This is a genomic window from Ruegeria sp. CK3 (assembly GCF_056536565.1).
In genome coordinates this window covers 1-223,330 of sequence record NZ_JBQFPV010000010.1, presented here as the reverse complement: position 1 = coordinate 223,330, position 223,330 = coordinate 1, and the positions used below count along the sequence as shown (strand labels likewise).

The following is a 223,330-nucleotide window of genomic DNA, read 5'->3' as shown; positions in this document are numbered from 1 at the left end:
TTGCGGCAGCGGTGGTGCTGTATGTGATCGTCAGCGGCGCGCCGGGTTTTGAAGGTGTCGGTGGGTTTGCCTCAAACGGGTATGGCGAGGCGTCACCCGAAGGGTATTCCATGATGTCCGCGCTGGTGATCGAGATCGTGCTGACCGCGTTCTTCATCGTGATCATTCTGGGGGCCACCTCCAGCGGAGCGCCTGCGGGCTTTGCTCCGATTGCCATCGGTCTGGCCCTGACCCTGATCCACCTGATCTCAATCCCTGTCACCAACACGTCGGTTAACCCGGCACGGTCCACAGGCGTGGCCCTGTTTGCGGATGGCCCCGCCCTTGCACAGCTCTGGCTGTTCTGGGTCGCCCCGCTGATCGGGGGTGCCATCGGTGCATTGATCTGGAAAGCAATGGGCGACGACTGATCCAGGTCCCTAGCCCACAAGAGAACCCCGGCGCATGGCCTGCGCCGGGGTTTTTCATTACTCGGTCACAGTGACCTTTTTCATCGCGTCGGGCTGGCCGACAACGGCGCCGTTCTGACCAGCACCGCGTTTGATCGCATCAACTACGTCCATCCCGTCCGTGACCTGACCAACAACGGTGTACTGGCCATCCAGAAACGGTCCCGGCTCGAACATGATGAAGAATTGCGAGTTCGCGCTGTTGGGGTTCTGAGACCGCGCCATGCCGACCACACCGCGATCAAAGGTGATGTCCGAGAACTCGGCCGGCAAGTCAGGACGGTCCGAGCCACCACGACCTGCATTGGCAGCGTTGAAGCTGCCCTTGGTCTGGTTGCCGAACTGAACGTCTCCGGTCTGGGCCATGAACCCATCGATCACTCGGTGGAAGACGACGCCGTCATACTCACCTGCGTTGGCGAGCGCGGTGATCTGTTCCACGTGCTTGGGTGCGACATCTTCAAACAGGTCAACGGTGATGGTGCCATTGGCTTCACCCTCAACCTCGATCTGCAGCCCGGTGGCCAGCGCGGGGCTGGCCAACAGGACAAAAGCGGCGGCGAGCTTATGCATCTGCCGCTACCTTGACGCTGATCATGCGGTCCGGGCTCGCAGGCGGCTCGCCCCGTACAATAGCATCTACATGCTCCATCCCGTCGATCACGCGGCCGTAAACCGTGTACTGACCGTTCAGGAAGTGGTTATCTTTGAAGTTGATGAAAAACTGCGAGTTTGCCGAATCCGGGTTCTGCGAGCGCGCAGCGCCCAGAGTTCCACGGTCATGCGGCAGTTTCGAGAATTCCGCCGGAACGTTCGGCAGAGACGACCCGCCTGTGCCCGCCATGCGGATGTTGAACCCGTCTTCCATGTCGCCGTGCTGGACGTCGCCGGTCTGGGCCATGAAGCCGTCAATCACACGGTGGAAGGCCACGTTGTCATACTCACCCCCACGGGCCAGCTCTTTCATCCGGGCGCTGTGCAGAGGTGCCACGTCGGGCAGCAGCTCAATGACGACATTGCCGTCTTTCAGCTCGATGATGATTGTGTTTTCGGGATCCTTGATCTCGGCCATCTGGCCCTCCTGTCGTTTGTCTTGCGCAAATACCTATGCGCCAAGCGCCTGAATGCCAAGTGACGCATTGACCTGAGGGCAAAATGCAGGAAAAGAACCGCCCAAAGGGTATCAAAACACGAGGATTGCGCGATGGGCTGGAAAACACTGGACGATATGGACCTGAACGGCAAACGCGTGCTGGTGCGTGTGGATATCAACGTGCCGGTCGTTGACGGTGTTGTGACCGACGCCACCCGTATTCAGCGTATTGTTCCCACCGTGCAGCACATTCTGGCATCCGGTGGCAAACCCATCCTGCTGGCCCATTTCGGCCGTCCCGGCGGCGAACGTCGCGAAAGCCTGTCGCTGAACCAACTTGTCCCGACCTTGGAGTCTGCTTTTGGCGCGAAGGTCCTGTTCGCCGCCGATTGCGTGGGCACTGAGGCTGAACTGGCCGCAGACGCCCTGCAGCCTGGTCAGGTGCTTCTGCTGGAAAACACCCGTTTCCACGCGGCTGAAACCAAGAACGATCCCAATCTAGCCGCTGGCATGGCGCGTCTTGGCGATGTCTACTGCAATGACGCGTTCTCGGCCGCGCACCGCGCCCACAGCTCGACCGAGGCGCTGGCCCGTTTGCTGCCCGCCTGCGCCGGTCGCTTGATGCAGGCCGAGCTTGAGGCGTTGGAGGGCGCTCTGGGCGCACCCAAACGCCCGGTGACCGCTGTTGTTGGCGGCGCGAAAGTGTCGACCAAGCTGGAGCTGTTGGGCAACCTGATAGACAAGGTCGACTATCTGGTCATCGGCGGCGGTATGGCGAACACGTTCCTTGTCGCCAAGGGCGTTGATGTCGGAAAATCGCTGGCCGAAACCGCGATGAAAGACACCGCCGAAGAAATCCTGGCCAAGGCCGAAACTTCCGGCTGCACCATCGTGCTGCCCGTTGATGTGGTGGTCGCCGAGAAATTCGAAGCAAACGCCCAGCATCAGGTCCTGCCCGCCGATCAGTGCCCTGCAGAAAGCATGATCCTGGACGCTGGCCCCCAAAGTGTTTCCGCTATCACCGAGATCTTCGGCAAAAGCCAGACCCTGATCTGGAACGGTCCGCTCGGCGCGTTCGAGTTGGAGCCGTTTGACGCCGCCACAAACGCCGCCGCGCTCGAAGCCGCTGCGCTGACACGCGCGGGTCAGTTGATCTCGGTTGCAGGTGGCGGGGATACCGTTGCCGCGCTGAATGCTTCGGGCGCCGCCAAGGACTTCTCGTACATCTCGACCGCAGGCGGAGCCTTCCTTGAATGGATGGAAGGCAAGACCCTGCCCGGCGTCGCAGCACTGGACCAGTGATCATCGCGGCACGTTCCAACGCGTGCCGCAAGACAATCTGACTCATCCATGCAATTTTTGCGAATCAGGGGATTCACATCCCGAATCACCTGTGACATAGTGTGTTCAGAGGCCCAGAAAGGGCCCGTTATTGAGGCAGACTTCATACGGCGGTCAACAGAGTGTCCCGTTCCCATCGGCCCGGTTTGGGCGCAGTTTTTTTCTTTTCGGTGGCTTTTATGCTGGGTGTATATTTCACCTTTGCCGCCGTGCAAGGAGACTATGGCCTGTTCCGACGGGTTGAGATTTCGGCGGAACGGGACGCCCTGTCACGCGACCTCGCGGCGCTCAAAGCTGAGATTGCCGAGATGGAAAACCTCACCCGCCGTCTTTCGGACAATTACCTTGACCTCGACCTACTGGATCAACAGGCCCGATCCGTACTGGGCATGATCCGCGCGGATGAAATCGTTATTCGGTAGTCGTAAACCTGTCTATTGCAAGTTCCTTTGTCTCAGTTCCGGCCGTGACTATCTTTCCTCAGCAATAAGGTTCTCTTGGCGTGAACAACAAATTCGATGACCAGTTTTTTTGATCGTGCTGATGCCGTAATCAATTTGGCCAACACATTTCTAGAGCAAGTGACTCGCGGAAAAGTCAGCGCCTCACTCCTATACGCGACCGCAAGATACAATGCTTGGGTAAGTGCCTGCGGTTTTGAAAACGGCTCCGACATGCGAGATATGAAGGAAGAAACTATTGAGTATTTTGTTCAGGAGTACAGAAAGATGCTGTCAGAAAACCTGGATGACTATATCGAAAATTTCGAAGGCTACATGAGGCTTGATCCGGATTGAGAGCAATTCGAACGCTCGTGTTTGGATGGTAAACTACGCTGCGTCATATTTACGCTCGCCAGATCGCAAGAAATGCTCTAAAAGATAGTTTAACGCTAAACTATCTGTCCGAAAGGGGGAGATCGCCACAATGGCTGCGCGAAAAACCACAAAGAAACCAAACGTTTCTGCGGAAGAGCTGAAAACCTACTACCGCGAAATGCTGTTGATCCGTCGATTCGAAGAAAAGGCGGGGCAACTTTACGGTATGGGTCTGATTGGTGGTTTCTGCCACCTCTACATCGGACAGGAAGCGGTTGTTGTCGGCCTTGAGGCTGCTGCGAAAGAAGGCGACAAACGCATCACATCCTATCGTGACCACGGCCACATGCTGGCCTGCGGCATGGATCCGGGCGGCGTGATGGCCGAACTGACCGGGCGCGAGGGCGGCCTGTCCAAAGGCAAAGGCGGCTCGATGCACATGTTCTCGAAAGAGAAGCATTTCTACGGCGGCCACGGCATCGTTGGCGCTCAGGTCCCGCTAGGCGCGGGTCTGGCCTTTGCAGACAAGTATAAAGAAAACGGCGGCGTGACCTTCACCTATTTTGGTGACGGTGCTGCCAACCAGGGTCAGGTCTACGAGACATTCAACATGGCCGCCCTCTGGGATCTGCCGGTCGTCTTCGTGATCGAGAACAACCAATATGCGATGGGCACGGCGCAAGCGCGCTCGACTTCTTCGGCGGATATCTACCACCGCGGTCAGGCTTTCGGGATTCCGGGCGAAATGGTCAACGGTATGGATGTGCTGGCCGTCAAAGCCGCCGGCGAAAAGGCCGTCGCCCACTGCCGCGCAGGCAAAGGCCCCTACATCCTTGAGGTCAAGACCTACCGCTACCGTGGCCACTCGATGTCCGACCCGGCCAAGTACCGCACCCGCGAAGAAGTTCAGAAGGTCCGCGAACAAAGCGACCCGATCGAACATGTGCGCGAGCTGCTGCTGACCGGCAAACACGCGACCGAGGATGACCTGAAGGCGATCGACAAAGAGATCAAAGAGGTCGTCAACCAGGCCGCCGAATTCTCGAAAGAAAGCCCCGAGCCGTCGCTGGACGAGCTCTGGACAGATATTTACGCCTGAGAGGACGAATAAGACATGGCAACCGAAATTCTCATGCCCGCCCTTTCGCCCACAATGGAAGAGGGCACGCTGGCTAAATGGCTGGTCAAGGAAGGCGACACCGTATCTTCCGGCGACATCATGGCCGAGATCGAAACCGACAAGGCCACGATGGAGTTCGAGGCCGTTGACGAAGGCATAGTCGGCAAAATCCTGATCGAAGAAGGCACCGAGGGGGTCAAGGTCAACACCCCCATCGCGATCCTGGTTGAAGAAGGCGAAGATGCCTCCGCCCTGCCCGCGGCTGCCCCCGCAGCCGCAGCGGTGACCGAGGCCGCCCCTGCGGCGGTTGAGGCCCCCGCTCCTGCGGCTGCCGCTCCGGCCGCGCCGGTTGTGGACCTGTCGCCCGATTGGCCAGCCGACGCAGAAATGAAAACCGAGACCGTCCGTGAAGCGCTGCGCGACGCGATGGCCGAAGAGATGCGCGGCGACGAAGACGTCTACCTGATGGGTGAAGAAGTCGCCGAGTATCAGGGCGCTTATAAAATCAGCCAAGGTCTGCTAGACGAATTCGGCCCCAAACGCGTGATCGACACCCCGATCACCGAGCATGGCTTTGCCGGGATTGCGGTTGGTTCAGCCTTCGGTGGCCTGAAACCAATCGTCGAGTTCATGACCTTCAATTTTGCCATGCAGGCGATTGACCAGATCATCAACTCTGCCGCCAAGACGCTCTACATGTCCGGCGGTCAGATGGGCTGTCCCATCGTGTTCCGTGGCCCCAACGGTGCCGCCGCCCGCGTGGCCGCGCAGCACTCGCAGGACTACGCGGCATGGTACATGCAGATCCCCGGTCTGAAAGTCGTTATGCCCTATTCGGCTGCTGATGCCAAAGGACTACTGAAATCGGCGATCCGCGACCCCAACCCGGTGATCTTCCTGGAAAACGAAATCCTCTACGGACGCACATTCGACGTGCCGCAAGTGGATGACCTGTCCATTCCTCTGGGCAAGGCCCGCATCTGGCGCGAAGGCTCGGACGTTACCATCGTCAGCTTCGGCATCGGCATGCAATATGCCCTAGAAGCCGCCGACAAACTTGCCGAAGAGGGCATCAGCGCCGAGGTCATCGACCTGCGCACCATCCGTCCGATGGACACAGGCGCGATCATCAACTCGGTGATGAAGACCAACCGTCTGGTCACCGTCGAAGAAGGCTGGCCGCAAGGATCGGTCGGCAGCTACATCAGCTCGGTCGTGATGCAAGAGGCGTTCGACTATCTCGACGCGCCGGTCATCAACTGCACCGGCAAGGATGTTCCGATGCCCTATGCCGCGAACCTCGAAAAGCTGGCCCTTATCACCACGGATGAGGTGATCGCTGCAGTCAAACAGGTGACCTACCGGTAATGGAGATCAGGGGCCGCGATCCAGCAACCGAATGCTACCGTGTCGAGATTGACATCGACAACCGCATCGTACGGGCGCTTGTGCCCGAGCGACTGGCGGCGGATATGCGGTTGATAGGCGCGCGCCCCTCGCACCAGACTGCCTATGTCTGGATGGCGGAGAACAAAGAAAAAATCGAGGCTGCGATTGCGACGCTCGCACGCGGCACCGGGCGCCCCAAGGCGCCCTTTGACCAAATTACTCTGATTGAGGAGCGCTGAAATGCCCACCGAAATCCTAATGCCCGCCCTGTCTCCGACCATGGAGGAAGGCACCCTTGCCAAATGGCTGGTCAAAGAGGGCGACACCGTCTCCTCCGGCGACCTGCTAGCCGAGATCGAAACCGATAAAGCCACGATGGAGTTCGAGGCTGTTGACGAAGGCACCATCGGTAAGATTCTAATCCCGGAGGGATCCGAAGGGGTCAAGGTCAACACTGCCATCGCAGTCCTGCTGGAAGATGGCGAAAGCGCCGATGATATTGGTACTGCACCTGCGGCGGCCCCAGCGGCTGCACCTGCAGCCGCCGCGGGCAACGAGGTCGCCGCGCCAGCGGCATCCGAGGCGCCCGCCCCCGCTCCGGCTGCACCGGCCAAAGCCGATGGTGGTCGCATCTTCGCCTCACCGCTGGCCCGTCGCATCGCAGCGCAAAAGGGCCTTGATCTGGCACAGATCACCGGCTCCGGCCCACATGGTCGCATCGTCAAAGCCGATGTGGAAAGCGCAACTGCAGCGCCAGCAGCAGCCCCGGCCCCTGCCGCAGCAGCCACGCCCGCAGCGGCGGCACCGGCTGGCCCATCGGCAGATGCCGTCGCCAAGATGTACGAAACTCGCGATTACGAGGAAATCAAGCTCGACGGCATGCGCAAGACCATTGCCGCGCGCCTGTCCGAAGCCAAGCAGACCATCCCGCATTTCTACCTGCGCCGCGATATTAAACTGGACGCGCTCCTTAAGTTCCGCAGCCAGTTGAACAAGCAGCTGGAAGGCCGTGGCGTTAAGCTCAGCGTCAATGACTTCATCATCAAAGCCGTCGCCAACGCGCTGCAGCAGGTGCCCGAATGCAACGCAGTCTGGGCGGGCGACCGCGTGCTGCAGTTGAAACCGTCTGATGTGGCCGTTGCGGTTGCGATCGAAGGCGGTCTGTTCACTCCGGTCCTGCAGGATGCCGACACCAAGTCTCTGTCTGCCCTTTCGACCGAGATGAAGGACCTTGCTGGTCGTGCCCGGGAACGCAAGCTGGCTCCGCATGAATACCAGGGCGGCACATTCGCGGTTTCGAACCTGGGCATGTTCGGCATCGACAATTTCGACGCCATCGTGAACCCGCCACATGCCGGTATTCTTGCGGTCGGCACAGGCCTGAAAAAGCCGGTCGTAGGCGAAGACGGAGAGCTGACGGTTGCAACCCTCATGTCCGTCACGATGTCGGTCGATCACCGGGTCATCGACGGCGCGCTTGGGGCACAGTTGCTGCAAGCCATCGTCGAAAACCTAGAAAATCCGATGGTCATGCTGGCCTGAAAAAACTCTACCCGCCGGGGTCCGACCTCGGCGGGTGCTCTCACGATCACGGCCACGATGTGAGCATGCGTGATAGCCCCAAAGGTTGCTTCCGCAACTGCGCTCTCCCACCTTTGAACCAGACGGTTTTGAAAACCAAAGGTGGCCCATGCGCTTTTTTAATTTTACTAAGATATTGCTTGTAGTTGCCGCGTCCGCAACTGCGGCTAACACGGCATCCGCAAAACCCAACAGCTATCCGGGCGAAAACTCCAGGTTCAAATCCAGTGATCCAGCCGTCATCGCCCAGCAAAAGGCTGAGCGCCAGCAACGCATCGACAAGCGTAAGGAACGCAGGGAACAAAGACGGCAGGAGCGGTTGAACAGAAAGAACAACCGCTCAAACTGATTTTTACTGGTCCTTGCCCAGCATGTGGTCCATCGAGATCGAGGGCTGATCGCACCCCGCCTCGCCCACGATTTTGGCCGGGATGCCGGCAACTGTCTTGCAAGCCGGAACCTCTTGCAGCACCACCGATCCGGCGGCGATCCGGCTGCAGTGGCCGACCTCAATGTTGCCAAGAACCTTGGCCCCGGCACCAATCAGAACTCCATCACCGATCTTTGGGTGGCGCTGCTCTTCTTCCTTGCCGGTTCCGCCCAAAGTCACAGAATGCAGCATCGAGACATTGTCACCAACCACAGCAGTCTCACCAATCACGATGGAATGGGCGTGGTCGATCATGATCCCTTTGCCGATCCTGGCGGCCGGGTGAATGTCGATGCCGAAAATCTCAGACGACCGCATCTGGAAGAAATAGGCCAAATCATGCCGTCCCTTGCGCCACAACCAGTGGGCCACACGATAGGCCTGCATCGCCTGATACCCTTTAAAATAGAGGATCGGCTGCAGTAGTCGGTGGCAGGCCGGGTCGCGTTCGTACACGGCCATCAGGTCCGCGCGCGCAGCCTCAATCAAGCTAGGTTCGTCGGCATAGGCCTCGTCCACGATCTCACGCAGGACCATCATCGACATCTCGTTCGAACACAGCTTGGCCGCCACTCGGTACGACAATGCCCGCTCAAGGCTGCGGTGATGCAGAATACAGGCATGCACCAGCCCGCCCATCAGCGGTTCTTGCTCAACGGCGGTATGGGCCTCGGTCGTGATCCGGTTCCAGACCGGGTCGACGGGGGTCACGTGGCTGCGCTTTTCAAACATGGCTTTGATCCTTTGCTGCGCCTAGCATGCCATTTAGTGGTAAAAACGCCAAACGCAAACCCGTGATCTGTAACTTAACCAAAATGAATGTGTTCTAAGAGGGGGCTTGCGCCTCTCGGTGCTTTAAGAAGTCAGCCCAACGCCCGCCGGGTCTGAAATCGTATCAGCTGGCGCAAAACCATCTCAAAACACTGGCAATAGTTCGGATCATCAAAGCTCGGTTCATCCGCCAGTACCCGCGTGCGGGCGGCTGTCATTAGGGATCCGTTGCCATAGGCCGGGTGCAGCCGCCCGGTGCGCTGGACATGGCGGTCGGCCAGTTCGGCCTCGGCCACCATCTTGATACAAAGCGATCGGCGGCTGCGCTGCGGCACGGCCAACAAGGCGCGTGCCGCAGCACTGACATCTCCGTGGAGGACGGGGCGCAAAGGTCTTACCCGACCTGAATGCGCGCGGCCGGACCAGCACCATATGTGGCCGAGATTTGCGCGATCTCGACCGCATATCCACCTGTCAGGCCATCAGCGGACTTCACGGCTGCGGTATAGGCCCAGCGCGGTTCAGGCACGATCTCTTCGCGGATCAAAGCCCCATTTGCCCGCACACGGATGAGGTAGGATTCGCTTTCCTCACCCAGTGGGACGTCCAGCCCCGCCCAGTCGTCCCCTTCGATCCGCGTTCGCCTGATCCAATCGAACGCATCCTCATCCGACTTGGTCTGCACAGACACATGCACCGGCGCATAGGGGCGCAAGCCGTTCCCGTCGAAAGCCTCGACCAGATACTCGTAGGATGGGTCGTCATACCCGCGCAAGGCCGGACCGATCCGAAAGTGCCGGGCCACACGCCGTTCGCTCGGCAACAGGCTGGTTTGCGCAACGCGTTCATCCAGCAGGACAAAAGTTGACCCCTCGGGCCAGACGTCTGGCATCAGGGCGTCCGTTCCCAGCTGGCCGCGTAGACGTCCGGACAAGGCATAGACGCCCGGCTCTTGCAGGGCGGCGTCAGAGAACTGGAACACCTCCCAATTGCCCGGTGTTCCGTCACCGATGGCCGCCAAATTGGCCCCGTTCAGCAAGGATGTCCGCGGACGGGATTCCAGAATGCCGTCGATCAGCTTGACCCGCAGAGGCGCGCCCTCATCCCAGATCCCGGCTGAGGCGCGATGCAGCGGCGTTTCGGTAAAGCCCATCACCGCCTGGTCCGAAATGACATCACGCAACGCGTAATCCTCATCCCTAGCCGAGGCATGAACGGCGACGCTACCGGGCCAAGGATCGGCCGATACGGCCAGATACGGCGCGTGCGGAGCCTCTGCCCCCGTCAACAGCGGCAGGTCCATGAACACCGGCACCACCGGCACAGAGGCGACGAAGGGCCGGAGCGCAACCGGATCGTCCTGCAATCCGTTGGCCGTGTAGACGCCGCGCTCGATTCGCACCGCCTCGGCCAGTTGCAGGTCGGCTTTCTCCAACCGGTCGATACGGTAGAGCGCACTGCCCTCCTGTTCTGACAGGCGCACCACGTCTCCGGCGCCCAGATGCAACATGGACGGGGGCAAGGCAAACCGGGCGGTATCGCGGGACACACGCGCCTCGCTGAGCCAGCGTTCCGCGGTCTGGCGACCCTCGGCACGGGTCATGGACAAGGGCATCTCGTTGACCGCAACCGCATGGGTCTGCGCGTCGGGCAACACCGCCTCTTCCGCGACCAGATCGTGATCGGCATCCGATTGAACAAAGCGCAGACGAACACGTCCGGTCATCTCGGCCTCGGCCTCACGACGGTATTCTACGGTGCCGTCGAGATCGGAGCTGACAGCCAGATGATCCGGATCCAGCGCCACAGCACCAAACCCATCACGTGTCTGGAACCGCACAACACCGTCCCGTTCAATCGCGTCAAACCCATAGCGCAGCATCAACGGTTGCAACGCCGAACGCGCGTCCGAGACATCCTCGACCGCATAGCCCCGGACCACGCCATAGAGCTGCGAGACGTCAATATCCGTGACCCCTGCCCCATGGCAGATTTCGGTCACCACCGAGGCCAGAGTACGCGCGCCGGATCGACCGTTCAGCCAATGCCCTCGGGCGTAGTTTTCGCCATCGTCCCATTGGCTTCGCAGGTTTGGAAAGGTGGGATAGGGCCGCGCGTCCCACGCCCAGACATAGGCGTTGGAGAGGTCCAGCATCGGCCCGTCATAGATCTCGGATACCGGGTTGTTCTGCGGCTCGGACCAGTAGCCCAGCGTTGCCGTCAGATATTGCACTTGGATGAAGTCGTCCCTGAGGCCGTTGGAATACGGCGGCAGGCTCGATTCTGAGGACTTGGGATCGAGAAACTTGTTTGGCTGGTTGGTACCTTTGTCCACGGCAGCACAGCCCAGCTCCGTGAACCAGATCGGCTTGGACCCCGGCACCCAATCGGTCGGATCATTCTGGCGCACGCCACCAATCCGTTCGTGATGCCAGTTCGACCACCAGTTGCGCAGGTCCTTGTAGCGCCAGACCCATGGCTCATCATGAGTGCTGTCTTCGATCGGAGTGCGGATCTGTGCCTCGGCCTCTTCGGGCGAGGCGTAGTACCAGTCATAGCCTTCGCCACCTTCGACATTGGCGCGCAGGTAATCCAGATTGTAGATCGACCCGGCATCGGCATCCCGATGATCTTCGCCATCGCGCCAATCGGACAGAGGCATATAATTGTCGATACCGACAAAGTCGATATTGTCATCCGCCCAAAGGGGATCGAGGTGAAAGAACCTGTCTCCTGTCGCCGAGGGTTGATAGCCGAAATATTCGCTCCAATCCGCAGCGTAGCCGATCTTGGTATCCGGCCCGAGAATTTGCCGAACGTCCGCTGCCAACTGGCGCAGTTGTTCGACCGCAGGAAAGCCGTTTTCTCCGCGAATTTGCGTCAGACCCCGCATCTCTGAACTGATACAGAAGGAACTTACGCCGCCTGCAATCTGGCAGAGGGTGGCGTAGTGCAGGATAAAACGACGCAGCCCCCATTCCTCCGGGCCGGAATAGGTCATCTGCCCCGCGCTGATACCAAAATCGCTGACCTGAGCCGCCCCGAAGAACGCGGCCACCTGCGCATCGGCAGCGGCTGTCTGGTCCGGCGACCCGTCGCGCCCCGGAGCCACGTCCAGCGTGATCCGTCCGCGCCATGGCAGATGCGGCTGCACTCCATCCGACCAGGGGTCGGGCAAGTCGTTCTGCTGCAACTGATCCATCAGGATGAACGGGTAGAACATTACGTCCTTGCCGGTCTCTTTCAGATGCTGAATCGCCTGCACAACCGCGCCATCCGCCGGGGTGCCACCATAAACAGGCCGGTCATCCTGATGCTGGACCACTTGGGCCGTATTGCGCCGCAGGCCCGACACGACCCAGGGCATATTCACGCCATCTATGTCATCGCGCACCACCTTGGGCGTGATCTGACAATCACCGCAGCGCAGGTCATTCCCGAACCACGACACAATCAGGGATGCCGCTTCGCAGCCCGGCAGCTCTCGCGCCAGCGCTTTGGTCGAGGTGACCAGATCCGGCTCGCCCGAGGCCGAGTTGACATTGGCCGCCCAACTGCGCCCGCGCCCTTGGGAATAGTTCACCTGCGTGCTGGCCAGCGCATATTCGCCGGTGCCCGGCATCAGAGCCACGCCCTTGACGATCTGGCCCAGCGCGGATGGGTGATCCGGCATCTCGGGCTGTTTAGGACGCACCACTTCGAACGAGAACTGAGGCACCCGGTTGCCAAAGGACGCCAGCTGGAAGTCCTCGATCACCACATAGGCCGTACCTCGATAGGCCGGGACATTGCCGGTGCCTTCGACGGCCTCAATCAGGGGATCGGGGAGTTGATCCTGCGTCCCGTGATAGACACGAATGTTCAGGTTCGCGCGCTCCTGCTCCTCGCCATCGGCCCAGACGCGCGTGACATCGGCGATCTCGCCCGCGCCAACCGCAATCGCCAGAGAGATCGAGTAGCTATAGGTGGTTGTCGTCACCTTGGGCGGTTTCGGCGAACCCTTACCGCCCCCGCCTGAGGATTGCGTGCTTGTGGTCCGGGTCTCGAGAAAGTCCGAGGCCCAGATCACCTGACCGCCCACACGCATACGGCCAAAGACCGTGGCCACAGGGGCACCCTCGGCTGTTTCGGTCAGGCGGAAACGGTCCATGCGGCCGGTCTCGACCACTTCGCTGCCGCTGCCCATGACCGATTGGCTCATCATGCGTTGATCGATCACGCGTCCCAGCGTGGCCCCGACCGCACGACCGACAATGGCAGTGGAAAGACCGGCCACCGTACCGCTGATCGAGCCGCCCAGCGCAGCCCCTGCTGCGGAAAGAAGAATAGTAGCCATCAGCGACCCTCCAACGGGAATTCAAAACAGGCGACCACCCGGCGGCGCCAGGGGTCGCTCAGGGCGTTTTCGACAACGCCATGTCCGGAATAGGCATGGATGAAGCGCGGCACCTCGCCGGTGCTGCTGACGATGCCCAGATGTTTGGCAACACCGCTATCGCGCATCTGGAACAACAGCACATCTCCGGCCACCATTTCGGCTGGGAGCTTTTCGCTCAGGTGCCTGCGTGCAGCTGCCCACATGCGTTCTTCACCCTGCGGTTCGGACCAGTCCATGCTGTAGACGGGAACCGCCTCGGGTTCGTGCCCGATCACTTCGCGCCACACACCGCGCAGCAGGCCCAGACAATCCGTCCCCGCCCCGCGAACCGAGGCCTGATGCACATAAGGCGTGCCCAGCCATTCGCGTGCGGCGTCCACGATATCTTGTTTGCGTTTCGTCATCGTCTGCTACCGCCTGTATTCGCGTTGCCTTTCTTTGGCACAGCCATCACCCAGTCTTCGCCCGGCAGATCCGGAAAGCCTTGAAAGTTCAAAAAATTTTTGAATTTCAACCGGCAAGTCTCCATCCGCTTGTCGCAGCCAGCGGTCAGGCGCACCCGGTCTCCAACAGCCAATCCACCCCCAATGCTGGCCCAAAGGGTGATCTCGCGCCCGTCTTCCGTCCGACGGTCCTGCTTGATCGACCCCCATAGCCCATTTGCTGTGCCCGAGGTCACATCCAAACGTCCCCGTTCAAACCAGGCTTCGTCAGAGGAGTTCCCACCACGCAGCCGCAACGACGTGCCTCCGTCAAAACCGGAGACTTCAGCCTCGACCTGATAGCCGCGCTGGCCTACGGCAAATCGGCACGCGGAATCCCCCAAGACGGCTGTGCAGGGTTTTTGATAGGTCCGTCCCAGAGGGCGATTCAGCAGATCGGTCAGCCCGCGCAGCTCTGCGTGAAAGGCTCCGCCCGCACGCCGTAGCTCACCAATCGAGCCGCGAAACTGCAGCACACGCTGCTCGGGCGCGGCCCAATTGACCAGCCAGGCACGTACCTCGGCCCCGTCAAAGCGACCGGCCTCAATATCATCCTCACGGACCGAGGCATCGGACAGCGCCCCCATCGCCTCGGAATTATCAATCGACAGCCCGGTGGCCTGTTCGATAGCGGCTGCGGTCAGGCCGGTGCTGGCCCGAAAGGTCAGCCCGTCGAACCGCAGCTCCATGTCATGATCGGTGAAGCCATAGACCTGGCTGTCTTTGCGGGTGATCGCCCAGCAGCGGCACACGGTGGTCAGACCGCTTTGCAGATGGGCCTGAAGTGCCTGATTATCTCCGCTCATCAAACCCGCACCTCGACCACGGGGACGTTTGGCACATCCCCGGCCTGAAAGTTGGCCACGCTGGTCTGGATCTTGTCAGTGTCAAAACGCACCGGCACGTCAAACTCGAACCCCGCCGTGATCTCGACTTGCTCGGGCGGAGGGGCCACGAATGTGACCACCCCGCGGGCCAGATCAACCTCATAATCGACACCTTCGCGCATGGCGTCCTGATCCAGACCCAGACGCACCGTACCAAGGACGGGTTTGGTGATAGGTCTCACATAGCTGACCCCGCCCGAGCTATAGGTCTTCACCAGCTGAAACTCGGTGCGTTCTCCGTCACCCCGCGCGATGACCTGATCGCCGTGATCGACGTCAGCCGTGGCCGAGCCGGACTTGTAGTCCGACCAGTCCTTCCAGCGGAACCCGTACATCTGGCCCTGACGCGCCTCGAAGAATGAGATCATCGTTTCGATGTCATCCAGCGACCGCATCCCCAGCCCGGCATCATAGCGCCTGCGCGAATGCGCCCAGGGCGTGTTGCGTTCCTCAAACCCGTTGGCCAGCGTCACGATATCCGTGCGCCGTTCCGGACCGCCGACCGAGCCGAAGCTTAGGCTGGCGGGGAATCTCACCTCGTGGAAATTCATCTTCTGCTCCCCTTATCTGTTGCGATTGCCACGGCCCAAAGCGCGGCTCATCTGCGCCGCGATCTGGCCTTGCGACCGGCGGAACCCCTGCACATCGGGCGTGGAGATATTCATCACCACATTCACAGCGCGGCCGCCGCCCTGCGTCCTAACGCCCAGCTTGCCGTCCGCGCCGCGCGCCAGAGGCATGATCGCCTCAGGGCCAGCCTCGCCCATCAGGCCAGTACCACCGCGCATCGGGAACATCGTCGGGCTACTGACCACGCCGCCATTGGCAAAGGGCATCACCCGGCCCTGGCTGAAGCTGCCACCATCCGCAAAAGGCAGAATGCCCTGCACCAGACTGCCAACCCCACTGGCCAGCATGCCGCCGAAATGATCCGTCACCGGCTTGATCGCCGCCGAATACGCCGTGCGGATCATCGAGTTTTTCAGTACATCCAGCGCATCCGACAGGTTCATCCCGTCCAGCACCACGCCGTCAAACGCCTTGCGCAAACCGCCGGACAGGCCCCGTTCCAGAGTGGCAACGTCCTTGCCTGTCTCTTCAAAGGCGGCCCTGACCCGCTGCAAGTGACCATCAAACGCTGCAGCCATGCTCGCCGCGTCACCCAGCGCGTCGCCCAGCGACTCGCCCCGTTCCTGCAGGTCGTCAAAACCTTCACGATCCGTCATCACGCTCTCCTTGTTCCTTGTCCGGATAGGCCGCCAGCAAAGCGTCGAGGCCCTTCCGGTTCATCGCAGGCATCGCCGCGCCCTGCCCCAGCATCAGCCGCAGCTCGGCCGGGGTCAGACGCCAGAACTGATCCGGCGTCAGGCGCAGGCCGAGGATCCCGGCCTGCATCAGCGCGGACCAGTCGAACCCGCTCACTGCTCCGGCACCATGAAGGCGCGGGCCAGCAATTCGGCTGCCGCTTTGGCCCCTGCCATCGGCCCACCTGCGATTTCCGCATACAGCAGATCATCGCGTGTGACCGGCGCGCCGCCGCCACGCAAACCAGCGACCAACAGCGCCAGCACGTCACCGCTGGAATACCCACCGCCTTCGAACCGCTGCACCAATTCGACCAGAGATCCGGCCCCCAGTTCCTGTTCCAATTCCGCCAAGGCACCCAATGTCAGCTTGAGCACCCGCTGCTCCCCATCGATGGTCAAAGCCACCTCGCCCGTCCACGGATTGGCCATCAGAGCGCCGTAAAGCTCAGCGCACCGGCGCTTGCCATGCTCATCTCATAGGTCGCCTCACCGTTATGCGAGCCCGCATATTCGATGCTGCTGACCTGAAACGGCCCTTCGACGATGCCGAAATCGGGGATGATCACCTGAAAACCGGGCGTCTCGCCATCAAAGAACAGCTGACGCGCCCGTTCATCTGTGCCTTCATCCTTGAACACCCCCGAGCCCGAGATCGAGGCCGATTTGACCCCCGCCCCTGACAGCAGCTCGCGCCATCCGCCCTGGCTTTCCAAGCTGGTGACATCGACGCTTTCTGCGTTGAAACTGATCCGCGTGGCGCGCAGGCCCGCGATGGTCTCAAACAGGCCCGTGCCGTTCATATCCACTTTGACCAACAGGTCTTTTCCGTTCTGGGCAGCCATATGCTCTCTCCGTTGATTGCTTAGTCGTCTTCCACGCGGGCGCGGAATCTCAGGTCGATCTGGCGGATCGCGCCGCCAGTTCCCGTGCGTCGGGCGCTGGCCCGTTCGAACCACAGCCCCACCAGATGGCCCCGGTCCAAACTCAGCGCCGCACCTTCCAGTGCGTCACACACCGCGCCGGCCAGCGTCTTGGCCGCGCCAAAGCCCGCTGCCTCGGACACCACCGAGACCGTGAAGCGATGCACAGCCCCTGCGTTTGCGCGGTCCGAGGCCTCTCGCACCTCTTCCGGACCCAAAGTCACGTAGGTTTGCGGCATGGTCCCCGCAGGTACCGCGTCGTAAATCGCACCGCCCGACAGCGTGCTGACCTGCGCATCGCTTGACAGCTGCTGAAACACCGCCGCCTGCAAAGCAGCTGAAACGCCATAGCTCATGCCGCCACCTCTTCATCTGCAAAACAGGTCAGGTACTGGCCGCGCGGGTCCCGCTCGGCCACTGCGCGGATCACGAACCGCCGGGCGCCTTCGCTGAACCGCTGGTCCGGAGCGGGCCGCATGCTCGACCCTTCAGGCGCGCCCCGCACAACGATCCGGTAGCCAACGCGCGAGACCGAAGCCCCACCGACCGCACGCTCCGCCCCGCTGCGCGCCGTCACCTCGGCCCAGAGCGAGCCCAAAGCGGCCCAGGTTTCGGCATAGCCTCCAGCGCCGTCAGCGGTGCGAACCGGCGCTTCCAGCTCCAACTTGCGGTTCAGTCGAGGCGCGTTCATTGCATCACCCCAGCACCGAAGCGCACCGTGCGATAGCGTTGGATCAAGCTGGTCACACCGAAGGGCATACACCCCGCGCCCAAGGCTGTTTCGTCGCGATATTCGTAGTAATGCGCCGCCAACAGCAAAACCGCCTGCCCGAGATCGGCGGGTAAGCCGCCCCAATCGGCGGCCATGCCCGCCATGAAGGCGATTTTTACCGATCCGCCCGTCTGGATTCTCGGCAAACAAGATCCCGCCGCTCGCACCCGAGGGCGCTGCGCATCCCGCTCCAACCTGTACGTCGCGCTGTCCGCCACGGATTCAGCGCCCAGCGCATCCGTCAGCGTCACAGCGCCAACTGAAACCACCGGGGCCACCGGAAGAACTTCGCTTTCCGGATCACGCCAGCCATTCAGCCTCCACGAAAACTCCCGCTCGATCAGCACCTTGCCGGTGCGCGCCTCGATCGCTGCAATCGCTGCACGCAGAAAACCGGTCAGAACCTCATCCTGCGTATCACCCTCGGCGAACCCCGTGCCCAGCCGCAGATGCGCCTTGAACTGAACCACCGGCAGCGCCGCATCCGCGATGGCGGTTTCTTCGATCAACATCATCCATTCACTCCGCAATCTCGGACCCCTCCGGGGCCGTATCCTTGAAAATGACGGGCACGCGCCGCCCCACGTTGCTCGGACGGAGGGGAGCAGCTAGACAACGCGGGGGATCTCACCCCGGCCCGCGCCCGCCGCCCGAACGGCCCAAAGGCCCCTCGGATTCAGCCCGCTTTAGGCGGTGCCGAATTTCACCAGCTTGATCGCAGCAAAGTCGCTTACGTCGCCGCCGACGCGCTTGGTCGCGTAGAACAGAACATGCGGCTTGGCGCTGAACGGATCGCGCAACACGCGCAGATCGGGACGTTCAGCAATGGTGTAACCTGCCTGGAAATCGCCAAAGGCAATCGAGAAGCTGTCGGTCGCCGCATCCGGCATGTCCTCGGCAATCAGCACCGGATAACCCATCAGACGCGCAGGCTCACCCGCGGCCAAACCATCGGACCACAGGAAGCGGCCATCACTGTCCTTCAGCTTGCGGATCAGACCGGCGGTTTTCGAGTTCATCACGAAGGTGCCGTTCACGCGGTACTGCGCGCCCAGCGCATAGACCACATCCATGATCGCATCCGCATCGACACCACCTGCCGTGCCGGTCGCGACGTAGCCCAGATTGCTCCAGGCCCAGACGTCATTGTCGACAGCCGGGTGGTCCAGAATACCCTTGGGCTTGTCCGCCCCGTCACCTCCGATAAAGGCGGCCGCCTCGGCCCGCGCGAACTTGTCGGCGATACGACCAGCCAGCCAGCCCTCAACGTCAAAGGCACTGTCATCCAGCAGACGTTGCGAGGCCTTGGGCAGTGCGCTCAGTTCGTGCAGCGGGATCGAGATGCGGTCGATTGACGGCGTTGCGGTCTCGGTGGCCGCCGAGGCCTCATCAGCCCAACCCGCACCGACATCGATATGGTCGATCAGAACGTCGAACGAGTTCGCCTCAACGTTCACCACCGATGCAATTGACCGGATCGAAGCGGTGGAATTCAGAACCGATTTGATCGTCTCGGCGGTCTGCGGATCAACCAGATAACCACCGTCGCTGTTCACCGCACTCGACAGAGACTTCGACTCCATCTCCAGCCCGCGCAGCCCATCATCCTCGCCCGAACGCACATAGGCGTCGAAGGCCTTCTGATGTGGTGCGCCGTCCTCGATCGAGGCCGCAAGATGCGGGCGCGCCGCGATGGTTGATTTACGATCCAGCATGGTCAGTCGCTCTTCTGTCTGTTGCAGTTGGGTTTTAACTTCAGCTTTGAGGCCCTTGAATTCATTAACGAAGCCAGCCATCGCCTGCTTCACCTCCTGAACCAGGGGCGCACCCTCTCCGGTCAAGGCCGGGGTTTCGGTCTTGCTCATCAGCACATCCTTTTTGGGTGGGATTGAGGCGCGCTAGGTCCGCGCCAGCTCCTGCCGGGCGTCACTGAACACCTCGGCAATACTGCGCCAGGTGTTCTCGGCCTCAGGGTCCACGCCCTTTGCCGCCACCCGCGCACTGGGCAGCATCGGGAACGTCACCAAGGACACTTCCCACAGCTCCAGTTCGGTCAGGACCCGCTGGCCCTTGTCATTCTTCACGGCCCGCTTGGTGCGATAGCCAATCGAGAGGCCATCCATAGCGCCCGCCCGGATCAGTTCAGCCGCCTCACGGCCCTTTTGCGTAGCCTCCAGCAGACGCCCTTTGACCCAAAGGCCTTGGTTATCTTCGCGGACCTCGTCCCACACACCGATGGGTTGCGTCGGATCGTGCTGCCACAGCATCTTGACCCGCTGCCCTGCCTTCGCGAGCCCGTCGAGCGAACCGCAATACGCCCCACGTTGCACCACATCGCTGCCCTGATCGACCTGTCCGAACAGGCTGGCATAGCCTTCGATCATGGCGTCATCGGTGACGGACAACCCGTCTCCGAACCGGGCGAATTTATGCTCTAAATCCATGAACTTCTCCATGTAACTTACTGAACTCATGGCGTTACCACCAAGATGGATTGAAACGCCTGCGCCAGGATCACCGCGACCACACCATAGACCGTCAGCCACAACCGGCGCTCCAGCCGCTCCATCATCTCTTCGATCTGATCCAACCGTCTGCATAGATGCGCATGCTGGATCTCGGCCACCCGTTCATGCGCGGCCAGACGCAAGCCCGGCGCGCATTCGAACGGAGGATACCCGTCAGACATCCGCACGCTCCGGCAGGCCCAGCAAGGCGCGCTTTTCCGCGTCCGTCAGGAAATCGGCCCCGTTGACCCGCGCCCATTGCGCATCGCGTTCCGCGGACAGCGCGGGGACCTGATCCAGATCGGGTTTCAGCATCAGATCCTCGCCGGTAAAGCCCACCAGCCACTCCGACACCGCCGCCGCCACCCGCGTCACCAGAGGCAGCACGGTCAGGCGATAAAACGCCCGGTTGGCCTCCTGATAGTTCGAATAGGTCGCGTCTCCCTGAATCCCCAGCAGCATCGGCGGGACCCCAAAGGCCAGCGCGATCTCGCGGGCGGCGGCTTCCTTGGTCTTTTGAAACTCCATATCGGACGGAGAGAACCCCATCGGCTTCCAATCCAGCCCCCCTTCCAGAACCATCGGACGGCCAGCATTGCGCGCCCCGCGATAGTTCTGCTCAATTTCGTCGCTTAGACGCCGGAATTGATCCTCAGCCATCACCCCATGGCCATCGCCTTTCCACACCAGCGCCCCCGAAGGCCGCGCCGCATTGTCGAGCAGCGATTTCGACCACCGAGACGCGCTATTATGCACGTCAATCGCCATCGCCGCCGCCTGCATCGGCGAGAACCCATAGTGGTCATCCTGCGGGTGAAACGACTTGATATGACAGATATTTTCCGCCGCAAACCGGTGCTTCTTGCCACCCACCGCGTAATCATACGCCTTGGGCCAGCCATCCGCCCCCGGCACCACGCTCATCCGGTCGGATCGCAGCACATGCAGCTCAACCGGTAGCCCCTCGTCGGCCTGAACAGCCTCAACATAGGCATTGCCCGACAGCAGCAACTGCCCGAACAGAGCCTCCATCAACTCCGCCCGTCCCTGCGCCGCATTCGGACGGCGCATGAGGCTGAGGATCGGATGTACATCAAACCGCTGCGCCTGATCCTGCAGCACCAACGGCAACGCCGCCGCCGCCTCAGCAATCAGCTTGACGGATCGAAAACCCACCGGGTTCCCCGAAAACCCCGTACGTGTCAGCGACACCCCGTCCCGAGGGCTCCACGCCACGCGCCCGCCCGTCTGCCACGCCACAACGGGGCCTGCTGCGCTCGCCTTCGCCTCGGGCGCTTCCGCGGCCGCTCCACGACGCAAGAAATCGAATACCATCTGTGCTCCTTTCTGCCGCTGCTCTGCCCGGCTTGTTGAAAGGAGTTATGTCGGAAAGACGTTTAAGCCTTGGGAATGGGGCGTACGGAGGGTGAGCAACATAAGCCCCCAAAATCATCTGTCGTCAGAGTAGTAGACAGAATTGTTGATGAGCTTGATACTCTATTGAGACAACCTTTGATACATTTGGATGACCATTTCAAATTTGCGAAGTTTCATGAATCGGGAAGGAACGCAATATGTTCAACGAGGCAGTGAAAAATGGTGGCATCGCGGTTGTTACCGGGGCAGCAAGTGGGGTCGGGCGCGCTGCGGCACTACGGTTTGCGCACGCGGGTTTGGGCGTCGTTCTGGCAGACCTACCCGGCGCACAACTTGACGCAACGGTTCAAGAAGCACGCCAATTGGCGTCCGCTAACGCGCCTGTTGAAGGCATACCGACTGATGTGACATCAAATGAAGAGGTAAACAGACTTGCCGATCTCGCATTTGAGATCGGTCCAATTGCTGCTTTGATGAACAACGCGGGGATTAGTCTGCCGACAACCGCTTGGTCGGAAATGGAAAACTGGCAGCGGCTTTTGCAGGTGAATTTTTTCGGAGTTCTACGAGGTGTGCAGGCCTTTATGCCTCGCATGATCGAAGCTAACCGCCCTGCTGTAGTTATAAATACCGGCTCGAAACAGGGTATTACAACACCGCCGGGTAACCCCGGCTATAATGTCACCAAGGCCGCGGTCAAAGTGCTCAGCGAACAATTGGCTCATGAGTTGCGAGAAGCCGGAGCGCCAATTTCTGTTCACTTGTTTGTGCCAGGTTTTACTTACACTGGCATGATTGCGTCTTTCCTCCCGGAAAAACCGCCCGCGGCGTGGACCAGTGAACAAACGGTTGATCACTTGTTCAGTCGAATGGCCAATGGTGATTTTTATATCCTTTGCCCGGACAACGATGTCGACGAGACACGCGACCGACGTCGAGCACAATGGGCTATTCAAGACATTACCCAAAACCGCCCTCCACTCTCTCGCTGGCACCCCGACTACGCAGAAGCGTTTGCCAAATTCGAGAAAACTGGTGAGCAATAACTAAAGGCACTGCACCCGAGGCCGCCGATACGCCCTCGCAGACCCCACAACCAACTCATGCAGCGCCCAGACCAGCGCGTCGAGCCGGTCGTGCGAGCCCTACCCTGAATCCAGCATGGCCAATCGTAAAAATTAGCTGCTCGTTGAAGTTTGAACCAAATTCTTTTTCAGTCGCAGCCAAAGTCTTTTGAATTCATGCCAGAGATGTTGTTTGCGTCTCACTTGCCCCCCACGTGCGCTTCGAATGCAAGAGGCCACACGATGAATGAAAAAGACCCTGTCCCGCCCATCTACTACGATGCGCACGATATCTGGACCAATGAACCTACCGCTGCTGACAAACACGTCTACGAGGCGTTTGCGTCAAGTGTAGTCAATCTTGTGCAGGTGCTTGATGACTACAAAACAATGATGTCACCGGATGTCTATGCAAGGCTGTTTTCTTCGCTGTTGGCGTTGTCCCGATTGCTCGGTGAATATGAGGATAGTTGGAGCCAAGGGAAGCCGATGTCCTGAACCTGAGTGCTTCCAGCAAGTGACCAGTCCGCTAGGCAAAATGTGATTTTAGGTAAGCATTCTTCTTGGAGCTCACAAACTCCGCACCCTTGGCCGCCGATACGTTCCCGCAGGCCCTACAATCAACTCATGCAGAGCCCAGACCAGCGCGTCAACGCGGTCGGGTGAGCCCTGCCCCTCGAACCCGCACGCGGTCATCTGGCACATCTGCTCTTCCAGCGCGTCCAGCCCGGCCACATGGCTCACCCGCCCTTGCTCGTACAGAGCCGCCACAGGCTCGGCCCGCGCGACCTTGCCGCGCGAGGCGCGTACGGCGCGGAACGAGACCAGAGGGTCCACTTGCCGCACCACCTCTTCCACCAGCTGCCCGCCCTGGTTGACCTCGGCCACCAACCGCTCAGCCCCGAATTCATCCATCGCGTCAATCGCCGCCTGCGCCCAGCCCGCCGGGCCGACGCCCTGCACAGTGCGGTCGGCCAGCACATAGGCGCGCCACTCCTCGGGCGGCCCTTGTAGCTGCGCGCCCACGACCACGATCCCGCAGGCATCCGCATTCGAGCCTGCTGTCACCGCCGGGTCAAGTGCAACGACCACCCGGTCCAACTCGGGCAGATGCGCGCAACGCGCCGTCTCCAGCATCGAGCCCGTCCAAAGCGCCCCCTCGGCATCCGACAGCAGCACGCCATCCAACTCCTGACGCCCCAGCCGTGTGCCCGTGTAGCGCGCGCGCACCTCCTCGAGGAAGGACGCGGCCAGATTGGCGCGGTTCGCCTCGGTCGGCGCGTGGGTTTGAACGGTGGATGGAGACGCCAGCAACTCTTTCAGAACCTTCATATTGCGCGGCGTGGTCGTCACGCAAACCCGAGGCTGATCCCCCAAACGCAAAGCAAATTGCAGCATATCCCAGGTCTCACCGGCCTTCTTCCATTTGGCCAACTCATCCACCCAGGCCGCATCGAACTGAGGGCCGCGCAACCCCTCGGGATCATGCGCTGAAAACGCCTGCGCCTCGGCCCCGTTGGGCCAGATCAGCTTGCGTTCCGAGGCTTTCCACAAGGGCCGTCGATCGGACGGCGAACATTGCAAAATACCGCTATCGCCAAAAATCATCACATTACGCACCTGATCAAAGGTCTCACCCACCAGAGCCACACGAGACGCCGCGCCTTTGTCCAACGGCTTGGCCCCTTCGACCATCGATCGCACCCATTCAGACCCTGCACGCGTTTTTCCCGCCCCGCGCCCGCCCATGATCACCCAGGACCGCCAGTCGCCATCGGGTGGAATCTGATGCGGCAAAGCCCAGAACTCGAAAAGGAAAGGGAGGGCACAAAGCCCCCCCTCCCCGATCTCACTCAGAAATCTGTCCTGCACCGCAACAGGTGCGGAGGCGAGCCAGCCTGCACCCGACCTCAAACCGAGCCCGGTCAAGGTCGAGCGCGTATCCCCCTTGGGCAATTCCGGCTTGTCTGTGATTTTGTTCGACAAAGCTTGTCTCCACTTTCTGGCAACTGCGGATCAGCCCCTCTAGCTGGCCGAGTTGCTTGCCTGTTCCGGCAAGGTCTGCATCCTCCCCGGCTCCGATCTGCTGGCGCAGTTCTTCCGCTGTATGGCGCAGATCGCGAATGGACCTCTCGAGCGACTGCAACAAGTCAGCCGTCTGGGAAATCCGCTCTTCCGGGGTAATCAAAGTCATGTTTGCCTGTGACCTCATGCGTGAGTTTTCTCCGCACGAGAGAAATGAAAAAACGGCCACCGGGTCGCCCCGGGGCCGTTGCCCACTTCTTCTAGCACGGCACAACTTATACGAGAATGAGTGCGCGGCGTCAAGTTTGTGCGCAACGGGTCGCAACGCCTAAACCGTTCTGTACATTAAACTTTTCACAACCCTCCGCGAGCGTTCTCCTGCGCGAACCATCTTATCGACAGAAAAACCCCACCAATACAGCTCGCACATTCAGATTAAACACAGACTTATTTCCCAATTACGTTTCCTTTTTTGAGAAAAAGAAGGAAATTGGTCCTCATTTGTGCTATTTTGACCATTATGCTCATCATTTTGTGAGCATGATTCAACCTAGAACGAAGTTGTTTATTTTTTGGAGTAGTTTATGTCACGCCAACCCCATGGGCTTAGCCGATATGAAACGCTGGTAAAAGAATGCGCGGATACCCCACGCCCGCCGCTGCCGGATACGTTTGGACGAATCGGGCATCGCAACCCTCTCTCAGGTATCGCCCCAGGCGGTGAGCCTTTTGATACCGCCGATGTCCTCGCCGCGTTTGATGCAGCGGTTGACTCAATGAAAGATGCCAATGACCCACAGGGGCATGACGTCGCCGCCGGTATGACCTTCTTCGGTCAATTCGTCGACCACGATGTAACGCTGGACGCGACCTCGGCCATTGGGACAGTTATTGATCCAGCTACCATTCGTAATATCCGCACCCCGACACTGGACCTCGATTGCGTCTACGGCGATGGCCCCGAAGCATCGCCGCACCTCTATCACCCGGACCATCACGGCTTCCTTCTTTTTGGAAACGCTGACAATCATCTCGATCTTGCCCGAACCAAGCAAGGTACAGCCCTTATTGGCGACCCTCGTAACGACGAGAACCAGATCGTATCCCAATTGCAGGGCGCATTTATCTGCCTACACAACATCGTTATGACAGCCTTGGAGGCAGACAGTGGCATGGCGCGCAAAGCCTTGTCCGGCATTTCAGCGGCAGCCATGCATACATTCAAGAAGAGCGAGGAGCCTTTCCAGGTTGCGCGCCGAATTTGTCGGCTGCACTATCAGTATCTCGTGGCCCATGATTTGCTTCAGGCATTCGTCGACGCCGACATTCTGAAACATGTACGCGATCATCTCGAAGGTGGGACACTTCCGAAACCTTTCAAAGATGACTCCCCGGTTATGCCGATAGAATTCTCCGGCGCTGCTTACCGCTTCGGGCACGCCACAGTGCAATCCAAATACCAGCTCAATCATGGCAATCTGGATTTCGACCTGTTCAAGCTAGGACGGCCCGAGTTCTCCTTCCGGCCGTCAGACCTGAATATTCACTTTGAGAAATTGTTCGACTATCCCGGTCAAACTGCAGACGCGCGTGCGCGCCCCATTGGGCGCAAAATGGCGCAATCCATTTTCGCGCTTCCCTTCATCAGCGGCACGGCAGACATCGGCGGCGCCACAATGACCGAAGATCAAAACCGCAAACTTCCCTTGCGCAACCTGCTGCGCGACCGCCTCACGTTGGAGCTCGCCTCAGGTCAGCAAATGGCGCGCAAGATGCATGTGCCCGAACTTGACGCTCCGCCTGAGCTGTCAGACCACGGCGTCACCAAAACACCGCTGTGGTACTACTGTCTGCAAGAGGCTGAAGGTCATGGCGGACGACTTGGGCCGGTGGGCGGCACGATCGTCGCGACGGTGCTGCTACGACTTCTGTATCTTGACCCGGAAAGCCTGGTCTGCTCGACCCACGACTTTAAGCCGTGGAAAGAACTTGGTGCGGATGATGACGGCACTTACTCAATGGGGCATATGCTGAAATTCGTCGAAGCCAATCGCGATAGCATCGCACATGCCGAGGACCTTCGCACTTAAACCTGCCCTGCCCTGATCCAATAAGCGGGATCAGGGCTTTCGCACGACCGAGGAACCATCACTCACAAGCCTTGACAATTCAGTCGCCACGCATCATGTGCCTCTGACCAGCGCTGACGCGTGAGCCTCGGCGGGCACCATATGCCCCACAGCGCCACAGATTTCTCCAGTTCCCCATCACGCAGGGTTCTTAACGCGACGACCAGATAGAGCAGGATCCGCCTGCCTGTCCCGAGGTCCCGCTTGACCCTACCGGTCGCGAATGCGGCCAATCACAACTTGCCCGTTGGCGAATGCCGCGGGCGGCAAAGGATAAATATTGTTCGACTTCGATATGCTGGGCCTTGCACCAGCGCTCAACGATGCACTCAAAAGTGCGAATTTCTCACAGCCCACTCCGATCCAGAACCAGGCGATCCCGCTGGCTCTGAATGGGCATGATATTCTGGGGCTGGCGCAGACCGGTACCGGCAAAACGCTGGCCTTTGGCCTGCCTTTGATTGATCACTTGCTAAACCAACCCGGCAAACCTGCGCCCAAAACAGCCAAGGCTCTGATCCTCGCGCCCACGCGCGAGCTTGTGAACCAGATTGCCGACAGCCTGCGGGTTCTGACTGGCAAGACCAAACTGCGCGTGGCAACAGTTGTGGGTGGCCAGTCCATCAACAAACAGATCGCCTTTCTGGGCCGCGGCACAGATATTCTGGTGGCCACACCTGGGCGTCTGATCGACCTGATGGAGCGAAAGGCCGTCGACCTAGGGTCGGTTCGCCACCTTGTTTTGGACGAAGCCGACCAGATGCTGGATCTGGGCTTCATCCACGCTTTGCGCAAAATCGCGCCTGCCTTGGGCACACCGCGTCAGACCATGCTGTTCTCGGCCACAATGCCAAAACAGATGGAGGAGATCAGCCGCGCCTATCTGACCAATCCCCAGCGGGTGCAGGTCTCGCCTCCGGGTAAAGCGGCAGACAAGATCACGCAATCAGTTCACTTCGTGACCAAACCCGAGAAGCCCGGCAAACTGCGTGAGATTCTGTCGCAGGACACCGGCGCACTGACCCTTGTCTTCTCGCGCACCAAACACGGGGCCGAGAAGTTGATGAAGGGGTTGGTCGCCGATGGCTACAACGCCGCCTCGATCCACGGCAACAAAAGCCAGGGACAGCGTGACCGCGCCATCAAGGCCTTCCGCGCCGGAGAGATCAACGTACTGGTCGCGACCGACGTAGCCGCGCGTGGGATCGACATTCCCGGTGTGGCCTATGTGATCAACTACGACCTGCCCGAGGTGCCCGACAATTATGTCCACCGCATTGGCCGTACGGCCCGCGCCGGTCGCGAAGGCGAGGCGATTGCGTTCTGCTCGGCGGAAGAGGTCGATCTGCTGCGTCAAATCCAAAGACTGATGAAGATCGACATCCCTGTTGCCAGCGGCACACAGCCCGAACCTGTTGAGGCGGAACGTGGCAGGCGCCGCCAGAACAACCGGCGTTTCAAGCCGAGACCGGCGAACGGAGGTGCGAAGCCTGGGCAAAACAAGCGCCGGCGCCCCCGTCGCAAACCCGCAGCCTGATCAAAAAAACAGCGCCGAAAGCGGCGCTGTTTTTCGTTTTAACTTAGTTGCCCGAGTTTCGTTCGGCCTCAATCTCGCGCCATTTCGCGACATTGCGGTTATGTTCCTGCAACGTCTCGGCAAAGGCATGACCTCCAGTGCCATCCGCAACAAAAAACACATAGTTCGTGTTGTCAGGCGCAACGGCTGCTTCGAGACTCGCCAGACCGGGGTTGGCGATCGGGGTCGGTGGCAGCCCGTCGATCTGATAGGTGTTCCAAGGTGTTGGCCGGTTTAGCTCGCTGCGCCGTAGGCCACGTCCCAACGTTCCCTGCCCCTTGGTGACGCCGTAGATAACCGTCGGGTCGGTCTGCAGGCGCATGCCTTGATTCAGACGGTTCACAAAGACGCTGGCGACCTGGCCCCGCTCTCCGGGAACGCCCGTTTCTTTTTCGATGATCGAGGCAAGGATCAGCATTTCCTCAGGGCTTTCCAGCGGCAAACCCTCTTGGCGGTTTTCCCAGGCAGCATTGATCCGAAGCTGTTGTTTGTCCTGCATCGCTTTCAGGATGTCGTTGCGGTCCTGACCGGCAGCGACATCGTAGCTGTCTGGCGCAAGCGAGCCTTCTGCGGGGATTTCGGAAATCTCGCCGCTCAGCGCTTCAAAACTCTTCAATGCCTCAACCACCTGCCATGAGGTCACGCCTTCTGCGAGTGAAACACGATAGCGTGTGTCTGCCTCTTGGCGCTTCTCCTGATAGGCCGCCGGGGTTTCTTCCTCGGCCATGTCAAACTCGGCGATTTCGTCGAATTCCAGCGTGGCTGGGTTTAATTCGCGCACGCGTGTCTGGGCGCGGGTCACGCCGATGCGATATTCGATCTCCGAGCCGCAGGTGCTCGCGCCACTGCTGGTGATCTCGTAGATGATCTGCTCCATCGACGCGCCTTCACGCACCAAAAAGCTGCCTGCTTTCAACTGCTGCGCCCGGTCGGTGTAGTCGGCGGCCATGCGAAAGATCGTGGCGTTGGTGATCGCGCCCTGACCCTCAAGCTCGCGGCTGACCCGCGTCATGTTCGAACCGCTTTCCACCCGCAGGCAGATCGCGGTTTCCAGCGGGCCTTCCGACTGATACTGGGTCTGGCCCCAAAGGATCAGACCGCCCACCAGAAACAGGCCGACCACCAGGATGGTCAGCGCGTTCGATGCAATGGCCCGCCACATTTAACTGGCCTTTCCGAAGATCACGCTGGCATTGGTGCCACCAAACCCAAACGAGTTCGAAAGGGCCACGTTGATCTCACGCTCGCGCTTTTCGTTCGGAGCCAGATCAATCGGTGTTTCAACCGCCGGATTGTCGAGGTTGATGGTCGGAGGAGCCACCTGATCGCGGATCGCAAGGATCGAGAAGATCGCCTCAATCGCGCCCGCAGCCCCCAGCAAGTGGCCAGTGGCAGACTTGGTCGAAGTCATCGTGGCATTCGCTGCATGGTCACCCAGCAGACGCTCAACAGCACCCAGCTCAATCGTATCCGCCATGGTCGAGGTGCCATGCGCATTGATGTAGTCCAGATCTTTCGGCTCCAGCCCAGCGCTGCGTAGCGCGGCTTTCATCGAACGCTCAGCCCCGTCGCCATCCTCGGACGGTGCGGTGATGTGGTAGGCGTCGCCCGACATGCCATAGCCCAGAACCTCGGCATAGATCTTCGCGCCGCGCGCCTTGGCGTGTTCGTATTCTTCCAGAATGACGATGCCTGCGCCCTCGCCCATGACAAAACCGTCGCGGTCAACGTCGTAGGGGCGGCTGGCTTTCTTCGGATCGTCTGCATATTTGGTCGACAGCGCCTTACAGGCGTTGAAACCTGCGATGCCGATCTCACAGATGCAACCCTCACCGCCACCGGCCACCATGACATCGGCGTCGCCTGCGCGGATGATGCGGCTTGCATCCCCAATTGCATGTGCGCCAGTCGAACACGCAGTCACGACCGAGTGGTTCGGTCCCTTAAATCCAAACCGGATCGACACCTGACCGGACGCCAGGTTGATCAGCGCACCGGGAATGAAGAAAGGCGACACACGGCGCGGGCCTTTGTCACGGATCAAGTTAGCGGTATCCGCAATCGAGCCCAGCCCACCAATGCCCGAGCCGATCAGAACGCCAGTGCGCAGGCGATCTTCCTCGCCCTCAGGTGTCCAGCCTGCATCCTTGCACGCCATCTCCGCTGCGGCGATTGAGTACAGGATGAAGTCTTCGATCTTGCGTTGTTCTTTCGGAGGCATCCAGTCATCGGGGTTGAACGTTCCGTTTGTTCCGTCCCCACGCGGCACCTCGCAGGCATAGGTCGTAGTGACCCCGCTTGCCTCGGCATCGAAATGTGTGATTGGCCCTGCGCCGGACTCTCCGTCCAGCAGACGCGACCAGGTTTCCTCGACTCCACTGGCCAAAGGAGTGACCAACCCCAGACCGGTTACGACGACTCTGCGCATGAAGTGCCTCTTGCCTGCTTACTGTTATGCGAACCGCTCATACCCCGGCCCGGGGTGCGGGGGCAAGGGCCACGCTCCATTCCCCGTCTGCATCTTGCGGTTTCAGCTTGATTTTGGGCGATCCTGCGCCTGCCAATCCCCCTCGCCCTGCTGACATCGCAGGGCGAGAGAGTTTCATTTTCGGTTCCGTTACTGGAACTGCGCTACTGGCTCATGCGCGCCAGCTGCTACGCCCAGAGCGTCGGAAAGATCGACTGTTTTCCGGAACAAAGCTCTGCCGACAATCGCGCCCGCAATGTTCGGGATGTAGGACAGACGAGAGATATCGTCCGCAGTACGCACCACGCCGCTGGCAATGACCGGTGTCCGAGAATGCTGCGCCAAGCCGGAGATCAGGCCCAGTTGCGCCTCGACATCTTCCATGTCGCTGTCAATGTCGGTCACAACGATGGCTGCGAAAGGCGTGCCGTCGAAGGCATCAATAAACGCCTCGGGAGTGAACGCACTTTGGCTGCGCCAACCGTCGGTCATGACAAACCCCTGCCAGACATCGACTGCAAGAACGATCTGATCCGGGTAGAGTTTCGCCAGTTCCTTCACCAGATGGGGGTCCCGCGCCGCAAGCGTCCCGATCACAACGCGGCCCGCGCCCTTGTCGATCCAGTATTCGACCTGCTCACGGGTGCGCATACCCCCAGCCAATTGCACGGGGATCTCGGCCGACCGAATGATCTCTTCCACCAGTTCCAAGTTGGTATCACGGCCTTCTACGGCATCGAAGTCAGTCAGATGCATCCACTCGGCCCCGGCCTCGGCCCAACCCCGCGCGGTTTCGACCGGGTTCACATGCCAGATCATCGCATCCTCCAGACGCCCTTTGTCCAAGGTGACGCAGCGACCGTTCTGAAGTTCCATTGTGGGGTAGATTCTCATGAGCTTTCTCCTCCGCCCAAGCGCCCTAAAGTCTCATTGTAACATACACGCTCACCTCAGAGCCTGCTGCGACCAGGATCGGCATTGTTTGCGCTGTTTGCGGCATTGCGGTGTGTTGGCGGTATTACGCCCGCGCCGGAGGACCGTTGCGACGAAGAAGATGGACAGGGGTGCCGTTGTACTCGGCCTCCCGCATCACGACATAGCCCAGCTTTTTCGCCAGCTTCTGCGACGAGGCGTTGGCTGCGTTTACCATCGCCACCAATCGGCCCGGCATGATCCGATCAAACCAGTCATGGGCGGCCTGAGCGGCCTCATATCCGAGACCCAACCCCTGAGCTTCCGGGGCCAGAACCCAACCGGCTTCGGGATAAGTGTCAAAATCCTCGCCCATCGCACGGTTTCCATAGAAGAAACCGGCCTGACCGATCAGCTTGCGATTCGATTGCTGCAGTACGCCCCATTGCCCGAACCCGGCCATCTGCCAATGCCCTGCATTACGCAAGAACGAGTCCCAGGCTTCACCGCGCGACCGCGGGGTGCCACCAATATGGCGCGTGACACATGGGTCGCGCCAGATCTCGGCGAACCGTTCAAAATCCTCAGGGCGCATCGCACAGAGTGTCAGACGCGCCGTATTTATCATCGGGGTGGATCTTATCATGTCCTGCCCACCTTGAATTGTGCCTCAGTGGAAACAGTGCGAATCGAAATCGCCTCGTGCAACCCTGAATTTAACGCAGGCACAAAAAAGCGGCGCCTCCGTTGCCCGGAAGCGCCGCTTTTCTATCAGTACGATACGCTTAGGACGCTTCGCTGATGAATTTGACGGCGTCGCCAAAGGTCTGGATGGTCTCGGCTGCGTCATCGGGAATCTCGATGCCGAACTCTTCTTCGAAGGCCATGACCAGTTCAACGGTGTCCAGGCTGTCTGCGCCCAGGTCGTCGATGAACGAAGCGTTTTCCGCTACTTTGTCTTCTTCAACACCCAGGTGTTCAACAACGATCTTCTTCACGCGATCTGCGACGTCGCTCATGTCTATTCCTCATTCTTTCTTCAGGGCGATCCGCCCGGTTCTGCCCTTGCCCGCTCGGGATGGACTTGTTTTGCCCGTTCCGGGCGGTTTGGCTCCCGGCTGTCCGGGAAAGTCGAGGGCCGACCAAAACGACCGGTCCCAGCATGGATGCGCCGCCTATAGCATAGTCGACGCGCAAGGCAAACGCTTTCGCACCGCCTTGGTTGCGGTCACAACATGGCCATGCCGCCGTTCACATGCAAGGTTGTTCCGGTCACGTATCCGGCCTCGGGGCTGGACAGGTACAGAACGGCTGCCGCAATTTCCTCAGGGTCACCCATGCGACCAGCCGGAACTTTCAGCAACAAACCTTTTTTCTGCTCGTCCGTCAGCTTTTCCGTCATCGCCGTCGTGATAAAGCCAGGGGCCACTGCGTTCACCGTAATCCCACGCGTTGCGACCTCATGCGCCAACGCTTTCGAGAACCCGATCATCCCCGCCTTTGAGGCCGCGTAGTTCGCCTGCCCCGGATTGCCGATCGCCGCAACCACGGATGAGACATTCACTATCCGGCCCCAGCGCGCCTTCATCATGCCCCGGATAACGCCTTTGCACAGCTTCATGGTCGAGGTCATGTTTACGTCAATCACGCTCTGCCATTCCTCGTCGGACATGCGCATGAACAGGTTGTCACGTGTGATACCCGCGTTGTTGACCAGGATATCGACCGAGCCCATCGCCTCGGCTGCCTGTTTCGGCAGGGCCTCGACGGCTTCGGAATCGCTCAGGTTGCACGGCAGCACGTGAGCGCGCTCGCCCAGTTCGTCGGCCAGTTTCTGCAGCGGTTCAACCCGCGTGCCGGACAGACCGACCGAGGCACCCGCGCCGTGCAGAGCCCGTGCGATATCCCCTCCGATACCACCCGAAGCGCCGGTTATCAGCGCGTTCTTACCTGTCAAATCAAACATTCTATTTCCCTCGTGAGGCGCCCCAAAGGCCGCGTTCTATGCTTACGATTCGGCCTGAACGGCCTTTTGAACATCCTCAGGCGTACCAACGGCCTTGCCCGCAATTGCCCGGTCAATCTTGCGGATCATACCAGACAGAGCCTTGCCCGCGCCAATTTCCCATGTCTCGGTGACACCCTGCGCTGCCATGTATTGCACGCTTTCCCGCCACCGGACCGATCCTGTGACCTGCTCGACCAGCAATTGACGGATCAAATCGGGGTCTGTGACAGCCTCGGCCCGCACATTGGCGATCAGAGGAACAGCTGGCGCCTTGATCTCTACCGCGGCCAGGGCCTTGGCCATAGCATCTGCAGCGGGTTGCATCAGCGCGCAATGGAACGGAGCGCTGACGGGCAACATAACTGCGCGCTTTGCGCCCTTTTCCTTGGCAATCTCAGCCGCACGTTCCACAGCAGCCTTCGCGCCGGACACCACAACCTGGGTCGGGTCGTTGTCGTTGGCCGCCTGGCAAACCTCACCCTGTGCGGCCTCTTCGGCAACTTCGCGCACGGCATCGAGATCCAGCCCCAAGATCGCGGCCATCGCACCTTCGCCCACCGGAACGGCGCTTTGCATGGCTTGCCCACGGGTCCGCAACAGGCGAGCGGTATCAGCCACCGTCAACGCACCAGCCGCAGCCAGCGCGGAATACTCACCCAATGAATGCCCGGCCACAAAGGCAGCATCAGTGACCGAGACGCCTTCGGCCTCAAGCGCGCGCATCGCCGCCATCGAGGTCGCCATCAGCGCCGGTTGTGCGTTCTGTGTCAGGGTCAGATCGGCAACATCACCTTCCCAGATCAGCTGGCTCAGCTTTTCGCCAAGCGCGTCGTCCACCTCGTCAAAGATGGCCTGAGCTGCCGGGTATGCCTCGGCCAGAGCCTTGCCCATGCCGATGGTCTGGGCGCCCTGCCCTGGGAAAACGAACGCGCGTGTCATTGCAACCTCTTGGATGACGTTAGGTTGCGGCGGGGTGTAAACCGTGTGAGGACGCGGCACAAGTAGGGCCTGCGCTCTGCATTCGGGCACCATATCTGTGCGCGGGTCGGGCTTGTGCCGAATCCGTCTGGCTTTAGGTTCAAGTCAGACAATCGAATCCGGAGCGTGCAAGAGATGCCCTCGACCAATACCTTTTCCAGCTATGGCAGCGTGACCAAGACTTTCCACTGGTTGACCGCCCTGCTGATCCTGACCGCCCTGCCCTTGGGCTGGTTTGCCAATGATTTGGCGCATGCCATTTATGACCCGAACATCCCGACCAGCGAATCCGATATCGCACGGGCCGCAACGCTGTTTTCCCTGCATAAAACGATCGGGGTCACCGTGTTCTTCGTGGCTCTGGCGCGTATCCTTTGGGCCCTGACCCAAACCAAGCCCGGCCTGCTGAATGCCGACAATAAGCCCGAGGCTTTCGCAGCCGAAACCGTTCACTGGATGCTCTACGCTTCGCTTGTTCTGGTGCCCTTGACCGGCTGGATACACCACGCCGCGACCGAAGGCTTTGCGCCCATCTGGTGGCCCTTCGGCCAAAACCTGCCCTTCGTGCCCAAATCCCTCTATTTGTCCGAGGTGACGGCAAACCTGCATTGGCTGTTCATCTGGGTTCTTGCCGGGTCGCTGGCGCTGCACATCGCGGGCGCGCTGAAACATCATGTCGTGGACGAGGACAGCACCCTGCGGCGGATGCTACCCGGACGCGCTGCTGCGCCCGAGCCTCCGGCCCAGCACCACTCACCCGTACCTGCATTTGCAGCCCTGGCCATCTGGGGTGCCGTTCTGGTCGGTGGCTGGTCCATCGGAGTGTTTGAGGATCACGCAAAAGGCGCCGTGGACGCGGCCGAGCTTGGCGATGTGCAATCCGACTGGAACGTCGAAGAAGGCACATTGTCGATTACAATCTCGCAGTTGGGCAGCCCCGTCACCGGCAGCTTCGGCGAATGGACGGCCGCAATCGCGTTTGAAGACCCCGCCCAACCGGGCCCTGCGGGATCGGTGGATGTGACCATCGCCATCGCGTCGCTCAGCCTCGGGACGGTCACGGACCAAGCCATGGGCGCTGATTTTTTCGACAGCGCGCAATTCCCAACGGCCCAGTTCAAAGCTGACCTGTTCAGAACAGATTCAGGCTACGAGGCCCGAGGCCCCCTGACCATCCGAGACAAATCGGTGGACGTCGTACTGCCCTTCTCCCTGCAACTCGAGGACAACACGGCAACCATGTCCGGCACATTGGAGCTGAACCGCATGGCGTTCGATGTGGGCACATCCCAACCGACCGAGGAGTCTCTGGGCTTCAACGTTTCGGTCTCCGTTGACCTGATGGCGAAACGTTCAGAGTAAAAAGAAACCGCCGGGGGTTTTGGCCCCCGGCGGTTGTGATCCAAAGGATCAGCGCAGATTTACTCGGCTTTCTGAGCCTCGACAGAGATCTGCACCTGAACTTCATCGCTGACGAAGGGCGCGAACTGACCCAGGTCGAACTCGCTGCGCACCAGCGTCGTTGTGGCGTCGAAGCCGGCCCAAGGCTTGTTTGCCATCGGGTGGTTGTCAGCCTTGTTCAGCTTGGCATCCAGAACGACCGATTTGGTAACGCCGTTCATGGTCAGGTCACCGGTGATGTTTGCGGTGTTTTCGCCGGTCACTTCGATCGAGGTCGAGGTGAACGTAATCAGGTCCCCTTCGGCGGCGCCAAAGAAATCCTCGGTCATGAAGTGATCTTCACGCGGCTTCCAGCCTGTGAACATCTCTAGAACCGGCATGGAGACCGAAACGCTCGACGCGGCAGGATCTTCCTGATCGAACATGATCTCGCCTTCAAAGCCCGAGAACATGCCGTAAGTGGTCGAGAAACCAAGGTGATCGTAGCTGAAAAGCACCTGGCTATGGCTAGAGTCCAGAACGTATTTTTCGGCGCTGGCGAAAGCAGTGGTTGCCGTAAGGGCAAGCGCGGCAGCAAGGAGGGTGGATTTCATGACTGTCTCCGGGTTTGTGGACTATATGCAAACATAGTGCGTTTGCTCGGAAACAAAAATGTGCTGCCCAAGGGCAGCACACAAGTCTTTTTGATTCACAATTTCTGTGCTTGGTTGAACAGAATAAATCTCAGGCGAAAATTGTTACACTTTGGCTGAGTTGCCCTTTCAGCGCTCGGCTGACATCCGCCGATTGCAATGGCAGTTTCATCAGCAGGCTGCCGTCAACATCGAACAACTGCACCTCGTCATCCTCGAACTTTGCACCACCCAAGCTGTCATAGCTGCGACGCAGAACGGTCTGGGGGCGTCCGTTTTCATTCTTCTGCAGCACGCGTACCTCGCGGCGGATTGGGTCAAAATAGGCATCCGGGCGGCTGTCCATCACTTCGATCGTCAACAGGCTTACGCCAACGATCAAAAACACCATCGAGGCCACCATTTTGATCGGCCAAACCTCGGCTCCCAACATCGAACCGGGCATCAGCCACATCGAAAAGGCGGAAACGATCAGGAAGGCTCCGACGGCGCGCGCCAGAACCAGCCGTGCTTGCCAGTTCGCTTTGAACGTGATCATGACCGGAACGGAATGCTCAAAGCTCGTACCCGTCGCTTTATTGTCGAGCGTATTTGTCTGAATCGCGGTCATAACATCCATACCCTTGTTAAGGTTACCGTAGTAAGTCTGTGCTATCCGGTTATTTCCGGGTTGCTTATCAACTTCGGGGCGAAAAGCGTCAGGAATTGGGCGCAGCAGTGGAAATTGGGCGACTTCACAGAGGCATATGTGGCAGGGCTTGCCCAGCCCGCTCAAACGTGTATACGAGGCCATCCTTCGCAGGAGATATGAATCGCGCAGCCTCTCGTGGCAGGGTCGCGAAGGATCATCTGGCCCGGCCTTTGAAATGCGCCTTGATATAAACAGGAGTGCACATGCCACTGTATGAGCATGTAATGATCGCGCGTCAGGATCTGTCCAACGCGCAGGCAGAAAGCCTTGTCGAACATTTCGGCACCGTTCTGGCTGACAACGGCGGCAACGTCGTCGAAAGCGAGTACTGGGGCGTCAAGACGATGGCTTACAAGATCAACAAGAACCGCAAAGGCCACTACGCCTTTCTGAAAACCGATGCCCCTTCGGGTGCGGTTCAGGAAATGGAACGCCTGATGCGCCTGCATGATGACGTTATGCGCGTTCTGACCATCAAGGTCGAAGAGCATGCCGAGGGCCCCTCGGTCCAGATGCAGAAGCGCGATGAGCGCGAAGGCCGCCGCGAGCGCCGCTGATCAACGCCTGACGAAAGGACATAAACCATGGCCGCAAAACCATTTTTCCGCCGCCGCAAGGTCTGCCCGTTCTCGGGTGAGAACGCGCCGAAAATCGACTACAAAGACACCCGTCTGCTGCAGCGCTACATCTCTGAGCGTGGCAAGATCGTACCTTCGCGCATCACCGCCGTTTCGGCGAAGAAGCAGCGTGAACTGGCCCGTGCTATCAAGCGCGCCCGCTTCCTCGCCCTGCTGCCCTACGCTGTGAAGTAAGGAGAGACTGACATGCAAGTTATCCTTCTGGAACGCGTTGCGAAACTGGGTCAAATGGGCGACGTCGTTGACGTTAAGCCCGGCTACGCCCGCAACTTCCTGCTGCCCCAAGGCAAAGCGCTGAGCGCATCGAACGCTAACATCGCGTCGTTCGAAGCCCAGAAAGCGCAGCTGGAAGCACGCAACCTGGAAACCAAGAAAGAAGCTGAAGCCCTGGCTGAAAAGCTGGACGGTCAGCAGTTCATCGTGATTCGCTCGGCATCGGATGCTGGTGCTCTGTACGGTTCGGTCACGCCTCGTGACGCCGCAGACGCTGCGACCGAAGCAGGCTTCACCGTCGACAAGAAACAGGTCGTTCTGGTCGCTCCGATCAAAGAACTGGGCCTGCACGCGGTTGCAGTTCGCCTGCACCCCGAGGTTGAAGTCGAGATCAAGATGAACGTTGCTCGTTCGGAAGAAGAAGCCGAACTGCAGGCATCGGGCAAATCGATTCAGGAACTGGCTGCTGAAGAAGAAGCCGCTGCTGAATTCGAAATCGCCGAACTGTTTGACGACATCGGCTCGGCCGCGTCGGAAGACGAAGATCTGGCGCCCGAGGCCGCTCCGGCGGACGAAGACGAAGCCAAAGCCTGATCTGGCTGACGCAACAAGATTCAAGGGCTGCGCCACTCGCGCGGCCCTTTTTCGTATCGGAACCAGCAAAATTCAGCCAAATTTTAAAGCTAAGGTTGCGACAAGACCCGTGATCCATATGATCGCCGCCGGAAGTTCGGAGTAGTTTGATGGCCCTATTCTCTCGTCGCAGCATCATCGCTTTCCTTGCCCTGTCTGCCCTCGCCGCGTGCAGCGGAGCCGAGGTTTCACGCGGTGACCCCGATCCCTTCGATCCGCCGCTCTACCCTAACGAAACGCCCGAGCTGAGGGCCTCGATCAACAAATGGGCCGATCACTACGAACTCCCCCGAGAGCTGGTCCACAAACTTGCGATACGCGAAAGCACGCACAGGCCATGGGCTGTAAACCGGCCGTATTACGGGCTTTTGCAGATCCTGCCCGCTACCGCACGTTCGATGGGATACAAGGGAAATGCCCAAGGTTTGCTGAATGCAGACACAAATCTTGAATATGCAGGCAAGTACCTGAAAGGTGCCTGGATGCTGGCGGACGGAGATCAACAACGCGCGATTTTCCTTTACGCCAAAGGGTTTTACCCCGAAGCAAAGGCGCGCGGAATGCTCGTAGAAACAGGGCTACGACCCGCGCCCTAGGCCCTAGACGCTGTTAGCAGTTTGGGCAAAATAGTGACAAAAATGCTCTATAGCTTGAAACAACACGCCAAAAGCTTAGACATTTCCTGCATTGACTTGTCATGTTTTGAATTATGTGATGTCCTGATTGCCGTGAGGTAAGTTGGGTTCCACTCTAGGTAAATTGCAAGTCCGGCCACACCACTGGACTTCAAGATAAGCCGCAGGTCGTAGGCGAAAGATGGAGATCGTTGATCTGAGCACTCTGCCGGACTCGGAAACTCGGTACACCGAGTTTCTGAAGCAGGTGTGCGAAAAACACGATATGGATCACGCCGCCTACGCTGGGATGAACCCCGCTGCGGGCAAGGTTGCTGGGTTCGTGACCTATGATGATGCCTGGAACGAGCATTACCAGAAACAGGGTCTGGTCATGATTGACCCGACACTTCACATGGCAAAACGCAGCATCGCCCCCGTTGATTGGAGCCGCCTGGAACGCAGCCCCGACTTCCAACGCGTATTCCGCGATGCACATGATTTTGGCTTGTCCAATCAAGGCGTTACGATACCGGTTCGCGGCCCATACGGGGATATCGGGTTCCTGAGCGCGACGCGGGATTGCTCCAAGGAAGAATGGCGTAAGCTGTATACCCATGTGATCAGCGATCTGCAGTCCATGGCCGTGCATATCCATGACAACGTGGTGACCTCGGATGAGCTGACAGGTGCGCTTTATCACCCGAACCTCTCGACCCGCGAGGCCGAGATCCTGCAATGGGTCGCGGCAGGGAAATCTCAGCAGGATATCGGCGACATTCTGTCGATCTCGCACCGCACGGTTGAGGTTCATCTGCGCTCCAGCCGCGAAAAACTCAGCGCTTTGACGACGCCTCAGGCCGTTGGGCGGGCGATCGCGATCGGGCTTATCACCCCGGGATAAACACAAAAATCACACAATTCGGCCAAAATACGGGAAACCCCCAATAGAAATCTCCCTTCAAACGAGTAACGATCGGTTTACCGAACAACCACTCGAAGGGGGAAACCATGATCATCGTAGTAGATGGGCTGAACAGACACCAATTCAGCGACGTTCTTGACGAAATGTTTGAACTGCGCGCGCGCGTATTCGGCGAGCGCTTGGGCTGGGACGTCAAAATCGAAGACGGCAAAGAAATCGATGAATTCGATCATCTGGATCCTGCATACGTAATCGGACTCGACGACGGGGGGAATGTCGTCGCAGCCGTGCGTGCCCTGCAGACCACCGGACCGCATATGTTGTCGGACGTATTCTCGGCCATCCTTGACGGCGAACCTCCGATCCGTAGCGCGACCATGTGGGAATCTACCCGCTTCTGCGTCGACACCCAAAGGCTGAACCGCGGCAAAGACAAGAACTCGGTCTCTTACGCAACCTGTGAGCTGATGATCGGTTCGCTGGAATATGCGAAGAACGCCGGTATTCAGGACATCATCACCGTAATTGACCCGATCATGGATCGGGTGCTGAAACGGTCGAACTGTGCGCCCTATGACTATGTGGGTAAAACCGTGCCGATGGGCAAAGTCTCGGCCCTTGCCGCCCTTCTGGATTGCACCGATGAACGTATCGACGCCATTCGGGACTTTGCCGGCATCAAAACCGATGTCTTCCTGGAAGAAGACAAGGCGCTCGAGCTGTTCAACAGCAAGAAGCTGGTTGATCAGAACCCTGCAAATCGCGACCACAAACCGCTCACAGAGCTTGAGAAATACTTTGTGGAGCAGATGAACGCAGCGCGGACCGAGGCCGAACGGCAAGATGTTCTGAGGCTCATCGAGACGCTCTCCAACACCTTCACGCCAGAGCAGAAGACCGCTCTGCTACATACCCCCCGTGCTTTTGCTCATGAGGCCTGACCCCCTCACCTCATAGTACAAAGCCACCCTAGCGGAGTCGCCCTGATCAGGCGGCTCCGCTTCTATTTTGGCGCCCGGAAAGGGGGGAAGAGGATTATTCCTCTTCCAGTGCCTCAACGGCTTTTTGCAGGTCGTCTTTGCTAACTTCTTTGTCAGAGACCTGAGCCAGTTCGAACACGTAGTCGACGACCTTGTCTTCGAAGATCGGCGCGCGCAGCTGCTGCTGCATCTGTGCGTTCTGCTGAACGAACTCAAAGAACTGACGCTCTTGCCCCGGGTACTGACGCGCCTGGTTCATGATCGCCTGAGTCATCTCAGCGTCGGTAACTTCTACCTCGGCCTTCTGACCCAGCTCTGCCAGCAGCAGGCCCAGACGCACGCGGCGTTCGGCCAGTTTGTTGTGCTCATCCGAAGGCTCGATCTCGCCGTGGTCGTGACCTTCCACATCCGGGTTTTCCTCGTGGAACAGCTGGTGTGCGATTTGCTTGGCTTCGGCTTCAACCAGCGACGGAGGCAGATCGAACGACACTTTGGTGTCCAGCGCATCCAGCAGACCACGCTTCATGACAGCGCGCGCGGCACCGGCATATTCGGCTTCCAGGCGCTCAGAGATTTGGCCCTTTAGGGCTTCCAGATCCTCGGCACCGAATTTGGTTGCCAGTTCGTCGTTGATCGCGGCTGCAACCGGCTCTTTCACTTCTTTGATCGTGCAGGTGAAGACAGCGTCTTTACCGGCCAGATGCTCGGCACCGTATTCCTCGGGGAAGGTGACTTTGACGTCTTTTTCTTCCTCGGCTTTCACGCCAACCAGTTGCTCTTCGAAACCGGGGATGAAGCTGTTGGAGCCCAGAACCAGCGGGTAGTCCTCGGCCGAGCCACCTTCGAATTCTTCGCCATCAACCTTCCCGACGAAGTCGAACACGATCTGGTCACCGTCCTTGGCTTTCGAACCCTTGCGGCGCGCTTTGAAGTCCTGCGCGGTTTCGGCCAAGTTGTTAAGCGCTTCTTCAACGGCTGCGTCGTCTGCTTTGACGACCAGCTTTTCCAGCTCAACCGATTTCAGGTCAACTTCCGGGATTTCAGGCAGCGCCTCGTAGGACATCGCGACCTCGACATCGTCGCCTTCTTTCCAGTCCTCGTTGGTCATCTTGACCTCGGGCTGCAGCGCAGGGCGGTCGCCGCTGTCTTCAAAGTGCTTGTTCATCGCACCGTCGATGGTTTCCTGCATGGCTTCGCCTAGCAGACGCTGGCCAAACTGCTTTTTCAGCAGCGCCATCGGCACTTTGCCTTTGCGGAAACCCTTCATCTCGACTTCGGGCTGCGCTTCGGTCAGCTTCTCGTTGACCTTGTCGTCCAGCTCGGCTGCGGTCACAACGATGTTGTAGCCGCGTTTCAGACCTTCGTTCAGCGTCTCGGTAACCTGCATTATGGTAGTCCCCATAGGATTCGGGGCGCGCAAAACGGCGCGCCGGGCAAATTTGACGCCTTCTATTTGCCCAGCCGCCCACGTGCAAGGGGGCAATGCCCGGATCACCCCGGTTTTACCGTCTTCAACAGCAAAAAAACGCCCCAGCTGGAACCGGAGCGTTTTGTGAAACATCTATCGCTGATCAGAACTGCCAGCGCGCGCCCAAGACCCAGGCTTCGTTCTTGTCGAACGACGTCCCATCTTCGAAATCGTGGTTGCGGTATTTCAGGTATGCATCCGTGTTGATCGAGTCGATCCGCTGCACGACAGCAATACCCCATGCTTTGGTGTCCGACCCATCGTTGTTGAAGTCTGAGCCATCGTAGTAGTCGATGCCCACACCGGTTTTACCCCAGGCCACCCAGTCGCCCTCGTATGCTATTTTTGCGTACCAGAAGCTTGGATCCGATGCGCCACTTGCGGTGTCGTCCCGCGACCCTGCAGCAGCGGTAAAGCTAAACCCGCTGGGCAGCAGAACCGAGGCAGACCCTATGGTATCCTTGCGCTCACCCGATACATTGTCGAAGTCTCGCACTGCATAGGCCACGCTGGCAGCAAACTCGACGCCACCGGCAAAGGTGTTGTTATACGCGATCGCAAAGTCGTAATACGTGTCATCGTCGCTGCTGGAGAGCGCGTTTTCACCATAGGCGATAGCTGCACTGAACCCGTTGAAGTCAGGCGTATCGTAGCGTACGCGCGTCCGGCGACCACCGTCAAAGTTGCTGCTGGAGTCACCTACCGTAATGTCGCTGAGTACCCCATCGGTTCCGCGATAGAAAAAGCCCGAGTTTTCATCGTTGGTGAAGGAATAGAGGGCCGTTCCAACATAAGACAGGTCCGTCTCAGCCGCCCCGTCCGAAGCCATGCTGCCCTGCCCCGCTGAGAACTTGCCGTAGCCGCCCTTCAGCGCAAAATCCACGTGACGGATGTCTTCCCGCGTCCAGCCGCTGAAATCCGTACCCAGCTGGTTCCATTCGCTCGAGTTTGGCAGTCCTAGTCCGGTTTCGAGCCGAAACGTAAACTCGTTGTCGCCGTAGGGCTGCATAAGGCGCAAGCCGACACGGCTGTTGGACAGGTCGTTGTCCAGCAAACGTGTCTCGGTGTCTTGTCCGTCGTCAACTGAGATCAGCGCCGGGTTGAACTGCCCGTAGAGCTCTACATATCCGCCGCTATTGTTTTCGTATTTCAGCTCAGCCGTAGCTGGAATGGCCGTGGTCGCCGCCAAAAGCGCCGCAACAGACGAGGTTTTCAGGTTAAGGGTCATGTCACTCACCTTGAAAGGGTTTGTTATTAGGTCTTGCTCACATGCTCACCACACCGAGCCGTTCCAATGGGGCGCGCCCTACGCCGAAAGAAGGTGACGAATCCGCAACAGAATATCTTGGTGCAATCAAGATAAGTTGTTTTAATTCAATCATCTAACTGCCTTCCCGCAAAAACAACGGGCTGCCCCCAAGAAAAATCCGACAGCTTCTCATGAGCGCAGCAAATAGCCGCTATGCGCACAGGGAAATTCCTGTAACGAACGCGCGATCAGATGTGATTTTCGCATCCCGATCGCGCAAGACGCACTTACATATTCATACACTTAAAAACATCAGGCAAGACCTCAGGCAGATCTTCAGCGATTAATCCGGGACCGAACTGGCGCGCGCATTCCACATGAAGCCACGCCGCCGTCTCCGCCGCGCCCATCGCGTCGAACCCCCGAGCCAATAATCCGGTGATGAAACCGGCTAACACATCCCCGGACCCAGCTGTCGCCAGCCAAGGGGCCGCGTGCTCATACTGCGCCGAATGAACCGAACACCGCCCGTCCGAGGCGGCGATCACTGTATCTGGCCCTTTGAACAGCACCACGCAGCCCGCACGCTTTGCAGCCTCACGCGTTGCATCCACCTTAGAAAAGGCGGGACCACGGGTCGGTGGGGCGGAGAGCTTCTCGGCAATATCAGGAAACAGCCGCGCAAACTCGCCGCCGTGAGGCGTCAGAACACACGCCACAAGTAGCTGAGCGAACAAGGCCGAAGGGTCTTCGGAAAATGCCGTTAGCGCGTCCGCGTCCAACACCGTCGCGCGCTTCGCCGCGAGGGCAACAGGTACCAGATCCGCCGCCCGCTCAACACCCATTCCAGGACCAAGACACACAGCGTTAAGTCGATGATCCGTCAGAATGTCGCGCAGGTCATCGCCCCCTTCGACCCGCTTCACCATCAGGGCCGTGATCTGAGAGGCCACCTCCATCTGCGCTGAGGGCGGAACACCCAATGTCACCAACCCTGCCCCAATCCGTAACGCCCCCCGCCCCGAAAGTCGCGCGGCTCCGGTTTTTCCAAACCCACCCGTCAGAATCAAAGCATGCCCATGCGCGTATTTGTGGCCTGGCGCTCCCTTCCCTAACTCCTCGCCAGACGGCTGCTGAACCGCCGTCACCACCTCGGACGCACTTGGCTCACCCTTAAGCCCGATATCCTTGACGACCAGCTTCCCGCAATAGGACGCCCCATCCTCCAGCACATGCCCAAGTTTGCGCGAATGAAACGTGACCGTCAGGGCCGAGCGGGCACAGCGCCGGCCATGTGCAGGAAACGCACCCCCCAAAACCTTTCCTGAGTCTGAACAAAGCCCCGAGGGCAGATCAATCGCAACCGTCCGCGGCGGCACGATTTCTGTACCGCGCCCCTGCCACCGCAAAGCCCAGGCATCTGCTGCATCATCATGCGACCAAAGGCGTTCCCAAAGCGCAGCATCGTCGATTGGCCGCGCCAACCCTGTCCCAAACAGCGCATCAATCGACACATCCGGATGGCGCAAGTCCTCATCCCCCAAATCCGCAGCCGCGCGTGTTGGTCCACCCCACCGCTCATAATTCGTCCGCGCGTCCTCAGGCAGTTTTGACGGGTCGCCAAACAAGACCACCTCAACCGCCCACCCCAGCTGTCGAAGCAGCCGCGCGACCACAAACCCATCGCCGCCATTGTTCCCGGGTCCGCACAGAACCAAGGCACGTAAGGGATCCTCTTCATCTGGCTCTAAATATCCCGGGGAGTTCGAGGGGCTGGCCCCTCGATCCCTCAGCTCCGGCCATTCCTCGAAGATCGCGTCCACAACGCCCTGACCGGCGCGCTCCATCAGCTCCAGCCCGGTCACCTCGCCCGAGTCGATAGCCGCCCGTTCCAGCGCACCCATCTGCGCAGCCGTCAGCAAATCAACCATCTCAAATCCTCACGCGATTCAATTTCGATTACTTTTTGTGCAAACTGATCAAAATTCGACCATGCGCCTTTTTTCAATGCACCAGATCACGCCGAAGCGCGCAATCGGATTGCTGCATCCCTTTAGACGTGATCACTGCTCCTCAGACAACCATGCAAGGTGAGCCGGAATGAAAAAGATCGAAGCGATCATCAAGCCGTTCAAACTGGACGAAGTGAAAGAGGCACTGCAGGACGTTGGTGTCCAGGGTCTCAGCGTGATCGAAGTCAAAGGCTTTGGCCGCCAGAAGGGTCACACCGAGCTGTATCGCGGCGCGGAATATGTCGTCGACTTTCTGCCCAAAGTAAAAGTTGAGGTCGTATTAGACGATGATCAGGTAGACGCCGCGATCGAAGCCATCGTCTCGGCCGCGAAAACCGACAAGATCGGTGACGGCAAGATATTTGTCTCGCCTGTCGAGCAAGCCATTCGCATTCGTACCGGCGAGACCGGTTCGGAAGCCCTTTAACACACCCATCTTCAACTCAGAGGAAACAAGAGAATGAGCAAGGACGCAGTTCTTCAGCTGATCAAGGAAGAAGGCGCAGAGTACGTCGACATCCGGTTCACCGACCCGCGCGGCAAGCTTCAGCACGTGACCATCATGGCCGACCAGGTCGATGAAGACTTCCTGGAAGAAGGCTTCATGTTCGACGGTTCGTCCATTGCGGGCTGGAAGTCGATCGAAGCGTCGGACATGAAACTGATGCCCGACACCGAAAGCGCCTATGTCGACCCGTTCTATGCGGAAAAGACCATCTGCTTGCACTGCTCGATTGTTGAGCCCGACACCGGCGAAGCCTATGAGCGTGACCCGCGCGGCACCGCTCAGAAAGCTGAAGCTTACCTGAAATCCTCGGGCATCGGTGATGTAGCGTACATGGGCCCAGAAGCCGAATTCTTCCTGTTCGACGACGTCCGTTTCTCGAACAGTATCAACAAGGTATCATACGAAGTTGATGCAACCGATGCGTCGTGGAACACCGACACCGAGTACGAGATGGGCAACATGGGCCATCGTCCGGGCGTCAAGGGCGGCTACTTCCCCGTGAACCCAGTTGACGAAGCACAAGACCTGCGTTCGGAAATGCTGTCGACCATGAAGCGTCTGGGCATGAAAGTGGACAAGCACCACCACGAGGTTGCGTCCTGTCAGCACGAGCTGGGCCTGATCTTTGACAGCCTGACCAAGCAAGCTGACGAGTTGCAGAAGTACAAATACGTCATCCACAACGTTGCACATGCCTACGGCAAATCGGCCACCTTCATGCCGAAGCCTATCGCAGGTGACAACGGCACCGGCATGCACGTGAACATGTCGATCTGGAAAGACGGCAAGCCTCTGTTCGCTGGCGACAAATACGCCGACCTGTCGGACGAAGCACTGTACTTCATTGGCGGCGTTCTGAAACACGCGAAGACCCTGAACGCGTTCACCAACCCGTCGACCAACAGCTACAAGCGTCTGATCCCGGGCTTCGAAGCACCTGTTCTGCGTGCCTACTCGGCCCGTAACCGTTCGGGCTGTGTCCGTATTCCGTGGACCGAAAGCCCGAAAGCCAAGCGCGTCGAGGCTCGCTTCCCTGACCCAGCTGCGAACCCCTACCTGGCGTTTGCTGCACTGCTGATGGCTGGTCTGGACGGCATCAAGAACAAGATCGATCCGGGCGAAGCCATGGACAAGAACCTGTACGATCTGCCTGCCGAAGAACTGGCCGACATCCCAACCGTTTGCGGTTCGCTGCGTGAGGCTCTGGAAGCTTTGGCGTCCGATCACGACTTCCTGCTGCAGGGCGACGTGTTCACCAAAGACCAGATCGACGGCTACATCGCACTGAAGATGGAAGAGGTCGAAACCTACGAGCACACACCGCACCCGGTAGAATATGGCATGTACTACAGCTGCTAAGCCGGTTGCAGACCTACCATTTCAAGGGCGTCCATTCGGGCGCCCTTGTCTCATATGGTGTGATCTTTCAAACTGGCCGTCAAAACAGGTTGGGAGAGAGCGCATGTCACCCGATGACCCGTTCGCGCAATTCACCGAATATGTGACCTCGGCTGAACAGTTGGAGGGCATCACCGGCGCGCCATTGCCTCAGATCATCGCAAAGGAATTGTCAGCTCTGGATCAGATGTGTCGGGACTTCATCGACAGGTCCACATTCTGCCTGATCGCATCAGCCAACCCGGACGGTTATCTCGATATCTCGCCGCGTGGCGACCCCGAAGGCTTCGTGCATGACATCTCGGACAATATGCTCGCCATCCCAGACCGCCCCGGCAACAAGCGCGTCGATACCTTTCACAATGTTCTGAAGGACCCACGCGTCAGTGTGATCTTCTTCGTCCCCGGCAAGATGGAGACGCTGCGCATTCGCGGTACGGCGCGTATCTGTGCCGATGAAACGCTCTTGAGGACCATGGCCATCAAAGGCAAAGCGCCCAAACTGGCGCTGCTGGTCCATGTCGAAACCGCCTTTGCCCACTGCCCCAAATGCGTCATCCGCTCCAACCTCTGGCAGCCGGAGAAATGGCCTGAATCCTCGGACCTGCCGAATATGAACGCGATGATGGTCAAACACGCCAAGATCGACAAAACGCCCGATGAGTGGTTCGAAGACCTCAAGCAAGCAGGCGAGTTGGATCTGTATTAAACCCTTTGCGAAGCAAGGGCTGGCGTTTAGCCTTGGCGCAGATTGTATGAGGGAATTTAACTGATGTTGCGCATTCTAACCCTGACGCTCGCTCTGTCTGCACCGACGCTTGGTCTCTCGGCTCCCTGTGGGAACACCGGTGCCGGGTTCGAGGCCTGGAAAGCTGATTTCGCAAAGCAGGCCAAGAAGTCCGGGGTGAAGAAGAAGGGCCTTCAAGCCCTCGCGCAGACGCAATATGCGACCGGAACCATTGCTGCAGATCGCAACCAGAAAAGCTTCAAATACTCGCTGGAAAAATTCATGCGTGTGCGCGGGGCCGACACCATTGTTGCGCAGGGACGCAAACGGAAGGCCAGAAACCCGGAATTCTACGCCGCGTTGGAACGCCAATATGGAGTTCCCGCCGGGGTTCTGATCGCCATCCACGGTATGGAAACCGGCTTTGGGGGTTTTATGGGCGACAGTCAGGTTGTGTCAGCAATAACTACCCTGGCCTACGATTGTCGCCGATCCGAGTTCTTTATTCCCCATGCAATTGGGGCACTAAAACTGGTCGATCAGGGTAGTATCACCATGGCGACAAAGGGGGCAAAACATGGCGAACTGGGTCATACGCAGTTTCTGCCCGGCAACGCGCTGACCTATGGTGTCGATGCCACGGGGGACCGACGTGTGGACTTCTACAACATGACGGATGCGCTGGCCTCAACCGCCAATTTTCTGCGCAAGAAGGGCTGGAAACCCGGTCGCGGCTACCAGCCGGGGCAGCCAAATTTCAAGGTTATCCAGCAGTGGAACGCAGCCTCGGTCTACCAGCAATCTATCGCGATAATGGCTGCCCGAATCGATGGATAGCCCGGCCGCGATCCCGCCGCGCACCCCTCACAGTTCAGCCACAATATCGCCATAGTTGCACGGAAAAAGCCTCAATCGCTTGGTTTCCAAAGCGTAGTCAATCCATCTGAATTTCGATTTTTTTGTAATTTCGTCAAATTCTGCCCCACATCGCGCTTTAGAATAATGCCCAAGACGACTTGCGGCAAAGGAATGCGCAGTGACCAAAAAGCACAGCTATCATGGCGGCTTGCAGTTTGCAGGCGACACCGACGGCGCGGTCGAGCGTTTCGGAACTATTGTCGCCGCGACCTTGGAAGATTACGGCCACCTCGTTGAGCGCAAGGCCCTGCTGAGCAACACTGAGGCGAGCATCGTCTGCAGCCAGTATCTCGTGCGATTGACGCTCGAGACCGAGGACCTGCAGCCCAACGACCGGCATGAGCGTCTGGACCGTGCCGCCGGCCTGAAAACCTTGGTCAGGCCGTCTGCGTCGCTTCCTCGCAACCGTTTGGTTATCAACATCTCCCCAGTGTCCCCCTTGCTGGATGATTCCGAAATCTCGGAGTTGATGCTGGTGGTTATCCTGTATCGCATGGTCGACATCTGCTCATCCCAGCGGGTGGAGTGGCTGTCGCCTCATACGGTTCTGACAGTCGAGCAGTTCATGAGCGCCTTTGACACGCTCGCACCGACCAAACCCAGAAATCGCAAACAGATCTTTCAGTCGGTCAGCGGACAGTTTGCAGGGTTGAACTATCCGGAACCCGAAGAGTCCGAGATTGCCAAACCTGCCCCCCGCCCCATCCAACTGACCGATGAGCAATTGCTGAGCATCGCCTTTCGCACCGAAGATGACCCGATGGCGCAGGCCGCGCCTGATCCGCAAGAGGACGCATCCGACCGCCCTAGCGACGCCCTACGGCTGAGTAGCTGGTGCCTGACGGGTGTCGTCGCCAGCATGTCGGCTCCGATTGCTGTGTCGATGGCCGCAGTCAACCTGATCCGGGGCGAGGATTTCCGCCTGAACACTCAGGTTCTGGTCTTTACCTTTGCCATCGTTGCGCTGAACGCCAGCAACGCCTTTGCCGATGTCGCCACCGCGCTCGGCATGTAACCCAAATACCGAAGACCCTCCTTGGAGGCCCCGCCATCAGGCGGGGTTTTCCATTTCTGGAACCTGGTTTGCGGCCAGAACGTATGTATGGATCGAAAACACCACAGCGCGCGTTTCCGGCAGGCGTAGAAGTGTCTGGCGTTCACTACGCAAAAATGGCGCGCGACCAGAATCGCGGATTTCACGCCGATCGCTGGCGCTTCGGGGTTGGTGCAGCTCGGGATCGTCATACCATAGGGCATTGAACCGCCAAAGCGGTCGCCCCGGTTGTATCCCGTCAAACAGACGCTGCACGCGACGGGCAATATCGTCATCATAGCTGTCCACGGGCACATGAATTCCAACCAAGGGCCGCATGAACTTTTCACGCAAGAGCCAACTGGCCGGAAAGCACAAGATCGCACCGGTCAGAACATGCTCATCTCCGTGCTTCTGGAGGATGCAGAAATCCTCTTGCACCAGATTGCACAGCGTATCCAACGGGTTTGCAAAATCAATCGGCACACGCACGCCATCCGGGCGCAATGCGCAGTCAGTCGCCTCTGGGTAGGTTTGACGTAGAACAAGCTGCATCAACTCCTGCGCGGCTGGCTCCGCCTCGGGGCACAGGGCCAGAACATCGTCCCGCTGGTTTTTCAACAGGGCTGCACGGTGCACCATCTGCGCGGCGAAGGCATCGTCCTGATGCAACCATTCCGCCATATCGGTGGGCTGAATGCCTGGCAACGCGCGGGTTTGGCTCGGATCGTATGGGATACTGGACTGTAAAATGGCAACCATGCCATCCACTTATCATCAGCCTGACCGACTGTCGGTAGAAAAGCGACCAAGAATCCGTCGTATTCTTCTGGGACACCCCAGACCGAAGTTTGATACCTCTCGGGTGAACCAGCAGAGGCCAGTCATGAACCAGCACTACCGCGACACGCGTAAAATCGATCCTACCCGAGGCGCAACGCTCGGTGATGGTACGCCGAATGACAATGACCGAATCGAAATCGGGCCCACCCAACTTGCCTTTGAGGAATGGGCCGCAGCCGGACTGACCCTGCCCAACCTCGAGCGTATGCGGGAACATCGCTGGAAACGTTTGACTAAAGCGATCGTGGATCGTGGTTATGGCGGGCTGCTGATTTTTGACCCGCTCAATATCCGCTATGCAACCGACAGCACGAACATGCAGCTGTGGAACACCCACAACCCATTCCGAGCCGTTCTGCTGTGCGCTGACGGGTATATGGTGATCTGGGACTACAAGAACTCGCCCTTCCTGTCCGAATTCAACCCGCTGGTGCGCGAACAGCGCTCCGGCGCGGATCTGTTCTATTTCGACCGAGGCGACAAAGTGGATGTCGCGGCGGATGTGTTCTCGAACGAGGTGCGGATCCTGATCGAGGAACATAGCGGCGGCAACAAGCGTCTGGCCGTCGACAAGATCATGTTGCACGGTCTGCGCGCGCTTGAGGCGCAGGGCTTCGAGGTGATGGAAGGCGAAGAGCTGACCGAGAAAACCCGCGCCATCAAAGGCCCGGATGAGATTCTGGCCATGCGCTGCGCCAGCCACGCCTGCGAAAAAGCCGTGGCCGAGATGGAGAAATTCGCCCGCGCCAATGTGGGGAACGGCAAGACCTCGGAAGATGACATCTGGGCGGTTTTGCACGCCGAGAACATCCGTCGCGGTGGAGAGTGGATTGAGACCCGCCTGCTGGCCTCGGGCCAACGCACCAACCCGTGGTTCCAGGAATGTGGTCCGCGTATCACACAACAGAACGAGATCATCGCCTTTGACACCGATCTGGTCGGCTCTTACGGGATCTGCATCGACATCTCACGCACATGGTGGATTGGTGACCAGAAACCGCGCCCAGACATGATCTATGCCATGCAGCACGCGCATGAGCATATCATGACCAACATGGAGATGCTGAAACCCGGCGTCATGATCCCTGAGCTTACCGCAAATGCGCACAAACTCGACGACAAGTTCCAGGCCCAGAAATACGGCTGCCTGATGCATGGCGTCGGCTTGTGCGATGAATGGCCTCTGGTCGCGTACCCGGACAAAGCGGTCGAGGGCGCTTATGACTACCCGCTCGAACCCGGCATGGTCCTGTGCGTCGAGGCCGCTGTTGGTGAGGTCGGTGGGGACTTTTCGATCAAGCTGGAGGATCAGGTTCTGATCACCGAAGACGGCTATGAGAATCTGACCAAATACCCGTTTGATGCCCGCTTGATGGGGCTGGAATAAGCACTCAGTCCGGCCAGGTCGAGCGCCGGACATTCCCGTGCCAATCCTCGGATGGAAGGGCGGCTTCGACACTGGTCGGGGTCGCCCTTTCCCAATTCTGACCCAGTGAAAAGCCCAATACCCCGCTGAGCGCGATAAGGATCAGCAGATCAGCGCGAAGGTTATGCTGGCGAGGGGCGCATGCCGTATGTGTCATCTCGGTCTCCTTGTCTTGCTTGGTGTGACAACTGCAAAATGGGGGGAGGAGATCAATTATGAAAACGAATATTTGATGTGTGCATCATCACATTTCTTGAATACCGAAATATTCACTGGATTTTGCTCACCTTCCCGTGACGCTTCCTACAATGGGGTTGAGACATCCGGCACAACTGCACACTATTGATCCCATACCGAAATCCAAGGAACTGCCATGCCCACCGAACGCATCACTTTTGCCGGTCACGACGGCGGCCGTCTGGCCGCGCGACTCGACCTGCCGGAAGGTCCCGTCCTGGCGACCGCTCTGTTTGCGCATTGCTTCACCTGCTCTAAGGACATTCCTGCCGTGCGTCGGATCTCGGCCCGTTTGGCGGCAATGGGCATTGCCGTTTTGCGTTTTGATTTCACAGGACTGGGCCATTCTGAGGGTGAGTTTGCGAACACCACCTTTACCTCGAATGTCGAAGACCTGATCGCGGCCGCGCACTACCTTGCCGGCCGAGACATGGCCCCTGCGCTGCTGATCGGGCATTCGCTGGGGGGCGCTGCGGTTCTGCGCGCGCGGGCGGGCATTCCTTCGGTCAAGGCGGTGGTAACGCTTGGGGCACCAGCCGATCCAGGACACGTCTCGCACCATTTCGAACAGGCTCTGCCCGAGATCGAACAAGAAGGCAGCGCCGAGGTTTCTCTGGGCGGTCGCCCCTTCCGCATTGGAAAGGCCTTTGTCGATGATATCTCCGAGGCTGCGCTGACCCCTTCGGTCGCCAACCTCAAGGCCGCGCTTTTGATCCTGCACGCGCCGCGGGATGAAACGGTGAGCATCGACAATGCCAGCACGCTCTTTTTGGCCGCCAAACACCCCAAAAGCTTCGTGACACTCGACGACGCCGATCACCTGATCACTCGGGCAAGCGATGCCGAATATGCTGCTGACGTCATTTCCGCGTGGGTTTCGCGCTATATCGACCTCCGCCCGCCTGCACCGCCTCCGGGCGCACCCGAAGGTGTTGTCCGGGTGACCGAGGCCGATCCCAATGGCTTCCTACAGGATATCCAGGCCGGACCGCGCCATCATGTCGTCGCGGATGAGCCCGCCTCATATGGCGGCACGGATCGGGGTATGTCGCCTTACGGCTTTGTCTCGTCGGGGCTTGGGGCTTGTACGTCGATGACGATCCGCATGTATGCGCGGCGCAAGAAGTGGCCGCTGACCAGTGTTTCGGTTGACGTGTGTCACAACAAGGTCCACGCGCAGGATGCTGGGCTGAACGGGGACGCCAAGGTCGATCTGTTCCGCCGCAAGATTCGGCTTGAGGGGCCTCTGGATCAAGCCCAGCGCGACCGTCTTCTGGAAATCGCCGACAAATGCCCGGTGCATCGCACGCTGGAGGGTTCGGCGCATATCACGACCGAACTCCTCCCCTGATTGTGACGATTCTCAGCCCCTGCGAGGCGCGGGCCGATGTATCGGAGGTCGCGCCGCTGGCGGCCGCGCAACCGGAGGCCGCGGACGCGCCGGAGGCTTCGCGATCGGCGGCGTCGGGCGCGCCGGGGGTCTATTGACCGGCGGTCGGTCCGGCCTGTCCGGACGGTCGATATCGATATCCACATCCACGTCGTGGTAGTAATCGTTCCACAGCATCGAGTCGTAGAAGGGATCGTACCCATATCCGACCCCTACCCCGACGCTGACGCCATCACAGGCCGCCAGCGTCAGGCTTGAGATCCCCAGACCCAAAACAAGAACGGATCGTTTCATCAGTTTACGTGTCATCTGAGTCCCCTATTGCAACGACCGGAACGACGCGAACACGGCGTTCAGATCATCCACATAGGCAGGATCGGCCCCGTTCCGCAGGATCGTCACAGCAATCGCAACGCGCCCACGGGGCAAATCAATAATGGTGGCGGTGAAACTCACCCCTCCATCTCGCGTGCCGGTGCCCCGGATCACCTTGGCAGGCAGTCCTGCAATACGAGTGTCGCTGGTGCTGGTCACCGTTGGATCATTCACCAGAAACTTGTCGATATCCTCCAGATACCGCAGCCCGTCCTGAATGCTGACAACTCCGGCGGGCGAGACGAACCCCATCCAGACCGAGTCATCCGTGACCGGCTTGAACCCCATCACACGCGCCACCGCGCGGGGGTCGCCCAACTCGGTATCTTCAATATCACGCGGCCCGCCTGTCCGCAGCACCCAGAAATCCGGCACCGCAAAGCTGAAGAGCGCACGCCCGGCGTCGGTATAAGTCACCGGGGTATCTGCGGCAGCTGGCACAGCTGCCCCGACCCAAAGGGCCGCGCAGGTCGCCAGAGCCGTCTTTAAACGAATACGCATATCTCAATTGCCTAATTATTTCACTGATCGCAGATTGGCCCGTCGCGGCTGGTCTTGTCCAGCACCGCCTTGCCTGGAAAAGAAAAACCCGCGCCTCGGATCTCGGGGCGCGGGTTTGAATTCCAGCAGGTTCAGGCGCCTAGCTGCGCGCGTCTCCGACCAGTTTCCAAACGGCGGGGATCAGCAGGGCCGCCAGACCCAGCTTGATGGCGTCGCCCAGCAGGAACGGTGTCAGACCCCATTCCAGGATCGGCTTGTCCCAACCGTAGAGCTGACCCAGCCACAGCAGGCCCGGTACGTAGATCAGAACGTTGGCCAGCAGTAGCGCCAGTGCCAGTTTGATAACCGAGCGGTCCCAGCCGCGCGCGGCCAGAGCACCCAGCAGAACGGTCGCCATCAGGTAGCCGACCAAATAGCCGCCGGTGCCGCCCATCATGTAAGTCAGACCGAATTTCTCGGCCGAGGAACCTGCGAACACGTCAAAGCCCAGCGCGCCAACAAGCAGATAGCCTAGCATGGTGATCAGACCCAGACGCGCGCCATAGGCAGTGCCGATGGTCAGGACAGCAAAGGTGCCCATGGTGATCGGAACAGGCCACATCGGCACTTTGATTTTCGCAGCGACCGCCAGGGCCACGATGCCCAGAGCGACCAACACAACCTGCTTTACAAGCAGCGCCGTACCTTCACGCGGGCCAAACGCATTGGCCAGAACGTTTACATTCATCTTAACTTCTCCCAATTCGGACCAAGATTTCTGCACCAGCAATGCCTTGTCAGCACTCAAACTGCAACATGATTACGCTACCGCGGCATAGTCTGTGGTCATTTCGTAGGCTTTTCGCGGCCCATTCACCGTCCATTGCACCGACCAGCGGGGCCAGTCGTGGAAATCATAGACCGCATCGTAACTGTCAGGCGCACAATCATGGTGGTCCGAGGCGTTTTGCTCGCCCAGCGTCAGGGCATGGAAAAACCGCCCGTCGTCGAAATGGATCAACACGCGATGTCCACCGTCGCGCCATAAATACTTGCGGGTTCCTTTCATTGGAGGCTGTCCGGGGATGCTGAGCGTCACCTCTTCGGTGTAGATCAGCCCGTCCTCGGATCGCAGCAGCTGGGCCTCTCCCTCAGCCTGCACGACCTGCCCAGCCCGCGCATCGCGGATCGTGCGCATCAGGCGCCAGCGCCCTTCGAAATCAGACAATGTTGTCGGTAAGGTCGTCATTTCCACTACCCCGGCCAGATCGCCGCAATCGGGCACTCATGCCTTGTTCCCATACGCCTGCGGCGTTAAACCCCGCCGCAACGCTCTCTGCCAAATCACAATAAGGTCCTGCTGCCAATGATTCCCCGTTATTCCCGCCCCGAGATGGTTGCCATCTGGTCGCCCGAAACCAAGTTCCGCATCTGGTACGAGATCGAGGCACATGCCTGCGAAGCCATGGCTGATCTGGGCGTGATCCCGCGTGAAAACGCCGACGCGGTGTGGAAAGCCAAGGACGTGGAATTCGACGTGGCCCGCATTGATGAAATCGAGGCCGTTACCAAGCACGACGTCATCGCATTCCTGACGCACTTGGCCGAGCATGTGGGCAGCGAAGAAGCCCGCTTTGTGCATCAGGGCATGACCAGCTCAGACGTTCTGGATACCTGCTTCAACGTGCAGCTGACCCGCGCCGCCGATATTCTGATCGCAGACCTCGAAGGGTTGCTGGCCGCTCTGAAGCGCCGCGCCATCGAACACAAAGACACGGTTCGCATCGGCCGCAGCCACGGCATCCACGCCGAGCCGACAACGATGGGCCTGACTTTTGCCCGCTTCTACGCCGAGATGGATCGCAACTTGTCTCGTATGCGCGACGCGCGTGCAGAAATCGCCACCGGCGCGATCAGCGGCGCGGTTGGCACCTTTGCAAACATCGACCCCCGCGTTGAAGAGCATGTCTGCGACCAGTTGGGTCTGGTGCCCGAGCCGATCAGCACTCAGGTCATCCCGCGCGACCGCCACGCGGCCTTCTTTGCCACTCTGGGCGTCATCGCCAGCAGCATCGAGAACATCGCCATCGAAATCCGTCACATGCAGCGGACCGAGGTTCTTGAGGCCGAAGAGTTCTTCTCGAAAGGACAAAAGGGTTCGTCGGCGATGCCGCACAAGCGCAACCCGGTTCTGACCGAAAACCTGACCGGTCTCGCCCGTCTGGTCCGCATGGCCGTCGTACCCGCGATGGAGAACGTGGCACTGTGGCATGAGCGTGACATCTCGCACTCGTCGGTCGAGCGGAACATCGGCCCTGATACCACCGTCACTCTGGACTTCGCGCTGTCGCGTCTAACCAGCGTGGTCGACAAGTTGGTCGTGTATCCGGAAAACATGCTGGCCAACATGAACAAGTTCCGCGGTCTGGTCATGAGCCAGCGCGTGCTGCTGGCCTTGACTCAAGCCGGTGTCAGCCGCGAAGATGCCTACCGTCTGGTTCAGCGTAACGCGATGAAGGTTTGGGAAGAAGGTAAGGACTTCAAAACCGAACTTCTGGGCGATGCCGAAGTCACCGCTGCCCTCAGCGTGGAAGAGATCGAAGAAAAATTCGATCTGGGCTACCACACCAAGCATGTCGACACGATTTTCGAGCGTGTCTTCGGGGAATAATCCATCCCACTAAAGCGCCCGGCCCCTCATCAACCGGGCGCTTTTTGCATCATCACGCACTTCGTGAACAAAAATTCTGTCTGCTTTGTGAATAAATCGAAAAGCTCCGGTGTTAGCTTTTTTGAAGATCACACTATGATTTCAATGAGCAGACCTGACCACGGAGTTAAAACTATGCGCATTCTTCTTGCATCCGCGATTGCACTGACCTCTTTCGCCTTTTCCCCCATAGTAGCCCACGCGGCCGGTGGCGGCGGTGCCAATCCCCCCAAGCCCACCAACACGACAAAGAAATGCCTGTTCGGTCGGGTCTGGAGCGAAGACCGCGGGCGCTGCGTCAAACCGAGCGCGACGAATTTCACCGATGAGGACCTCTATGAGGCCGTGCGTGAGCTGGCTTATGATGGTCAGCTGGAAAACGCCCAGAACATCCTGCGCGTCATGAGCGATCAAAGCGATGACCGTGTTCTGACCTACTGGGGCTTCACGCATCGCAAGATGGGCAACATTGAGCTGGCAAACGAATATTACGAGCAGGCCATCGCCACAAACCCCGATAACCTTCTGGCGCGCAGCTATATGGCTCAGGGCTTTGTTTCCGAAGGCAAAACCGATCTGGCCATCGCCCAATGGCGCGAGATCAAGGCTCGTGGAGGCGAAGGCACCTGGGCCGAGGCGTCTCTGCGCGAGGCCATCAAGACCGGGCTGACCTATGACTACTGAGGTTCAGCCTTTCTTTACCTGATTCCCGCTAACCTGCCTGTGGAACGGAACTTTGGCACCGCAGGCAGATGCAGTACATGAATACTTTGGTTCAGGTGGCACCGGAGGCTCAGCCCTCGGGCGCAGGTCAGGCGGACGACGCGCCCCGCGTCGTCCCCCGCACACTCAGCAATCGCCAAAAGGCCGCTATCGTGGTGCGCCTGTTGCTGAACGAAGGGGCGGATATTCCGCTAGAGGAACTGCCCGAGGAATTGCAGGAAACACTTACGCACCAACTGGGTCAGATGGGTCTTGTAGACCGTGTGACACTGGAGGCCGTGGCGCAGGAATTTGGCGACGCGCTGGATAGCGTGGGCCTGTCCTTCCCCCATGGCCTCGCCGGTGCGCTGGATGCGGTAGACGACAAGATTGCCCCCGCCACCGCAGCGAGATTGCGCAAGATCGCCGGCGTGCGTCAGATTGGTGATCCGTGGCAAAGACTGCGAGAAATTTCGGCCGAGGATCTGGCCCAGATGGCGCAGGCAGAAAGCATCGAAGTGGCCGCCGTTATGCTGTCCAAACTCGATACGGTCAAAGCAGCGCAATTGCTTGGGCACCTACCCGGCCCCATTGCGCGACGCATCACCTATGCTATCTCCAAAACGGCCAATGTGACCCCTGAAGCGGTGGAACGGATCGGTTGGTCGCTAGCTGCTCAACTGGATCAACGCCCGTCGAAGGCGTTTTCCGATGGCCCCGGTGCGCGCGTAGGGGCGATCCTGAACCAGTCAGCAGCCTCAACCCGCGATGGGTTGCTGACGGCCCTGAACGAAGAGGACGCTGAATTCGCAGACATTGTACGTCAATCCATCTTCACTTTCGCGCATATCCCGGCCCGTATCGCCACGCGCGATGTGCCCGCCATTCTGCGCGGGGTTGAACAAGCCAGCCTTGTCACCGCTCTGGCCGGGGCCGCCGCTGATGATGACAAGGCCTCGGTCGAGTTCATCCTCTCCAACATCTCTGCCCGTATGGCGGATAATCTGCGCGAGGAAATGGCCGAACGCGGGCGCGTCAAACAGTCCGAGGCCGAAGAGGCCATGACTGAGATCGTAGGGGCCATCCGCAGACTGGCCGACGACGGCACGCTAAAATTGGTCGAGCCGGAAGAAGACGAAGACTGACGTCAACCGGCTGAGTGCTTGAGCTTGCCGGGCCGGGCCTGTATGTCTGACCCAGCAAAACGCAACACGCCGTGAGACACTTCCATGCCTGTCGAAAAGTCAGAGCTCAGCCGGTTTGAGCTTGGGAAATACTATGTCGCCAGTCTGTTACTGAAAGGCGTGATCGGCGGCATGCGGTTGCTGCCATATGGAACCCGCATCGCGGCAATGGGGACCTTGGTGCGCGGATTGGCCCCGCTGGTGGGGTTTCGCAAACGGGTCCGAGACAACCTGAAACTCACCTGCCCTGAGCTTTCAGATCGTGACATTAACCGTATATCGGCTGAGGTCTCGGATAATGCAGGCAGGGCCATGATGGAACACTTCTCGCCCGACGGGTTCACGGCGCGCCAACGCAACGCCAAGACATCCGGCCCCGGTGTGGCCGCTTTTGATGCCGCTGCCGCCGAGGGGCGACCGGTCATGATCATCGCAGCGCATTTCGGGCACTACTTGGCAGCGCGAATCGCGCTGCAGGCCCGCAGCGGGCGCCCAATAGGTTGCCTATTCCGTCGCATGGCCAACCCGTATTTTAACGAGGCCTATGTCAAAGCCTTCTACAAAACCGGCTCACCCATGTTCGAACAAGGCCGGCGTGGGATGGTTGAGATGGTGCGCTCCCTCAAAGGCGGTGAAATGATCGCTATCGTCTCGGACCTGCACGTTCATGGCGGCGAGGAGTTAATGTTTTTTGGCAAACCCGCCGTCACATCCCTGCTGAATGCCGAACTTGCGATGAAGTTCAATGCGGTCATGATCCCCTGCTACGCAGTACGCCAACCAAATGGTCTGGATTTCGAGATCGTGTTACACGACCCGGTGCCACATTCCGACCCCAGAACCATGACGCAGCATATCAACGACGATCTGGAACAAATGGTGCGCCAGCATATGGGCCAATGGTTCTGGATTCACCGCCGCTGGAAGGCATGGAACGGGCTGGGTGTTCAGCCCGAGGATATGCCCTGATCACTTCACATGTGCGGCCGCAATAATTGGCCCGTGACCTGCCCGCTGCACCAGAACAACCGCTGGCAGGTCCGAATCCAACTGTGCTGCAAACGCCTGCTCATTGACGCCGTCCCAGCGCCCGGCTATCTGCCAGCTTTCCACCACATTGGCATAATCGAGGTCATGGCCCGCGAGCTCTCCACGCCGGATAGAGGCATGGCGCAGCGGCGTGTACTGAACGATCCGCACGTCGTAGGTATCCCCAGCTGGCAAGTCGATCGGCGTTACGCGCACCGTCACCTCTTGCCCCGAACGCTCGGCTTCGACTTCGGCTGTCGGAGCAGCGATGAGATGTGCCTTGATCAGCCGATCCAATTCCTGCGCCTTCGCGCCAACCACGTCGTGCTGCCCGTTGATCACCATCTGAGGTGTGTAGATCATCGACCGGCCACCATTGCGGGCATAGGCCCGTTGCCGCGACGTATGATCCGGAATGGCGTATTCGTCCTTCCAGCCGATGTAGTCCCAATAGTCCACATGCAGCGCCAGCCCGATCACGTCATCGCGCTTGATTAGCTCGTGCAAAAGCCGATCCGCCGGCGGGCAGGACGAACACCCTTGCGAGGTGAACAGCTCGATCACAACCGGATCCTCTTGCGCCGATACTGAAAAGGCGGCACAGGCGGATAGAATGGCGGCTGCTAGGGCAGATTTGAACATGTGTCCCCTCGGCTAGAAAATCTTGCAAAACGGATAAACGTTTTGCTCTTCAAGCTCCAATCAAGGTTTCTTGAGACGAGGCGATCCCCTGCACTTAAATTTGCATACCACAGTATACACTTTCATCTTGTCAGTAACTGACGCTTGAACCCCGGACAAACGTGATCAAGATAAACCGCAGCGAATCCCATTTTCCAAGTCATTTGAAAGGGAGGCCACAGGATGCCTATCAAAACCGGACAGGATAACGCCAAAACACGCCGCAGCCTGAGCGTGAATGGCAAAACCATTTCCTACTATTCCATCCCCGCAGCCCAAGAGGCCGGTCTGGGGGATTTCTCCAAGCTGCCCGCCGCGCTGAAAGTGGTGCTGGAAAACATGCTGCGGTTCGAGGATGACGGGTTCTCTGTCTCGGTCGACGACATCAAGGCCTTTGCGGAATGGGGTGAGAACGGAGGTAAGAACCCGCGCGAGATCGCCTATCGCCCTGCCCGCGTGCTGATGCAGGATTTCACCGGCGTGCCTGCCGTGGTGGACCTTGCGGCGATGCGCGACGGCATCAAAGCTCTGGGCGGTGATGCGCAAAAGATCAATCCGCTGAACCCGGTGGATCTGGTCATCGACCACTCGGTCATGATCGACGAATTCGGCAACCCGCGCGCCTTCCAGATGAATGTGGACCGCGAATACGAGCGGAACATGGAACGGTATCAGTTCCTGAAATGGGGTCAGAACGCCTTTAACAATTTCCGCGTTGTGCCACCCGGCACCGGGATTTGCCATCAGGTGAACCTCGAATATCTGGCCCAGACCGTCTGGACCGATACCGATCAGAACGGGGATGAGGTCGCCTATCCCGACACCCTCGTGGGCACCGACAGCCACACCACCATGGTCAACGGCATAGCCGTTCTGGGATGGGGCGTCGGCGGGATTGAGGCAGAGGCAGCGATGCTCGGCCAGCCGATCTCGATGCTGATCCCAGAGGTTGTGGGATTCGAACTGACAGGCGCGATGGTCGAGGGCACGACCGGCACCGACCTTGTGCTGAAAGTCGTCGAGATGCTGCGCGAAAAAGGCGTGGTTGGTAAATTCGTCGAATTCTACGGCGAAGGGTTGGATCGCCTTCCACTGGCCGACCGTGCGACGATCGCCAACATGGCCCCCGAATATGGCGCAACCTGCGGCTTCTTCCCGATCGACGGGGAAACCCTGCGTTACATGCGCAATACCGGGCGCGACGAAGACCGTCTTGCGCTGGTCGAAGCCTATGCCAAGGAAAACGGGCTGTGGCGTGATGAGAACTACGCGCCGATCTATACCGACACCCTGTCACTAGATATGGGCACCATCGTTCCTGCGATCTCGGGGCCGAAACGTCCGCAGGACTATGTGGCGCTGACGGAAGCGAAGGCCGCGTTCCTGAACGAGATGGAGAAGACCTTTAAGCGCCCGATGGGCAAGCAGGTCGAAGTCAAAGGCGAAAACTACGGTATGGAATCGGGCAAGGTCGTGATCGCCTCGATCACCTCCTGCACCAACACCTCGAACCCCTATGTGATGATCGGAGCTGGTCTGGTTGCCCGCAAAGCCGCCGCGCTGGGTCTGGACCGCAAGCCATGGGTGAAGACTTCGCTTGCGCCGGGATCGCAGGTGGTTTCCGCCTATCTTGAGGCGGCGGGTCTGCAAGACGATCTGGACAAGATCGGGTTCAACCTTGTGGGCTATGGCTGCACCACCTGTATCGGCAACTCGGGTCCGATCCAGCGAGAAATCAGCGAGGCGATTTCCGAGGGCGATCTTGTCGCCACCTCGGTTCTGTCGGGCAACCGCAACTTCGAAGGACGGATCTCGCCGGATGTGCGCGCCAACTATCTGGCCTCGCCGCCTCTGGTCGTTGTGTATGCGCTGGCGGGCACTATGGATATCGACCTAACCTCTGAACCCATTGGTCAGGACCGGGACGGCAATGACGTCTTCATGAAGGACATCTGGCCGAGCCAGAGCGAAATCGCGGAATTGGTCGAAGCAACCGTCACCCGCGAGGCGTTCCAGTCCAAATATGCCGACGTCTTCAAAGGGGATGAGAAATGGCGCGAGGTCGAGGTTCCGCAGCAGGAAACCTATGACTGGCCGCCGACCTCGACCTATATCCAGAACCCGCCATATTTTCAGGGCATGGGGGCCGAACCGGGCACGATCTCGAACATTGAAGGGGCCAAGGTGCTGGCGATCCTGGGCGATATGGTCACGACCGACCATATCTCGCCCGCTGGTTCGTTTGCCACGACCTCGCCCGCTGGTCAGTACCTGATGGAACGTCAGGTGCAGTCGCGTGAGTTCAACTCCTACGGCTCGCGCCGGGGCAACCACGAGGTCATGATGCGCGGTACCTTCGCCAATATCCGCATCAAGAACGAGATGCTGGACGGGGTGGAAGGCGGATACACCAAGGGGCCGGATGGCGAACAGACCTCGATCTACGACGCGTCGATGGCGTATCAGGCGAATGGCACCCCTCTGGTCGTTTTCGGAGGCGAGCAATATGGCGCAGGCTCTTCCCGTGACTGGGCCGCGAAGGGGACTGCTCTGCTGGGTATCAAAGCCGTGATTGCAGAGAGTTTTGAGCGCATCCACCGTTCAAACCTCGTGGGCATGGGCGTGATTCCGTTTGAGTTCACCGGTGGTGATACCCGCAAAACGCTTGGGTTGAAGGGGGATGAGACGGTCTCGATCCACGGTCTGGACACGATTGAGCCGCTGCAGGAGGTGCCCTGCACCATCACCTATGGCGACGGGACCGAGAAGACCATCACCTTGAAATGCCGCATAGATACAGCCCCTGAGATCGAATACATTGAGAATGGCGGTGTTCTGCACTATGTGCTGCGCAATCTCGCGAAAGCGGGTTGACGCGGTGTCGATCCACAGACTGAAAAGGACGCCAATCGGCGTCCTTTTTCTTTGCGAGGCTCTGCCTCGCGTTCCGAGGTATTTTTTGAACAAATTTGATGGAGTCTTAAGTGGACCATCAGCCGTTGGCAGGAGGTTGGTATGGAGAAAGTGGCTTTGGTAACGGGTGGCGCGCGAGGTATCGGGCGCTCAATCGTGGAAGACCTACGGCGCGATCATCGAGTTGCTTTCACATGGCTGTCCACCGAGCCCGATCCGAATTTAGAAGGGGAAGGTTTGCAACCGATACGGTCTGATCTGACGCAGGACGGACAGCCTGAAGCGGTTATACGCGACGTTGTGGAACGTTTCGGGCGGCTGGACGTGATCGTGAACAATGCGGGTTTGGTCAGATCCACTCCGAAAGAGGATTTTGACCGGGAAGACCATCGCGCAATTGTCGACTTGAACTTGTTGGTGCCGTCCGCGTTGCTGGCGGCTGCTCTGCCCCATTTGAAACCCGGCGCGGCGATTGTCAGCATTTCCTCGATGAACGCCGTTTTGCCACCGAAAGACGCGGTGATTTATGGGGCAAGCAAGGCAGCCCTGAACCTGTGGACACGCGGGATGGCAAAAGAACTAGGACCTCAGGGAATCCGGGTCAATGCTGTGGCACCGGGGGCGATCAATATCCCAGAAGACCCGCGCCCCGAAGACTTGACCGCCTTGTTCGTCGAGAACACAGCCGCAGGGCGGATTGGGCGGCCCGAAGATATCGCGAAGGCCGTACGGTTCTTGGCGTCAGACGACGCCGCATTCATCACGGGTGAGACCTTGGCTGTGACCGGTGGCTACAGGCTCTAACCGCCAGCCGCTTTTTCAAGCGCCGGGCGGATCGTGCTTTCGATCACACGTTGGGTGATCGGACCGGCGAAACGCAGGATCACGGTGCCCCCCCCGTCGATCACATAGGTTTCGGGAACGCCGTAGAGGCCCCAATCCAACGCCATGCGGCCCTGCTCGTCGCGACCGATGCCGATATAGGGATCGCCGAGTTCAGTCAGGAAGCTTTGCGCATTGTCCAATTTGTCTTTGTAGTTGACACCGTAGACCGGGATGCCTTCGTTCGACAGCGCCTCAAGGTTTGGATGCTCTGCCCGACAGGGGGCACACCAGCTGGCCCAGTAGTTGACCAGCTTGACCTGCCCGTCCCGCAGGGTCGCGTCGTCGAAAGGCGTTTTGCCCGGAAACTCAGTCAGGACGACCGGAGGGGCGGGTTGCCCTTCGCGGGCGGATGGCAGGGCGTTGGGGTCGTCTCGGAACATGCCGATACCGGCCAGAACGGCAAAAGCACCGAAGATCAGCGGCGGCGCGATCATCAAAGGCGAAATCTTAGCCATTGCGCGACATCCTTTGTTCGATTTTCTCCATTTCGGCCCTCACTTTGCGTCCCCGGATCACGCTGAAGACGACCAGCGCAACGAGCAGCAGGATCGAAGCAGCGTAGGACGACAAGACAGCGTCTGCGTATTTTCCAAGATCAGGCATCATGCGCCCACCCTTTCACGAGCCAGTAGCGCTTTGACCCGACGCGCACGGATTTCAGTGCCGGTACGATACAAAACCAATGCGATGAACAGCAAAACGAAGCCAATGATGCAGGTCAGCAATGGATAGAAGAACACGTTGCTGACCTTCTCTTCAGTATCCGTGCCCGTGACCGCTCCGGCCCGCATGACCGAGGCGCCCTGATGCAGCCCCTGGTTCCAGAAATTCACCGCATAGCGGCTGAGGATCGCGAAGACCGATCCCACCAGACACAGGACCGAGGTCAGGTCGGCGGCGGTGTCCGGGTCCTCGATCGCCTCCCACAGGGCGACGTAGCCGAGATAGAACAGGAACAGGATAAGGAACGAAGTCAGGCGCGGATCCCAGGCCCACCAGGTGCCCCACATCGGCTGGCCCCAAATCGCCCCAGTCGCAAGTGCTATCAGGGTCATCACGATGCCCACAGGTGCGGCGGCGCGCGCGGCCAGAGCGCTGACGTGATGGCGCCGCACCAGCCAGACCAGCGAGGTCACCAGCATCATCAGCCAGCAATTGATTGCCATCAGGGCCGATGGGACGTGCAGGTAGATGATCTTGACCGTCGAGCCCTGTCGGAAGTCATCGGGCGTGAAGAAGAAGCCCCAGACCAGCCCGACCACGATGCAAACCGCGGAGGTGATCCAGAAAAAGGGCAAGACACGCTCGCTGGTGGCAAGAAACTTGCGCGGGTTGGCATATTCCCAGAGGGCGTTGGCTTTGGCTGCGATAGACATATCAGCTATTTAGTCTGACTCGAGTTCATTCTCAATTGACCTTGCTCAAAGTTGTGGCGCTTCACCGCAGATTGATGCGCAGGACCGCTGCGCTGGCGAATGGAAGCAGAGCGATCGTGGCCATCGTGATCCCCGCCAGCATCAAAAGCGGGGTTTGGTTCTCCATCCCGACAGCACCCCGGCGGGCGACTTCTGCGCCGAAGATCAGGGTTGGGACGTAGAGCGGTAGAACCAGTAGTGACAACAACAGGCCGCCGCGCTTCAAACCGACAGTCAGGGCTGCGCCGAAGGTCCCTATGACGCTCATGGCGGGCGTTCCCAGCAGGAGCGAGATCACCAGCCAGAAGAACCCCGGCGCGGGAAGGTTCAGCAAGACGCCCAGAAACGGTGCTGCCAGAACCAAAGGCAAACCGGTCGTGATCCAATGCGCCAGCGCTTTGATCGAGACCACAGCCTCAAGCGGCAGAGGAGCGGTGGCCAGAAGGTCCAGCGAGCCATCCTCCCAATCCAAGGCCAGAAGGCGGTCGAGGGACAGCAGGCAGGCGAGCAAAGCACCCAGCCACAGAATTCCCGGCGCGATCGTCGATAGCAGCGACGATTGGGGACCTACGGCAAAAGGCACCAGAACCGTGACGATCAGGAAGAAGGCCAGGCCGAGACCAAAGCCTCCGCCTGCGCGGAAGGCCAGCTTCAGGTCGCGCAGCAACAGGGCGATCACAGGAAGCCTCCGTCAAAGTCATCGATGGGTTGCGGTTTGGCTTTGTAGGGGCCGACGTCCAGAACCTCTCCGTCGAGGCCGAGGTCGATATGGGTTGCAATCAGGGCCGAGCCGCCCTGCCCCAGATGCCCACGTACGGCGCCGGCGAACATCTGAACGGCGTTTTTGTCGAGCGAGACGGTTGGTTCGTCCAGCATCCAGATCGGCCGCCCCGTGACCAGCATCCGTGCAAGGCCCAGCCTGCGCTTTTGCCCTGCCGAAAGGTTGCCCGCATGGCGGTCGGACAGGCCATTCAGCGCAAAGGCGTCCAGAGCCGGCTGGATGTCATGGGTCCCAAAAACCGACGCCCAGAAGGCGAGGTTTTCGACCACCGTCAGGGTTGGCTTCAAACCATCGGAATGTGAGGCGTAGGCGATCTGGTCCTCGGCCCCTTCGATCTTTCCTGCCAAGGCAGGTTGTAGCCCCGCCAAAGTGCGGAGAAGCGTTGTTTTTCCGATTCCGTTCGGCCCGCGCAAAATGAGCGCCTGACCGGGGGTGAGTTTGAAGCTCAACCCCTCGAGCACGGGCACGCCACCACGGGTGATGGTCAGATCGGAAACGGATAATGTCATGAGACTCGCTTATCCGATTGGGGACGCAGGCAAAAGGTTGGATTTGACGCAGGGAGCTAGGGTGTTGCGCTTGGGTGGGTTCGGATGCGAGGGGCGCTGCCCCTCGCGCTCCCCGAGATATTTTTGGCCAGATGAAAGGGATCCCGTCAGACGGGGATAAGAGCGAGCGCGATGCGGCGACCTTCGGATAGCAGAACGTTGTAGGTACGGCAGGCGGCGGGTGAGTTCATGATCTCGACGCCGATCCCCGCAGATTCGAGAGTTTGGCGCAGCTCGGGCGGGATATGGGTCAGCTCTGCTCCGGTTCCGATGAAAAGGACATCGACGACCTCGGACAGCTCGCGCAGTGGCGCGAAGTCTGCGTATCCGCCCCACGTTTGCGTTCCCGTCGGGCCAGTCAGCACTGCGCCTCGACGAACACGCCCTCCGATCCGGAAAAAACCGGGGCCGTACCCGTCGACGGGTTCAGCATTGGTGTAGTTGATCTCATTCAATCGCATGCGCCGTGTTTACCCCCAAAGCGGCAGGCCGGACAAGGCCGCCAGCGCAATCGCCAGATAGGCGGCCGCGCGGTAGAGGCGTTCCCGGTCTGGTCGGAAAAGCCACCCGCCCAGCCAATTGCCCAGCAGGTTGGGTAGCGCCAGAAGAAGCCCCAACCCGGCAGCGGCGAGGGTGACCTGCGCCATGCCGGTCAGGTAACCGAGTAGCAGGAAGTCGAACCCGAACAGAAACAACAGGATTGTCGCGCGAATGACATCCACCGGCAGTGGGCGCGACATGTAGAACAGGATGACGGCCGGACCAGGTAGCCCTGCGACACCGCCAAGGAACCCGGCGGCTCCGCCGATACCCGTGACCATCACGCGGCTGACATGACCGTGATAGCGCAGGCCGAGGATCAGAATGGTCAGCATCGCAAGGGCCAGACCGCTGACCGCATAGCGGAAAACCTCGGGCGCGACCTGCGTCAACACCCATAGCCCCAGCGGAAGGACCAGTGCGCAGCCCAGCAGAAGGCGCGCCAGATCGCCCTTGTTCACTGCACTCCATGCCCGGCGCAGATTCGGCAAGGGGCCAAAGATATCCATGATCGTCAGACCGATCAGCGCTCCGAACGGGCCGAGATATGGGGTGGCGATGGGCAGGAAAACCAAAGCGGTGCCAAACCCCGAGAAGCCGCGAACGACGCCCCCAAGAAAGGCTGCAAATAAAACTACGGCCAGACCCTGTGGGGACTGGCCGAAGACCTCAGGCATCTACGTTGGCAAACTGGTTGCCTGCGTTGTTTGACGGCTTGGACCAGTCACGCTTGACGCCCAGCCACAGCAGGATGGTCGAGGCCACGAAGACCGACGAATAGGTCCCCACGATCACACCCCAGATCATCGCGAAGACAAAGCCGCGGATCACGTCACCGCCCAGCACGTAGAGCGAGATCAGCGCCAGCAGGGTCGTAACCGAGGTCATCACCGTTCGGCTGAGGGTTTCGTTGATCGAGATGTTGAGGACCTCTTTGAGGTCTTTCTTCTTATACTTCCGCAGGTTCTCACGCACCCGGTCGAACACGACCACGGTGTCGTTCAGTGAGTAGCCCACGATGGTCAGAAGCGCCGCGATGATAGCCAGATCGAAGCGGATTTGAAGCTCCGAGAAGATGCCGATGGTCAGGATCACGTCATGTACAAGCGCCGCGACCGCGCCAAGAGCGAACTGCCATTCGAACCGCAGCCAGATGTAGACGAGCACCGCTCCGATGGCCAAAACGATGGCGATCACGGCTGTCTGGATCAACTCGCCCGAGACTTTCGGGCCAACCGATTCCACCGAAACGAATTGGATATCGGGGATCACGGCCTGCAGCGCGCCCTCAACGGCTGTGATGGTCGAGGCTTCGACAGCTTCGGCATCTGCTTGTGCCTGAATGCGGATCATCGCGACGTTATCTTCTGGTCCGAAGGTCGGATCAAAAATTTCGGTGATCGAGACATCGCCCAGTTCGAGAGGTGCAATTGCGTCGCGGTAGATACCCACGTCAATCGGCTGGGTGCTTTCTGTACGGATCGTTGTGCCGCCCCGGAAGTCGATACCGAAGTTGAGGCCCTGCAACATGAATGAGGCGAAGGCCACAACCATCATCAGGGCCGAGATGCCCAGCCAGAGCTTCCAGCGGCTGAAGAAATCGAACGAGGTGCTTTGGGGTACGAGTTTCAGTCTCATGATCAAACCTCGATCGTTTTCGGACGGCGGCGTTCGAACCACATGACGACCATCAGGCGCGTCACGAAGATCGCGGTGAAGACCGAGGTCAGGATACCCAGGCCCAGAGTGATGGCGAATCCGCGCACGGGGCCGCTGCCCATGGCAAACAGGATCACCGCCGTGATGAAGGTGGTCACGTTGGCATCCGCGATGGCCGACAGGGCCTTTTCATAGCCCAGCTCAATCGCACGCGCGGGACCTTTGGCAGATTTCAGTTCCTCTCGGATACGTTCGAAAATCAGCACGTTGGCGTCCACGGCCATACCGACCGTCAGAACAATACCCGCAATGCCCGGCAGGGTCAGCGTGGCGCCAATCAGCGACAGCAGGCCGAACAAGAGGCCCACGTTGATGATCAAGGCAATGTTGGCGAAGAGACCAAACAAACCGTAGCTGAGCGCCATGAACACCAGCACCGCGGCAAAGGCTACCATAGTGGCGACTTTACCTGCGTCGATGCTGTCCTGACCCAATTCAGGGCCGATGGTACGTTCTTCGAGGAACTCCAGCTCGGCAGGCAAGGCCCCTGCCCGTAACAGGATAGCAAGGTTGGTGCTCTCCTCGACCGTGAAGTTGCCTGTAATGATGCCTGAGCCGCCGGGAATGTGGCTTTGGATCACAGGGGCCGAGATCACCTCATCATCCAGCACAATCGCGAAAGGCGCGCCGATATTTTCCAGCGTATAGTCACCGAATTTCCGCGCGCCCGACGTGTTGAACCGGAAGCTGACTGCTGGACGGCCGTTCTGATCGAACGAGGGCTGCGCATCCACCAGCTCTTCCCCAGTCACGACCGGAGAGGATTCAAGCGTGTAGTACACTCCGCTTTCGTCAATCGACGGCACTACTTCTTCACCGATACCGGCAGTGGCATCCGGGTCCGTGCCACGACCAACAACGGGGTTGAAGGTCAGCTGCGCCGTGGTGCCGATGATCTCTTTCAGCTCGCCTGCACTTCCGATTCCGGGGACCTGAATGAGGATACGGTCTGCGCCTTGACGTTGAATGGTAGGTTCACGCGTACCAACCTCGTCAATCCGGCGGCGTACGATCTCAAGCGATTGGCGCACGGTGCGATCATCCGAGGCGAGCTTCTCAGCCTCGGAGAGCTGTACAACGATTGTATCGCCATCGGCAAAAGCTTCGATATCGGTCGCACCGACACCTGTCAGCGTCTGAACCTGACGGGCCAGACCACGAACGGTTTCCAGTGCACGAGACGTCCCCTCGGGCTGGCTGATGCGGACGCGAATCTGATCGGGGTCCGAGTCCTGACGGCGGATCGTGCCAACGGTGGAACGCTCATCCCGCAGCGCGTCGCGGATTTCAGGCCACATCGCCTCCATCCGGGATTCGTAGACATCCTCGACCTTGACCTCGGCCAGCAGATGCGCACCGCCCCGCAGATCGAGGCCCAGATTGACCAAGGAGGACGGCAGCCAGTTCGGCCACAGCGCCGCTTCGGCCTGATTTTCGGGCGTATCCGCGCCAAGCTCAATCGCGGCTTTGGCGTCATTAGATTGTTCGACCCGCGTGTAGAACGCATTCGGCAGAGCCAAGAGCAGGCCGGTCACACAGACCAGCCAGATCAGAACCCGCTTCCAGGTATCAATTTGCAGCATAACCCTGCCTTTTCAAGGAATTGTAAGGCGAAGTTACTTCGCAGGTTCGGTCTTGTTCAGAACCTGAGCGATGGTTGACTTGACCACACGAACCTTAACGCCCTCGGCGATCTCGACCTCGATCTCGTTGTCGCCTTCCTTGACCTTCGACACCTTGCCGATCAGACCACCCTGTGTGACGACCTGATCGCCACGGCGCACAGCTTCGACCATGGCCTGGTGTTCTTTCATCTTCTTTTGCTGCGGACGGATCAGCAGGAAATACATGATCGCGAAGATCAGGATCAGCGGGAGAAACTGGGCGATTGCGCCACCTTCCATGGGATATTCCTTTTTCTTTGACCTGCGGCACCGTTCCGCAAATTTGGCGGGAACCTATGCGCTGATATGCGTGTTTGCAAGCAATGGCGGCAGCGTGACCCACCTGAACGCACACCTGCCGCCACAAGAACCGTCAAAACGTTGCAGATATGTCCTAGGAACACTGTTCAAACCGGGTATAGTTCCCAACAAGGGGGACACATGGCACGGCAATTCAAACCCTTCCATTTGCTACGTTATTTGCTGACTGCAATGGCAGCAGCCCTTTGGCTATGCCAACCTGTCGAGGCACAAGAGTCACCGACCGATGCGCCTGTGCCAGAAGCTGCAGAATCAGAAACTTTTATGGCCCCAGTGATAATAGACGGGGACGTTCTGTTTCAGGTTCGAGGCTCAAGCGCACTACCCGCCCCCGAGCGTGCCGAAGAAGTTCAAGACAAGATCATAGAAATCGCCGAAGCGTCGGACGCGTCCGAGGTTACGATCAGCTTTGAGGAAACCGAATTCGGCACCTGGGTTCTGGTTGATGGTGAACGGGTTTCGATCGTCACCGAAGCCGATGCAGAATTGGACCAGATGGAACTCAGCGTTGTCAGTGTTCTGCACGGCAATGCAATCAAACAGGCTATTGAGGCCTACCGTTTGAATCGAACAGAACAGGCGCGGGTTTCAGGTGCTATCGAAGCCGCGGCTTGGACCTTGGGCTTCATTGTCTTTATCGTTGTCATCTTGTGGCTACACCGCAGAATCAGACGGCGGACACTGAGATTCGTGAAGCGCTACCTGAAGGACGTGGAAACCGCCACGGCCAAGAGCGTTCAAGCCGAGGCCATTGCAGCCTTGGTGCGTTACGGTCTGAATTTCGCCCTGCTGGTGATTTTCTTCCTGGGTTTCTACTACTACCTGTCGTTTGTCCTACTGGCCTTTGCCGAAACCCGGTATTTCGCGCAATTGCTTTTGACCTATCTGACCGAGCCGGTCCTTCTGATCTTCCAAGGCATCCTCAGCTATATCCCAAATATGATCATGCTTGGCCTGATCGCCTGGGTAACTTTGTATATTATCAAGGGCATGCGGGTCTTCTTCGATGCGGTCGAGGCCGGATCCTTCGATATGGGGGATTTTGAGAAGCATTGGGTTAACCCCACCTTCAACATCGCCCGAGTGGTCGTGATCCTGATCGCACTGGTCTTTGCCGTGCCCTATATTCCCGGCTCGGATTCGGCGGCGTTTCAGGGCTTAACCATTCTGGTCGGTGCCATGCTGTCGCTGGGCGCAAACTCGGTCGTATCGAACATGCTGGCCGGGCTGTTCGTGATCTATCGCCGCTCGACCTCGATCGGGGACCGTATTCAGATCGGAGACCACATCGGCGACGTGGTGCAGATCAAGTTGATGGAAACACATCTGAAATCCATCAAGAACGAGTTAATCTCGATCCCCAACGCGCAGCTGATGAATTCGGACGTGGTGAATTTCTCGAAGAAAACGGATGGCAGCGGGCTGTTGCTGCACACAACCGTTGGCATCGGCTATGAAGAGCCGCCTGAAAAAATCGAGGCAATGCTGATCGAGGCCGCCAATCGCACCAAGGGGATCAAGTCCAAGCCCGAACCCTTTGTCCTGTGGACCGCGCTGGCCGACTACGCGATCAACTATCAGATCAACGGATACACGACCCGAGGCAGCATTATTCCCAAGATCCGGTCAGATCTGCATCGCAACATAGTGGCGGTATTCAACGAGAATAACGTGCAGATCATGACCCCCTCCTATATCGCTGATCCGCCCGAACCAAAGATCCCGACCGGGGAATGGGACGGACATCTGGCTCATCACGATGAGGAGCCGGACAGTTAGGCGCAGTTTGGTTAACCAGCGCTACACCCTCCGAGATATATGGTGCATAAGCAGTCGCAGTGATTCACTGCATTCAAGGATCTGAACTATGCACGACATCCGCGCCATTCGCGAAAACCCAGCCGCTTTCGACGCCGCACTCGCGCGCCGTGGGGACGCGCCGGTGTCGTCAGACCTGCTGCGGCTGGACGAAAGCCGCCGCGCCAAGATTCTGGCCGCAGAAACCGCGCAGGCCGAACAGAACAAAGCTTCGAAAGAGGTCGGCGCGGCCAAAGCCCGCGGTGATGAGGCCGAATTTGAGCGCCTGCGCGCGCTGGTCGCCGAAAAGAAGGCCGAAATCGCCCGGATGCAGACCGAGGCCAAGGATCTGGACGCTCTGCTGGCAGACCAACTGATCCGTATTGCCAACCTGCCCGCCGAGGATGTGCCAGAAGGCGCCGACGAGAACGACAATGTCGAGGTCAGCCGTTGGGGTACCCCGCGCGAACTGGACTTTGCTCCGAAAGAGCATTTTGAGATCGAGGCCGTTCAAAACGGTATGGATTTCGAAACCGCCGCCAAGCTCTCTGGCTCGCGCTTTGTGTTGTTGTCCGGAGGCGTCGCGCGTATCCACCGTGCACTGGCCCAGTTCATGCTGGACACGCATATCAACGAAAACGGTCTGACCGAAGTCAACGGCCCGGTTCTGGTTCTGTCCGAGATGATGCAAGGCACCGGCCAGCTGCCGAAATTCGGCGAGGACAGCTATCAGACCCGCGAAGGCTGGTGGTTGATCCCGACATCCGAGGTTTCGCTGACCAACATCGTCAACGACACGATGATCGAGGAAAGCTACCTGCCCCGCCGTTATACCGCGCATTCGCTCTGCTTCCGGTCCGAGGCGGGTTCGGCTGGAAAAGACACGCGGGGGATGCTGCGTCAGCACCAGTTCGAAAAAGTCGAGATGGTCTCGATCACCCATCCCGAGACCTCGGATGACGAACAAAAACGCATGGTGCGCTGCGCCGAGGGCATTCTGGCAAAACTGGGTGTGCCCTACCGCACCGTGATCCTGTGTACCGGAGACATGGGCTTTGGCGCCCGCCGTACCTTTGATATCGAGGCATGGCTGCCCGGTCAGGACACCTATCGCGAGATCAGCTCGGTCTCGACCTGTGGTGATTTTCAGGCCCGCCGCATGAATGCGCGTTTCCGGCCCGAAGGTGGCGGCAAGCCGGAATATGTCCACACGCTGAACGGCTCTGGCCTTGCGGTGGGTCGCTGCCTGATCGCCGTGCTAGAAAATGGTCAGAACGCAGACGGCACGGTCAGCCTGCCCGATGTCCTTGCCCCCTATCTGAACGGCAAGCTGACCCTGCAACTGGACGGTACGCTTGCATAAGAAAACCGGCATCCGCGTTGCGCGGTGCCGGTTCGAACCACTTGAAAGGGCGAGGAAGGGTTACTTCTTCGCCTTTTTCTTATCCTTCTTCTTGTCAGATTTTTTGTCCGACTTCTTGGCATCCTTTTTGCCAGCATCTTTCTTCTTGTCGGCCTTTTTGGACTTGTCGTCCTTCTTGGATTTCTTCCCCTTCTTGGACTTTGCTTTAACCTTGTCCTTGGCCTTTGAGAACGCGGCCTCCATATCGGCCCGCTTTTTCGCAGCTTTCTCAGCCTTGGCTTTTGCCTTGGCTTTCTTCTTGGCCTTCGCCTCTGCGGCTTCTGCAGCGGCTTTTTCCTCTGCGGCTTTGCGGGCAGCTTCGGCGGCGCGCTTCTCGGCAGCGGCGGCGGCAACTGTCTTGCGCGCAGCGGGACGTCGAGCCGCCGGTTTACGCGTAGCGGGCTTGCGGGCAGCAGGTTTCCGGGCGGCTGCGCGACGAGGGGCTGGTTTGGCAGCCGCCGGTTTCGCAGCAGTCGCCTCTTTTGCAGCGGCAATCAGGACCGCTGCGCGCGCCGCACCGACGCGGGGGACCTTGACCAGATCGTCCGGTTTCGCTTTCGCAACGGCTTCGGCGGTCTTGAAACCGTTATCGGCCAAACCTTTGGCGAGCGTATCGCCAACGCCTTTTATCTCGGTCAATGCGGTCATTCTGGGTCCTTTCTCTGTCTCCCTGGTCACCTGTATATACACAGGATATACGCTCTTCAAGCAGAGCTGCGCCTATGACGATCCATGGGCCAAGTCAGCAGTCTGCCCTTTTTTCGGAAATGGCACCAGCCGTTTGGCGTCTTCGTCCCATAGTTTCAGGTTCAACGCTGCCACGGCTTCGGGGAACTTGATCCGACGCGGCGTGTATTCGGGCGGCAGGTTATAGTGGCATTCACGCAACCGGTAGGACGGGATACGGGCGTTGAAATGGTGAATATCGTGCAAGGTGATACAGGCCACCGCGTTGTCGAACCACCAACCGAAATCCAGCGCTGACGAGCCCTGAAGAGCCGCGATTTGCGGATCCAGATCCGGTCGACGATCCCAATATGTGTCCTCGAAATTGTGCTGTAGATAGACGAGGAATACGCCCAGCATCCCACCCAGCAAGGAAAACACAAGCCAGACCAAAATACCGGTCGTCCCGGCGATCAGGTAAAGCAGCCCGAGAAAAACGACGATCGAGAGGTTGTGCAGAACAACGCCCTTTACACCAAACCGCACCGTGTTTTTGGGCCACCGGTAGCGAATGAAATAAGTGAACAAAGCACCGACCGGCACCAGAATGAACGGGTTGCGGTACAGGCGATAGACAAGACGTTTGAGCCAGTCCGCCTCGTTCCATTCCCGCAGGGTCATGGTGTGGATTTCACCAGTCTCCCGATGCTCAAGGTTGCCGATCCCTGCGTGATGCAGATTGTGGTTCTGCTTCATCACCTCAAAAGGAGCAAAGGTGACAGGCGACAGGCCGTGCCCCGCCCATTCATTCTGCTGCCGGGTTTCGAACAGGGAATGATGCCCGCAGTCGTGTTGCAGCACGTAAAGTCGCACAGCGGAAAAGGCGAAGATGATCCCGGCTGGGACCATGACATACCAATGGTCCACGTTCACAATCGCCAAGGCCAGCGAGGCAAAATAGACGGCGAAGGTTCCGAAATAGCTCAGGGCTGCAAGCCTGTTGTCCTGAACCGCGTATTGCCGCGTATAGTCTCTTAGATTCATCAAGCCCTCTCCCACGATGGCCCGTTTAAATGAGAAGCAAAAGGAATTCAGACCCGCCGCAGGACGGACCGCGCACAGGAAACAAATGCACGCTCCTGAATGCTAGCGTGCAGAAAGGGCGCTGTCACGCCCTTGCGCTGAAAACGCTGAAAATTGGCGCAGTTACGCGCGTCCCTTGAGGTGTTTGGCCAAGGCACCGGCGTTTTTCTTGCGCCGCCCTTTGTAAGGGTTCTTGTCACCTTGCCCGCGCAACGTCAGGCGGATCGGCGTGCCGGGCATGTCAAAATCCTCACGCAGGCCGTTGACCAGATAACGAGTATAGCTGGCCGGCATCTTGTCGGGATGCGAGCACATCACGACAAAGCCCGGCGGCCGCGTTTTTGCCTGGGTCATGTAGCGCAGCTTGATGCGGCGGCCTTGCGGGGCTGGCGGCGGGTGCTGCTCGAGCATGGCGGTCAGCCAGCGGTTCAGCGCGGCGGTGGGTACCCGGCGGTTCCAGATGTCATGCGCACGCAAGATGGCGGCGCGCAAACGCTCCAACCCCCGGCCCGTTTTGGCCGACACAGTGATCAGCGGTGCGCCCCGCAGTTGCGGCAGCAGCCGATCGAAGGAATCTTTGAGGTCTCGCAGCTTCTCCTGCTTGTTTTCCTCAACGTCCCATTTGTTGACCGCGACAACGACCGCACGGCCTTCCCGCTCGGCCAGATCGGCGATGCGCAGGTCTTGCTGCTCAAACGGAATGGCCGCATCCAGCAGGACGACGACCACTTCGGCGAATTTCACCGCGCGCAGACCGTCCGAGACTGAGAGCTTCTCCAGCTTCTCTTGGACCTTGGCCTTTTTGCGCATCCCTGCAGTATCGAAAATCCGCATTGGAGTGCTTTCGCCATCCGGATCGGCCCAATCGACCCGAAGACTGATCGCATCACGGGTGATCCCGGCTTCGGGACCGGTCAGAAGGCGGTCTTCACCCATGATTTTATTAATCAGGGTGGATTTACCCGCGTTTGGGCGACCTACGACGGCGACCTGCAATGGTTTGGCTGCGGTGATCAGAGGGGTTTCGCCCTCTCCATCCTCATCCAGCTCGATTTCGACCACTGGGGCGTCGTCTTCGGCCTCTTCCTCAGCCGCATCTGCCAGAGGCATCAGCTGGGCGTAAAGGTCGGTCATCCCCTCGCCATGCTCGCCGGAAAGGCGCACTGGTTCGCCAAGGCCAAGGTTATAGGCTTCAAGAACACCGGCATCAGCAGCCGACCCTTCGGCCTTGTTGGCAGCTAAAATTACGTGTTTGGAGCGTTTACGCAGGATCTCGGCAAACATCTCGTCGGTCGGGGTCAGACCGGTGCGCGCGTCGATCATGAAGAGGCAGACATCTGCCATATCCACTGCGCGCTCGGTCAGGCGGCGCATGCGGCCCTGAAGGCTGTCGTCGGTCGCGTCCTCTAGGCCGGCCGTGTCGATCACGGTAAACCGCAGATCGCCCAGCCGCCCTTCACCCTCGCGCAGGTCGCGCGTCACGCCGGGCTGGTCGTCGACCAAGGCCAGACGTTTGCCCACAAGGCGGTTGAACAGTGTGGATTTGCCCACGTTCGGGCGGCCCACGATGGCGAGGGTCAGCGACATGATACTCAACTTTCAAGACTCAGACGCGCCCTTTAGCGCATCTTTTGGTCAACGGAAAGCGTGTAGATCACCTTTGGTCGACACGACATACAGTGTTTGTCCGGCGACGACAGGCGCGGTGGTCGCGCCTCCGGGAACTTCGACCTGATGCACAAGCGCCCCGTTCACCGGGTTGAAGAACCGCAGGAACCCGTCATTCGAAGCAATCACAATGCGCCCTCCGGCCAGGATCGGGCCATAATGGGCCACGATCGGACCGCGACGGTTTGGCTTGTCCTTTACAAAGCCCGGTAGGTCCTGTGCCCAAATCACCGAACCATCGGCGCTGTTCAAACGCACCAGCTGGCTGCGGTCGCTGATCAGGAAGATGCTGTTGCCTGCGGGCCAGACAGTATCGACCGCGCCTTCATCTGCAGTCCAGCGGCGCTCACCGGTTCCCGCGTCAAACGCAACGGTACGGCCAGAGTGGTTACCGATGAAGATGGTGTCGCCCACTACCATTGGGCTACCGGTCACGTCGACGATCCGCGCAGTCGCGCGTCCACGGCGGCCACCCGCAACCGAGGCATTCCACCGGCTAATCCCGCCCCGCTTGAACGTCGCGGCGATATCACCTGAACCAAAGGCAAAGACAGCTAGGTCCGAGGTCACAACCGGCGCAGGTGCGCCCAGAACGTTGCCGACGCTAGGGGTACCCTCAATCTGCCATTGAATGCGGCCATCCTTGGTGTCAACGGTCCAACCGGTTTCATCTCCAGCGACGAGATATAGCAGTCCGTTACTCACCAAAGGCGCGCCACTGCCGGTTGCGTTCAGGCGTTTCTGCCATCGGATCGCACCGGTCTTTGCATCCAACGCCGTCAGACGGCCAAAACCCGAGGAGACATAGAGAACGCCCCCCGAATAGGCCATACCACCGCCCGTGGCATCCGCGTCTCCGTCGGTTGCTGGAATCAGATTAGTGCTCCAGGCGACTTGTCCCTGCGGTGTAACCGCCGAAACCGTCGCCCCCGCATCAAGCGTGTAGACCAGCCCCCCCGCGACAACTGGGTCGGCCGTAATTCGTTGTTTGCGTGAATCGCCATCCCCAATCGAGGCCGACCAAATACGTTGAGGTGTCGCACGCAGCGAAGCATTTGACGTCCGGAAGGCGGGCGTTCCGGGGCTTTGGGGCCAGCTTGCATTTGCGCTCTGCGATGGCAGGCTAATGGGTTGCGAGCCGCTTTTGGCAACCGTTTCAAGGTCTGAGGCAGGTCGGATATCCTCACGCTCGCCGGGCAAGATCTGTTCGGGTTCTTCACAAGCGGCCAGAGCGGTCAGGGCCAGTGCCGCAATCGGCAGTCCCACGCGAGAGAAAAGTCTTGTTACCATTTTAATCCGAACTCGCCTGTCATTAACCTGTGTTCCGCCCGATCAGCCCTGCTGAGCGACCAATGGCTCGGGCTCAGCGCCCAGTGCAACAATCAATTGCGCCGCGCGTTGTTGCAAATCCACGCTGACCTCTGCGTCCTGACGCAATGCCTGCAGACGCTCCAGCGCGGCATCTGTATCACCCTCGGCGATGTCGATCAGGGCCAGTTGCTCTTGGGCCAGAAGGCGCAGCGGAGCGCCGGGTGCGGCCAAAGCCTCGAAGTGTTGCCGACGGTCTGCTGCGGGCATCGTATCGGATTGAAGCAGCAGCGCCTTGAAGCTGGCAACGGCGCGGTAAATCTCGGGCAGATCGCCCTGAACGGCCACAGCATTCAGACTGTCGACCGCGTCCTGCCGGGAATCAGCATCGAGCTGTGAGGCGGACAGAAGCATGTTGCGCACAGCCTCACCACCCGGCGTCAACACGTCCACCTGCTCGAGGCCAGCGACGCGTGCGGCCGTATCGTTTTCCGCCAGCGCGGCCAGAATGTCATCGCCCAGCTTCTGAGCCTGCGACGTGTCCCGCGCCTTGCGGTATTCGTTGAAGGCGGCCCCACCGACGATCAGCACGACGGCAACAACACCGACCCAGCCCCAACGCCGCAAAAGCAGATACAGCCGGTCGCGGCGCACCTCTTCCGTGACCTCATCAATGAAACTGTCGGTATCGCTCATACCTGCCCCCGAGCTGTAATCCTGTCTTGGTGGGCCATGTCATACCCCGGCGCCACGGCCAAGCCAAGGGCCGGATTATGCACAATTCCGCTGACTGCGTGTGCCCTTGCCAAAAAAAATAAACCGAACTAATCAGTTTAGCGTAGAAAATACACAAGCCGACGCCCATCTTTCACTATACTACCCCGGCCTAAGCCGGCAAATTTTTTAAGGAGACCAGCTTTATGCGTCTGATTTCATTCATCAATGCCGCCTTGGTGATTGTCGCGCTGTATTTCCTTGTTTTTGAGCGTGACGCGCTGTTCGCCTTTGCAGGCCGAGGTGACGTCGAGGAAAGCGCCCCATCTGAGACTGAAGAGGCGGTGGTCTCGCTGGCCAATGAAAATGCTGTGCGCGTAGTCGCCCTGCGCTCGGTCGCGCGCGAGATTGACAGCGCCGTCCTGTTGCGTGGCCAGACAAAAGCCAACCGTCAGGTCGAAGTGCTGGCCGAGACGACCTCGACCGTAATCTCAGAACCTATGCGCCGCGGTGCCTTTGTTGAGGCGGGCGATTTGCTGTGTGAGCTTGATCCCGGCACCCGCCCCGCAAGTCTGGCGGAAGCGAAGGCAGGCAAGCTTGAGGCCGAAAGCCGTATCCCGGAGGCCGAGGCGCGTCTGGAAGAAGCACATGCCCTTGTGGCCGAGGCCGACATCAACCTGAAAGCCGCCCGCAAACTGTCAGAGACGGGCTTTGGCTCAGAAACCCGCCGCGTCTCCTCCGAGGCCGCGATGAGCAGCGCCGAGGCAGGTATCAAATCGGCTGAAGCCGGGTTGGAAGCCACCCGCGCCGGAATCGAATCCGCCGCTGCCGAGGTTGAAGCTGCCCAACGTGAAATGGATCGGCTGACGATCGAGGCCCCGTTTCAGGGCCTGCTGGAAAGCGACACCGCCGAATTGGGCAGCCTGATGCAACCCGGGACGCTCTGCGCCACGATCATCCAGCTGGACCCGATCAAGCTTGTTGGCTTCGTGCCCGAGACCGAAGTTAACCGCGTTCAGGTCGGGGCGCTGGCCTCGGCCCAACTGGTCACCGGTCGTCAGGTCGAAGGCCGCGTAACCTTCCTCAGCCGTTCGGCAGATGAGACGACCCGCACCTTTGAGGTCGAGATCACCGTACCGAATGAAGACCTGACTATTCGCGATGGCCAGACAGCGACAATCCGTATCTCGGCCGAAGGGGCTAAGGCGCATCTGCTGCCGCAATCAGCCCTGACCCTCAGCAACGAAGGGCAGTTGGGCGTGCGCACGGTCGGCGCGGGCGATGTGGTCGATTTCATGCCGGTCCGTGTGTTGCGCGATACGGCAGAGGGCGTTTGGATCGACGGTCTGCCTGAAACCACGGACATCATTGTGGTCGGGCAGGAGTTCGTCGTCAAAGGCGTCACCGTGAACCCGACCTATCAGGAGGTCACGCAATGACGGGTATCGTCAGCTGGGCCGCTGACCGGGCCCGCATGGTTCTGGCCTTCATCCTGATCTCGCTGGTCATCGGCGGGTTCGCCTATGTCAACCTGCCGAAAGAGGGCGAGCCGGATATAGAGGTCCCTGCCCTGTTCGTATCGGTCGTCTTCCCCGGAATCTCAGCCGAGGATTCCGAGAACCTGCTGGTCAAGCCGATGGAGACCGAGCTGGCAGACCTGGACGGTCTCAAAGAGATGACCGCCACCGCAGCCGAGGGCTATGCAGGCCTGTTCCTTGAGTTCGAATTCGGCTGGGACAAGACAGCGATCACCGCCGATGTCCGCGATGCGATGAACAGTGCACAGGCCGAGTTCCCGGACGGTGCCGAGCAATATTCGCTGAGCGAGCTTAACTTCTCCGAATTCCCCATCGTCATCGTCAACCTGACCGGCGCGGTGCCCGAACGAACCATGGCGCGTATCGCCAAGGACCTGCAGGACGACATCGAAGCGCTGGACTCCGTGCTTGAGGCTGGGATCGCTGGCAACCGGGATGAGCTGCTTGAGGTCATCATCGACCCTCTGCGCCTTGAGGCGTACAACGTCACTGCCAATGAGCTGATTACGGTTGTGCAAAACAACAACCAGTTGATTGCGGCGGGCGAAGTGGACAGCGCGCAAGGGGCCTTTTCGGTCAAAATCCCCTCGTCCTTCAAAACCGCGCAGGACGTGTATGGCTTGCCCATCAAGGTCAACGGCGACCGGGTCGTCACTCTGGGTGAATTGGCCGAAATCAACTACACGTTTGAGGACCGCGAAGGCACGGCCCGGTTCGACAACGTGCCGACCGTCGCTTTGCAGGTTGTCAAGCGCAAAGGCTTCAACCTGATCGACACGGTCGAGCAGGTCAAAGCGACTATCGCTGAAGCGCAAACCAAATGGCCCGCTGAATTGCAGGCGGCGGTGGATGTGGGCACCTCGAACGACCAAAGCCGGATCGTTGGGTCCATGGTCAGCCAGTTGGAAGGCTCGGTCCTGACGGCGATTGCGCTGGTGATGATCGTGGTTCTGGCCTCGCTGGGATCGCGGGCGGCGCTTTTGGTGGGCTTTGCGATTCCGACCTCGTTCCTACTGTGCTTTGCCTTTCTCGCGGTCATGGGGGTCAGCATTTCGAACATCGTTATGTTCGGTCTGATCCTGGCCGTTGGTATGCTGGTGGATGGCGCGATCGTTGTGGTCGAATATGCCGACAAGCGCATCAAAGAGGGCGTCGGCCCGATGCATGCCTATGTCGAGGCGGCGCAGCGCATGTTCTGGCCCATCGTCTCCTCCACGGCCACGACCCTCTGCGCCTTCCTGCCGATGCTGTTCTGGCCCGGTATTCCGGGTGAGTTCATGGGCATGCTTCCGGTCACGCTGATTTTTGTTCTCTCGGCCTCGCTGATCGTGGCGCTGATCTACCTGCCGGTTATGGGCGGTGTCTCGGGCCGTTTGAGCCGCATCTTCGACCGTGCCTCTGACTGGTTGCGCGGTCGCACGCCTTGGTGGCTGCGCGCCGTTCTGGTCCCCCCGTCCTTCTATCTGGTCTTCCTCGGCGCGATGCAGGTGCTGAACCCCTCTTATCTGGTCGAGGGAGGCAGCTCTCTCCTCGGGGCCGTTCTGATGATCCTCGGAGCTTTCGCCGGGTCGGTCACGCTAGGCGCGGCCCGGATCGAGCGCAAACCCGATACCAAGGTTCACACGGCCAAGGAACACACGCCCTTCGGCTATGTCATCAAGTTCCTCGTGGGCAATCCGGTAATGCCGATCGTCTCGATCGCTGCCGTTATCATGGCTGTGATGACGGTGATTTCGGTATTCGGCGAAAACAACCGAGGCGTCGAGTTCTTCGTCGAAAGCGAGCCGGAACAGGCCACGGCTTACGTCCGCGCGCGGGGCAACCTTTCGTTGATGGAAAAAGACGCCATGGTGCTGGCCGCCGAACAGGTGATTGCCGCGCATCCGGCCGTGATCAACGTCTTCTCGTTTGCGGGCGAAGGCGGGCTAACGCAGAACAATGGCGGCGCGCAAGACCCGGCAGACACGGTTGGACGCGTCCAGTTCGAAATCATCCCATGGGAAGACCGTCCCAACGTCTCGGAGCCCATTCTGGGTGGGCTGTTTGACCGGCATTTCATCGCCCCCGAATATGATGGCGACTATGTCCTGGAAGAACTGAACACCCAACTGGCCGAGTTGCCCGGTTTCGAGGTCGAGATTTTGGCGCTGGAGCAAGGCCCAGCCTCGGCCAAACCCGTTCATCTGCGGATGAAGGGTGACGCGTGGGAGCCGCTGACTGCTGCTACTGTCGCCGCCCGAGAGGTTTTCGACACGACCCCCGGCCTGATCAAGATAGAAGACACCCTGCCCCTGCCTGGAATCGACTGGCAGATCGACGTTGACGTCGCCAAAGCAGGCCGATTTGGCGCCGATGTGGCCACTGTTGGGGCCATGGTGCAGCTGGTCACGCGCGGTATTCTTCTGGGCGAAATGCGCCCCGACACTACGGATGAAGAGATCGAGATCCGTGTCCGCCTACCCGAAGAAGATCGTGTCCTGTCAACGCTTGATACATTGAAGGTGCGCACGGCGGACGGCCTTGTGCCTCTTTCCAACTTCGTCACCCGTCAGCCGGTCGCCAAACTGGCCGAAATCAACCGTGTTGATCAGGAACGCTATTATGACGTCAAAGCCGATGTCGAAGCTGGCCTGAGCAAAGCAGTGGTCGCTGGACCAGACGGTGGCGAAAAGCGATTGGCCGTTCTGCGCGCGGTTGCGGATGGGGCTGAGCCGTCCTCAGCTGCGATCACAGCGCCCAATGGCAAGCAGTACGATCTGGTGCAACTGACCGAGGCCGAGACGACCGAGGAGCTGCGCACCGCCGTTGAAAATGGTGAGGCAAGCATCGCGCCGATCAATCCCAACGAACGTATCGCCGTCCTGACCGAATGGCTGAACACTAACCCATTCGACCCTTCGATCACGTGGGAATGGACCGGTGATCAAGAGGAACAGGCCGAAAGCCAGGCCTTCCTGTCCAGCGCGTTTCTGGCGGCCCTCGGGCTGATGTTCGTGATCCTGCTGGCGCAGTTCAACAGCTTCTACAACTCGGTTCTGGTTTTGCTGGCAGTTGTACTTTCCACAACCGGCGTTCTGATCGGAATGCTGGTGATGGAGCAACCCTTCTCGATCATCATGACCGGTACGGGGATCGTCGCTCTGGCAGGGATCGTTGTGAACAACAACATCGTTCTGATCGACACCTATCAGGAGTACAGCCGCTACATGCCGCGGATCGACGCGATCGTGCGCACGGCTGAGGCTCGGATTCGCCCGGTTCTGCTGACAACGCTGACCACTATGGCCGGTCTGACGCCGATGATGTTTGGCCTGTCGCTGGACTTCATCAATGGTGGCTACACGATCGACAGCCCCACAGCACTGTGGTGGAAACAGCTGGCAACCGCTGTGGTCTTTGGCCTCGGCATCGCCACCGTGCTGACCCTGATCGTGACGCCATCGATGCTGGCCCTGCGGGTCTGGGTGACAACCTATGCCATCTGGCTGGGCAAACTTCTGGCGAGGGTCACAGCAGGCCGGTCCAGCCAGATCGCGAAGGACATGGCTATCGGCCAAAGCGCTCGGGCCGCTCAAGCGACCGAGATCGTCTGGGACGAACAGCCTGCGCCTCGGCCCGAGCAGGCTACAGGGACGGAAGAGGATCACCCGACCATCCCGCCCGGGTCACCGCTAAAAGCAGCTGAATAAACAAAAAAATGGCGAGCCGATGGCCCGCCATTTTTGTTTCTTCAAACGTCTTTCTATTCCGAGAACGCGTATTCGCCCAGATCGCACAGGTCCAGGTCGTAGTCCTCAACCGCGCTGCCGTCATCAAACACGCCGCGAATATCATAGACGCAGGTCACAAGCCCATCCGCGATCAATACATCGATCTCATAGTCTGGGGCGAGGTATCCACCCTGCAGAAGGTTCCCCTCCCAACTGCCGGATGACGCGGGGGAGACATTGAACTCGACCAGATCCGCGCTGGTTTCATTGACCAGCAGAAACTCCAGATCTTCGGCTGACGCGGCAGATGCTGCGAGTGTCAAACCGAGTATCAAGGAGGTGACGACTTTCTTCATTCTTTGCTCTTTCCTGTTCGATGGTAAAACCAAGCCTAACGCGATACTGCGCTAGCTGTGGTTTCAACCAGTGGACGAGTCGCGTCAAACAGAAAATCTCAGGCAGCCTGCGTGTCGGCCTGCTGGCGGCTCCACAATTGGGCGTAGCGACCTTCGCGCGCCAACAACGAATCATGAGTGCCCTGCTCGATGATCTCACCGCTTTCCAGAACCACTATCTGGTCGGCCTCGGCAATCGTGCTCAGACGGTGCGCGATGGTGATCACGGTCCGCCCTTCACCCGCACGGGCAAGAGCATCCTTGATCTCCTGCTCAGTATCGGTGTCGAGGGCCGAGGTCGCCTCATCCAGGAGCAGAATGGGCGGGTTCTTGAGCAGCGTCCGCGCGATGCCCACACGCTGCTTTTCTCCGCCTGACAGCTTGAGCCCACGCTCACCCACCTTGGTGTCATATCCTTCGGGTAGAGAGGCGATGAAATCATGGATTTGTGCTGCGCGCGCGGCCTCTTCCACATCGGCTTGCGTTGCGCCGTCGCGGCCATAGGCAATGTTGTAGCGGATGGTGTCGTTGAACAACACCGTGTCCTGCGGCACAACGCCGATGGCCGCGTGAAGGCTGGTCTGAGCCACATCCCGCACGTCCTGGCCATCGATTTTCAACGCCCCGCCGGTCACGTCGTAAAACCGGAACAACAACCGCCCGATGGTGGATTTCCCGGACCCCGTCGCGCCGACAATGGCGACGGTCTGCCCTGCAGGCACCGACAGCGACACCCCTTTGAGGATCTCGCGCTCCGGATCATAACCAAAGCGCACATTCTGCAGGGTCACCTCGCCACCATTGACCTTCAGGTCCGGAGCGTCCGGCTTGTCTTTCACCTCCGCAGGTTGTTCCAAAAGGTCGAACATCTGGCCCATATCGACCAGCGCCTGCCGAATCTCGCGATACACGGTGCCCAGAAAGTTCAGCGGCACGGTGATCTGGATCATGTAGGCATTCACCATGACGAAATCGCCAACCGTAAGCGTGCCGTTCTGAACCCCGATTGCCGCCAGGACCATCACTCCGATGAGGCCGCAGGTTATCAGGAAGGACTGCCCGAAATTCAGGAAGGCCAGCGAATAGGCGGTTTTCAAAGCCGCCCCGGCATAGGCCTTCATCGACATGTCATAGCGGTTCGCTTCGCGCTGTTCGGCGTTGAAATACTTGACGGTTTCGAAATTCAGCAGGCTGTCGATGGCGCGCTGGTTCGCTTCGGTATCCTGATCATTCATCTCGCGGCGCAGCTTCACGCGCCATTCGGTGACGGCAAAGGTAAACCAGATGTAAAGCGCGATGGTGACAGCCACGACGACTAGATACCAGACATCGAACAGCCACATCAGAATGATCGCGACAAGCAGCAGCTCCAAGATCAGCGGCCCGATGGAAAACAGCAGGAACCGAAGAAGGAACTCGACGCCCTTGACCCCGCGCTCGATAATCCGGCTGAGGCCGCCGGTCCGGCGTCCAACGTGATAGCGCATGGACAGTTGGTGGATATGCTGAAAAGTCTCCAACGCGAGCGCTCGCAAGGCCCGTTGGCCAACGGGGGCAAAGGCTGCATCGCGCAATTGCTGAAAACCAACGGTCATCATCCGGGCGACACCATAGGCCACGGTCAGCCCCACCGCGCCAAGGGCCAGCGGGGGCACGCCCTCGCCCGCCAGACCGTCCACCGCGCCCTTGTACAGGATCGGCGTATAGACGGCGATCAGCTTGGCCAACACCAGCATCGCCATGGCAATCACAACACGGCGCTTCACCCATGGCTCATCATCAGGCCACATATAGGGCGCAACCTTGCGGATCGTCCGCCAGCCAGAGCGGCGCTCGTCAATTCCGGCCAATTCGTCCGATGTCATGGGGGGCATACGTCGTATTACCTGCCTAGTGTGAAGTGCAATATGGGCTCCGGCCCGAGAAAGGCCAGAGCCTGAGCTTATTCAGGAATGGTGAACACCTGCCCCGGGAAGATCAGGTCCGGGTCGCGGATCAGCTCTCGGTTGGCGTCGAACAGGCGAACGTATAGCACGCCGTCTCCGAACCGCTCACGCGAGATGGCCCACAGGGTGTCGCCCGCTTGAACCGTTACCGAACGGATCGGCGCAGGGGTTTCCTGCGGTTGCTCCGAGGTCTGCGCCTCGGCCGCCTGCAACACCTCGACGGGTTCACGTTTGAAAGGCGTTTCAACCCGGCTCAGGACTGTGCCGTCGGAATGCACCTCGTCCACTCGCAGGGTGTAGACGCCGGGGTCGATTCCCTCGAGGTCGCCCCGCCAATTGCCATCCTCTTGTGGAGTCACATCCGCCACCAGACGGTTGTTGAGGTATATCCGTACAGCCGATCCTTCGTTGAGACGGCCTGTCAGTTGCACATCGCCGGTGTCTGAATAGCCGATTGTGTCCAGCTCAACCTGCTCGGGCGCGGAGTTCTCTTCGGACGGGGATTGCACCAGCTCTACCCCATCCTCGCCTGAACGCAGGATGGCAACCTGTTGGTTTTCAGCAGGAGTTTCAGTTGCTTCTTCCGCGGTCGACTCAGCGTCAACAACGGCCTCTTCTGTATCCGCTGCAGTGTTCTGGGTTTCGGCACTGGCATCTGCAGTTTTTGTAACGGTGTCCTCGGCTTCTGTGCCCGCGTCTGCGGTGTCCGTATCCGCCTCCGCAGCTTCCGTACCCGCCTGCGCAGTTTCCGTACTGGCGTCCGAGGCTTCTGCACCCGCGTCTGCGATTTCCGTCGGCTGCTCGGGGTCAACGGCTGCCACAGTCGTATCTTCCGCCTCAGGCTGGGGGTCTTCAGCAACTTCCGGTTCCGAGGGCGCCTCCTCGGCCGTAGGCGCTGGCTCTTCGGGGGCGGGCTCTGGCAGGGCTGCGATCAGATAGTCGTCGGATCGAACGGTTTCATCCCCATCCGTTGATTGCAGAGCAAGGCCGCGCGGATCATCACTGAACGGGACCGCAACGAATTCGGCGAACTGGCCCGTCTCATCGACCGAAAACTGATGCACGACCTCGCCGTTCAGCACCACGTCAACATCACTGCCCGGCTCGGCCTCACCCGAAAGCAACGCGCTGCCATCCGGCGACACGAAAATCTGGTCCAAAGCCGGAGGAGTCGTGGGAGCGGCCTCAACCGCGACCTCTTCGGGCTGGGCTTCGGGGTCTTCGGCCACGGGTTCCTCAGCCTCGGCTTCGGCGATAGCCACCTCTGGCTCGGGTGCGGGCTCCTGCGAGGCCTCTTCTTCCGGTGCAACCTCCTGCGCAGGGGTTTCCTCTGCAACCTCAACCTGTTCCTGAACAGGTTCCGAGCCGCTTGAAAACATACCCGACAAATACAGACCACCGGCCGCAAGTATTGCCACAAGGCCAACAAGCAGCCCCCAGATGAAGCTGCCCGAGCTTCCGCTTCCCGATGTGCCGTTCATTCTTTCCCTTTCATTCCGCCGCGAAACTGATGTGAGTGACTCGTGTTCCGGCGGACAGTTGAGCCAACCTATCAATCTCGCTATCAGGGGTCAAAACGTCTGAAACAAGCCCGGAGCGCACCTGTCATGTCCCAGAAATCCGTCTGTGTGTATTGCGGGTCACGCAATGGCACAAATCCCGCCTATTCTGAAGCCGCCAAGCAGTTGGGAACCGCGCTGGCGCAGGAAGGCTGGCGGTTGGTTTACGGGGCCGGAGATGTGGGTCTGATGGGGGAAGTTGCGCGCGCCACGCAATCTGCCGGTGGCGAGACCTTCGGCGTTATCCCGGTGCATCTGGTCCAGCGCGAAGTAGGCAAAAGCGACCTGACGCATTACGTGATCACCGAGACGATGCACGAGCGCAAGAAAGTAATGATCATGAATGCGGACGCCGTCGTGGTGCTGCCTGGAGGGCCGGGATCACTGGATGAGTTGTTCGAGGCCCTGACTTGGCGGCAGTTGGGCCTGCATGATAAGCCAATTGTGGTGGTGAATGTGGGGGGATATTGGGATAAGCTCTGCGACCTTTTGGAACAGGTGATCGAACAGGGCTTTGCCGATCAGTCTCTGTCAAGTTTCGTAACGTGGGTCGAGGATGCGGACGCGGCCATCGCCGCTTTGCGGTAGGCAGATTTGTGGGCGGCCGAAGCCGCCCGTTTTCATTCACGCTAAACGTGGCGCAGGGCGAAGGCGCTGTTTCAGCACCTGTTCGACCTTGTGAAGCGGGTGGTTGGTCAGGGTTTTATCCACCTCGGCCACGACTTTGGCCAGCACCTCACTATGCAGCCTGCGCCGCAGCAAACCCAGGACATGTGGGCTAGCCACCAGAACAAGCCTTTGGAATTTGCCTTTCAGCCCTTTGCGGTTCAGAAGATTAGCGAGGTCTTGCACGAACAGCGATTTCGCATGGGATTTCCAATCTGGCTCCTCAACCGCCGATTTCTGGTTCGGTCCCGGATCAGACCGACGCCCAGCCCGGTCAGTGGGGCGGTCTTGGGCCTCTTGCTCCTCAACCGAAACAACAACCAGATTGGGGTCTTCGGCATCGGTGATGTTCTCGACGAACAGCGCCTTTTCCCCATCCGCGATAACAACCCAGGTTCCCTGTTCAAGTGCAGCCATTATGCTCTCCCGTAGTGGTTTCCATGGCTATCCCTCCTCTATTGGGCACAAGTTCTTTGCTTCGCGGCCAGAGCGTTCTGGCGCGGTGTTTGCCTGCGCTTCCAAATGGGTGCGGTTCTCTCCCTCCGCTGTATTTACTTAAGTACTGGCGGACCGGGTACAATCCCGTCTCATACCGAAACTTGACGTATCGGCAAGTTTTCACCTGCGCTTCATGTTCGAGTAGATTGCGGACCTAGTGGATGCCTGCGGTCAGACCCCGCATCAGCCATCGCTGCAGCCCAATCACCACCACAGCCGGAGGCAGCAGCGCCAAAAGCGCCAGAACCATACCCGCCGTTCCACCAAAGCCCGAATAGGCCATGCCGCGCACCAAGGTGTCATGGTCCTGACTGGTGGTGGTGATCATGATCGGCCAGACATACTGGTTCCACCCCAGCACAAACAGGATCGCGAATACAGCCGCGATCATCGGCAGAGACAGTGGGACAATGATATCGACCAGCACACGCAGCGGTCCGGCGCCATCCATCTGGGCGGCCTCCATCACTTCATTTGGGATCTGCCGCATGTATTGACGGAAGACCAGCACGCCCAGACCGCTGGCCGTGATCGGCAGGATCATCCCGGCGTAGGAATTGAGCAGCCCAAGATCACTGGCGACGGCGAAGGTCGGCAAGATCCGGGTCTCGATCGGAAAGAACATCGCGATCAGGATCACGCCGTAGATCAACCCGCTGCAAGGCAATCGAAAGAACACCAACGCATAGGCGGCCATCATCGACATCACGCTTTTCAAGATGGCAACGCCAAGGGCGAGCACTAGCGAATTCCACATCATCGCCCCTGCCCCAATGCCTGCGCTGCTGAGGCCACCACGCCAGACCCGCTGAACCAAGGCCCAGAGCTCGGGCAGATCAAGGGCCGTGAGCAACTGCCAAAGCAGCAGGCAGACCGGCCCGCACATCAAGGCAACGCCCGCCAGAAGAATCGCGTGATCGAGGAGATGGTTTCCACGCAAGCTTGAGGTCCAATCGTCAAAATGGCGGTTTGCCAGTTGGTTACAGCAGGACTGTCACGGTTGAGGCGGTCCCGCAAGGTTTGCTGCGCGGATTAACCAACCGCGCCACATAAAAACTATGCCAATGAAAAAGGCCTGCCAGCGTCTCCGCCAGCAGGCCCTTGTGCCCAAACGGGACTCTCAGATCACATGCGCGATGCGACGTTTTCCCAGTTCACCAGGTTGTCGAGGAAGTTCGACAGGTAAGCCGGACGCTTGTTGCGGAAGTCGATGTAGTAGGAATGCTCCCACACGTCGCAACCCAGCAGAGCGGTCTGACCAAAGCACAGCGGGTTCACGCCGTTTTCGGTTTTGGTCACGGCCAGCGAGCCGTCAGCGTTTTTGACCAGCCATGCCCAGCCCGAGCCGAACTGACCAGCGCCAGCCGCGCTGAACTGCGACTTGAACTCGTCAACCGAGCCGAAGCTTTCGGTCAGCGCTTTTTCAAGCCCGCCAGGCATCGCGCTTTCGCCGGGGCCCATCATCTCCCAGAACTGGTTGTGGTTCCACAGCTGGCTGATGTTGTTGAAGATACCGTTCTGGGCGACGGCATTTGCGTCGTAGGTACCTACGATGATCTCTTCCAGCGACTTGCCGTCCCACTCGGTGCCAGCTATCAGCTTGTTGCCGTTGTCGACATAGGCTTTGTGGTGCAGGTCGTGGTGATATTCCAGCGTTTCGGCGGACATGCCCTTGGCTGCCAGCGCGTCATGTGCATAAGGAAGATCAGGAAGTTCAAAAGCCATGTCGGCCCCCTGTAAAATAAAAGTTGCGGTTCCTAAGGGTTAAATGCTTTGGCAACCGCCGCAGGTCAAGGGGCGAGACAATAAAACCCGGAGGTCCGCGATGCTGACACAGGCGCGCAAGATGTTTTACCGCGCCCGCGGATACTATGCTGGGAACCTGAATGGTCAGGCGTTCCGGCTGGATCCCTACCATTCCAAATTTTGGCGCAAAGCCTCGGCCGGAGATTGGGAGCCTGAGACCTTCGCCGTTCTCGATCAGTTCCTGTCCCCGGAAGACGACTATCTGGATATTGGCGCATGGATAGGGCCGACAGTCCTCTATGGAGCGCGCAAAGCCCGCCATGTGTATTGCTTTGAGCCCGATCCGACCGCGTTTCGCCATCTGGCCTGGAACCTGGACCTGAACAATATCCGCAATGTCTCGGCCTTTGGGGTCGCTCTGTCGGATCAGTTCGGAGTGGCCCGCATGGCCTCAACCCGAGGAGAGCCAGGCGATTCCACCAGTTCCCTTTTGCATGACGCGGCGCATGGAACGGATGCTTTGACAATCGCATGGGATCAGTTCCAGGCCGCCCAGGATTTAAGCCGCGTCTCGCTGGTGAAAATGGATATCGAAGGGGCCGAGTTCTTTGTCCTGCCTACGTTACTGGACTGGCTGAAACAGAAACGTCCCGCTTTGTTTCTGTCCCTGCATGCGCCACTTTTGGAAGAGGCGAACCGACGTTCCCGTATGGAAAGCCTGCTAGAAAGCCTAAGGTTCTACAACCATCTGTGCGACGAAAACGGACAGCCGGTGACGGTACAGGCGCTGTTGGAACCCGCGGCGCTCAGCCGCTTTCAAACGATCCTTTTACATGATTGAAGTGGGCGCCGTTCGGGCCTCCGATCACTCTTAACTGGTATTCCCAAGGTCGGAACGCAAAAGGCTCCGGCCAAAACCGGAGCCTTTTTTGACATCAGTCGTCGGTTCGTTAGTAAACCCCGACCTCACTGCCCGGCTGCGCCGCAACCTTGAGCAGTTTGAACACATAGTCAGCCGCCGAACGGAAGCAGACGATGCGCAGGGTCTCGTCGTCGTCCATCCAGAATGCACCAGCCACCTGAGCTAGACGCGAACGGCGAATTTGGCCGGGTTGGAAAGCCGCAGGTGACAGATCGACCGGAGCAACCTTGCCCAGAACTTCACGCGCGTTGCTGCCCGTGACTGAGAACACCGCACGGGCGTCCGAGACATTGACGGCCAGCGCATGCGTACCGCCAAGCGCGTTGGCCATCTCGGCCAGTTTGGCCTCAACCTCGGCATAGGGCACAAGCACCAGCAGCTCATCGGTGGACATCCAGCACACGCCGGTATCGCCATCGACCAGAGCCTCACGCTGGCCGGGCATTTTTTGCCCGGTTGCATCCTTGACAGCCTTGGCCAGCACCTTGTCGGACAGATCGCCGCGCAGGGTGATCATGCCCTGCAGGCCGACCTCGGCTACTTTGGCGATACCGTCATAGCTGGCGTGGTTCAGTGCACTGATGGGTTCAGACATTCTGCTTCTCCCCGTCCTTGTCGTAGAAGATCGGATCGACGATCTTGGCTTTGTAGGTTTTGCCATCGGTTCCCGGGAACTCGACAATCTCGCCCATGCGGTCAGGACCGTGCTTGATCAGACCCATCGCGATGCCTTTGTCCAGATTGGACGAGTAATAGGTCGAGGTCACACGCCCGATCATGTTGCGCTGACCGTTGGCATTGACGCCCTCGCCGACCGCATAGGCACCGTCCGGCAGAACCGATCCATCCACAGTCTCCAGACCGACCAGTTTCCAACGCTCTGAATCGGCCATATGGGTCCGCGAATGGGCGCGTTTGCCGAGGTAATCCTCTTTCTTCTTGGACAGCGCCCAATGCAGCCCCAGATCCTGCGGGATCACGGTGCCGTCGGTCTCATCGCCGATCATGATAAAGCCCTTCTCGGCCCGCAGGATGTGCAGACATTCGGTGCCGTAAGGCATCACGCCGAACTCTTTGCCCGCGTCGATCAGAGCGTCCCAGAACGCTTGACCCTGGCTTGCAGGGACCGCGATCTCATAGGACAGCTCACCCGAGAACGAGATGCGGTAGGCCCGCGCGTCGAACGCGCCGATCTTACCGTCACGCCACTCCATGAAGGGCAGCGCCTCTTTCGAAACGTCCATACCGCCACCGGCTTGAGCATTCAGCTTCTCCAGCACCTTGCGGGCGTTGGGGCCGACTACGGCGACCTGAGCGTATTGCTCGGTGACGTTGGCGACATAGACTTTCCAGTCCCACCACTCGGTCTGCAACCATTCTTCCATGTGCCCATGGATACGCTCGGCCCCGCCGGTGGTGGTGTGGCACAGCCATGTATCTTCGTCGATCCGCGCGACAACACCGTCGTCGATCAGGAAGCCGTTCTCTGAACACATCAGGCCGTAGCGGCATTTCCCGACCTTCAGCGTGGACATCATGTTGGTGTACATCATGTCCAGGAACTTGCCCGCATCGGGTCCTTTGACGATCAGTTTCCCCAGTGTCGACGCATCCAGCAGGCCGAGGTTTTCGCGGGTGTTCTTCACCTCACGATTCACCGCGTCATGCACTGATTCACCGGGACGGACATAGGCATAGGTCCGGCGCCAATGGCCGACCGGCTCCCAGTCTGCACCGTTCTGGTCGTGCCAGTTGTGCATCGGCGTTTGACGGATCGGCTGGAACACCTCACCACGTGCTTCACCACCAATCGACGCCAGCGAGATAGGCGTATAGGGCGGACGGAACGTGGTGGTGCCGACCTTCGGAATTTCCGAATCCAACGCATCGGCAAGGATCGCCAAGCCGTTGATGTTGCTCAACTTACCCTGATCGGTTGCCATACCCAGCGTGGTGTAACGCTTGGTGTGTTCGACGCTTTCATAACCTTCGCGCGCAGCCAGCTGAACGTCCGAGACCTTCACGTCGTTCTGGAAGTCCAGCCACGACTTCATGCGCAGCTGGATGTCCGCATTCGCAGGCATCAGCCAGACAGCGGCCATCGGAGCCTCGGCCGTGGTTTCGCCCGTCGGAGCTTTGGTGCGTTTTGCCTTGTAACCGGCCGCCTTCGCTGCTGCTTTACCTGCGGCATCCGCGTCAGTCAGAACGTCTCCGAGAGCCAGCGGACCGTTAGACGAACCCGCGGCGATCACGAAACCCTCGCCGTCTGCGCCCAGCGGAGGACGCTCGGGGTCGGGGCGGAAATGGGCATTCGCCTCATCCCAGATCAGCTTGCCGCCGCAATGCGACCACATGTGAACAACCGGAGACCAGCCGCCCGACATGGCTACTGCATCGCATTCAACCTCTTCCCGAGCACCACCGATGCCTTCCTGGTTGCACAGCGCAACTTTCTTGACACGCTTGCCGCCCTTGACCTTGGCGATGGCCTTGCCGGGATCGACACGGATGCCCAGCTGACGCGCCTCTTCTGCCAGAGGTCCGGCGCTTGCGCGCGCATCGACCACGCGCAGAACATCCACACCGGCTTTCTTAAGGGCAATCGCGGTGCGGTAGGCGTCGTCGTTGTTGGTTGCAACGATCACGCGGTCGCCGGGGGTCACGCCCCAGTTCACCACGTAGTCCCGCATGGCCGAGGCCAGCATCACGCCCGGAACATCGTTGCCCGCGAAAGACAGCGGACGCTCAATCGCGCCGGTTGCTGTCACGACCTGTTTGGCACGGATGCGCCACAGGCGATGACGCGGGCCTTGTACGCCAGGAGTGTGGTCCGTCAGGCGCTCGTAACCCAGCACGTAACCGTGGTCATAGACCCCTGCCGCCATGCAGCGATTGCGCAGGATGACGTTGTCCATTGTTTCGAGTTCAGAAACTAATTGTTCCACGAACTTATCCACAGGCTCACCGTCGATCGTACCGCCATCAACCGGAGCACGACCACCCCAATGCGCGGTCTGCTCGATCAGCATGACCTTGGCACCGGACTGAGCCGCCGCCTTAGCCGCCTGCAGACCGGCAACACCGCCACCGATCACCAGTACATCGGTGAAGTGGTAGAAATGCTCATAGGTGTCTGCGTCACGGTTGTCCTTGTCGGGTGCTTTGCCCAAACCGGCGGACTGACGGATGAACGGCTCGTAGACGTGTTTCCAGAATGGCTTCGGATGGATGAACATCTTGTAGTAGAAGCCCGCCGGCAGGAAGCGCGACAGATGGGTGTTGATCGACCCGATGTCGAACTCGAGGTTCGGCCAGTGGTTCTGCGACACGGATGTCAGACCGTTGAACAGCTCGGTCGTGGTGGCGCGCTGGTTCGGTTCAAACCGGTTGCCTTCGCCCAAACCGACCAGAGCGTTCGGCTCTTCCGCGCCACTGGCAACGACGCCACGCGGACGGTGATACTTGAACGACCGGCCCATCATCATCTGGTCATTGGCCAGCAGGGCAGAGGCAAGCGTGTCACCTTCATAGCCCTGCATCGAGGTGCCGTTGAAGGTAAAGGTAACCTGTTTCGACCGGTCAATCAGCCGGCCTTGATTTGCGAGACGGGTGCTCATGTTGCGGACCTTTCGCAGGCGGAATTTCGGATGGCTGGGCGGATCATTTAAACTCTCTCCACGTCCAGCCGGGACGCTTGGCTGTGATCGCGTCCTTGATCTCTTGCGGTGGCTCGGCGGTCTGGGCCGGATATGTGCCGAACACCTCAAGCGTGTTGGTGCAGCGCGCCGCGTGGAACCACTTGCCACAACCATTTGCGTGCCGCCAACGTTCGAAATGAACACCTTTAGGGTTTTCACGCATGAACAGGTAGTCGTGGAATTCATCATCCGACGAGCCGGGACCAAAGCGCTTCAGATGCGCTTCGCCGCCAGCGGCCAGTTCAGTTTCTTCGGCATCGACGCCGCAATAGGGGCAATTCAGGATCAGCATCGTGCCACTCCTCGCTTGAAATGTTGCAACCACAGGCCCAAATGCTCAGTATGGATATTGGACCAATTCTTACGCTCACCATTGCGATTTTTGTATTCGTCGCAGGCTGCTGGCTTTTTTTGAGAAGACAAACTCACAAAAAGCCATTGGAACAAACTCATACGCCGCATTCGCCCGGCAGCGGGTACGACCGAGCGGAGGCAATCCGAAACGGTGCAATGGGTGACAACGGGCATGATCGTTAACCCCAACCGAAAGCATGTTTCCGGTCTAACCATCAGTGCGCCACCCCGGCGGCGACGCTTTCGTCGATGAAGCGACCCTCTTTGAAGCGATCCATCGAGAAGGCTTCGGTCAGCGGTGAATGACCTGTGGCCATCAGCTGAGCCATACCCCAGCCCGAGCCCGGAATGGCCTTGAAGCCACCGGTGCCCCAACCTGCGTTGATGAAACAGCCCTGAAGCGGTGTTTTCGACAGGATCGGAGACCGGTCACCGGTCATATCCACAATCCCACCCCACTGGCGCAGCATTTTCAGGCGCGAGATCATCGGGAAGGTCTCGACCAATGCGCGGACGGTTTCCTCGATGTGATGGAAGCTGCCGCGCTGGGTGAAGTTGTTGAACCCGTCAGTACCGCCGCCGATCACCATCTCGCCCTTGTCGGACTGCGACATGTATCCGTGCACGGTGTTGGCCATCACGACAACGTCCATGCAGGGTTTGATCGGCTCGGACACCAGGGCTTGCAGCGCAACGGCTTCCAGCGGCAAGCGGAAGCCCGCCATTTCGGCTAGCTGTCCGGAATGGCCCGCAACGACGATCCCCAGCTTGTCGCAGTCGATCGCGCCCTTGGTTGTATCAACGCCAACAACGCGACCATTGTCCGAGCGCACGCCGGTGACTTCGCATTTCTGAATGATGTCCATGCCCATGGCCGAACAGGCGCGTGCATAGCCCCACGCCACCGCATCGTGACGCGCAGTGCCGCCGCGTTCCTGCCAAAGGCCGCCCAGAACCGGATAGCGCGGACCGTCCAGATTGATTATCGGCACCAGCTCTTTCACGCGTTCGGGCCCGATCCACTCGGTCTGAACGCCCTGCAGCGCGTTGGCATGCGCCGTGCGCTGATAGCCGCGAATTTCGTGCTGTGTCTGCGCCAGCATGATCACACCGCGCGGGCTGAACATGATGTTGTAGTTCAGGTCCTGGCTCAGGTCCTCATAGAGACCCCGCGCCTTTTCATAGAGCGCCGCCGAAGGATCCTGCAGGTAGTTCGACCGGATGATGGTCGTGTTCCGGCCCGTGTTTCCGCCGCCCAGCCATCCTTTTTCAATGATAGCGACATTCTGGATGCCGTAGTTCTTCCCCAGGTAATAGGCGGTCGCCAGACCATGCCCCCCGGCACCGACGATGATGACGTCGTATTTTTTCTTCGGTTCAGGCGAGCGCCATGCGCGCTCCCATCCGGTGTGATAGCGCAACGCTTCGCGCGCGACAGCAAAGGCTGAATAGTGTTTCATAAGCGAATCCATCCGGTTCGGTGATTGGCGCAGGTATGCCGCGTCGACCGGGTATATCCACGCCGGTCAACGCCGCAATATAGCACTATTGCGACATGTGGCACATTCGCGGCCATTTGTCCCTTTTTTTAGGCGGCCCGCAGGTCTAAGTCAGGGCAGAATTTCAGGAGAGAGCATGACGTTCTGGGTCATTTCATGTCTGATCGCGCTACTGGTCGCAGGGTTCCTCGGCTATACGCTTTTGCGCGGCCGCCGCGCGGGCGAACCAACCGCAGCCTACGATCTGCGCGTCTACCGCGAACAACTGGCCGGTGTTGACCGTGATCTGGCCCGTGGTGTCATTGGCGAAGCCGATGCCGAGAGGGTCCGCACCGAGATCTCACGCCGCATTCTGGCAGCGGACGCCCAGATGCAGGGCGACCGGGCAACCTCGGGCCCGTCGCGCGGGGTTTCCGTTGTTAGCATCGCAATCGTGATGCTGGTCGTGATCGGCGGCGCGCTGGCGATGTATCACCGAACCGGTGCCGTCGGCCTGCCCGACCAACCCCTGACCGCACGGCTGGCACTGGCCGAGGAGGTCCGGTCGAACCGCCCAGCGCAGGAAGCAGCCGAAGCCCTTGCCACCCCGCCGCAGCCGCGACAACTGGAAGAAAGCTACGCAACGCTGCTCCAGCAACTGCGCGACACCGTGGCGGCCCGGCCGAATGACCTGCAAGGGCATATCCTGCTGACACAGCACGAAGCCAATGCGGGGAACTTCAAGGCCGCTTATGCCGCGCAGCAACGCGTTATCGAGCTTTCGGGTCAGGCGGCAACAGCCGATGATTACTCGGATCTGGCCGAAAAGATGATCCTTGCAGCAGGCGGCTACATCTCGCCCGAGGCCGAGCAAGTTCTGGCCACCGCGCTTGAGCGTGATCCCCGACACGGCCCGGCGCGCTACTACTGGGGGCAGATGCTGGCCCAGACTGGACGTCCCGACCTCGCCTATCGTGTCTGGGTCGACACCGCGCGGGATGCGCCGGCGGGCGCACCCTGGGGTGATGCCATTCGCGCCCAGTTGGATGAGCTTGCCTTCCGCGCGGGGGTTTTCAACGGCCCCGACCCTAGCTCATTGGGGCAGCCCGGCCCAAGTCAGGACGATGTCGCCGCCGCAGCCGAGATGACCCCGGAAGAACGGCAAGAGATGATCCAAGGCATGGTTGACCGTCTTTCTGATCGCCTGGCGACCGAGGGCGGCCCTCCTCAGGACTGGGCGCGCCTGATCGCGGCGCTTGGCGTCTTGGGTCAGGCCCAGCGTGCAATAGATATCCGCGACGAAGCCGAGATCCTCTTTGCCGACAACCCCGAGGCGCTTGAGATGATCGACGCCGCCGCCCTGCAAGCCGGTATTGCCCAATGATCCACGACGATTTTGAGGACTTCGCCGCTTCCCTGTCGCCGATGACGGCGCTTATGGGGCTGGATCTGGGTGAAAAGACCATCGGCGTGGCGGTCTCGGACCGGATGCGCGGGGTGGCCAGCCCGCTCGAGACAGTGCGTCGCAAAAAATTCACCGTCGATTCCGCGCGCTTGCTTGAGTTGATCAAGGATCGTGAGATCGGTGGCGTCATCCTCGGGCTGCCCAAAAATATGGACGGTACCGAAGGCCCCCGTTGCCAATCTACCCGCGCTTTTGCCCGCAACTTGACCCGCCTGACCGACTGCCCCATCGGCTTCTGGGACGAGCGTCTGAGCACAGTTGCGGCAGAAAAGGCACTTTTAGAGGCGGATACGACACGAAAACGTCGCGGACAGGTTATTGATCACGTTGCAGCAGGGTATATCTTGCAAGGAGCGCTGGACAGGCTGCGCTTTTTGTAACGGGTCGGAGACCACGAATGACGAACATGGTTTGGCAGCGCGATGAGGTCGAAAGCCCCTGTGTACGAATCTGTGTTGTCCACCCGACAGAGCAGATTTGCACCGGCTGTTACCGCACCCTTGATGAGATCGCGCGCTGGTCCCGTATGGACAGCAGCGAACGCGCCGAAATCATGGAGGCTCTGCCCGCCCGCAAACCGCGCCTCGCCAAACGGCGCGGCGGGCGTTCGGCCCGCCTGAAAAGCTGACCGCTCAGTCCACCGGGCTGGTTTCATCCTTTGATTTGTCACACCTGCCCTGTTGTCGGGTCGCGAGTTCATCCTTAAACAGGTCTGAGTATTCGGACCGGCTGGTTCTTGGATGTTTTGTAGGCCGTTCCATTGTGGTGTCGACAGTCACGGGTTGCGCGTGATCTCGCAGCTTGGAAAAGCGTCGTAGAAAGCTTTTGAAAAACATTAAGGACCAATCAATTAAGTGTGCCTGCTGCGGGCCGGACGCACGCCTCGAAAAAAGCGAGGCGAAAGCCGGTTCCGTGAGTGAGTGGCGACCCGCAGCGGCACGGTCTGGCTAAACAGTTTTCAGCCGGAACGACGAAGAAAACGCCCTCAGTTGTATATTCATTGACTCAGCAATCAATAAACTTATCGCAAAGTGACCCCACGTCATTTTTCGTGACAAGCCGGGTTTTGAAGCCTACAAGTTGCGAAACGGGCAGATGTGGGCGTGGTCTGCTGGGGTAATTCGCGGGAACCGTTTCCCTCACGAGACATCAGCGTGTTTCAATCCATTCCGCGACGCCGTTGGCGCATTCGGGGCGGAAATAGGCAATCATCCGTCCATCCGGCCCGGCGGTCGCCCCATCTGGCCATGGCGCAACGCCATGCAGGCAATGGCGGTGCAGCAGATAGGCCTCGCCGGGTTTGGCAGGCAATTCGATCCTTGGGCAGGTCTCGAACACCTCGCGGCGGGTCGCCTGATATATATCGGTGATGTCGACCTGACTCAGATCGGTCTGGGACTGATCCGCAAAAGCCGCTCTGAAGGCCTCTCCCATAAGGATATGGCTACCTTCCCACAACACCATGGGCGAGGCATCGGGGCTGGCATCCGACAGGGGAATGCCCAAAATCCACGCATGCGGTTCATCCACGCGACGACGACGCTCCGGACCCATAGGTCGTAACCCGTCCACATGCGCCGCGTCGCGATTGCGCCTGTAGCGCCCGGCGGCCTCGCTTTCACCCTTTCGAGGGCGAGGATAACCCGGATAGATGATCGACACCTGCCCGGGATGCAGCGGCAGGCTGCCCAGATGCGCAGCGATGAAATCCATAGCCGTCCCGGACAGCGGTTTTGACGACCCAACCTGCCCTAGTTCATTGTTGGGCAAGGCATCGACCCCGACAAACCACGTGCCTTCACAATCTAGCCATTCGGCATGCTCAGGCGCCGTGACCGACTGCTGAGCGGCGGGCAAAACCTGCCCAACCCATTCGGCCAGAGCCGGGTCGAACGGAAATTTGACCCAACCCTTCGCCCAGAAATCCTCTACCATCCCAAAGCCTTCCGCAGCATGTTCAGAGCGACCAGTGTCAGGAACAGCGCAAAGACCCTCTTGAGTGGCTTCGGATCCATCGCATGAGCGAGTTTAACGCCCCACGGGGCGGTGATCATCGTCATCGCGACTACTATCCCGAAGGCCACCAGGTTCACGGCCCCGATCGTCAGCGGAGGCCTGTGTTCAGGGGCAATCTCCAGAAAGAGAAAACCCAGCACCGACGGCACGGCGATGATCACTCCGAACCCTGCAGCCGTTGCCACGGCCCGGTGGATGGGCGTGTTGTAGAGGCTCATGAGGGGGACGCCGAAACTGCCACCACCGATTCCCATAAGTACCGACAGGAAGCCTACGGATGGGGAAAGAACCGCGCGCTTGATCCCCTTGGGCATCGCATCCCCCAAGCGCCATTCCGAACGGCCAAAACCCAGATACGCACCAATCACCATGCCCAAAACGCCGAACAGCGCCTGCAGGGCCTCTGTCCGCAGGGCCGAGGCGACCAGCACGCCAATAATCGCCCCCACGACAATACCCGCCCCCCATCCACGCAGGATCTGCCAATCCACGGCGCCCTTCTTGTTGTGGGCCAGCACCGACCGGATCGAGGTTACGATGATCGTCGCCAGCGAGGTCGCCAGACACAGCTGCATCAACTGCGGCCCACCATATCCAAGCGTTTGGAACGCATAGAAAAACGCGGGCACAAGCACGATGCCTCCGCCAACGCCAAGCAGCCCCGCCAGAACGCCCGCAAGTGCGCCAATTACAAGCAAAAGGCCCAGCATCTGGGCCAGCAACATCGTCTCGGGCATCTTTCCCCCAAACCGGTCATAGACCGGGCTTCATTCGTTCAAACCTCGGCCAGAGGCGCCACGTGATCGAGGGCCTTCAGCATCACTTCGGGCCCTGCCCCATCCCGCACCGCCCCTTCCGACAGCGCGCGCCGCCAGGCCCGTGCGCCGGGGCGACCGGCAAAGAGGCCGAGCATATGCCGCGTGATCTGGTGCAAACGCCCTCCGTTGACAAGGTGCTGCTCGATATAGGGCACCATTTGACGAGCCACGTCGATCGGGTCCCGAGCGTTGCCGCTCCGGTAAATTCGCATATCCGCTTCAGAGAGGATGTCAGAAGGCTGATGATAGGCCGCCCGTCCAATCATCACCCCGTCCAGCCCGGCCTCTAGATGCGTATGCGCCTCGTCCAACGAGGTGATGCCGCCATTGATCGAGATGTGGAGATCCGCGAAATCGGTCTTCATCTGATGAACGAGGTCATAGTCCAGTGGAGGGATATCGCGGTTCTCTTTCGGGCTGAGGCCCTGCAGCCACGCCTTGCGCGCGTGGATCGTCACCCGTCGGCACCCAGCCTGCTGTATCTTGTCCAGAAAGTCCGGCAGCACGTCGCGCGGTTCCTGATCATCCACGCCAATCCGGCATTTGACGGTCACATCGACCGAAACAGCCTCACGCATGGCGGCCACACAATCGGCAACCCGCGCAGGGTCTTTCATCAACACAGCCCCAAACGTGCCCGATTGCACCCGGTCCGAGGGGCAGCCACAATTCAGGTTGATCTCATCATACCCGGCCTCGGCCCCTAGCCGGGCCGCATGCGCCAGTTCCTCGGGGTCCGAACCGCCAAGCTGCAGCGCAACGGGATGTTCCTGCGGGCTATAATCCAACAGATGCAACGCCCCACCGCGCACCAGCGCGGGCGCGGTAACCATCTCGGTGTAAAGCAACACCTGCTCACTCAGCAGACGATGCAGAAATCGGCAATGACGGTCGGTCCAATCCATCATGGGCGCCACGCTTAAGCGCGCTGCTCGGTCCAAGTTCTTCACGTTATTATCTGTCACCTGACAAATCCCGGTCTGTGCCTGCGTGTGGCTATCACAGCGGAACGGCAAACTTGAGTCACATTTTGCGGCCCGAAGCCTCCTATTCGCTTGCGCGCTGAACGGGTTGTGCGTTTCATACGACCAAACGCGGCGACGTGACACAGGTGCTTGAGAGAAACACAAGCCAAAACAACAGGAAGGACCCGGCAATGAATAGCGTAGAGGTGATCGAAACCATCTGGATTCCGATGCCCGACGGCACGCAATTAGCCGCGCGTCTGTGGTTGCCGCCCAATGCGCACGAGAATCCGGTACCCTGCCTGTTGGAATACATCCCTTATCGTCGCCGAGATCGCACGCGCCTTCGCGATGAAACCATGCATCCGCGCTTTGCCGAGGCGGGCTATGCCTCGATCCGGGTGGATATTCGCGGCAACGGCGATAGCGGTGGGCTGGCCGAGGATGAATACTCTCACCAGGAAACGCAGGACGGCGTTGATGTCATCGCGTGGCTGGCCGAACAGCCGTGGTGCGACGGCAATGTCGGCATGTTTGGCAAAAGTTGGGGGGCCTACAACTCATTTCAGGTTGCAGCCAAACGCCCCCCTGCGCTGAAAGCCATCGCGCCCGTCATGGGCTGCGACGACCGCTGGCGCGAAGACATCCATTTCTACGGAGGCGTGCTGGCCGGCGACAATTTCTGGTGGGGCTCGATCATGCAATTGTTGAACGCCTTCCCGCCCGACCCTGAAATCGTGGGCGAGGACAAGTGGCGCGACCTCTGGCGTGAACGGCTTGAGGCGATGGAGTTCTGGCCTGCCATGTGGCTGGAACATCAGACCCATGACGAGATGTGGCGACGCGGCTCGATCTGCGAGGACTATGACGCCATCAATGTGCCCGTCTACTATTTCGGCGGCTGGGCCGATCTTTATCGCGACACGCCGTTCCGGATCTCGGAACACCTGAACGTGCCGGTCAAGGTGATGATGGGCCCGTGGTCGCACCTCTACCCGCACGAGGGCAAACCCACCCCACAGGTCGATTTCATCGCCGAGGTGCTGCGGTTCTGGGACTATTGGCTGAAGAGGATCGACACCGGGATCATGGATGAGCCGCCGCTGCACCTATACATTATGGACAGCATGCGCCCCGCTGGAACGCAAACACACCGCCCCGGTCGCTGGGTCGAGGAACCCAGCTGGCCCTCACCCAATGTTTCGGACCAAACCTATTGGCTGAACGCGGGGTCGTTGGACGCAAAGGCGCAAACAGGCGCGCCGATGCAGGTCACCTCGCCGCAGACGTTCGGCTCGGCCGGTGGGGTCATGTGTTCTTTCGGTATTCCAGGCGATTTGCCTTTGGATTGTCGGATCGACGCCGCTGGGGCGATGGTGTTCCGCAGTGACACGCTGGAGTCATCGGTGGACATTCTGGGCCAACCTGAACTCGCGCTTCGGGTCAGTGTCGACCAACCTCAGGCCTTTGTCGCGGCCTTGCTGATTGATGAGGCCCCCGACGGCGCGCAGACCCTGATTTCGCGCGGGTTCTTCAACCTGATGCACCGCGACAGTGACACGGAACCAACTCCGGTCGCGCCCGGAGAGGAGATGGAGATCTCGATCCAGTTGCACGCCATCGGCTACACCGTTCCTGTCGGTCACCGGATCATGGTGCAGCTTGCGACCGCCTATTGGCCTATCTTGTGGCCCGCTCCGACGCCTGTTACCGCAACAGTAATGTCCGGCTCCTCAGCACTGTCCCTGCCCGTTCGTACTAATACGGCGGATGCGCCGGCCCCTCGAGACCTTCCGGTTCCGACCCTGGGTTCGGTACCCGAGACCTCGACCAGAGGTCAGGGCGGGTCCGAGACGACGCTGACACGGGACACCCACACCGGCAGACTGACGGAGCGCGTCTTCATCGGTGGCGGCGTCATGGGACCGTCGTCAAAGAAGTTGCTCGAAACAGGGACCGAGATTTCCGACACGTCCGAGCGGATTTACTCCATCCTGCCCGATGATCCCCTATCCGCGATCGCGACTATGCGGCAGGAAACCCGTTTTGAGCGCGGCGACTGGGATACACGTATCAAGACCTGGTCTCAGCAGACGGCCACGGCGACCGATTTCGTGCTGAACGCTACGGTCGAATGCTGGGACGGAGACACGCTCTTCTTCAAAACGGAATGGAATCACGTGATCCCGCGCAACGGCATGTAGGGGCGGGTTTGACCACCTTATGGCGCTGAACGCTGCGCGGTATCCGGGCTGTATCTGCGCATCATCATCTCGACGCTGTTGTTGATCGTGTCCGCCATTTCCTGATGGCTGAGAACAGTGCCTGAGAATAACAGCGGCCAGAACGCCCGCGCCTTGATCAGGCCGATGAATTCGCGCCCGGCCTGTTCGGGGTCGTCGATTTTCAATTGCCCGTCTGCGGCGGCCTCGCGCAGCATGTCGATGAACGAGGCCGTCTTGTCCAGCTTGCCCTGCGCCTGTTCAGCCAAGGTCGGGTTGCGCAGGATTTCGCTGATCACCATGCGAGACATGGCCATCACATCCGGCAACATCAGAATGCGCCCTTCGGCCCAGGCCAGCTCGGTCAGTTGTTCACGAACATCGCGCCCTTTTTCGTACCTGATCTCAAGCACTTCCGCAAAGCGACTGGACAGTTCCGTCACGATTGAGCGGAACAGATTTTCCTTGCTTTCGAAATACTTATAAAGCGTCCTTTTGGAGACTTCAGCCTGACGCGAAATACGATCCATGCTGGCCGCCGCGAACCCCTTTTCCTGGAATTCGGCCACCGCAGCTTCGATGATCTGTGCATATTTGGACGCATTGGGCGCGCTGATCTCATTCATTCCATTGCTATAGACCCATTGACAGCATCGGGTCAAACACTAGGTAAACGCGGGAGTTTACAGGCGCGACTTTCTGTGCCACATGTAAACCCGCCAGTTTACCGACTCAGGTAGCAAGCCAACACGGAGTATCCCCTCATGGCCATCAATCTGAAACTGAACGGCGAGACGCATACAGTCGACGCCGAACCCGGCACGCCCCTGCTCTGGGTGATCCGGGATGAGCTGAAGCTCACAGGAACCAAATTCGGTTGCGGTGTCGCGTCTTGCGGCGCCTGCACCGTGCATCTGAACGGCGAGCCCGTCCGCTCGTGCCAGACATATATCGAAGACGTCGAAGACTCCGAGATCACCACAATCGAAGCCGTCGGTGAGGACAAGATCGGCGCAGCTGTCCAACAGGCCTGGGTCGAACTGGACGTGGTTCAGTGCGGCTACTGCCAGTCGGGTCAGGTGATGTCAGCCGTTGGCCTGCTGGCTGAGAACCCCAAGCCCAGCGCAGAGGAAATCGACGCGTACATGTACGGCAACGCCTGCCGCTGTGCCACCTATCAACGTATCCGCGCCGGCATCCAGCGCGCATCTGAAATTCTGGAGGCCTGATCCATGACCATCAACACCTCTCGCCGTGGATTTCTGAAAGGCGCCGCTGCTGCTGGCGCGGTCCTGCTGGTTGGCGCACGTCCGGATGGCGCACTGGCGGCGGCTTCACCCGAGACCGCTCAGTTCAACCCCTTCGTGAAAATTGATGCGGATGGCACCGTGACAGCCATCGTAAAGCACTTTGAGAAGGGTCAGGGCCCTGCGACCGGTCTGCCCACGCTGATTGCCGAAGAAATCGGCCTGACGATGGACCAGATCGAATACGAATTCGCGCCCTCTGATCCCAACGTCTACAACAACCTACTGTTCGGACCGTTCCAGGGTACTGGCGGGTCGACCGCGATGGCGAATTCGTGGCTGCAATACCGTCAGGCCGGTGCTGCCGCACGCGAGATGCTGATCAATGCGGCGGCCCAAAGCTGGCGTGTCGACGCATCGGGCATCACAATCGAAGAAGGCATTGTCAAATCCGGCGACCAATCCGCTCCGATTGCCGAATTCGTGGCCGCAGCCGCTCAGCTGGACGCCCCGGCCGAGCCACGCCTGAAGGACCCCTCCGAGTTCCGCCTGATCGGAAACGAAGCCGTTCGACGTAAGGATTCGGCGATCAAGGGCAATGGTCAGGCCATGTATGCCATGGACGTCCACCTGCCCAACCAGATGATCGCCATGATCAAACGCCCCGAATCCAAGGGCGGAATTGCGCTAGGGTTTGACGATAGCGCCTCGAAAGAGGTCAAAGGCTACATCAGTGCTGCGGTTCTGCCCAATCAAGCGGGTGTCGCCGTTTACGCGGAAAATACCTGGGCCGCGATTCAGGCGCGTGATGCACTTGAGGTCGAATGGGATATGTCGGGCGCTGAAACCCGCGACTCGGATCAGATCAAGGCTGAGATCATGGACGCGCTCGATGCCGAGCCGACCTACAACGTCAACAAGGCTGATTTTGCAGCCGTCTCTGCCGCCATCGACGGCGCCGACACGGTGGTTGAGCGGACCTTCTACTTCCCGCTTCTGGCCCATGCACCGATGGAGCCGCTGAACTGCACCATCGAACAGACTGCAGAGGGCGACATTGTCCTGCATGATGGCGCGCAGATGCCGACCGGCCCACATATGGCATACCAGCAGATCTTCGAGCTTCCGGCCGAAAAGATCCATATCAACACGATGCTGGCCGGCGGGTCCTTTGGCCGCCGCGCAACACCTGATGCGGATTATCAGGTCGAGGCTGCGTTGGCCTTTGTGGTCACAGACCGCTCTCGCCCGGTCAAACTGGTCTGGACGCGTGAAGATGACATACGCAGCGGCTACTATCGCCCCGCCTTTGGTCACAAAGTGCGCGTCGGTCTAGATGGCGAAGGGAACATCGTTGGATGGCACCATCAAATCGCTGGTCAGTCGGTCATCAAAGGTACGCCCTTCGAAGCCGTTCTGGTGCATGACGGCGTCGACCACAGCTCGGTCGAAGGGGTTTCTGACAGCCCATACGCCATCCCCGGCATGGCCGTGGGTCTGACGGATACACCGAAAGCGACGACCGTATTGTGGTGGCGTTCGGTCGGTCACACCCACACCGGCTATGCGATGGAGGCCATGATGGACCTGGCCGCCGAGGCCGCCGGTCGCGACCCGGTCGAGTTCCGCCTGGCGCATCTGAGCGATGACACCAACGCAGATCAGGCCCGCAAGGCCGGAGTTCTGAAGCTGGCGATTGAGAAGGCCGGATGGGGCAACGCTCCAGCCGGGCGCGCGCAGGGTATCGCAGTTCACAAGTCCTTTGGCTCTTACGTGGCTGAGGTGGTCGAGGTGTCCGGTGATTTGGACAGCGGTGTTCGCATCGAAAAAGTCACCTGCGCCGTGGATTGCGGCATTGCAGTGAACCCCGATGTGGTCAAAGCGCAGATCGAAGGTGGTGTCGGCTATGGCATTGGTCACGTCATGCGTGACCAGATCACGCTGACAAGCGGTGCCGTGGACCAGTTCAACTTCCCTGATTACGAGCCTCTGCGGATCGGTGATATCCAGGCGATTGACGTCCATATCGTTCCGTCGGCCGAAGCGCCCACAGGCGTGGGAGAGCCCGGCACACCTCCGTCCGCTCCGGCGCTGGCGAATGCCATCCGCGCGCTTTCGGGTGTGAAGGTCACGACCCTGCCCATGGCGGAAAACGGCGTAACCTTCGTCTGACCCTAAAACACATGGCGTCGGCGTATATCGCGCCGGCGCCTTTCTACTATCGCTGAAATTTGATCAAATTTCGTGACAAGGCCGTTTGGCTTCGCTACATCTCGGATAACCGAGAGGAGCTACAGCCCCAATGGACCTGAACGCCTTGCATAATTTCCGCGTTGCCGCCTGCGACCTGAACGGTCAGATGCGTGGCAAACGTGTCCCGCCTACCTATGCCGACAAGCTGAGCAAGGGTGCTGTGCGCATGCCATTCTCGGCCTTGAACGTCGATCTATGGGGCGCGGATATCGACGGAAGCCCCCTCGTGTTCGAAACCGGTGACGCCGATGGCATCCTGCTCCCGACCGAGCGCGGGCCCGTTCCGGTCCCTTGGTTGGAGACTTCAACAGCTCTGGTTCCCATGAGCCTTTATGACGATGACGGCGTTCCCTTTTCAGGCGACCCGCGCCATGCGCTAGCCTCTGTGCTGTCGCGTTACGCGCAGCGCGGCTGGTCAGTCGTTGCGGCGACCGAGTTGGAATTCACCCTTGTCGACGCGTCCGGCCCCCAACCCTTAGCACCCTTCAACCCGATCACTGGCCGCCGCCTGACGGACGAGGCGGTTCTGTCCGTCGCCGAAATGGACGCGTTCGAGGCATTCTTCACCGACCTCTATGACGGGTGCGCTGCAATGGGCATCCCCGCGCAAACCGCAATATCCGAAAGCGGTATCGGTCAATTCGAGATCAACCTCAATCATCAGGACGCCATGCGCTGCGCCGATGATACGTGGCTTTTCAAGGCTTTGACGCGCGGCTTGGCCCGAAAACACGGCTTTGCTGCGACCTTCATGTCGAAACCCTATGCTGAGGACGCGGGAAACGGGATGCATGTGCATTTCTCTGTCCTGGACCAAGATGGGCGGAACATCTTCGACGATGGCGGGCCCGAGGGCACCGACCTGCTGCGCTCAGCCGTGGCCGGGTGCCTTGCTGCCATGCCGGCTAGCACTCTGATCTTTGCCCCTCATGGGAATTCATACGCGCGGCTTGTGCCCAGCGCTCATGCACCCACCGGTGCAAGCTGGGCCTATGAAAACCGAACCGCCGCCATCCGTATTCCGGGCGGAGCGCCCTCGGCCCGACGTATCGAACACCGCGTGGCCGGGGGTGACATCAATCCTTATCTGATGCTGAGTGCCGTTCTGGGCGCAGCGCTGGTCGGCATCGAGGACGGCATGGTGCCCCCCGCCCCGATCTCGGGTAATGCTTATGAGATTGACGGTCTGCCTCAGCTGGCTGGCGACTGGTCCGCCGCCATCGACCTATTCGAGAGCGACCCGATCATAACCCGGCTTTTCCCATCGGAATTGATCCGCAATCTGTCGATGACCAAACGGCAGGAAATTGCACGTTTTGCAGACCGCCCCGAAGACGAACACTGGCTAAGCTATCTCGAGGCCGTGTGACCCCCTTGCCCGAAGGCCCGCTCTCGGGTATTTCTGAATTTGATCAAATTCGGTGACTTATGAAAATCGGCATTCTACAAACTGGCCACACCCCTGATGCGCTCATGCAGGATTTCGGGGACTATGACTCTCTGTTTCCGGCGTTGCTGGACGGACATGGGTTTGAATTCAAGACTTTCGCGGTCGTTGACGGGATCTTCCCAGACAGCGCAGAAGACGCGGATGGCTGGCTGATCACGGGCTCTCGCTACGGGGCCTATGAGGATCTGCCATGGATTCCACCGCTTGAGGATCTGATCCGCCAGATTCATCAAAGCGGCAAGCCGCTGGTGGGCGTGTGCTTTGGTCACCAGATCATCGCACAGGCGCTGGGCGGCAAGGTCGAAAAATACAAAGGTGGTTGGTCGGTTGGGCGGACCGAATATGACTTCGACGGCGATAACGTCTGGCTGAACGCCTGGCATCAGGATCAGGTCGTGGCCGTGCCGGACGGGGCCGAGGTGATTGGCAGCAACGAATTCTGCCAAAACGCCATGCTGCGCTACGGTGATCAGATCTGGACCGTGCAGGCCCACCCTGAATTTTCCAACGATTTCGTCTCGGGCCTGATGCGCACACGCGGCAAAGGCTTGGTGCCGGATGACCTGATGCAAGCCGCAGCGAACAGACAAACAGCACCAGACCATAATGCCCGGATCGCGCAGATCATGGCGGATTTTCTGAAGAAAGCGAGGGCCTGATGGCCGATTGGACAGACGCAGCACCGCAGGCCGCACAGGACTACATCGCCGGACATCGGCTGGATGAGGTCGAGTGCATCATCTCGGACCTGCCGGGCATTGCCCGAGGCAAGGCCGTTCCCGCATCGAAATTCGCGCGGCAATCCTATTTCCACCTGCCTGACAGTATCTTCTACCAGACGATTACGGGCGGCTGGGGTGAAGCCGCCGGTGAGGACGGATTCATTGAACGCGACATGATCCTGAAGCCGGATTTCTCGACCACGTCGGCTGCGCCTTGGACCGGCGACTGGACGTTGCAGGTGATCCACGACGCCTATGACCGAGACGACAAGCCGATCCCCTACAGCCCGCGCAACGTGTTGAAGCGTGTCGTGCAGCTCTATCACGACAAGGGCTGGAAGCCGGTGGTCGCCCCGGAGATGGAGTTCTTTCTGGTCGCCCGCAACGTTGACCCGGCGCAGTCGATTGAGCCGATGATGGGCCGCTCGGGCCGTCCTGCCGCCGCGCGTCAGGCCTATTCCATGACGGCCGTGGACGAATTCGGTCCGGTGATCGACGACATTTATGATTTCGCCGAACATCAGGGGTTCGAGATCGACGGGATCACCCAAGAAGGCGGCGCAGGCCAGCTTGAGATCAACCTGCGCCATGGCAATCCGGTGAAGCTGGCGGATGAAGTCTTCTACTTCAAACGCCTGATCCGCGAGGCCGCGCTGCGCCACAATTGCTTCGCGACCTTCATGGCGAAACCGATCGAGGATGAGCCGGGATCGGCCATGCACATCCACCATTCGATCATCGACATAGAGACCGGCCAGAACATCTTCTCCGGTCCGCAAGGAGGTGAGACGGACGCGTTTTATCACTTCATCGCGGGCCTGCAGACCCACCTGCCCGCCGGTCTTGCCGTGATGGCGCCGTATGTGAATTCGTACCGTCGCTACGTGAAAGACCATGCCGCGCCGATCAATCTGGAATGGGCGCGGGACAATCGCACCACGGGTATCCGGGTACCGCTGTCCGGGCCAGAGGCGCGACGCGTGGAGAACCGTATCGCCGGGATGGACTGCAACCCTTATCTCGGTATCGCGCTGTCACTGGCCTGTGGCTATCTGGGTCTGGTCCAGCAGGAACGTCCGCGCCGCCAGTTTTACGGTGACGCCTACGAGGGCGAAGGGGATATCCCGCAGGTGATGGGGAATGCTCTGGACCTGTTTGACGGAGCCACGGAGCTGCATGAGATTCTGGGCCCCGAATTCGCCCGCGTCTATGGCATCGTGAAACGGGCTGAGTACGAAGAGTTCCTGCAGGTGATCTCTCCGTGGGAGCGGGAACATCTCTTGCTGAACGTCTGAGCCTTTTGGGGTCGCCAGGGATGAACCTTCTCTATTCCAACGATAGCAAAGCCGAGTATCCGGCAAGCTGGTATGCCGCGACAGCCAATCCGCTCGCGCGGTTCCCTGAGTTCAAGGGCGAAACGCGCGCCGATGTGTGCATCGTCGGTGGCGGCTATACGGGTTTGTCCGCTGCGCTGCATCTGGCCGAGGCCGGGTTGGACGTTGTACTGCTTGAGGCGCACCGTGTTGGATTCGGTGCATCCGGCCGCAATGGCGGCCAGTTGGGCAGCGCCCAGCGCATGGACCAAGAGGATCTGGAACGGCTTGTCGGACAAGACGACGCTACCAAACTTTGGGATCTGGCCGAAGATGCTAAGACCTTGGTAAAATCGCTGATTGAAAAACACAAAATTGACTGCGACCTGAAGCCTGGCATAGCCAACTTGGGCCTGTCAGCGTCCGAGCGCGGCGATCTGCATGCCCATGCCGCGCATTTGTCGGACCGTTACGGTTACGATCAGATCGAGCTACTGGATGAAGAGGCAGGCCAAGCCCTTTGCCCCTCACCCGCTTACAAGGGTGGGTATCTGGACAAGGGGGCGGCGCATCTGCACCCGTTGAACTATGCGCTCGGTCTGGCCCGTGCTGCTGAGGCCGCGGGTGTGCGTATCTTTGAAGGCACCGAGGTGACAACGATCGTACAAGGCGACCCGGCCACGGTTCTCACCGAAGGCGGCAAAGTCCGCGCCCGCCACGTCATACTGGCCTGCAACGGATACCTTGGGACGCTGAACAGGCAGGTCGCGGCGCGGGTGATGCCGATCAACAACTTCATAGCCGCGACGGAGCCGCTTGGGGATGAGGCCGCACATGTGCTGACGCAGGATGTCGCGGTTGCGGATACGAAATTCGTGGTGAACTACTTCCGCCTCAGCGCCGACGGGCGCCTCCTGTTTGGCGGAGGCGAAAGCTATGGCTATCGGTTCCCTTCGGATATCTCGGCCACCGTGCGCAAACCGATGACCGAGATCTTTCCGCATCTGCGGGACGTCAAACTCGACTACGCGTGGGGCGGCACGCTGGCGATTACGATGCGGCGGATGCCTTATCTAACGCGTGTCGCGCCGAATGTCCTGTCGGCCTCTGGCTATTCCGGCCATGGCGTCGGCACAGCAACTCATGCCGGTCAACTGATGGCATTGGCCATCCAAGGGCAGGCCGAAGGGTTCGATACCATGGCCCGCGTCCCGGCCCTGCCCTTTCCCGGTGGTCCGGCCCTGCGCAGCCCTCTGCTGGTACTGGCGATGACCTGGTACGCGATGCGGGATCGGCTGGGAATCTAGCCCCCGTTTTCCATACGACAATTTGGTGAAATTTTGCCGATCTTGCGATTGGGGGCTTGGCACGGGCGGGATGCTTGATTTAATAAAGTGAAAGTTAGAATTCGGGAAAACCAAATATGACGCTGCCACCCAACGTTCATGACGCCGAACCCATCCCCGCCGCCGCACGAGACGCAATCGACGCCCTGATGCAATCAGGCGACCTGTTTCGCTACAACGCGCCGCAGGACGCGCCGGTCTCTTTGCTGGAATCCGAGTTCGCCGCGTTGCTGGGAACGAAATACGCTTTGGCCGTTTCTTCCTGCTCGGCTGCTCTGTTTCTTGCGCTGAAGGCACTTGGCCTGCCGCGGGACGCACGGGTTCTGATCCCGGGCTTTACCTTCGCTGCGGTGCCCTCTTCGGTCGTGCATGCGGATTGCGTTCCGGTTCTGTGCGAAGTTGGTCCGAACTACCGCATCGACATGGCTGATTTCGAGGCCAAGCTGGATGATGTGCAGGCGGTCATCATCAGCCATATGCGCGGCCATACCTCAGATATGGATGCGATCATGGCGCTGTGCGACGCGCGCGATATCCCGGTGATCGAAGATGCCGCGCACTCGCTGGGCACCACTTGGCATGGGCGCAACATCGGCACCATCGGCAAAATTGGCTGCTTCTCATTCCAGTCCTATAAGATGATCAACGCGGGCGAAGGTGGCATTCTGATCACCGACGACGCCGATCTGGTGGCGCGCACCGTGATCATGTCCGGCGCTTATGAGCATAACTGGAAGAAGCACAAAACTCCGCATGGCGACAACTCACCTGAGTTGGAGCAGGCCTTTGCCCGCTGGCAGAACAAACTGCCGCTATATAACTTGCGGATGAGCAACCTCAGCGCCGCAGTGATCCGCCCTCAGATTCCAGAACTGGCGCGCCGCGTGCGCGATGGGCTGGCGAACCACGATTATGTAGCGGAACGTCTGAACAGCTCGGACTATATCGACGTCCCTGCCCCGCTTTCGCCCGAACGTCGTGCGCCGGATTCGATTCAGTTCAATCTGGTCGGCATGGATGAGGATGAAATCCGCGCCTTTGCCGCCGCATCCGAGGCGCGCGGCGTCAAAGTTCAGGTCTTTGGCATGAGCGAAGACAATGCCCGCGCCTTCTGGAACTGGCAGTTCCTGCCTGAGCAATTCGAACTGCCGCAAACACGTGCCATGCTGATGACAGCCTGTGACGTGCGCCTGCCCGTGCGCCTGACGCGTGAGGAACTGGACGTGATCGCCGATATCTTGCTGGCCTCGGTCGGTGAGGTGATTGGCCCTGTCCCCGCTTACGGTACCTGAACTCCGAGCACTGAGACGAACAACGCATCGATCCCTTCGGGGGTCGGTGCGATGCGGGACAAGATAGCAGCCACCCGCAGCCCGCCCGAGGTCTTCACCAACAGCGGTGCGCCGGAATCCCCCATCATCACCGGGCAGATCCCATGCAGCATTTGGCCTGCATATATACGCATGGGGCAAGTCTCTGTCTGGCTCAGGACATGAGGTCTTAGCCCCGGATAGCCCGCGACGAAACCCGCCTCGACCTCTTGATCTGCTGGTTTCACGAAACCGACCTCGGCCCCGATCGGAGCGTCCAGCACCAGAATGGCCCAGTCCAATTCGGGTTGATCGGAGAAGCTGGCCGATACGTCCTGACCTGCAGGCAAGATATAGTCATCGGCTCGCGCAACCGAGACCGCCTCGCCCCGCTGGTACCCGGCAGCAAATCGAATACTCTCGGGTGGTATCCAGCGTTTGCGTGATCGATTGTAGAGACAATGCGCCGCCGTCAACACATGGTTTTCCGAGATCAGAACGCCCGTACAATGAGATCGTTGGTCCCGCCCTGCGTAGTTGACGCGACCAATCGCGCGCCAAGGGGCCTCGTACGCATCGAGTATCTCACGCGCCCGGATATCCTGACATCCGGCAGAGGTATCTGTCCCCAACCGACAGACTGCCGACCAGTTTTCAGAGAACTGCCCCTCGGCCCAAACGGCTTGCGACCAAAGAATGGCGATACACAGGACCAGCCAGCGCATCGCCTATGCCTCTAGTTCAGTTTCGAAAGCTTCTGCTGCAACTCGGCCAATTGCTTTTTGATGTCGTCCAGATCCTCTTTCGGCTCGGACTCGTCCTCTTTGTCAGGGCCAGACCAGTTGCCGGACAACCCGCCCGTCATCGCCTTGAGGAACGCCTGTTGCTGCGCCTGCATCGCCTCAAACCCCGGCATCTGAGACATCGGGTTCATGGCGTTCATGTTCTCCATCATCTTGCTTTGGCTTTCGCGCAGCATGTCGAAGGAGCTTTGCAGGAATTGCGGCATCATGCCCCCGCCCGGCACCATGTAGCTGCGCACCAGATCGTTCAGAACATTGACCGGCAGGACGTTCTCGCCCCGGCTTTCGTGTTCGGCAATGATTTGCAAAAGGTACTGGCGGGTCAGGTCATCGCCCGTCTTCAGATCAATGATCTGAACTTCGCGCCCGTCGCGGATGAACCCCGCAATATCTTCGAGCGTCACGTAGTCGCTGGTCTCGGTGTTATACAGCCGACGGCTGGCATAGCGCTTGATCAACAGCGGTTTTTCTTTGTCCGACACCTTGTACCCTCCCCAAGGATGATGCGTTGCAGCAGAGGTTATGCGACTGCAGCACAAAAAGAAAGGGCAGGTCAATCGACCTGCCCAACGCGATGGCACCTATAGGGAGGATAAGATGCTCGTCGCGGACGTTCTTACTTGGCAGCTGCAGCTTTCTTCGCAGCAGTCGTCACCTCAGAAGTCGCTTTCTTGACAGCTGCGGTTGCTTCTTCAGCAGCGTCTTTGCCAGCGGCCATCAGCAGCTCAACGGTTTCCGACTGAACTTTTTTCGCGATTTCAGCGAATGCAGCCAGGTTTTCAGCAGCAACTTCAGCCGACGCGCTTGCGAAGTCGGTTGCGGCTTTTGCGTAGTCAGCAGGCTCGGCTTTTGCTTTCGACATCTCGGTCAGCTTGGCCAGGGTGTCCTTGGTCCATTTGTTCGAGATTTCAGCCGATTTCTCAGCCGCGTCCAGAGCAACGCCCGACAGCTTTTCGTTCAGCGCTGCGGTCGATTTGAAGGCACCTTCCATTGCGGTGGTGTCTACCGGAAACGCGCCCATGACGTCTTTCATGATCGCGGTGAAGTCTTGGGTCTTTGCCATTGTCCTAATCCTTTTCACCGAACCGGGCCCACCCCGGTTTCCATCGGCTTGAGGACAATATGATTTCTGCATCGCAGCATTTCAAGTTTTTTCTTGCTGCAATGCAGAAAAAATCGAGTTTCATTTTGAAATCAGCGTTTTGCTCAACGATTTGCCTTGAGCAAAACATAGCTGCCAGGCGCCGGACACAGGCTCGGATGCTCCGAATCACCCGTTTCGCGCGCCGGAACCTGCTTACCAGACCGTTTCTTCAGCCAAGCGCCCCACATCGGCCACCAGGATCCTTCGTGAAAGTCAGCGTCTTTCAACCAGGCCTCGGCATCCAATTTCAGATCAGGGTTGGTGTAGTGGCCGTATTTCTTCTTGCTGGGTGGGTTCACGATCCCTGCAATGTGACCGGACTCTGACACAACAAAAGTCTTGGACTTGGACCCCATCTGCTGAACACCGCGATAGCAGTCTTTCCAGCGGGCGATATGGTCCGTCTCGCAGGTGATAGCCATTAGGGGGACGTCCACGTCCCTGACATGCAGCTTGTGGCCCAGCATCTCGAAGCCGTCGCCCACGAATTCGTTGTGCTGGCACAGGCCGCGCAGATACTGCACCGCCATCTTGCCCGGCAGGTTCGAGCCGTCGCCATTCCAATACAGCAGGTCAAAAGCCGGAGGGGTCTCTCCCATCATATAGCTGCGGATTGCAGGCGTGTAGATCAGGTCGCGTGAACGCAGGAAAGACATGGTGCGCCCAAGAATCCATGCGCGGAGGAGGCCATCCTTGGCGACCTGATCCTCGATCCCATCCACAAAGTCGTTTTGCAAAAACGGCGTGAATTCTCCCTGATCGCCAAAATCGGTCAGAGCCGTAAAGAAGGTCGCCGACTTGACCGATTTGTCCCCGCGCTGTTTGAGCAGTGACAGGGTCAGGCTGAGCGTCGTGCCCGCAATGCAATACCCAACGGCGTTGACCTGTTTTACTTTGCAGATCTTCTTGACCGTCTCGATCGCAGTCAGGAACCCGTCTTGAATATAGTCCTCCATCCCCACATCGGCGTAGGTGGAATCGGGATTTATCCAGCTGACGACAAACAGCGTATATCCCTGCTCGGTCACCCATTTGATCAGGCTGTTCTGGGTTTTGAGGTCGAGAATGTAGAATTTGTTGATCCATGGCGGGAACAGAACGATGGGGGTTTCATGCACCGTCTCGGTTACCGGTTTGTATTGGATCAGCTCCATCATACGGTTGCGATAGACGACATCGCCGGGGCTGGTCGCAATATTGACCCCAACCTCGAAGGCACTGTCATCGGCAAGCTTGACCACAAGTTCACCATCATTGGCCTCAAGGTCCGAGACGAGGTTTTCAAGCCCTTGGATCAGGGATTGCCCCTCGGTTTCGACAGCTTTCTCCAAGGCATCGGGGTTGGTTGCCAGAAAATTGGTGGGGGCCATCAGGTCAATGATCTGCTGTGAGAAATACTGAAGGCGCTGCTTGTCCTTGTCTTCAAGGTCCTCGACTGACGACACCGCCTGCGCGATGGCCTCGGCATTGGTCTGGTACTGCTGGCGGATCAAGCGAAAATAGGGGTTGGTGTCCCAAAGCGGATTGGAAAAGCGTTTGTCCTTGGACTTGGGTTCGTCTTCATCCACTTCGCCTGTGGTCAGGGCTTGCTGCGCCTCGGCAAAGTTCAGAACGGACTTGCCCCAGTATTCGATCTGCTGTTCCAGCAGTTTGGCGGGATTCTGCAATGCGTCGGCCCAATAGGCCGTTGCCGCACGTGCATAAAGCTCTTGATTCGGGCCGTCCAATGCCGGGACATGAGACTTCTTCGAAGCCATGACTTCGATCAGGCGCTTGGAGAGAGCCTCAACCTTCTCCATATTTTCTTTAATGCGTTCAATATGTTCTTCGGTAACTTGGCCCGTATTGTCTTCACTTGTTGTCATTTTAACAATTCACCCCTACTCTCGCTGCTATGCAGAATAACGTCGCGGACGTTGGTCGACAAAGCGACGAATGGTCCGAACTCTTAGGTTGATACTCCGGAGGATCCTTCGATGCGCTACATGATGACCTACGATCTGATGGAAACCATGCGCAATACGAACCAATGGCTTGGTTCGACGGCAAACGCGATGGCCTCCTACCCGCTGTTTTCGATGGTTCCCAACCCGGCGTTCAGCTGGATGGCCGCCTGGGGTGAAGTGACCGAGCGCACCTTCCAACGCATGGTCGCGAAGCCCGATTGGGGCATCCGGACGTTCACGTGTGAAGATGGCAAAGATCATCTGGTCGAAGTCACCTCGGTTCTGGAGCGTCCCTTTGGGGACCTTCTCCATTTCAAGGTAAACGGACGCGAAACGCAACCTCGCAAGGTGCTTTTGGTGGCTCCGATGTCCGGTCACTACGCCACATTGCTGCGCTCGACCGTCAAAAGCCTGCTGGTCAATTGCGAAGTTTACATCACCGATTGGCATAACGCGCGCGATATCCCCGTGTCCGCCGGAAAGTTCGATGTCGAGGATTACACCCTCTACCTTGTCGATTTTATGAAGGAACTTGGCCCGGACACCCATGTGGTCGCTGTGTGCCAACCTGCGCCACTGACACTGGCCGCGACCGCCTATCTGGCCGAGGTCGAACCAAAGGCCCAGCCCAGCACCCTGACCCTGATTGGTGGCCCGGTCGATCCCGACGCCACCCCGACCGACGTGACCGACTTTGGCCGTCGCGTGACGATGGGCCAGTTGGAAGAGACCATGATCCAGCGCGTTGGTTTCAAATACAAAGGCGTGGGTCGGATGGTTTATCCCGGCCTGTTGCAGCTGGCTTCGTTTATGTCAATGAATGCCGAACGCCACTCCACAGCCTTCACGGATCAGATCCAGCGCGTGATGCGGGGGGAAGCCTCGGACCATGACGCTCATAACCGCTTCTACGATGAATACCTCGCTGTCATGGATATGCCGGCCGAATTTTATCTCTCCACGGTCGAACGCATTTTCAAAAACCGCGAGATCGGGCGGAACGAATTTGTCGTCGCCGGGCACAAGGTGGATATGGGCAAGATCACCGATGTGGCTGTGAAAACCGTGGAAGGCGCGAATGACGATATCTCGGCCCCCGGACAATGTATCGCCGCGCTTGATCTGTGTACCGGTCTGCCGGACAGCAAGAAAGCCAGCCATGTTGAACCCGGTGCGGGGCATTACGGCATCTTCGCAGGCCGCAGCTGGCGCGACAATATCCGCCCGCTGGTCATCGACTTCATGAACGAGAACAGCCGCAAACCGCGTCGTCGGGCGGCCAACAGCAACAAAGTCGCGTAAGGGCTTTGGCGTCAGAGCCTGACCTCACCTTTTCTTGCGCCTGCGGGACACTGACAGGCCGCATCACATCTGATGGTGCGCGTCTGGGTACCCATGCCGAGTGTTTTTGCCACGACTGCCGTGCGGCCCAGCTTTACTTCGGCCAACCCGACCCGGCTCCCGGCCCGGTTGAGGTGTTTCAAATCGCCCCCGACGAGGTCACGATTGACAGCGGTGCCGAACATTTGGCGGCGATGTCACTGAGCCCAAAGGGTATGCTGCGATGGTATGCCAAATGCTGCAACGCGCCATTGGCAACGACGCCACGCACCGCCAGATTTCCCTTTGCAGGGTTTATCGCTTTGCGTATCGCCGATCACGCGCGGCTTGGCCCGATTGCGACTCGTGGGTTCGTGCCTCGGCCCAATGGCAAGCAAAAGCACGAAAATCTGTCTCCGGCGGCAATTGGGTTGCTGCGTCGCGTGATCAAATCAAGACTATCCGGTGGGTGGAAAAACACGCCGTTCTTTGATCCTGAGAGTTTTGAACCCGTCGTGACACCGACGGTGATCAGCAAAGAGGAACGCGCGGCGCTTTACCCCTAGGCCATGCGCAAGGGTTCATCCAGCCACGCCTGCATCAGGTCGATCACCTGCTCGGGCGCTTCCAGAGTTGGCAGATATCCGGCCGCATCAATTGTGTGCATCACCGCATTTGGGATCATGTCCGCCACAAAGGCATGCTTGCGCTCGGGCGTCAGCCGGTCATGCTTTCCACACAGGATCAGGCTGGGCGCTTTGATCCGGCGCAGCGTGCCCTGCTGATCCGCGCGCCTCTGTAGCGCACGCATCTGGGTCACAAACACCTCCGGGCCTAAATCCAGCGCCATCGCCAGTAGGTCATTCAACACAGGGATGCGCTGCGTTCCCGGCGCCAGAGTGTCCGACCCCACAACTTGCCGCATCACTTCCTCAAGCCGACCGGCCTGCGCGCCGATGATCAGATCCTCCCGTCCCGCCGCGATCTGCGGTGTGTCGGCCTGCGCATCGGTTGAGATCAGGCAGAGGCGCGACACCCGATCCGGGGCGCGACGGACAAGCTCCAACGCCACTACGCCGCCCAGCCCATGCCCGGCCAGCGCGAACCGATGGGGCAACTGATCCAGCAGGTCCGAGGCGATCTCTTCGATCCGTTCCCCACGGCTGATCGCCGAGACGACCACGGCGCGGCGGCGTGAAAAGGCATCAATTTGGGGATGAAACAGCCGGGCATCACACATCAAACCCGGCAACAACACCAGCGGCTCAATCACGTGGGGCCTCCTTCTGCTCGGTTATCCGAGTCGTTCCTTCTCATCAGGATGGAAGGTTTAGGACAGCCCAGCAAGTCAAACTTTATGGATAGGCGATTCCACGGAAAGGGGGGAAATCAGCATAGCGTTTCTGACGGGCGGAAAGGGTTTCAGCTGGCGCGGCACCCGGTCGCAAAAGGCAGCCTTTGGGCGCGATATAGCTGTCGATCCGGCGTTGAGGCTTTGGACGCCACACCAGATTGAATGCGCAGAGTTTCGGGAAGAACCAGATCTCGGAATAGTCAAGATGATCATGCATCCACCACGCGAGATCGCGCCAGTCCCGTCCCTGCGCGTGGCGATCCGCAAACCAGGGGATCACGATAGATGCACCAGCGACTCGCGCCTCACCCTGCGCCCAGTCCCAGATATGACACTCCAACGGATTGTCGTTGCGCGCGCAGTTCAGCCGGTTTTCGTTGCCAAACGCATTCAAAGACGGAGACCGATAGCCCGAGCGCACTGCGACCCGGCCAAAAGTCTCCTCCAGCGGGTCCAGCAGGGTTTGGCAAAAGGCGCTGCCGGTTTCGATGGCAAGGTTCGGGTTCTCAGGGAGGTTCTGTTTTTGATGGAAATTCCCAATCTCGGAGTACAGGAAATCACGCATGAAGAAATGCCGGGACAGGCGCACACGACCCAGAGTCTCAAGGCTCCACATACTGCCCGGCTTGCGCATCGCTATGCCCTTGAAGGAGGGGTCATTCGATCCCCTGCGTTTTCAACCATGCCAATATCCCATTCACCGTCGGCTCTGTCTGGTCCGGAGACATCAGGCGACCGGCAATCACATGCGACATCGGATCATCCCCCGGCCCCATCGTGACAAGCTCAACCGTTGCTGGCGCACCCCAGGCCTCGGCCACCTTGTGGGTCTTGTCCGGGCGCACGACCTGATCATCATCCGAGAACCAGAACAGCGCTGGCACCAAAGCTTGCGAGAAATCAAGACCGTAGACCGTTTCGACCAGAACTGTCATCGGCACCACGGCCTCCCATGGGTAAACCGACGTCCAGTACTTGTTCTTTTCTGGATCCGGCCCGGATACATCTCGTTCCTGACCCATCAGCAGTGGTAACCAATCCCGAGCCCAAGGCAGACCGGGTATAAACGCCCCTGCCGCATTCACCCCGAAATTCGGTGATACGAACACCATCGCCGCGACATCCTCGCTGAGGTCCGGGTTCAAAGCCGCCGCCGCCGCCAGCGTGCCCCCGGTCGATGTCGAAATGACTACAACTTTGTCACCAACAGCTTTGGCCGCCGCCAGCCCCTCGGCCATGTCTTTCATCCAACCCGAGGCGGTCGCATCGCCCATCGCCGAACCATCTCGGCCATGACCTTGCAATCGCGCATAAACCAGATTGGCGCCCAAAGCATCAGCGACCATATCAGGCACTGGACGAATCTCTTCTGAACTGGCCGAGAAGCCATGGACATATAGCACCGAATAAGGCGTCCGCTGCTCTTTGAAACCGTCCTGCCAGATCACACGCTTTTCGACACCGGGAACGATATCGTCAAAGGCGGACTCCGTGCTTTCAAAATAGACCTGAACACCTTCGCCAAAATTGCGGGGGTCGAAATCTGGGTTCAGGTTAACCTCTTCCCGCGGCCCGAACCAATAGAGCAGGCCCCCGACGACGATCAGCGCCAGTAAAATTCGCCCCAGCACCCATCCGAACCAACGCATCAACCATCCCCCAAAACGTCGAGAACGGCGTTCTCGATCAAGCCAAGGCACGGCCCGTCCGAGAACCGATGATCCGCATCCTTGACCAGCAACAATCGCATATCCGGACCGGTCGCATGTTCTAAAAGGCGTATGGCTGTTTCAGTCGACACCGCCGTATCAGCCGTTCCCTGCAAAAAACGAACGGGAAACGGCAGATCCAACGCGTCCCGCAGAACCAGGCGCTGCCGACCATCCTCGATCATACGTTTGGTTATGATGTAAGGCTCCATATAGTCCGAGGGCAATTCCACATGCCCAACCTCCTCCAGCGCTGCCTTCTGCGCATCTGAGAAGGACGCCCAATAGCCATCCTCAGTAAAATCCGGGGCTGCGGCGATGGTCACCATGCCCACAATTCGCTCCGGCAACGCCTTGGCCATCAGCAACGCGTGCCAACCGCCCATCGAGGACCCCACGACCACCAAAGGCCCCTCAGTCAAGGCACCCACCGCGGCCAGCGTATCTTCGTGCCAATCGCCAATGCAGCCATCAGTGAACGCCTCAGAGCTTTCGCCATGCCCGGAATAATCAAACCGCAAGAACGCCTGCCCCCGCGCCTGCGCCCAAGCTTCAAGATGAACGGCCTTGGTGCCCTCCATATCCGATTTCAAACCGCCCAGAAAAACAATGGTCGGACCGGCCCCTTCGCTCTTGTGATACGCCAACCGCCGCCCCTGCGCCGTTTCCAAAAAATCTGTTGCTGCCATGAAGCCCTCTTTGCTTTCCTGACATCATGCACGCCCCCCGCCCAAGTGCAATTCCGTGATCCTCCTTCATCTGGCTAAAAATACCTCGGGGAGCGCGAGGGGCTGGCCCCTCGCTCCAGCCACTTGACACAAGTACAACCACCTGCCAAAGCAGCCAGACGCAAATAACCCGCAACCGGGCGTTCAGTGGGCGCCGAACCGACGAGGAGAGCCGATATGGCCCTGGATTCAAAATCCGTCTCTCTCACTTTTCCCGATGGCAATGCACGTTCCTATGACGCAGGCATAACGCCTGCGCAGGTGGCTGCCGACATCTCAACTTCGCTGGCGAAAAAGGCGATATCGGCCACGGTCGACGGCAAGCATTGGGATTTGCAATGGCCCATCGAAGCAGATGCCCAAATCGCCATCCACACCATGAAGGATGAAGATCAGGCCAATGAGCTGATCCGCCACGATCTGGCGCATGTCATGGCCCGCGCCGTGCAGGAGATCTGGCCCGCGACCAAAGTCACCATCGGCCCCGTTATCGAAAACGGCTGGTACTATGACTTTGACCGTGAAGAGCCATTCACGCCCGAAGATCTCGGCCTCATCGAGAAAAAGATGAAAGAGATCATCAACAAGCGCGACCCCGTCACCACCGAGGTCTGGGATCGCGACCGCGCGATCGAATTCTACAAGGCCAACAATGAGCCCTATAAGGTCGAGCTGATCGAAGCCATTCCGGGTGATGAGCCGCTGCGGATGTACTGGCACGGCCACTGGCAGGATCTGTGCCGCGGCCCGCACCTGCAGCACACCGGTCAACTGCCGGGCGATGCCTTCAAGCTGATGAGCATTGCGGGTGCCTATTGGCGTGGCGATAGCGACCGCGCGATGTTGCAGCGCATCTATGGCGTAGCGTTCACGGGCAAGGAAAAGCTCAAAGCGCACCTGAACATGCTGGAGGAGGCCGCCAAGCGCGACCACCGCAAGCTGGGCCGCGAGATGAACCTGTATCACATGCAGGAAGAGGCTCCGGGTCAGGTTTTCTGGCATCCCAACGGCTGGAAAATCTACACCACCCTGCAGGACTACATGCGCCGGATGCAGGACCGTGACGGCTACGTCGAGGTCAACACCCCACAGGTCGTCGACCGCAAACTTTGGGAAGCCTCGGGTCACTGGGACAAGTACCAGGAGAACATGTTCATCGTTGAAGTCGACGAAGAGCATGCCCGCGAAAAGGCGATCAACGCGTTGAAGCCGATGAACTGCCCTTGCCACGTGCAGGTGTTCAATCAGGGCCTGAAATCCTATCGCGACCTGCCGCTGCGCATGGCCGAGTTCGGCTCTTGCGCGCGGTATGAGCCCTCGGGCGCGCTGCACGGTATCATGCGGGTGCGTGGCTTTACTCAGGACGACGGTCACATCTTCTGCGCCGAGGATCAGATCGAATCCGAGACCGCGAAGTTCATCGCCTTCCTGTCGAAGGTCTACGCCGACCTTGGCTTCCACGACTGGACCATCAAACTGTCCACCCGTCCGGAAAAGCGGATCGGCAGCGATGAAAGCTGGGATTTCGTTGAGAAAGCCTTGGGCGATGCCTGCAAGGCCGCTGGGTATGAGTATGAGGTTCTCGAAGGCGAAGGCGCGTTCTACGGTCCGAAGCTGGAGTTCACTTTGACAGATGCCATCGGCCGGAATTGGCAATGCGGCACGCTTCAGGTCGACCCTAACCTGCCCGAGCGTCTGGATGCGAATTTCATCGGCGCTGACGGGTCCAAGCATCGCCCCTACATGCTGCACAGGGCCTGCCTTGGGTCGTTCGAACGGTTCATCGGCATTCTGATCGAAGAACACGCGGGCAAGTTGCCGTTCTGGCTGGCGCCGCGGCAGGTCGTTGTGGCCTCGATCACCTCGGATGCGGATGACTATGTGGCCGAAGTTGTTGAAACGCTCCGCGCCGCTGGCGTCCGGGCCGAGGCGGATATCCGCAACGAAAAGATCAACTACAAGGTCCGCGAGCACTCGGTCGGCAAGGTTCCGGTCATCCTGGCGGTGGGTCACCGCGAGGTGGATGATCGCACTGTAAGTGTCCGCCGACTGGGCGAAAAACAAACGCAGGTTCAATCTCTTGAGACTGTAACAAATGAGCTGTCCAAGGCAGCCACCCCACCGGACCTGCTGTAACATAAGTCAGTTTCTGACCCCTCATCCGGCCCTGAAATCGGGGCCGGATTGAAACATTTGCCATTTTTCAATTCAAAAACAATTTGTTAACCTGCAAGAGGGCATGACAATGCCTGACGCGCTTGTGAGACACGGCCTCGTGAATTTAACTGTGGCTCACTAGTCGTTACCTTTGTCATTGTCACAAGCAGACATACGCAGTCATCAAAAGGATTACCGAGATGTCGAACACAGCCAAATCCCTGGTTATCGCAACAGCAGTCGCAGCCGCCGTTTCGGGCGCAGCAACCACCGCCTCCGCACAAGCGAAAGAGAAATGCTATGGCGTTTCGCTGGCCGGTCAGAACGATTGCGCCGCAGGCCCCGGCACCACATGCGCGGGCACCTCGACCGTTGACTATCAGGGCAACGCCTGGACTCTGGTTGATGCAGGCACCTGCGCCGATATCGAACTGCCCGCACAGGCAGACGGCACCCCGCGCAAAGGTTCGCTGGAAGAACTGAACCGCGACCTGCCGGCATAATATCTGCCATACGAGATCCAAGGGGCGGGCCAATTCGCCCGCCCCTTTTCACGTGTTCATAGGGAACTGACTTATGCTGGACGACGCACTCAGGTCGAACCGCCTGCCCGCAGCGCCGGGTGTTGGGTATAAACCGCAGCACTTTGCACAGATCCTTGAACACGCACAGCCCGTCGCATGGTTGGAAATCCATGCCGAGAATTACATGGGCGACGGGGGCCGCCCGCTAGCGCAACTGCGCCATCTGTCAGAACAATTCCCAATCTCTGTCCACGGTGTTGGCCTGTCCATCGGCGGCGAAGGTCCACTGGATGCCGACCATCTGGCGCGATTGAAACATTTGGTCGGCTGGCTGAAACCGGCCAGCTTCTCCGAGCATCTGGCTTGGTCGACCCATGACAGCCACTTCCTGAACGACCTTCTGCCCCTGCCCTATACCGATGCCACATTGACCCGCATCTGCGATCATATCGACCAGGTGCAAGAGGTGGTCCGACGGCAAATGCTGCTCGAAAACCCCTCCAGCTATTTGGCGTTTGAAGAAAGCACCTGGTCAGAGCCCGATTTCCTGCGCGAAGTTTCGAACCGAACCGGATGCGGGCTGTTGCTGGATGTGAACAACGTCTTTGTCTCCGCCACCAATCTGGATTTCTCGCCTCAGGGCTATATCGACGCCTACCCGCTTGAAAAGGTTGATGAGATTCACCTCGGCGGTCACGATGAAGACGAAGACGACCACGGCAAACCTCTGCTGATCGACAGCCACGGGCGCGAGGTCGTTGATCCAGTCTGGGCGCTTTTGGACTATGTTCTGGATCGGTCGGGGCCGAAGCCTCTCTTGGTCGAGTGGGACACGGATGTCCCCGACTGGTCGGTCCTGCTGGACGAGGCCGTGCGCGCCCAGGCGGCACTGGAGCGGATCCCGGCATGAGCGTGTCGCAAACCCAGTTCCGCGCCGCGCTTCTGGACGCCTCTACCCCGGTCCCAGAGGGGTTGCTGGACTCCAAAAACCAACCCGCCGGCCGGCGGTTCAGCGTCTATCGCAACAATGTCGCTGTCTCACTGACCGAGGCCATGCAGCAGGCCTTTCCCGTGATCACCAAGCTGCTGGGATCGCAGAACATGGATGGCCTTTCGGGCATTTTCCTACGCCAGCACCCACCTACATCCCCGCTGATGATGTTTTATGGTGAGGAGTTTCCCGCCTTTGTCGCCGGAATGCCTCAGCTGTCCCATCTGGGCTACCTTTCCGATATGGCACGGCTGGAACTCGCCCTGCGCCACTCCTACCATGCAGCAGACAGGACGCCTGCACCCGCCGATGCGCTGGCCGTTCCCCCCGAAGACGTGATGCGCGCGCGGCTGAGCTTTGCCCCGGCGATGCGGGTGGTCCGGTCGGATTGGCCGATCCACGCGATCTGGCGTTACAATTCGGAAGCGGACGCCCCGAAACCGGTCCCTCAGGCCGAGGACGTTCTGATCACCCGCCTCGAATATGATCCCGCCCCGCATATGCTGCCCAAGGGCGGAGCAGACTGGATCGCACATATGCAAGCGGGCGACACCATCGGTAGCGCGTTTGAAAAAACCGCCGCTGACACGCCCGACTTTGATCTTGGAACCACTCTGGCACTGCTTTTGCAAGGCGGTGCAATAACCTCTGTGACTATCGAAAGGCTGGAGACATGACTGCGCTCATCTCAATCCACAACTCCGTTTTGGGAAAGGTGGACCATGCGTCCGGTTGGCTGACGCCAACCCTCGCCCGGCTCGTGTTTATTGCTGTATTGCTCGTCTATTACTGGAACTCGGCGATGCTGAAGATTGATGGGTCGATCTTCTCGCCCTCCAGTGGTGCATTTGGGCAGATTTTTCCGAAAGCTGCCGAAGCCGTGCTGTGGGACGTCACGCAGATGACGTTCTTCCAGCGGATCGTGATCTTTCTTGGCACTGTGGCCGAGTTCGTCCTGCCCGCGCTGCTGCTGGTGGGTCTGTTCACCCGTCTGGCGGCGGTTGCAATGATCGGGTTTGTTTGGGTGCAAACCATTGTCGACGTGACTGGCCACGGCGTGAAACTGGGCAGCCTGTTCAATGCCGCGCCCGATCTGGTGGATCAGCGCACCATGTGGACCTTCCTGTTTCTGGTAATGGTCATCAATGGCGCAGGCCCGCTGTCGTTGGACCGCATCCTGCGCCTGAAATAAATCAGAAATGAGCCTTGGGTTCGTCCGGTTTTCCCGCGGCGAGCCCAAGCACCCCGGCCACTGCGGCAAAGGCAATCGGGAACATGGTGAAAACGCCGAAACCGAACGCATAGTACATCCCAGCAGCCGAGGCCAATAGCAAGATCCCCGCAATCAACGCCCGCGCATGGGCCATGGCCCCACCCGCGATCGCCAACAGAGGCGCAAGGATCGAGGCCGCCTGAATCAGGTCAGGGTTGTCCACTTGCTCGGCAATCCCTTCGATATCGCCAAAATGCTTGATGGCCTCGACATAACCATACCCGAAAAAACCGACAATCATACCGATCAAACCGGCGATGACGCCCAAAATCATGGCAGCGTTCCGCATGTATCTTCCTTTACAGTTCGTATCAGCAGATAAGTACGCGGCTACGCAACACCAAGAGAGGCCCGCGTTTCTGCGGTCCAGCCCAGAAACAACTCTCCGTCCTTTTCGATAAGAGGGCGCTTCATCAGCGTCGGGTGATCGGCCAGCAACTCCAGCGGCGGTCGCGCGCGCTCGGTATCGTCCAATCCACGCCAGGTTGTTGACCGTGTATTGAGCAAAGCCTCGCCGAACGCGGCAATAGCTTGCGAAAGGGTCTCAGCCGGAACTCCGTCCGCCCTTACATCCACGAGGGTCGCTTCTGGCAGCGATTTCAGCGCCTTACGGCACGTATCGCAGTTTTTCAAACCATAAAGGCGCATTTTTGAGCTGCTCCTGCATTTGTAACTTTTTTATGCAAACTGGTTGGTTCCCAGCGGTATTTCTTGATTTTTTACTTCACCGTGCAATGTTGAAAAAGACGAAACGTGCGTTTCGGACTGTATCTGACCCAGAAATCAGCCCGATACGCCATTAAGTCGACCAAAGCCCCCACCAATTTGTGGGACAATGCGCAAGTAGAAGGAGACACGGGACATGCCAACCGGCACCGTGAAATGGTTTAACACTACCAAAGGCTATGGGTTTATTGCCCCTGATGAGGGGGGCAAAGATGTGTTTGTTCATATCTCGGCCGTAGAACGATCCGGCCTCACCGGACTCGCAGACAATCAGAAAGTCTCGTACGAGTTGCAGGACGGGCGTGACGGCCGCCAGATGGCAGCTGATTTGAAGCCGTTGTAACCTCCACCCCGCCAGATGTGGGGTGTTTCCAATCAAGGCTGACGGCCAATTTCAGGCCGTCAGCCAAATATTTCCTAGAAATCGGCGTTACCCACGTGTCGATTTTTCGTTGGTGCGGGCATGCCAGTCTTCGCCCATTGCCACGATGCAGGACGTTCCTGTCGCGTAAGTAACGACCATGGTCCAGTCGCCGCGGTCGCTGCTCCAGACCTCCATGATCTGCTCGGGCCCGCGCATACCAGTTGCGACGCGTTCGGCGCCGAATTGGTGGGTCAGTTTCTCTTGCAGCCGAGGGGTCGCTTCACACAGTATTTCGGCTATAGGTGATTTTGCCTGCGCAGGTGACGCCAGCACAAGACACAGTGGGATCAGGCGAAACAGATAAGTCATGAAGCCAATGTAACAGCTTCATGACAAAACGTATATACAAAAGATATGCTTCTGAGGCTCAATCCTTGCGGATTACATCCTCGAACTCACGCCATTCTCGCGCCGTCATGCCCGAGTTTTCCTGAGTCACAGTCTCACCTGCCAACATCCGGCGCAGGCTGTCGACCATTTGGGCCGAGAGGTTAACGGCACCCAATCGGTAGTCCTCGAAAGCCTTATAGGCGAAGGGCACCCAATCGGCGACGATCTTGCACATCATATCGGCATAGACCCGGATCTCGTACTGGGCATGCGGGTCAGCGCGCAGACGCAAGAAGTGGAACAGATTGTGCAGGTCCACTTTCCAATACCACTGCGTATAGATGTTTGCAGGCAGGTTCATCCGCGCCAGTTCGCGCGCCAAACCTTGTTGCCCGTCCTGATTGATCATCGCCTCATAATTGTCATAGCAGCGGGCGCTGTCGGCCTTGAGGATCTCCAGCACGCGCGCGGCCTCTTCCCCTTCCAAGGCGGACCCACGACCCTGGTTATTGACCTCGGACTGCGCGGCCACGTGGTCAGGGGCGGGAATATAGAACTCACGGTCAAGTATCGAATAGCGCGCCGAGTATTCGTTCACATTGGCCGTCCGGTGGCGAATCCACTGGCGCGCGACGAAAACCGGCAGCTTTACATGCAGCTTGACCTCGCACATCTCAAACGGGGTCGAATGCCAGTGACGCATCAGATATCGGATCAGACCCTCATCATTCTGCACGGATTTAGTGCCTTTGCCGTAGGAGACTCGCGCCGCCTGACAAATGGCTGCATCGTCGCCCATATAGTCGATGACCCGGACAAAACCGTGATCCAGCACCTGATGGGCCGTGTAAAGATGGTCTTCCATGCCCGGTGCTACAACGCGGCGAGTTGGATGCGATTGCGCGCGCTGCGCTTCGATCTCGGCCAGTTGGTCGGCAGACAGAGGCATGAAATTATCCTTTCCAAGAATGAGTCGATGACCACTATATATCGTCAACTCCACCACTGGAACCGCGATATCTGCCGTAAACCGCGCGAAGTTCGAAATCGTGTTCTCGGCCCCTCTCGACACCTCGCGCAACCGCGCTAAGCTGCGCACCAAGCGAAGAAAAGGAGGAAGGCCAAGATGGGGCTGAGATATTTGCACACCATGGTCCGCGTGAAGGATCTTGAGAAATCAATGGCGTTCTATGAGCTGCTAGGCCTGAAGGAAACGCGCCGCCACGAAAGCGAACAAGGCCGGTTCACGCTGATCTTCATGGCCCCTCCCGGGCAGGAGGATCGCCCGCTTGAGCTGACCTATAACTGGGACGGTGACGATGCGCTGCCGAGTGACAGTCGTCATTTCGGTCATCTCGCCTATGGTGTCGACAACATCTATGAGACCTGCCAGCACCTGCAGGACAATGGCGTCGTGATCAACCGCCCGCCTCGCGACGGTCGGATGGCGTTCATTCGCTCGCCCGACAACATCTCGGTCGAGCTGCTGCAGAACGGTGACGCACTTGAGCCCGCCGAGCCATGGAGCAGCATGGAGAGTACCGGGCACTGGTGATCCGCACTCTGACAGCACTGGGGTTGGCCGCGTTGGCCAGCCCCGCGCAGGCCGAAGACTGCCGGCTGGCCCTTTTGCTGGCGCTGGATATCTCGGTCTCCGTAGATCAGACCGAGGATGCGCTGCAACGTCAGGGCCTTGCCGCCGCGATGCTCGCGCCCGAGGTTCAGGCCGCTTTTTTCTCGTCTCCCGCCCCTGTTGCGCTGGCCGTTTATGAATGGAGCGGCCGATCCACCCAGCACGTTGTCTTACCCTGGAAGTTGATCGAAAACGAAGGCGACCTGCTGGCCGCGGCAACCCGGATCAGCCAGTCCGAGCGGTCAGATTCCGGGTCTGCCACCGCGATGGGGCATGCGCTGGCTTACGGGGCTACCATGTTGCAGGATGGTCCGGACTGTCTGTTTCAAACCATTGATCTGTCCGGAGACGGGGCGAACAATGATGGCTATGGCCCCAAAATCGCCTACAAGCATTTTCCCTTCGACGCTGTCACGGTGAACGGGTTGGTGATCAATGCCGCCGATTTCGAGGGCGAGTTATTTCTGGTTCCTTTCTTCGAAGAAAACGTCCTGCACGGACCGGGTGCTTTTCTTGAAATCGCGCAGGGGTTTGAAGACTTTGAGCGTGCCATGCGCCGCAAGCTGGAACGAGAATTGAGCGGCCTGCAATTGGGATATCTGCAAGAAACAGGCCATAGATGACACGGTTGCTCGCGCTTGTTGTTAGCCTTTTAGCAGGATCCGTTTCGGCGCAATGTCGTCAAGCTCTCGCGCTTGGGTTGGATGTGTCCGGCTCTGTCGACGTTCACGAGTACAGGTTGCAGATCGACGGTTTGGCTGCTGCACTGCGGCGCCCTGAAATCCGCAAGATCATATTGGCAAACCCCGCATTTCCCGTTCGCCTCGCGGTGTTCGAATGGAGCGAACCCGGCCATCAGCGCGTGCTTGTAAAATGGACCGAAATCCGCACCGAATCTGATCTAGGCAGGATCGCGGCGAGACTGGGCGACGTGACCCGCAGCGCCGCCCCGCAAGGCACAGCCGTGGGCGATGCGATGCTGTTTGGCGCGGACCTCCTGAACCAACAACCGGAGTGTTGGAAGCACACTTTGGATTTGTCTGGAGATGGGAAGCACAATCTCGGCCTCCACCCACGCGCAGCCAAGGCGCTGCTGCAGGACAACGGCATCACCATCAACGGTTTGGTGATCGGTGTCGACGACTCCAACTATGGCGACCAACGGGATGTCCAGGTTGGAGAGCTGTCCGCCTACTACAACGCTTGGGTCATCCTCGGCCCTGATGCGTTTGTCGAGGTCGCACTTGGTTTTGAGGCCTATGAGGATGCCATGACCCGCAAACTGATCCGAGAGCTGCAGGGGATCATCCTATCCCAAGCCTCTGATCAGTAGATATAACGAATCTGGTCCGTCCAATAGCGTTCGACCCGACGCAGCGAAGTGGTGATATCCTCGATCCCTTCCGCCCCCAGAACGCCGCGGTTCTGCAACCCTTCGGCATGGCGCAAGAACAACTCGGACACGATATCACGAATCTCGCGGCCTTGAGGTGTCAGACGGACCCGGACCGAGCGCCGGTCAATCTCGCAGCGTTGGTGGTGCATATACCCCATCTCGACAAGTTTCTTGAGGTTGTAGCTGACATTGCTGCCCTGATAGTAGCCGCGGCTTTTCAATTCGCCGGCGGTCACCTCATGGTCGCCGATGTTAAACAGCAAAAGCGCCTGAACCGCGTTGATTTCCAGCACGCCCACCCGTTCGAACTCATCCTTGATGACGTCCAGCAACAGACGATGCAGACGCTCGACCAGAGCGAGCGCCTCAAGATAACTGGTCATGAAGCCTTTGGCCCCCGACGCAGAGACCTGCATTTCCATACTCATCCGACCCTCCGATTCAGCCGTGTCGTTTCAGACACGATGACCTGAATTTCCGAAAAATCGGTTAAGTCTGATTTTCTTTATTTTTGAAATGTTTGCGCGATATCCGCGATCAGGTCAGCGAAAGGATCGGGCGTGTTCACCTGCCCAGTGAACCATTGATACAGGTCCTGATCGTTTTCCTTCAGAAGCGCGTCATACAAATCCAGCCGGGCCGTATCCATCGAGTTCAGGTTGCGCTCGGCATAAGCCGACAGGATCAGATCCATCTCTTTGATCCCACGCCGCATGGAGCGCATCTGCAGGCGTTTGATCCGAACCTCGCGTGTTTCAGTCATTCTTGTCCTGCTCCAGCATCAAACGCAGTTTCTTTTCCAACCGGGCGGCGCGCCCTGCGCTGGCCCGCATCTCACCACGAATGGCGCGCAATTCGGCGACCGCGTCCGCCAGTTCCAGATTGGCTTCGCCTTCTTCCAGAGGGGCCTCCATGCCCTCACCCTCACCAGTCAGCAGCCACATGATCGAGACGTTGATCATGCCCGCCATCATCGACAAGCGATTGGCGCGGGGTTCGGACAGGTCGTTCTCCCAGGCCGCGATCGTTGCCTTCTTGACCCCCAGACGGCGTGCCAATTGTGCCTGCGTCATCCCCGCCGCTTCGCGCGCCCCGGCCAGTCTGTCTCCGAACGTTGCAGCATCCGGTCCGTACCAGTCGGTTTCGTCGTTCATCGGGGTCTCCAATTCTCGTGTGTCATACAGCTTGATCGTCAATCGGGCGCACCCTATGACAGACAAGTTGAACATACAAACCGAGGCCGCTCATGAGTTTCCTGTCTGCGACATTGTCACGCGTAAAACCCTCTCCGACCGTCGCGATGACAGCGAAAGCAGCCGAGTTGAAAGCCGCCGGGCGCGATATCATCGCCCTCAGCGCGGGTGAGCCGGATTTCGATACGCCGCAGAACATCAAGGATGCAGCCGTCGCGGCCATTGAGGCGGGCAAGACGAAATACACGGCACCCGATGGCATTGCCGAGTTGAAACAGGCGGCCTGTGCCAAGATGAAGCGCGATCATGGGCTGGACTATACGCCCGCGCAGATCTCGGTCGGCACGGGCGGCAAACAGACGCTCTATAACGCATTGATGGCGACGATGAACGAAGGCGATGAGGTTCTGATCCCCGCGCCTTACTGGGTCAGCTATCCCGATATGGTCCTGCTGGCGGGCGGAACGCCTGTTGTGGTCGAAACCACTTTGGAAAACAGCTTCAAACTGACGGCCGAGCAGCTTGAAGCTGCGATCACGCCGAAAACCAAATGGTTCATCTTCAACTCGCCGTCGAATCCCACAGGCGCGGGCTACAGCCGGGATGAATTGAAAGCATTAACCGACGTTCTGATGCGCCACCCTCATGTCTGGATCATGTCGGACGATATGTATGAACATCTCGCCTATGACGGGTTCGAGTTCTGCACCCCGGCCGAGGTTGAGCCCGGCCTCTATGATCGCACGCTGACCTGCAATGGCGTGTCCAAGGCGTATGCGATGACCGGTTGGCGGATCGGCTACGCGGCCGGTCCGGTTGAGATCATTGCCGCCATGCGCAAGATCCAGTCTCAGTCCACGTCAAACCCGTGCTCGGTCAGTCAATGGGCGGCGGTTGAGGCGCTGAACGGGACGCAGGACTTTCTGGCCCCGAACAACGAAACGTTCAAGCGCCGTCGCGATCTGGTCGTGGGCATGCTGAACGCAATCGACGGGATCACCTGCCCAACGCCAGAAGGCGCGTTCTACGTCTACCCGTCCATTGCAGGCCTGATTGGCAAGACCACGCCGCAAGGCACGGTGATCGACTCGGATGAGGCCTTTGCCACCGCCCTACTGGAAGAACATGACGTTGCCGTCGTCTTCGGTGCAGCCTTTGGCCTGTCGCCGAACTTCCGGGTCAGCTACGCGACCTCGGATGAGGCCTTGACCGAGGCCTGCACGCGTATCCAGCGTTTCTGTGCCTCTTTGACCTAAGCCGGAGCCACGCATGACCGCAGAGCTGCCAGAGTATTATTTCCGTGTCCGAGAAAACGGGGCCGTGGTGTTCAAGATCGACACTGAGAACCGGCAGCAGCGGATCGAGATGGATCAGATCGCGGTCATCAACATCCGCAACGGAGAGGTCAAGCCGCATGGTCAACGCAGCCTGACCGAGGCCGACAAGGCCGAGATCGCCCGATGGATGGATGCGCGCAAGGCCCTGCTGGCCCAGCGCGATATCGACGATATTCACCGGGCCGTCGACTACCTGAACCTGACCACGCAATGGGCGCAGTCCAAAGCGTCGGAAGAACAGCTTGAAGAGGTGACCGACCGGCTTTTGATGGCAATGCACGATCTGCGCTCGGTTCTAGTGCGCAAGAAAGCGGACCGGCTGAAAGGCGGCTGAGGGCTACTCGGCCGGTACGCCCACCTCGCGGACAGATCGCATCCAGAACCGTGCCATCAGCAGGACGGCCGCAAAGGCCAGCCCAAGCACAAGGCCCATCCAGACGCCGATTCCGTCCATGCCCTGCACAAAGCCGAAGTAATAAGAGGCCGGGATTCCGATCACCCAATAGCTGAGGGCTGCCATGATCATCGGCACTTGTGCATCCTGCAAACCGCGCAGCAGGCCCAGCGCGATCACCTGCGCGCCATCGACCAGCTGAAACAGGGCCGCCATGGCCAGAAGGCCCGTGCCAATCGCCAAAATCTCGCCGCGCTGCGCATTGTCGGCCTCCATAAACAATGAGATCAGAGGCTCGGCACAGGTCAGGAACAGTATGATCGTCAGCACGGACACGACCAGAGACATGCCGGTAACCGCAATCGCGCCACGCTCCAAATGGGCGCGGTCGCGGCGGCCCAGCGCATTGCCCGCGCGAATGGTCGCCGCGTTTGACAGGCCCAGATGAACCATGAAGGTCGCCGAAGCGAGGTTGAGCGCAATCCCATGCGCCGCCAGCGGCACCTGCCCCAGCCACCCCATCATGATCGCTGAGGTCGCAAACAAAGTGACTTCGGCGAGTGTGGTCAGGCCAATCGGAACGCCCAGCCGCAGAACCCGACCAAACATATCCCAATCCGGGCGCCAGACGCGTTGGAACAGACTGTGCTCCGGCAGAACCCGAACCGCGTAGATGATAACAGCGACCAGAGACACGATCTGTGTCACCACGGACGCAATTGCTGCCCCCATGACCCCAAGCTCGGGCGCGCCCCAATTGCCGAAGATCAATGCATAATTCGTCACGCCATTCACGACCGCGGCGATCACGGTGATCCACAACACGATCTGAGTACGCTCCAACGCGGCCAGATAAGACTTCAGCACCATCACCAGCAGCGCAGGAAACAGCCCCCATCCTGCAACGCGAAGATATTCCGAGGCGGTCTGCGCCACCTGCGGCTCCTGTTTCAGGGCAATCAGGATGGGATAGGACCACCAAAGCAGCGGCATCATCAGCGCGGCATAGAGCAGTGACAGCCACAAGCCCATGCGGGTCGAGCGGCGGATGCTGGTCTCGTCCTCTTCTGCGGCGGCCGTCGCCACCATGGGCATAACGGCCCAGCCAAATCCGGCCCCAAATAGGAACAACACAAAGTAGTAGCTGCTTGCCAGTGTCACTGCGGCCAGGGCCTCAACCCCGTACCAGCCGAGCATCACTGTATCGGTCAGGCCGATTGCGAACTGCGCCAAATGCCCGCCAACCAGCGGCAATCCAAGCACAGCAATCGCCCGGAAATGGGCGGGATATGTCATCACTTTCGTCATCTCGCCAGCCATAGGCCCGCGCCCTGCCCAAAATCAAGGCAGAAGTTAAAAACTCAAGGTGATACTTCAGAGAGATGCCAACCAAATGAAGAAGCCGTTGAATGTTTTCACTCAACGGCTTCTTTCCACTTTGCGTTTTAGTTGGATTTGGCGTCCGGGTGCAGCGCCGTTCCCAGAATATGATCCGAGCGGTGAATCACATGATGCGCCTGACCGACGATCAGCGGATCAGGTTCGCCGACGACCGAGGCGTCCTTGTCCGGATAATCCAGCGTCGACAGGAAATGGCGCATGCAGTTCAGGCGCGCGCGTTTCTTGTCGTTAGATTTGACGACGGTCCATGGCGCGTCAGCGGTGTCGGTGTAGAAGAACATCGCCTCTTTCGCCTCGGTATAATCGTCCCACTTGTCCAGGCTCGCTTTGTCGATGGGCGACAGCTTCCACTGTTTCAACGGATCGGTTTCACGGCTCTTGAAGCGGCGCTGTTGCTCTTCCTGCGTGACCGAGAACCAGTATTTGTAGAGATTGATGCCCGAGCGCACCAGCATCCGTTCCAAATCCGGGGTTTGACGCATGAATTCCAGATACTCGTTGGGATCGCAAAAGCCCATCACCCGCTCAACGCCCGCACGGTTGTACCAGGAGCGGTCGTAGAACACCATTTCGCCAACGGTGGGCAACTCCTGAATGTAGCGCTGGTAGTACCACTGGCCTTTCTCCTCCCACGTCGGCTTGTTCAGCGCGACGACACGCGCCTGACGCGGGTTGAGGTGTTCCATGAAGCGCTTGATCGTACCGCCCTTACCCGCAGCGTCGCGACCCTCGAACAACAGCACGAAACGCTGACCCGTATCCTGAGCCCAATGCTGAACCTTCAGCAACTCGGCCTGCAACTTGGCCTTCTGCGCCTCGTAATCCTTGCGCGCCATCTTGCGACCATAAGGGTACTTCCCGCTTTCGAACGCGTGCCGAATTTTCTCGGCGCTGGGTACGGCCGGTTCGGGTGCAGGTGTGGGCACTACCTTGATGTTAACGGCTTCGGGTTTCTTCTGGGCGGTCGTTTCCATTCAGCTGTCCTCTTGTTGTTCTTGTCTTGAGAACGAGCTAGCAGAAAGCGCAAGATCCTGCGTTGATTGGGATCAAATTGGAGCGAATTTCGACGAAAAAACCGGGGTTTCCGAGATGACCAGACTAGCGGTGTCCCCAATCATCGGGATTGTCCGAGTTGCTAGGCGACAGCCCCAGAACGTCCCCCTTTGTCGAACAGCCAAGCCCCAAGACCGTCCGGTTGGCATAGTTGAAATAGGCGCAGACCTGATTGATCTCGAGGATTTCTCCGTCGTCCCACCCAGCGTCGCGCAGGGCTGTGACATCCGCCTCGACCATGTCGCCAGGTGCTTCGGTCAACTTGCGCGCATAGTGCATCGCTGCGATCTGCGCCTCGTTCAAAGGCGCGGCCTTTGGATCGCCCACCTCAATCGCCGCGCGGATCGCATCCCCCCTTGGCGGATCGGTCAGTAGCCGTTGCAGACCGTTGAAGTGATGCTCGACGCAATAGGAACAGGTGTTCAACGCGCTAACCCAAACGCCAAGCGTCTCCAGAAACCATTTGGGGATCGTGTTGGCCGAATGGTGCAGCACATTCTTGTACAGCGTCATGTGGCCTTCCATCGAATGCGGACGCAAGGAATGCGCCATCATGATGTTGTCCACGTTATTGTCGGGCCCAGTTACCCGATCATACAACTTTTTTAGCTTACCGGTCGCTTCCTGAAATGGCACGGTCTTGATCCAGCTCATTGAAACGAGGCCCCTTTTTCCTTGAACATTTTAGGTCACACACAGCTTGGCTACATTTGAGGCGAACAATCAATCGGAATTGAAAACAGATGCCAAAAGGATTGAACTCCGTCCAGATTTCTCACCTTAAACGCGATTCATTTCCAGAGGCCACTGTGCGTATTCTCATTTTTGCTTTTCTTCTATCCTCCGCCGCTACTGCCTTTGCCGTCCTTTCTCTGATTTCTACCGATTGGCTTTTGCTAGCTGCCCCTTGCGCCATAGCCAGTGCGCTTTTGATCCTGCCACGATGGCTCAAACGCAAGCCTCGCAGCTGGGCTGTTGTTGATGGATCGAATGTCATGCATTGGAAGGATGGCGAGCCTCGCATAGAAACGGTGCGAGAAGTAGTCGAGAAACTGACCGGCGCCGGTCTAACGCCCCGCGTAGTCTTCGACGTTAACGTGGGCTACAAGATCAAGGGCCGCTACTTGCACCACAACGCCCTTGCCGATCTTCTAAACCTGCCCGAGGATCGCGTCATGGTGGCCCCCAGCGGTACGCCCGCCGACCCCCTGGTGCTGCAAGTTGCTAAAGATTATGGGGCAATCGTCGTATCAAACGACCGCTTCCGCGACTGGGCCGAGGAGTTTGGCGCGGTTTTGCAACCGGAATACTCCGTGCGTGGCGGATACAGGGATGGGACGCTTTGGCTGTCTTTGTAGGATGTCAATCGCCGGCATTTAGGCAATCCATCCACAATACCTCGGGTCCCTCTTCCCCCGTCCCACATCACCTGCCATAATGGGGGAAACTCAAAAACAAGAGCAGCACCGATGCCCGACGATCTGTTGACGCCCAGCGCGACCGCCACTTATGACGCCTCCTCGATCGAGGTGCTTGAAGGGCTGGAGCCGGTTCGAAAACGCCCCGGTATGTATATCGGCGGCACCGATGAGCGCGCATTGCACCACATGGTCGCTGAGATTCTCGACAACTCCATGGACGAGGCGGTCGCTGGTCACGCCAACCGGATCGAGGTCGAACTGCATTCCGATTACGCCCTGACCGTACGCGACAACGGGCGCGGTATTCCTATCGACCCGCACCCCAAATTCCCCGACAAATCCGCGCTTGAGGTCATCCTATGTACCCTGCACGCGGGCGGCAAATTCTCGGGCAAGGCGTACCAGACCTCGGGCGGTCTGCACGGCGTGGGGGCGTCGGTTGTGAACGCGCTGTCGGATTCGATGGTCGTGCAGGTCGCACGAGACAAAACGCTGTTCGAGCAGCGATTCTCGCGCGGAATTCCTCTGGGTCCAGTCGAAAAAGTCGGCGCGGCGCCGAACCGGCGCGGTACGACCGTAACCTTCCACGCGGATGCCGAGATCTTTGGTCACCATAAGTTCAAACCGGCGCGGCTGTTCAAATCCATCCGCTCCAAGGCCTACCTGTTCTCGGGCGTCGAAATCCGCTGGAAATCTGCCATCGATGATGGTGAGACCCCGACCGAGGCCACGTTCCACTTCCCCGGCGGCCTCTCGGATTACCTTAAAGAAACGATGAACGGCTCCTCCACCTATGCCGAACAGCCCTTCGCGGGCACCGTGGACTTCAACGAGAAATTCGGAGCGCCGGGCAAGGTCGAATGGGCGATCAACTGGACGCCCTCGCGCGACGGGTTCATCCAGTCCTACTGTAACACCGTTCCCACGCCCGAAGGCGGCACTCATGTGGCCGGATTCTGGGCCGCGGTTCTTAAGGGTATCAAGGCCTATGGGGAACTGATCAACAACAAGAAAGCCGGTCAGATCACCCGCGATGACCTGATCACGGGCGGCTGCGCGCTAGTGTCGTGCTTCATCAGCGAGCCCGAGTTTGTCGGCCAGACCAAAGATCGTCTGGCTACAGTCGAGGCACAGCGGCTGGTCGAAAACTCCGTCCGCGACCATTTCGACAACTGGCTGGCGGCTGACACGAAATCCGCCGGCGCGATCCTGGATTTCCTCATCCTGAGGGCTGAGGAACGTCTGCGCCGACGGGCCGAGAAGGAAACACAACGCAAATCCGCCACTAAGAAACTTCGTCTCCCCGGCAAGCTGGTGGATTGCTCTAGTTCAACACGCGACGGCACCGAGTTATTCATCGTCGAGGGCGACTCGGCGGGCGGTTCTGCCAAAATGGGTCGCGATCGCAAGACACAGGCCCTTTTGCCCCTGCGCGGCAAAATCCTGAATGTGCTGGGCGCGGCCAGTTCGAAACTGGGCACCAATGCCGAGATCAACGACCTGACCCAAGCTCTGGGTGTGGGCCTTGGCACCAAGTTCAACGTCGATGACCTGCGCTATGACAAGATCATCATCATGACCGACGCTGATGTGGACGGGGCGCATATCGCCTCACTGCTGATGACGTTTTTCTTCACCCAAATGCGGCCAATGATCGACGCGGGCCACCTCTACCTCGCCTGCCCGCCTCTCTATCGCCTGACCCAAGGCGCGAAACGCGTTTATTGCCTAGACGAAGCCGAGCGGGATGAGTGGCTTGAGAAAGGTCTGGGCGGCAAAGGCAAAATCGACGTCTCGCGCTTCAAGGGTCTGGGTGAAATGGACGCCAAGGACCTGAAAGAGACTACGATGGACCCGGCCTCCCGCAAACTGATCCGCGTCACTATCGACGAGGACGAACCCGGCGAGACCGGCGATCTGGTCGAGCGGCTGATGGGCAAGAAACCCGAACTGCGGTTCCAATACATTCAGGAAAACGCGCGGTTTGTGGAGGAGCTGGATGTTTGAGCACCAAATACCTTAAACGTATGCATCACCGTTTCAGAAATTTAGTCCAATCGGCAGAAGTTGTGCGTAAATCATCATGATCTTTCAAATTGGTTTCAACAAATGCGCAACAACCGCCCTTTTTTGGCTTTTTGTTAACTCCGGTCATGCCGCCCTGCATAGTAGCGGCAGAAGGTCTCGCAAGGCAGGGCACCAGGTTGTTTCGAGACAACACCCACAGATACAGATTCATCACAACATATGTTCAGGCCTTCCTCCGGTTGCAGGCTTGGAAGACTTCAATGCCTTTTTTGACATGGAGTATGATCGCCCACAGTCAGAGATCAAGATCGAGAACTTCAAGTTCTTTGATCGTTTTGCCCTAGCTTACCCAGACGCAAAATTTATTTTAAACACAAGAGACAAGCAAAGCTGGCTGCGCAGCCGCTCGCGGCACAACGATGGGCTATATTTAGCTCGTTCCATGAAACGTTGGGGGCTAAGTAAAGAGGCAACGTTGGAAAGATGGGCGGGCGAATTTGAACGCCACAACGACAGTGTTAGAAACTTCTTTCAGAAAGAGCATGACCGATTGATCATCTTCGATATCGACGAGTCTTCGATCGAAAGTGTAGTTGATTTTGCAGCGCCCCACTTCAAATTGCTCCCTCAGCATTGGGGTATGTCCCGCAAAACAGACATGGTTATCGCAAAAAAGCGCGCGCGCTAGGGCAAGTGTTGCGCAGGCTCAATAACAAAACCAGCGACAAGCCCCCCTTGCCTAACTCTTTGATCCCGTTCACAGTTACCCTCAACCCGTCATCCAAGAACGGAATTTGAGGTTCTCGAGCGTCTAAGACCCAATTTGACCACGAACAAAGTTTCGAACAGGAGGACGATATGAAGACATTCACCCTCGGGCTGGCCCTGACGATGGTGGCCTCACACGCCTCGGCGCAGCAAATGCTCAGCACAGCATCGCCCATACCAGAAGGGGCCGAGAGCCGGTTCTGCTACTATGAAGGCATGGCCTATTCCGAGGACGCTTTCGTTTTGATGGTCGGAGATAACACCGTCACCGATACCGTCCGAACCGTGCAAGAACGCCTGTTGCGTTGCCATCGGGACAGTGACGGCACTCTGAAGTGGAAACCTCAGAGCACCTTCTCCACCAACAACTGAGGGCTCTACCGCCCTACCCCACCTTTTGGTCCAGCCATTCCACGATCTGCGCGGCTGGTCCCTCCCACCCTGGCTCCATGAACAGGAAATGTGCGTGGTTTTCGGCGGGCATGAAAGTCGCGCGGTCTCCGTAGAGGCCCGCCAAGGCGCGGCAGGTTTTGGGGTTCACGGCTCGGTCCTCGGTACCGGAGACGATCAGCACGGGGCAGTCGACCTTATCGATGTTCACTTTCATCGCGTGATAGTCGTCGAACATCCAGAAGAACATCTCGAACATCACGCGCCCGCTTTCCGGGCCGAGCCGATCGAAGACCGCGTGTTGTTGCGCCTCGGGCAGCTTATTCAGCGCGAACGGGGCCATGAGATCGAAATCGACCCGCATCGGCTGCTTCCAGAAGGCCCCACCCTCCATCAACGCACGTGGAACGGCGCGTTCGTCGTCGGTCTCGGGCAGAGTGCCCCAGGCCGCGTTAGGGTTAATCAGAACAATGGCGCTGGCCAGGCCGCGCGCGGCGACCTGTTGCGCCACGACACCGGCAATGGCGTGGCCCAACAGCACGGGTTTGCTGTCGAGCCCTTCAACCAACGCCGCGATATCATCCGCATAGTCCATGACGCTTGTGTCGGTCAGGCCCGGGTCCGGCTCGGCCTTGGGGTCGGCGTCGTGATACCGCAGCGCCGGGGTGTGGACTGTCCAACCTCGGTCACGGAAGAAACCGGCGTAACTCTCCATACACCAAGGACCGGCAAATGCGCCGTGGATCAGGACAATATGCTTCGTCATCAAAACCTCCCACCTATTTCCGCCCAGTATGATCATCCTGAAAGACGAAACAACTGCGCGTGATCGCTGTTGCGTGAGGGGGCGGACCACTTAAACTTGTCTCATGACTTTTGTGACCGAAAACCAATTGCCTCTGCTGATCCTGTTCTTCCTGATCGGATCGGTCGGAACGGGCTTTCTGTTTCGCAAACCGGCTGGGCACAGGGCGTGGAAGCTGGCCGATCTGGTTTGGGTCGTCCTCGGCGGGATCGGTGCGCTGGTGGCCGTTCTGGCTGGGCTTTATACTTCCGACAGCTCGCGACTGGATCGGCAGATTGATGTGGCATACGCGGCGTCCTCGGCGTTTGACCGCGATGCCGCGCGGTTCCGATTGCGGTTTTGCGACCCGGCCTATGACCCCGACACTGGTGTCTTGTGCGAAAAGGTCGAGTTTCTTTCGGCCTCAACCGCCAGCAATACCGACCTGCCCTTATTCATCGCCGTAACGAATGAGGTCGCCCCCCTGCAGGGTTTGCACTTCCTGTTCGGACGACAAGACAAGGACGAGATGGAGGAGATGGCCGCCAAGGCCAACGCCTTCGATATTGAACAGTTTCTGGTCTTCACCTCGCTGGATGACGAAACCCAGACCGCCATCGACAATATGCGCCGCAAGGTCCCCGCAATTGCCGGAGATTATCTGATCCTCGCCCAAAGCTACGATGAGCTGATCGATCAGGTCAGCAAGCTGAAAGATGAATGGGAGTATCTGCAGGCCAACGCCCACATTCTTGTTCTACAGATCGTGGCGCTGTGCCTCGTCAGCTTTGCCGCTCCCTTCCGATTGGGGAAATCCATTGTCGAGCTGCGGACAACGTTGCATCCTGACGCGCCGCAGGAGGTGGCCGAAACAGCGCCTGACAGCCCAAGAAAACCGCAGACAGACAGCTAGTTCGGGCGTTGCAAGGCGCCGAAACCCACTGGTCTTGACCGCAAAACTCCCTATATCTCGAGGCCGAGGCAGATGATAAGGACCACGCCATGGCAACCCGTCGCATACTGCGCCTGACCGGCTCGGATACTGAGAGCTTTTTGCAGGGCCTGATCACCAATGACATCAGCGGGCTGGATGCAGGGCTGGTCTATTCCGCCCTATTGACGCCGCAGGGCAAATATCTGGCCGATTTCTTCCTAAAACGCGACGGCGACGCCGTGTTGCTGGACGTGGCTGAGTCGTTGGCGGATGGCCTGATCAAACGGTTGAGCATGTACAAGCTGCGGGCGGACGTGGCGATCGAGGTCTCGGACCTGAATCTGCATCGCGGAACGGGGCCTACGCCAGAAGGCGCATTACCTGACCCGCGTCATCCTGACTTGGGCTGGCGAGACTATGTCGCGTCAACCGAAAGCGATGATGGTACCGATTGGGACGCAATCCGCGTGCTCCATTGCATCCCTGAAACCGGAATCGAATTGCACCCGGACAGCTATATCCTCGAATCCCGGTTCGAACCGCTGCGAGGCGTCGACTTCAAAAAGGGCTGCTATGTTGGTCAGGAAGTGACCGCGCGCATGAAACACAAGACTGAGCTGCGCAAAGGACTGTGTCGCGTCGCCATCGACGGGGCAGCCCCTGTAGGCAGCGCAATTGAGGCCAACGGCAAGCCGGTGGGCACCCTGTTTACGCAATCGGGCGGCCACGCCATCGCCTATCTGCGCTTTGATAGGGCAACCGGTGACATGCAGGCCGACGCGGCTACGGTCCGTCTGATCGACTGATACTTGTTGCCCAATCGGCACGTGGCCAAAGCGGTCTGGGCGCTGACCCTTTGAACCCCGGTCCCTGCCCTGCCACAGTGCGGCTATTCGAATGAACCGGATACCCGCATGCTCAGACTTTATTCCGCAATCTGGCGCGCAAGCGCCGGGCGTCAGATCCTACTGATCCTACTCTCGGTGGCCGTGGCCGCTCTGGCCGCTGTTCCACTGGAGTTTCAACGCGCAATCGTCAACCATCTGACCTCGCTCGATGTTGGGGCGGAACGCCTGGTCTATCTGGGGCTTGGCATGATGGGGGTGATCTTGCTGAGCCTCGCGTTGAAGTGGGTTCTGGGCTACCGCGCGGGTACTTTGGGCGAGGACATGATCCGCCTGATCCGCCAACGCCTGCTTTGGCGGTCCTCAGATATCAACGAAACCGGCGAGAGCGTGCGCAAGGGCACCATGACCACGGCAATCTCGGCCGAGGCGGAGGAGCTGGGCAAATTCGCAGGCGGCGCATTCTCGGACCCGGTGGTCCAGATCGGCACGTTGATCAGTGTCATCGGCTATATCTCATCCACGCAGCCGGGGCTGGGCCTGATCGCCTTTTCGATGATCGTGCCGCAGATCATCATCGTTCTGGTCTCGCAGCGCAAAGTGAATGTGTTCGTGGCCGAGCGTGTCCGCATCCTGCGCAGTGCGACAGATCAGCTTACGACCGAGGATCTCGACGCGGTCGAGCAGGATATCAATGCCCTGTTCGACGACATCTATGAAACCCGCAAACGAATGTTTCTGTGGAAGCTTTCAGCCAAGTTCCTGCTGAGCGTGATCAACGGCGCGGGAACGGTCGGCATATTGATGCTGGGCGGCTGGCTGGTGCTGCAGGGCAAAACCGATGTGGGAACCGTTGTGGCCGCCACCAGTGGCCTCGGCCGCATTCAGGGGCCGACGGCCTTCCTGATCGCCTTCTACCGGCAAGTCAGCGCCAACCGGATCAAATATGAGCTGATGCTGGAACTGTTCGGCCCTGACCCGACACGCTATCGCCACCGTTCGTAAAAAGACCGCGCAGCGGCAGGCTAGCGCGGTCTTTTGCGAGTAAATAAGGGCGGCGATCAAGCGCGCTCAGAATATTCCATGGTTTCGGTGTTCACCACGATCATCTCGTCCTGACCGATGAACGGAGGCACCATGACCTTCACGCCATTGTCAAGAACCGCCGGTTTGAACGAGTTCGCAGCGGTCTGACCTTTGACCACCGGCTCGGTCTCAACGATCTGGCAGGTGACCTTTTGGGGCAGCGTGGCGTTCAAAGCCTCAGATTCGTAGAACTCGACCACGATGGTCATGCCGTCCTGCAGAAACGGGCGACGCTCGCCCAGCAGGTCGGCAGGCAATTCGATCTGCTCATAGGTCTCGGCATCCATGAACACCAGCATGCCGTCGGATTCGTACAGGAACTGCTGATCCTTCTGCTCCAGCCGCACACGCTCGACCTTGTCCGCCGACCGGAACCGCTCGTTCAATTTAGACCCGTTGCGCAAGTTGCGCAGTTCGACCTGTGCAAAAGCACCGCCTTTACCGGGTTTTACGTGATCCACTTTAACAGCCGCCCACAGCCCGTCATTATGCTCAAGCACGTTGCCGGGGCGAATTTCGTTCCCATTGATCTTGGGCATTACATTAATCCTTCACAAACGGTTGATGCGTCAGTTGTCGTCCCTATATCTGGCAGGACCATCCCTGACAAGACAACGACACCTAGTGCTGCACATGCAGCAAGCCATGCAAATGACGCAACGCAACTATGCATTTTAGCTGTATCCGAATCGGAGCTAATAGGTCATAAGGACCGTCACGCCGAAAATGCAAGAGCAAGAACAACAAGGAAGACGAGATGAGAGATTTCGTTGACGGCACTGCCTTTAACAATGAGCAAGGCAATCGTGCGCGTAAACTTTTCGCGGCTGTTGTGCTGGCCGCACTGGACGATGCCATCGCCGATGACAAGAAATACGGCAATGGCCCCGAACAAATCGCCCGCTGGGCCCGCTCGCGCGATGGTCGCGAGGTGCTGTCCTGCGCGGGTATCGACCCGAACGAGCGGGTTGTCAGCGGATTGATGGACTTCGTTGGCCGCGGTGTACGGACGTCCGTCGCCCTGTCGCGCGAAGAAAGCGAGCGTCGCAACGCCGCCCAACAAGCCGAAGCCGCCTGATCCAAGGCGATTTCACTACGAAAAAGCGCGCCTCCAGACTTTGGGGCGCGTTTTTCTTTGGCTCTGTCTAGAAAAACAGAAGCCACTGCCGCGCGACCCAGATCTCGGCCGCCAGCAGCAGCGTAAAGAAGAGCTTTGCGGACAGCGACAGCCCCCTGCTCCAAAGCACGACATAAGAGCCGACGCATAGCGCGATTGACGCCGGCATAACCCAAATCGAGTGATGCGACGTGTCCCAATAGCTGACCGGACTGTGAAAGACCCAATCGCTCAGTGGCCAGAAGTGAGGGCGCCCGTCCCCCGCATGAAGCCCGAAATCCATCATTATATGCAATAGCCCTGCCGATGCCGCGACCGTTAGGATTCGCCACCCCCGCCAAAGCCCCAGGGCCAGTGCCAGCCCCCACAGGATGAACGAGTTATCGATGGCGAAAACCGTCTGCCATTGCGGTGAAAAATACAGTTCGTCGAACACCACATGTGGCGGGATGTTGAGAATATGCAAAGACACCCCCGCCATCAGGTACAGCGACAGGTCAGGCAACAGCGACCCCAGCACAGCCGCCCAAAGGATGCGCCCGCGTGCAGGCCGCGCAAAGGCGGCTGCGCCGATCAAAAGATGCGCAGGCGTGTTCATCTGGGGCTTTCCCTTTGGCGTCAAATCAGGTCATTTGCCCCCAACATATAGGAGACGCCAATGGTTCGCGCCATCATGATTCAAGGCACCGGCAGCAATGTCGGCAAATCGGTTCTGGTTGCCGGGCTGGCGCGAGCGTTCACGCGGCGCGGCCTGAAGGTCGCTCCGTTCAAACCGCAGAACATGTCGAACAACGCGGCTGTGACAGAAAACAGAGGCGAGATCGGACGCGCCCAGGCCTTGCAGGCGCGCGCGGCCAAACGCCCGACGCATACGGATATGAACCCGATCCTGCTGAAACCAGAAACGGATACTGGCGCGCAGATCATCGTGCAGGGGCAGCGCGCCGGAACAATGAAGGCGGGCGACTATCGCAAGGACAAATCCAAACTGCTGGGGGCCGCGCTGGAAAGCTTTGACCGGCTTTGTGGCGACGCTGATCTGGTCCTGATCGAGGGCGCGGGCAGCCCGGCTGAGACCAACCTGCGCAAAGGTGACATCGCCAATATGGGTTTCGCCTGCGCCGCCGGAGTTCCCGTGGTGCTGGTGGGCGATATCCATCGGGGCGGCGTTATTGCGCAAATCGTGGGCACTCAGGCCGTGCTGGGTGAGGGCGATCTGGCGATGATCCGTGGCTTTGCCATCAACCGCTTCAAAGGCGATGTATCTCTGTTTGATGAAGGGCGAGATGATATCGCCGCGCGGACCGGCTGGCCGTGCCTGGGTGTTGTGCCCTGGTTCCACGACGCTTGGAAACTACCCGCCGAAGATATGATGGACATCCGCTCTCATACCGGTGGGGCCTGCAAGGTTGTGGTGCCTCAACTGGAGCGCATGGCCAATTTCGACGATCTGGACCCTCTGTCGGCTGAGCCCGGCGTCAGTGTCGAGATCATTCCCGCAGGCCGCCCCCTGCCCGGTGATGCCGATCTGGTGCTGTTGCCCGGCAGCAAATCGACCATCGGTGATCTGACCTATTTCCGGAAGCAGGGCTGGGATATCGACCTCCACGCACATGTGCGCCGTGGTGGTCACGTTTTGGGTCTGTGTGGCGGATATCAGATGCTGGGGAAAACGATCTCAGACCCCGAAGGCGTGGATGGCCGCCCTGGCACGGTTGAGGGCCTCGGGCTGTTGGACGTTCATACGGTCATGTCGGGCAAGAAACACGTGACTCTGACCGAGGCTTGCGCCCTGCCCAATCGCGAACCTGTCAGCGGGTACGAGATTCACATGGGCCGGACCGAAGGACCCGATTGCGCCCGCGCCTGGCTTGAAGTGCAAGGACGCCCTGAAGGTGCCGCCAGTGCCAATGGGCGCATTCTGGGCAGCTATCTGCACGGGATTTTCTCATCCGATGCCTTCCGCGCGCAATACCTATCGCGTTTGGGTGTCACCTCCGAGAACGCCTATGAAGACGGTTTAGAAAAGGCGCTGGATGATCTGGCAGACCATCTTGAACAGCATATGGATCTGGATCTGCTGCTGGAGCTTGCTCAGACGCCGCAAAGAGCCTGAGCGACTATTCCAGCTCTTTGGCGGTCAGCGCGCGGTGGATCTCACGCCGAACCATCTTGCGGACATTGCGGGTGATGCGTTCCCCCAATGCACCCTGAAGTTCGGACCGGACAACCTCGGCGATCATCTCACGCAAGGCCTCCTCCTCGGACGCAGACAACCCGATCTCGTCCTCGATCGCTTTCTCAATCGCGTCGTCTTCAACTGGGTCTGCTTTAGGAGTATCCCCGTGCCGAACGAATGTCGCCGGTTCTTCTGTCGCGGCATCCGCCTCGCCTGAGGGCGCATCCACATCCTCGGCGTCCTCTTCTTCAAAGGTGGGCGCAGGTATCCAGTGAAGCGCCTTCGAGGGCGTGCCGGAATACGCGTCGTCGCTGTCTCCGTCCGGCTCCCATTGGTCCTCGGTTCGCGCGATGGCGGCCTCAAGGGCTTCAATCTTGGCACTCAGGCTGCCAGATAGGTTTTCCGACGTGGTCTCGTCGCCGACCTCCTCAGCACCATCGTGATTGGCTGCTTCGCCCGGCTGAACAATATCACAAGCCCGCAGGAGCATCGGCTTTGCCGAATCCTCGGGACTGTATTTGGGATCTAGTTTCAGGGGGTCGGATTTTGGCGCGTCACCAACGCGCAGCGCGTCCGTCAAGACCAATCGGCCCGGTTTGCGTGGAGCGGTCGCAGTATCGGCATCCGACACTTTGCGACCGTCTTCGCTCACCAGTCGTTTTACCGACGACAGTACATCCTCGATACCTGAGGTCATGACGCTATCCGACATTGTTCTCTACCGCTCTATTCTTGAAACCAAGTGTAGCCAAACACGTCGGGTGTCACAACCAGTAGTATAGATCAGTCCCGCCGCAACGCTTTGAGAACGCGATCCAGATCCTTGCTTTGCTTGCTGACCTGCGCCGGAGCCTTTTTGACCAGATTGTAGTATAGCGTGGGGTCATAGATCTGCACCGCAAGCCCCAGACGTTCAGCCGTCAGAAGACCTTGCGCCTGCAACAGCTGGTATGCGGCCAAGGACCGTTCGGTGCGCGAGGCGACCTCGGCCAATTGCGCGTCCAGAAGATCCTGCTGAGCGGTCAGCACGTCCAGCGTGGTTCGCGCGCCCAGCGTTGCTTCTTCGCGAATCCCGTCGAACGCCACTTGCGAGGCCCGGACCCGCTCGGTCGAGGCCGTCAGGCTGGCCGTTGCCGTTTGGAACCGGACAAAGGCGTCTGTCACGCCCTGAGTGATGTTCTTCTGCACGTTCAGCAGATTGGCCCGCGAAGAATCCCGGGTTGCCATAGCGCGACGTACGTTGGCCGCAAGACGACCGCCTGCATAGATCGGCTGGTTGAAGTTCAGCGAAACCGTGGCGTCGTTGATGTAGTCATCATTGTCATATCGCTGCGTCACACCCGCATCCGCGTTCAGGCTGACATTTGGCCCAAGGTTGGCGCGTTGCTGCTGGACGATCAAATCCAGCGCCCGCACCTGGTGCTGAGCCGATAGAATCGCCGGGTGATTGCGCTGCGCGAGGCTGATTGCCTCGGATTGCGAGCGTGGGAGATTCGGAAGCCCCGGCTGCCCAGCCGTACGCCCCGGCAACTTGCCGACCGCATTAACATACTCGGCCTGAGCAGTGCTGAGATCCCCTCTGGCATCCGCAAGATCCGCGCGCGAACTGGCCAGCTGCGCCTCAGAAAGGGCCACGTCGGTACGCGTGACTTCACCCACTTCGAAGCGGTCGTTCGAGGCCCGAAGTTCCTCGCTCGACAGATCGACGTTGTTTTGCCGAATCTGAACCGTTTCCTCTTGCAGCAGGACGCTCAGATACGCGGTTGCGGCCCGGAAAAGAACTTGCTGTTCGATATCAATCAGCGACTGGCGCGTCGACAGAACCGTTTCCTGTGCGGACTGCTTGCCCAGCACCGACGCCCCGCCATCATACAACAGCTGGCTGAGCGTCAAGCCCGAGAAGAATCGCGACGGGTCGGTGCTTGTTCTGACGGAGTCAGTTCTTGTTCTCGTGTAATCCTGGCTGACCTGAACCGTCCAGTTGATGATCGGGCGCAGCGCGGAAAGCGCAATTGCCACGTCTTCATCCGCGGCCCGCAACAGGGCTCGGTTCTGTTCCAGCAGACCGCTGGTGTTATACGCTCCGATGAACGCATCTGTCAGATTGTCAGCCCAGACGGCCCTTCCGGGAACAGTACTCAGGGCAATGGCCGCAGTCACTGCAAGCGCTTTGACCAGCTTTCCCGCTGTCTTTCCACGCATACCAAATCCTCTCAAATCGAAATTACGCTGCCTCTCCGGCAGTTTGCGTCTTTATGTTCAACTAATCAAGGTGGTGGAAACAACAGTCAGCGGACTATAGCGAAAATGCACACTCTTGGGAAAAACCGTCCAAAACCAGCGCACTGGCGTTGAAGGCATCCCGCCAACTGACCACACCACCGGCCTTGCGACCGATGCGAACCGTACCCAGTTGCCCATCCACAAACAGACAGGCGATCCGGCCCTGATCCTTCAATTGGTCCAACACCGCGTCGGGCACATGTTCGACACCACCTTGTATCATAATCACGTCATAAGGGCCATGCTCGGCCGCGCCCTCTTCCAGAGGTCCGACATGAATGACGGCATTGTCGACGTTTTCTTCGGTCAGCACGCTTTGCGCCTCAGAGGCAAGATGTTCGTCAGATTCGACACCAACCACCAACTGTGCCATCCGCGCGGCGACTGCGGTTGAATAACCATAGGCCGGTGCGATATCGAGAACCATTTCGTCATTCGAGATATTCAGCGCATCCAACATCTTAGCCAGAGTGCGCGGCTCAAGAATACAGCGGTTGTTACCCAAATCTATCAGCTCTTCGACATAGGCCGCTTCGCGCTGCGCCGTTGGCACAAAGCTTTCACGCGGAACGGACAGCATCGCGTCGATGATTGGAAACTTGGTCACATCCGAGGGTCTTACCTGCGTATCAACCATGGTGCGGCGCCGGGCTGCGAAATCTGACATCTGATCTCTCTTTTCAATCCCTTGGGTAATTGGCTTGTGCCATACTCGACCTGACTCGACAACGGCCCAGATGCCGCAAGCCTGGTTCACGATCCGTTTAGACTGGCCGCCCACAAATATTGATTTGCGGCCCAAAATCGACGGCAATCCTCTGGACGCCCCCGATGAAAGCTGCTAAAAGGCCCACCACACCACGGCAAGTATTTGATTTTGCTTGAAAAGGCGAGTTGGCGGAGTGGTGACGCAGCGGATTGCAAATCCGTGTACACCGGTTCGATTCCGGTACTCGCCTCCACATCCCACTCCTCTAAATATAGTCTACAGAAATCAGTTTTCAGGAGGAACGCCCCTGAGGCACGACTTCGTACCCTGGTTCTTCCGGCTCATCGTCCTGCATTTCCGTAGGAAAACCCGGTGCGCGAATGTCCAAGCCGGTGGCTTCTTCAAGGCGTTTGATGATGTTTGGCGACAGCTCACGCTCGCCAAACCGGGCGATGCCATCCTCAAAGATCTTGATCATCACCGGATTGATTTCCAAAGGAACACCGGCGCGGTCGGCGACGTCCTGAAACAGGCCGATATCCTTTTTCACCAAGTCCATCGTAAACGAAATATCGCGCGAACCGTTCAAGATCACCTGGCTTTCGGTTTCGTGCACGAACGATGTCCCTGACGAAATCTTGATGGCCTCATAGGTGGTGTTCAAATCCATCCCGGCAGCCTTGGCGGTGACCAACGCTTCAGCACAGGTGATTAGGTTGGCCGTGGCCAGATAGTTGGTCAGTACCTTCAGAACCGAGGCCGAGCCGAGCTCTCCGGTGTGCAGAACACGCCGACCCATGGTGGTCAGGAAGGGCAGAATGCGCTCGAACGTGTCGCGATCGCAGCCAGCGAAGATCGAGATATTGCCCGTCGCCGCGCGGTGACAGCCACCCGAGACAGGGCAATCGACGGCGGCCCCTCCGCGCTCCAGAACCAATGCACCCAACCGCTTGACCTCGGCCTCGTCAGTGGTGGACATCTCCATCCAGATCTTTCCGGGACCAACCTCTGGCAACATCTCCTGCATCACCGCGTCCGAGGCCGCAGGCGACGGCAGGCAGGTGATCACGGCATCGCAATCGCGCATCATCTGGGCCGGGCTTTCAGCCGCTTTGGCCCCCTGCGCGACAAAGGCCTCGACCAGATCGGAACTCAGGTCATGAACTGTCAGATCGATTCCATTGCGCAGCAATGACCCCGACAGCTTGCCGCCCACATTCCCAAGCCCGATAAAACCTACTTTCATGGATTTCGCCTCCGTTTGCGATTTGAGGCCATGCGACCATGCATCGGCGTCCTGTTCATGCCGCCTAGCGACGCTGGCAGGTCGCTTTTCAACGTGCCGCAGCAGTCTGAGCTCCATCGCGCTTGACAAGCTGCAGGTGCGTGCCGCATGAGCCTCATGTTGGTGTCTGTGAGAACAGATGAAAAGGGAATGCGTCAACGGGTTTTCCGCCAAACGCAGCCGCCCCCGCGACCGTGACCGGAGAGGGTGCCCAAGCCACTGGCGCAAAGCCGGGAAGGTGGGACATCCGACAGAGGACAACTCTGACATCCGCAAGCCGGGAGACCTGCCAACGCCCGAAGATGAAACCGGACGGGGTGTTCCGGTGTCGGGTCAAGGGACCCGCATGAAACCCCGTCCCCCACGATGAGGATTTGGGGGGATGAGAGACATGACCGAGACCGCTCCGGTCGAATTGCTGGTTTGCACCACCTGTCGTCGCGGGCTGCCCGTTGAAGACGATGCGAAACGCCCCGGCACCCTGTTGCATAAGGCGCTTGAACAGGCGGACCTGCCGGAAGGGATTATCCTGAAAGCCGTGGAATGCTTGTCGAACTGCAACGAGGGCTGTTCCATCGTGCTGCGCGGCGGCCCGGATCGCTGGACCTTCGTTTATGAACATCTGAACGAAACAGACCATGTCGACGTGATCGTTGACGGCGCTACCAAGTACCTCGCGACCGAGGACGGCTTGGTCAAATGGCGCGAACGCCCCGAACATTTCCGCAAAAACTGCGCAGCCCGCATTCCCCCGATTGGAGCCCTGAAATGAGCAACTTGGAAAAACTCCCCGTCACCGTGATCACTGGCTTCTTGGGCTCGGGCAAAACGACTCTGGTGAAGCACCTGATGCAGAACCCGCAGGGCAAGCGTCTGGCGGTGGTGGTCAATGAGTTCGGCGATGTTGGCGTCGACGGCGATATTCTGAAGTCCTGCGCCATCCCGGATTGCCCAGCGGAGAACATCATGGAGCTGGCGAATGGCTGCATCTGCTGCACCGTGGCCGATGACTTCATCCCAACCATCGAAGCTCTGATGGCGCTGGAGCCGCGTCCCGATCACATCCTGATCGAAACCTCCGGCCTCGCCCTGCCCAAGCCACTGCTGAAGGCGTTCGACTGGCCCGATATCCGATCGAAAATCACCGTTGATGGCGTGATCGCGCTGGCCGATGCCGAGGCCGTCGCCGCTGGTCGCTTTGCGCCGAATGTCGAAGCGGTGGACGCTCAGCGCCTGGCCGACGATTCGATCGACCATGAAACGCCCCTATCCGAGGTGTTCGAGGATCAGATCTCCTGCGCCGACATCATCCTGCTGACCAAGCCCGATCTGGCCGGTCCCGAAGGCGTGGCCAAAGCGAAGGAGATCATCGCCGCCGAGGCCCCTCGTCCGCTGCCCGTGGTTGAGGTTGCCGAAGGTGCTGTGGATGTCCGCGTCGTTCTGGGTCTTGAGGCTGCAGCCGAGGATGACATGGACGCTCGTCCATCGCATCACGACGGTCACCACGATCACGAGCATGACGATTTCGAAAGCATCATCGTTGATCTGCCGGAACAGTCCGATCCTGCCGATCTGGTCGCCAAGATCGAACGTCTGGCCAATGAGCTGAACATCCTGCGCGTCAAAGGCTATGCCGCCGTTCAAGGCAAACCGATGCGCCTGCTGGTGCAGGCCGTTGGTGCCCGTGTGCGTCATCAATACGACCGCCCGTGGGAGCCCGGTGAAGACCGCCGCTCGCGCATGGTGGTGATCGCCGAGCATGACGACATCAAAGAAGCAGAAATCCGCGATATCCTTGCGGGTGTCACCGAGGCCGCCGAGTAAGCTCCATGCACGTCGTCTTCCGCGAAAGCCACGGGTTAGAAGAAACGGAAACCCCAACCGATCTGGGCCAAAGCCCGGCGGATTTGGTGGTACTGTCCTTCTCGGACAGCGACCTTGGCGCTTTCGCGGCGGGCTGGCATCGCGGTGGCGGGCCGGAGGGGCGTATGCCCACGATGCGGTTGGCGAACCTGACGGCGTTGAAGCATCCTCTGTCCGTCGACACCTATGTGGAACAGACGCTGGAGGGTGCCAAGGGCATTCTGATCCGTCTCATTGGCGGTGTGCCTTATTGGGCCTACGGGCTGCAGCAGGTTCTGTCACTTGCGCAGGCCAAGGGGATCGCGCTGGCCGTCCTTCCTGCCGACGGGCGTGAGGACACGCGGTTGGATGAATATTCCACCCTGCCCGTCTCGACCCTGCGCCGTCTGGCACATCTTTGCGACACCGGCGGTGAAGTCGCGGCACAGGCCGCTTTGGCGCAGATGGCATTGGCGGCGGGGCTTTACGCCGGCCCGGTTATGGGGGCTAAAACCCTGCCCGAATCTGGCGCGTGGTGTCCTGATCGCGGCGTGATTCCGGTTGAAACTGCCTTTTCGGACGACGCAAAACGTATCGTCGTCACGTTCTATCGCGCCTATCTAACCTCGGCAGATACCGCCCCTGTTGCCGCCGTGATCCGCAGCTTACGGGGTCGCGGGTTCGAGGCGGTGGGCCTATTCGCGCCCTCGCTCAAAGCACCTGCCGCCGCTGAATGGCTGCGTGACAACATCGTCGCTCTGAAGCCTTCGGCGATCATCAACGCCACCTCCTTCTCAGGCAAAGGCTCGTCGGGTACATCCCCTTTGGACGCGGCGGGCGTGCCGGTATTTCAGATGGCCCTCGCCACGTCCCGCCGCAAGGCTTGGGCCGAGGCGGAACGCGGCCTCTCCCCCGCCGATCTCGCCATGCATGTGGTGCTGCCCGAAGTGGACGGGCGTATTTCGGCGGGCATTGCCTCGTTCAAGGAGCCTGGCAAGCGCGATCCGCATCTGGAATATTCCCGCTTTGCCCACCGGGCTGAGCAAGAGCGGATCGAAGCGATTATCGACCGCGTCGCCGGCTGGTTGAATCTGCATGACAAGCCCAAGGTAGATCAAGTGCCCGCGCTGGTGCTGTCGACCTATCCCGGCAAGGACTGGCAAATGGCGCATGCGGTGGGCCTCGACGCGCTGGCCTCGGCCGAGGCGATGCTGGCCGATCTTCAGGCCGAGGGCTACAGCACCGCACCGGCTGAGCCGATTGCGAAAACCCTGCTGGACGCGCGCATTTCATGGTCTTTGGAAAATTATCAGGCAGCCCTAGCTGACCTGCCTGAGCAACTGCGGGCCGATCTCCAAACCGTTTGGGGCAAGCCCGAAGACGACCCGGTTTTTACTGAAGGCGCGTTCCACTTCACCGCCCTGCGCCGAGGCAACGCGCTCGTTGCTCTACAGCCCGAACGCGGCACACCCGAGCTGCGCAATGACGACTATCACGACCTGTCTCGCACCCCGCGTCACAGCTACGTCGCCTTCTATCTGTGGCTGCGCAAGGGGCTGGGCGCAGACGCTTTGATCCATATCGGCGCGCATGGCACTCTGGAATGGCTTCCGGGCAAGTCCGTTGCTCTGTCGGCGAATTGCTGGCCCGAGGCGCTGATCCGCGACTTGCCAGTGATCTACCCCTTCATCGTCAACGACCCAGGCGAGGCCGCGCAAGCCAAGCGTCGGATCGGGGCCGTGACGCTGGGCCATATCCCGCCCCCTATGAAGGAAAGCGGCACCCCAGATCGTATGGTACGTCTGGAGTCTCTGCTTGATGAGTTCTCGAACGCAGACGGGCTTGATCCCAAACGCCGTGACCGCCTGCAGGAAAATATCCGCGACGAGGCACAAGCCATCGGGTTGGAAAGCGATCTGGGTCTCGATCAGGCCACCTGCACCGCCGAGGCGATTACCCGCATCGACCGCTTTGTCTGCGATATCAAAGAAAGCCAGTTCGGCGACGGGCTGCATATCTATGGCCGTGCGCCTGAGGTTCCCGGTACTTTCGACCCCGCGCCTTCGGCCCATGCGGAACGCAACGCTCTGATCGACGCGCTGGCCGGGAAACGGATCGAGGCCGGGCCGTCCGGTTCCCCCTATCGCGGTCGCTCGGATGTTCTGCCGACCGGGCGGAACCTATATACCACCGACCCCCGCTCGGTTCCCACGCGGGCGGCCTACACCCAAGGCGTCAAACTGGCCAAGGAACTGGTCCGCCGTCACCTTCAGGAAGAAGGCGACTATCCCAAGGGGCTAATAGTAGACCTGTGGGGCTCGGCCACGATGCGCACGGCAGGCGAGGAATTCGCCATGGCGTTGCACCTGCTGGGCGTGAAACCGGTCTGGGACAAAGGCTCGGAACGAGTCTCGGGGATCGAGGTGCTGCCGATCACCGATCTCAGCCGCCCGCGCTTGGACGTGACGCTGCGTGTGTCGGGCCTGTTCCGGGACGTCTTCCCAACCCTCTCGGCGCTTTACGGTCAGGCCATCCGCGCGTTGACCGCGCGGGATGAGGCGACCGACTGGAACCCCTATGCCGGTCAGGCACCGTCGGCCCGCGTGTTCGGCCCCGCTCCCGGAAGCTATGGCGTTAACATGACCCAACTGTCCGAAGTGTACACCGACGAGGCGCGCGCACAGGCGGGTGAGGCATGGCTTGAGGCCAGCTCTTTTGCGCTGGAGGGTGAGAATATCGTTCAGGACAAGGCGGGCATCACCCAACGCGTGGCGCATGCCGACAGTTTTGTTCACCTGCAGGACCTGACCGAGACAGACCTGCTTTTGGCCAATGACTACGCCACGCACGAGGCCGGTTTTGCCGCCGCCAAGAAGGCCACGGGTGGGACCGCGCAGCTGTATCATCTGGACAATACCAATCCCGAAAAACCTCGCGCCCGCACCTTGCCGGAAGAGATCAGCCGCGTCGTCCACGCCCGCGCTGCCAATCCGGACTGGATCGCCGGGATGCAACGGCATGGCTTCCGGGGCGCGGCCGAGATCGCGGCGACGTTGGATCACATGGCCTCGTTTGCGCATCTGTCGGGCACCGTTGCGCCGCATCTGTTCGACCTCTACCACGATGCCACACTGGGCGATGAAGATGTGGATGCCTTCCTGCAGCAGGCCAATCCGCAGGCCCATCAGGCCATGCAGGACCGGTTCCGCGCCTTGCTGGATGCCGGTTTGTGGAATACGCGGCGCAACTCGATCCGGGCGGATCTGGAGGGGCTGGGATGAGCGCGCCCACCCCAAAACCAGTCGTCCAAGGTTGGTGCCCCGGCGCCCACCGACCGATGATGTCTGGGGATGGGCTGGTGGTGCGCGTGCGCCCTCGGCTGGCTCGGCTGACCGCGCCACAAGCGCTTGGCTTGTGTGAACTGGCCCAGCAATTCGGCAACGGCACAATCGACCTGACCAACCGTGCGAACCTGCAGTTGCGCGGCGTGCAGGAAAGTGAACACCAGGCATTGCTGTCCGAACTGTCCGCGCTTGGACTGCTGGATGTGAAGCCGGGCATTGAGGTCCGGCGCAACATTCTGGTCTCACCGCTTTACCTGCCGGGCGATTTGACCGCGCGGCTGACTCAGGAATTGATCGACCGTCTGAGTGAGCTGCCCGCGCTACCGGCCAAGTTCGGCTTTGCCATCGACACGGGACCAGAGCGCCTGCTGGCGGCGGACTCGGCCGATATCCGGGTGGAGCGTTCCGCCGATGGGCTGATCCTGCGCGCAGATGGGGCTCAGACAGGACGTGTCGTCTCGGAGGCAGAGGCTATTAGTCACCTGATTGCTCTGACCACATGGTTTGCCGAGGTCTTCACACCAGACACCCGCCGCATGGCCCGGGCCGTGGCGGCTTTTGGTCTGCCTGCGGAATGGCAGGGCCGCGACCCCGGACAAATTGGCGCGTCGTTGCAACCGAGGGCTTGCGATCTGGGCAGCCTCTACGGTGCAGCCTTTGGGCAATTGCCCGCAAATGAGCTCCACGCGCTGATCCGCAACAGCGGTGCCTCTGCCCTGCGTGTCACCCCTTGGCGACTGATCCTGCTGGAAGGCGGGGCGGCGATACCTGCACCGGGTTTTGTCACGGACGGCACCGACCCGCTGACGACCACCGACGCCTGCCCCGGTGCTCCGTTATGCCCGCAGGCGCAAGCGGAAACCCGCGATATCGCGCGCGAATTGGCCCCACTTGTAGCCGGCACCCTTCATGTCTCTGGGTGTTCCAAAGGGTGCGCTCGGATGGGCCCCGCGGATGTGACTTTAGTCGGCCAGAACGGACGATTTGATCTTGTCAAACAGGGCCGTGCGGGGGATGAGCCAATCCTGCGCGGGCTGAACCCCGAAACACTGATGACGATGGACTTCACCTGATGCCATACACTTACGAAACCGACGGCGCGGCGATCTACAAGGAAAGTTTTGCCACCATCCGGTCCGAAGCCGATCTAGCCCGTTTCGACGCCGACGAAGAGCAGGTCGCCGTTCGGATGATCCACGCGGCTGGCATGGTAGGGCTGGAAGAATTCGTTCATTTCTCACCCAGTTTTGTATCCTCCGCGCGGACCGCGCTGGAAAACGGCGCGCCGATCCTGTGTGACGCGCGCATGGTCAGCGAGGGTGTTACCCGGTTCCGCCTGCCCGCCGACAATGAGGTGATCTGCACCCTGCATGACGAGCGCGTGCGCCCTCTGGCTGCAGAGATGAGCAACACACGCTCTGCTGCGGCGCTTGAGCTGTGGCGCCCGCATCTGGAAGGTGCTGTGGTCGCTATCGGCAACGCACCGACGGCTCTGTTTCACCTGCTGAACATGCTGGAAGACCCCAACTGCCCACGCCCTGCTGCCATCATCGGCTGCCCGGTGGGCTTTGTTGGCGCGGTCGAATCCAAGGACGCCCTGTGGGAGGCGCAGCCGGTGCCGTCCTGCATCGTCAAAGGCCGTCTCGGTGGCAGCGCCATCACAGTCGCCGCCATCAACGCCATCGCGAGCCGCGCCGAATGAGCGCCGGCAAGATATATGGCGTTGGCCTCGGCCCCGGTGACCCCGACCTGATGAGCGTGCGGGCCGATCGCCTGCTGCGCAATGCCCGCCACGTGGCGTTTTTCCGCAAGCCCGGCCGTAGCGGTCAGGCACGTAAGATCGTCAACAGTATGATCCCGGAAGGCGCGGTGGAGTTCCCGATGGAATACCCCGTCACAACCGAGATCCCTCTGAACGATCCGCGCTACAATGAGTTGTTGGCGGCGTTCTACGAGGACTGCGCGGACCATCTGAAAGCCCTTGCTGAGAAGGGCGAAGACGTCGTTGTTCTCTGCGAGGGCGACCCGTTTTTCTACGGCTCGTTCATGCATCTCTATACCCGCTTGCGCGACATCGCCCCCGTCGAGGTCGTCCCGGCCATTACCGGCATGTCCGGCGCTTGGACAGCAACCGGCGATCCGATCACATGGGGTGATGATATCCTGACCGTTCTGGCCGCCACCCTGCCCGAGGAGGTTCTGGCCGAACGCATGGCGCAGACCGACGCACTGGTCGTGATGAAGATCGGGCGCAATATCGACAAAGTGAAACGTGCGCTAAAGACCGCCGGGATGTATGACCGGGCGTGGATCGTGGAATACGCGCAAATGCCGAACCAACGCGTCTGCAAACTGTCCGAGAATTGTGAGGGGATCACCCCCTATTTCTCGATCATCCTGGTACACGGTCAGGGACGACGGCCATGAGCGGCTGGGTCAAGATCGCGGGCCTCGGGCCGGGAAATGAAGACCTGGTCACGCCCGAAGTCTCCGCCGCGCTGGCCGAGGCGACCGATGTGGTGGGCTACATACCCTATGTCGCGCGCGTGGCCGAACGCCCTGGCCTGACTCTGCATGCCAGTGACAACCGGGTTGAGATCGATCGTTCGCAACACGCGCTGCAGATGGCGGCTGAGGGGAAACGCGTGGTTGTTGTGTCCTCGGGTGATCCGGGTGTCTTTGCGATGGCCGCTGCGGTGTTCGAAGCGCTGGAGAACGGTCCAGAAGAATGGCGCAACCTTCAGATCGACGTGCTGCCGGGTATTACGGCGATGCTGGTCGCGTCTGCCCGTGCGGGTGCACCGATGGGGCATGATTTCTGCGCCATCAACCTTAGCGACAATCTCAAACCCTGGTCGCTGATCGAAAAGCGGCTACGTCTGGCGGCGCAGGCGGATTTCTCGATGGCCTTTTACAATCCGCGCTCGAAATCGCGGCCGGAAGGCTTTGTAAAGACGTTGGAAATCCTACGTGAAGAATGTGAGCCTGAACGTCTGATCCTTTTCGCGCGCGCCGTGTCGCGCGAGGACGAAGCGATCCGGATCTCCACTCTGGCCGAGGCCACGCCTGAGATGGCGGATATGCAGACGGTGGTCATTGTCGGATCATCGCGCACCCGCGTGATCAAACGCGACGGCGCGCCGATCGTCTACACCCCGAGGTTCACCCCGGAATGAGCCAGCCAGTCCAGAACCTGTGCAATCGTCGACAGCTCGGTCCGCTCTGGCAGGACCGGACGGTCGATCATCAGCACTGGCAGGCCCAACGCCCGCGCCGCGTCCAGCTTGGCTCGCGCGCCCGTGCCGCCTGCGTTCTTGGACACAACCAACTGCGTCTCGTGCCTCTGCATCAGCGCGCGGTCATCGGCCTCGGCAAACGGCCCGCGGGCGACAACCACGTCGGCATTCGGCAAGGGCAGTTCATCGGGCGCATCAACAAGACGCAGCAGATAGTGATGCTGGGGCTGGGCCGCGAACTCCTCGAGATGCATCCGGCCAACCGCGAGAAACACGCGTTGCGCCTCGACGTTCAACGCATCAACTGCGGCGGGGATATCGGGAACGTGTCGCCAGTCATCACCGGGCTGCGCGCGCCAAGCGGGTCGAGTCAGCGCGGCCAGTGGCGTTTGCGCCTCACAGCAGGCCTCAATCGCGTTTCGGCTCATCTGCGAGGCGAAAGGATGCGACGCGTCGATCACATGGCTGATCCCGTTGTCGCGGATGTAAGCAACCAGACCCTGCACGCCGCCAAACCCGCCGACCCGAACCGGCAAGGGCTGCGGGCGCGGTTTCTCAACCCGTCCCGCGTAGGAATAGGTCGCCGCAAGCCCATGTTCGGAAACGGCTTTGGCCAGAGCGTTCGCCTCGGTCGTGCCGCCCAGAACAAGCACATTGGGGATCAGGAGGTTGGTCATGTCTGATACTCCGTGGCTGACCGTTCTGGGTCTGGGTGAAGATGGGCTTGATGGCCTGTCGCCCGCAAACCGTCAAGTGCTGGATCGGGCCGAGGTCATCATGGGCCCGCCGCGCCACCTTTCGCTGGTGCCGGAAACAGGGGCTGAGCGGATCGATTGGCCGGTGCCGTTCTCCGACGGTCTGCCGATCCTGACCGGGCTTAGGGGCCGTGCGACGGTGGTTCTGGCCTCGGGCGATCCGTTCTGGTTCGGCGCGGGCTCGGTGATTGCACGCAATTTCGAGGCCGCCGAGTGGACCGCGCGACCCGGCCAATCGACCTTTTCGCTGGCCGCCGCGCGTTTGGGTTGGCCGTTAGAGGGCACCCAGACCTTTGGCCTACACGCCGCTCCTCTGACGCGTTTACGACCACACCTTTCTCCGGGGCTTCGCGCGATCATCCTGTTGCGCAATGGTGCGGCCGTTGCGGAACTTGCCACCTATCTGACTGAGACCGGGTTCGCCGATACCCAGTTGCACGTGATGGAGGCATTGGGCGGCCCGCGTGAACGCGCGCGCTCGGTCTCGTTGACCGAAGCGCTTCTGGGCACGTTCGATCACCCGGTCTGCGTCGGGCTGGAGGTTGCGGGCGAAGGGCGCGTTTTTCCCAAGGCCTCGGGTAAGCCCGACGGTATTTTCGAAACCGACGGCCAGATCACCAAACGCCCCATTCGAGCGCTAACCCTGTCGGCGTTGGCCCCGCAACGCGGCGAGCATCTGTGGGATATTGGCGGCGGCACGGGCTCGATCAGCATTGAATGGCTGATGTGTGATCCGACCTTGACGGCCACAACCATCGAACCCCGCGTAGATCGTGCCGAACGCATCCGGCGCAATGCCGATGCGTTGGGGCAAGATCGGTTGAATGTCGTTCACGGTACGGCGCCGGATGCGCTGTCAGGTCTGCCTCTGCCCGATGTTGTGTTCATTGGAGGCGGTCTCAGCGCCGATCTCTTGGCGTGGCTGCGCAATGCCCTTCCATCAGGCGCCCGCTTGGTCGCCAACGCCGTTACTTTGGAAAGCGAAGCGCTGCTGGCCCGCTGGCACGAAGAATTGGGCGGAGATCTTTTGCGGATTGAGCTTGCGCACTCGGCACCGCTCGGCCCTCGGCGCGGATGGAAATCGGCCTATCCGGTCGTGCAATGGAGTGTGACGCTATGATCGTCGCAGGCCTTGGCTTTTCATCAAGCGCAACAGTGGACAGCCTGCGCACGGCTTATGACGCCGCTGCCGTTGATCATGACGTTCAAGCCTTGGCAACCGTTGCCGACAAAGAGGGTCATCTGGCTCTGGCCAGTTTCGCAGAAGGCCTTGCCCTGCCCTTGCATTTCGTTGCCGCAGCCGATCTGGCCGGGCAGCGCACCCTGACATGCTCGAACCGCAGCCGCGCCACCTATGGCACTGGCAGCGTGGCCGAAGCATCCGCATTGGCCGCCGCCGGAACTGGCGCGCGGCTTCTTTCACCCAGACATATCTCGGACGACGGGCTGGCGACATGCGCCATTGCCATCGGAGGACACTCATGACCGTTCATTTCATTGGCGCCGGACCGGGCGCCGCCGATCTGCTGACCCTGCGTGGGCGCGATATCATCGCCTCCTGCCCCGTTTGCCTCTATGCGGGATCTCTGGTGCCCGAAGAGATACTGGGCCACTGCCCCGACGGCGCGAAGATCATCAACACCGCGCCTATGGATCTGGATCAGATCATGGCCGAGATCGACGCGGCGCATCAGGCGGGTCAAGACGTGGCACGCCTGCACTCGGGCGATCTGTCGGTCTGGTCGGCAATGGGTGAACAAATCCGCCGTCTGAAAGAGATGGGCATCCCCGTCAGCGTTACCCCGGGCGTGCCGTCCTTCGCGGCGGCGGCGGCGGCTTTGGGGACAGAGTTGACCCTACCCGGCCTGGCGCAATCGGTGGTCCTGACGCGCACCCCGGGCCGTGCGTCCTCGATGCCCGAAGGCGAAACACTGGAGAACTTCGCCCGCACCGGCGCGACCCTGGCCATTCATTTGTCGATCGGAAATCTGGACAAGGTGATTGCCGATCTGAGCCCAGCCTATGGCGCGGACTGCCCCGTAGCGGTCGTCTACCGGGCCAGTTGGCCGGATGAGAGGATCATCCGCGCGACATTGGCCACCCTCAAGGAGGCGTTGGATGAGAGCATTTCGCGCACCGCGTTGATCATGGTCGGGCCTGCACTGGCGGGTGAAGGATTCGACGAGAGCTGCTTGTATTCGAAAGACTACGACCGCCGCTACCGCCCACAGAGCGCGGACAGCCCGTGGTCAAGCTGGAGCCCCGAGGATGAATGACGCGATGACGACCCCTCCGGGCATTTTGATCTCCGCGCCCTCTTCAGGGACCGGCAAAACCACCGTGATGCTGGGCCTGTTGCGGGCGCTGGCCGAGGATGGCCTGATCGTGCAGCCGTTCAAGAGTGGCCCCGACTATATCGACCCGGCCTTTCACCGCGCGGCGGCGGGGCGAGCTTCGTTCAACCTTGATAGTTGGGCGATGGGCGACGGGCTGCTTGGCACGATCTCGGATCAGGCCGAAGGGGCGGATATCGTGGTGGCCGAAGGCTCGATGGGTCTTTTCGATGGCGTCGCCAAACCCGGCGAGCTGGGCCACGGGTCCAGTGCCGAAACCGCGCAACGCATGGGCTGGCCCGTTGTATTGGTTTTGGACGTGGGCGGTCAGGCCCAATCGGCAGCGGCGACCGCGCTGGGGTTCAAGATGTACAACCCCGATCTGCCCTTTGCCGGAGTGATCCTGAACCGCTGCGCCAGCCCTCGGCATGAGCGGTTGACACGGTTGGGTATGGAACGGGCAGGCCTGCCGGTTCTGGGCGTATTGCCCCGTCGCGGAGACCTGACTCTGCCGGAACGCCATCTGGGGTTGATCCAAGCGGTTGAGCATCCCGATCTGGAAAGTGCCATTGTGGGTTATGCGGCATTCCTGCGGGAGCATGTGGACCTTGAGGCAATCAAACTAGCGGTTTCCTCAGGCCCCAAAGGGCCATCGTCAGCCGCGCTGCCGCGGCCTCCGGCGCAACGAATCGCATTGGCCCGGGATGCGGCTTTTTCGTTCACCTATCCGCATCTGTTGGAGGGATGGCGCGCAGCGGGGGCCGAGATCCTGCCGTTTTCGCCATTGGCCAATGAAGCCCCCGCCGATGATGCCGATCTGGTTTGGTTGCCGGGTGGGTATCCGGAGCTGCACGCAGGCACTTTGACTGCCGCGGGCACGTTCCTGACCGGTTTGCGGAAACACGCGGAGACCAAGCCGGTGCATGGGGAATGCGGTGGCTACATGACCCTTGGGGAGGTTCTGATCGACAAAGAGGGCGTACCGCACCAGATGGCTGGATTGCTGGGGCTGCAGACCTCGTACCAGAAGCGCAAATTCAATCTGGGGTATCGTCGGGCCGAACTGCTGGCTCCGATGCCGGGTTTTGCGCAAGGCGCATCGCTGCGGGGGCATGAGTTCCACTATTCCTCGATCATCGAACAGCCAGATGCACCGCTGGCGCGTGTGTTCGATGCCGAAGGGGATGAAGGCCCGCAGACCGGATCGCGCCGAGGCAACGTCACCGGGACCTTCTTTCACCTCATCGCCGAGGCCTCGGCATGAGCGGGTTTGTCTCATTCATCGGATCCGGTCCGGGAGACCCGGAATTGCTGACCCTGAAGGCCGTGGACCGGATGCAGAAGGCCGACGCCGTGCTGTTCGACGATCTGAGCAGCGGACCCATTCTGAGCCACGCGCAACCGGATGCTGATCTTGTGGGCGTCGGCAAACGGGCCGGGCGACCCTCGCCGAAACAGGATCATGTCAGCCGTCTGCTCGTGGAATACGCGCAGACCGGTCAACGGGTCGTGCGGCTGAAATCTGGCGATGGCGGCATGTTCGGACGGCTTGAGGAAGAAATCGTCGCCCTGCGTGCTGCCGGGATCGATTATGAGATCATTCCAGGCGTCCCCTCTGCCATCGCAGCCGCAGCAGCTGCCGGTATTCCGTTGACCCGCAGGTTGACGGCCCGGCGGGTACAGTTCGTCACTGGCCACGATGTCAGCGGGCAGCTGCCCCCCGATCTGAATCTGACCGCTTTGGCTGATGCGGCGGCGACCACCGTTGTGTTCATGGGCAAACGGACGTTTCCGCTACTGGTCGAGGCCCTAAATGCCAACGGCCTGCCGCTGGATACGCCCGCGCTGATGGCGGAATCCGTTTCCACACCGGATCAGAAGCTGCACCGCTCGACCATAGGCGCGCTGGCCGAAACGCTGAAATCCGAGATCGGAACCGCGCCTGCCCTGATCCTCTATGGTCCATTGGCGGAGTTCGAGGATGTATGAGCTGTCTCTGATCGGCATCGGCACCGGCAACCCCGATCACGTGACCCTGCAAGGCGCGCAGGCAATCCGCGAGGCGGATCTGATCCTGATCCCGCGCAAGGGTGAGAACAAAGCCGATCTGGCCGGACTGCGGGAGGAGATCGTCGACAAGGTCACTGAGACCCCTCCGCAGATAGCGTATTTCGATATCCCCAAACGCCGCTCGGACGACGGATATCTGCAAGGTGTGGATGAGTGGCACGATGCTATTGCCCTGCGCTGGCAAGAAGCGATGGCGGGGCATCCTGAGGCCTCGAAGATCGCGCTGTTGATCTGGGGGGATCCATCGCTTTACGACAGCTCGCTTCGCATTGTAGCGCGGCTGGACCCACAACCGCGCAAACGGGTGATTCCTGGGATTACCGCGCTACAGGCACTGACAGCAGCCCATGCCATTCCCATCAACGACATAGGCGCGCCCTATGTGGTGACAACTGGCCGTCGTATTCGCGACGAAGGCTGGCCCTCGGACGCCACCAAGGTTGCCGTGATGCTGGACGGTGAGTGTTCGTTCCAGGCTCTGGACATGGAGGCGTTCGATATCTGGTGGGGCGCTTATGTAGGCATGAAGGAAGAGATCCTGATCCACGGCCCGCTGGATGAGGCGGCCGAGACCATCTTGACCACCCGTGCGCAGGCCCGCGCCGATCATGGTTGGATCATGGATATCTACCTGCTGCAAAAACGGTCGTCCTGAACACGCATACGAAAATGTGAATGCAGCGATGGGCGAAACCTGCTCTAGTCGGGCACCAACAAGACGGAGACCCTGTGATGAGAGCGATCTGCGCTGTATTCTACTTGTTGGCCTCGCCTGCCCTGGCGGATCAGGCCCTGCCGGGATGGGCGGTTCATGACACGGGGAAATCCTATGACGCGCTGCTTGCCGACACCAAGGCCGCCGTCAAGGAACACGGGCTGATCGTTGTCACTCAGGCCGGGCCGACCAAAGCGGCGGCGGCCCGTGGGATCACCATTCCGGGCAATCGCGTGATCGGCGTATTCAACAACGACTATGCGGTGCGGGTACTCGAAACCTCGACCGCAGCGATGATCGAGGCGCCGATTCGCCTGTATGTCACCGAAAATGATGACGGCACCGCGCGCTTGTCCTACAAAACCCCCAGCTTTGTGTTTGAGCCTTACGCGGATCAGGGCGGTCAGGCCCTGTCCGATATTGCCGCAGAACTGGACCAAAAGTTTCAATCCATCGCGGAAACAGCCGTCAAATAGTCACACTGATGTGAACCCGCTTGCCTCTTGCTGGTGTGTCAGACATTTGCTGTCACATATCTTTTTCTCGGAGCATGACTAATGCAGGACCTCTCTCCCCGCGCGGCGGATCTACTGGCTCAACGATTGTATGAGGCAGGGTGCCGCCATGCGTTCGGCATGCCGGGCGGCGAGGTTCTGACGCTGGTAGACGCCCTCGAACGGGCCGGCATCACCTTTCATCTGACCAAGCACGAGAACGCGGCCGGGTTCATGGCCGAAGCCGTCCATCACCGCGATGGCGCGCCTGCGATACTGGTTGCAACCCTTGGCCCCGGCGCGATGAACGGGATCAACGTGGTTGCCAACGCGCTGCAAGACCGGGTCCCGATGATCGTGCTGACCGGCTGCGTCGACGCGGATGAGGCGCTGACCTACACGCATCAGGTCATGGACCACAGCCAAGTCTATCGCTCGATCACCAAAGGAACCTTTTCCCTGACCGCCGAAGGCGCGGATATCATCGCCGACAAGGCGGTATCGCTTGCCAACCAGCCCCGCCCCGGCCCGGTGCATATCGACGTCCCGATCTCGGTCGCGGATACCCGTGTCTCATCTACGAAACGCCGCCGTCTGGCCAAAGTTGCCCCTGTAGCGCCCGAAGGCGATTGCCTGTCCAAGGCTCGTCGCTGGGTGGCAGAGGCCGAGCGTCCGATTGCGATCATCGGGCTGGACGTCCTCTATGACGATTCACGGAGCGTGGTTCAGGCCTTTCTGGAGCATTTCAGCATCCCCTTCGTCACCACCTACAAGGCGAAGGGCGTGGTGCCCGAAGATCATCCCTTGTGTCTGGGCGGTGCCGGGTTGTCCCCTCTGGCCGACAAACACCTTGTACCGCTGGTGGAACAGGCCGATCTGGTTTTGTGCCTGGGTTATGATCCCATCGAAATGCGCCCCGGCTGGCGTGAGATCTGGGACCCCGAGGAAACGCGCGTGATCGATATCTCGGCCGTGGTCAATGATCACTATATGCATCAGGCCGGGCTAAACCTTGTCGCCGATACCGGCCAGACCCTCGAGGCCATCGCCAAAGGCAACCCCGCCCGCGCCACATGGCCTGCCAAAGAACCCGCGAAGGTCAAAGCCGCTTTGGCGGAAGCCTTCCCGCAGGATGACGATTGGGGCCCAGCTGGTGTGATCGCCGAAACCCGCGCTGCCCTGCCCGCGAATACTCTGGCAACGGCGGATAGCGGCGCGCACCGCATTCTCCTCAGCCAGATGTGGGAGTGTTCGGAGCCGCGCGGGCTGATCCAGTCCTCGGCCCTTTGCACCATGGGCTGCGCTGTTCCGATGGCGATCGGGCTGAAACTGGCGGAGCCGAACCGACCGGTGATCAGCTTTTCGGGCGATGCCGGGTTCCTGATGGTCGCCGGAGAGCTGTCGACCGCCGCTGAAATGGGCGGCAACCCGATCTTTTTGGTCTTTGTCGACGCTTCCCTCGCCCTGATCGAGTTGAAACAACGCCAACGGCAGATGGGCAACAACGGGGTCGATTTCGACCGCCATGACTTTGCCGCCCTCGGCCGCGCGTTCGGAGGCTATGGACACACGGTCCGCAACCGCGCAGAACTGCGTGCAGCACTGGATGAGGCGGTCAAAGCCGACCGCTTCACCGTCATCGCTGCCGAGATCGAGCGTGGAGGATATGATGGCCGAATCTAATGGGCCGCTCAAAGGCGTAAAGGTTCTGGACCTGTCGCGCATTCTGGCCGGACCGACCTGCACCCAGTTGCTGGGCGATCTGGGCGCAAGTGTTATCAAGATCGAAAACCCCTCGACCGGTGGGGATGATACGCGGCAATGGGGCCCTCCGTATGTTGAGGATGAAGCGGGCAACCGTTCCGACCTGAGCGCGTATTTCATGTCGGCAAACCGGAACAAGAAATCCGTCGCCATCGATATAGCGACACCCGAAGGACAAGCCGAGATCAAGCGGCTGGCCTCGCATGCTGATATCCTGATCGAGAATTTCAAACCCGGCGGGTTGGCGAAATACGGGCTGGATTACAACAGCTTGTCGCAAGATCTTCCCGGCCTCGTCTATTGCTCGATTTCCGGGTACGGGCAGACGGGACCAAATTCCAGCAAGCCCGGTTATGACCTGATGGCGCAAGGATACGGTGGGATCATGTCCCTGACAGGCGACCCCGAGGGCGCGCCGATGAAGGTGGGCGTGGGCATCGCCGATGTGATGTGCGGCATGTACGCAACCGTTGGCATTCTGGCAGCGTTGCGCCACCGCGATCAAACCGGTGAAGGGCAACAGATCGACCTTGCCTTGGTGGATGCACAGATCTCATGGTTGATCAATGAGGGCACAAACTACCTGACCTCGGGCCAAGTGCCTCAGCGGCGCGGCAACGGACATCCAAATATTGTCCCGTACGAGGTGTATGAGACAGCAGATGGTCACGTGATTTTGGCCGTTGGAAATGACAGCCAGTTCCGCAGGTTCTGCGAATTCATCGGCCACACCGATCTTGCCGACGACGACCGCTTTGCCACCAACCCGGCGCGACTGGAGCACCGTGGCGCACTGAACGCGATCCTGCGCCCGGCGATGAAACAGCATCCGACGACGACTGTGATTTCCGAGCTTGAGGCCCTCAAGGTGCCCGTCGGCCCGGTGCAAACGGTGGATCAGGTGTTTGACACCGATCAGGTCGCCGCGCGGCAGATGAAGATCGCCATGCAGGCCCAACCGGGAGAGATAAATCTGATCGGAAATCCGCTCAACCTGTCGCGCACGCCTGTAACATATCGGCATGCGCCACCGGTCTTCGGGGCCGATACTGATGATATTTTAAGCGCTGAAAACCCGTTCGAAGATTGAAACACTTGCATGTTTCGGCAGCAACTTGCTGAAACATGCCCTTGAATCGGCGGTTTTTTTCACTTTTTTCACACACGCGATTTCACCAATTCGAGAGCAGGGTCGATACTGTTACGAGGCCGTCGCAGACTCTGGTAAATCGAACAGTGTCAAATACCGCAACCAGATTGGACCCAAGTATGAAACAAGACGTTTTTGGACAGATGAACACTCTGACCCACCCGGCGGCCGTCGAGGCATGGGACGGTGTTCTGCTTGGGTTCATGGCGCATGCGGCGATTACCCCCCAGCATTTGGGCAAGGTATTGGAGCTCGAGCCCGACTTCGCTTTGGGCCACGCGGTCAAGGGCCTGTTCATGGTTCTTCTGGGCCGACGCGAGATGCTACCCGTAGCCGTCGACGCGCTGAGCGCCGCTACTGACGCGATGAAACGTCAGCCAGTCTCGACGCGCGAGCAGCTCTTTGTTGAGGCCCTGTCCCTCTATCTGGCGGACCTGCCCTCGCAGGCGGTGCAGAAATTCGAAGAGGTGCTGCGCGCCCATCCGACGGATTCGCTGGCGATGAAGCTCAGCCATGCGACCCGGTTTGTACTGGGCGATGCGGAGGGCATGCGGCGCTCGATCGAACGCGTCATGCCCGCTTATGAGCCGGATCATGCGGGCCGCGGGTACCTGCTGGGCTGTCATTCTTTTGCGTTGGAAGAGACCGGATCCTACGAAAAGGCCGAGATTGCTGGTCGTCAGGCACTGTGGATGGTGTCCGACGATGCGTGGGGTCTGCACGCGGTCGCTCATGTTCACGAGATGACGGGCAATGCGCAGCTAGGCCTGGATTGGCTGGCGGGCCGCGAGGACGCCTGGGCCCATTGCAACAACTTCCGCTATCACGTTTGGTGGCACAAGGCGCTGATGCATCTGGATCTGGGTCAGGTTGATCAGGTCATCGACCTCTATGACCAGCATATCCGCAAGGACAAGACTGACGATTATCGCGATATCTCGAACGCAACCTCGCTGCTCTCCAGGATGGAGCTCGAAGGCATTGATGTTGGCGACCGCTGGGAGGAGTTGGCCGATCTCAGCGCCGCCCGGACCGAAGATGGCTGCCTGATTTTCGCCGACCTGCATTATCTGCTGGCTCTGACCGGCGACAACCGCTCGGACGCGACGGGCAAGATGCTGCAGCGCATCCAGAAAGACGCGCAGCGCAATCAAGGCGACACACCGATCCGCATGTCTGACCCCGGCATTGCTGCTGCAAAAGGGCTTGAGGCCTTTGGTGATGGTCTGTACGGCGCGGCGTTTGATTTCCTGTCGACCGCCCGCTCGGGCATGCAGTTGGCCGGTGGCAGTCACGCCCAACGTGATGTATTCGAGCGCATCACAATTGATTCCGGCCTGCGCGCCGGGCGCCTGGATGCGGTCGAGCGCATCTTGGATGACCGCCGCGCCAAACGCGCCGGTGGTGAGGATAATTATGCACTCGCGCGCCGCGCCCTGATTAACGCGGCCCGCGACAACGGCGACGCACAAAGCGTCCCGGCTGAATAACAAAAAGACCAAGAAGGACAGAAAACGTATGGCGACTGTTTCGCCCGCTTCTGATTTTGCGACTGTTGCGGCCTCGGCCGCAGCGCCCACTGCCCGTGTGCGCGATCCGCGACTGGATTTCTATCGCGGCATCGCGATGTTCATCATCCTGATCGCCCATATCCCGAACGACCCGTGGGCCAAATGGATCCCGGCCCGTTTCGGGTTCTCGGATGCGACCGAAATCTTCGTGTTCTGTTCGGGCATGGCCTCGGCCATCGCGTTCGGCGGCGCGTTCTTGCGCAAAGGCTGGTGGATGGGGACAGCCCGCGTGGCGTTCCGCATCTGGCAGGTCTACTGGGCGCATATCTGTCTGTTCTTCTTTGTCGCCATGAGCATGGCCGCTCTGGACAATTCCGGCCTGTTTGACAAAAGCTATGTCTCGTCCCTGAACCTGCAGCATTTCTTCAATGACCCGCTGCCGCAAATGGTCGGAATTTTCACTCTGACCTATGTGCCCAACTACTTCGACATCCTGCCGATGTATCTGGTCGTTCTGGCGATGATGCCGCTCTACATGGCCCTTTACCGCGTCAGCTTTTGGCTGATGGCGGCTGTGTCGGTCGCGATCTGGCTTGTCGCTCAGACCGGAGTGCTGGCCCTTCCGGCTGAGCCGTGGTCGGACCGCCAATGGTTCTTCAACCCATTCGGTTGGCAGCTGCTGTTTTTCACCGGGTTCGCCTTTATGCGCGGCTGGATTCCAGCCCCTCCGGTATCAAAAACCCTGATCTGGGCGGCCATTGCATTTCTGGTTCTGTCTGCGCCCTTCGGGTCGTGGAAGGTTTTCCTGTGGGTTCAATCCGCGGCCCCCGGTCTGGCCGAACAAATCCGCGAGATTTGGCCTCTGACCAAAGAACTGCGTGGTAAGACCGAGTTCGGCCTGTTCCGCTACATCCACTTCCTGTCGCTGGCCTATCTGGGCTGGGTCGTTGCAGGTGAGCATGGTCACCGTCTGATCGCCACCGGGCACTCTCTGGGCGCGCGCATCTGGCAGGTGGTTCTGAAACTGATCACTAAAGTCGGGCAGCAATCGCTGGCGGTCTTTGTCTTCTCGATGGCCGCAGCGCGCCTGATCGGGGTCGCGCTGGATCAGACCGAGCGGGATGTTGCCAGTGTCTTTGTCGCCAACATGATTGGCTTTGCCATGATCATCGGGGTGGCCTATCTGGCCGCCTGGTTCAAATCTCAGCCATGGAAATCAAAGAAATGAATCTGACTCGCCGCGCATTTCTGGCCTCAACCTCTGCGCTGTTTCTGGCGCCGGCCACCTTTGCCTCGGGGTCAGAGGTTCCATTCGACCGCAACGACGTGGTCGAACTGGCCCGAGAATTGGCCAGCCGCCCCTTTGCCGAGCGCGAGATGGTGCCGCAGGAATGGCAAGACCTAACCTACACGCAATACCGCTCGATCCGGTTCCGGCTGGACCGCGCCCTTTGGTACGAGACCGAGACCCCCTTCAACGTCGATTTCTTCACCCCCGGCCTGTATTTCCCGCGCACGGTCAAGGTTTCGACCGTCGAGAACGGGATGACCAAGCCGGTCGCTTTCGACCTTGAGATGTTCGACAAGGCCGAAGAGGTCCCGACCCTTCCAATCGACGAAACGCTTGGGTTCTCGGGCCTGCGGCTGCGCACGGAAATGCACCGCCCCGGCAAGACCGATGAGTTCTGCGTCTGGCAGGGTGCCAGCTATTTCCGCGCCATTGGTCTGCACGAGGTCTACGGCCTGTCCGCGCGCGGTCTGGCCCTGAAAACCGGCGATCCGGATGGTGAGGAATTCCCCGAATTCATCCGCTTTTGGCTGGAACGTCCCGAACCCGGTCACCGCAACATGGTTGTCCACGCCCTGATGGACAGCCCCAGCGTGACCGGTGCATACCGCTTTAACGTCACCGCCGGTGCCGATTGCATCATGGATGTCGAGGCCACCCTCTTCCCTCGCGAAGAACTGCCGCATGTGGGTATCGCGCCCGGCACCTCGATGTTCCTGTTCGATCAGACCAACCACAGCCGCTTCGACGATTTCCGCCCCGCTGTCCATGACAGCGACGGGCTGCTGATCCGCAACGGCGCGGGTGAGGTGATCTGGCGTCCATTGGCGAACCCGACCCGTTTGCAAATCTCGTCTTTCGTAGACATGAACCCTCAGGGCTTTGGCTTGATGCAACGCAAGCGTGAATTCTCGGACTACGCGGATCTTGAGGCGAACTATCATAAGCGTCCCAGCCTGTGGGTCGAGCCCGGCTCCGATTGGGGCAAGGGCACGGTGACACTGGTCGAGATCCCCGCCGATCAGGAGATCTATGACAATATCGTCGCCTACTGGCGGCCCGCCGAGCCCTATGCCGCCGGCAGCCAGGTTGACCTGAGCTATCGCCTGATCTGGGGCGAGGAACCACAGCGCACGCCGATGCCACGGGTCATCAACACGGCCATGGGTGAAAACACCTTTGGCGAAGGCCGTCTGGCCGTGATCGACTTTGAGCCCAGCCCTCTGTTCGACGATCTGGAGGCGGTCAGCATTTTCGCCAATTCTCCCCACGCGGAAACCTCGGACGGTGTGTTGCAGCGCAATCCGGATACCGGCGGTGTGCGTCTGGCGTTCTCGTTCCAGCCGGGTGACCGAGACCATGTCGAGCTGCGCGCGCAGCTTCTGGTTGGCAAGCAACCCACCTCCGAAGTCTGGCTGTACCGTTGGACCGCATGAGCCGCGACCTGCATATCATGCCACCCGAGGCACCGCTGGCAATGCCCGCGCAGGATTTCCGCAGTGGGTTCCGCGATGCACAGGTCCCTGCGGGTGCCCGCCCATCGGCCGGCTTCTGGCGCGCACTGGCATTTTCGCCCGCAATGGCAGCCACACTGGGTTTGCTATGGGTCATGAGCGACTGGTTCGGGTCCGAGGGCATCAACCTTGTCGAAGCCATCCTGCTAACGTTGATCTCGTTCAACTTCTTCTGGATCTCCTTCACGGTCTGCACCGTGCTGCTGGGCATGATCTCTCTGTCCCGGCAGGAGCGTCCGGTCAGACAAGATCGCGCGCAACCGCTGCGCGTTGCCCTGCTGATGCCGACCTACAATGAGGTGCCGTGGTTCGTGCTGGGCAATGCCCGCACCATGCTGGAAGAACTGCGCGCCCGAGGTGGACAGCATGAATACGCGATGTTCATCCTCTCGGACACCCGCGATCCGGACATCGCCGCGCAAGAGCAAGCCAGTATTGAGGCACTGCGCACCACGCTAGCCCCCGACCTGAAGCTCTACTACCGCCGTCGCGAACAGAATACTGACCGAAAAGTTGGCAATATCGCCGATTGGGTCAGCCGCTGGGGCGCGGATTGGGACGCGATGCTGGTGCTGGATGCCGACAGCCTGATGACAGGCCGCGCGATTGCTCGGCTGACGGATTCTTTGGCGCGTGATCCCAGCGCGGGCTTGATTCAAAGCTACCCGCAACTCATTGGCGCACAGTCCGTCTTTGCCCGGATGCAGCAATTCGCCAATGGCGTCTACGGCATCGCCTTTGCCGAAGGTCTGGCCCGCTGGTGTGGGCAAGAGGGCAACTATTGGGGCCACAACGCCATCATCCGCACCAAGGCCTTTGCCACCTGTGCCGGACTGCCCAAGCTGCGCGCCTTCAACGGGCAGGGAAAGCTGATAATGAGCCACGACTTTGTCGAGGCCGGTCTGCTGCGCCGTGCCGGGTGGGCCGTTCGGTTCCTGCCGCGCATTCGTGGTTCTTACGAAGAAACACCACCCACCCTTATCGACCACGCCATGCGGGACCGCCGCTGGTGTCAGGGGAACCTGCAACATCTGAAACTGCTGGGCTCGCGCGGGTTCCGGTCGGTCTCGCGGTTTCACATGTTCCACGGGGCGGTCGGCTATCTGATGTCGCCTCTATGGTTTGCGCTGCTGCTGATGTGGGCGTTGATTGGCCAGGGAGAGGACGCCTCGGTCCTGCATTATTTCAGCCCCGACAACCCTCTGTTCCCACAATGGCCGGAAATGTCTGAGACACGCCATGTGCTGATCATTCTGGTCATGTATGCGATGCTGCTGGCCCCCAAGGTTCTGGGCGTTGCCGCCCTACCTCTCAGCGGAGTCCGCTATTCCGATTTCGGCGGCTGGAGACGGTTCTTCACCTCGTTCCTGTTCGAGGTCATCCTGTCGATCCTCTACGCACCAATCCTGATGGTGCAGCAGATGATCGCCGTGTTCCGTACCGCTTTGGGTATCCAGAAAGGCTGGTCCCCGCAGGCGCGTGACGGGGGCAGCTATTCCTTGCGAACACTGGTCCTGTGCCACGCGCTGGAAACCGTCAGTGGCGTCGCGCTGAGCGTTGGTATTCTGGCCGGGTTGGTCTCGGTCTGGCTGGCCCCGATAGCAATCAGCCTTGCGCTGGCGATCCCGTTGTCGGCGCTCAGCGGTGTATCCGCCGGAACCGCACGCCGTTTGGTCGGCATGCGCGAGGATTTTGCCGAGCCTGCCATCACCCGCTCGGCCCGGCGTCATCGCAATGAATTGAAGCGCCTGATCGAGGGCAAGGGCAGCATGACCCCGGCGGAATAATCAACCGCCGGGCAAGCCTTCGTACCAATCCAGCATCATATCCGCCCACCCGCTGGGCACCGTATGACCGCCAGGGAACAGCGCGAATTCCAGCGCGCTGCCCTCGGCACATCCCATCCAGTTTCGTCGCATGAACTGGCCCGTGGTCGAAAACCCGCTGGGCTTGGTATCAACACAGCCATTTGCCTCGCGCCAGATCTCAAGCCCGGCAAAGATATCACCCTGATGGAAACGGCCACCGCCCAACAAGCGCCCTTCGAGCGGTACGACATTGTCGATCCAGCCATGGGTGTGAAACATTCGGATCGGTCCGGCGCAGGATTCGGGATGCGGACGCCAGAAACCACCTGAGACGGGGACATAGGCCGAGAAGGTCTCAGGCGCGTCGCAGGCGAGGTAATTCACCATGAAGCCCCCGGCGGAAAACCCTCCTAGGACAACACGTTCGCCGTCAATACCAAACCGCTCAGCGGCGTCATCCACCGCTTCGCTGAGAAAGGCCGTTTCGTCACGCTCACCAAAGCCGGGATAGAAGTTCCAGCTTTGAATGCCGCCCCGGTCTGGCCGCTCCAAGCCCTCCGGCGCCATCACAGCATAGCCTCGGGCCAGAAGAGGCTCGACCATACTGCGATTGTTCATCGTTCCTGAGCCGCTGCCTCCGTAGCCATGCAGAAATACGACCAGAGGCGGGTTTCCAGCTTTAGGCAGTTCGATGTGATATGCGCCCGAGGTGATCTCACAGGTGCCCACTTCCTCGCCACAATCGGCCAGGGCCGGTTGCGCCGCTGCGGCCAGACAGAAAGATAGCCAGTATTTGTATTTCATCACGCTCCCTCAACAAAGGTCTCAACCGGCAGACCGGCCCGCACCCAGCCCGGTCCGGCGGCCGAGCCCAACATACCCTCAGGCACGTCAATGATATTGGTAAACCCGGCTGCAGTCAGTTGATTGCTCAACCGTGCCGAACGGACCCCACGCGCGCAGATCAGAGCCACGTGGGCGGACATGTCTCCGCCCGCAAGTTGCACAAGGGCCGGAATAAAATCCTCGCGCCGCATATCCAGAGGCTGCGCCCCCTGTCCGACGCCTGTGGCCCTCCATTCCCGAGGTGTGCGGATGTCCACCAGCAACACATCTCCGGCGACGGCTTTCTGATGCGCCTGCGTCACTTCCAGTTGGCCGCCCGTGTAGTCCTGCGGGATCAGGCGGTATTCACGAACGGCAAATCCTGCGGCAATTGCGCTTGCCCCACCCATCAATACCCACCGTCGCGTTCGGCTTTTCCCGTCTGCCATATGGCGTTCTCCTGCACTCATGGCTTGGTTCTATCACAAGGGTTGCAACCGCGCGCCGGGGAATTCCGGTAGCGGGATCAAGTTCGCGTCATTTTCACGCAGAAAGATAGGTTCGATATACACCTTTTAACATCTGTCAAAACCTTGCAATTTTTGGGCAATCATTAAATTATCCTACAAAATCTGTCATATTGACCGCCCAGACCGGAGTATCGCACTTGTCCCTATTCCTCATCGCGGCCCTTCCCTTCCTCGGAGCTGTTTTCCCAGCCCTCCTGATACGGGCGGGACGAAATGCAGCCGCTTCGGCCGCAGGGTTGACCACTTTCCTGGCCCTGATGGGGTTGCTGATCCATATCCCCAGCGTGATGCGCGGCGATGTCGTGACAGCGCGGTTTGACTGGATACCGGGGCTGGGGCTGAACGCGAATTTCATGCTGGACGGGCTAGGTTTTCTGTTTGCCCTGCTGATCCTCGGCATCGGCCTGCTGATCATCCTCTATGCGCGGTTCTACCTGTCGCGCGAAGACCCGATGGGGCAATTCTACACCTATCTGCTGCTGTTCCAGGGCGCTATGGTTGGAATTGTTTTATCCGATAACATCCTGCTTTTGCTCATTTTCTGGGAGCTTACTTCGCTCAGTTCATTCTTGCTGATCGGTTATTGGAAACACCTGCCCGAAGGCCGACAAGGCGCCCGCATGGCACTGGCCGTTACCGGAGGCGGTGGCTTGGCGATGATTGCCGGGATGCTGATTTTGGGAAATATCGTCGGGTCCTATGACCTCAGCGTGATTTTGCAGAACAAAGAGCTGATCCAGGCCTCGCCGTACTACCTGCCAGCGTTGATCCTGATCCTGTTGGGCTGTTTCACCAAATCGGCGCAGTTCCCGTTCCATTTCTGGCTACCTCACGCCATGGCCGCCCCAACGCCGGTTTCCGCCTATCTGCACTCGGCCACCATGGTGAAGGCCGGTTTGTTCCTGATGGCGCGGATGTGGCCGGTTCTCGCGGGGACGGAGGCGTGGTTCTATATCGTTGCAACAACCGGGTTGGTGACCATGCTGCTGGGCGCCGTGATCGCGCTGTTCAAGGACGATCTGAAGGCGCTGCTGGCGTTCTCAACCGTGTCACATCTGGGCCTGATCACCATGCTACTGGGCTTTGGCACCAAGTTCGCAGCCGTGGCCGCCGTGTTCCACATCATCAACCACGCGACGTTCAAAGCCGCGCTGTTCATGACCGCCGGGATCGTGGATCATGAAACCGGCACGCGCGATGTCAAACGGCTGGGCGGCTTGCGTCATCTAATGCCGATCACCTTCACCATCGGCACCATCGCAGCTTTGTCCATGGCTGGTCTGCCTCCGCTGAACGGTTTTTTGTCAAAAGAGATGATGCTGGAGGAAACCGTCCACACCACTTGGCTGAACTCTCACTATCTGGTGCCGGGTCTGGCCCTGCTGGCAGCGCTGTTCTCGGCGGCCTACTCCTTCCGCTTTGTCAGCCATGTCTTCCTTGGACCAAAGCGCGAGGATTACCCGGCCCATCCGCATGACCCTCCGGTCGGGCTTTGGCTGGCACCCGCGTTTATGGTCGTTCTGGTCGTGCTGATCGGCCTTTATTCAGCAGCCATCGTCGGCCCGCTGGTGGCCGTTGTATCCAGCGCCGTGATCGGTGGCGAGAAGCTGCCTTATTATTCGCTGAAACTGTGGCACGGCTTTACCCCTGCGCTGTATATGTCCGTTGTCGCCACGCTGGGCGGTCTGTTCCTGATGTCGCAACACAAACGCGCGCAGCAACTTTGGAACACCCTGCCCCGGCCTGAGGCCAAGGTGATTTTCGAGGCCGTGATCCACGCCTTCACCCGCCTCAGCCAATGGATCACGGATGAGCTGCACAATGGTGTCCTCAGCCGGTATGCGATCATCTTTGTCGCCTTTACCGTCGGCCTTGGCTACTACGCCTATTCCACAGGGACGATCGGAGTTGAAACCCGCGTGCCGCTGCCTGCGCAGATCATTCCGATCGTTGGCTGGATCTGTCTCGTGGGCGCAACGCTGGGCATCATGTGGTTCCACCGTAACCGCTTGTTGTCGCTGGTTCTGATTGGTGTTGTCGGGCTGATCGTTTCGGTTGCGTTCAACTACCTTTCAGCCCCTGATCTGGCACTGACCCAGATCTCGGTCGAGGTGGTAACGATGATCTTGTTGCTGCTGTCGCTGAACTTCCTCCCGACCGAGACCCCATGGGACAGCACCGCCGCGCGGCGCTGGCGGGACGCTGCGATCTCGGTCGTGGCCGGGATTGGGACAGGTGCTCTGGTCTATGCGATCATGCTGCGTGATTTCGCCTTCCCGACGATTTCCGAATTCCACCTTGCCAACTCGTACAAAGGTGGTGGCGGCACCAACGTGGTGAACGTCATCCTCGTGGATTTCAGGGGCTTTGATACCTTTGGCGAGATCATCGTTCTGGGCATCGCCGCGCTGATCATCTTCGCCCTGACCGAGGCGGTATTGAGCAGCAATGTCCGAGGCTACCTGCTGAACCGCAAGCCGCACTGGCCGCAATCCGGCGACTCGCATCCGCTGATGATGGTTGTGGTGACCCGCGTGATGATGCCGATTGCCCTGATGGTGGGCGCCTACATCTTCTTCCGCGGCCACAACCAGCCCGGAGGCGGCTTCATCGCAGGCCTGATCGTCGCCATCGCCTATCTGATGCAATACATGGCCAGCGGCTACACCTGGGCGATCGAAAGGCAGAGGTTCTACTATCACGGCACCATCGGATGGGGCGTGCTGATCGCCGCCGCCACCGGTTTGGGCGCTTGGTTCAATGAACGCCCCTTCCTGACCAGCGATTTCGGCTACATCAACTGGCCCCCGCTGGAAGAATTCGAATGGGCCACCGCCATGTTGTTCGACACCGGAGTTTTCCTCGCTGTTCTGGGCGCGGTGATGCTGGCGCTGGATAGCCTGTCCCGCTTTGCATGGCAGCCGGGCATGGCGCAGGAGTTCCCGATGGATATCAACCCGTTGCGGGATGCTCCGCCGGAAGAAGAACAAGAGAAGGAGCAGGCCTGATGGAAGCGCTCGTTGCCTCTGCCGTAGGTATTCTGACCGCCGCCGGGATTTTCCTGATCCTGCGTCGTCGAACATTCCCGGTCATTCTTGGCCTGTCGCTCATCACTTATGCGGTGAACGTGTTCCTGTTCGCAACCGGGCGTCTGGCGCTGAATTCGCCTGCCGTTCTGAACAAATACGAAGACGTCCCTTATACCGATCCGCTGCCGCAGGCGCTGGTGCTGACGGCCATCGTGATCTCGTTTGGGATGACGGCGGTGATCGTGATGATCTCGCTCTCGGCCTATCTATCCTCGAAGGATGACCATATCGACATGAGCCCGCATGACAGCGTGGACGCGCCGGGAGAAGACGCATGAACCACTGGATCGTTGCGCCGATCGTTCTTCCTGCGATCCTGGCTCCATTCATCATCATGGTCCTGCGCTATCACCTTGACCTGCAGCGCATCTTCTCGGTCGCGGGGGTTGTTGCCCTTCTGGGCATTGCCCTGACCATCACCGCGCAGGCCGCAGGAGGCGACATTCAGGTCTATGAACTGGGCAACTGGCCCGCCCCCTTTGGGATCGTCATGGTGTTGGACCGGCTGTCAGCCATGATGGTTCTGCTGACCGCCCTGCTGGCCCTGCCCATTGTGCTCTACGCCATCGGTTCGGGTTGGGACGAGCGTGGCAAGCATTTTCACGCCCTGTTTCATTTCCAGCTTATGGGCGTGTGCGGGGCCTTCCTGACCGGCGACGCCTTCAACCTGTTTGTGTTCTTCGAAGTCCTGCTGATCGCCTCCTACGGTCTGATGACCCATGGTGGCGGTGCGGTCAGGCTGAAGGCTGGCGTGCAATACGTGGCCTATAATCTGTTGGGGTCGACCCTGTTCCTGTTCGCCCTGGGCACGCTCTATGGTGTGACCGGCACGCTCAACATGGCCGACATTGCGCTCCGGGTGGCCGAGATACCGCCCGAGGAAACCGCGTTGCTGCGGGTTGGTGCTGTGTTGCTGTTGTTGGTGTTCTGTATCAAGGCCGCCGTTCTGCCGTTGCATTTCTGGCTACCGGCCAGCTACGCCAACGCTCCCCTACCCGTGGCGGCCTTGTTCGCGATCATGACCAAGGTTGGGGCGTATTCGATCATCCGGATGTATACTCTGGCTTTCGGCCCTGAGGTTGAAGCGACGCAAGGTCTGGTCGGCAATTGGTTGCAACCTGCTGCGCTGGTCACCCTTGCCGTCGGAGCTATCGGCATCCTCGGCTCGCAACATATCGCGCGAATGGTGGCCTTTTGTGCCATCGCCTCGATGGGTACGCTGCTGATTGCGATTTCGCTGTTCACGCCGGATGCCAGTGCAGCCGCGCTGTACTACGTGTTCCACTCGACGCTTGCGACGGCCCTGTTGTTCCTTGTCGCCGATCTGGTGATGGAACGCCGAGGAGGCGCCATCGCGCCCACGAAGCCAATGGCGCAGACTGGATTGATCTCAGCACTGTTCTTCGTCGGAGCGATTGCGATGGCGGGGATGCCTCCGCTGTCCGGCTTTATCGGCAAGCTGCTGGTTCTGGATGCGGCCCGGGATGCACCTGACGCAACCTCGGTCTGGGCGGTCATCCTGATCGGATCCTTTTTCACTATCGTTGGTCTGGCACGGGCCGGCACGTTGATCTTTTGGAAAAGCCACGACGCGGACCATAACCCTCAGTCCGAAGGGGAAGACGCCGAGCCGCAACCCACCCCTGAACCGCACCCGGGTCTGGCATTTACGGCGGTCTGTGGTCTGGTCGGCGGTCTGATCCTGCTGACCTTGTTCGCAGGCCCCGCGCTCGAATATACCAGCAAAACCGCCGAGCAACTGTTCGCACCCGAAGACTACATCTCGGCCGTATTGGGAGAGGCAGAATGATCAAGCTGCTACATCGCATATTCCCGCACCCTCACCTGAGCTTTCTGCTGACGCTGGTTTGGGTTCTGCTTGCCAATAACGGGTCGTTGAACTCGCTTGTTTTTGGTTTGATTCTGGGGATCATCATTCCCTTCATCACCCAACCCTACTGGCCCGACCGCCCCAAACTGCGCAACTGGCCCATGGTGGCCGAGTACATTCTGGTGGTGCTCTGGGACATCGTTATCGCCAATATCACCGTCGCCCGGATCATCCTGTTCAAACGCGACGACGCCCGACAGCCCAACTGGATCTGCGTCCCGCTTGAACTGCGCACGCCCGAGGCAATCACCGTACTGGCCGGGACAATCACCATGACGCCGGGTACCGTCAGCTGCGATCTGTCGGCGCAAGGGCACAACCTTCTGGTCCATTGCCTCGATGCACCCGACCCGGAGGCGGTGAGAGGTCAGATCAAACAGCGCTATGAACGCCGCCTGAAGGAGATTTTCGAATGATTGATTATGCGATCTACTTCGCCTTCGCCTGCTTCGGAGCCGCAATTATGATGTGCCTGTGGCGGATTATCACCGCCGATGGTGTCGGCACCCGCGTTCTGGCGCTGGACACGATGGTGATCAACACCATCGCGCTTATGATCCTGTACGGGCTGGATCAAGGCACCGAGATATTCTTCGAGGCCGCTATGATCATCGCAATGCTGGGTTTTGTTTCAACAGTGGCCTATGCGCGGTTCATGCTGCGCGGCAACATTATCGAGTGAGGGCGACATGACATTTCTCGTCGAATTGCTGATTGCCGCCTTCCTGATCATGTCGGGTATCTTCGGCTTCGTTGGATCGTTTGGGATGATCAAACTGAAAGACCCGATGTCGCGCCTGCACGCGCCGACCAAAGCGACAACGCTGGGTGTCGGCGGCGTTCTATTGGCCTCGATCGCACATTCCGTGCTGCTTGAGGGCAAGCTATCGATGCATGAGCTGCTGATCACGCTGTTTTTGTTTCTGACGGCCCCGATCACGGCCCTGTTCATTGCCAAATGGCACATTCATCGTCATGAAAAGCCGCAGGATCTGCCGGATGCGGGCGAGGATGAGCTTTGGGCCACCCACGCGGTCGAGCAGGTTGAAGACGTCCCTGATCACAGCACGAACTGACCCTGATGCATAACCTTCCGCTGCCCCTGACCCGTGATCTGGTTTTGATTGGCGGAGGTCACACCCATGCTCTGCTGCTGCGCAAATGGGGCATGAACCCCCTGCCCGGCGCGCGCGTGACCCTGATCAACCCCGGCCCGACTGCGCCCTATTCAGGGATGCTGCCCGGTTTTGTCGCCGGTCATTACTCCCGCTCTGATCTGGACATTGATCTGGTCCGACTGGCCCGTTTCGCGGGCGCGCGGGTCATTCTGGGCGCGGTTGATGAGATCGACACCGACCAGCGCCATGTGCACATGCCGGGGCGCCCTCCGGTGGCTTACGACGTCGCCTCGGTCAATGTCGGGATCACCTCGGACATGCCCGCCCTGCCAGGTTTTGCAGACCATGCCGTTCCGGCCAAACCCTTGGGCGCCTTTGCCGCGCGTTGGTCTGCATATCTGGACCGCACCGGCCCTGCCTCGGTGGCTGTGATAGGGGGAGGCGTCGCTGGGGTCGAGCTGGCGATGGCCATGGCCCATGCGCTGAAAACCAAGGGCAAACCCGCGCGGATCACGCTGATCGACAATGCCTCGGCCCTGACAGCGACCGGCCCAAAGGCCGCGGCGACGATCCGCAAGGCTATGGCCGGTCTTGGCATCGACGTGCTCGAAGGAGTTTCGATCAAAGAGATCACCACAGATCATGTCGCACTGGACGATGGCCTCCAGATTCCTGCCGAGTTTGTGACCGGCGCTGCAGGGGCGAGACCCTATAGCTGGATCCAGCACACCGGGCTGGACCTGCACGAGGGTTTCATCCGCGTGAACGGCCAGCTGCAATCCAGCGACCCCGCCGTCTTCGCCGCCGGAGACTGCGCCCACCTGACCGAGAATCCGCGCCCCAAGGCGGGCGTCTACGCGGTGCGCGAGGCTCCGGTGTTGTTCAACAACCTGCGCGCGGCCCTGGGGACCGGGACCATGCAGCGCTATGTCCCGCAGAAGGACTATCTCAAGCTGATCTCATTGGGCGGCAAGTCCGCATTGGCCGAACGCCTGGGCACGTCGTTCAGCGGCGCTCTGATGTGGCGCTGGAAGGACCATATCGACCAGAGCTTCATGAACAAGTTCCGCAATCTCCCTGCCATGGCGACCCCCGCCCTCCCGCGCGCCCATGCCGCCGGTATGGTCGAAACCCTTGGTGACAAACCCATGTGCGGCGGCTGCGGGGCAAAACTCGGTCGCGGCGCGCTGCGCAGCGCTTTGGTCGCGCTGCCTGAGCCATTGCGTCAAGACGTGACGGCGCTGCCCGGAGACGACGCCGCGCTGCTGACAACCGGGAACGCGCGGCAGGTCATCACCACGGACCACCTGCGCAGTGTCACCGATGACCCGGTCCTGATGGCCCGTATCGCCGCCGTCCACGCACTGGGGGACATTTGGGCTATGGGGGCCGCGCCGCAAGCTGCAACGGCCACTCTCATTCTGCCCCGCATGTCTTCTGACCTACAGGAACGGACACTTTCCGAGATCATGCGCACGGCCAACGACGTCATGCGAGACTTCGGAGCCGAGATCGTCGGCGGACACAGCTCAATGGGCGATGAGATGACGATTGGCTTTACGGTGACGGGGCTTTGCGCCAAAGACCCGATCACCCTGGCGGGCGGCAGGCCCGGCGATGTGCTGATCCTGACCAAACCCATCGGCAGCGGCATTCTTATGGCCGCTGAAATGGCCGGACGCGCCGAGGGCGCAACGGTCGCGCAAGCCTATGAGATGATGACCCAACCGCAAGGCGCAGCGTCCCGCATTCTGGCGGAGGCCCACGCGATGACTGACGTCACGGGGTTTGGCTTGGCCGGGCACTTGAACGGGCTGTGCGAGGCTTCAGATTGCGGTGCGGTGCTTGATCTTGAGGCCGTCCCCGTGATGCCCGGAGCCATCGAGCTGAGTGACGCAGGCATCCAATCGACCCTTTTTGCAGATAACCGTTCTATCGCGCCCGAGCTGCCCATGGGCGGCAAAGCGGCACTGTTGTTCGACCCTCAAACAGCGGGTGGGCTATTGGCTGCCGTTGCACCCGAAATCGCCGAGAAACTGCTAGAGGATCTGCGAGCGGCGGGTTACCCGGCTGCGCGGATCGGGCATTTGACCGACACTCCGGGGTTGAAGCTTCAAAGCTGATCCAGCGTGTTTTTGATGCGATCCGCCGCGCCCCTCAGGCCATTGTCATCCAACTGCGCAATCTCGATCCGCGCCAAAATCTTGGCCGGGTGTTGACGCTGGGATTTGGCATAGGCTGGATCATAGTGCTGCTCCATCAACGCACGCGTCAAAGCTTGTTTGTCGCCGGACGACATGAGGTTCAACCACCCGTCCACGACCTCATGCCCGCGATGAGATCGCAGTGGAGACAAGCGATCCCGAAGGCGCTCGGTATCCGACAAGATGTCGTCATACGCCTTAGTCAAGTAAGCCGACCGGGCAGACAAAGGCGCGTCTATATGAATACGCGGCGCGGCGCACATCGCGGTCCAGACGCTGGGTGGCAGGATGCGATCGCCTATTTTCGACGACTCCGCCTCAACCACCACAGGGCGAGATGGGTCCAGGGCGCAAAATGCGGCTGACAGGGCGGACTCAAAAGCCTTCTGACTGGGCTGCCCACCTGGCCTTTCCCCCAGCAGTGAGCCACGATGGTTGGCAAGCCCCTCCAGATCAACCACTTGCACGCCGCGGCGATCCAGATGGTGCAACAACTCGGTCTTGGCGGTGCCAGTGTAGCCATCCAGCGCGATCAGTTGGAAGTGTAGCGGCTGGTCGTACAGGTAGGCCTTCACCAGCCGACGATAGGTCCGATAACCTCCATCGACGAAATCCGCCTGCCAGCCGATCTGTTGCAACATCCATGTAAACGAGCCCGAACGTTGCCCTCCGCGCCAGCAATAGACCAAGGGCCGCCAGTTCCCCTCATGATGGCTGAGGCGATGCTCGATATGGTTGGCGGCATTGCGAAACACCAGCGCCGCCCCGAGCTTTCGCGCCAGAAAAGGGCTTTGCTGTTTGTAGATCGTGCCGACCCGCGCGCGTTCTTCATTGTCCAGAACCGGCAGATTGATCGCCCCCGGCAGGTGGTCTTCAGCAAATTCTGCCGGGCTGCGGACGTCGATGACCTCATCAAATCCATGCGCATAAAGCTGCGGTAAATCGTTGAATTTCAGCGCCATACCAAGCGCCTGTCTATTGGTCGCAAGAAAGGGGAACGCATCCGCAGCTAGTCCTCGATGACTTCGATCAGGTCTGGGCCAGACGCCCGGTTGGAGTTCACGGCGGGGTCGACACGATGAAACTCCAGCACGTCTTCGGCGCCCGGTTGCATCAACCGCGCGGCACCTTTGCCCGCCTCTCCCAACCAAAGGGACCAATCGTCGGGCTCTAAGATCAAAGGCATTCGGTGGTGAATGGCCGATAGGTTCTGGTTCGCCTGAGTCGTCACGATGGCACAGGTGGATTGCCGCGCCTCTTCCGGCCCCCAATCCTGCCAGACACCTGCAAAGGCGATGGGCGCACCGTCCTTGCGGTGGATGTACCATGGTAGGCGCGTCCCTTGTTGGGTCTTGGTCCATTCAAAAAACCCTGTCGCCACGATCAGGCAGCGCCGCGATCGGCAAGCATCGCGAAAAGCGGGTTTCTCAGCCAGTGTCTCAGCCCGTGCGTTGATCAACAAAGGGCCTGCATTCTCAGCCTTGTACCAATGGGGCAGAAAGCCCCAGCGCAGCGCATCCAGCCGACGACCAGAATCGCCTGCGCGAACGACATGAACCTGATTGGTCGGGCAGACGTTATAGTTGGGCACCTTGGGCAAGGCATTGGCAGGGCGCGCGGCAAACAGCTGCGCCATCGCGTCATTGGGCAAAGTGATTGCAAACCGTCCGCACATCAGTCCGTTGTCCAATCCCGGATCGTTGCGGGATGCGATTTCAGCCAAAAAAAGCCGCACCCAACGGGCACGGCTTTTCAGGTCTTACTTCTGCTTGATACGACCATCCAGATAAGGCTGGTACGGCGCATTTTCTGCCAGGTACTCTGCAGTCACATCCGCCAGATCCGGGCCGAAGTCATAGGCATTCTTGTCGTCACCTTCGAAGACGCTGTAGCCGTCACCACCGTTGCGCACGTAGTTGTTGGTCACAACCAGATAAGTGGCCGAGGGATCAATCGGAACAAAACCGTCACTATCGGCGACCATCACCTCGGTGATGCGTCCTTCGTTCGGAGCGGCTGAGGGGTCCCAAGTGAAGGTTAGGCCTGCGACCTGTGGGAACCGACCTTTGACCTCTTCAACCTGGCTTACGCCATTTTCAAGTGCGTCGATCACGCCCTGACCGTTGATCTCAAAGGTCGATAGGGTGTTCTGGAACGGCAGGACCGTCAGGACTTCGCCCATGGTGACCTCGCCTTCGTCGATCGAGGCACGCAGACCACCCGCATTCGCAATCGCGATCTGAGCGCCCTGATCCGCAACGCGGGCCAGCATGGCATCTGCAACCAGATTGCCCATCTCGCATTCCTGCACACGGCAGACATCACGCGAGCCTTCGATGGTTGCAGCTGAGCTGGCTACAACGCGGCCCTTCATCTCTTCAATCGGGGCGCCCATTTCTGCGACGCGGGCCGCGATGCCCTCGTCCGGTGTGACGGAGGCATCTAACAGAATCGGCTCACCCTCTGCCGAAATCAGATTGCCGTCATCATCAAAGGTCAGTGTGATTTCGCCGAGATATTTCGAATAGGCATAGGCCTGAACCACCGGAACTTCGCCCACCATCACCGGGTACGCACCTGCCGCGTCCTCATCCGTGTTGGACAGCAGGGTGTGCGAGTGCCCACCGACAACCAGATCAAGGCCGGGCACCTGTTCGGCGATCTTAATGTCCTGAGCCAGACCCACGTGGTTCAGCGCGATGATGATGTCCGCACCTTCGGCTTCCAAAGCGGCCACATCCGCCTTCAGGCTTTCGACCTCATCTTGGAAAATGACGTCCTTGCCCGGGCTGGACGTGTCCACCGTATCGGTGGCCAGGGCCGAGATGATGCCGATCTTCTGGCCACCCACCTCAAGCACCACGTGGTTTTGCACCTTGTCCTTCAGCTCAGCAGAAGACGACAGGTCCAGATTGCCCGAGATCACGGGAAAGCTGACCGCATCGATAAAGGCCGCGAGACCTTCCGGCCCGTCATCGAACTCGTGGTTGCCGACGGCCATCACGTCATAACCGATCGCTTCCATGAACTCGGCCTCGGCGGCACCTTTGTAGGTCGTGTAGAACAACGAGCCCTGAAACGGATCGCCCGCATCCAGCAAAAGTACATTCTCATCCGCCAGTTCGGCGCGCTTGGCGTCAACGGCTGTTTTCAGACGCGCCACACCGCCAAAACACTTCCCTTCGGCTTCATCTTCAGCATCGCAAGTGGAATCGTATTTGTTGATCGACTCGATCCGGCTGTGAATGTCGTTGGTGTGCAGAATGGTCAGCTTGTAGTCGGCAGCAGCGATGCCTGCACTCAGGCCGAGGATCGCGACCGACGTCAAAAGGCGGCTTACCATGTTGAAACTCCCTGTCATTGTTTTTCGGGATCGTGCGCTGATGCGGCGGAAGAGTCAAAGGGGGAAATCCGGCTTGATTCCACGGGCTATGCGGGGCATCAGACCCTCATGCTGATCTACAAGATATTCCGGGCCGAGGAATGGGCCGCTTTGCAGGCAAATGGCGCAACGGATGGTGCGCCAATTGATATTGCTGACGGGTTCATCCACTTTTCGACAGCCGAACAGGCGGCTGAAACCGCAGCCAAACATTTTACCGGCGTCGAAGGACTGACACTGCTTGGCTGCGACGCTGACGCCATGGGCGACGACCTGAAATGGGAAGTGTCGCGTGGTGGGGCGTTGTTTCCGCATCTCTACCGCCAAATCCGGCTCAGCGACGTGGTCTGGGCTCGCCCCCTGCCCTTCGATGGCCAAACCCACCAGTTCCCGAGCGAGATGGTATGACCGCTTACATTGATCCCGACCGCGAACAGTTCGAAGCCTTCAAGGCATTGGATCGGGATCAACCCATCGAGATGCTGAACCTTGTAAGGTTTCGCACCAAGGCCGACTACCCGGTGGGCCACGCCTTGGCGGATCAGGGGCTGACAGGCGCCGCAGCCTATCGCCACTACGGGACTGAGACCGCTCCGATTATCGCCAGGATCGGGGCGTCGATCCTGTGGCGTGGGGCGTTTCAGACCACATTGATCGGACCGCAGGACGAGGCTTGGGATGAAGTGTTCATTGCCCGCTATCCCACCGCCCATGCGTTTCTTGAGATGGTAACAGACCCGGCTTACCGGGCTGCGGTGGTTCACCGTCAGGCCGCTGTCGCAACCTCCCGCCTGATCCGCTGCGGCACCGCGCAAGGAGGCGCGTCTTTCGGATGAAACTGACAGAGAAACTGGGCCTCGCCGCCCTGCACCGTATGGACCCTGAAACGGCCCATGGTCTGTCGATCAAGGCCCTGAAGGCCGGCCTGGCCCCAACGCCCGGACCGGTGACGTCATCGCGCCTACAGACCGAACTCGCAGGGCTGCGCCTGCCCAACCCCGTAGGCCTCGCCGCCGGGTTCGACAAGAACGGAGAGGTTCTGGCCCCTCTGTCCCGCGCCGGTTTCGGTTTCATCGAGGTCGGAGCGGTGACCCCGCGCCCGCAACCCGGCAACCCGAAACCCCGCCTGTTCCGCCTGACCGAAGACAAAGCCGCCATCAACCGTTTCGGCTTCAACAATGAAGGTATGGAGGTGATGGCCGAACGGTTGGCCAACCGTCCCAAGGATGCGGTGATCGGCCTGAACCTCGGGGCCAACAAGGATAGCGATGACCGGCCTGGTGATTTTGCCAAAGTGCTGGCCCATTGCGCCGCGCATCTGGATTTCGCGACGGTCAATGTCTCATCCCCCAATACCGAAAAGCTGCGCGATCTTCAGGGCAAGGCGGCTCTAGGCGCTTTGTTGAGTGGTGTGATCGAGACGCGGAATGCTCTACCGCGCCCTCTGCCCATTTTCCTGAAAATCGCGCCTGACCTGACCGAGGATGAATTGCAGGACATCGGCGAAGTGGCCTCGGAAACGGGTGTGGATGCGGTCATCGCAACCAACACAACTCTGTCGCGCGACGGGCTGCTTAGCGCGCACAAGGACGAAAAAGGCGGCCTGTCCGGTGCGCCACTGTTTGAGAAATCCACCCGCGTTCTGGCCCGGTTGAGCCAGCTGGCCGATGGCAGAATCCCTCTGATCGGTGTGGGCGGTGTCAGCTCAGCGGAACAGGCCTACGCCAAGATCTGCGCAGGCGCGTCGGCAGTGCAGTTTTATACCGCAATGGTTTATGGCGGCCTGTCCTTGGCTGCCGATATCGCACAGGGTCTTGATGACCTATTGACCCGCGATGGGTTTGACACCGTTGCACAGGCTGTGGGCAGCAAACGAGAGGATTGGCTGTGATCGAATATTGGCACAACCCGCGTTGTTCAAAATCCCGAATGGGATTGGCCTTGCTGGAGGAGCGAGGTGCAGAGATCGAGGTTCGCAAATACCTAGAAAACGCACCCTCGGTCGACGAATTGCGGGCTGTGCAATCCTTGCTGGACCTGCCAGCCATCAAGATGATGCGCACGCGCGAGAAGCGGTTCAAGGAGCTGGGCCTTTCAAAGGACGCGCCGGACGCGGAGTTGATCCAAGCCATGGCCGACAACCCGATCCTCATCGAACGTCCTCTGGCCATTTCAGGCGCTAAAGCCGCATTTGGCCGCCCACCTGAAAATCTACTCGCCCTTCTCTAAGCCACCTGAGCTTCAAGCTTCGGATAGCGCCAACCCATCGTCACGCCGCGCGCAAGGTTCAGAACCATAAGCGCGGCCCACAGGCCATGATTGCCGAACGCGGGTACCAGAATGAACAAAGCGACCACATAGATCGCTACCGATTGCAGCATCGCATTGCGCATGTCGCGGGTCCATGTGGCCCCGATATAGATACCGTCGAACATCCAGCTTGCGACACCGATGATCGGAGCCAAGGCCGCCCAGAACAGGAACGTGCGTCCTGCCTCGCGTACTTCGGGAGAGGTGGACATCAGATCAATCAGCACCGGACCTGCAAAGAAGAAAACGGCACTGAGAAGCACCGCGCCACCGACACCCCACTGAGACGCCATGACCGAGGCGCGCCGCACTTGGTATCGGTCCCGTGCGCCAACCGCGCCTCCGACCAGCGCCTCGGCAGAAAAGGCGAATCCGTCCAGCGCAAAAGCGGTGATTTCCAGGAATTGCAGCAGAACCTGATTGGCCGCCAGATTGACGTCTCCCAAATCGGACCCGACGAACAGGAAGGTGGTGAACGAGCCCGTCAGCAGAACCGAGCGGATCATGATATCACCGTTCACCTGCACCATCCGCCGCAGCCGGGTGGCATCGAAAATGCGCGGCCAGTCGTGCCAGATTTGCCCGGCAAACCCATCCCGGCACAGCCACAGACCCAGTGCCAAACCGGTCCACTCCGCGATCAGGGTTGCAATCGCCACGCCTTCGACGCCCCAGCCCAGCCCAAGAACGAACCAAAGGTCAAGCACGATGTTGAGACCGTTCATCCAGATCTGTAGAAGGAACACTCCCCGCGTCCGCTCAACAGCGATCAGCCAGCCTGTGATCGCATATAAGGCAATGGTCGCGGGTGCCCCCCAGATCCGAATCTCAAGGTAAGAGCGCGCGAGTGTTTCAACCTCGGGGCTGGCCGGGGATAGCCAAAACGCGCCACTGAAGATCGCGACCTGGGCAAGGATAAACACAAGGCCCGCCGCCCCGCCGAGCATCAACCCACGAATGAGCAAGGCGCGCATCTCGGCGCTCTCTCCGGCCCCACGCGCCTGCGCGGCAAGGCCCGTTGTACCCATGCGAAGAAAGCCGAAAACCCAGTAGATCGCGGACAGGATCACCGCGCCCATGCCCACCGCGCCAATCGGAGCAGCCGCCCCCATCTGCCCGACAACGCCGGTATCCACCGCCCCAAGGATCGGCACAGTCGCATTCGACAACACAATGGGCACCGCGATCTTCAGCACCCGTTTGTGAGTTATGGGTGCCGAGGCATCCTGCATTCTCAGTCCTTGTCGCGAGGCTGTTGCGGCATCAAAAAATGCCCCGTCGCCTGTGCAAACAGCTTGGCATGGTTGTCTTGCCACGCCTCAACCCGAACCGAGGCGTAACGCCGTCCGGCCCGGTTCACAAAGGCACGCGCATAGGCGTCGCGCGGCAAGCCCGAGCGCAGGTAGTCGACCGTAAAGTCGATGGTTTTGGGAAAGCGGATCGATTCATCCGTAACAATGGCCTCGGCATCAATTTCACCACTTTCGATGTCCAAGAACATGTGCTCCCAACTCAGCGTTATGACGGCAGTGACCTCAAGAAACGCCGCGGTAACGCCGCCATGAAGGGCTGGAAGAAACGGGTTGCCGATCAGTTTCTCGTCAAAGTTCAGCACGCCAGTCAGTTCATCCCCGCGCCGGTCAAAACTGATATTGAGAAACCGGATATAGGGCACACCATCAACCAAAGCGCGCAAGGCGGCGTCGCGCCGTTGTTTGACAACCTGCATAGGTTCGGGACGGGAACGGGCCATATTACTTCCCCTCAACCGTGAACGACCCCGAGGCGGTCGCCACTGGCAGGTCAAGATCGTCATCCATCGCCGTTGCCCGCACAAAGGCCACATTTCGGGTGATGTGATAGCAATTGGCCCGAGCGGTGATGCTCTGCCCTGGCGTGGCCGCACGCATATAGTCGATGCGCAAATCAATCGTCGCTGTTCCGCCCGGAGAAGACGGGTGGCTCATGACTGCAGCCCCGCAGCAGGTATCCAGGATGGTCGAAATCGCGCCGCCGTGGATCACGCCCGTGCGCGGATCTCCGATCAGATCCTCGTTGTAAGGCATTGTTATCTCGGCTTCACCTTCCCCGATCTGGCTAAGATGAAGGCCCATCGCGCGCGCGTGCGGAATGGCTTCGATAAACTGTCGGGCTAGCTTTGCTTTGTCGACCATGATCATATCCTGTTGTCTTGCCCCTTTATGAGCCGCCATCCGATCAAAGGGCAAGCCCACCTGTTGCGCTTGTTCGCATGACGTCCTAGGTTGCTGCCGAGGAGACCCCGAATGTCCGACAACCGTTTGTCATTCAAAGAGATGTGCGCCGAGTTCGACGTGACTCCGCGCACTCTGCGCTACTACGAATACATCGAGCTCTTGCAGCCCGACCGTGAAGGGCGATCCCGGTACTATGGCCCCAGAGAATGCGCCCGCATGACGCTGATCATGCGCGGCCGGAAATTCGGATTTCCTTTGGAAGAGATTCGCCAGTGGCTGTTGATCTACGAAGATCAAGGCAACGAAGCGCAGATGGCAACTTTCGTAGAAATGGCAGATCGCCAGATGGAAGAGCTGCGTCAGCAGCGCGCGCAGCTGGACGAGGCGATGGATGCCCTCAAACAGCTTCGGGACCAAACGGCCAAGTCCATCAAGTAGAACACCCTGCCCGTCTGGGTTCTGGTGTGACCAAGCAAAGCACCTTGGAATCGCGTCCTCGGACCAATCTGAGGGCGAATTTCCCTTGCCCCTAGGGAAAGAAAATTTCGCAAAACCCGTCATTACGCGACTGGAAGTTACGTCAACTTAGAAATGACGCAGCGTCTGGATTACGTAAACGTCACCTACATGTTGTAAAGCGTCCAGCAACTGCGCAACTCTATTCGGACGACGCCAGTGACGAGAGTATGACGAATGACCGAAGATCTGATGACCATCCGTGAAATGTGCGAGACCTATGATGTCACACCCCGCACCTTGCGGTTCTACGAGGCGAAGGAACTTCTGTTTCCGATCCGCGAGGGTCAGAAGCGTCTGTTCACCAAACGCGATCGCGCGCGGCTAAAGCTGATTCTGCGTGGCAAGCGGTTTGGTTTCAGCCTTGAGGAAATTCGCCAGCTTTTGGACCTGTATCACGTGGGCGACCAGCAGGTGACCCAGATGTCGCGCACCTATGAAATCGCGTGCGAACGTCTGGCCGATATGGAATCGCGCCGTGAAGAGCTGACACAGGCCATCGACGATCTGAAAGAGCAGTTGCGCTGGGGCGAAAAAGTCATCGCCTCGATGAAACAGGAAAAGAAGGCGGCCGAATAACTTCGCCCTGCCCTCCGGACATATGAATTAAGGGAGCTTCACATGCCCGTCTACAACGCGCCAACAAAAGACACACAGTTCATCCTGCATGATGTCCTGAAAATCTCGGGCTCTGACATTCCGGGTTACAACGAACTAGAGGCCGAGTTTACCGGCGCCGTTCTGGAAGAAGCTGGCAAGGTCGCCACCAATGTTCTTCACCCGCTGAATGTGGTCGGCGACACAGAAGGATGCCGTTTGGAGAATGGTGTGGTCTACACGCCCACAGGCTTCAAGGATGCCTTCGAGCAGATGAAAGAAGGCGGCTGGACTGGCCTCGACATGCCGGAAGAGTATGGTGGCCAGAACATGCCCTACGTGATTGGAACGGCCGTGGGAGAGATGTTCTCGGGCGCGAACCAGGCGTTCACGATGTATCAGGGCCTGACCCATGGTGCGGCCTCGGCCATTCTGGCGCACGGCTCGGACGAGCAGAAGAACAAATACCTGCCGAACATGATCAGCTGCGAATGGACCGGCACCATGAACCTGACCGAACCGCATTGCGGTACCGATCTGGGTCTGATGCGCACCAAGGCGGAACCTCAGGGCGACGGCAGCTATAAAATCTCGGGCCAGAAGATCTTTATCTCGGCCGGTGATCACGACATGGCCGACAACATCATCCACCTGGTTCTGGCCAAAATCCCCGGTGGCCCCGAGGGCATCAAGGGCGTATCGCTGTTCATCGTGCCCAAGTTCATCGTTAGCGAAGATGGCACCCCGGGCGAGCGCAACGGCGTTTCGGTCGGCAAGATCGAAGAGAAGATGGGCATCCACGGCAACTCGACCTGCGTCATGAACTATGACGAGGCCACCGGTTGGCTGCTGGGCGACGAACACAAAGGCATGCGCGCCATGTTCACCATGATGAACGAAGCGCGTTTGGGTGTGGGCATGCAAGGCCTGTCGCAGGCCGAAGCTGCGTATCAGAACGCTGTAGAATACGCAAAAGACCGCCTGCAGGGCCGTGACGTAACAGGTGTGAAGAACCCGGACGGCCCCGCCGATCCGCTGATCGTTCACCCCGACATCCGCCGCAACCTGATGGATCAGAAAAGCTTCACCGAGGGCGCGCGTGCGTTCATCCTGTGGGGCGCAACTATGATCGATAAGGCGCACCGCTCGGGTGACAAGGACGCGGACGGGCTGATCTCGCTGCTGACACCAGTCATCAAGGGCTTCCTGACGGACGAAGGCTACGACATGACCGTTCAGGCGCAGCAGGTCTATGGCGGCCATGGCTACATCGAAGAGTGGGGTATGTCGCAATACACCCGCGATGCCCGTATTGCCATGATCTACGAAGGCGCGAACGGCGTTCAGGCGCTTGATCTTGTCGGCCGTAAGCTGGCGCAGGATGGCGGCAAGCATGTCATGGCGTTCTTCGAGATGGTCAAAACCTTCTGTAAGGAAAACGCAGGCCAGAACGAAGCCTATGACAAAGCCTTCATCGAACCGCTAAAAGCCGCATCGAAAGACCTGCAGGCCGCTGGCATGTACTTCATGCAGGAAGGTATGAAGAACCCCAACAACGCTCTGTCCGGGTCTTATGACTTCATGCACATGTTCGGTCATGTTTGCCTGGGCTTAATGTGGGCGCAGATGGCGAAGGCCGCTCAAGATGCGCTGGACGGTGGAGCCTCAGACAAAGAATTTTACGAGACCAAGATCAACACCGGCCGTTTCTACATGGCCCGCCGCCTGCCCGCGACTGCGATGCATCTTTCCCGCATTCAGACCGGCGCAGATACAGTGATGGTTCTGGACGTGGCGAACTTCTGATCAAAGTCTGGGCTCGGGCATCACAGCTCGGGCCCTACTATTCGGAGGAGACCGAATGCCCAAACGCTTTCGCCTGACCCGCCGTTTCCCGGTCGCCATGACCGAGGACGGCTATCGCAAACTCCGCGGCTTTGCCCGCGAGGCCGGGTTGGATGAAGGCGAAGCGCTGTCTTTTCTGTTCGAGAATTTCAACAGCGTCATTGACGAAGACAACCTGACCCATCGGTTGCGCCTCTTCAATTCCGAGTTGGAGGCACGCAAGCGCTAGGCACCAAGGCCGAAAAGCTTGGGCGGACGATGCAAAAAAACGCCACGGGAGGGGCGACCGCATGACCATAAAACTGCACTGCTTCGGTGAAAGCGGCAATTCATACAAAGCCGCTCTGGCGCTGGAAATGTCCGGCCTCGACTGGGAGCCGGTCTTTGTCGATTTCTTCAAAGGCGTCACCCGCAGCCCCGAGTTCCGCTCGGACGTCAATGTAATGGGCGAAGCGCCCTTCCTGATCGACGGTGATTTCAAAACCTCCCAATCCGGCGCGATCCAGGCCTATGTCACCGAGAAATCCGGCAAGTTCGGCGGCAAGACGCGGGAAGAGAATTACGAGATCCTTCGCTGGGTGCTGTGGGACAACCACAAGCTCAGCTCAATGGCTGGCATGACGCGGTTTCTGATGAACTTTCTGCCTGAAGAACACCGCAATGCCGATGTGATTGCCTTCAACCAAGGCCGTCTGAAAGCGGCCTATGATGTGCTGAACAACCGCCTTGAGGGCCGCGACTGGATTGTTGGGGATGGCGTGACCAACGCCGATCTCAGCTGCTGCGGCTACCTCTACTATCCCGAACCATTCGGCTTTGACCGTGCCGACTGGCCCAACATCGACGCCTGGCTGCAACGCCTGTCCGAGCAGCCCGGCTGGAAACACCCCTATGACCTGATGCCCGGCAACCCGTCGGATCGAGCTTAAGGAGAAGACCCATGACCGAAGCTTACATTTATGACGCCCTGCGCACGCCGCGCGGCAAGGGCCGTAAGGATGGCAGCCTGCACGAGGTAACCTCGGTGCGCCTGTCCGCCTTGACCCTGAACGCGATCAAGGAACGCAACAACCTCGAAGGCCACGCCGTTGAGGATGTGATCTGGGGCAACGTCACCCAAGTCATGGAGCAAGGCGGCTGTCTGGCGCGCTCGGCGGTTCTGGCCTCGGACCTCGACCAGTCGATCCCCGGTCTTGCGATCAACCGGTTCTGCGCCTCGGGCATGGAAGCCGTGAACCTGGCCGCGAACCAGGTTAAAGGCGGCGCGGGCGACGCCTATATCGCTGGTGGTGTTGAGATGATGGGCCGCGTGGCCATGGGCAGCGACGGGGCTGCGATTGCCGTAGACCCGACGCTAGCAATGGACACCTATTTCGTACCGCAGGGTATCTCGGCCGACATCATCGCGACCGAGTATGGGTTCACCCGCGACGATGCCGATGCGCTGGCCGTTGAGTCTCAGAAACGCGCGGCAGAGGCTTGGGAAGACAACCGGTTCGAGAAGTCGGTCATCACCATCAAAGACCAAAACGGCCTGACCATTCTGGATCGCGACGAATATATGCGCCCCGGCACTGACATGCAGAGCCTCGGCGCGTTGAACCCGTCCTTCCAGATGATGGGTGAGCAAATGCCGGGCTTCGACAAAGTAGCGATGCTGAAATACCCGCATCTGGAGCGGATCAACCACATCCATCACGCGGGCAACAGCTCGGGAATCGTTGACGGCTCAGCCGCTGTTCTGATCGGCAACAAGGAATTCGGTGAGAAATACGGCCTGAAACCCCGCGCCCGCATCAAGGCAACCGCGAAGATCGGCACCGACCCGACCATCATGCTGACCGGCCCGGTTCCGGTGACCGAGAAGATCCTTGCCGACAACGGCATGAAAATCAGCGATCTGGACCTGTTCGAAGTGAACGAAGCCTTCGCCTCGGTCGTGCTGCGCTTCCAGCAGGCGTTCAACGTCGATCCGGCGCTGGTAAACGTCAACGGCGGCTCGATCGCAATGGGTCACCCGCTGGGTGCTACCGGTGCGATGATCATCGGCACGCTGCTGGATGAGCTGGAGCGTCAGGACAAAGAGACCGGTCTCGCCACGCTCTGCATTGCGTCCGGCATGGGCGCGGCAACCATTATCGAGCGGGTCTGATGCCCAAGCTGGATCTCTCTCAGATCCCGTTCAAGGGTGGCTCGTCTTATCCCGGCAAACTCGCAGAAGCGGTCGGTGGCCGTTTCAACCAAGGCGTCGGAGATGCAGGTGGACTGACCCAGTTCGGGGTCAACATCGTACGGCTTGAACCGCAGGCTTTGTCCTCGCTGCGCCACTACCACATGGAGCAGGACGAGTTTGCCATTATGCTCAGCGGCAAATGCGTGCTGATCGATGACGATGGTGAGCATGAGATGCTGCCCGGCGACTGCGCCGCTTGGCCAGCCGGTGAGGCCAACGGCCATCACCTTGTGAACAAGACAGATGCGCCCGCGAGTTTTCTGGTGGTGGGCACACGGACCCCGACCGAGACCGGCTACTACAGCGACATAGACATGATGGTGAAGGATGATGAGAACGGATTCTCTTTCACCCGGAAAGACGGCAGCCCACTGACGGCTGACCAGATTGGAGATGACAATGACTGATTTCACTCTGACCAAAGACGCAGACGGCGTCGCCTTTGTGACCTGGGACGCCCAGGGTAAATCCATGAACGTTCTGACCCGCGAGGCCTTTCAGGAGGTAAGCCAGCTGATCGATCAGGCCCTGAGCGATGATGAGATCAAAGGGATCGTTATCACCTCGGGCAAAGAAGGCTCATTCGCGGGTGGCATGGATCTGAATACCCTCGCCACCATCCGTCAGGAGGCCGGTGATGAACCAGCGCAAGCGCTCTTCGATTTTGTCATGGGCGGCCACCACATCCTGCGCAAGTTGGAACTGGCGGGCATGGACCCCAAGACCAAGAAGGGCGGCAAACCGATCGCCTGTGCCATCAACGGCACCTGCGCCGGGATCGGGACCGAAATCGCTCTGGCCTGTCACCACCGCGTTATGACCTTGAACGCCAAGGCCAAGATTGGCCTGCCTGAGATCCTGCTGGGCATCTTCCCCGGTGGTGGTGGCACCATGCGCTATAGCCGTATGGTTGGTGCGATGGCGGCGGCCCCTGTCCTGCTGGAAGGCAAGATGATGGATCCGAAGAAAGCCAAGGGCGCTCAGCTGATCGACGATGTTTCGGACGATCCGGTCGCAGCAGCCAAGGAATGGGTTCTGAAAGCCAAGGACGCCGATCTGGTCAAGCCTTGGGACGCCAAGGGCTACAAGATGCCCGGCGGCGCGCCCTACCACCCTGCCGGCTTCATGACATTCGTCGGCGCCAACGCAATGGTGAACGGCAAGACCCAAGGCGCCTTCCCGGCGGCAAAGGCTCTGCTGAGCTCGATCTACGAAGGGGCGTTGGTCGACTTCGACACCGCCCTGAAGATCGAGGCGCGTTGGTTCACAAACGTCCTGATGAATCCCTCGTCGTCGGCCATGATCCGGTCGTTATTCCTGAACAAGGAAGCCTTGGAGAAAGGCGCGGTCCGCCCCAAAGATGTGGCCGATCAGCGCGTTAAAAAGGTCGGTGTTCTGGGCGCTGGCATGATGGGTGCCGGTATCGCTCTGGTCTCGGCGCAGGCCGGGATGGAGGTTGTTTTGGTCGACCGTGATCAGGCTGCCGCTGACAAGGGCAAGGCTTACTCCGAAAGCTACATGGACAAGGGTATCAAGCGCGGCAAAGCCACCGCTGAGAAGAAAGAGGCCCTGCTGGCGCAGATCACAGCCACCGCTGACCTAGAGCATCTGAAAGGCTGCGACCTGATCATCGAGGCCGTGTTCGAAGACCCCGGCGTCAAGGCTGAGATGACCAAGAAGGTCGAGGCGATCATCCCCGAAGACTGCATCTTTGCATCGAACACCTCGACCCTGCCGATCACCGATCTGGCGAAAGCCTCAGTGCGGCCTGAGCAGTTCATCGGCATCCACTTCTTCTCGCCGGTCGAGAAGATGTTCCTGGTCGAGATCATCAAAGGCAAGGAAACCGGGGACCGCGCGGTCGCCAAGGCTCTGGACTATGTGCGCCAGATCCGCAAGACGCCGATCGTGGTCAACGATGCGCGCTTCTTCTACGCCAATCGCTGCATCATTCCCTACATCAACGAAGGTGCGCGCATGATCACCGAGGGCGTCAGCCCCATCCTGATCGACAACGCGGCGCGTCAGTTGGGCTTCCCGGTCGGACCGATCCAACTGACCGACGAAACCTCAATTGATCTGGGTGCCAAGATTGCGCGCGCGACCAAAGCGGCGATGGGTGATGCCTATCCCGAAAGCCCCTCGGACGATCTGATCTTCTGGATGGAGGAACAGGGCCGTCTGGGTCGCAAGGCCAATGCTGGCTTCTTCGACTATGACGACAAGGGCAAGCGCGTCGAATATTGGAAGGGTCTGCAGGACAAGTACCCGCTGGCCGCCGAGCAGCCTGACCTGATCGAGGTGCAGGAACGTCTGATGTTCGCACAGGTTCTGGAAGCCGTCCGTGCGCTGGAAGAAGGTGTTCTGGAAGACATCCGAGAAGGTGACGTGGGCGCAATTCTGGGTTGGGGCTTTGCGCCTTGGTCCGGTGGTCCGCTCAGTTGGCTGGACATCATCGGTACGCCCTACGCGGCCGAGCGTTGTGATCAACTGGCCGAGGCCTATGGCGCGCGTTTCGCCTGCCCGCCGCTGCTGCGTGAAATGGCTGAAAAAGGTCAGAGCTTCTATGGCCGGTTCAACCCGGACGCCAAAGCCGCTTAATAAAGCGACGCAGGCGCAACTCCCCTTGCGCCTGCGTCTTCCTTACTGAACAGCCGGAGCGGTTTGCCATTCAGGCCGGAGAAACAGAACCGGTGCATCTGGTCGACCAGGCCGCCCGGGCCTGCGAATACCCGCCGCTGGGCGGATCGGGAAAATCGGATCCGTTGGGATCGGAGCAGGCAAAGCGCCCAATGGGTTCGCCAGCGCCGAAATCTCACCACTTGCTGCAAGCGCACCGACCAACGCAGTCGCAGTGTCTTCGTCAGCCACCGCATACTCTTTTGCCTGACCAGACGTGCGGCTGAAGCGCCCCGAAGGGCAATAGGCTTGCAAGCCACCCTCGATATAGATCACCTCGTCCTGGTCGAAGAACAGGGTCGTGACCTCGAAGGACGATCCCGGCGACTGCGAGGACAACCGACAGGCCCCGTCCAGAAGCCGCGCAGGCACCACCGATACACCTTGATCCGTCAGGTCCAGTTTGCCGCGATCCAGCGCGACGCCCTGTTCCGGCATCAACCAGACCGCCCGCCCATTATAAGCCGCCCGCGCGGGCACAAAAATGGGTAGATAGGCTGATCGCCTCTCGCCCGCCGGGATATTGACCCAACTGGTCGAGACCCTGCGGACCTCCTTAAAACCGTGATCCAGCGTTCGAACCAGATCTCCGGCGGCGATACGCTCGATCAGTTTCCATCCACTGGTGGTCGCGATTTTGGTTCCGTGCAGGAACCCTCCTCTGCGCGATGACACTGCGTCCAGCGCTACTGGCAAATCCGCATCGTCCTGATACTCGGAAACATCCGAAAAACTCACTACTTCCAACACGTGCCGAACCCCCTTTTGGCACAAATACTCACATCTCAAGAGATAGCAGACGCAGCGGTTTTCCGTCTTAGTTTGGCCGTATTTACGCCCAATTTGGGTTAAAACGAGGGGTTTTTCGCGACAGAAAGCAGTGCAGGAGTGGGTTTATCGACCAATCGGAAACTATGAGCCGGACGTTGCGTCAAAGGCGTAGCCGAATCTCTGGATGTCTTCTGCGCAGGCTTCTGCCACGGATTGGGCGGATCTGTCGGAATAGTATGCCCGATAGTCTGCCTGCCGGTCCGAGGGGTTGATATGGGGCAAATCCACCTCAAACCCCAAATGGTGAAACAGAGGCGGCGCGTCTCTTTCGAACTGTTCCAACCGTACGAACAGTTGGCACTGTTCGCCTCCATCCGCGCGGGTCATGTAGCGCCGCGCCGGATGGTCCTGAAACGAACGACGAATGGTTGGGTGCAGGACAAAAGGCTCGAACTCCAATTGCTGCGACAGGGTGACGGCCTCATGCGCAAAGCTCTGAGATCGCAGCCAGTGGTAATAGCTGACCATGCGATCCCATGGGTTGCGGACCAACGTGAAAGCAAACATTGCCTCAAGTTCACCCTCTGGCAACACCCCGTCGATATCCGCAAGCGTCGCGTGTTTGTGCAGCCTCCCCCGCGCGGTCAGTTCCTTGGCGCGCCGCCGCCGTTTCAAGGCCTTGGGCGTGTCTCCTAACAGGATGTCATCCTTCATGGCCCGCTGCTCCAGCGCCAAGGCCAGTGAGGTTCCCCCCGTCTTGGGCATGTGCACGAACACGTAGCGGCGGCCGCGAGAAATGATCATGCGACCTCCTGCTCGGGGGCCGCGCGCCTGGCTCTCCAGCCCAAAACCGCGCCGGCTGTTGCGATCAGACCGATGCCAAAGATCTGCATCACTCCGATCGTCTGTCCAAGGGCGACCCAGGCGAACAGTGGCCCGAAGATCATGATTGAATATTCAAACACGGCAACGAATGAGGGCTCACCGACCTGATAGGCCTTGATCATCATGAAGACGGCCACGGTGGACCCGACGGCCTGAACCGCGACCCATGGCAAGGCAGCGCGCATATCGAGGACCAGACCACGGGTCACAAAACCTTCGGGACCATCGGGTCCGGACGCGGGAAAGGCCGTGAAAACGATTAAACCGATGGCCCCGGCAACGCCCAGAACAAGCATGTTGTTGGCCAGAAGGGCGACTGTGCTTTCATCCGAGCAATAAGTCCGCGTGACAATCACGCTGAGAGCGTAGAAGAACCCTCCGACAACCGGCAAAAAGGTCCTGACGTCGAACTCAGTCGGGTTGGGTTGCAACACGCACAAGATGCCAACAAACCCCAGTAGAACCGCGCCGATGCGCCATGGTCCGATGACCTGTTTTAGGCCCAATGCAGAAATCAACAGCACGAACATCGGCGAGGTGAACAAGCCCGCCAGGGCCTGCGCAATCGGCATCAACGCCAGCGAGGCGAAATAGAACAGCATGCCCGTCGCGATCAGAACACTGCGCAGCAAGACAAACCGCAGCCGTTTTGGCCGCAGGCTTCCCAAACCCAACAGGGACAGCCCGATGATCAAAGGCAACATCAAAACAGCACGGCTGAGATGGAACTGCCACAGCCCGATGGTTTCGGCCAGCAGGATCACCACATTGTCGATCACGCCAAGAATGGCCATTGCCGAGACCATCAGCACCGAGGCCAAAAAGGGGAGCGTTTCTTTGCCTGGCTGCATGTCCTGCCTCGGGTTAGATGCGCGCTACAGCGCTTGTGCCATCCAGCATATTTCTGAAAGCCTGCGCAACAGGTTTGCGCCCCGTGATTTCCACATGCTATGCTTTGGCAAAAGAAAAACACGAGCAGCCCAATCCAGATGACGGCCCTGAAACAGTATCAGCGGATCGAAGCCACCGGTCTGTGGCGTTCCTCGCCCGATGAACAGCGGCGCGAGGTTGTGGTCTCGATTGGTGAGGCGACCCTGACAATCTCAGATTTCAATGACCGGGCGCTGACGCACTGGTCTCTGGCCGCATTGGAGCGGCAGAATCCGGGCAGTTTCCCTGCGATTTTCAACCCTGATGGCGACCCGGACGAAACGCTGGAACTGGCCGAAAGCGAAAAGACCATGCTTGAGGCCATCGACCGGTTGCAGCGCGCCATCGACCGCTCACGCCCGCATCCTGGTCGGTTGCGCTGGTTTAGCGTCGCAGGCGTCGTCGCCGCTGTGCTGGCGGTGTTGCTGCTTTGGTTGCCCGGGGCACTGCAAAACCACGTGGTCTCGGTCGTGCCCGAGGTCAAACGGCAGGACATCGGCGATGAGATTCTGAAACGAATCGAGCGGGTCTCGGGGCGCGCTTGTGCCTCACGCGATGCGCAGGCCTCTTTGGACCGGCTGGCCAAGCGCACGGGCGTGCGGCAGATCATCATCCTGCCCGCCGGGGTGCAGGACAGCCTCAGCCTGCCGGGCGGGACTGTCTTGTTGAACCGGGCCTTGGTCGAGGATCATGAAGATCCCGCCGTGGCCGCCGGCTATGTCATCGCCGAGCGCGCCCGTATCGCGGCAAAAGACCCTCTGGATGATGTTCTGGACCGAACCGGTGCCTCATCGGCCTTTCGCCTGCTGACGACCGGAGGCCTGACGCCCGAGATCGTCGACAGCTATACCGAGCAAGTTCTGTCGGAACCCCGTCCGTCCCTGACGGATGAGGCGCTATTGGCAGTTTTTGCTCAGGCCGCCCTGCCCTCGACCCCATATGCCTATGCGCGGGATGTAACCGGGGAAACGGTTCTTGGCCTGATCGAGGCCGACCCAATGGCAGGACGCACACTGGAACAGGTGCTGCCGGACCGCGATTGGGTCCAGCTTCAAAACATCTGCAGCGAGTAATCGGGCTTATTTGGTGCCGAACATACGGTCTCCGGCATCGCCGAGGCCGGGCATGATATAGCCTTTCGAGTTCAGCTCACGATCCAGCGCGGCAGTGACGATATGCACGTCTGGATGGGCCTCTTTCATACGGGCAACCCCTTCTGGTGCCGCCAACAGGCAGAGGAACAGGATCTCGGTCGCGCCCGCCTCTTTCAGCAGATCGATCGCTGCGGCCGAGCTGTTGCCCGTAGCCAGCATCGGGTCAACTGCGATGACCAACCGGTCTTTCAAGCCCTCTGGCGCTTTGAAGTAATACTGAACGGGCTTAAGCGTTTCTTCGTCGCGGTAAAGTCCCACAAACCCCACACGGGCCGAGGGGATCAGTTCCAGCACCCCGTCCAGCATCCCGTTCCCGGCGCGCAGGATCGAGACCAGTGCAAGCTTCTTGCCAGCCAGAATCGGCGCGTCCATCTCCTCCATCGGAGTTTCGATATGACGGGTGGTCAGCTTAAGCTCGCGAGTCACCTCATAGGCCAGCAACAGGGTGATTTCCCGCAGCAACTGACGGAATTCGGCAGTTGAAGTTCCCTTGTCCCGCATGAGCGTCAGCTTGTGCTGCACCAGTGGGTGGTCAACGACGGTCAGGTGTTCGCTCATGTGTTCTCCAGTCTTTTCTTGATCCGCGCACGGGTAACTTCATCGCAAAAGGCGGCGTTCAGGGCCGTTTCATTAAGGGCTGCAAAGTCTTCGGCACCCCAATCAAAGGCTGCCTGCAACATCTCATATTCACGCCGCATTGTGGTATGGAAAAATGGCGGATCATCCGTGGAAACGGTGACTTTCGCCCCGGCATCGCGCAACCGCGCAATCGGATGCGCGGCGAAATCCGGGTAGAGACCCAGAACCACGTTTGATCCTGGGCAGACCTCAAGCGTGACATCCCGATCGACCAGTTCATGCACCAGATCGGGGTCTTCAATGGCGCGAACGCCGTGGCCGAGACGTTCAACACCCAAGTCACGAATCGCATCACGCACGCTTTCGGGGCTACCGAACTCACCTGCGTGGGTGGTCAGGCGCAAACCGGCCTCGCGGGCGCAATCGAAGGCCCATTTGAAGTCGCCCTGAGTGCCGATGGATTCATTGCCGCCCATACCGAAACCGGTGATCCAATCGCCTGCGGTTTCAGCGGCGCACCGGGCGCTGATCTTGGCCTGATCCGGGCCAAAATGGCGGACACAGGTGACCACGCCGCGCAGAGTGATGTCGAACTTGCGCTCGGCCTCATCGGCGGCGTCCTGAATGGCGTTCAGATAGTCTCGCCACGCGTGCAGATCGCCACCGCCGCAGAAATCGGGGCTGAGGAAGGTCTCGGAATACACAACGCCATTGGCGGCGCTTTCCTCAAGGATCGCCAGGGTCAGACGGCGGAAATCCTCGGGCGACTTGAGGACCTCACACGCGGCCTCATAGACGCTGAGGAAATGGGCGAAGTCGCGGAAGTCGTAGCTGCCATCGGGCTTGAAGATGCCGCTCAGGTCGATGCGTTTTTCATGCGCCAACTGTCGGATGAATGCGGGCGGCGCCGCGCCTTCATGGTGCAGGTGCAATTCGATTTTCGGAAGGTCTGCGACACTCATAAAAAGCTCTTTCCCGGCCCATGCGCCGGTACGTTCAGGTGATGGGCGATGCTGGCGGCAACATCGGCGAAATGGATTTGACCGAGCGGGCTGGACCCTTTCCCGGCCACCAAAACCGGCACTTGCTCGCGCGTGTGGTCGGTGCCGATCCAACTGGGGTCATTGCCGTGATCCGCCGTCACCACCAACATGTCATGCGGGCGCAGCTTAGGCAGGATGGCTCCGATTTCCCGGTCAAACCACTCCAGCGCACGAGCATAGCCGCTGATATCGCGACGATGACCGTAGAGGCTATCGAATTCGACGAAATTGGCAAAGGTCAGGCTGCCATCCTCGGCCTGATCCACCAGGTCGGACAGGTGCACCATCAATTCGACATCGGAGCCTTTGCGCAGCGTGTCTATGCCCTGCATCGAAAAGATGTCTCCGATTTTGCCAACGGCATGCACGCGGCGACCTGCGTCCTGAACCCAGTTCGTCAGCAGCGGCGCGGGCGGCAAGATGGCAAAGTCCTTGCGGTTCGTTGTGCGGGTGAACCCCTCGTCAGATGAGCCGACGAAGGGGCGGGCAATTACACGGCCCACTTTCATCTCATGCAAACGGGGCGCGAGTGTTCGGCACATCGCAAGCAGGTTATCGAGGCCAAAGCTCTCCTCATGCGCGGCGATCTGGAACACGCTGTCGGCGGACGTGTAGCAGATCGGCCAGCCGGTGCGCATATGCTCGGCCCCCAGCTCGGCAATGATGGCTGTTCCAGATGCGTGGCAATTGCCCAGAATACCCTCGGTCCCCGCAGCTTGCGCTGCTGCTTGGCTCAGATCGGTCGGAAATGCGGGCTGTGTGTCGGGAAAATAGTGCCAGTCCCACGGCACGGGCAGCCCCGCCAGTTCCCAATGGCCCGAAGGCGTATCCTTGCCCGGCGATAATTCGCGCGCGCATCCCCACAGGCCAGTCGGTTGAGCCGCCAGCCCCGGCGTTGTGTCGCCCGAGGCCAGTCGCGTCGCAGCCCCCAGACCCAGCGTATCCAAATGAGGCACTGCAAGCGGGCCGCTGCGCCCGTCCTCAGCCCGCCCCTCGGCGCAGGCTTGCGCGATATGGGCCAGTGTGTTGGCCCCGGTGTCAGGCACATCCCCGTTGAAGAACGCGCCTGCATCAGGTGCTCCGCCGATACCGACCGAGTCCATCACGACGAGAAAGGCGCGGCTCATGCCGTGATCCTCTCATGCACCAGATCGGGCACGGCAACCGGAGTATCTCCGATCGTTATCGCCGCCAATACGCTCTGGGTCGCCTGAGCCGCCGCGTCCTCGCGCGCCGCGTGAACGGCTGCCAAAGGCGCGCCTTTGGCGACCCGCTCGCCCAAGCGCACCATGTTTGACAAACCCACCGCCGGGTCGATCACATCGCTTTCCACCTGACGCCCACCGCCAAGAGCCACCACGGCCAGCCCCAAAGCTTCGCCGTCAATGGCCGTGATGTATCCGTCACGCGAGGCTGCCACCTCGGTGATCACGCTGGCTTCGGGCAGGAACCGCGACCACGTCTCAACAAATTGCACCGGACCTCCAACCGCGGCCATCATGCGACCAAACCGTTCTGCGGCGCTGCCATCCCGAATGATCTCCGCAATTTTGGCGCGGCCCTGATCTACTGTTTCAGAGATACCCGCATCCGCCAGCAACACCCCACCCAACTCGGCAGAGATTTCGGCCAGAGGAGACGCGCCCCCTTCGGTCAGAACCTTCATGACCTCGGCCACCTCCAACGCGTTGCCCAACGCCGAGGCCAGAGGTTGGTTCATATCGGTAATAACGGCCGAGGTTCGGCACCCAGCAGCATTCGCGGTCGCGGTCAGCGCCTGAGCCAGCTCGCGCGCGTCTTCGATGGTTTTCATAAACGCACCGCTGCCTGTTTTGACATCCAGCACCAGCGCGTCGGGACTCGCCGCCAGTTTTTTGGATAGGATCGAGGCCGTGATCAGATCGAGGCTTTCGACCGTCGCCGTCACATCCCGCACCGCATAAAGACGCTTGTCCGCAGGCGCGATCTGCCCCGTCGCGCCGACAATCGCAGCCCCGGTGTCGCGCAATACCTGCGCCAGACGCTCCTGCCCGACCTGAGTGGTTACGCCCGGAATCGCCTCAAGCTTGTCCAGCGTCCCGCCTGTGTGGCCCAAGCCACGGCCCGAGATCATGGGCACATAGGCCCCACATTCAGCCAGAGCCGGAGCCAAGATCAGGCTGACGCAATCGCCAACACCGCCCGTGGAGTGTTTGTCGATCACCGGGCCATCCAGATCCCAGCGCAACACGTCACCACTGTCTCGCATCGCCACGGTCAGGTCAGCACGACCCTGCGCGCCCAGCCCACCCATGCAGACAGCCATCGCAAAGGCCCCAGCCTGCGCGTCACTGACGCTGCCATCGGCTAGGCCTTGGGTAAACCACGCAAGCTCTGGCCCGGTGGGCACTTCGCTACGGCGCAGTTTAGCGATGATCGAACGGGCATCCATGCTATCAGCTATCCTGCATATGCGAGGCGTCAAATGCGCCGGGCAGAAGCTGTCCGATCGTGGTTTCCAACTCGGCTCCGTCGGTTGTCGCCAAGGTGACCTTTACATCCCGCGCGCCGAACTCGGCCAGTTTCTGACGGCAGCCACCGCAAGGTGGCACCGGCTGCGGGCTTTGGGCAACGACATAGACCTCGGCCAGCTCGGTCTCGCCCGAAGCGACCATGGCGGCAATTGCGCCTGCCTCGGCACAGGTGCCTTCGGGATAGGCCACGTTCTCTACGTTGCATCCGACATAAAGCGTCCCTGATCCCGACAGAATCGCCGCGCCCACTTTGAAGTTCGAATAAGGCGCATGGGCGTTTTCGCGAACCTTCAAGGCGGCATCTTTAAGCGACATGGCGATTCCCCATTTTTTGATCAGTTGGTCAGAAATTCAGACCCTACCGGAAAACGAGGGGCGAATAGAAGCCCCACCGCGCATTTATTCCAGCACCGTCTTGAACACACCCGGCAAGGTCACCTCGAGCAGTTCCACATCGTCAGAGGGCTGCGACAAGCGTGTGCGCATCCCCGGTGGTATCACAAAGGCATCCCCTTGCTCCAGTTGATAGGGGTCACGGCCTTCGCCCTCCAGAGTGACCTCTCCATTCATGACGAAGGTGAAATGGATGTCGGTGTCGTGGCTGGCCCAGACCGGCTCGCCCTGCCCGCGCCGGACGACCTGAACATCAGCAACGCCCTTGGTGTTCTCGGCAATCGTAGTGTCGCGGCAGATATAACCCGGCAGTCGGAACGGCACCCAATCCGCATCTTTCGCCTGATTGTAGACAAAACGTTGCCCCTGCCACTCCCGGTCGGGGCGCAGATGCGGCGTCGGCAGTTCCATTTCGTGATCAATTTCGGTGACATGTTCGGCCGGAACCCCAATCTCGATCACCTGCACATTGTCCGAGGCTTCCAGCACGCGATGGCGGATTTCCGGCGGTTGGATAAAGCAATCACCGGCGGTCAGGCGCAATTTGTCGCCCTGATCTTCGTAAACGACATCAACCCAGCCATGGATGCAGAAGATCAGCTGAAACCCGACCTTATGGAAATGCACCATATCCGGAACAGGGCCGCCATCGGGGATGCGAATATGACTGGCAATGATCGACCCGCCCAAACGATCCGGTACCAGATCGCGATAGTGCATCCCGGCCCTCCCGATGATCCACGGTGCTTGGTCCTTGAGCCTGCGCACGACAAAGGAATGCACCGTTTCGGGCATCGCCAGAGGGGGATCGAGATCTTCGATTTCGATACGCGTGCCATTCGGTGCAACCAGAAACCGGTCGCCATTGGCAAACCCCTCGGGGTTTTCAGTCAGAATGCGTAAGGTGCCGGGGGTTTCGGGCGCATCCTTCTCGATCCGCACCCTTAGGCCATGGCCGGAAAAAACGGCAGTTCGAGGATCGTCAGCAGGATAGATCATATCCATCTGCATCCCCAACACCTTGGTGTAAAACGGAATATCGTCGCGCAATTCCTGCGTCGGCAAACGGATTTCAGCGCGGGTGTTCGCCGCGCGCGCTGTCTGGGTCATGCAAGCTCTCGTCAGTCGGTTCTTTCGGCCATCCGATCAGAACCGACGCCAGAATGCCAATCGAAAAATACATCTCGAGCGTTTCTTCCAGAACAAATAGCCGCGTCTTCATAACCGAGGACATCGTGGCCTCATACAGGCCCGAGATTTCTTCGAGTCCCTGCGCCACAACTGCAGCCAGCCCGGCCAACACGAAGATCGCAAGGAAGGGCGCCTGAACCCTGATCGCCCGCCACGCATTGGGAATGCCATGCCATAGCGCGCCTCCCAGCACGACGACCGCCAGAGCGAAACGCACCAGCGTCATGTCCAGCAGACCGTCCAAGCCGCTTAGCACCGCGAATGGCACAGAGCCTTCCGCGTAAATATCCGCCTCAAGCTCACGCTCGGCCAGCAGCAGGCACCCCACGCCGATGTAAAGCCGCGCGAGGCCTCGGTATTTAACCAAGGCCACTACCCCAGCCGTAAACAAGCCAGCTGCCGAGATCGTCTCGATCAATCCGCCTTCCTGATTGAACACCTCAGCCTGCAAGGGGAACAAGGCGATACACCCAAGGATTAGAGCCGCAACGCCCAGCGCAGCCCAGAACCAGACCTGGTCCACGCCAAAGCGGAAGCGGGCTGGCGTGAACACCTCGGAAGATGTCATTTTGAGGTCGTTGGGCATTTTGGGGTCTCAGAGCAATTCGCAGAAGTTTGCGGTTTGTAAAAATTTTGCGACAATTAATCAAGGAAACGGTCGGGTTTTGCCAAGCTTCAGACGCGGCATAGCCAAGTCGAAAAAAATAGTTTAAGGCTAAATCAAATTTTGAAGGGAGCTTTACCGCCGATGTCTGACACACCCAGCTTGCGGCAGGCCGCGCTTGACTATCACGCCCATCCCAAGCCCGGAAAGCTTGAAATCAAGGCTACAAAGCCGATGGCAAACGGCCGGGATCTGGCCCGCGCCTATTCGCCGGGCGTGGCCGAGGCCAGTCTTGAGATCAAGGCCGACCCCTCGAACGCGGAACACTATACGGCGCGCGGCAACCTTGTGGCAGTGGTGTCGAACGGAACGGCTGTTCTAGGTCTAGGCAATATCGGTGCCCTCGCCTCGAAACCGGTGATGGAAGGCAAAGCCGTCCTTTTCAAGAAATTCGCCGGGATCGACTGCTTCGACATCGAGGTCGACCAGCCCGACCCCGAAAAACTGGCCGATGTCGTCTGCGCGCTAGAGCCGACCTTCGGCGCAATCAACCTTGAGGACATCAAAGCCCCCGATTGCTTCATCGTCGAAAAGCTGTGTCGCGAGCGCATGAACATCCCCGTTTTTCACGACGATCAGCACGGAACCGCCATTGTTGTCGGGGCCGCGGCCCGCAATGCACTGCACGTCGCCGGCAAGAAGTTCGAGGACATAAAAATCGTTTCGACCGGTGGTGGAGCGGCCGGGATTGCCTGCCTCAACATGCTGGTCAAACTTGGCGTCAAGCGCGAGAATATCTGGCTGTGCGACATTCACGGGCTGGTCTACGAGGGTCGTGCCGAGGATATGAATCCGCACAAAGATCAGTTCGCCCAGAAATCCGACCTTCGCACACTGGACGACGTGATTGGTGGGGCCGATCTGTTCCTGGGCCTAAGCGGCCCAAATGTTCTGACGCCCGAGATGGTCGAGAAAATGGCCGCCCGCCCGATCATCTTCGCTCTGGCCAACCCGACGCCCGAAATCCTGCCCGAAGCCGCGCGTGAAGTCGCGCCTGATGCGATCATCGCGACCGGACGCAGCGATTTTCCCAATCAAGTCAACAACGTGCTATGTTTTCCATTCATCTTCCGCGGCGCATTGGATGTCGGCGCAACCGAGATCAATGACGAGATGCAGATTGCCTGCGTCGAAGGCATTGCCGAATTGGCCCGCGCCACCACGAGCGCCGAGGCCGCCGCTGCCTACAAGGGTGAGCAACTGACGTTTGGCCCGGACTACCTGATCCCTAAACCCTTCGATCCACGCCTTGTGGGGATCGTATCTTCGGCGGTCGCCAAGGCCGCAATGGAGAGCGGCGTTGCCAAACGTCCGATCGACGACCTTGAGGCCTATAAGGAAAAGCTGAACCAGACCGTCTTCAAGTCTGCCCTGTTGATGCGTCCCGTGTTCGAGGCCGCCGCAGCCTCAAGCCGCCGGATTGTCTTCGCCGAGGGCGAAGACGAACGCGTATTGCGCGCCGCGCAAGCCATCCTTGAGGAAACGACCGAAACTCCGATCCTGATTGGCCGCCCCGAAGTGATCGAGGCCCGTTGCGAACGTCTGGGTCTGGTTGTCCGTCCCGGCAAGGATCTGCAGATCGTGAACCCGGAAAACGATCCGCGCTACTACGACTATTGGAACTCATACCACCAGATCATGCAGCGCCGCGGCGTCACACCCGATCTGGCCAAGGCGATCATGCGCACAAATTCCACCGCGATTGGCGCAATCATGGTTCACCGCGGCGAAGCCGACAGCATGATCTGCGGCACGTTCGGTGAGTACCGCTGGCATTTGAACTACGTCGAACAGGTTCTGGGCACGCCTGACCTGCGCCCACATGGGGCTTTGTCGCTGATGATTCTCGAGGACGGCCCTCTATTCATCGCCGACACTCATGTACGGCAATTGCCTAATCCGGCGGAACTGGCCGAGATTACCCTGGGCGCAGCCCGCCACGTGCGGCGTTTCGGGCTTGAGTCCAAGATTGCCTTCTGCTCGCAGTCGCAATTTGGCAACCAAGCTGAAGGCTCGGGCAAGCGACTGCGTGAGGCAATTGCCATTCTGGACAGCGAACCGCGCGACTTCACTTATGAAGGCGAGATGAACCTAGACACGGCCCTCAACCCCGAACTGCGCGAGCGTATTTTCCCCGCCTCACGCCTCGAGGGTGCTGCGAATGTCCTGATCTTCGCGCATGCGGATGCCGCAAGTGGCGTGCGCAACGTTCTGAAGATGAAAGCCGACGGAATCGAAGTTGGTCCGATCTTGATGGGCATGGGCAACAAGGCACATATCGTGACCCCTTCGATCACCTCACGGGGGTTGCTGAATATGGCTGCAATCGCCGGCACGCCCGTAACCCACTACGGCTAGAGCGGCTAGATCGATGCCAGACATCCTGCGGGTGTCTGGCTGTCCGACTCAGCCAATACCCTTTGCACTCATAAATTTGCAGGTTTGCAAAATCTTAATTTGAACCTGCTAAATTCCATAAAATCTTGAGGTTTGCAAAAATTTGCAGGTTGTTTTCGGCCATCCTGCAAATATTTTGCGATAAACTGACGCGCCGTCACTCGCACCCCTTGCCCGCTGCCCTTTCGCTGCCTAACAACAATCGCAGTGATTTTGGGAGGAGGGCCTGATGGCATATCAAGACGTTTACGATGGCTGGAAAAACGACCCCGAGGCCTTCTGGATGGATGCCGCCAAAGGCATTGATTGGGTCTCGGCCCCCAGCAAAGCCTTGTTCGCCGACAACGCCCCTCTGTACGAATGGTTCAGCGATGCTCAGGTCAATACCTGCTGGAACGCCGTCGACCGCCACGTGGAAAACGGGCGCGGCGAACAGACCGCCATAATCTATGACAGCCCGATCACCCACACCAAGCGCGAAATCTCCTATGTCGAACTTCGCAACCGGGTGGCAACGCTGGCCGGTGCCCTGCGCGCCAAGGGCGTTGGAAAAGGCGACCGCGTCATCATCTACATGCCGATGATCCCCGAAGCGCTCGAAGCGATGCTGGCCTGCGCCCGTCTGGGCGCCGTGCATTCGGTGGTGTTCGGCGGCTTTGCCAGCAACGAACTGGCTGTACGGATCGACGACGCCAAGCCCAAAGCCATCATAGCCGCCTCCTGCGGGTTAGAGCCGGGCCGCGTGGTTCATTACAAACCCCTGCTGGACGGCGCCATCGACCTGGCCAGCCACAAGCCCGAGTTCTGCGTCATCTTCCAGCGCGAACAGGAAGTGGCCCAGCTGATCGAGGGGCGCGACTTCAACTGGCATGGGTTCCAATACGGTGTCGAGCCCGCCGAATGTGTGCCAGTCGCAGGCAATGATCCAGCCTATATCCTCTATACCTCGGGCACCACGGGCGCGCCCAAAGGCGTTGTGCGTCCGACCGCCGGGCATCTGGTGGCGCTGAACTGGTCGATGAAGAATATCTACAATGTCGATCCGGGCGATGTGTTCTGGGCCGCCTCGGATGTGGGTTGGGTCGTTGGCCACTCGTACATCTGCTATGCCCCGCTGATCCACGGCAACACCACCATTGTGTTCGAGGGCAAACCTGTCGGCACCCCCGACGCGGGCACCTTCTGGCGAGTCATCTCCGAACATAACGTGCGCAGTTTCTTCACCGCCCCCACCGCGATCCGCGCCGTCAAGCGTGAAGACCCCAAGGGTGAACTGATTGGCAAATACGACCTGTCAGGTCTGCGCGCCATGTATCTCGCAGGCGAACGCGCCGACCCCGATACCATCACCTGGGCGCAGGATGCGCTGAACGTTCCGATCATCGACCACTGGTGGCAGACCGAGACCGGTTGGGCCATTGCAGGCAACCCGCTGGGAATCGAGGAACTTCCGGTCAAACTGGGATCTCCGGCCAAGCCAATGCCGGGTTATGACGTTCAGATCCTCGACGAAGGCGGCCATCCGCTGAAACCGGGTGAGCTGGGCGCGATTGCGGTCAAGCTGCCGCTGCCTCCGGGCACTTTGCCGACGCTGTGGAATGCCGAAGAGCGGTTCAAAAGCTCGTACCTGAACCATTTCCCCGGCTATTATGAAACCGGCGATGCGGGCATGATCGACGAGGATGGTTACCTCTATATCATGGCGCGCACCGATGACGTGATCAACGTCGCGGGTCACCGCCTGTCGACCGGCGGCATGGAAGAGGTGCTGGCCGCCCACCCCGATGTGGCCGAATGCGCGGTGATCGGAGTGTCGGACCAGTTGAAAGGCCAGATGCCGGTGGGTTTCCTGTGCCTGAATACCGGTGCCGACCGCGACCATGCCGAGGTTTCGAACGAAGTCGTCAAGATGGTACGAGACAAAATCGGCCCTGTGGCTGCCTTTAAACTGGCCGTAGTGGTGGACCGCCTGCCCAAGACCCGCTCGGGCAAGATCTTGCGGGGCACCATGGTGTCGATTGCCGATGGCAAAGAGTACAAGATGCCCGCGACCATCGACGATCCCGCCATCTTGGACGAAATCAAGGACGCGTTGCAGACGATTGGCTACGCTCAGTAACCCGAGCCCCCTCTTGCAACCTGAAACAGGCCCCTTACTGTCTTGCTAAGACAGTGAGGGCCCATGACTCAAAGCAAAATCTGGCAACTCAGCGCCACTGAGCTGACCACCCTGACCCGCAACGGTGATCTGAGCGCTGAGGACGCCGTTGCCTCCTCCATCTCTCGCATGAACGCCGTCAATCCCGGCCTGAACGCCGTGGTCGAGGATCTGAGCCAGCAAGCCTTGCAACGCGCGCGCGCCTTAGATCAGTCACGGGCAGCAGGGGCACCGACCGGGCCGCTGCACGGGGTGCCGATAACCATCAAGATCAATGTCGATCAAAAGGGCCACGCGACGACAAACGGGGTCGTGGCGCTGAAAGATGTTGTCGCCCCTGATGACGCGCCGGTTGTGTCAAACCTTCAGAATGCCGGGGCAATCGTTATTGGCCGGACCAACACGCCCGAGTTTTCCTTCCGCGCCGACACCGATAATCCGCTTTATGGGCGCACGCATAACCCTTGGGGGCGTCATATCTCGGCCGGAGGGTCGTCGGGCGGTGCCGGGGCGGCCGTCATGGCCGGGATCGGCGCGTTGGCGCATGGCAATGACATTGGCGGAAGCCTCAGGTTTCCGGCTGCCGCCAACGGAGCGGTGACAGTCAAACCCGGCCTTGGTCGCGTTCCCGCCTGGAACTCCAGCCAAACGGCCGAACGCGGAATACTCGCCCAATCGATGTCCGTTCAGGGCCTGATCACCCGGTCCGCAGCCGATCTGTCCCTGTCGATGCCCAGCCTGATCGCCCCGGACCCGCGGGATCCGTTTCATGTTCCTCTGCTTTGGCGGGGTGAGGCTTTGGACGCCCCAATCAAAGTGGCCTTTACCAAGAACACGTTCGGATACGCCCTGCATCCAGAGGTCGAAAAGGCGCTGGACACTGCGCGCGACGCGCTGGTCGATGCCGGCTATCAGGTCGACGAGATCGACCCCCCTGATGTCTTCGAATGCGGTCGCATCGGATACCGCACCTTGATGGGCGAGGTTCTGACCCTTCTGAAATCCGATATCCAGGCGGCCGGTTCGCAAACCATCCAAGATATCTTCGAGGTCTATTTTCAGGAATTCCCGCCCATCGTCGAGACCGAGCTGCTGCGAATGCTCGCCAAACGCAGCCACTATGCCCGTGAATGGTCCCTCTTCCTTGAAGATTACCCTCTGGTCCTGTCGCCGTTCCTGCCTCAACCCTTTTTCAAGCCGGACCGCGACACAGAAGGGGCCGAAGGCGTGCATGAGGTTCTGGGCTGCGCGGTCTATTCCTATGCGATGAACTTCCTTGGCCTGCCTGCCGCCTGCGTTCCGGCAAGACTGGCAGAATTGCCCAGCGGCCTGCAGCCCATCAATGTTCAAATCGCAGCGCGTCGTTGGCGTGAAGATCTGGCGGTCGAGGCGGCGGCGGCGATCGAGGCGCGGGTCGGGCAGATGTGCAAACCTCTTTGGGACCAAATGATCCGCTCCGACTGACCCCCCCCAAAAAAAATCGACCCCGGGTTTTTGTGCCCGGGGTCCGCTTGCTTAAATATGCCTGGATTTCAGATAACGAGCGTGGCACCACCCACCCTCGCCAGCGCAAAAAATGCGCAAGTATGTCGAAAACGCTGTTTGGTGGCCACTCACTCCCACCTAAGCGTGTTCTCCAGGCAAGATCACAATACCTATTGCACACTCACCAGCATGTGAACTTGTTCACACAAGGAAAAATTATTTTTCAAAACTGACGAAATTCTAAGTGAATTGTTCAGAAATCAGGCGCTCTTCAAGGCCATGTCCGGGGTCGAAAAGAATGCGATGGGTGATTTCGGATTCCGAGCAGATTTCGACCCAATCAATGTCAGGAAAGGAAATTGAATCCGCATCGGCCATTACCGGGCGTTTTTCGGCATCTAGCACGTCTATGCGAACTGTCGCGGTTTTGGGCAGCAAGGCCCCGCGCCACCGACGGGGTCGAAATGCAGCAATCGCGGTCAGGGCCAACACATCCGCCCCGATCGGCAAAATCGGACCATGGGCCGAATAGTTATACGCTGTCGATCCCGCAGGCGTAGACAGAAGCGCGCCGTCACAGACAAGCTCTCCCATCCTTTCGCGGCCATCGACGCTGATCTTAAGACGCGCCGCTTGCGGACCTGCGCGCAGCAAGGAGACCTCGTTGATCGCCAGCGCCTCATGCAGTTTCCCGGATTGATCCATGGCGCGCATGGCCAGAGGATTGATGACCTCCACCTCGGCGTCATCGAGACGTTCCAAGAGATCAGTGTCAGAATAGGTGTTCATCAGGAACCCGATTGTCCCACGGTTCATCCCGTATACCGGCGCATCGAGGTGCTGCATGTTCTTGAGCGTGCGCAGCATGAACCCATCGCCACCCAGCGCCACCACCACATCCGCATCGCGCGGCGCGGCGTTTCCGTATTTGGCGACCAGGACCTCGCGGGCTGATTGCGCGACATAAGCCTCGCTTGCGAGAAAAGCGATTCTCTTTTTCATTTTTTCCGGTTTCCGGTGCTGCACATTTGGTTCCGAAACAAACATACCTTTCCCCAATAGGCCAGAGTTGACGCCCACGCCGTGCAATTCGTCGCTTTAAAGCTGTTGCCTCGGTAGGGTTTCCGATAGGAAATCCGCAAGCAATACCCCAGACATGTGGAGCTATCATGAACGCCAATCTCCGTGACACCGGTTTTTTCACCCAGTCTTTGTCGGACCGTGATCCTGAGCTTTTCGGTTCGATCACGTCCGAACTGGGCCGTCAGCGCGACGAGATCGAGCTGATCGCGTCGGAAAACATC

Annotated in this window: 229 protein-coding genes, 1 tRNA gene, 1 pseudogene and 1 riboswitch (1 of these 232 cut by a window edge); of the genes and pseudogenes, 117 read left to right on the top strand and 114 right to left on the bottom strand. The window is 59.5% G+C overall.

Features of this window, described 5'->3' with window-relative positions; all coding sequences use genetic code 11:
- A protein-coding gene (gene aqpZ / locus ACR0C3_RS16980) for an aquaporin Z (RefSeq protein WP_170458789.1) crosses the window boundary here: on the top strand, positions 1–410 show its 3' portion. It extends 277 nt beyond the left edge of the window; only the last 410 of its 687 coding nucleotides appear in the window; its start codon lies beyond the left edge, outside the window; it ends in the stop codon at positions 408–410.
- 57 nt (positions 411–467) lie between these two features.
- Here the strand turns inward: aqpZ and ACR0C3_RS16975 are convergent, their stop codons facing one another.
- Positions 468–1,022, bottom strand: a complete 555-nt coding sequence (locus ACR0C3_RS16975) for a peptidylprolyl isomerase (RefSeq protein ID WP_480540959.1) — start codon at positions 1,020–1,022, stop codon at positions 468–470.
- Complete coding sequence (locus tag ACR0C3_RS16970) at positions 1,015–1,521, bottom strand: peptidylprolyl isomerase (RefSeq protein WP_170374004.1); 507 nt, start codon at positions 1,519–1,521, stop codon at positions 1,015–1,017. The genes ACR0C3_RS16975 and ACR0C3_RS16970 overlap by 8 nt, the downstream gene beginning before the upstream one ends.
- Before the next feature lie 132 nt (positions 1,522–1,653).
- On the opposite strand from ACR0C3_RS16970, the gene ACR0C3_RS16965 reads away from it, so the two are divergent.
- The 8 genes from ACR0C3_RS16965 (at position 1,654) to ACR0C3_RS16930 (ending at position 8,140) form a co-directional block, all read left to right on the top strand.
- A complete protein-coding gene (locus ACR0C3_RS16965) occupies positions 1,654–2,844 on the top strand; it encodes a phosphoglycerate kinase (RefSeq protein ID WP_480759584.1) in 1,191 nt (396 codons plus the stop codon).
- A 161-nt stretch (positions 2,845–3,005) separates the two neighbouring features.
- Positions 3,006–3,305 carry an FtsB family cell division protein gene (locus tag ACR0C3_RS16960; RefSeq protein ID WP_170458795.1) on the top strand — a complete coding sequence of 100 codons (300 nt, stop codon included), beginning with the start codon at positions 3,006–3,008 and terminating at the stop codon, positions 3,303–3,305.
- Between the two features lie 96 nt (positions 3,306–3,401).
- The gene (locus ACR0C3_RS16955) at positions 3,402–3,680 is read left to right on the top strand and encodes a DUF3144 domain-containing protein (protein ID WP_480759583.1); all 279 of its coding nucleotides are present in this window, start codon (positions 3,402–3,404) and stop codon (positions 3,678–3,680) included.
- Positions 3,681–3,810: 130 nt separating this feature from the next.
- Positions 3,811–4,800 carry a pyruvate dehydrogenase (acetyl-transferring) E1 component subunit alpha gene (gene pdhA / locus ACR0C3_RS16950; protein WP_170374007.1) on the top strand — a complete coding sequence of 330 codons (990 nt, stop codon included), beginning with the start codon at positions 3,811–3,813 and terminating at the stop codon, positions 4,798–4,800.
- Between the two features lie 15 nt (positions 4,801–4,815).
- Entirely contained in the window at positions 4,816–6,189 is a 1,374-nt protein-coding gene (locus tag ACR0C3_RS16945) for a pyruvate dehydrogenase complex E1 component subunit beta (protein ID WP_480759581.1), read from the top strand.
- Complete coding sequence (locus tag ACR0C3_RS16940; protein WP_170374009.1) at positions 6,189–6,449, top strand: hypothetical protein; 261 nt, start codon at positions 6,189–6,191, stop codon at positions 6,447–6,449. The genes ACR0C3_RS16945 and ACR0C3_RS16940 overlap by 1 nt, the downstream gene beginning before the upstream one ends.
- A gap of 1 nt (position 6,450) precedes the next feature.
- Positions 6,451–7,752 (top strand): pyruvate dehydrogenase complex dihydrolipoamide acetyltransferase, encoded by a 1,302-nt coding sequence (locus ACR0C3_RS16935; protein WP_480759580.1) that lies wholly within the window; start codon positions 6,451–6,453, stop codon positions 7,750–7,752.
- 148 nt (positions 7,753–7,900) lie between these two features.
- Entirely contained in the window at positions 7,901–8,140 is a 240-nt protein-coding gene (locus tag ACR0C3_RS16930; RefSeq protein ID WP_480759578.1) for a hypothetical protein, read from the top strand.
- Between the two features lie 3 nt (positions 8,141–8,143).
- Here ACR0C3_RS16930 and cysE read toward each other — a convergent pair whose 3' ends face one another.
- The 17 genes from cysE to ACR0C3_RS16845 all read right to left on the bottom strand — a co-directional run bounded on the left by cysE (position 8,144) and on the right by ACR0C3_RS16845 (position 21,580).
- Complete coding sequence (cysE, locus tag ACR0C3_RS16925) at positions 8,144–8,953, bottom strand: serine O-acetyltransferase (RefSeq protein WP_480759576.1); 810 nt, start codon at positions 8,951–8,953, stop codon at positions 8,144–8,146.
- A 131-nt stretch (positions 8,954–9,084) separates the two neighbouring features.
- Positions 9,085–9,381, bottom strand: a complete 297-nt coding sequence (locus ACR0C3_RS16920) for a DUF7742 family protein (RefSeq protein ID WP_170374013.1) — start codon at positions 9,379–9,381, stop codon at positions 9,085–9,087.
- A 5-nt stretch (positions 9,382–9,386) separates the two neighbouring features.
- Positions 9,387–13,328 (bottom strand): baseplate multidomain protein megatron, encoded by a 3,942-nt coding sequence (locus ACR0C3_RS16915; RefSeq protein ID WP_480759574.1) that lies wholly within the window; start codon positions 13,326–13,328, stop codon positions 9,387–9,389.
- Positions 13,328–13,774 carry an NlpC/P60 family protein gene (locus ACR0C3_RS16910; RefSeq protein WP_480759573.1) on the bottom strand — a complete coding sequence of 149 codons (447 nt, stop codon included), beginning with the start codon at positions 13,772–13,774 and terminating at the stop codon, positions 13,328–13,330. Before ACR0C3_RS16910 ends, ACR0C3_RS16915 begins: the two co-directional genes overlap by 1 nt.
- Positions 13,771–14,658, bottom strand: coding sequence for a DUF2163 domain-containing protein (locus tag ACR0C3_RS16905; protein WP_480759571.1), 888 nt, complete (start codon positions 14,656–14,658; stop codon positions 13,771–13,773). The genes ACR0C3_RS16910 and ACR0C3_RS16905 overlap by 4 nt, the downstream gene beginning before the upstream one ends.
- Entirely contained in the window at positions 14,658–15,290 is a 633-nt protein-coding gene (locus ACR0C3_RS16900) for a phage distal tail protein, Rcc01695 family (RefSeq protein ID WP_480759569.1), read from the bottom strand. Before ACR0C3_RS16900 ends, ACR0C3_RS16905 begins: the two co-directional genes overlap by 1 nt.
- Positions 15,291–15,302: 12 nt before the next feature.
- A complete protein-coding gene (locus ACR0C3_RS16895) occupies positions 15,303–15,965 on the bottom strand; it encodes a phage tail tape measure protein (RefSeq protein WP_480759568.1) in 663 nt (220 codons plus the stop codon).
- Positions 15,952–16,161, bottom strand: a complete 210-nt coding sequence (locus tag ACR0C3_RS16890; RefSeq protein WP_480759567.1) for a rcc01693 family protein — start codon at positions 16,159–16,161, stop codon at positions 15,952–15,954. Before ACR0C3_RS16890 ends, ACR0C3_RS16895 begins: the two co-directional genes overlap by 14 nt.
- Positions 16,158–16,475: a gene transfer agent family protein gene (locus ACR0C3_RS16885; protein WP_480759565.1), complete on the bottom strand. Its 318-nt coding sequence runs from the start codon at positions 16,473–16,475 to the stop codon at positions 16,158–16,160. The genes ACR0C3_RS16890 and ACR0C3_RS16885 overlap by 4 nt, the downstream gene beginning before the upstream one ends.
- Positions 16,475–16,888, bottom strand: coding sequence for a phage major tail protein, TP901-1 family (locus ACR0C3_RS16880; RefSeq protein ID WP_170374021.1), 414 nt, complete (start codon positions 16,886–16,888; stop codon positions 16,475–16,477). The genes ACR0C3_RS16885 and ACR0C3_RS16880 overlap by 1 nt, the downstream gene beginning before the upstream one ends.
- 20 nt (positions 16,889–16,908) lie before the next feature.
- A complete protein-coding gene (locus tag ACR0C3_RS16875) occupies positions 16,909–17,322 on the bottom strand; it encodes a DUF3168 domain-containing protein (protein WP_480724191.1) in 414 nt (137 codons plus the stop codon).
- Positions 17,319–17,657 carry a phage head closure protein gene (locus ACR0C3_RS16870; RefSeq protein ID WP_480759564.1) on the bottom strand — a complete coding sequence of 113 codons (339 nt, stop codon included), beginning with the start codon at positions 17,655–17,657 and terminating at the stop codon, positions 17,319–17,321. The genes ACR0C3_RS16875 and ACR0C3_RS16870 overlap by 4 nt, the downstream gene beginning before the upstream one ends.
- Complete coding sequence (locus ACR0C3_RS16865; protein WP_480759562.1) at positions 17,654–18,253, bottom strand: head-tail connector protein; 600 nt, start codon at positions 18,251–18,253, stop codon at positions 17,654–17,656. The genes ACR0C3_RS16870 and ACR0C3_RS16865 overlap by 4 nt, the downstream gene beginning before the upstream one ends.
- A gap of 171 nt (positions 18,254–18,424) precedes the next feature.
- Positions 18,425–19,603: a phage major capsid protein gene (locus ACR0C3_RS16860; RefSeq protein ID WP_480759561.1), complete on the bottom strand. Its 1,179-nt coding sequence runs from the start codon at positions 19,601–19,603 to the stop codon at positions 18,425–18,427.
- A 33-nt stretch (positions 19,604–19,636) separates the two neighbouring features.
- Positions 19,637–20,194 (bottom strand): HK97 family phage prohead protease, encoded by a 558-nt coding sequence (locus ACR0C3_RS16855; protein WP_480759633.1) that lies wholly within the window; start codon positions 20,192–20,194, stop codon positions 19,637–19,639.
- A 14-nt stretch (positions 20,195–20,208) separates the two neighbouring features.
- Positions 20,209–20,427 (bottom strand): GTA head formation protein, RCAP_rcc01685 family, encoded by a 219-nt coding sequence (locus ACR0C3_RS16850; protein ID WP_170458832.1) that lies wholly within the window; start codon positions 20,425–20,427, stop codon positions 20,209–20,211.
- Positions 20,420–21,580, bottom strand: coding sequence for a phage portal protein (locus tag ACR0C3_RS16845; protein WP_480759559.1), 1,161 nt, complete (start codon positions 21,578–21,580; stop codon positions 20,420–20,422). Before ACR0C3_RS16845 ends, ACR0C3_RS16850 begins: the two co-directional genes overlap by 8 nt.
- Positions 21,581–21,819: 239 nt before the next feature.
- Between ACR0C3_RS16845 and ACR0C3_RS16840 the strand changes: the two genes are divergently transcribed.
- On the top strand, positions 21,820–22,668 hold the full coding sequence (locus tag ACR0C3_RS16840) for an SDR family NAD(P)-dependent oxidoreductase (RefSeq protein WP_480759558.1): 849 nt from the start codon (positions 21,820–21,822) through the stop codon (positions 22,666–22,668).
- 261 nt (positions 22,669–22,929) lie between these two features.
- A complete protein-coding gene (locus ACR0C3_RS16835; RefSeq protein ID WP_170553092.1) occupies positions 22,930–23,184 on the top strand; it encodes a hypothetical protein in 255 nt (84 codons plus the stop codon).
- 72 nt (positions 23,185–23,256) lie between these two features.
- Here ACR0C3_RS16835 and ACR0C3_RS16830 read toward each other — a convergent pair whose 3' ends face one another.
- Entirely contained in the window at positions 23,257–24,600 is a 1,344-nt protein-coding gene (locus ACR0C3_RS16830) for a DNA-packaging protein (RefSeq protein ID WP_480759631.1), read from the bottom strand.
- Positions 24,536–24,880 (bottom strand): hypothetical protein, encoded by a 345-nt coding sequence (locus ACR0C3_RS16825; RefSeq protein ID WP_419740164.1) that lies wholly within the window; start codon positions 24,878–24,880, stop codon positions 24,536–24,538. Before ACR0C3_RS16825 ends, ACR0C3_RS16830 begins: the two co-directional genes overlap by 65 nt.
- 415 nt (positions 24,881–25,295) lie before the next feature.
- On the opposite strand from ACR0C3_RS16825, the gene ACR0C3_RS16820 reads away from it, so the two are divergent.
- The gene (locus tag ACR0C3_RS16820; RefSeq protein ID WP_480759556.1) at positions 25,296–26,801 is read left to right on the top strand and encodes a peroxidase family protein; all 1,506 of its coding nucleotides are present in this window, start codon (positions 25,296–25,298) and stop codon (positions 26,799–26,801) included.
- A 319-nt stretch (positions 26,802–27,120) separates the two neighbouring features.
- Positions 27,121–28,377, top strand: coding sequence for a DEAD/DEAH box helicase (locus tag ACR0C3_RS16815; protein ID WP_480759555.1), 1,257 nt, complete (start codon positions 27,121–27,123; stop codon positions 28,375–28,377).
- A 43-nt stretch (positions 28,378–28,420) separates the two neighbouring features.
- Here ACR0C3_RS16815 and mltG read toward each other — a convergent pair whose 3' ends face one another.
- From mltG to fabD, 7 genes are all read right to left on the bottom strand, one after another.
- Positions 28,421–29,578 (bottom strand): endolytic transglycosylase MltG, encoded by a 1,158-nt coding sequence (gene mltG, locus ACR0C3_RS16810; RefSeq protein WP_480759553.1) that lies wholly within the window; start codon positions 29,576–29,578, stop codon positions 28,421–28,423.
- Entirely contained in the window at positions 29,579–30,844 is a 1,266-nt protein-coding gene (fabF, locus tag ACR0C3_RS16805) for a beta-ketoacyl-ACP synthase II (RefSeq protein ID WP_170458843.1), read from the bottom strand.
- A gap of 189 nt (positions 30,845–31,033) precedes the next feature.
- Complete coding sequence (locus tag ACR0C3_RS16800; RefSeq protein WP_170466135.1) at positions 31,034–31,777, bottom strand: 1-(5-phosphoribosyl)-5-[(5-phosphoribosylamino)methylideneamino] imidazole-4-carboxamide isomerase; 744 nt, start codon at positions 31,775–31,777, stop codon at positions 31,034–31,036.
- A gap of 124 nt (positions 31,778–31,901) precedes the next feature.
- Positions 31,902–32,441, bottom strand: coding sequence for a GNAT family N-acetyltransferase (locus ACR0C3_RS16795; protein ID WP_170374036.1), 540 nt, complete (start codon positions 32,439–32,441; stop codon positions 31,902–31,904).
- Positions 32,442–32,580: 139 nt separating this feature from the next.
- Positions 32,581–32,814, bottom strand: coding sequence for an acyl carrier protein (locus ACR0C3_RS16790; RefSeq protein ID WP_008756330.1), 234 nt, complete (start codon positions 32,812–32,814; stop codon positions 32,581–32,583).
- A 209-nt stretch (positions 32,815–33,023) separates the two neighbouring features.
- Complete coding sequence (fabG, locus tag ACR0C3_RS16785; protein ID WP_170374037.1) at positions 33,024–33,761, bottom strand: 3-oxoacyl-[acyl-carrier-protein] reductase; 738 nt, start codon at positions 33,759–33,761, stop codon at positions 33,024–33,026.
- A 42-nt stretch (positions 33,762–33,803) separates the two neighbouring features.
- Positions 33,804–34,742 (bottom strand): ACP S-malonyltransferase, encoded by a 939-nt coding sequence (gene fabD / locus ACR0C3_RS16780; RefSeq protein ID WP_480759552.1) that lies wholly within the window; start codon positions 34,740–34,742, stop codon positions 33,804–33,806.
- A 174-nt stretch (positions 34,743–34,916) separates the two neighbouring features.
- Here fabD and ACR0C3_RS16775 point away from each other — a divergent pair, with 174 nt between their 5' ends.
- Positions 34,917–36,143: a cytochrome b/b6 domain-containing protein gene (locus ACR0C3_RS16775; RefSeq protein ID WP_480759551.1), complete on the top strand. Its 1,227-nt coding sequence runs from the start codon at positions 34,917–34,919 to the stop codon at positions 36,141–36,143.
- A 59-nt stretch (positions 36,144–36,202) separates the two neighbouring features.
- Here ACR0C3_RS16775 and ACR0C3_RS16770 read toward each other — a convergent pair whose 3' ends face one another.
- On the bottom strand, positions 36,203–36,775 hold the full coding sequence (locus ACR0C3_RS16770; RefSeq protein WP_170374040.1) for a YceI family protein: 573 nt from the start codon (positions 36,773–36,775) through the stop codon (positions 36,203–36,205).
- 130 nt (positions 36,776–36,905) lie between these two features.
- A complete protein-coding gene (locus ACR0C3_RS16765; protein WP_480672074.1) occupies positions 36,906–37,433 on the bottom strand; it encodes a hypothetical protein in 528 nt (175 codons plus the stop codon).
- Positions 37,434–37,708: 275 nt separating this feature from the next.
- Between ACR0C3_RS16765 and rpsF the strand changes: the two genes are divergently transcribed.
- The 6 genes from rpsF to ACR0C3_RS16735 all read left to right on the top strand — a co-directional run bounded on the left by rpsF (position 37,709) and on the right by ACR0C3_RS16735 (position 41,469).
- Positions 37,709–38,062 (top strand): 30S ribosomal protein S6, encoded by a 354-nt coding sequence (rpsF, locus tag ACR0C3_RS16760; protein ID WP_480759549.1) that lies wholly within the window; start codon positions 37,709–37,711, stop codon positions 38,060–38,062.
- A gap of 27 nt (positions 38,063–38,089) precedes the next feature.
- Entirely contained in the window at positions 38,090–38,317 is a 228-nt protein-coding gene (rpsR, locus tag ACR0C3_RS16755; RefSeq protein ID WP_005608650.1) for a 30S ribosomal protein S18, read from the top strand.
- A gap of 12 nt (positions 38,318–38,329) precedes the next feature.
- The gene (gene rplI / locus ACR0C3_RS16750; protein ID WP_170640804.1) at positions 38,330–38,950 is read left to right on the top strand and encodes a 50S ribosomal protein L9; all 621 of its coding nucleotides are present in this window, start codon (positions 38,330–38,332) and stop codon (positions 38,948–38,950) included.
- Positions 38,951–39,099: 149 nt separating this feature from the next.
- The gene (locus ACR0C3_RS16745) at positions 39,100–39,585 is read left to right on the top strand and encodes a transglycosylase SLT domain-containing protein (RefSeq protein ID WP_480759548.1); all 486 of its coding nucleotides are present in this window, start codon (positions 39,100–39,102) and stop codon (positions 39,583–39,585) included.
- 220 nt (positions 39,586–39,805) lie between these two features.
- Positions 39,806–40,507: an autoinducer binding domain-containing protein gene (locus ACR0C3_RS16740; RefSeq protein ID WP_170374044.1), complete on the top strand. Its 702-nt coding sequence runs from the start codon at positions 39,806–39,808 to the stop codon at positions 40,505–40,507.
- A 107-nt stretch (positions 40,508–40,614) separates the two neighbouring features.
- Positions 40,615–41,469: an acyl-homoserine-lactone synthase gene (locus ACR0C3_RS16735; protein WP_480540905.1), complete on the top strand. Its 855-nt coding sequence runs from the start codon at positions 40,615–40,617 to the stop codon at positions 41,467–41,469.
- Between the two features lie 94 nt (positions 41,470–41,563).
- On the opposite strand, the gene tig is transcribed toward ACR0C3_RS16735, so the two are convergent.
- The 3 genes from tig to ACR0C3_RS16720 all read right to left on the bottom strand — a co-directional run bounded on the left by tig (position 41,564) and on the right by ACR0C3_RS16720 (position 46,156).
- Positions 41,564–42,895 (bottom strand): trigger factor, encoded by a 1,332-nt coding sequence (tig, locus tag ACR0C3_RS16730; RefSeq protein WP_480759630.1) that lies wholly within the window; start codon positions 42,893–42,895, stop codon positions 41,564–41,566.
- Positions 42,896–43,079: 184 nt separating this feature from the next.
- The gene (locus tag ACR0C3_RS16725) at positions 43,080–44,204 is read right to left on the bottom strand and encodes a porin (protein ID WP_480759546.1); all 1,125 of its coding nucleotides are present in this window, start codon (positions 44,202–44,204) and stop codon (positions 43,080–43,082) included.
- Positions 44,205–44,512: 308 nt separating this feature from the next.
- Positions 44,513–46,156 (bottom strand): NAD(P)H-hydrate dehydratase, encoded by a 1,644-nt coding sequence (locus ACR0C3_RS16720; protein ID WP_480759544.1) that lies wholly within the window; start codon positions 46,154–46,156, stop codon positions 44,513–44,515.
- Between the two features lie 169 nt (positions 46,157–46,325).
- On the opposite strand from ACR0C3_RS16720, the gene ACR0C3_RS16715 reads away from it, so the two are divergent.
- The 5 genes from ACR0C3_RS16715 (at position 46,326) to ACR0C3_RS16695 (ending at position 50,803) form a co-directional block, all read left to right on the top strand.
- Positions 46,326–46,664: a P-II family nitrogen regulator gene (locus ACR0C3_RS16715; RefSeq protein ID WP_170325301.1), complete on the top strand. Its 339-nt coding sequence runs from the start codon at positions 46,326–46,328 to the stop codon at positions 46,662–46,664.
- A gap of 33 nt (positions 46,665–46,697) precedes the next feature.
- Positions 46,698–48,104: a type I glutamate--ammonia ligase gene (gene glnA / locus ACR0C3_RS16710; RefSeq protein WP_170374049.1), complete on the top strand. Its 1,407-nt coding sequence runs from the start codon at positions 46,698–46,700 to the stop codon at positions 48,102–48,104.
- Positions 48,105–48,207: 103 nt separating this feature from the next.
- A complete protein-coding gene (locus ACR0C3_RS16705; RefSeq protein WP_480759543.1) occupies positions 48,208–48,852 on the top strand; it encodes an MSMEG_1061 family FMN-dependent PPOX-type flavoprotein in 645 nt (214 codons plus the stop codon).
- Positions 48,853–48,915: 63 nt separating this feature from the next.
- The gene (locus ACR0C3_RS16700; protein ID WP_480759542.1) at positions 48,916–49,707 is read left to right on the top strand and encodes a lytic murein transglycosylase; all 792 of its coding nucleotides are present in this window, start codon (positions 48,916–48,918) and stop codon (positions 49,705–49,707) included.
- A gap of 199 nt (positions 49,708–49,906) precedes the next feature.
- On the top strand, positions 49,907–50,803 hold the full coding sequence (locus ACR0C3_RS16695) for a hypothetical protein (RefSeq protein WP_480759540.1): 897 nt from the start codon (positions 49,907–49,909) through the stop codon (positions 50,801–50,803).
- A 36-nt stretch (positions 50,804–50,839) separates the two neighbouring features.
- Here ACR0C3_RS16695 and ACR0C3_RS16690 read toward each other — a convergent pair whose 3' ends face one another.
- Positions 50,840–51,583 carry a heme-dependent oxidative N-demethylase family protein gene (locus tag ACR0C3_RS16690; RefSeq protein WP_480759538.1) on the bottom strand — a complete coding sequence of 248 codons (744 nt, stop codon included), beginning with the start codon at positions 51,581–51,583 and terminating at the stop codon, positions 50,840–50,842.
- 124 nt (positions 51,584–51,707) lie between these two features.
- On the opposite strand from ACR0C3_RS16690, the gene dddP reads away from it, so the two are divergent.
- Positions 51,708–53,051 (top strand): dimethylsulfonioproprionate lyase DddP, encoded by a 1,344-nt coding sequence (gene dddP / locus ACR0C3_RS16685; RefSeq protein WP_480759537.1) that lies wholly within the window; start codon positions 51,708–51,710, stop codon positions 53,049–53,051.
- A gap of 4 nt (positions 53,052–53,055) precedes the next feature.
- Here the strand turns inward: dddP and ACR0C3_RS16680 are convergent, their stop codons facing one another.
- Positions 53,056–53,247, bottom strand: a complete 192-nt coding sequence (locus ACR0C3_RS16680) for a hypothetical protein (protein ID WP_170374055.1) — start codon at positions 53,245–53,247, stop codon at positions 53,056–53,058.
- 216 nt (positions 53,248–53,463) lie between these two features.
- Between ACR0C3_RS16680 and ACR0C3_RS16675 the strand changes: the two genes are divergently transcribed.
- A complete protein-coding gene (locus ACR0C3_RS16675) occupies positions 53,464–54,678 on the top strand; it encodes a bifunctional alpha/beta hydrolase/OsmC family protein (RefSeq protein WP_480759535.1) in 1,215 nt (404 codons plus the stop codon).
- Positions 54,679–54,690: 12 nt separating this feature from the next.
- Here the strand turns inward: ACR0C3_RS16675 and ACR0C3_RS16670 are convergent, their stop codons facing one another.
- The 4 genes from ACR0C3_RS16670 to ACR0C3_RS16655 all read right to left on the bottom strand — a co-directional run bounded on the left by ACR0C3_RS16670 (position 54,691) and on the right by ACR0C3_RS16655 (position 56,821).
- On the bottom strand, positions 54,691–55,026 hold the full coding sequence (locus ACR0C3_RS16670) for a hypothetical protein (protein ID WP_170374057.1): 336 nt from the start codon (positions 55,024–55,026) through the stop codon (positions 54,691–54,693).
- A gap of 9 nt (positions 55,027–55,035) precedes the next feature.
- Positions 55,036–55,593, bottom strand: a complete 558-nt coding sequence (locus ACR0C3_RS16665) for a hypothetical protein (protein ID WP_480759534.1) — start codon at positions 55,591–55,593, stop codon at positions 55,036–55,038.
- A gap of 139 nt (positions 55,594–55,732) precedes the next feature.
- On the bottom strand, positions 55,733–56,320 hold the full coding sequence (locus ACR0C3_RS16660) for a biotin transporter BioY (RefSeq protein WP_480759533.1): 588 nt from the start codon (positions 56,318–56,320) through the stop codon (positions 55,733–55,735).
- Between the two features lie 72 nt (positions 56,321–56,392).
- Positions 56,393–56,821 (bottom strand): DUF6314 family protein, encoded by a 429-nt coding sequence (locus ACR0C3_RS16655; protein ID WP_480759531.1) that lies wholly within the window; start codon positions 56,819–56,821, stop codon positions 56,393–56,395.
- A 117-nt stretch (positions 56,822–56,938) separates the two neighbouring features.
- On the opposite strand from ACR0C3_RS16655, the gene purB reads away from it, so the two are divergent.
- The 4 genes from purB to ACR0C3_RS16635 all read left to right on the top strand — a co-directional run bounded on the left by purB (position 56,939) and on the right by ACR0C3_RS16635 (position 61,137).
- A complete protein-coding gene (purB, locus tag ACR0C3_RS16650; RefSeq protein ID WP_170458892.1) occupies positions 56,939–58,243 on the top strand; it encodes an adenylosuccinate lyase in 1,305 nt (434 codons plus the stop codon).
- A gap of 174 nt (positions 58,244–58,417) precedes the next feature.
- The gene (locus ACR0C3_RS16645; protein ID WP_480759629.1) at positions 58,418–58,966 is read left to right on the top strand and encodes a tetratricopeptide repeat protein; all 549 of its coding nucleotides are present in this window, start codon (positions 58,418–58,420) and stop codon (positions 58,964–58,966) included.
- Positions 58,967–59,043: 77 nt separating this feature from the next.
- Positions 59,044–60,129 (top strand): flagellar motor switch protein FliG, encoded by a 1,086-nt coding sequence (locus tag ACR0C3_RS16640; protein ID WP_480759530.1) that lies wholly within the window; start codon positions 59,044–59,046, stop codon positions 60,127–60,129.
- Positions 60,130–60,213: 84 nt separating this feature from the next.
- Positions 60,214–61,137, top strand: coding sequence for a lysophospholipid acyltransferase family protein (locus tag ACR0C3_RS16635; protein ID WP_480759529.1), 924 nt, complete (start codon positions 60,214–60,216; stop codon positions 61,135–61,137).
- On the opposite strand, the gene ACR0C3_RS16630 is transcribed toward ACR0C3_RS16635, so the two are convergent.
- Positions 61,138–61,839 carry a DUF1223 domain-containing protein gene (locus ACR0C3_RS16630; protein WP_480759527.1) on the bottom strand — a complete coding sequence of 234 codons (702 nt, stop codon included), beginning with the start codon at positions 61,837–61,839 and terminating at the stop codon, positions 61,138–61,140. It abuts the gene before it with no gap.
- 222 nt (positions 61,840–62,061) lie between these two features.
- Here ACR0C3_RS16630 and acnA point away from each other — a divergent pair, with 222 nt between their 5' ends.
- Positions 62,062–64,752 (top strand): aconitate hydratase AcnA, encoded by a 2,691-nt coding sequence (acnA, locus tag ACR0C3_RS16625; protein ID WP_480759526.1) that lies wholly within the window; start codon positions 62,062–62,064, stop codon positions 64,750–64,752.
- 141 nt (positions 64,753–64,893) lie between these two features.
- Positions 64,894–65,595, top strand: a complete 702-nt coding sequence (locus ACR0C3_RS16620; protein WP_480759525.1) for an SDR family NAD(P)-dependent oxidoreductase — start codon at positions 64,894–64,896, stop codon at positions 65,593–65,595.
- Here ACR0C3_RS16620 and ACR0C3_RS16615 read toward each other — a convergent pair.
- The 10 genes from ACR0C3_RS16615 to yajC form a co-directional block, all read right to left on the bottom strand.
- Positions 65,592–66,131, bottom strand: a complete 540-nt coding sequence (locus ACR0C3_RS16615; protein ID WP_480759524.1) for a DsbE family thiol:disulfide interchange protein — start codon at positions 66,129–66,131, stop codon at positions 65,592–65,594. The genes ACR0C3_RS16620 and ACR0C3_RS16615 overlap by 4 nt on opposite strands.
- Positions 66,124–66,282, bottom strand: coding sequence for a heme exporter protein CcmD (ccmD, locus tag ACR0C3_RS16610; RefSeq protein ID WP_170374069.1), 159 nt, complete (start codon positions 66,280–66,282; stop codon positions 66,124–66,126). Before ccmD ends, ACR0C3_RS16615 begins: the two co-directional genes overlap by 8 nt.
- Positions 66,279–67,052 carry a heme ABC transporter permease gene (locus ACR0C3_RS16605; protein WP_170488838.1) on the bottom strand — a complete coding sequence of 258 codons (774 nt, stop codon included), beginning with the start codon at positions 67,050–67,052 and terminating at the stop codon, positions 66,279–66,281. Before ACR0C3_RS16605 ends, ccmD begins: the two co-directional genes overlap by 4 nt.
- Before the next feature lie 61 nt (positions 67,053–67,113).
- On the bottom strand, positions 67,114–67,770 hold the full coding sequence (ccmB, locus tag ACR0C3_RS16600; RefSeq protein ID WP_480759522.1) for a heme exporter protein CcmB: 657 nt from the start codon (positions 67,768–67,770) through the stop codon (positions 67,114–67,116).
- Positions 67,767–68,381, bottom strand: a complete 615-nt coding sequence (gene ccmA, locus ACR0C3_RS16595; RefSeq protein WP_480759520.1) for a heme ABC exporter ATP-binding protein CcmA — start codon at positions 68,379–68,381, stop codon at positions 67,767–67,769. The genes ccmB and ccmA overlap by 4 nt, the downstream gene beginning before the upstream one ends.
- Positions 68,382–68,527: 146 nt before the next feature.
- Positions 68,528–68,881, bottom strand: a complete 354-nt coding sequence (locus tag ACR0C3_RS16590; protein ID WP_480759519.1) for an Mth938-like domain-containing protein — start codon at positions 68,879–68,881, stop codon at positions 68,528–68,530.
- A 9-nt stretch (positions 68,882–68,890) separates the two neighbouring features.
- Positions 68,891–69,637, bottom strand: coding sequence for a TSUP family transporter (locus tag ACR0C3_RS16585; protein WP_480759518.1), 747 nt, complete (start codon positions 69,635–69,637; stop codon positions 68,891–68,893).
- Positions 69,630–70,598, bottom strand: a complete 969-nt coding sequence (gene secF / locus ACR0C3_RS16580; RefSeq protein ID WP_480759517.1) for a protein translocase subunit SecF — start codon at positions 70,596–70,598, stop codon at positions 69,630–69,632. The genes ACR0C3_RS16585 and secF overlap by 8 nt, the downstream gene beginning before the upstream one ends.
- A gap of 2 nt (positions 70,599–70,600) precedes the next feature.
- Entirely contained in the window at positions 70,601–72,262 is a 1,662-nt protein-coding gene (gene secD, locus ACR0C3_RS16575; protein ID WP_480759516.1) for a protein translocase subunit SecD, read from the bottom strand.
- Between the two features lie 33 nt (positions 72,263–72,295).
- Positions 72,296–72,583 carry a preprotein translocase subunit YajC gene (gene yajC / locus ACR0C3_RS16570; RefSeq protein ID WP_155151194.1) on the bottom strand — a complete coding sequence of 96 codons (288 nt, stop codon included), beginning with the start codon at positions 72,581–72,583 and terminating at the stop codon, positions 72,296–72,298.
- 345 nt (positions 72,584–72,928) lie between these two features.
- On the opposite strand from yajC, the gene ACR0C3_RS16565 reads away from it, so the two are divergent.
- On the top strand, positions 72,929–74,443 hold the full coding sequence (locus ACR0C3_RS16565) for a mechanosensitive ion channel family protein (RefSeq protein WP_480759514.1): 1,515 nt from the start codon (positions 72,929–72,931) through the stop codon (positions 74,441–74,443).
- Positions 74,444–74,531: 88 nt separating this feature from the next.
- On the top strand, positions 74,532–75,824 hold the full coding sequence (gene serS, locus ACR0C3_RS16560; protein ID WP_480759512.1) for a serine--tRNA ligase: 1,293 nt from the start codon (positions 74,532–74,534) through the stop codon (positions 75,822–75,824).
- A gap of 60 nt (positions 75,825–75,884) precedes the next feature.
- On the opposite strand, the gene ACR0C3_RS16555 is transcribed toward serS, so the two are convergent.
- From ACR0C3_RS16555 to ACR0C3_RS16535, 5 genes are all read right to left on the bottom strand, one after another.
- Positions 75,885–76,511, bottom strand: a complete 627-nt coding sequence (locus ACR0C3_RS16555) for a helix-hairpin-helix domain-containing protein (protein ID WP_480759510.1) — start codon at positions 76,509–76,511, stop codon at positions 75,885–75,887.
- 72 nt (positions 76,512–76,583) lie between these two features.
- Complete coding sequence (locus tag ACR0C3_RS16550; protein WP_480759509.1) at positions 76,584–77,573, bottom strand: fatty acid desaturase; 990 nt, start codon at positions 77,571–77,573, stop codon at positions 76,584–76,586.
- A gap of 162 nt (positions 77,574–77,735) precedes the next feature.
- Positions 77,736–79,199 carry a ribosome biogenesis GTPase Der gene (gene der, locus ACR0C3_RS16545; protein ID WP_480759507.1) on the bottom strand — a complete coding sequence of 488 codons (1,464 nt, stop codon included), beginning with the start codon at positions 79,197–79,199 and terminating at the stop codon, positions 77,736–77,738.
- A 48-nt stretch (positions 79,200–79,247) separates the two neighbouring features.
- Positions 79,248–80,570, bottom strand: coding sequence for a PQQ-like beta-propeller repeat protein (locus tag ACR0C3_RS16540; protein WP_419739937.1), 1,323 nt, complete (start codon positions 80,568–80,570; stop codon positions 79,248–79,250).
- 42 nt (positions 80,571–80,612) lie between these two features.
- On the bottom strand, positions 80,613–81,284 hold the full coding sequence (locus ACR0C3_RS16535) for a hypothetical protein (RefSeq protein ID WP_480759505.1): 672 nt from the start codon (positions 81,282–81,284) through the stop codon (positions 80,613–80,615).
- Positions 81,285–81,508: 224 nt separating this feature from the next.
- Between ACR0C3_RS16535 and ACR0C3_RS16530 the strand changes: the two genes are divergently transcribed.
- Both ACR0C3_RS16530 and ACR0C3_RS16525 read left to right on the top strand, forming a co-directional pair.
- On the top strand, positions 81,509–82,741 hold the full coding sequence (locus ACR0C3_RS16530; RefSeq protein ID WP_480759504.1) for an efflux RND transporter periplasmic adaptor subunit: 1,233 nt from the start codon (positions 81,509–81,511) through the stop codon (positions 82,739–82,741).
- On the top strand, positions 82,738–86,529 hold the full coding sequence (locus tag ACR0C3_RS16525; RefSeq protein WP_480759502.1) for an efflux RND transporter permease subunit: 3,792 nt from the start codon (positions 82,738–82,740) through the stop codon (positions 86,527–86,529). Before ACR0C3_RS16530 ends, ACR0C3_RS16525 begins: the two co-directional genes overlap by 4 nt.
- Positions 86,530–86,582: 53 nt before the next feature.
- On the opposite strand, the gene ACR0C3_RS16520 is transcribed toward ACR0C3_RS16525, so the two are convergent.
- The 3 genes from ACR0C3_RS16520 to ACR0C3_RS16510 all read right to left on the bottom strand — a co-directional run bounded on the left by ACR0C3_RS16520 (position 86,583) and on the right by ACR0C3_RS16510 (position 90,372).
- Entirely contained in the window at positions 86,583–86,906 is a 324-nt protein-coding gene (locus tag ACR0C3_RS16520) for a hypothetical protein (RefSeq protein WP_480759501.1), read from the bottom strand.
- A gap of 98 nt (positions 86,907–87,004) precedes the next feature.
- Positions 87,005–88,810: an ABCB family ABC transporter ATP-binding protein/permease gene (locus ACR0C3_RS16515; RefSeq protein ID WP_480759500.1), complete on the bottom strand. Its 1,806-nt coding sequence runs from the start codon at positions 88,808–88,810 to the stop codon at positions 87,005–87,007.
- A gap of 77 nt (positions 88,811–88,887) precedes the next feature.
- Positions 88,888–90,372 carry a LysM peptidoglycan-binding domain-containing protein gene (locus ACR0C3_RS16510; RefSeq protein WP_480759498.1) on the bottom strand — a complete coding sequence of 495 codons (1,485 nt, stop codon included), beginning with the start codon at positions 90,370–90,372 and terminating at the stop codon, positions 88,888–88,890.
- Positions 90,373–90,498: 126 nt separating this feature from the next.
- On the opposite strand from ACR0C3_RS16510, the gene ACR0C3_RS16505 reads away from it, so the two are divergent.
- Positions 90,499–91,038, top strand: a complete 540-nt coding sequence (locus ACR0C3_RS16505) for a TIGR00730 family Rossman fold protein (RefSeq protein WP_170721725.1) — start codon at positions 90,499–90,501, stop codon at positions 91,036–91,038.
- Positions 91,039–91,074: 36 nt separating this feature from the next.
- Here the strand turns inward: ACR0C3_RS16505 and ACR0C3_RS16500 are convergent, their stop codons facing one another.
- The 3 genes from ACR0C3_RS16500 to ACR0C3_RS16490 all read right to left on the bottom strand — a co-directional run bounded on the left by ACR0C3_RS16500 (position 91,075) and on the right by ACR0C3_RS16490 (position 93,339).
- Entirely contained in the window at positions 91,075–91,533 is a 459-nt protein-coding gene (locus ACR0C3_RS16500; RefSeq protein ID WP_170639532.1) for a baeRF12 domain-containing protein, read from the bottom strand.
- A gap of 235 nt (positions 91,534–91,768) precedes the next feature.
- Positions 91,769–92,554 carry an ABC transporter permease subunit gene (locus ACR0C3_RS16495; protein WP_480759497.1) on the bottom strand — a complete coding sequence of 262 codons (786 nt, stop codon included), beginning with the start codon at positions 92,552–92,554 and terminating at the stop codon, positions 91,769–91,771.
- Positions 92,555–92,739: 185 nt separating this feature from the next.
- The gene (locus ACR0C3_RS16490) at positions 92,740–93,339 is read right to left on the bottom strand and encodes a superoxide dismutase (RefSeq protein ID WP_480759495.1); all 600 of its coding nucleotides are present in this window, start codon (positions 93,337–93,339) and stop codon (positions 92,740–92,742) included.
- Between the two features lie 100 nt (positions 93,340–93,439).
- Here ACR0C3_RS16490 and ACR0C3_RS16485 point away from each other — a divergent pair, with 100 nt between their 5' ends.
- Complete coding sequence (locus tag ACR0C3_RS16485) at positions 93,440–94,201, top strand: FkbM family methyltransferase (RefSeq protein ID WP_480759494.1); 762 nt, start codon at positions 93,440–93,442, stop codon at positions 94,199–94,201.
- A 109-nt stretch (positions 94,202–94,310) separates the two neighbouring features.
- Here ACR0C3_RS16485 and ACR0C3_RS16480 read toward each other — a convergent pair whose 3' ends face one another.
- From ACR0C3_RS16480 to ACR0C3_RS16465, 4 genes are all read right to left on the bottom strand, one after another.
- A complete protein-coding gene (locus ACR0C3_RS16480) occupies positions 94,311–94,877 on the bottom strand; it encodes a sarcosine oxidase subunit gamma (protein WP_480759493.1) in 567 nt (188 codons plus the stop codon).
- Positions 94,870–97,899, bottom strand: a complete 3,030-nt coding sequence (locus ACR0C3_RS16475) for a sarcosine oxidase subunit alpha family protein (protein ID WP_480759491.1) — start codon at positions 97,897–97,899, stop codon at positions 94,870–94,872. The genes ACR0C3_RS16480 and ACR0C3_RS16475 overlap by 8 nt, the downstream gene beginning before the upstream one ends.
- Positions 97,900–97,942: 43 nt before the next feature.
- Positions 97,943–98,272, bottom strand: a complete 330-nt coding sequence (locus ACR0C3_RS16470; RefSeq protein WP_480759490.1) for a sarcosine oxidase subunit delta — start codon at positions 98,270–98,272, stop codon at positions 97,943–97,945.
- Positions 98,273–98,549: 277 nt separating this feature from the next.
- Positions 98,550–99,794, bottom strand: a complete 1,245-nt coding sequence (locus ACR0C3_RS16465; protein ID WP_170666423.1) for a sarcosine oxidase subunit beta family protein — start codon at positions 99,792–99,794, stop codon at positions 98,550–98,552.
- A gap of 175 nt (positions 99,795–99,969) precedes the next feature.
- Between ACR0C3_RS16465 and ccmI the strand changes: the two genes are divergently transcribed.
- Genes ccmI through ACR0C3_RS16450 form a run of 3 tightly spaced genes read left to right on the top strand, consistent with a single transcriptional unit; the run spans position 99,970 to position 101,905 of the window.
- A complete protein-coding gene (ccmI, locus tag ACR0C3_RS16460) occupies positions 99,970–101,196 on the top strand; it encodes a c-type cytochrome biogenesis protein CcmI (RefSeq protein ID WP_480759488.1) in 1,227 nt (408 codons plus the stop codon).
- Positions 101,193–101,657 carry a Holliday junction resolvase RuvX gene (ruvX, locus tag ACR0C3_RS16455; RefSeq protein ID WP_170465968.1) on the top strand — a complete coding sequence of 155 codons (465 nt, stop codon included), beginning with the start codon at positions 101,193–101,195 and terminating at the stop codon, positions 101,655–101,657. The genes ccmI and ruvX overlap by 4 nt, the downstream gene beginning before the upstream one ends.
- 17 nt (positions 101,658–101,674) lie before the next feature.
- Positions 101,675–101,905: a DUF1289 domain-containing protein gene (locus ACR0C3_RS16450; protein ID WP_170374099.1), complete on the top strand. Its 231-nt coding sequence runs from the start codon at positions 101,675–101,677 to the stop codon at positions 101,903–101,905.
- A 521-nt stretch (positions 101,906–102,426) separates the two neighbouring features.
- Here ACR0C3_RS16450 and ACR0C3_RS16445 read toward each other — a convergent pair.
- Genes ACR0C3_RS16445 through dusA form a run of 3 tightly spaced genes read right to left on the bottom strand, consistent with a single transcriptional unit; the run spans position 102,427 to position 105,061 of the window.
- Positions 102,427–103,212: a hypothetical protein gene (locus tag ACR0C3_RS16445; RefSeq protein ID WP_480759486.1), complete on the bottom strand. Its 786-nt coding sequence runs from the start codon at positions 103,210–103,212 to the stop codon at positions 102,427–102,429.
- Positions 103,206–104,030, bottom strand: a complete 825-nt coding sequence (locus tag ACR0C3_RS16440) for a sulfite exporter TauE/SafE family protein (RefSeq protein WP_170640876.1) — start codon at positions 104,028–104,030, stop codon at positions 103,206–103,208. Before ACR0C3_RS16440 ends, ACR0C3_RS16445 begins: the two co-directional genes overlap by 7 nt.
- Before the next feature lie 38 nt (positions 104,031–104,068).
- Positions 104,069–105,061 (bottom strand): tRNA dihydrouridine(20/20a) synthase DusA, encoded by a 993-nt coding sequence (gene dusA, locus ACR0C3_RS16435; RefSeq protein WP_480759627.1) that lies wholly within the window; start codon positions 105,059–105,061, stop codon positions 104,069–104,071.
- 152 nt (positions 105,062–105,213) lie between these two features.
- Here dusA and ACR0C3_RS16430 point away from each other — a divergent pair, with 152 nt between their 5' ends.
- Positions 105,214–107,280: a CocE/NonD family hydrolase gene (locus tag ACR0C3_RS16430; RefSeq protein ID WP_480759485.1), complete on the top strand. Its 2,067-nt coding sequence runs from the start codon at positions 105,214–105,216 to the stop codon at positions 107,278–107,280.
- Positions 107,281–107,297: 17 nt separating this feature from the next.
- Here the strand turns inward: ACR0C3_RS16430 and ACR0C3_RS16425 are convergent, their stop codons facing one another.
- On the bottom strand, positions 107,298–107,924 hold the full coding sequence (locus ACR0C3_RS16425; RefSeq protein ID WP_170766982.1) for a TetR/AcrR family transcriptional regulator: 627 nt from the start codon (positions 107,922–107,924) through the stop codon (positions 107,298–107,300).
- Positions 107,925–108,062: 138 nt separating this feature from the next.
- Between ACR0C3_RS16425 and ACR0C3_RS16420 the strand changes: the two genes are divergently transcribed.
- From ACR0C3_RS16420 to ACR0C3_RS16390, 7 genes are all read left to right on the top strand, one after another.
- Positions 108,063–108,527, top strand: a complete 465-nt coding sequence (locus ACR0C3_RS16420; protein ID WP_480672176.1) for a (2Fe-2S)-binding protein — start codon at positions 108,063–108,065, stop codon at positions 108,525–108,527.
- A gap of 3 nt (positions 108,528–108,530) precedes the next feature.
- On the top strand, positions 108,531–110,717 hold the full coding sequence (locus ACR0C3_RS16415) for a xanthine dehydrogenase family protein molybdopterin-binding subunit (protein ID WP_480759483.1): 2,187 nt from the start codon (positions 108,531–108,533) through the stop codon (positions 110,715–110,717).
- A 130-nt stretch (positions 110,718–110,847) separates the two neighbouring features.
- The gene (locus ACR0C3_RS16410; protein ID WP_480759481.1) at positions 110,848–112,167 is read left to right on the top strand and encodes a glutamine synthetase family protein; all 1,320 of its coding nucleotides are present in this window, start codon (positions 110,848–110,850) and stop codon (positions 112,165–112,167) included.
- A gap of 59 nt (positions 112,168–112,226) precedes the next feature.
- A complete protein-coding gene (locus ACR0C3_RS16405; RefSeq protein ID WP_480759480.1) occupies positions 112,227–112,907 on the top strand; it encodes a type 1 glutamine amidotransferase in 681 nt (226 codons plus the stop codon).
- Positions 112,907–114,265, top strand: coding sequence for a glutamine synthetase family protein (locus tag ACR0C3_RS16400; RefSeq protein ID WP_480759478.1), 1,359 nt, complete (start codon positions 112,907–112,909; stop codon positions 114,263–114,265). The genes ACR0C3_RS16405 and ACR0C3_RS16400 overlap by 1 nt, the downstream gene beginning before the upstream one ends.
- Before the next feature lie 20 nt (positions 114,266–114,285).
- Positions 114,286–115,590: an NAD(P)/FAD-dependent oxidoreductase gene (locus ACR0C3_RS16395; protein WP_480759477.1), complete on the top strand. Its 1,305-nt coding sequence runs from the start codon at positions 114,286–114,288 to the stop codon at positions 115,588–115,590.
- A gap of 116 nt (positions 115,591–115,706) precedes the next feature.
- Positions 115,707–116,921 carry a DegT/DnrJ/EryC1/StrS family aminotransferase gene (locus tag ACR0C3_RS16390; RefSeq protein ID WP_480759475.1) on the top strand — a complete coding sequence of 405 codons (1,215 nt, stop codon included), beginning with the start codon at positions 115,707–115,709 and terminating at the stop codon, positions 116,919–116,921.
- Here ACR0C3_RS16390 and ACR0C3_RS16385 read toward each other — a convergent pair.
- The 4 genes from ACR0C3_RS16385 to ACR0C3_RS16370 form a co-directional block, all read right to left on the bottom strand.
- On the bottom strand, positions 116,909–117,664 hold the full coding sequence (locus ACR0C3_RS16385; RefSeq protein ID WP_480759473.1) for a trypsin-like serine peptidase: 756 nt from the start codon (positions 117,662–117,664) through the stop codon (positions 116,909–116,911). The two genes, ACR0C3_RS16390 and ACR0C3_RS16385, sit on opposite strands and share 13 nt — an antisense overlap.
- An 11-nt stretch (positions 117,665–117,675) precedes the next feature.
- Positions 117,676–118,224, bottom strand: coding sequence for a polyhydroxyalkanoate synthesis repressor PhaR (phaR, locus tag ACR0C3_RS16380; protein WP_170552879.1), 549 nt, complete (start codon positions 118,222–118,224; stop codon positions 117,676–117,678).
- Positions 118,225–118,358: 134 nt separating this feature from the next.
- Positions 118,359–118,805, bottom strand: a complete 447-nt coding sequence (locus ACR0C3_RS16375) for a phasin family protein (RefSeq protein WP_170374114.1) — start codon at positions 118,803–118,805, stop codon at positions 118,359–118,361.
- A gap of 143 nt (positions 118,806–118,948) precedes the next feature.
- Positions 118,949–120,751: a PHA/PHB synthase family protein gene (locus ACR0C3_RS16370; RefSeq protein ID WP_480759472.1), complete on the bottom strand. Its 1,803-nt coding sequence runs from the start codon at positions 120,749–120,751 to the stop codon at positions 118,949–118,951.
- 111 nt (positions 120,752–120,862) lie between these two features.
- Between ACR0C3_RS16370 and phaZ the strand changes: the two genes are divergently transcribed.
- Both phaZ and ACR0C3_RS16360 read left to right on the top strand, forming a co-directional pair.
- Complete coding sequence (phaZ, locus tag ACR0C3_RS16365; protein ID WP_170374116.1) at positions 120,863–122,134, top strand: polyhydroxyalkanoate depolymerase; 1,272 nt, start codon at positions 120,863–120,865, stop codon at positions 122,132–122,134.
- 5 nt (positions 122,135–122,139) lie between these two features.
- The gene (locus ACR0C3_RS16360) at positions 122,140–122,718 is read left to right on the top strand and encodes a DUF6151 family protein (protein ID WP_170721682.1); all 579 of its coding nucleotides are present in this window, start codon (positions 122,140–122,142) and stop codon (positions 122,716–122,718) included.
- Here the strand turns inward: ACR0C3_RS16360 and ACR0C3_RS16355 are convergent.
- The 4 genes from ACR0C3_RS16355 to ACR0C3_RS16340 form a co-directional block, all read right to left on the bottom strand.
- Positions 122,715–123,425: an alpha/beta fold hydrolase gene (locus tag ACR0C3_RS16355; RefSeq protein WP_480759471.1), complete on the bottom strand. Its 711-nt coding sequence runs from the start codon at positions 123,423–123,425 to the stop codon at positions 122,715–122,717. The two genes, ACR0C3_RS16360 and ACR0C3_RS16355, sit on opposite strands and share 4 nt — an antisense overlap.
- Positions 123,426–123,507: 82 nt before the next feature.
- Positions 123,508–124,122 carry a hypothetical protein gene (locus ACR0C3_RS16350; protein WP_480759626.1) on the bottom strand — a complete coding sequence of 205 codons (615 nt, stop codon included), beginning with the start codon at positions 124,120–124,122 and terminating at the stop codon, positions 123,508–123,510.
- Positions 124,123–124,162: 40 nt separating this feature from the next.
- Complete coding sequence (locus ACR0C3_RS16345) at positions 124,163–125,155, bottom strand: alpha/beta hydrolase (protein ID WP_480759470.1); 993 nt, start codon at positions 125,153–125,155, stop codon at positions 124,163–124,165.
- Positions 125,155–125,904: an alpha/beta fold hydrolase gene (locus ACR0C3_RS16340; RefSeq protein WP_480759469.1), complete on the bottom strand. Its 750-nt coding sequence runs from the start codon at positions 125,902–125,904 to the stop codon at positions 125,155–125,157. Before ACR0C3_RS16340 ends, ACR0C3_RS16345 begins: the two co-directional genes overlap by 1 nt.
- A 216-nt stretch (positions 125,905–126,120) precedes the next feature.
- Here ACR0C3_RS16340 and thrS point away from each other — a divergent pair, with 216 nt between their 5' ends.
- From thrS to ACR0C3_RS16315, 5 genes are all read left to right on the top strand, one after another.
- Complete coding sequence (thrS, locus tag ACR0C3_RS16335) at positions 126,121–128,079, top strand: threonine--tRNA ligase (RefSeq protein WP_480759468.1); 1,959 nt, start codon at positions 126,121–126,123, stop codon at positions 128,077–128,079.
- A 221-nt stretch (positions 128,080–128,300) separates the two neighbouring features.
- The gene (locus tag ACR0C3_RS16330) at positions 128,301–128,603 is read left to right on the top strand and encodes a BufA1 family periplasmic bufferin-type metallophore (RefSeq protein WP_170374122.1); all 303 of its coding nucleotides are present in this window, start codon (positions 128,301–128,303) and stop codon (positions 128,601–128,603) included.
- Between the two features lie 73 nt (positions 128,604–128,676).
- Positions 128,677–129,534 (top strand): MNIO family bufferin maturase, encoded by an 858-nt coding sequence (gene bufB / locus ACR0C3_RS16325; protein ID WP_480759466.1) that lies wholly within the window; start codon positions 128,677–128,679, stop codon positions 129,532–129,534.
- A complete protein-coding gene (locus tag ACR0C3_RS16320; protein WP_480759464.1) occupies positions 129,531–130,292 on the top strand; it encodes an HvfC/BufC family peptide modification chaperone in 762 nt (253 codons plus the stop codon). The genes bufB and ACR0C3_RS16320 overlap by 4 nt, the downstream gene beginning before the upstream one ends.
- The gene (locus tag ACR0C3_RS16315) at positions 130,289–130,807 is read left to right on the top strand and encodes a DoxX family protein (RefSeq protein ID WP_170459064.1); all 519 of its coding nucleotides are present in this window, start codon (positions 130,289–130,291) and stop codon (positions 130,805–130,807) included. Before ACR0C3_RS16320 ends, ACR0C3_RS16315 begins: the two co-directional genes overlap by 4 nt.
- A gap of 1 nt (position 130,808) precedes the next feature.
- Here ACR0C3_RS16315 and ACR0C3_RS16310 read toward each other — a convergent pair whose 3' ends face one another.
- Both ACR0C3_RS16310 and ACR0C3_RS16305 read right to left on the bottom strand, forming a co-directional pair.
- Complete coding sequence (locus ACR0C3_RS16310) at positions 130,809–131,177, bottom strand: hypothetical protein (RefSeq protein ID WP_170459066.1); 369 nt, start codon at positions 131,175–131,177, stop codon at positions 130,809–130,811.
- A 41-nt stretch (positions 131,178–131,218) separates the two neighbouring features.
- Positions 131,219–131,536: an ArsC/Spx/MgsR family protein gene (locus tag ACR0C3_RS16305; RefSeq protein ID WP_480759463.1), complete on the bottom strand. Its 318-nt coding sequence runs from the start codon at positions 131,534–131,536 to the stop codon at positions 131,219–131,221.
- 214 nt (positions 131,537–131,750) lie between these two features.
- On the opposite strand from ACR0C3_RS16305, the gene ACR0C3_RS16300 reads away from it, so the two are divergent.
- Positions 131,751–131,957, top strand: coding sequence for a cold-shock protein (locus ACR0C3_RS16300; RefSeq protein ID WP_008758035.1), 207 nt, complete (start codon positions 131,751–131,753; stop codon positions 131,955–131,957).
- A gap of 87 nt (positions 131,958–132,044) precedes the next feature.
- Here the strand turns inward: ACR0C3_RS16300 and ACR0C3_RS16295 are convergent, their stop codons facing one another.
- Both ACR0C3_RS16295 and thyX read right to left on the bottom strand, forming a co-directional pair.
- Complete coding sequence (locus ACR0C3_RS16295) at positions 132,045–132,347, bottom strand: hypothetical protein (RefSeq protein WP_480759461.1); 303 nt, start codon at positions 132,345–132,347, stop codon at positions 132,045–132,047.
- 58 nt (positions 132,348–132,405) lie between these two features.
- The gene (thyX, locus tag ACR0C3_RS16290) at positions 132,406–133,317 is read right to left on the bottom strand and encodes an FAD-dependent thymidylate synthase (protein WP_480759460.1); all 912 of its coding nucleotides are present in this window, start codon (positions 133,315–133,317) and stop codon (positions 132,406–132,408) included.
- 177 nt (positions 133,318–133,494) lie between these two features.
- Here thyX and ACR0C3_RS16285 point away from each other — a divergent pair, with 177 nt between their 5' ends.
- From ACR0C3_RS16285 to ACR0C3_RS16275, 3 genes are read left to right on the top strand one after another with little or no spacing between them, the layout of a single operon-like run.
- A complete protein-coding gene (locus ACR0C3_RS16285) occupies positions 133,495–133,923 on the top strand; it encodes a VOC family protein (RefSeq protein WP_170374130.1) in 429 nt (142 codons plus the stop codon).
- Positions 133,890–134,624, top strand: coding sequence for a DUF1194 domain-containing protein (locus ACR0C3_RS16280; RefSeq protein ID WP_419739975.1), 735 nt, complete (start codon positions 133,890–133,892; stop codon positions 134,622–134,624). The genes ACR0C3_RS16285 and ACR0C3_RS16280 overlap by 34 nt, the downstream gene beginning before the upstream one ends.
- Positions 134,621–135,334 (top strand): DUF1194 domain-containing protein, encoded by a 714-nt coding sequence (locus tag ACR0C3_RS16275; RefSeq protein ID WP_419739976.1) that lies wholly within the window; start codon positions 134,621–134,623, stop codon positions 135,332–135,334. The genes ACR0C3_RS16280 and ACR0C3_RS16275 overlap by 4 nt, the downstream gene beginning before the upstream one ends.
- Here the strand turns inward: ACR0C3_RS16275 and ACR0C3_RS16270 are convergent.
- The 3 genes from ACR0C3_RS16270 to ACR0C3_RS16260 form a co-directional block, all read right to left on the bottom strand.
- The gene (locus tag ACR0C3_RS16270) at positions 135,328–135,825 is read right to left on the bottom strand and encodes a MarR family winged helix-turn-helix transcriptional regulator (protein WP_170374133.1); all 498 of its coding nucleotides are present in this window, start codon (positions 135,823–135,825) and stop codon (positions 135,328–135,330) included. The two genes, ACR0C3_RS16275 and ACR0C3_RS16270, sit on opposite strands and share 7 nt — an antisense overlap.
- Positions 135,826–135,902: 77 nt before the next feature.
- Positions 135,903–136,160, bottom strand: coding sequence for a succinate dehydrogenase assembly factor 2 (locus tag ACR0C3_RS16265; protein WP_480759459.1), 258 nt, complete (start codon positions 136,158–136,160; stop codon positions 135,903–135,905).
- A complete protein-coding gene (locus tag ACR0C3_RS16260; RefSeq protein WP_480759458.1) occupies positions 136,153–136,551 on the bottom strand; it encodes a helix-turn-helix domain-containing protein in 399 nt (132 codons plus the stop codon). Before ACR0C3_RS16260 ends, ACR0C3_RS16265 begins: the two co-directional genes overlap by 8 nt.
- Positions 136,552–136,643: 92 nt before the next feature.
- Between ACR0C3_RS16260 and ACR0C3_RS16255 the strand changes: the two genes are divergently transcribed.
- Both ACR0C3_RS16255 and ACR0C3_RS16250 read left to right on the top strand, forming a co-directional pair.
- On the top strand, positions 136,644–137,846 hold the full coding sequence (locus tag ACR0C3_RS16255) for a pyridoxal phosphate-dependent aminotransferase (protein ID WP_480759456.1): 1,203 nt from the start codon (positions 136,644–136,646) through the stop codon (positions 137,844–137,846).
- Positions 137,847–137,859: 13 nt separating this feature from the next.
- Positions 137,860–138,261, top strand: coding sequence for a hypothetical protein (locus ACR0C3_RS16250; protein ID WP_170721660.1), 402 nt, complete (start codon positions 137,860–137,862; stop codon positions 138,259–138,261).
- 3 nt (positions 138,262–138,264) lie between these two features.
- Here ACR0C3_RS16250 and ACR0C3_RS16245 read toward each other — a convergent pair whose 3' ends face one another.
- The 3 genes from ACR0C3_RS16245 to ACR0C3_RS16235 form a co-directional block, all read right to left on the bottom strand.
- Positions 138,265–139,617, bottom strand: coding sequence for an MATE family efflux transporter (locus tag ACR0C3_RS16245; RefSeq protein ID WP_480759455.1), 1,353 nt, complete (start codon positions 139,615–139,617; stop codon positions 138,265–138,267).
- A 149-nt stretch (positions 139,618–139,766) separates the two neighbouring features.
- A complete protein-coding gene (ppk2, locus tag ACR0C3_RS16240) occupies positions 139,767–140,696 on the bottom strand; it encodes a polyphosphate kinase 2 (protein WP_170639497.1) in 930 nt (309 codons plus the stop codon).
- 124 nt (positions 140,697–140,820) lie between these two features.
- Complete coding sequence (locus ACR0C3_RS16235) at positions 140,821–141,429, bottom strand: carboxymuconolactone decarboxylase family protein (protein WP_475215200.1); 609 nt, start codon at positions 141,427–141,429, stop codon at positions 140,821–140,823.
- Between the two features lie 89 nt (positions 141,430–141,518).
- Here ACR0C3_RS16235 and ACR0C3_RS16230 point away from each other — a divergent pair, with 89 nt between their 5' ends.
- The 4 genes from ACR0C3_RS16230 to ACR0C3_RS16215 all read left to right on the top strand — a co-directional run bounded on the left by ACR0C3_RS16230 (position 141,519) and on the right by ACR0C3_RS16215 (position 145,364).
- Positions 141,519–142,133 (top strand): NYN domain-containing protein, encoded by a 615-nt coding sequence (locus tag ACR0C3_RS16230; RefSeq protein ID WP_480759454.1) that lies wholly within the window; start codon positions 141,519–141,521, stop codon positions 142,131–142,133.
- 111 nt (positions 142,134–142,244) lie between these two features.
- Positions 142,245–144,203, top strand: a complete 1,959-nt coding sequence (gene parE / locus ACR0C3_RS16225) for a DNA topoisomerase IV subunit B (protein ID WP_480759453.1) — start codon at positions 142,245–142,247, stop codon at positions 144,201–144,203.
- A 76-nt stretch (positions 144,204–144,279) separates the two neighbouring features.
- Positions 144,280–144,912: a sulfotransferase gene (locus tag ACR0C3_RS16220; protein ID WP_480759452.1), complete on the top strand. Its 633-nt coding sequence runs from the start codon at positions 144,280–144,282 to the stop codon at positions 144,910–144,912.
- A gap of 170 nt (positions 144,913–145,082) precedes the next feature.
- Positions 145,083–145,364: a DUF1496 domain-containing protein gene (locus ACR0C3_RS16215; protein WP_170721650.1), complete on the top strand. Its 282-nt coding sequence runs from the start codon at positions 145,083–145,085 to the stop codon at positions 145,362–145,364.
- A gap of 13 nt (positions 145,365–145,377) precedes the next feature.
- On the opposite strand, the gene ACR0C3_RS16210 is transcribed toward ACR0C3_RS16215, so the two are convergent.
- Positions 145,378–146,148: an alpha/beta hydrolase gene (locus ACR0C3_RS16210; protein WP_480759451.1), complete on the bottom strand. Its 771-nt coding sequence runs from the start codon at positions 146,146–146,148 to the stop codon at positions 145,378–145,380.
- 103 nt (positions 146,149–146,251) lie between these two features.
- Between ACR0C3_RS16210 and ACR0C3_RS16205 the strand changes: the two genes are divergently transcribed.
- The 3 genes from ACR0C3_RS16205 to ACR0C3_RS16195 all read left to right on the top strand — a co-directional run bounded on the left by ACR0C3_RS16205 (position 146,252) and on the right by ACR0C3_RS16195 (position 148,950).
- The gene (locus ACR0C3_RS16205) at positions 146,252–147,079 is read left to right on the top strand and encodes a hypothetical protein (protein ID WP_480759449.1); all 828 of its coding nucleotides are present in this window, start codon (positions 146,252–146,254) and stop codon (positions 147,077–147,079) included.
- Positions 147,080–147,168: 89 nt separating this feature from the next.
- Positions 147,169–147,906: a CAF17-like 4Fe-4S cluster assembly/insertion protein YgfZ gene (ygfZ, locus tag ACR0C3_RS16200; RefSeq protein ID WP_480759448.1), complete on the top strand. Its 738-nt coding sequence runs from the start codon at positions 147,169–147,171 to the stop codon at positions 147,904–147,906.
- A 108-nt stretch (positions 147,907–148,014) separates the two neighbouring features.
- On the top strand, positions 148,015–148,950 hold the full coding sequence (locus ACR0C3_RS16195) for an ABC transporter transmembrane domain-containing protein (RefSeq protein ID WP_480759446.1): 936 nt from the start codon (positions 148,015–148,017) through the stop codon (positions 148,948–148,950).
- Positions 148,951–149,006: 56 nt separating this feature from the next.
- Here the strand turns inward: ACR0C3_RS16195 and efp are convergent, their stop codons facing one another.
- Positions 149,007–149,570 (bottom strand): elongation factor P, encoded by a 564-nt coding sequence (efp, locus tag ACR0C3_RS16190; RefSeq protein WP_170459112.1) that lies wholly within the window; start codon positions 149,568–149,570, stop codon positions 149,007–149,009.
- A 218-nt stretch (positions 149,571–149,788) separates the two neighbouring features.
- Here efp and ACR0C3_RS16185 point away from each other — a divergent pair, with 218 nt between their 5' ends.
- Positions 149,789–150,109 (top strand): DUF6280 family protein, encoded by a 321-nt coding sequence (locus tag ACR0C3_RS16185; protein ID WP_108785849.1) that lies wholly within the window; start codon positions 149,789–149,791, stop codon positions 150,107–150,109.
- A gap of 67 nt (positions 150,110–150,176) precedes the next feature.
- On the opposite strand, the gene ACR0C3_RS16180 is transcribed toward ACR0C3_RS16185, so the two are convergent.
- Entirely contained in the window at positions 150,177–150,746 is a 570-nt protein-coding gene (locus tag ACR0C3_RS16180) for a cobalamin biosynthesis protein CobQ (RefSeq protein WP_480759444.1), read from the bottom strand.
- 60 nt (positions 150,747–150,806) lie between these two features.
- On the opposite strand from ACR0C3_RS16180, the gene ACR0C3_RS16175 reads away from it, so the two are divergent.
- Positions 150,807–152,264 (top strand): cobyric acid synthase, encoded by a 1,458-nt coding sequence (locus ACR0C3_RS16175; RefSeq protein ID WP_480759443.1) that lies wholly within the window; start codon positions 150,807–150,809, stop codon positions 152,262–152,264.
- A 4-nt stretch (positions 152,265–152,268) separates the two neighbouring features.
- On the opposite strand, the gene ACR0C3_RS16170 is transcribed toward ACR0C3_RS16175, so the two are convergent.
- The 3 genes from ACR0C3_RS16170 to ACR0C3_RS16160 all read right to left on the bottom strand — a co-directional run bounded on the left by ACR0C3_RS16170 (position 152,269) and on the right by ACR0C3_RS16160 (position 155,277).
- Positions 152,269–153,039 carry a hypothetical protein gene (locus ACR0C3_RS16170; RefSeq protein ID WP_480759442.1) on the bottom strand — a complete coding sequence of 257 codons (771 nt, stop codon included), beginning with the start codon at positions 153,037–153,039 and terminating at the stop codon, positions 152,269–152,271.
- Between the two features lie 71 nt (positions 153,040–153,110).
- A complete protein-coding gene (locus tag ACR0C3_RS16165) occupies positions 153,111–154,529 on the bottom strand; it encodes a TolC family outer membrane protein (protein ID WP_170465821.1) in 1,419 nt (472 codons plus the stop codon).
- 94 nt (positions 154,530–154,623) lie between these two features.
- Complete coding sequence (locus tag ACR0C3_RS16160; protein ID WP_480759440.1) at positions 154,624–155,277, bottom strand: protein-L-isoaspartate O-methyltransferase family protein; 654 nt, start codon at positions 155,275–155,277, stop codon at positions 154,624–154,626.
- A 221-nt stretch (positions 155,278–155,498) separates the two neighbouring features.
- On the opposite strand from ACR0C3_RS16160, the gene ACR0C3_RS16155 reads away from it, so the two are divergent.
- Positions 155,499–155,572: transfer RNA gene (locus ACR0C3_RS16155), tRNA-Cys, on the top strand.
- Between the two features lie 39 nt (positions 155,573–155,611).
- On the opposite strand, the gene ACR0C3_RS16150 is transcribed toward ACR0C3_RS16155, so the two are convergent.
- Positions 155,612–156,682 (bottom strand): NAD(P)-dependent oxidoreductase, encoded by a 1,071-nt coding sequence (locus tag ACR0C3_RS16150; protein ID WP_480759439.1) that lies wholly within the window; start codon positions 156,680–156,682, stop codon positions 155,612–155,614.
- A gap of 26 nt (positions 156,683–156,708) precedes the next feature.
- A riboswitch (cobalamin riboswitch) is annotated at positions 156,709–156,912 on the top strand.
- An 83-nt stretch (positions 156,913–156,995) separates the two neighbouring features.
- Here ACR0C3_RS16150 and ACR0C3_RS16145 point away from each other — a divergent pair.
- Genes ACR0C3_RS16145 through cobJ form a run of 7 tightly spaced genes read left to right on the top strand, consistent with a single transcriptional unit; the run spans position 156,996 to position 164,966 of the window.
- Positions 156,996–157,376: a DUF1636 family protein gene (locus ACR0C3_RS16145; protein WP_170374172.1), complete on the top strand. Its 381-nt coding sequence runs from the start codon at positions 156,996–156,998 to the stop codon at positions 157,374–157,376.
- Entirely contained in the window at positions 157,373–158,428 is a 1,056-nt protein-coding gene (gene cobW / locus ACR0C3_RS16140) for a cobalamin biosynthesis protein CobW (RefSeq protein ID WP_170700242.1), read from the top strand. Before ACR0C3_RS16145 ends, cobW begins: the two co-directional genes overlap by 4 nt.
- A 5-nt stretch (positions 158,429–158,433) precedes the next feature.
- The gene (gene cobN / locus ACR0C3_RS16135; RefSeq protein WP_480759438.1) at positions 158,434–161,727 is read left to right on the top strand and encodes a cobaltochelatase subunit CobN; all 3,294 of its coding nucleotides are present in this window, start codon (positions 158,434–158,436) and stop codon (positions 161,725–161,727) included.
- Complete coding sequence (locus tag ACR0C3_RS16130) at positions 161,724–162,863, top strand: cobalamin biosynthesis protein CobG (RefSeq protein ID WP_480759436.1); 1,140 nt, start codon at positions 161,724–161,726, stop codon at positions 162,861–162,863. Before cobN ends, ACR0C3_RS16130 begins: the two co-directional genes overlap by 4 nt.
- Positions 162,863–163,492 (top strand): precorrin-8X methylmutase, encoded by a 630-nt coding sequence (locus ACR0C3_RS16125; protein ID WP_480759434.1) that lies wholly within the window; start codon positions 162,863–162,865, stop codon positions 163,490–163,492. The genes ACR0C3_RS16130 and ACR0C3_RS16125 overlap by 1 nt, the downstream gene beginning before the upstream one ends.
- The gene (locus ACR0C3_RS16120; protein ID WP_480759433.1) at positions 163,489–164,217 is read left to right on the top strand and encodes a precorrin-2 C(20)-methyltransferase; all 729 of its coding nucleotides are present in this window, start codon (positions 163,489–163,491) and stop codon (positions 164,215–164,217) included. The genes ACR0C3_RS16125 and ACR0C3_RS16120 overlap by 4 nt, the downstream gene beginning before the upstream one ends.
- Complete coding sequence (gene cobJ, locus ACR0C3_RS16115; protein WP_480759431.1) at positions 164,214–164,966, top strand: precorrin-3B C(17)-methyltransferase; 753 nt, start codon at positions 164,214–164,216, stop codon at positions 164,964–164,966. The genes ACR0C3_RS16120 and cobJ overlap by 4 nt, the downstream gene beginning before the upstream one ends.
- Here the strand turns inward: cobJ and ACR0C3_RS16110 are convergent.
- The gene (locus ACR0C3_RS16110) at positions 164,939–165,703 is read right to left on the bottom strand and encodes a cobalt-precorrin-6A reductase (protein ID WP_480759430.1); all 765 of its coding nucleotides are present in this window, start codon (positions 165,701–165,703) and stop codon (positions 164,939–164,941) included. The genes cobJ and ACR0C3_RS16110 overlap by 28 nt on opposite strands.
- Between ACR0C3_RS16110 and cbiE the strand changes: the two genes are divergently transcribed.
- The 13 genes from cbiE to mdoH all read left to right on the top strand — a co-directional run bounded on the left by cbiE (position 165,702) and on the right by mdoH (position 180,407).
- Positions 165,702–166,901 carry a precorrin-6y C5,15-methyltransferase (decarboxylating) subunit CbiE gene (gene cbiE, locus ACR0C3_RS16105; RefSeq protein WP_480759429.1) on the top strand — a complete coding sequence of 400 codons (1,200 nt, stop codon included), beginning with the start codon at positions 165,702–165,704 and terminating at the stop codon, positions 166,899–166,901. The two genes, ACR0C3_RS16110 and cbiE, sit on opposite strands and share 2 nt — an antisense overlap.
- Positions 166,898–167,266, top strand: a complete 369-nt coding sequence (locus ACR0C3_RS16100; protein WP_480759427.1) for a cobalamin biosynthesis protein — start codon at positions 166,898–166,900, stop codon at positions 167,264–167,266. Before cbiE ends, ACR0C3_RS16100 begins: the two co-directional genes overlap by 4 nt.
- Positions 167,263–168,057, top strand: coding sequence for a precorrin-4 C(11)-methyltransferase (cobM, locus tag ACR0C3_RS16095; RefSeq protein WP_480759425.1), 795 nt, complete (start codon positions 167,263–167,265; stop codon positions 168,055–168,057). The genes ACR0C3_RS16100 and cobM overlap by 4 nt, the downstream gene beginning before the upstream one ends.
- Positions 168,050–169,378 carry a cobyrinic acid a,c-diamide synthase CobB gene (locus tag ACR0C3_RS16090; protein WP_480759423.1) on the top strand — a complete coding sequence of 443 codons (1,329 nt, stop codon included), beginning with the start codon at positions 168,050–168,052 and terminating at the stop codon, positions 169,376–169,378. The genes cobM and ACR0C3_RS16090 overlap by 8 nt, the downstream gene beginning before the upstream one ends.
- Positions 169,375–170,103: a uroporphyrinogen-III C-methyltransferase gene (gene cobA, locus ACR0C3_RS16085; RefSeq protein WP_480759422.1), complete on the top strand. Its 729-nt coding sequence runs from the start codon at positions 169,375–169,377 to the stop codon at positions 170,101–170,103. Before ACR0C3_RS16090 ends, cobA begins: the two co-directional genes overlap by 4 nt.
- Positions 170,096–170,839, top strand: a complete 744-nt coding sequence (gene cobF / locus ACR0C3_RS16080) for a precorrin-6A synthase (deacetylating) (protein WP_480759420.1) — start codon at positions 170,096–170,098, stop codon at positions 170,837–170,839. Before cobA ends, cobF begins: the two co-directional genes overlap by 8 nt.
- Before the next feature lie 77 nt (positions 170,840–170,916).
- A complete protein-coding gene (locus ACR0C3_RS16075) occupies positions 170,917–171,375 on the top strand; it encodes a DUF302 domain-containing protein (protein WP_480759419.1) in 459 nt (152 codons plus the stop codon).
- Positions 171,376–171,456: 81 nt separating this feature from the next.
- Positions 171,457–173,076, top strand: a complete 1,620-nt coding sequence (locus ACR0C3_RS16070; protein ID WP_480759417.1) for a thiamine pyrophosphate-binding protein — start codon at positions 171,457–171,459, stop codon at positions 173,074–173,076.
- On the top strand, positions 173,063–174,247 hold the full coding sequence (locus tag ACR0C3_RS16065) for a CaiB/BaiF CoA transferase family protein (RefSeq protein ID WP_480759416.1): 1,185 nt from the start codon (positions 173,063–173,065) through the stop codon (positions 174,245–174,247). Before ACR0C3_RS16070 ends, ACR0C3_RS16065 begins: the two co-directional genes overlap by 14 nt.
- 179 nt (positions 174,248–174,426) lie before the next feature.
- Entirely contained in the window at positions 174,427–175,797 is a 1,371-nt protein-coding gene (locus ACR0C3_RS16060; protein WP_480759414.1) for a tetratricopeptide repeat protein, read from the top strand.
- 28 nt (positions 175,798–175,825) lie between these two features.
- On the top strand, positions 175,826–177,046 hold the full coding sequence (locus ACR0C3_RS16055) for an OpgC family protein (protein ID WP_480759413.1): 1,221 nt from the start codon (positions 175,826–175,828) through the stop codon (positions 177,044–177,046).
- Positions 177,043–178,542 carry an OpgD/OpgG family glucan biosynthesis protein gene (locus ACR0C3_RS16050; protein ID WP_480759412.1) on the top strand — a complete coding sequence of 500 codons (1,500 nt, stop codon included), beginning with the start codon at positions 177,043–177,045 and terminating at the stop codon, positions 178,540–178,542. Before ACR0C3_RS16055 ends, ACR0C3_RS16050 begins: the two co-directional genes overlap by 4 nt.
- The gene (gene mdoH / locus ACR0C3_RS16045; protein ID WP_480759411.1) at positions 178,539–180,407 is read left to right on the top strand and encodes a glucans biosynthesis glucosyltransferase MdoH; all 1,869 of its coding nucleotides are present in this window, start codon (positions 178,539–178,541) and stop codon (positions 180,405–180,407) included. The genes ACR0C3_RS16050 and mdoH overlap by 4 nt, the downstream gene beginning before the upstream one ends.
- Here the strand turns inward: mdoH and ACR0C3_RS16040 are convergent, their stop codons facing one another.
- Positions 180,408–181,232, bottom strand: a complete 825-nt coding sequence (locus ACR0C3_RS16040; protein WP_480759409.1) for a CE1 family esterase — start codon at positions 181,230–181,232, stop codon at positions 180,408–180,410.
- Positions 181,232–181,702, bottom strand: a complete 471-nt coding sequence (locus ACR0C3_RS16035) for a rhodanese-like domain-containing protein (protein WP_480759408.1) — start codon at positions 181,700–181,702, stop codon at positions 181,232–181,234. The genes ACR0C3_RS16040 and ACR0C3_RS16035 overlap by 1 nt, the downstream gene beginning before the upstream one ends.
- Positions 181,703–181,920: 218 nt before the next feature.
- Between ACR0C3_RS16035 and ACR0C3_RS16030 the strand changes: the two genes are divergently transcribed.
- The 7 genes from ACR0C3_RS16030 to selD are packed head-to-tail and all read left to right on the top strand — an operon-like array spanning position 181,921 to position 190,004.
- Positions 181,921–184,791 (top strand): monovalent cation/H+ antiporter subunit A, encoded by a 2,871-nt coding sequence (locus ACR0C3_RS16030; RefSeq protein ID WP_480759407.1) that lies wholly within the window; start codon positions 181,921–181,923, stop codon positions 184,789–184,791.
- Complete coding sequence (locus tag ACR0C3_RS16025; RefSeq protein ID WP_170374216.1) at positions 184,791–185,150, top strand: Na+/H+ antiporter subunit C; 360 nt, start codon at positions 184,791–184,793, stop codon at positions 185,148–185,150. The genes ACR0C3_RS16030 and ACR0C3_RS16025 overlap by 1 nt, the downstream gene beginning before the upstream one ends.
- Positions 185,147–186,682, top strand: coding sequence for a monovalent cation/H+ antiporter subunit D (locus tag ACR0C3_RS16020; protein WP_480759405.1), 1,536 nt, complete (start codon positions 185,147–185,149; stop codon positions 186,680–186,682). Before ACR0C3_RS16025 ends, ACR0C3_RS16020 begins: the two co-directional genes overlap by 4 nt.
- Positions 186,682–187,179 (top strand): Na+/H+ antiporter subunit E, encoded by a 498-nt coding sequence (locus ACR0C3_RS16015; protein WP_480759624.1) that lies wholly within the window; start codon positions 186,682–186,684, stop codon positions 187,177–187,179. The genes ACR0C3_RS16020 and ACR0C3_RS16015 overlap by 1 nt, the downstream gene beginning before the upstream one ends.
- Complete coding sequence (locus tag ACR0C3_RS16010) at positions 187,176–187,445, top strand: K+/H+ antiporter subunit F (protein WP_152457439.1); 270 nt, start codon at positions 187,176–187,178, stop codon at positions 187,443–187,445. Before ACR0C3_RS16015 ends, ACR0C3_RS16010 begins: the two co-directional genes overlap by 4 nt.
- A 7-nt stretch (positions 187,446–187,452) precedes the next feature.
- A complete protein-coding gene (locus ACR0C3_RS16005) occupies positions 187,453–187,839 on the top strand; it encodes a Na+/H+ antiporter subunit G (protein WP_170374220.1) in 387 nt (128 codons plus the stop codon).
- Positions 187,840–187,844: 5 nt separating this feature from the next.
- The gene (gene selD, locus ACR0C3_RS16000; RefSeq protein WP_480759403.1) at positions 187,845–190,004 is read left to right on the top strand and encodes a selenide, water dikinase SelD; all 2,160 of its coding nucleotides are present in this window, start codon (positions 187,845–187,847) and stop codon (positions 190,002–190,004) included.
- Here selD and mnmH read toward each other — a convergent pair.
- The 3 genes from mnmH to ACR0C3_RS15985 all read right to left on the bottom strand — a co-directional run bounded on the left by mnmH (position 189,995) and on the right by ACR0C3_RS15985 (position 193,428).
- Positions 189,995–191,047, bottom strand: a complete 1,053-nt coding sequence (gene mnmH, locus ACR0C3_RS15995; protein ID WP_480759402.1) for a tRNA 2-selenouridine(34) synthase MnmH — start codon at positions 191,045–191,047, stop codon at positions 189,995–189,997. The genes selD and mnmH overlap by 10 nt on opposite strands.
- 47 nt (positions 191,048–191,094) lie before the next feature.
- Complete coding sequence (locus tag ACR0C3_RS15990) at positions 191,095–191,760, bottom strand: SOS response-associated peptidase (protein ID WP_480759622.1); 666 nt, start codon at positions 191,758–191,760, stop codon at positions 191,095–191,097.
- A gap of 84 nt (positions 191,761–191,844) precedes the next feature.
- Positions 191,845–193,428, bottom strand: coding sequence for a bifunctional metallophosphatase/5'-nucleotidase (locus tag ACR0C3_RS15985; RefSeq protein ID WP_480759400.1), 1,584 nt, complete (start codon positions 193,426–193,428; stop codon positions 191,845–191,847).
- 108 nt (positions 193,429–193,536) lie between these two features.
- Here ACR0C3_RS15985 and ACR0C3_RS15980 point away from each other — a divergent pair, with 108 nt between their 5' ends.
- From ACR0C3_RS15980 to arsC, 4 genes are read left to right on the top strand one after another with little or no spacing between them, the layout of a single operon-like run.
- A complete protein-coding gene (locus ACR0C3_RS15980; RefSeq protein ID WP_480759399.1) occupies positions 193,537–193,875 on the top strand; it encodes a DUF952 domain-containing protein in 339 nt (112 codons plus the stop codon).
- Complete coding sequence (locus ACR0C3_RS15975) at positions 193,872–194,303, top strand: DUF1330 domain-containing protein (RefSeq protein ID WP_480759397.1); 432 nt, start codon at positions 193,872–193,874, stop codon at positions 194,301–194,303. The genes ACR0C3_RS15980 and ACR0C3_RS15975 overlap by 4 nt, the downstream gene beginning before the upstream one ends.
- The gene (locus ACR0C3_RS15970) at positions 194,300–195,358 is read left to right on the top strand and encodes a quinone-dependent dihydroorotate dehydrogenase (RefSeq protein WP_480759395.1); all 1,059 of its coding nucleotides are present in this window, start codon (positions 194,300–194,302) and stop codon (positions 195,356–195,358) included. Before ACR0C3_RS15975 ends, ACR0C3_RS15970 begins: the two co-directional genes overlap by 4 nt.
- The gene (arsC, locus tag ACR0C3_RS15965; RefSeq protein WP_480759394.1) at positions 195,355–195,696 is read left to right on the top strand and encodes an arsenate reductase (glutaredoxin); all 342 of its coding nucleotides are present in this window, start codon (positions 195,355–195,357) and stop codon (positions 195,694–195,696) included. The genes ACR0C3_RS15970 and arsC overlap by 4 nt, the downstream gene beginning before the upstream one ends.
- Here the strand turns inward: arsC and ACR0C3_RS15960 are convergent.
- From ACR0C3_RS15960 to ACR0C3_RS15950, 3 genes are read right to left on the bottom strand one after another with little or no spacing between them, the layout of a single operon-like run.
- Positions 195,693–197,009 (bottom strand): MATE family efflux transporter, encoded by a 1,317-nt coding sequence (locus ACR0C3_RS15960; RefSeq protein ID WP_425083177.1) that lies wholly within the window; start codon positions 197,007–197,009, stop codon positions 195,693–195,695. The two genes, arsC and ACR0C3_RS15960, sit on opposite strands and share 4 nt — an antisense overlap.
- Positions 197,010–197,011: 2 nt before the next feature.
- Positions 197,012–197,530 (bottom strand): PaaI family thioesterase, encoded by a 519-nt coding sequence (locus ACR0C3_RS15955; protein WP_480759393.1) that lies wholly within the window; start codon positions 197,528–197,530, stop codon positions 197,012–197,014.
- Position 197,531: 1 nt separating this feature from the next.
- Complete coding sequence (locus ACR0C3_RS15950; protein ID WP_170465671.1) at positions 197,532–197,951, bottom strand: PaaI family thioesterase; 420 nt, start codon at positions 197,949–197,951, stop codon at positions 197,532–197,534.
- A gap of 111 nt (positions 197,952–198,062) precedes the next feature.
- Here ACR0C3_RS15950 and ACR0C3_RS15945 point away from each other — a divergent pair, with 111 nt between their 5' ends.
- From ACR0C3_RS15945 to ACR0C3_RS15910, 8 genes are all read left to right on the top strand, one after another.
- Positions 198,063–198,431 carry a MerR family transcriptional regulator gene (locus ACR0C3_RS15945; RefSeq protein ID WP_170374244.1) on the top strand — a complete coding sequence of 123 codons (369 nt, stop codon included), beginning with the start codon at positions 198,063–198,065 and terminating at the stop codon, positions 198,429–198,431.
- A gap of 255 nt (positions 198,432–198,686) precedes the next feature.
- The gene (locus tag ACR0C3_RS15940; RefSeq protein ID WP_170374246.1) at positions 198,687–199,088 is read left to right on the top strand and encodes a MerR family transcriptional regulator; all 402 of its coding nucleotides are present in this window, start codon (positions 198,687–198,689) and stop codon (positions 199,086–199,088) included.
- A 42-nt stretch (positions 199,089–199,130) separates the two neighbouring features.
- Positions 199,131–200,912, top strand: a complete 1,782-nt coding sequence (locus ACR0C3_RS15935) for an acyl-CoA dehydrogenase C-terminal domain-containing protein (protein WP_480759391.1) — start codon at positions 199,131–199,133, stop codon at positions 200,910–200,912.
- Between the two features lie 55 nt (positions 200,913–200,967).
- Positions 200,968–201,180 carry a hypothetical protein gene (locus ACR0C3_RS15930; protein WP_170374251.1) on the top strand — a complete coding sequence of 71 codons (213 nt, stop codon included), beginning with the start codon at positions 200,968–200,970 and terminating at the stop codon, positions 201,178–201,180.
- A 61-nt stretch (positions 201,181–201,241) separates the two neighbouring features.
- Entirely contained in the window at positions 201,242–201,880 is a 639-nt protein-coding gene (locus tag ACR0C3_RS15925; protein WP_480759390.1) for a glutathione S-transferase family protein, read from the top strand.
- 11 nt (positions 201,881–201,891) lie between these two features.
- The gene (locus ACR0C3_RS15920; protein WP_480759388.1) at positions 201,892–203,103 is read left to right on the top strand and encodes an acetyl-CoA C-acetyltransferase; all 1,212 of its coding nucleotides are present in this window, start codon (positions 201,892–201,894) and stop codon (positions 203,101–203,103) included.
- Complete coding sequence (locus ACR0C3_RS15915) at positions 203,103–203,591, top strand: cupin domain-containing protein (RefSeq protein ID WP_480759386.1); 489 nt, start codon at positions 203,103–203,105, stop codon at positions 203,589–203,591. The genes ACR0C3_RS15920 and ACR0C3_RS15915 overlap by 1 nt, the downstream gene beginning before the upstream one ends.
- A complete protein-coding gene (locus ACR0C3_RS15910; RefSeq protein WP_480759384.1) occupies positions 203,584–205,785 on the top strand; it encodes a 3-hydroxyacyl-CoA dehydrogenase NAD-binding domain-containing protein in 2,202 nt (733 codons plus the stop codon). The genes ACR0C3_RS15915 and ACR0C3_RS15910 overlap by 8 nt, the downstream gene beginning before the upstream one ends.
- Before the next feature lie 42 nt (positions 205,786–205,827).
- On the opposite strand, the gene ACR0C3_RS15905 is transcribed toward ACR0C3_RS15910, so the two are convergent.
- From ACR0C3_RS15905 to ACR0C3_RS15895, 3 genes are all read right to left on the bottom strand, one after another.
- Positions 205,828–206,613 (bottom strand): Hint domain-containing protein, encoded by a 786-nt coding sequence (locus ACR0C3_RS15905; RefSeq protein ID WP_480759383.1) that lies wholly within the window; start codon positions 206,611–206,613, stop codon positions 205,828–205,830.
- Between the two features lie 162 nt (positions 206,614–206,775).
- Positions 206,776–207,438: a sulfotransferase family 2 domain-containing protein gene (locus ACR0C3_RS15900; RefSeq protein ID WP_480759382.1), complete on the bottom strand. Its 663-nt coding sequence runs from the start codon at positions 207,436–207,438 to the stop codon at positions 206,776–206,778.
- The gene (locus ACR0C3_RS15895; protein WP_480759381.1) at positions 207,435–208,370 is read right to left on the bottom strand and encodes a DMT family transporter; all 936 of its coding nucleotides are present in this window, start codon (positions 208,368–208,370) and stop codon (positions 207,435–207,437) included. Before ACR0C3_RS15895 ends, ACR0C3_RS15900 begins: the two co-directional genes overlap by 4 nt.
- A gap of 138 nt (positions 208,371–208,508) precedes the next feature.
- Between ACR0C3_RS15895 and ACR0C3_RS15890 the strand changes: the two genes are divergently transcribed.
- Positions 208,509–209,522 carry a hypothetical protein gene (locus ACR0C3_RS15890; protein WP_480759380.1) on the top strand — a complete coding sequence of 338 codons (1,014 nt, stop codon included), beginning with the start codon at positions 208,509–208,511 and terminating at the stop codon, positions 209,520–209,522.
- Between the two features lie 6 nt (positions 209,523–209,528).
- Here the strand turns inward: ACR0C3_RS15890 and upp are convergent, their stop codons facing one another.
- From upp to ACR0C3_RS15855, 7 genes are all read right to left on the bottom strand, one after another.
- Positions 209,529–210,161 carry a uracil phosphoribosyltransferase gene (gene upp / locus ACR0C3_RS15885; protein WP_170374268.1) on the bottom strand — a complete coding sequence of 211 codons (633 nt, stop codon included), beginning with the start codon at positions 210,159–210,161 and terminating at the stop codon, positions 209,529–209,531.
- Complete coding sequence (locus tag ACR0C3_RS15880) at positions 210,158–211,144, bottom strand: adenosine deaminase (RefSeq protein ID WP_480759379.1); 987 nt, start codon at positions 211,142–211,144, stop codon at positions 210,158–210,160. Before ACR0C3_RS15880 ends, upp begins: the two co-directional genes overlap by 4 nt.
- Complete coding sequence (locus ACR0C3_RS15875) at positions 211,141–212,352, bottom strand: phosphopentomutase (protein WP_480759378.1); 1,212 nt, start codon at positions 212,350–212,352, stop codon at positions 211,141–211,143. The genes ACR0C3_RS15880 and ACR0C3_RS15875 overlap by 4 nt, the downstream gene beginning before the upstream one ends.
- Positions 212,349–213,656, bottom strand: coding sequence for a thymidine phosphorylase (locus ACR0C3_RS15870; RefSeq protein WP_480759377.1), 1,308 nt, complete (start codon positions 213,654–213,656; stop codon positions 212,349–212,351). The genes ACR0C3_RS15875 and ACR0C3_RS15870 overlap by 4 nt, the downstream gene beginning before the upstream one ends.
- 4 nt (positions 213,657–213,660) lie before the next feature.
- The gene (locus ACR0C3_RS15865) at positions 213,661–214,053 is read right to left on the bottom strand and encodes a cytidine deaminase (RefSeq protein WP_170465629.1); all 393 of its coding nucleotides are present in this window, start codon (positions 214,051–214,053) and stop codon (positions 213,661–213,663) included.
- Between the two features lie 84 nt (positions 214,054–214,137).
- On the bottom strand, positions 214,138–215,241 hold the full coding sequence (locus ACR0C3_RS15860) for a cupin domain-containing protein (RefSeq protein WP_480759375.1): 1,104 nt from the start codon (positions 215,239–215,241) through the stop codon (positions 214,138–214,140).
- A complete protein-coding gene (locus ACR0C3_RS15855) occupies positions 215,204–215,908 on the bottom strand; it encodes a hypothetical protein (protein WP_480759374.1) in 705 nt (234 codons plus the stop codon). The genes ACR0C3_RS15860 and ACR0C3_RS15855 overlap by 38 nt, the downstream gene beginning before the upstream one ends.
- Positions 215,909–216,070: 162 nt before the next feature.
- On the opposite strand from ACR0C3_RS15855, the gene ACR0C3_RS15850 reads away from it, so the two are divergent.
- The 3 genes from ACR0C3_RS15850 to ACR0C3_RS15840 all read left to right on the top strand — a co-directional run bounded on the left by ACR0C3_RS15850 (position 216,071) and on the right by ACR0C3_RS15840 (position 222,005).
- Positions 216,071–218,344: an NADP-dependent malic enzyme gene (locus ACR0C3_RS15850; RefSeq protein WP_480759373.1), complete on the top strand. Its 2,274-nt coding sequence runs from the start codon at positions 216,071–216,073 to the stop codon at positions 218,342–218,344.
- A gap of 268 nt (positions 218,345–218,612) precedes the next feature.
- Positions 218,613–220,502, top strand: a complete 1,890-nt coding sequence (prpE, locus tag ACR0C3_RS15845) for a propionate-CoA ligase PrpE (RefSeq protein ID WP_480759371.1) — start codon at positions 218,613–218,615, stop codon at positions 220,500–220,502.
- A gap of 63 nt (positions 220,503–220,565) precedes the next feature.
- Positions 220,566–222,005 (top strand): amidase family protein, encoded by a 1,440-nt coding sequence (locus tag ACR0C3_RS15840; RefSeq protein WP_480759370.1) that lies wholly within the window; start codon positions 220,566–220,568, stop codon positions 222,003–222,005.
- 261 nt (positions 222,006–222,266) lie between these two features.
- On the opposite strand, the gene ACR0C3_RS15835 is transcribed toward ACR0C3_RS15840, so the two are convergent.
- Entirely contained in the window at positions 222,267–223,028 is a 762-nt protein-coding gene (locus ACR0C3_RS15835; protein ID WP_480759369.1) for an NAD kinase, read from the bottom strand.
- Between the two features lie 167 nt (positions 223,029–223,195).
- On the opposite strand from ACR0C3_RS15835, the pseudogene glyA reads away from it, so the two are divergent.
- Positions 223,196–223,330, top strand: a pseudogene (gene glyA / locus ACR0C3_RS15830) (serine hydroxymethyltransferase); the annotation flags it as partial.

Excerpts from the sequence above, each read along its gene's own strand:
- ACR0C3_RS16975 (WP_480540959.1), bottom strand. The coding sequence starts at position 1,022 with ATGCATAAGCTCGCCGCCGCTTTTGTCCTGTTGGCCAGCCCCGCGCTG.
- ACR0C3_RS16970 (WP_170374004.1), bottom strand. The coding sequence starts at position 1,521 with ATGGCCGAGATCAAGGATCCCGAAAACACAATCATCATCGAGCTGAAA.
- ACR0C3_RS16965 (WP_480759584.1), top strand. The coding sequence starts at position 1,654 with ATGGGCTGGAAAACACTGGACGATATGGACCTGAACGGCAAACGCGTG.
- ACR0C3_RS16955 (WP_480759583.1), top strand. The coding sequence starts at position 3,402 with ATGACCAGTTTTTTTGATCGTGCTGATGCCGTAATCAATTTGGCCAAC.
- pdhA (WP_170374007.1), top strand. The coding sequence starts at position 3,811 with ATGGCTGCGCGAAAAACCACAAAGAAACCAAACGTTTCTGCGGAAGAG.
- ACR0C3_RS16945 (WP_480759581.1), top strand. The coding sequence starts at position 4,816 with ATGGCAACCGAAATTCTCATGCCCGCCCTTTCGCCCACAATGGAAGAG.
- ACR0C3_RS16940 (WP_170374009.1), top strand. The coding sequence starts at position 6,189 with ATGGAGATCAGGGGCCGCGATCCAGCAACCGAATGCTACCGTGTCGAG.
- ACR0C3_RS16935 (WP_480759580.1), top strand. The coding sequence starts at position 6,451 with ATGCCCACCGAAATCCTAATGCCCGCCCTGTCTCCGACCATGGAGGAA.
- ACR0C3_RS16930 (WP_480759578.1), top strand. The coding sequence starts at position 7,901 with ATGCGCTTTTTTAATTTTACTAAGATATTGCTTGTAGTTGCCGCGTCC.
- cysE (WP_480759576.1), bottom strand. The coding sequence starts at position 8,953 with ATGTTTGAAAAGCGCAGCCACGTGACCCCCGTCGACCCGGTCTGGAAC.
- ACR0C3_RS16915 (WP_480759574.1), bottom strand. The coding sequence starts at position 13,328 with ATGGCTACTATTCTTCTTTCCGCAGCAGGGGCTGCGCTGGGCGGCTCG.
- ACR0C3_RS16910 (WP_480759573.1), bottom strand. The coding sequence starts at position 13,774 with ATGACGAAACGCAAACAAGATATCGTGGACGCCGCACGCGAATGGCTG.
- ACR0C3_RS16905 (WP_480759571.1), bottom strand. The coding sequence starts at position 14,658 with ATGAGCGGAGATAATCAGGCACTTCAGGCCCATCTGCAAAGCGGTCTG.
- ACR0C3_RS16900 (WP_480759569.1), bottom strand. The coding sequence starts at position 15,290 with ATGAATTTCCACGAGGTGAGATTCCCCGCCAGCCTAAGCTTCGGCTCG.
- ACR0C3_RS16895 (WP_480759568.1), bottom strand. The coding sequence starts at position 15,965 with ATGACGGATCGTGAAGGTTTTGACGACCTGCAGGAACGGGGCGAGTCG.
- ACR0C3_RS16885 (WP_480759565.1), bottom strand. The coding sequence starts at position 16,475 with ATGGCCAATCCGTGGACGGGCGAGGTGGCTTTGACCATCGATGGGGAG.
- ACR0C3_RS16880 (WP_170374021.1), bottom strand. The coding sequence starts at position 16,888 with ATGGCTGCCCAGAACGGAAAAGACCTGTTGGTCAAAGTGGATATGAAC.
- ACR0C3_RS16875 (WP_480724191.1), bottom strand. The coding sequence starts at position 17,322 with ATGAGCTATGGCGTTTCAGCTGCTTTGCAGGCGGCGGTGTTTCAGCAG.
- ACR0C3_RS16870 (WP_480759564.1), bottom strand. The coding sequence starts at position 17,657 with ATGAACGCGCCTCGACTGAACCGCAAGTTGGAGCTGGAAGCGCCGGTT.
- ACR0C3_RS16865 (WP_480759562.1), bottom strand. The coding sequence starts at position 18,253 with ATGATGTTGATCGAAGAAACCGCCATCGCGGATGCGGCGCTGCCGGTG.
- ACR0C3_RS16860 (WP_480759561.1), bottom strand. The coding sequence starts at position 19,603 with ATGAGCAAGACCGAAACCCCGGCCTTGACCGGAGAGGGTGCGCCCCTG.
- ACR0C3_RS16855 (WP_480759633.1), bottom strand. The coding sequence starts at position 20,194 with ATGGAGAAGTTCATGGATTTAGAGCATAAATTCGCCCGGTTCGGAGAC.
- ACR0C3_RS16850 (WP_170458832.1), bottom strand. The coding sequence starts at position 20,427 with ATGTCTGACGGGTATCCTCCGTTCGAATGCGCGCCGGGCTTGCGTCTG.
- ACR0C3_RS16845 (WP_480759559.1), bottom strand. The coding sequence starts at position 21,580 with ATGGTATTCGATTTCTTGCGTCGTGGAGCGGCCGCGGAAGCGCCCGAG.
- ACR0C3_RS16840 (WP_480759558.1), top strand. The coding sequence starts at position 21,820 with ATGTTCAACGAGGCAGTGAAAAATGGTGGCATCGCGGTTGTTACCGGG.
- ACR0C3_RS16835 (WP_170553092.1), top strand. The coding sequence starts at position 22,930 with ATGAATGAAAAAGACCCTGTCCCGCCCATCTACTACGATGCGCACGAT.
- ACR0C3_RS16825 (WP_419740164.1), bottom strand. The coding sequence starts at position 24,880 with ATGACTTTGATTACCCCGGAAGAGCGGATTTCCCAGACGGCTGACTTG.
- ACR0C3_RS16820 (WP_480759556.1), top strand. The coding sequence starts at position 25,296 with ATGTCACGCCAACCCCATGGGCTTAGCCGATATGAAACGCTGGTAAAA.
- mltG (WP_480759553.1), bottom strand. The coding sequence starts at position 29,578 with ATGTGGCGGGCCATTGCATCGAACGCGCTGACCATCCTGGTGGTCGGC.
- fabF (WP_170458843.1), bottom strand. The coding sequence starts at position 30,844 with ATGCGCAGAGTCGTCGTAACCGGTCTGGGGTTGGTCACTCCTTTGGCC.
- ACR0C3_RS16800 (WP_170466135.1), bottom strand. The coding sequence starts at position 31,777 with ATGAGAATCTACCCCACAATGGAACTTCAGAACGGTCGCTGCGTCACC.
- ACR0C3_RS16795 (WP_170374036.1), bottom strand. The coding sequence starts at position 32,441 with ATGATAAGATCCACCCCGATGATAAATACGGCGCGTCTGACACTCTGT.
- ACR0C3_RS16790 (WP_008756330.1), bottom strand. The coding sequence starts at position 32,814 with ATGAGCGACGTCGCAGATCGCGTGAAGAAGATCGTTGTTGAACACCTG.
- fabG (WP_170374037.1), bottom strand. The coding sequence starts at position 33,761 with ATGTTTGATTTGACAGGTAAGAACGCGCTGATAACCGGCGCTTCGGGT.
- fabD (WP_480759552.1), bottom strand. The coding sequence starts at position 34,742 with ATGACACGCGCGTTCGTTTTCCCAGGGCAGGGCGCCCAGACCATCGGC.
- ACR0C3_RS16775 (WP_480759551.1), top strand. The coding sequence starts at position 34,917 with ATGCCCTCGACCAATACCTTTTCCAGCTATGGCAGCGTGACCAAGACT.
- ACR0C3_RS16770 (WP_170374040.1), bottom strand. The coding sequence starts at position 36,775 with ATGAAATCCACCCTCCTTGCTGCCGCGCTTGCCCTTACGGCAACCACT.
- ACR0C3_RS16765 (WP_480672074.1), bottom strand. The coding sequence starts at position 37,433 with ATGGATGTTATGACCGCGATTCAGACAAATACGCTCGACAATAAAGCG.
- rpsF (WP_480759549.1), top strand. The coding sequence starts at position 37,709 with ATGCCACTGTATGAGCATGTAATGATCGCGCGTCAGGATCTGTCCAAC.
- rpsR (WP_005608650.1), top strand. The coding sequence starts at position 38,090 with ATGGCCGCAAAACCATTTTTCCGCCGCCGCAAGGTCTGCCCGTTCTCG.
- rplI (WP_170640804.1), top strand. The coding sequence starts at position 38,330 with ATGCAAGTTATCCTTCTGGAACGCGTTGCGAAACTGGGTCAAATGGGC.
- ACR0C3_RS16745 (WP_480759548.1), top strand. The coding sequence starts at position 39,100 with ATGGCCCTATTCTCTCGTCGCAGCATCATCGCTTTCCTTGCCCTGTCT.
- ACR0C3_RS16740 (WP_170374044.1), top strand. The coding sequence starts at position 39,806 with ATGGAGATCGTTGATCTGAGCACTCTGCCGGACTCGGAAACTCGGTAC.
- ACR0C3_RS16735 (WP_480540905.1), top strand. The coding sequence starts at position 40,615 with ATGATCATCGTAGTAGATGGGCTGAACAGACACCAATTCAGCGACGTT.
- tig (WP_480759630.1), bottom strand. The coding sequence starts at position 42,895 with ATGCAGGTTACCGAGACGCTGAACGAAGGTCTGAAACGCGGCTACAAC.
- ACR0C3_RS16725 (WP_480759546.1), bottom strand. The coding sequence starts at position 44,204 with ATGACCCTTAACCTGAAAACCTCGTCTGTTGCGGCGCTTTTGGCGGCG.
- ACR0C3_RS16720 (WP_480759544.1), bottom strand. The coding sequence starts at position 46,156 with ATGGTTGATTTGCTGACGGCTGCGCAGATGGGTGCGCTGGAACGGGCG.
- ACR0C3_RS16715 (WP_170325301.1), top strand. The coding sequence starts at position 46,326 with ATGAAAAAGATCGAAGCGATCATCAAGCCGTTCAAACTGGACGAAGTG.
- glnA (WP_170374049.1), top strand. The coding sequence starts at position 46,698 with ATGAGCAAGGACGCAGTTCTTCAGCTGATCAAGGAAGAAGGCGCAGAG.
- ACR0C3_RS16705 (WP_480759543.1), top strand. The coding sequence starts at position 48,208 with ATGTCACCCGATGACCCGTTCGCGCAATTCACCGAATATGTGACCTCG.
- ACR0C3_RS16700 (WP_480759542.1), top strand. The coding sequence starts at position 48,916 with ATGTTGCGCATTCTAACCCTGACGCTCGCTCTGTCTGCACCGACGCTT.
- ACR0C3_RS16690 (WP_480759538.1), bottom strand. The coding sequence starts at position 51,583 with ATGGTTGCCATTTTACAGTCCAGTATCCCATACGATCCGAGCCAAACC.
- dddP (WP_480759537.1), top strand. The coding sequence starts at position 51,708 with ATGAACCAGCACTACCGCGACACGCGTAAAATCGATCCTACCCGAGGC.
- ACR0C3_RS16680 (WP_170374055.1), bottom strand. The coding sequence starts at position 53,247 with ATGACACATACGGCATGCGCCCCTCGCCAGCATAACCTTCGCGCTGAT.
- ACR0C3_RS16675 (WP_480759535.1), top strand. The coding sequence starts at position 53,464 with ATGCCCACCGAACGCATCACTTTTGCCGGTCACGACGGCGGCCGTCTG.
- ACR0C3_RS16670 (WP_170374057.1), bottom strand. The coding sequence starts at position 55,026 with ATGACACGTAAACTGATGAAACGATCCGTTCTTGTTTTGGGTCTGGGG.
- ACR0C3_RS16665 (WP_480759534.1), bottom strand. The coding sequence starts at position 55,593 with ATGCGTATTCGTTTAAAGACGGCTCTGGCGACCTGCGCGGCCCTTTGG.
- ACR0C3_RS16660 (WP_480759533.1), bottom strand. The coding sequence starts at position 56,320 with ATGAATGTAAACGTTCTGGCCAATGCGTTTGGCCCGCGTGAAGGTACG.
- ACR0C3_RS16655 (WP_480759531.1), bottom strand. The coding sequence starts at position 56,821 with ATGACGACCTTACCGACAACATTGTCTGATTTCGAAGGGCGCTGGCGC.
- purB (WP_170458892.1), top strand. The coding sequence starts at position 56,939 with ATGATTCCCCGTTATTCCCGCCCCGAGATGGTTGCCATCTGGTCGCCC.
- ACR0C3_RS16645 (WP_480759629.1), top strand. The coding sequence starts at position 58,418 with ATGCGCATTCTTCTTGCATCCGCGATTGCACTGACCTCTTTCGCCTTT.
- ACR0C3_RS16640 (WP_480759530.1), top strand. The coding sequence starts at position 59,044 with ATGAATACTTTGGTTCAGGTGGCACCGGAGGCTCAGCCCTCGGGCGCA.
- ACR0C3_RS16635 (WP_480759529.1), top strand. The coding sequence starts at position 60,214 with ATGCCTGTCGAAAAGTCAGAGCTCAGCCGGTTTGAGCTTGGGAAATAC.
- ACR0C3_RS16630 (WP_480759527.1), bottom strand. The coding sequence starts at position 61,839 with ATGTTCAAATCTGCCCTAGCAGCCGCCATTCTATCCGCCTGTGCCGCC.
- acnA (WP_480759526.1), top strand. The coding sequence starts at position 62,062 with ATGCCTATCAAAACCGGACAGGATAACGCCAAAACACGCCGCAGCCTG.
- ACR0C3_RS16620 (WP_480759525.1), top strand. The coding sequence starts at position 64,894 with ATGGAGAAAGTGGCTTTGGTAACGGGTGGCGCGCGAGGTATCGGGCGC.
- ACR0C3_RS16615 (WP_480759524.1), bottom strand. The coding sequence starts at position 66,131 with ATGGCTAAGATTTCGCCTTTGATGATCGCGCCGCCGCTGATCTTCGGT.
- ccmD (WP_170374069.1), bottom strand. The coding sequence starts at position 66,282 with ATGATGCCTGATCTTGGAAAATACGCAGACGCTGTCTTGTCGTCCTAC.
- ACR0C3_RS16605 (WP_170488838.1), bottom strand. The coding sequence starts at position 67,052 with ATGTCTATCGCAGCCAAAGCCAACGCCCTCTGGGAATATGCCAACCCG.
- ccmA (WP_480759520.1), bottom strand. The coding sequence starts at position 68,381 with ATGACATTATCCGTTTCCGATCTGACCATCACCCGTGGTGGCGTGCCC.
- ACR0C3_RS16590 (WP_480759519.1), bottom strand. The coding sequence starts at position 68,881 with ATGCGATTGAATGAGATCAACTACACCAATGCTGAACCCGTCGACGGG.
- ACR0C3_RS16585 (WP_480759518.1), bottom strand. The coding sequence starts at position 69,637 with ATGCCTGAGGTCTTCGGCCAGTCCCCACAGGGTCTGGCCGTAGTTTTA.
- secF (WP_480759517.1), bottom strand. The coding sequence starts at position 70,598 with ATGAGACTGAAACTCGTACCCCAAAGCACCTCGTTCGATTTCTTCAGC.
- secD (WP_480759516.1), bottom strand. The coding sequence starts at position 72,262 with ATGCTGCAAATTGATACCTGGAAGCGGGTTCTGATCTGGCTGGTCTGT.
- yajC (WP_155151194.1), bottom strand. The coding sequence starts at position 72,583 with ATGGAAGGTGGCGCAATCGCCCAGTTTCTCCCGCTGATCCTGATCTTC.
- ACR0C3_RS16565 (WP_480759514.1), top strand. The coding sequence starts at position 72,929 with ATGGCCCCAGTGATAATAGACGGGGACGTTCTGTTTCAGGTTCGAGGC.
- serS (WP_480759512.1), top strand. The coding sequence starts at position 74,532 with ATGCACGACATCCGCGCCATTCGCGAAAACCCAGCCGCTTTCGACGCC.
- ACR0C3_RS16555 (WP_480759510.1), bottom strand. The coding sequence starts at position 76,511 with ATGACCGCATTGACCGAGATAAAAGGCGTTGGCGATACGCTCGCCAAA.
- ACR0C3_RS16550 (WP_480759509.1), bottom strand. The coding sequence starts at position 77,573 with ATGAATCTAAGAGACTATACGCGGCAATACGCGGTTCAGGACAACAGG.
- der (WP_480759507.1), bottom strand. The coding sequence starts at position 79,199 with ATGTCGCTGACCCTCGCCATCGTGGGCCGCCCGAACGTGGGCAAATCC.
- ACR0C3_RS16540 (WP_419739937.1), bottom strand. The coding sequence starts at position 80,570 with ATGGTAACAAGACTTTTCTCTCGCGTGGGACTGCCGATTGCGGCACTG.
- ACR0C3_RS16535 (WP_480759505.1), bottom strand. The coding sequence starts at position 81,284 with ATGAGCGATACCGACAGTTTCATTGATGAGGTCACGGAAGAGGTGCGC.
- ACR0C3_RS16530 (WP_480759504.1), top strand. The coding sequence starts at position 81,509 with ATGCGTCTGATTTCATTCATCAATGCCGCCTTGGTGATTGTCGCGCTG.
- ACR0C3_RS16525 (WP_480759502.1), top strand. The coding sequence starts at position 82,738 with ATGACGGGTATCGTCAGCTGGGCCGCTGACCGGGCCCGCATGGTTCTG.
- ACR0C3_RS16520 (WP_480759501.1), bottom strand. The coding sequence starts at position 86,906 with ATGAAGAAAGTCGTCACCTCCTTGATACTCGGTTTGACACTCGCAGCA.
- ACR0C3_RS16515 (WP_480759500.1), bottom strand. The coding sequence starts at position 88,810 with ATGACATCGGACGAATTGGCCGGAATTGACGAGCGCCGCTCTGGCTGG.
- ACR0C3_RS16510 (WP_480759498.1), bottom strand. The coding sequence starts at position 90,372 with ATGAACGGCACATCGGGAAGCGGAAGCTCGGGCAGCTTCATCTGGGGG.
- ACR0C3_RS16505 (WP_170721725.1), top strand. The coding sequence starts at position 90,499 with ATGTCCCAGAAATCCGTCTGTGTGTATTGCGGGTCACGCAATGGCACA.
- ACR0C3_RS16500 (WP_170639532.1), bottom strand. The coding sequence starts at position 91,533 with ATGGCTGCACTTGAACAGGGAACCTGGGTTGTTATCGCGGATGGGGAA.
- ACR0C3_RS16490 (WP_480759495.1), bottom strand. The coding sequence starts at position 93,339 with ATGGCTTTTGAACTTCCTGATCTTCCTTATGCACATGACGCGCTGGCA.
- ACR0C3_RS16485 (WP_480759494.1), top strand. The coding sequence starts at position 93,440 with ATGCTGACACAGGCGCGCAAGATGTTTTACCGCGCCCGCGGATACTAT.
- ACR0C3_RS16480 (WP_480759493.1), bottom strand. The coding sequence starts at position 94,877 with ATGTCTGAACCCATCAGTGCACTGAACCACGCCAGCTATGACGGTATC.
- ACR0C3_RS16475 (WP_480759491.1), bottom strand. The coding sequence starts at position 97,899 with ATGAGCACCCGTCTCGCAAATCAAGGCCGGCTGATTGACCGGTCGAAA.
- ACR0C3_RS16470 (WP_480759490.1), bottom strand. The coding sequence starts at position 98,272 with ATGCTGATCCTGAATTGCCCCTATTGCGGCGTCGATGCCGAAGAAACT.
- ACR0C3_RS16465 (WP_170666423.1), bottom strand. The coding sequence starts at position 99,794 with ATGAAACACTATTCAGCCTTTGCTGTCGCGCGCGAAGCGTTGCGCTAT.
- ccmI (WP_480759488.1), top strand. The coding sequence starts at position 99,970 with ATGACGTTCTGGGTCATTTCATGTCTGATCGCGCTACTGGTCGCAGGG.
- ruvX (WP_170465968.1), top strand. The coding sequence starts at position 101,193 with ATGATCCACGACGATTTTGAGGACTTCGCCGCTTCCCTGTCGCCGATG.
- ACR0C3_RS16450 (WP_170374099.1), top strand. The coding sequence starts at position 101,675 with ATGACGAACATGGTTTGGCAGCGCGATGAGGTCGAAAGCCCCTGTGTA.
- ACR0C3_RS16445 (WP_480759486.1), bottom strand. The coding sequence starts at position 103,212 with ATGGTAGAGGATTTCTGGGCGAAGGGTTGGGTCAAATTTCCGTTCGAC.
- ACR0C3_RS16440 (WP_170640876.1), bottom strand. The coding sequence starts at position 104,030 with ATGCCCGAGACGATGTTGCTGGCCCAGATGCTGGGCCTTTTGCTTGTA.
- ACR0C3_RS16425 (WP_170766982.1), bottom strand. The coding sequence starts at position 107,924 with ATGAATGAGATCAGCGCGCCCAATGCGTCCAAATATGCACAGATCATC.
- ACR0C3_RS16420 (WP_480672176.1), top strand. The coding sequence starts at position 108,063 with ATGGCCATCAATCTGAAACTGAACGGCGAGACGCATACAGTCGACGCC.
- ACR0C3_RS16415 (WP_480759483.1), top strand. The coding sequence starts at position 108,531 with ATGACCATCAACACCTCTCGCCGTGGATTTCTGAAAGGCGCCGCTGCT.
- ACR0C3_RS16410 (WP_480759481.1), top strand. The coding sequence starts at position 110,848 with ATGGACCTGAACGCCTTGCATAATTTCCGCGTTGCCGCCTGCGACCTG.
- ACR0C3_RS16405 (WP_480759480.1), top strand. The coding sequence starts at position 112,227 with ATGAAAATCGGCATTCTACAAACTGGCCACACCCCTGATGCGCTCATG.
- ACR0C3_RS16400 (WP_480759478.1), top strand. The coding sequence starts at position 112,907 with ATGGCCGATTGGACAGACGCAGCACCGCAGGCCGCACAGGACTACATC.
- ACR0C3_RS16395 (WP_480759477.1), top strand. The coding sequence starts at position 114,286 with ATGAACCTTCTCTATTCCAACGATAGCAAAGCCGAGTATCCGGCAAGC.
- ACR0C3_RS16390 (WP_480759475.1), top strand. The coding sequence starts at position 115,707 with ATGACGCTGCCACCCAACGTTCATGACGCCGAACCCATCCCCGCCGCC.
- ACR0C3_RS16385 (WP_480759473.1), bottom strand. The coding sequence starts at position 117,664 with ATGCGCTGGCTGGTCCTGTGTATCGCCATTCTTTGGTCGCAAGCCGTT.
- ACR0C3_RS16375 (WP_170374114.1), bottom strand. The coding sequence starts at position 118,805 with ATGGCAAAGACCCAAGACTTCACCGCGATCATGAAAGACGTCATGGGC.
- ACR0C3_RS16370 (WP_480759472.1), bottom strand. The coding sequence starts at position 120,751 with ATGACAACAAGTGAAGACAATACGGGCCAAGTTACCGAAGAACATATT.
- phaZ (WP_170374116.1), top strand. The coding sequence starts at position 120,863 with ATGCGCTACATGATGACCTACGATCTGATGGAAACCATGCGCAATACG.
- ACR0C3_RS16350 (WP_480759626.1), bottom strand. The coding sequence starts at position 124,122 with ATGTGGAGCCTTGAGACTCTGGGTCGTGTGCGCCTGTCCCGGCATTTC.
- ACR0C3_RS16345 (WP_480759470.1), bottom strand. The coding sequence starts at position 125,155 with ATGCGTTGGTTCGGATGGGTGCTGGGGCGAATTTTACTGGCGCTGATC.
- ACR0C3_RS16340 (WP_480759469.1), bottom strand. The coding sequence starts at position 125,904 with ATGGCAGCAACAGATTTTTTGGAAACGGCGCAGGGGCGGCGGTTGGCG.
- thrS (WP_480759468.1), top strand. The coding sequence starts at position 126,121 with ATGGCCCTGGATTCAAAATCCGTCTCTCTCACTTTTCCCGATGGCAAT.
- ACR0C3_RS16330 (WP_170374122.1), top strand. The coding sequence starts at position 128,301 with ATGTCGAACACAGCCAAATCCCTGGTTATCGCAACAGCAGTCGCAGCC.
- bufB (WP_480759466.1), top strand. The coding sequence starts at position 128,677 with ATGCTGGACGACGCACTCAGGTCGAACCGCCTGCCCGCAGCGCCGGGT.
- ACR0C3_RS16320 (WP_480759464.1), top strand. The coding sequence starts at position 129,531 with ATGAGCGTGTCGCAAACCCAGTTCCGCGCCGCGCTTCTGGACGCCTCT.
- ACR0C3_RS16315 (WP_170459064.1), top strand. The coding sequence starts at position 130,289 with ATGACTGCGCTCATCTCAATCCACAACTCCGTTTTGGGAAAGGTGGAC.
- ACR0C3_RS16310 (WP_170459066.1), bottom strand. The coding sequence starts at position 131,177 with ATGCGGAACGCTGCCATGATTTTGGGCGTCATCGCCGGTTTGATCGGT.
- ACR0C3_RS16305 (WP_480759463.1), bottom strand. The coding sequence starts at position 131,536 with ATGCGCCTTTATGGTTTGAAAAACTGCGATACGTGCCGTAAGGCGCTG.
- ACR0C3_RS16300 (WP_008758035.1), top strand. The coding sequence starts at position 131,751 with ATGCCAACCGGCACCGTGAAATGGTTTAACACTACCAAAGGCTATGGG.
- ACR0C3_RS16295 (WP_480759461.1), bottom strand. The coding sequence starts at position 132,347 with ATGACTTATCTGTTTCGCCTGATCCCACTGTGTCTTGTGCTGGCGTCA.
- thyX (WP_480759460.1), bottom strand. The coding sequence starts at position 133,317 with ATGCCTCTGTCTGCCGACCAACTGGCCGAGATCGAAGCGCAGCGCGCG.
- ACR0C3_RS16285 (WP_170374130.1), top strand. The coding sequence starts at position 133,495 with ATGGGGCTGAGATATTTGCACACCATGGTCCGCGTGAAGGATCTTGAG.
- ACR0C3_RS16280 (WP_419739975.1), top strand. The coding sequence starts at position 133,890 with ATGGAGCAGCATGGAGAGTACCGGGCACTGGTGATCCGCACTCTGACA.
- ACR0C3_RS16275 (WP_419739976.1), top strand. The coding sequence starts at position 134,621 with ATGACACGGTTGCTCGCGCTTGTTGTTAGCCTTTTAGCAGGATCCGTT.
- ACR0C3_RS16270 (WP_170374133.1), bottom strand. The coding sequence starts at position 135,825 with ATGAGTATGGAAATGCAGGTCTCTGCGTCGGGGGCCAAAGGCTTCATG.
- ACR0C3_RS16265 (WP_480759459.1), bottom strand. The coding sequence starts at position 136,160 with ATGACTGAAACACGCGAGGTTCGGATCAAACGCCTGCAGATGCGCTCC.
- ACR0C3_RS16260 (WP_480759458.1), bottom strand. The coding sequence starts at position 136,551 with ATGAACGACGAAACCGACTGGTACGGACCGGATGCTGCAACGTTCGGA.
- ACR0C3_RS16255 (WP_480759456.1), top strand. The coding sequence starts at position 136,644 with ATGAGTTTCCTGTCTGCGACATTGTCACGCGTAAAACCCTCTCCGACC.
- ACR0C3_RS16250 (WP_170721660.1), top strand. The coding sequence starts at position 137,860 with ATGACCGCAGAGCTGCCAGAGTATTATTTCCGTGTCCGAGAAAACGGG.
- ACR0C3_RS16245 (WP_480759455.1), bottom strand. The coding sequence starts at position 139,617 with ATGACATATCCCGCCCATTTCCGGGCGATTGCTGTGCTTGGATTGCCG.
- ppk2 (WP_170639497.1), bottom strand. The coding sequence starts at position 140,696 with ATGGAAACGACCGCCCAGAAGAAACCCGAAGCCGTTAACATCAAGGTA.
- ACR0C3_RS16235 (WP_475215200.1), bottom strand. The coding sequence starts at position 141,429 with ATGAGCTGGATCAAGACCGTGCCATTTCAGGAAGCGACCGGTAAGCTA.
- ACR0C3_RS16230 (WP_480759454.1), top strand. The coding sequence starts at position 141,519 with ATGCCAAAAGGATTGAACTCCGTCCAGATTTCTCACCTTAAACGCGAT.
- parE (WP_480759453.1), top strand. The coding sequence starts at position 142,245 with ATGCCCGACGATCTGTTGACGCCCAGCGCGACCGCCACTTATGACGCC.
- ACR0C3_RS16220 (WP_480759452.1), top strand. The coding sequence starts at position 144,280 with ATGATCTTTCAAATTGGTTTCAACAAATGCGCAACAACCGCCCTTTTT.
- ACR0C3_RS16215 (WP_170721650.1), top strand. The coding sequence starts at position 145,083 with ATGAAGACATTCACCCTCGGGCTGGCCCTGACGATGGTGGCCTCACAC.
- ACR0C3_RS16210 (WP_480759451.1), bottom strand. The coding sequence starts at position 146,148 with ATGACGAAGCATATTGTCCTGATCCACGGCGCATTTGCCGGTCCTTGG.
- ACR0C3_RS16205 (WP_480759449.1), top strand. The coding sequence starts at position 146,252 with ATGACTTTTGTGACCGAAAACCAATTGCCTCTGCTGATCCTGTTCTTC.
- ygfZ (WP_480759448.1), top strand. The coding sequence starts at position 147,169 with ATGGCAACCCGTCGCATACTGCGCCTGACCGGCTCGGATACTGAGAGC.
- ACR0C3_RS16195 (WP_480759446.1), top strand. The coding sequence starts at position 148,015 with ATGCTCAGACTTTATTCCGCAATCTGGCGCGCAAGCGCCGGGCGTCAG.
- efp (WP_170459112.1), bottom strand. The coding sequence starts at position 149,570 with ATGCCCAAGATCAATGGGAACGAAATTCGCCCCGGCAACGTGCTTGAG.
- ACR0C3_RS16185 (WP_108785849.1), top strand. The coding sequence starts at position 149,789 with ATGAGAGATTTCGTTGACGGCACTGCCTTTAACAATGAGCAAGGCAAT.
- ACR0C3_RS16180 (WP_480759444.1), bottom strand. The coding sequence starts at position 150,746 with ATGAACACGCCTGCGCATCTTTTGATCGGCGCAGCCGCCTTTGCGCGG.
- ACR0C3_RS16175 (WP_480759443.1), top strand. The coding sequence starts at position 150,807 with ATGGTTCGCGCCATCATGATTCAAGGCACCGGCAGCAATGTCGGCAAA.
- ACR0C3_RS16170 (WP_480759442.1), bottom strand. The coding sequence starts at position 153,039 with ATGTCGGATAGCGTCATGACCTCAGGTATCGAGGATGTACTGTCGTCG.
- ACR0C3_RS16165 (WP_170465821.1), bottom strand. The coding sequence starts at position 154,529 with ATGCGTGGAAAGACAGCGGGAAAGCTGGTCAAAGCGCTTGCAGTGACT.
- ACR0C3_RS16160 (WP_480759440.1), bottom strand. The coding sequence starts at position 155,277 with ATGTCAGATTTCGCAGCCCGGCGCCGCACCATGGTTGATACGCAGGTA.
- ACR0C3_RS16150 (WP_480759439.1), bottom strand. The coding sequence starts at position 156,682 with ATGGAGCTCAGACTGCTGCGGCACGTTGAAAAGCGACCTGCCAGCGTC.
- ACR0C3_RS16145 (WP_170374172.1), top strand. The coding sequence starts at position 156,996 with ATGACCGAGACCGCTCCGGTCGAATTGCTGGTTTGCACCACCTGTCGT.
- cobW (WP_170700242.1), top strand. The coding sequence starts at position 157,373 with ATGAGCAACTTGGAAAAACTCCCCGTCACCGTGATCACTGGCTTCTTG.
- cobN (WP_480759438.1), top strand. The coding sequence starts at position 158,434 with ATGCACGTCGTCTTCCGCGAAAGCCACGGGTTAGAAGAAACGGAAACC.
- ACR0C3_RS16130 (WP_480759436.1), top strand. The coding sequence starts at position 161,724 with ATGAGCGCGCCCACCCCAAAACCAGTCGTCCAAGGTTGGTGCCCCGGC.
- ACR0C3_RS16125 (WP_480759434.1), top strand. The coding sequence starts at position 162,863 with ATGCCATACACTTACGAAACCGACGGCGCGGCGATCTACAAGGAAAGT.
- ACR0C3_RS16120 (WP_480759433.1), top strand. The coding sequence starts at position 163,489 with ATGAGCGCCGGCAAGATATATGGCGTTGGCCTCGGCCCCGGTGACCCC.
- cobJ (WP_480759431.1), top strand. The coding sequence starts at position 164,214 with ATGAGCGGCTGGGTCAAGATCGCGGGCCTCGGGCCGGGAAATGAAGAC.
- cbiE (WP_480759429.1), top strand. The coding sequence starts at position 165,702 with ATGTCTGATACTCCGTGGCTGACCGTTCTGGGTCTGGGTGAAGATGGG.
- ACR0C3_RS16110 (WP_480759430.1), bottom strand. The coding sequence starts at position 165,703 with ATGACCAACCTCCTGATCCCCAATGTGCTTGTTCTGGGCGGCACGACC.
- ACR0C3_RS16100 (WP_480759427.1), top strand. The coding sequence starts at position 166,898 with ATGATCGTCGCAGGCCTTGGCTTTTCATCAAGCGCAACAGTGGACAGC.
- cobM (WP_480759425.1), top strand. The coding sequence starts at position 167,263 with ATGACCGTTCATTTCATTGGCGCCGGACCGGGCGCCGCCGATCTGCTG.
- ACR0C3_RS16090 (WP_480759423.1), top strand. The coding sequence starts at position 168,050 with ATGAATGACGCGATGACGACCCCTCCGGGCATTTTGATCTCCGCGCCC.
- cobA (WP_480759422.1), top strand. The coding sequence starts at position 169,375 with ATGAGCGGGTTTGTCTCATTCATCGGATCCGGTCCGGGAGACCCGGAA.
- cobF (WP_480759420.1), top strand. The coding sequence starts at position 170,096 with ATGTATGAGCTGTCTCTGATCGGCATCGGCACCGGCAACCCCGATCAC.
- ACR0C3_RS16075 (WP_480759419.1), top strand. The coding sequence starts at position 170,917 with ATGAGAGCGATCTGCGCTGTATTCTACTTGTTGGCCTCGCCTGCCCTG.
- ACR0C3_RS16070 (WP_480759417.1), top strand. The coding sequence starts at position 171,457 with ATGCAGGACCTCTCTCCCCGCGCGGCGGATCTACTGGCTCAACGATTG.
- ACR0C3_RS16065 (WP_480759416.1), top strand. The coding sequence starts at position 173,063 with ATGGCCGAATCTAATGGGCCGCTCAAAGGCGTAAAGGTTCTGGACCTG.
- ACR0C3_RS16060 (WP_480759414.1), top strand. The coding sequence starts at position 174,427 with ATGAAACAAGACGTTTTTGGACAGATGAACACTCTGACCCACCCGGCG.
- ACR0C3_RS16055 (WP_480759413.1), top strand. The coding sequence starts at position 175,826 with ATGGCGACTGTTTCGCCCGCTTCTGATTTTGCGACTGTTGCGGCCTCG.
- ACR0C3_RS16050 (WP_480759412.1), top strand. The coding sequence starts at position 177,043 with ATGAATCTGACTCGCCGCGCATTTCTGGCCTCAACCTCTGCGCTGTTT.
- mdoH (WP_480759411.1), top strand. The coding sequence starts at position 178,539 with ATGAGCCGCGACCTGCATATCATGCCACCCGAGGCACCGCTGGCAATG.
- ACR0C3_RS16040 (WP_480759409.1), bottom strand. The coding sequence starts at position 181,232 with ATGAAATACAAATACTGGCTATCTTTCTGTCTGGCCGCAGCGGCGCAA.
- ACR0C3_RS16035 (WP_480759408.1), bottom strand. The coding sequence starts at position 181,702 with ATGGCAGACGGGAAAAGCCGAACGCGACGGTGGGTATTGATGGGTGGG.
- ACR0C3_RS16025 (WP_170374216.1), top strand. The coding sequence starts at position 184,791 with ATGGAAGCGCTCGTTGCCTCTGCCGTAGGTATTCTGACCGCCGCCGGG.
- ACR0C3_RS16020 (WP_480759405.1), top strand. The coding sequence starts at position 185,147 with ATGAACCACTGGATCGTTGCGCCGATCGTTCTTCCTGCGATCCTGGCT.
- ACR0C3_RS16010 (WP_152457439.1), top strand. The coding sequence starts at position 187,176 with ATGATTGATTATGCGATCTACTTCGCCTTCGCCTGCTTCGGAGCCGCA.
- ACR0C3_RS16005 (WP_170374220.1), top strand. The coding sequence starts at position 187,453 with ATGACATTTCTCGTCGAATTGCTGATTGCCGCCTTCCTGATCATGTCG.
- selD (WP_480759403.1), top strand. The coding sequence starts at position 187,845 with ATGCATAACCTTCCGCTGCCCCTGACCCGTGATCTGGTTTTGATTGGC.
- mnmH (WP_480759402.1), bottom strand. The coding sequence starts at position 191,047 with ATGGCGCTGAAATTCAACGATTTACCGCAGCTTTATGCGCATGGATTT.
- ACR0C3_RS15990 (WP_480759622.1), bottom strand. The coding sequence starts at position 191,760 with ATGTGCGGACGGTTTGCAATCACTTTGCCCAATGACGCGATGGCGCAG.
- ACR0C3_RS15985 (WP_480759400.1), bottom strand. The coding sequence starts at position 193,428 with ATGGTAAGCCGCCTTTTGACGTCGGTCGCGATCCTCGGCCTGAGTGCA.
- ACR0C3_RS15980 (WP_480759399.1), top strand. The coding sequence starts at position 193,537 with ATGCTGATCTACAAGATATTCCGGGCCGAGGAATGGGCCGCTTTGCAG.
- ACR0C3_RS15975 (WP_480759397.1), top strand. The coding sequence starts at position 193,872 with ATGACCGCTTACATTGATCCCGACCGCGAACAGTTCGAAGCCTTCAAG.
- ACR0C3_RS15970 (WP_480759395.1), top strand. The coding sequence starts at position 194,300 with ATGAAACTGACAGAGAAACTGGGCCTCGCCGCCCTGCACCGTATGGAC.
- ACR0C3_RS15960 (WP_425083177.1), bottom strand. The coding sequence starts at position 197,009 with ATGCAGGATGCCTCGGCACCCATAACTCACAAACGGGTGCTGAAGATC.
- ACR0C3_RS15955 (WP_480759393.1), bottom strand. The coding sequence starts at position 197,530 with ATGGCCCGTTCCCGTCCCGAACCTATGCAGGTTGTCAAACAACGGCGC.
- ACR0C3_RS15950 (WP_170465671.1), bottom strand. The coding sequence starts at position 197,951 with ATGGTCGACAAAGCAAAGCTAGCCCGACAGTTTATCGAAGCCATTCCG.
- ACR0C3_RS15945 (WP_170374244.1), top strand. The coding sequence starts at position 198,063 with ATGTCCGACAACCGTTTGTCATTCAAAGAGATGTGCGCCGAGTTCGAC.
- ACR0C3_RS15940 (WP_170374246.1), top strand. The coding sequence starts at position 198,687 with ATGACCGAAGATCTGATGACCATCCGTGAAATGTGCGAGACCTATGAT.
- ACR0C3_RS15935 (WP_480759391.1), top strand. The coding sequence starts at position 199,131 with ATGCCCGTCTACAACGCGCCAACAAAAGACACACAGTTCATCCTGCAT.
- ACR0C3_RS15930 (WP_170374251.1), top strand. The coding sequence starts at position 200,968 with ATGCCCAAACGCTTTCGCCTGACCCGCCGTTTCCCGGTCGCCATGACC.
- ACR0C3_RS15925 (WP_480759390.1), top strand. The coding sequence starts at position 201,242 with ATGACCATAAAACTGCACTGCTTCGGTGAAAGCGGCAATTCATACAAA.
- ACR0C3_RS15920 (WP_480759388.1), top strand. The coding sequence starts at position 201,892 with ATGACCGAAGCTTACATTTATGACGCCCTGCGCACGCCGCGCGGCAAG.
- ACR0C3_RS15915 (WP_480759386.1), top strand. The coding sequence starts at position 203,103 with ATGCCCAAGCTGGATCTCTCTCAGATCCCGTTCAAGGGTGGCTCGTCT.
- ACR0C3_RS15910 (WP_480759384.1), top strand. The coding sequence starts at position 203,584 with ATGACTGATTTCACTCTGACCAAAGACGCAGACGGCGTCGCCTTTGTG.
- ACR0C3_RS15900 (WP_480759382.1), bottom strand. The coding sequence starts at position 207,438 with ATGATCATTTCTCGCGGCCGCCGCTACGTGTTCGTGCACATGCCCAAG.
- ACR0C3_RS15895 (WP_480759381.1), bottom strand. The coding sequence starts at position 208,370 with ATGCAGCCAGGCAAAGAAACGCTCCCCTTTTTGGCCTCGGTGCTGATG.
- ACR0C3_RS15890 (WP_480759380.1), top strand. The coding sequence starts at position 208,509 with ATGACGGCCCTGAAACAGTATCAGCGGATCGAAGCCACCGGTCTGTGG.
- upp (WP_170374268.1), bottom strand. The coding sequence starts at position 210,161 with ATGAGCGAACACCTGACCGTCGTTGACCACCCACTGGTGCAGCACAAG.
- ACR0C3_RS15880 (WP_480759379.1), bottom strand. The coding sequence starts at position 211,144 with ATGAGTGTCGCAGACCTTCCGAAAATCGAATTGCACCTGCACCATGAA.
- ACR0C3_RS15875 (WP_480759378.1), bottom strand. The coding sequence starts at position 212,352 with ATGAGCCGCGCCTTTCTCGTCGTGATGGACTCGGTCGGTATCGGCGGA.
- ACR0C3_RS15870 (WP_480759377.1), bottom strand. The coding sequence starts at position 213,656 with ATGGATGCCCGTTCGATCATCGCTAAACTGCGCCGTAGCGAAGTGCCC.
- ACR0C3_RS15865 (WP_170465629.1), bottom strand. The coding sequence starts at position 214,053 with ATGTCGCTTAAAGATGCCGCCTTGAAGGTTCGCGAAAACGCCCATGCG.
- ACR0C3_RS15860 (WP_480759375.1), bottom strand. The coding sequence starts at position 215,241 with ATGACCCAGACAGCGCGCGCGGCGAACACCCGCGCTGAAATCCGTTTG.
- ACR0C3_RS15855 (WP_480759374.1), bottom strand. The coding sequence starts at position 215,908 with ATGCCCAACGACCTCAAAATGACATCTTCCGAGGTGTTCACGCCAGCC.
- ACR0C3_RS15850 (WP_480759373.1), top strand. The coding sequence starts at position 216,071 with ATGTCTGACACACCCAGCTTGCGGCAGGCCGCGCTTGACTATCACGCC.
- prpE (WP_480759371.1), top strand. The coding sequence starts at position 218,613 with ATGGCATATCAAGACGTTTACGATGGCTGGAAAAACGACCCCGAGGCC.
- ACR0C3_RS15840 (WP_480759370.1), top strand. The coding sequence starts at position 220,566 with ATGACTCAAAGCAAAATCTGGCAACTCAGCGCCACTGAGCTGACCACC.
- ACR0C3_RS15835 (WP_480759369.1), bottom strand. The coding sequence starts at position 223,028 with ATGAAAAAGAGAATCGCTTTTCTCGCAAGCGAGGCTTATGTCGCGCAA.